The following is a 223,542-nucleotide window of genomic DNA, read 5'->3' on the forward strand; positions in this document are numbered from 1 at the left end:
TCAGGTTTATGCCGCCCGCCGACAGCACCCACCGCATCGGCCGCCGCGTCGCGGTCGCCGGAGTCGCGCTCTCGGACGGAGGGAGGGTCGACGAGGCGACGCCGTACGCGCTGCACGCCCAGGCCGCGCGCCGGGCGCTGACGGACGCCGGCCTCGATCGCTCCCTGGTGGACGGGCTGGCCTCGGCCGGACTGGGCACCCTCGCGCCTGTGGAGGTCGCCGAATACCTGGGACTGCGGCCCACGTGGGTCGACTCCACCTCCGTCGGCGGCTCCACCTGGGAGGTCATGGCCTCCCACGCCGCCGACGCCATCGCGCAGGGCCGTGCGAACGCCGTACTGCTGGTGTACGGCTCCACCGCGCGCGCCGACCTCAAAGCCCGCCGCCGCACCGCAGACCTCTCTTTCGGTACGCGCGGCCCGCTGCAATTCGAGGTGCCCTACGGGCACACCCTCATCGCCAAGTACGCGATGGCGGCCCGCCGCCACATGCACCAGTACGGCACCACCCTGGAACAGCTCGCCCAGGTCGCCGTACAGGCCCGCGCCAACGCGGCCGCCAACCCTGACGCCATGTACCGGGAACCGGTCACAGTGGACGACGTCCTGTCCGGCCCGGTGATCGCCGACCCGTTCACCAAGCTGCACTGCTGCATCCGTTCGGACGGCGGCTGCGCGGCGTTGCTGGTCGCCGAGGACCTCGTACCGGACCTGGCCACCCGGCCCGTCTGGATTCTCGGCTCGGGATCGGCCGTCTCCCACACCACGATGTCGCAGTGGGAGGACTTCACGGTCTCCCCGGCAGCGGCATCGGGGTGCACCGCCTTCGCGCAGGCCGGTGTCACGCCTGGCGACATCGATCTCGCCGAGATCTACGACGCCTTCACCTACATGACGCTCGTGACACTCGAAGACCTCGGTTTCTGCGCCAAGGGGGAGGGCGGCCCCTTCGTGGAGAACGGCCGGCTGCTGCGCGACGGTGACCTGCCGGTCAACACCGACGGAGGCGGCCTGTCCGCCTGCCACCCGGGCATGCGGGGCCTCTTCCTGCTCGTGGAGGCCGTACGGCAGTTACGCGGCCAGGCCGACGACGGGCGACAGGTACGCAGGCGCGACGGAGCACTGCCCGAACTGGCCGTCGCGTCCGGCACAGGCGGCTGGTTCTGCTCGTCGGGAACCCTGGTACTGGGCCGCGGCTGAGGACCGCGGGGGCGCGATGCGGGATCCGCCTGTACCTGGCGTGCGGCGTCGGAACGGCTGCTCCGTGATGTCCGGCGCCGGAGCCGGTGGTGGTTGCCCGCCGCCAGAACCGCTGGTGCGTGATGTCCGCTGTCAGAACCGCTGGTACATGATGTGCAGTCCCACGAACCCGTGCTCGGGGTGGCGGAAGCCCTCCGCCAGTGTGGCCACGATCTCGAATCCGAGGGACTTCCACAGTGCGACAGCGCGGGTGTTGGTCTCCACGACAGCGTTGAACTGCATCGCCCGGTAGCCCTCACCCCTGGCCCACTCCAGCACGTGTTCGCCCAGCGCCCGTCCGACACCCTTGACGCCGCATCCGGGGTCGACCATGAAGCTGGCTCCCGCGATATGGGACGCGCCGCCCATGTGGTTCGGGCCCGTCTTCGCCGAACCGAGCACGGTGCCGTCCTCGTCCACGGCGACGAAGGTGCGCCCCGGGGGCTCCAGCATCCAGGCCGCTCGGCCTGCGGCCTCGTCCATGTCGCGCGGGTAGGTGTAGGTGTCGCCTGCGGCGACGATGGTGTGGAAGAAGGGCCAGATGGCGGCCCAGTCGGCTGCGGTCGCTTCGCGGATCTGCACGGACACAGCCTGCGCGCTCGGGGGCCCGTGACGCCACCGGAAAACGCCGCCCCGGCCCGACGGGCGCAGCACGCGGGAGCGTGCGCCTTCTACGGGGACCAGGGCCCCGTGGAAGCTGTCCCGAGAAGTGCCTACGCGGGGCGGAAGACGGGAACGGTGATTGCGCCGCCCTCTCCGGGCAGCTGCCGGAACGCGACCCGCAGCTCCCTCCCCACCACCAGCGCCTCCTGTGGACAGTCGACCAGCTCGGTCATCATGCGCGGGCCCTCCGTGAGTTCCACGACGGCCGCGACGTAGGGGACGCGCTCCGAGAAGGGGGGCAGGTCGTTGCGGTGGACGGCCGACCAGGTGTACAGGGTGGCGCGCCCGTCCGCCTCCTCCCAGACGACGTCCTCACTCCAGCAGCGCGGGCAGAATTCGCGCGGGTAGTGGTGTGCCGTGCCGCACCCTTCGGCGCGGCAGCGGCGTATCAGCAGCCGTCCCCGAGCCGCCGCCTGCCAGTACGGCGCGGTGAACGCGTCCACGTCCGGGACGTCGAACCGCTGTTTCGACGTTGTGCCCATGAGGCCTCCGCTCGCACCAGGCTTGGCTTCCGCCTTCGCGTCACCCGTCCACGGGGTCGTAGCTGACGGTACGTCAGGTGCCACGTCGCAGTGAAGCCGCCTCCGCGTCACTCCGCAAGGGGGCCGTGCGGAGCGACCACCGACGGCTCGTGGGGGCGCCTAGAATTGTCGTCATGCTCATGCCCGAGAACGGGACGCCCGTCCACATCCTCGGCGCCGGCCCCGGGGGCCTGGCCACGGCCGCCGCACTGCGGGAGCGCGGCATCAGCGCCGTCGTACTGGAGAGGGCCGACGCCGTCGGCGCCTCCTGGCGCTCCCACTACGACCGCCTGCACCTGCACACCACCCGCGCCGCCTCCGCACTCCCGGGGCTGCCCATACCCCGCGCTTACGGGCGCTGGGTCGCGCGCGCGGACGTGGTGCGCTACCTCGAACAGTACGCGGCACACCACCGCACAGAGGTGGCCACAGGGGTGGAGGTGTACCGACTCGAACGCGACGAGAACGACCAGTGGGTGCTGCACGCCAACGGCGGGCGGCGGCTGACCAGCCCCGCCGTCGTCGTGGCCACCGGCTGCAACCACACTCCCCACCTGCCGCCCTGGCCGGGACGCGACACCTTCACGGGCGACCTGCTGCACGCCTCCGCCTACCGCACCCCCGCCCCCTACGCGGGCAAAGACGTCCTGGTGGTGGGCGCGGGCAACACCGGAGCCGAGATCGCCACCGACCTCGCGGAAAGCGGAGCGGGGCGGGTACGCCTGGCCGTGCGGACGCCTCCGCACATCATGCGCCGCTCCACCCTGGGCTGGCCCTCCCAACGCAGCGCCATCCTGTGCCGGCGCCTGCCTGTCGGCCTCGTCGACCGCATGGCGGCGCGACTCGCCAAAGCCTCCCTGCCCGATCTGTCTCCCTACGGGCTGCCCCGCCCGGATACCGGCTTGTACACGCGCGTGCGCCAGGGTGCGATCCCGGTGCTGGACGTCGGGCTGGTCAGCGCGGTGCGGCAGCGGAGGATCGAGCCGGTCGCCGCCCTCGAGTCGTTCGAGGGGGCGAAGGCCGTCCTGGCGGACGGAGAGACCATCAGCCCCGAGGTGGTCATCGCCGCCACCGGATACCGCACGGGACTCGACGAACTGGTCGGCCACCTGGGCGTGCTGGACACACGTGGCCGCCCCCTCGCCCACGGCCCTCGCACGCACCCTTCGGCCCCCGCTCTCCACTTCACCGGGTTCTCCTACCCGATCAGCGGGACCCTGCGGGAACTGCGACTCGACGCCGCACGGATCGCGAAGGCCATCGCCAAGGCGGCCCACTGAGGCCCGGTCCCGCCTCCCACCCCTTGGGGATCCGAAGCGGTCTCGAACAGCCTCCAGCGGCCTCAAGCGACCGCTCAGGCGCCGGCGGGTCTCCTTGGCCGACAGAGGGGTTCCTGACGTCACGTCAATTCCACTAACCTGACGGAGCGTCAGTTCCAGTCGGCACCACACGGGAGTGGGCGAGTACACATGCTCGGATCGACTCACGGGACCCTCACCATGACCCCCCGCCATGGCCGGGTACTGGCCTGCGGCGAACCGGCCGGCGGCGGCCGCGTCCACAGCAGGGCCGACGACAGCGACGAGGTCGCCTTCGATGTCAGCGGCCGGCCACTGCACGCCCCGGTGCCCGATCTCGACCGCTTCTTCCGCCCGGAAGCCGTCGCCGTGGTGGGCGCCTCCGACGCCGAAGGGCGCCCCAACACCGGCATCACGCAGCAACTGCTGGCCTGGGCCGAACACGTCGGCGCCCGCCTGTATCCGGTGCACCCCAAGCGGCGCGAGGTGTTCGGGCACGCCTGCGCGCCCACCGTCGCCGACCTCCCCGAACCCGTGGACGTCGCCGTCCTCCTCGTGGCCGATCCACTGCCGGTACTGGAGCAGCTGGCGGACACCAAGACACGGTTCGCCGTCGCCTTCGCCTCCGGCTTCGCCGAGACCGGCCAGGACGGCACCCTCGCCCAGCAGCAGCTGGCCGAGGCCGCCGCGCGCTCCGGCGTACGGCTGCTGGGCCCGAACACCAACCTCAACGCCTTCGAGCGCTTCCGCACCGACCTGGACGGGCCCGCGATCGCCCTCGTCACGCAGTCAGGACACCAGGGCCGCCCCCTCTTCGCCCTCCAGGAGCTGGGCATCCGGCTTTCGCACTGGGCTCCGACCGGAAACGAGGCCGACCTGGAGACGGCCGACTTCCTCTCCTACTTCGCCGGCTGCCCCGAGGTGGGGGCCGTGGCGGCATATGTGGAAGGGCTCAAGGACGGCAGGCGGTTCCTGCTCGCCGCCGACCGCGCGGCACGCGGCGGTGTCCCCGTCGTCGCGGTCAAGGTGGGCCGCACCGAGACGGGGGCACGCACGGCCGCCTCGCACACGGGGAAGCTCACGGGCACCGACGCCACGGTGGACGCGGCGATGCGGCAGTACGGCGTCATCCGCGTGGACGGGCTGGACGAGCTCCAGGACACGGCCACACTGCTGGCCCGGGCCCGGCCACCACGGGCCGAGGGCATCGCCGTTCTCGCGATCTCCGGGGGCACCGGAGCCCACCTGGCCGACCTGGCCACCTCGGCAGGGCTGACGCTGCCCACGCTCTCCGAGACCAAGCAGGCGGAGCTGCACCAGTGGATCCCCGACTATCTGTCGGTGGCCAACCCCGTCGACAACGGTGGCCACCCGGTGGGTGACCGGCGCGGCCGCAAGATCATCGACGCGGTCCTGGCCGATCCGGACGTCGGTGTCCTCATCTGCCCCATCACCGGCCCCTTCCCGCCGATGAGCGACAGGCTGGCCCGGGATCTGGTGGCCGCGGCCGAGGAGACCGACAAGCTGGTCTGCGTCGTGTGGGGCTCTCCGGTCGGCACCGAGGACGCCTACAGGACCACGCTGCTCGGCTCCTCCCGCGTGGCGACGTTCCGGACGTTCGGCAACTGCATACGGGCGGTCCGCGCCTACCTCGACCACCACCGCTTCGCCCGCGCCTACCGGTCCCCCTTCCAGGACGCGCCCCGCACCCCCTCCCCCTCGTACCGCAAGGCGCAGGCACTGCTGCGGCCCGGACAGCAGCTGAGCGAGCACGCCGGCAAACAGCTGCTGCGCGCCTACGGCGTCCGCGTCCCCCGCGAGCAGCTGTGCACCAGCGCGGCGGGGGCGGTGCGCGCGGCCGCGCAGGTCGGCTATCCGGTCGTCATGAAGGCGTCGGCGCCGCAACTCGCCCACAAGAGCGAGTACGGCCTCGTCCGCGTCGGTCTCACCTCCGCGAGCCAGGTCCGCGACACCTACCGCGAGCTGATGGACATCACGCGCGTCGAGGAGATCGAACTGGACGGCGTACTGGTGTGCCAGATGGTCGACCCCGGCGTGGAGATGGTGGTCGGCATCGGGCAGGACGAACTGTTCGGGCCGACCGTGACGGTGGGGCTCGGTGGCGTCCTGGTGGAGGTGTTGCGTGATGTCACCGTCAGGGTCCCGCCCTTCGGCGAGGAGCAGGCCCGCGCGATGCTCGGGGAACTGCGCGGAGCCGCGCTGCTGGAAGGGGTGCGCGGCAGGCCGCCCGCCGACGTCGACGCGCTGGTCGAGGTCATCTTGCGGGTGCAGCGGATGGCTCTGGAACTCGGGGCACCGCCCGGCTCCCAGGGCGCCGGCGGCCTGGCCGAGCTGGACATCAACCCCTTGGTCGTCCTGGCGCGCGGGCAGGGAGCGGTGGCGCTCGACGCCCTGGCGGTGTGCCGGTGACCAGCGCGCGAAGCGCCCCGGTCCCCGCACGCGGTTCCACGCCGCCGCCAGCCGCGGGCGTGCCGCCCGCAGGGGAGCCCGCATCGCAGGCACGCGTGACCCCGGCGCCCGCGCACGCACCCGCGTCACCCGCATACGGGGCCGTGGCGCCCGCGCGCTGCACCAGGCCGTCAGCAGGCGGAGCCAGGCCGTCAGCGCGCGGAGCCGCGCTGTCTGTGCACAGCGCCGCACCGTCCGCCGTGAAAGGAGCCGCACGTCGATGTCCTCCCCCCGTGATCCGTCGTCGTCCAAACGGCCCGAGCAGCCCGAGCCCGAGCAGCCCGAACAGGCCGAGCGAGCCCAGCCCGCGGCCTCGTGTGAGGCCGTGGACGAGTCCCTGAAGAAAGTTGTAGCGCGGACCACTGACAACGGCGTGGCGTGGCTGACGCTCGATCGGCCGCAGACCCTGGGTGCCCTCACCGTTGACCAGCGAGAACGCCTCGTCGGCCTGCTCGCCGACGCCTCGGCGGAACCCGAGGTGAGGGCCGTCGTCCTCACCGGTCGGGGGCGCGGCTTCTGCGCGGGCGCGGACCTGAGAGGCGGCCCTGGCAGTGGGTCGGAGCGGGTCGCGGGCGATGTGGCACGCACCCTGGAGCGGGGGGCGCAGCGGCTGATCACGGCCGTGCTCGACTGTGAGAAGCCGGTGCTCGCGGCCGTCAACGGCGTTGCCGCCGGCCTCGGCTGCCATCTCGCCCTCGCGTGCGACCTCGTCCTGGCCGCCGAGGAGGCCACGTTCGTGGAGGTCTTCGTACGGCGCGGGCTGGTGCCGGACGGGGGCGGCGCCTACCTGCTGCCGCGGTTGATCGGGCCGCAACGGGCCAAGGAACTGATGTTCTTCGGGGACGCGCTGACCGCCGCGGAGGCCGAGCGGCTCGGCCTGGTCAACCGTGTCGTGCCGGGCGAGGAGTTGACGGAGACGGCGCGCGCCTGGGCCGAACGCCTCGCGTCCGGGCCGACGCGTGCGCTCGCGCTCACCAAGCGGCTGGTCAACGCCTCCATGGACGCGGACCGTAGGGCCGCCCTCGGCGCTGAGGCGTGGGCCCAGGAGATCAACATGACCACCCGGGACGCACGCGAAGGCGTGGCGTCCTTCGCCGAACGGCGGTCACCCGTCTTCGAGGGGCGGTAGGACAGCCGTGGTTACGCTGGACAGGACGCCCCGAACGGGCCGACCGCTGCGACGACACCACCTCCGGTGACGTCACAGCGCATGCCACCCGATCCGACGACGTCACAGGGACGATGAAGCCATGATGGGACACGCGGGAATGGCAGCCGCCGCTGTGCGCTATCTGCGGACTGCCGGCTCACCGTCCGGACAGACCACGGGGCGCGCGCTGCCTCCGGAGGAGCGACGGGAGGAGCGCACCGAGGCGCTTCCCCCGCCCGACCTGCGAGCTGTGCGGGCGGACGAGCGCGCACCCGTCGACCCGGCCGTCTTCCGTCGTGTCCTGGGCGGTTTCGCCTCGGGGGTCACCGTCGTGACGGCGCCAGCGCCGCCGCCTGCGCGGGAAGGGGCGTCGAATGGTGCGCCGGAGGGGGTGTCGGAGACCGGAGAGAGCCTGCCAGGGCCTGCGGGGTTCGCCTGCCAGTCCTTCGCCTCCCTGTCGCTGGATCCGCCGCTGGTCTCGTTCATGGTGGCCCGTACGTCCAAGAGCTGGCCCGGCATCGCCCGCGCCGGGGTCTTCTGTGTGAACGTCCTGTCCGAGGCGCAGGGGGAGCTGTGCCGGGCGTTCGCGGTGAGCGGCGCCAACAAGTTCGCCGGGGTCTCCTACTCCCCCGCACCTGTGACCGGATCGCCTCTGCTGGAGGGCGTAACGGCGTGGATCGACTGCGAGATCCACGCCGTGCACACCGGCGGTGACCACCTGATCGTCGTCGGCAGGGTGCGCGCGCTGGACGAAGGGTGCGGCGATGAGGCACCGCTGGTCTTTCACCAGGGGAGGCTGGGGACGTTCACCCCGGCCGAGTGAACAGATGTGCGCGCCCGAGTGGGCATGGCGCGCGCTCGCTCCTCCGCTCGTCATGCCGCGTGGATGTCCAGTCCCGTGCGGCCGGGCGCCAGGTGCGTGCGCAGCGTCAGGTCCGCGTCGTAGTCCCCTCCGGCCTCGTGGCGGTACGCCAGGGGGGCGAGGGTCTCCAACGCGTCCATCCGTGCGCGCAGTTGTTCCTGCCACTTTTTGGCGTCGGCCGCACCCGCCCGGTCGGCTCCGTAGAGAACGAAGGGCGGCAGCGGGGCCATCCCCGTGTACCAGAACGTGCCGTGGTGCAGAGGGAAGAGGATGTCGTCCACGAAGCCGTGGATGCCGCGCGGGCCGAAACTGGAAGGGCGCGCACCGACCGAGGTGACGACCATGGCGCGCTTTCCCGCGAGCCCCCCGTCGCCGTAGCGCCGGGTACGGCCGTGCGGGTCCTTCACGCCGAAGGCGAAGCCCTGTACCAGTACGCGGTCGAACCAGCCCTTGAGGATGGCCGGAGGCCCCAGCCACCACAGGGGGAAGTGGAAGACCAGTGTGTCGGCCCAGGCGATCTTCTCCTGCTCGGCGCGGACGTCCGGGCTGAGCAGACCCCTGTGGTGCGCGTGCTCCTGGGCCTCTCCGATCAGCAGCCGGTCCTGCGCATTTCTTGCGGGGAAGTCCTCCCGGTCGACAACCGGCTTCCACCCCATCGCGTACAGGTCGGACTGCCGCACCTCGTGGCCCCGTTCGCCAAGCGCAGCGACTCCGGTGTCCCGCAGGGTGGCGTTGAGGGAGCGTGTCTCGGGGTGGGCGAAAATCCAGAGCGTCTTCATACGGCTGATCGTGCGGCCTGTCCCGAACCGAAACGAGTGACCGTATGGACGACAAGTGCAAGGTTCTGGCCAACTGCCCGCCCGGCCGTCCTCCCGCGCACCGGCTCCTCAGCCCACCAAATCCCCGCTCCCTCCGCCCGTCCGGGCAGCCCCCTCCGCACCCGCGGGCCGCGCCGCTCCGTCACTCGTGGCAGGCGGCGCCCCTGTCCCCCTCGGCCCTCGCCGTACGACGAGCACCATGAGGGCGGCCAGTGCACACAGGACGCCCGTTCCCGTCCAGGCGAGGTCGTACGTCCCGGTGACGTCCCTCACGAGCCCGGCGACGAAGGCGACCACCGAGGCTCCCACCTGGTGCGCCGCCAGCACCCAGCCGAAGACGATGGCACCGTCGGCACCGAAGTGCTCCCGGCACAGCGCCATGGTGGGCGGAACGGTGGCGACCCAGTCGAGCCCGTAGAAGACGATGAAGAACAACATCGGCGGCTGCACACTTCCGGCGAAGAGCATCGGCAACAGCAGCAGCGACAGCCCGCGCAGTCCGTAGTAGACGGCCAGCAGTCTGCGGGCGTCGAACCGGTCGGTCAGCCAGCCGGAACAGACGGTGCCGACCAGATCGAGCACGCCGATCACGGCCAGCAGGGAAGCGGCGACCGGAACGGCCATCCCGTGGTCGTGCGCCGCGGGCACGAAGTGGGTGCTCATCAGGCCGTTGGAGGACGCGCCGCAGATCGCGAACGACCCTGCCAGAAGCCAGAAGACCTTGGTACGGGCCGCCTGCCACAGTGCCGCGAGAGTGCGCCGCAGCGCGCCGGTCGCACCGGCCTGGGGAGTCACGTAGTCGGGACCCGCACCGTAGGGGCGCAGCCCGACGTCCTCGGGCCGGTCCCGCAGCAGCCACACCACCAGCGGCACGACGGCGAGCGCGGCCCCGCACACCACCAGTGAGGCGGTGCGCCACCCCGAGCCCTCCACCAGAAGCGCCACCAGGGGCAGGAAAACGAGCTGTCCCGTGGCACTGCCGGCGGTCAGGATGCCGCTGACCAGTCCCGTACGTGCGACGAACCACCGGTTGGCCACCGTGGCGGCGAAGGCCAGTGCCATGGATCCTGAGCCGACGCCCACCAGCAGTCCCCAGCACACGATCAGCTGCCACTCGGAACGCATGAAGACGGTGAGCCCACTGCCCGCCGATATCAGCAACAGCGCGGCGGTGACGACCTGACGGATGCCGTAGCGCTCCATCAGAGCGGACGCGAACGGTGCGGTGAGTCCGTACAGCAGGACGTTCAGCCCGACGGCGAACGAGATGGTCCCGTGAGACCACCCGAACTCCTGGTGCAGAGGGTCGATGAACACGCTGGGGGTCGCCCGGAAGCCGGCGGCCCCCACCAGCGCGACGAAGCACACCAGCGCGACCCACCAGGCACGGTGTACGCGTGGTGCCGGTGGGGTCGCGTCCGGGGACTGCCGGGCACGCGTCGTCCGGGGGCCGTGGCCGTCCCGCTCGGGCGGCCGTGAGGAAAGAGTCTCGGTCACACCGCTCAGCCTGCTGAGCCCGCTGGCGCGGAACGAGTGGCCCGAGGGCCACCATGTGCGAGGATCGGGCCATGGCCGTTTTCGCCCGTCCCGGTCTCCACAGGGTCGCTGTTCTCGTTCGGCACGGACTGTTGCCGATCGAGTTGGGCATCCCGCACTGTCTGATGGGCCGTGCGTGGTCCGCGTCGGGGGAGCCGCTGTACGAGGTCGTCACCTGTGCCGCCGCTCCCGGTGCGATCCGCACGGAAGGCGACTTCACGATCAACGTGGAGCACGGTCCCGAGGCACTCGCCGAGGCGGACACCCTCATCGTGCCCGCGGCGCACGAGCGGGACGAGCCCTACGACAACGGCGCGATGAGCCCACCGCTGGCCGAGGCCTTCGCGCGTATCCGTCCCGGCACCCGGATCGCCTCGATCTGCACGGGCGCCTTCGTCCTGGCGTCCGCCGGCCTGCTGGACGGCAAGCGGGCGACGACCCACTGGAGCGCCGGCGCGCGGTTCCAGCGCCTCTTTCCCTCCGTCGAGCTCGACTCGGACGTCCTCTACGTGGACGAGGGCTCCGTCCTGACCTCCGCGGGCATCGCCTCCGGGGTCGATCTGTGCCTCCACATGATCCGGAGGGACCACGGCTCCGCGGTGGCCAACGAGGTCGCCCGCCGCACCGTCGTGCCACCCCACCGCGACGGCGGACAAGCACAGTTCATCCGCCGCCCCGTACCCGAACCCCGGCTCTCCTCCACAGGAACCGCCCGCGCCTGGGCCCTCGACCACCTCCAGCACCCCCTCACCCTCAAACAACTCGCCGACCAGGAAGCCATGAGCGTCCGCACCTTCACCCGCCGCTTCCGCGAAGAAGTCGGCGTCAGTCCGCAACAGTGGCTGACCCAGCAGCGCGTGGAGCGGGTGCGTCATCTGCTGGAGGAGAGCGACCTGTCCGTCGACCAGGTCGCCGCCCGGACCGGATTCGGCTCCGCTTCGACGCTGCGGATGCACTTCCAGGCGTCCCTCGGCGTCTCCCCCACCGCGTACCGCAGGACGTTCCGGACGGGGAGCGGCGGACACGTCGCCGCGAGTCCTGCCGCGCCTTGCGAAGGGTGAGCCGTATGCGGGAGCTGCCGACAACCGCGCCGAGGGCGAAGGAGACGACCCCCATGTCCGACGCCGCACGGGTGTTCACCCATCCGGGCCGCCACCGGGTCGCCGTCCTGGTCCGGCACGGTGTGGTGCCCATGGAGCTGGGCCTCGTCCACCAGGTGTTCGGCCGTGCGGCCGGGCCGAAGGGTGACCCGCTCTACGAGGTGGTCACGTGTGCCCTGACGCCCGGAGCGGTCCGTACGGACGCCGATTTCCCCGTCCACGTCACGCACGGGCCGCAGGCACTGGCGGAGGCCGACACGGTGGTCGTCCCGGCCACGCACGAGCCCGACGCGACGGAGACGGACGGCACACTGCCGCAGCCCCTTCGCCACGCGCTCTCACGTGTCCGTCCCGACGCGCGGATCGCCTCCATCTGCACGGGCGCCTTCGTCCTGGCCGCCGCCGGGCTGCTGGATGGGAAACGTGCCACGACGCACTGGATGTCCACGGACGGTTTCCGCGCTCTGTATCCGCGCGTACGCCTCGACCCGGACGTCCTCTATGTGGACGAGGGCTCCGTTTTGACCTCCGCCGGGGAGGCCGCGGGCATCGACCTGTGCCTGCACATGGTGCGCGGGGACCACGGCTCGGCGGTGGCCAACGAGGTCGCCCGCCGCACCGTCGTACCGCCCCACCGCGACGGCGGACAGGCACAGTTCATCCGCCGCCCCGTACCCGAACCCCGGCTCTCCTCCACAGGAACCGCCCGCGCCTGGGCCCTCGACCACCTCCAGCACCCCCTCACCCTCAAACAACTCGCCGACCAGGAAGCCATGAGCGTCCGCACCTTCACCCGCCGCTTCCGCGAAGAAGTCGGCGTCACTCCGCTGCGCTGGCTGACCCAACAGCGCATCGAACACGCGCGTCACCTGCTGGAGGAGACGGACCTGCCCGTCGAACGCATCGCCACCGAGGCGGGCTTCGGCACCGCTGCCTCTCTACGCCAGCACTTCCACGCTTCCCTCGGTGTCTCCCCTCGCGCCTACCGCCGCACGTTCCGCGCCGCGGCGGCGGACGGGGGTTCCATGGATGTCGTCGATCCCCTGGCGGGCGCGGCTGGTGCAGCCGGGACCGCCGTCATGGCCGAAGCCCACTCTTGAACGGCAGCTGCTCCCCGTCGCACGCGCCGCCCCGTTGCCGTCGCCGTGAGGATGACGGCGCGCTCCCTCGGACAGGCTCGCCGGACGAGCGCTCGCTCAGAAAGTCAGCACTGCCCGCGCCACCCGCCCCTGGTGAGCGTCGTGCGCCGCCCGGCCGAAATCCTCGATCGGGTAGACCTCGGTGACCAGCTCGTCGAGCAGCAGCCGCCCCTCTCGGTAGAGGTCCGCGTAAAGGGCGATGTCCCGGGGCGGCCGGGAGGACCCGTAGCGGCAGCCCAGCACGGACTTGTCCAAGAACATCGACGCCGGCAGGAAGGTCGCCTCCGCGTCGGCTTCCGGCATGCCCAGCAGCACGGCCTGTCCGTGCCGGTCCAGGAGATCGATGGCCTGCCGTACGAGCGCCGTGCTGCCGACGCACTCGAACGTGTGCGCCGCCCCGTCGGGCAGGATCTCCCTGACGGCGGCTTCCGTATCGGCGGCCCCAGGGGTCGTCGACACGGAAGCATCGGCTCCACCGCGCGCGGCGGCCGCGCCGTCCGCCCCTGGTGACGCGGTCACGAAGTGCGTGGCGCCGAACCGGCGGGCCACCTCCTGCTTCGCCGGATTGGCGTCCACGGCGACGATCGGGGCCGCCCCGGCGATCCGCGCCCCTTGGAGCACGTTGAGCCCGATGCCGCCGACGCCGAGCACCACCACGGACTCGCCCTGGCCGACCTTCGCCCGGTTGAGCACGGCACCGACGCCCGTGAGGACGCCGCAGCCGATCAGCGCGGCGCAGGTCAGCGGGATGTCACGGGGGATCGGCGTGGCCTGCACCGCCTTGACGACAGTGCGCTCGGCGAAAGCGGACGTGGCCGCGAAGTTGTGCAGCGGCCTGCCGTCCCGGCAAAAGGGCTTCTCCGGTCTCCCGATGGCGCTGCGGCACATGGTCGGCCTGCCCCGCGCGCACTCGGGGCACACGCCGCAGTTGGCTATGGTGGACAGCGCCACGTGATCCCCCGGCGTCACATGCCGCACCCCTTCCCCCACCGCCTCGACCACGCCCGCGCCCTCGTGCCCGAGGACGACGGGGCGCGGGAACGGAATCGTCCCGTCGATGACGGAGAGGTCGCTGTGACACAGCCCCGCGGCCCGGATGCCGACGAGTACCTCACCGGGCCCGGGGGCACGTACGTCGAGGTCGTCCACCACCTGTGCCGGGCCCGCGGCTCCCTTTCGGGCGACCGCCTGTGGGTGGGCGGCGGCCACCGCCGGGGCGGCCGCGTCATCGACAATCACGCCTCTCATGCCATGGCCCTCACTTCGCTCGATCTGCCTTCAGCTCCGCGTTCCTGCTCCTCGGTGTGAGGCGCTGCGTTCCTGCGCCGCGGTACGAGGTGCTGCACTCCCGCTCCTCGGTGCGACCTGGTATCTCCGACCCAGCGGGCCCGGATGCGAACGCACCCGTCACCGGCCCGGGGACCCAACCGCACCGCCACGCCACCACGCCGCCCATGCGCCCATGCGCCCATGCGCCACGCAACGGTGCGCCGCCTCACAGCGGTACGCCCCCCGCCATCCGCCGCCACCGATCAGCCCGCCTCACGACGCCCAGACGACCGACTGGAGTTCGCTGTAGGCGTGGAGGCCGAACACCCCGCCGTCCCGGCCGACTCCGGAGTCCTTGAACCCGCCGAACGGCGTTTCCGGGTGCCGCTGCGCGGTGTTGATGCCGACGTTTCCGCTGCGCAGCCGGCCGGCGAGCCGCCACGCGCGGCCGGTGTCGCCACTGAAGACGTAGTCGTACAACCCGTAAGAGGTGCTGTTGGCGAGGCGCACGGCCTCGTCGTCGTCCTCGAACGGGAGGACGACGACGACCGGTCCGAACAGCTCTTCGCGGGCGACGGTCATCTCGGGCGTGACGTCGGTGATCAGGGTGGGCGCGACATGGAAACCGGTACCGGGCTCGGCGGGCCGCTCGCCTCCGACCAGCACCGTCGCGCCCTGGTCACGGGCGGCGGCGATGTGCGCCTCGACCCGGTCGCGCTGGGCCGCGGAGATCAGCGGACCGACTACGATTCGCTCATTCGTGGGATCGCCGAGCGTCAGTGCGGAGGCGTAGCGTGAAAGGGCAGTCACGAACTCGTCGTAGAGCGAGCGGTGTACGAGCGCACGCGTCGGTGCCGTACAGATCTGGCCGCTGTGAAAGGTCCAGGTCGAGGCGACCGAGCCCAGTGCTGCCTCGCGGATCCGGCCATCCGCGTCGTCCAGCACCAACGCCGCACCCTTCCCGCCCAGTTCCATGAGGGTGCGCTTCATGCCTCGTCCCGCCCGCTCCGCGATCTTCTTTCCTACGGAGGTGGAGCCGGTAAAGCTGATCATGTCGACGTCCGGGTGCGCGACCAAGGCCTCGCCCGGCGTCGCCCCCGAGCCGGTGACGACGTTGTAGAGCCCGTCGGGCAGCCCGGCCTCCTGGAACAGTGGGCCCAGCTCCAGGCAGGCCAGCGGATCCTGCGGCGCGGGTTTGCAGACGACGGCGTTGCCCATCGCAAGCGCGGGCGCCACCTTGCCCGCGAGGTTGACGACAGGAAAGTTGTAGGAGGTGATGCACCCGACCACACCCATCGGGCGGTGCACGGCGGCCGCCCCGATCAGTCCGCCGGGGGCGAGGGCACTGGCCGGTACGGGCTGCGGGGCGAGCGGCACGGTGCCGGGATCCGTCGCGCCGCGGGCATAGCGGCGGAAGCGGTCGGCGGCGGTGGGCAGTTGCATTCCGCGGGCCACCTTGAGGGTGGCGCCGGTCTCGGCCTGGAGGAGCGGTACGAGCCCGGGGCCGCGTTCGGTGAGGAGAGCGCTGATCCTCTCCAGTACCCGAGCGCGTTCACGGGGATCGGTGTCGGCCCACTCCTGCTGGGCGGCGCGGGCCGCGCGGACGGCGGTGTCCACCTCGTCGGCGCCCCCTTCGGGGGCGTAGCCGACCGGCTGTTCGGTGGCCGGGTCGGTGATCTGGTAGTGGCCGCGCGCGGGTTGCTGCCAGGCGCCGGCGATCCAGTGCCGGTAGGTCCGCGGGACGCCCGCCCGGCCGGGGGCGGGCGTCCCGGGGTCCTTCCCGATGCCCGGTGTCGCGTTGGTTCCGCTCTTCGGTGTGCTCGCTTTCGTCGTCACGTGCTTGCCTCTCTGGGCGGGCCCAGCGCCGTGCTGGGACGAGGATGTTCCCGTCGGCTCTCACCGCGCCGACGGGGAGGGCGCGTACGTCGCCACCGCTGCGGAACCCCGCACGTCGCTCGGCGCCCGAGACCGTGCCGCGCCGCTCGGCGCCGGACCCGTGCGCGCCGCCCCGCGCGGGAGACCGTGCCTGTAGTCCCGCGCGGGAAACAGTGCCTGTCGCTTTGCGCGAGAGGCCGCATACCGCTCCGGTGCGGAAACCGCGTACCGCGCCGTTCCGCACCGGAGACCAGGTGCCGTACCGCGCCGGTGCGACAGAACGCCCTGCACCGGACCGCACCGCGTCGCGCCGCACCGCGCCGCACCGGGGCCGCTCCGCACCGGTCCGCGTCCACCACCGCCGCGGGCGCGTGCATGTGCGCCCCACGGGGCCGTGCGCCCAGCACCCCGCGCGCGGGAAGCCGGGCGCGCCATCGCCCCGCCGTACCGGTTCAGGCGTTGGGGCGGTCCTTGCGCGCGGCGGCCTCGGCCATCTCCTTGAGCCGCTCCAGCATGGGCATCGGGTCCTGCCCGACACTGCCCGGGAGTGCCTCGGCGAGCTGCTCGGGTGTCCACGCGCCCTCGGCGTAGGCGGCACGGAGTTCGCGGGGCTGCGCCCAGACGGCGACCTTGGGGCCGGCGACGGTGTAGACCTGCCCGGTGATCTGCTCAGCCCTGGCCGAGTCGCTGAGGAGATAGACGACGAGGGGTGCGACATCTTCGGGTTCACCGATCTCCGTCAGCTCCGTGGGCACCCCCGCGGACATCCGGGTGCGTGCCACGGGGGCGACGGCGTTGGCCGTGACTCCGTACTTGTGCAGACCGAGGGCCGCGCTGCGCACCAGGGAGATGACGCCTCCCTTGGCCGCCGCGTAGTTGGCCTGGGAGACGGAGCCTTGGTGGTTGCCGCTGGTGAAGCCGATGAGGGTACCGCCGCGCTGTCGGCGCATGACGGCGCTCGCGGCGCGGAAGACGGTGAAGGTGCCCTTGAGGTGGGTGGCGACCACGGGGTCCCACTCCTCCTCGCTCATGTTGAAGAGCATGCGTTCGCGCAGGATGCCGGCCACGCAGACGGCTCCGTCGAGCCGCCCGTACCGGGCCAGGGCGGTGTCGATGACGCGCTGGCCGCCGTCCATGGTGGAGATGTCGTCGGCGACCGCCACGGCCTGACCGCCCGCCGTGGTGATCTCCTTGACGACGGCTTCCGCTATCTCGCTGTGCGGCTCGCCGCCGTCGACGCCGACTCCGTAGTCGTTGACGACGACTGAGGCGCCCTCCTTCGCACACGCGAGCGCCACCGCGCGGCCGATACCGCGCCCGGCGCCCGTGACGGCGACGACCTTTCCGGCCAGGAAATTGCCCACGTCCGTCCCCCTCCCGAGTTACCTGACGACCCGTTAGATTCTTGGGCAGGCGCCGTGCGAACACAAGAGCCCCGTACCGCCCCGCTTCCGACGTCCGGCTGAAGGAGGAGAGATGACCGTGCCCGCGCAGTGCCCCGAGTTCGCCGAGATCGCCAGGCGGGTCAACAACTGGGGACGATGGGGAGCCGACGACGAGGTGGGAACGCTCAATCTGGTGACCGACGAGGTGGTGCGTCAGGCCGCGGCCGGCGTGCGCAGCGGTCGGCGGGTCCCGCTCGCGCTGCCGCTCCAGCAGGACGGCGTGCAGACCGGGATGATCCCGGGCCGGGTGAACCCACTGCACACGATGGTGGCCGTCAACCTGGAGATGTTCGGTCCCGGCACCGTTGCCACCAGCGACGACGTGGTGACCATGGGCCTGCAAGCCGCCACCCACTGGGACGGTCTCGGCCATGTCTCACACGGTGGGCGGATCTACAACGACCGGCCCGCCGGGTCGATCACCGCGCATGGCGGAGCCGCGTTCGGCGGCATCGAGAAGACGCGCCCGCTGGTCTCGCGCGGTGTCCTGCTCGACGTGGCGCGCGCCCGCGGTGAGCGGCAACTGGCGGGGGACCACGCGGTGGGGCCCGAGGACCTGGAGCAGGCCGAGGAGTTCGCGGGCACACGGGTGCAGGCCGGGGACATCGTCCTCGTCCGCACCGGGCAGTTGCGCCACTTCCTCGCCGGGGACAAGCACGCCTACGCGCATCCGTCCCCGGGGCTCTCGATCCGGGCGCCGGAGTGGTTCCACGCCCGCGATGTGGCCGCTGTCGCCAACGACACCCTCACCTTCGAGATCGTTCCCCCGCAGATCGAGAACCTGTGGCTGCCGGTTCACGCCCTCCACCTCGTCGAGATGGGCATGCTCCAGGGGCAGAACTGGAATCTGGAGGAGTTGTCGGAAGTCTGCGCGGAGGAGGCCCGCTACAGCTTTCTGCTCTCGGCACCGCCCGAACCGTTCACGGGCGGAACGGGTGCTCCGGTGGCACCGGTGGCGGTGCTGTGAAGTGAGGCGGGAGAGGAGCCGGGGCCCGGGACGCCGGACGGACGTGAACGGTTCGGGCGGCGGCGCGCTGATGCGCGCCCCGAGCACGGCACGGCGCACCGCCACCCGACTCCGGCGCTCGGGGGCCCTGCCTCGCACGGCCCTCGGACAGGCCTCGCACGAAGGTTGGCGCCGGACAGCGACCCGTACTCGCCGAGGAATCCCGGATTCCTCGGCGTCCCCTCACGACGAACCGCTCCACCCAAGGGTGATCAAACCGACACGAGTCGTCAACACCTGGTCTGGACTTTGGGGGTTTTGCCCCAATCCTCCCGGCGCACGTTCAGCCGAACGCGCCAGCCCCGGCTTCCACGACGTTGACCCGGGTGCGGAGCGTGACGTCGGCGCACGTCTCCGTCCGCGAGCGGGTACCGCCCTCCAGGCGTGCTGCCTCCGGGTACGCCCGCCGCTCCCCGTCTCCTCGCCCGCCGGCTCGCGTCTCGCCGTACACGGGCGGCGCGAGGACGCATCCCGACCCCGGTGGCGCGGCGTCCAGTTCGCACCAGACGCGCTTGCCGCCCGGCTCGTGTTCCCAGCCCCAGCGGTCGGCGAGGCCGGAGACGAGCTCCAGGCCGCGGCCGCCGGTGTCCCCGCCCTCGGCCTGACGGTGGCGCGGAGCGCGGCTGCTCGTGTCGGCGACCTCGACGCGTACGGACTCCACCGTCTCGCACGCCCCCTCCCCCCCGCACCTGCGGGGCAGCAGCATGCACAGCACAGCCGGACACCCGGTGTGCACCACCGCGTTGGTGACGAGTTCCGAGATCAGCAGAATCAGCGTCTCGGCCAGCGGTTCGTCGGCAGCCACCCCGGCTCCCGCGAGCCGGGCCCTGGCCCACCTACGGGCGCGCCCCACCTCCGTCGGATCGGATCCGATCTCCAACTGCTCCAGAAGCACCTGCACCGCTCACACCATCCGAACTGGCGGACACATCGCCTCGCGTCTCCATGTAGTCACGGATTGTGACTCCATCGAGACCAGCATGGTTGCTCATAGTGAGGGCAACAAGCGCTTCAGGCATATTCCGGCGCAAAGGAGTATCGGCACGGCATACTGTGCGACGGCCTGTGCGACGGCCTGCGTCACGTTGCCACTTCGGTGTTGTCCTGCGCGGCGGCACGTTTGCGCGCCGGTTCCCGTGCGGATACGGGCTCCGTCGCCGCCACTTCCTCACCCGCCTCCCACGCGACACCCCTCATGACCCTGCGTAACCACCACTGTTCGGGTTTTCCTCACATAGCGGTGGGTTGAGCGGGGAATCGGCAGGAACGGGGCATCGGCGGGGTATCCGTGCGGAACGGTCACAGCAGAGCAGCCGCCAGTCTCTCCTCAGCAGCCGCCGACGTCCCCCACTGCTCGGCACGCAACCAGGCCCGCTTCAGATGCAGGTGCACCTCGGCCTCCCAGGTGAAGCCCATGCCGCCGAACACCTGGAGGCAGTCGCGGGCGTTGGAGGTGGCGGCCTCGTCGGCGAGGAGCTTCGCGGCGTACGCCTCCTCGCTCTCTTGGGTGACGGCGGCCGCGTACACCGCGCTTCGCGCCGTCTGCGCCCGCACCAGCATCCCCGCGCACAGATGCTGCACGGCCTGGAACGTGCCGATCGGCCGCCCGAACTGTTCGCGTTCTCGGGCATATCCGACGGCCATCTCCAGCGTACGGCGGGCACTGCCCAGCTGTTGCGCTGCGGTGAGCACACCGGCCTCACGACGCAGCACGTCGGCGTCCCCCGTGGGCAGCCACTTTCCCGGCACGTCCACCGCGGGCAGCCACTTTCCCCGCCCGGCCACCGTGGGCAGCCGCTCTTCCGGTCCGTCCCCCGGCTCTTGCCCCACCCCGTCGCCCGACCGCTGTCCCCTCCGTGCACCCGGCCCCTCCTCCTGGTCTCCGGCAACCGGACGGCTGTCGGAGGCCGGTCGGGCGACCACCCGGTGCAGCGGGGACAGCGGATCGACGGACCGCACGGGTACGGGCGCGGGAGCGGCTGCGGCGGCGGGCGGGCTGCCGGCCTGCTCGCCGTCCTTCACCGCCCCGGCCAGATCGCTGCCCGTGGTCTCCAGGAGCCGCACCTCGCCGTCGCCCACGACCAACACCGCGTCCGCCGCTTCCAGGTGCTCCACCAGCATGCCGTCCGGGGCGGTTCCCCCTGGGGGCGACGTGACGTCCGGCGACGGCCGCCCCGCGTCCATCGCCGTCACCACCACCCGCCCCTCCGCCGCTCCGGGCACCAGTCCCCAACTGCCCGCCAGATGAGTGGCGACCAGGGGGCCAGGCAGCAGCGCGCGGCCCGTTTCCTCGAAGACCAGCACCGCTTCGGGCAGGCCGAGGCCGACCCCGCCCGCGCTCTCGTCCGCCCGCAGTGAGAACAGTCCGGCTGCCCCCAGCTCTGCCCACAGGCGGGTCAGCTCCGCGTTCGGGGCGTGGTGGGCGAGAGGGTCGGCCGCGTGGCGCAGCGCCGTCGGTCCGAAGTGCCGGTCGAGCAGTTGCCGCATGCCCGCTCGCAACGCCTCCTGGTCGTCGGTCAGCCGGAAGTCCATGGGGCTTGTCACCGTCCCTTCGGCAGGCCGAGGACGCGCTCGGCCAGAATGGTGTGCTGGATCTGGGAGGTTCCGGCGGCGATGGTGTACGAGAGGGAGGAGAGCCGCTCGCGGGTCCACTCCCGCGTCAAATCCAGTGCGTCGGGGCCCAGGACCGCGGCCGCCACGTCGTACAGCTCCTGGCGGGCGTGGGAGTAGCGCAGCTTGAAGACGGAGGCGCCCTCCGCGGGTACGCCCGTGCCGCCGTGGCGCAGTCCGTGTGCGGCCTCGCTGACGTTCCACTGGATGAGCCGCCACAGCGCGGTGAACTCGGCGTTGAGCCGGCCGAGTCTGCGGCGGAGTACGGCGTCGTCCCAGCGGCCCGTCTTCCTGGCGCGCTTCGCGAGCAGCCGCAGCGTACGGCGGCAGGCGACGACCTCGCCGACGAAGGCGGTGCCGCGTTCGAAGGAGAGGGTCACCATGGTGACGCGCCAGCCGTCGTTCTCCTCACCCACTCGGTGGGTGACGGGCACCCGTACCTCGTCGAGGAAGACCTCGGCGAACTCCGTGGAGCCTGCCAGCGTCCGCAGCGGTCTGACGGTGACGCCGGGCGCGTCCATGGGCAGGGCGAGCCAGGTGATGCCCCGGTGGCGCGGGGCTTCGGGGTCGGTGCGGACGAGCAGTTCGCACCAGTCGGCGACCTCGGCGTGCGAGGTCCATATCTTGGAGCCGGTGACGACGTAGTGGTCACCGTCGCGTACCGCGCGGGTGCGCAGCGAGGCCAGGTCGGAGCCCGCGTCCGGCTCCGAGAAGCCCTGGCACCACACCTGGTCGCCGCTCAGGATGGGCGGGAGCCAGCGGGCGCGTTGTTCGGCGGTGCCCTCGGCGGCGATGGTCGGTCCCGCGTGGAGCAGCCCGACGAATCCGGCGCCGACGTAGGGGGCTCCGGCCGCCTCCGTCTCCTCCAGGAAGATCAGGTGCTGGGTGGGGGTCGCGTCCTGGCCGCCCGCGTCCTCGGGCCAGTGCAGGCCCGCGTATCCCGCTTCGTGGAGCCGGCGTTGCCAGTCCATGTCGTAGGCGCGTCGTGCGGGCCAGTCCAGCGGGTCGGGGCGGGGCGGCAGTGTGGGCAGTTCCCGGGCCAGCCAGGTGCGCAGCCGGGCCCGGAACTCCTCCTCCTCGGGCGTACAGGTCAGGTCCATCAGACGCGGTCGCGGGCGCCGCCGCTGTCTCCGTGGCTGCCGTTGCCACCGCTGCCGGGGTGGTTGTCGTCGAGGTGGAGGTCGAGCATGCGGATGGCGTTGCCGCGCATGAGTTTGTGGATGGTGGTCTGGTCGAGTCCGGCGACGTGCTCGAGGGCGACCTGTTTGGTGTGGGGGAAGGTGGAGTCGACGTGGGGATAGTCGGTCTCGAAGGTGGCGTTGTCGCGGCCGACGCTGTCCAGGGCGGTGACGCCGTGTTTGTCGCGGAAGAAGCAGCAGTAGATCTGCCGGTAGTAGTAGGTGGAGGGCGGTTCGGGGATCAGGTCGCGGACGCCGCCCCAGGCGCGGTGTTCCTCCCACACGTCGTCGGCCCGCTCCAGGGCGTAGGGGATCCAGCCCATCTGGCCCTCGCTGTAGGCGAGTTTCAGCCGGGGGTATTTCACCAGGACGCCGCTGAAGAGGAAGTCCATCATCGAGGCCATGGCGTTGTTGAAGGACAGGGACGCCTGGACGGCCGGGGGCGCGTCGGGGGAGGCGGCGGGCATCTGGGAGGAGGAGCCGATGTGCATGTTGACGACCGTGCCGGTCTCCTCGCAGGCGGCGAAGAAGGGGTCCCAGTAGCCGGTGTGGATGCTGGGCAGCCCCAGGTGGGTGGGGATCTCGCTGAAGGTGACGGCCCGTACCCCGCGCGCGGCGTTGCGGTGGATCTCGGCCACGGCCAGGTCGATGTCCCACAGCGGGATCAGGCACAGCGGGATGAGCCGGCCGCCGCTGTCACCGCACCACTCCTCGACCATCCAGTCGTTGTAGGCCCGCACGCACGCCAGAGCGACGTCCTTGTCGTGGGCCTCGGCGAAGGTCTGGCCGCAGAAGCGGGGGAAGGTCGGGAAGCACAGGGAGGCCTCGACGTGGTTGAGGTCCATGTCCGCCAGCCGTGCGGCCGGGTCCCAGCAGCCGCGCCGCATCTGCTCGCGGGTGATGCCCTCCAGCGTCATCTCGTCCCGGTCGAATCCGACGGCCGCGATCACCCGCTTGTAGGGGAAGAACAACCCCTCGTACTCCCACCAGTCCGTCAGCTGCCCCTCGGGGTCGGTGGTGAACCGGTACTTGCCGCCCACGTACTCCAGCTCACCGATCCCGGCCGTCAGCGGCTTGGGGCCTGCCTCCCGGTACTTGCCCGGCAGCCACGTCTCGAACAGGTGCGCCGGCTCGATCACGTGATCATCGACACTCACGATCCGCGGAAGTTCCGTCACTGGTGTACCCCCTCGCCATACCGCTCTACCTGATGGACCGTCAGAAAGAGGCTAGCCCCGCCTCCTCTGGACCGACAAGGCGTCGCCCTCTACGCTTCCCCGAAACCTGACGACCTGTCAGTAAAAGGGGAGGCAGCATGTCCGCTGTCGCACGCGAACCCGGAGCCGCGGCACGCGCACCAGGAACCGCACGCGCACCCGGCCCCGCAGCACCCGCCTCAGGAGCCCCGCCCGCACCTCGCGCCGCGCACACCCCGGGCCGCGCACCAGGAGCGAGCGCCGCGCACACCCCGGCCAGCGCCTCAGGAGCGAGCGCCACACACGCCCCCGGCCACGCACCACGGGCGAACGACGCACGCGCCATGGCCGCCGCACCCACCTCCGGCACCGCTCACGGAGCGCGCACCGACCACGGAGCGCGCACCGCCCACGCGCTCGGTACCGCCAGGACCCTGTGGGAGCTGCTCGTCCGCCGGGCGGAGCTCACTCCCGAGGCGCCCGTGCTGATCCAGGCCGCCGACGACCCGTCCGAGGACCGCACCGTCACGTTCGGCATGCTGCGCCGCCACGCCGAGCGCACCGCGGCCGGGCTGTACGAGGAGGGCGTACGTCCAGGGCACACCGTCGCCTGGCAGTTGCCCACCCGCATCGAGACGGTCGTGCTCTCCCTGGCGCTCGCCAGGATCGGCGCACGCCAGACACCGGTCATCCCGGTGTACGGGGAGCGGGAGGTGGCTCTCGCGCTGCGCGCGACGGGCGCCGCCTGGTACGTCCACCCCGGCACCTGGCGCGGCACCGACTACGCGGCCCTCGCCGATCGCATCGGAGCACGGCACGACCTGAGACCCCGCACCCTGACCGCGTACGACACCCTCCCCGACGGCGATCAGGACCGCCTGCCGGAACCACCCGACGAGGGCACAGGGGTGCGGTGGATCTACTGGACGTCCGGCACCACCTCTCAGCCGCGCGGTGTCCGCCACACCGACCGCAGCCTCATCGCGGGCGGCTCGTGCCTCGCGCACGCGCTGCGGCCGCGGCCCGACGACGTCGGCTCGATCGCCTTCCCGTACGCGCACATCGGCGGCCCCGACTACCTGGTGATGCTGCTGCTGTACGGGTTTCCGGCCGTGCTGTTCGAGAGGTTCGCGTTGCCGGACGCGCTGGCCGGGTACCGGCGGCACGGGGTGACCACGGCCGGCGGCTCGACGGCCTTCTACACGATGTTCCTCGCCGAACAGCGCAAGCAGCCCGGCGAGAAGCTGATCCCGAGCCTGCGGCTGCTCGCGGGCGGCGGGGCCGCCAAGCCCGCCGAGCTGTACCACGAGGTGGTGACCGAGCTGGAATGCCTGCTCACCCACGGCTACGGCATGACCGAAGCCCCCATGATCACCATGGGGACGCCCGACGACACCCCCACCCACCTGGCCACCACCGAGGGCCGCCCGCCCGCCGCCATGGACATCCGGATCACCACCCCGGACGGCACCCCGCTGCCGCCCGGCAGCGAGGGCGAGGTGCGGCTGCGCGGCGAGGCCGTCTGCCAGGGGTACCTGGACGCGGCGCAGACCGCCGAGGCGTTCGACGCCGACGGCTACCTGATCACGGGCGACCTGGGGCGCGTGCTGGAGAGCGGGCACCTGGTCCTCACCGGGCGCACCAAGGACATCATCATCCGCAAGGGAGAGAACATCTCGGCCAAAGAGGTCGAGCAGCTCCTCTACGAGCACCCCGCCGTCGCCGACGCCGCCGTGATCGGACTGCCCGACGCGGAGCGCGGGGAGCGGGTGTGTGCCGTGGTCGAACAGCCGCCCGGTGCGCCGCCCGTCGCGCTCACCGAGCTGACCGCCTATCTGCGCGAGCGCGGACTGGCCACCTACAAGCTGCCCGAACAGGTCGAGGTGGTGGACGCCCTGCCGCGCAACGAGGCGCTGCGCAAAGTGCTCAAGTACAGGCTGCGGGAACGGTTCGGCTGACAGGTCCGAGCGGCCGGAGCGGCCCAAACGACCGGAGCGGGCTCACGCGGCGGCGGGGCGCCCGGCGAGCAGCGGGCGGCCGGCGGCTGACGGACGGCCGCGAGCGGGCTCTACGCCGTGAGGGGGCCCGTGGCGGCGCGGGCGTCGGTGGCCGCCTCCAGATCCGGGTAGCAGTCGAAGAGGCGGCGCACGCCCAGCGCGGAGAGCACCCGGTTGACGTGCGAGCCCTCCTCGGCGCCCCGCGCGGGCAGGATCAGCCGCAGGCGCCCGGCGCAGGAGCGCATCAGCCGCCGCGAAGCGATCAGCACGCCCACTCCGCTGGAATCACAGAAGAGGACGTCGGACAGGTCCAGCACGAGACTCCTGCGCCCCTCGGCCACGGCGTCGTGCACGTGCTGCCGCACCGCGGGCGAGGTGACCAGGTCCAGCTCACCTGAGACCCGGAGCACGGCCCACGCGCCGCGCTCCTCCTCCAGCACCTTCAACGACACTCCCCGCAACCCCTTCGTCGATCGCCTACAGCAGTCGGCTGCCCTGCGCGCCCCCTCCAAAACTGGTCCCAGGGAACGACCCTATGCCGTCCTGAGGTATTACCCCGGGAAACCTACGGGAACTTGTGGTCACGCCCGCATAACTCTCGGCAGCACGCGTATCTTCCTTCTCTCTACCCCCGTTGACCCCCACCGTGCACATGCCGTACGTGACGGAAACCGCACTGTCCGCCACCACTCAGGGGAGCGCGTTGCGGCAAAGGGGCGTGCGCTGTCAGTGGCTCGCACTACATTCGAGGAGTTGACGGGCATCACACGAGCGGAAGCGGAAGCGGAACCGCCGATCGCGGCGGCACCGCGCCACAGGGAGCGGAAGGCGACGCCGAGAGCTGGGGGCGACATGGCGCACGACACAGCACCGCGCTGGGACCGGAAGATGCAGCAGCGCCTCGAGCGCGGCGAGGCGGCGGCGCTCGGCGAGCTGTACGACCGCTTCGCCTCGCTCGTCCACGGCCTCGCCCACCGCGTGCTGGACGATGACGAGGCCGCCGGCCGCGCCACCCGCGACGTCTTCGCCTACATCTGGGAGAACCCGCACTCCTTCGACCCCCGCGAAGGCCCCATGCGCTCCTGGATCGCCGCGCTCACCCAGCGGACGGCGACGAGCAGGCTGCGCCGCCTCCAGCGCAGCGACGGGCCCTGCTCGCCCGAGGAGGCGGAACGGATCGAGGAGCAGGTGCGGGCCGCCGCGACCGCCGCCCGCGCGGACTACATCGTCACCTCCATGCCCTCCCCGCTGCGCGCCGCCCTGGAGCTCGCCTATTTCCAGCGGCGCGACTACCGGCAGGCGGCGGACACCCTCGGCGTCACCGAGGACGAGGCCAGGCGGCGCCTGCGACTGGGGCTCCAGCTCCTCTCCTCCGCCATGACCCGGCCCGCCATGGCGCCGCCGGGTCCGAGGGGCCGACCATGAGCGGCCCCTCCGACCCCGAGAGCCAGGGACCGCCGCGTGCCCCGCGCGGAACCCACGAGTCCGCCGCGCCCGGACTCTCCGGGGAGCCGGAGGTGGGCGAGAAACCCGAGGGGGCTGAGGGGACCGAGGTGGCTGAGGTGGCCGAAGGGGCCGAGGGAGCCGAGGAGCGCGGGATGGCGTCCGAGGCGTACCGCGTACCGCGCCAGGCCGACGCGTCCGACCTGTCGCCCCTCTGCGGCCCGCCCGAGGTGCCGCGCCAGGCCGACGCGTCCGACGTCTCCCGTCGTGCGGAGGCACTCGGCGCCTCCCGCCGGCCGGACCCGCAGCCCGGGAGCCCGCGCCACGGCCCGCCTCGCGCGGCGGAGCCGCTCGATCACACCGTGCTCAAGTCGCTGCTCGGCGCCTGGGCGCTGGCGGCCTGCTCGGCCGAGGAGACCGCCGCCGTCGAGGCGCACCTGACCGACTGCGCGCCCTGCGCCGACGAAGCACTGCGGCTGCGCGACGCCGTCGGCCTGCTGCACTCCGATGACAGCCTCGATCTGGACCCTGAGCTGCGCGCCCAGGTCCTCGAAGGCTGCCTCGAGAGCCGTCCCGCCCGCATCCCGCTGCCCACCTGGGCGGCGCCCTTCGACGCGGAGACCGCCCGCCTCGACGCGCTGCTGCGGGACATGGCCGCGGAAGAGTGGCGCGCGCCGGTGCGGCTGCGCTGGTTCGACGGACGCCGGGAGACGGACCGGGAGACCACGGTCGCCGGCATACTCGGCCATCTGCTCGCGGTGGACGGCCTGGTCGCGGCCGGTCTCGGCCTGCCCGACCCGCTGCCCGCCGGAGCCCTGCGCGTCGAACACGACGCGGGCCCGCAGACCCGTACGGAGCTCTACTGGGCGCTCGATCGTGCCGCCCCGCACACGCCGGCCGCGCGGAGGCCGTGGCGGGAACAGAGCCACGCCATGATCCGGGACGTCTCCTTCCTCACCGCCGCCGACGCGGAGGGCCCCGAAGCCGGCATCGGCACAACCGATACGGCGCGTACGGCGGATGCGGCGCATACGGCAGACGCGGCGGATACGGCGCATACAGCCGATACGGGCGATACGGGCGCGGGCAGCCGGCTCGTGTCCTACGGCGGCTTCTCCCTGCCGCTGCCCGACGCGTTCCTCGACCGGGCTTTCGAGTGCTGGATGCACGCCCAGGACATCGCCGAAGCGGTGGACTACCCCTACGGACCGCCCGTCGCCGCCCATCTGACGCCGCTGGTCGACCTGGCCGCACGCCAGCTGCCCGGAGCGCTCGCCGCGCGCCGCCGGGCCGGGCTCGCTCCGCCGCCGCGCGGCCTCGCCCCGGCCGGTGCTCCGGGCCGCACGCTCCACCTGGAGGTCGAGGGGGAGGGCGGTGGCGACTGGTACCTGCCGCTCGACTCCCCCGGCGCACGCGCGGGGCCCGAGGAGACGGTGGCCCACGTCGCCCTGGACTCCCTGGAGTTCTGCCAGCTCGCGGCGGGGCACGTCCCGCCGCTGGAGGCTGCCGCCGGGCAGGACGGCGACCGCGACGCCATCCGTGACGTACTCTTCGCCGCCGCGTCCCTCTCCCGCATGTGACCCAGGCCGGAAAGGAGCGGCGGTCAGGCGAAGACGACGGTGCGGTGGCCGTTGAGGAGGACGCGGTGCTCGCTGTGCCATTTGACGGCGCGGGCGAGCGCCTGGCACTCGACGTCGCGGCCGACGGCGACGAGCTGCTCCGGGGTGACGTCGTGGCCGACCCGCTCCACCTCCTGCTCGATGATGGGGCCCTCGTCGAGGTCGGCCGTCACGTAGTGCGCGGTGGCGCCGATCAGCTTGACGCCGCGCGCGTGTGCCTGGTGGTACGGCTTGGCGCCCTTGAAGCTCGGCAGGAAGGAGTGGTGGATGTTGATGATCCGCCCCGACAGCTCCTTGCACAGGTTGTCGGACAGCACCTGCATGTAGCGGGCGAGCACCACGAGTTCGACGCGCTCCTGCTCGACGATCTCCAGCAGCCGCCGCTCGGCGTCCTGCTTGGCGCCCTTCGTCACCGGGATGTGGTGGAAGGTGAGGCCGTAGGAGCCGACGAGTTCGGCGAAGTCGGTGTGGTTGGAGACGACGGCCGCGATCTCGACGGGGAGCGCGCCGATCCGGGAGCGGAAGAGCAGGTCGTTCAGGCAGTGCCCGAACTTGCTGACCATCAGCAGGACGCGCATCTTCTCCTCGGCACGGTGGATCTGCCAGTCCATGCGGAAGGAGTCGCCGACGGCGGAGAAGCTGGCCCGCAGCTTGTCCACCGTGGTGGTGCCGGTGAAGTGGACGCGCATGAAGAAGAGCCCGGTGTCGCGGTCCCCGAACTGCTGGGAGTCCTCGATGTTGCAGCCGGTCATGAACAGGTAGCTGGAGACGGCGTGCACGATGCCCGTGTTGTCGGGACACGAGAGGGTGAGAACGAACTGACCCGGCTGCCCGCTTTCGCGGCCTTCTTCCGGGTTGCCGGTCTCGTCGGGAACGGGGTGCGACTGGCTCATGGGCTCAAGACTGGCACATCGCGACGGGTGCCCCGGCACACCGCCCGCGGCGGGATCAGTCCGTACGCCGGACGGTCACACGCCCGCCGCGAGGTCATACCGCCCGCTGTGCGTTCACACCGCCCGCAGCATGATCGCCAGCACTTCGAGGGAGCGCGGCGGCTCGTCCGGGTCGTCACCGTCGGCGGTGGCGAGCCTCACATGGGCCTCGCGCGCCGCCCGCACCGCGTCCGGCCAGCCCTGGTGCTCCAGGTACGAGACCACGGGGGCGTCGGCGCCCACCTGGTGCATGATGCGCAGCACCCGCAGGACGGCCGCGTCGACGAGCTCGGCCTCCTGGTCGTCACGGAAGATCGTCCCGACGTACTTCTCCGCCGACCAGTTGTCCAGCCAGGTGTCCTCGACGAGGCGGTAGACGGCGTCCGTCACGTCACCGTATCCGGGGCGACCCGCCAGCCAGCACTCCTGCTGGAACGTCTGGTCGGAGAGCATGTGCAGCGCCGAGCGCACGTTGCTGCGCCAGCGCCACCAGGGCACGTCGTTGACAGGCATACCGCCTATGGTGGTGGAACGACGGCCACGTCGGGAAGACTTCGTGGTAGCTGCTTGCTGCATGGTCACCGACCCTACGTTCCGCGCACACCGGCCCCGGCGCGGGCCCTGGCCTCACCGGACACCCCTTCGGCGTCTCCCCCGGGCGGCACCGGTCTCACAGCTGGCCGAACTGGCGCTCCGTGAGCCCGTACTTCTTCGCCGTCGGATTCCACAGCCCCGCCGCCTTCTTCTTCGCGGTGGTCGCGGTGCCGCTCGCGGTGTTGCCCTGGGCGGTCTGCTTGGTCGGCTTGGCCTTCCCCTTGTGGCAGCCCTTCTTGCCGCCCGCCTGATCCGCCCAGGCCGCGTAGTGGTTGTCCGCGGAGGCCGAGGACTTCCACGCGCTCGTGAGCGCTGTGGTCAGCTGCCCACTGTCGGGGATCTCGTTCGTCTTCAGCTCCCCGAGGCGCCGCACCAGTCCGGTGCGCTGCCTGGCCGCCGCACGCAGGTCCTTGGCGGCCTTGTCCAGGGCCTTGCACTGCTTGATGTTCTCCACGGAACGGATGACCGCGGCACGGCTGTTGTTGCTGTCCGCCAGCAGCGCGTCCAGCTTCTTCGCCTGCGCCTCGGCCGGGTCCGGAGCCTTGGAGGACTCCTCCCCCGCCGGTTCGCTGGAGGGCTGCGGCTTGTCCTCACCGCCGCCGCTCCCGCCGCCCGCGAGGAGCAGACCGCCGACCACCAGGCCGATCACCGCGACACCCGCGAGACCACCGGCGATCAGCACACCTGACGGGACCTGGCGCCTGCCGCGGTCGCCGCCCCGCCGGGCGGCGGCGCGGCCGCCCTGCGGCTCGTGCTGCTCCGAACCGGGCTGCGGGTAGCCGTAGCCGCTGAGCTGCCCGCCCCCCGGCTGCTGCGGGTAGCCGTAACCGCCGCGCGGGCCCGAGCCCGGCTGCGGGTAGCCGTAACCGCCGCGCGGCGGGGCCTGCTGCTCGGAGGCGTGGTCGAAGAGCGGGAGGTTCTGGGTCGAGCCCGGCTCGTCGTCGCCCGTGCCGCGCGGCCCTGCGCCGGGCGCGGACGGCGGAGCGGACTGCCCCGGTTCGGCCCTGAAGAGGCTCTCGAACTCCGGCAGCGGGCGCCGCTCACCTGAACCGGCCGGGCCGGACGGGGCGCCGTCGGCCGGTGGCTCGGGGGTCGGCAGCATCTGCGTCGCCTCGCCGCCACCGGGCACCGGCGCGATGAACTGGGTCGCCTCGCTGTCCGGGCCGCCCACCGGGCCCGCGGGCTGCGGCGGAAGGAGCTGCGTGCCGTCCTCGGACCCGGCGGACACCGCAGCGTGCCCCTGCGGGTCCCCCGCCGGGAACGGCGGGAAGAACTGCGTGGCCTCGCTGTCCGGCCCCGCCCCCTGTGGCTGCGGGGCAGGCGGCGCGGACGGGTACTTTGGATGGTTGCCTGCCTGCGCCGGCAGTTGCGGCGCCTGGCCCGTCTGCGGCAGCGCGTGCCGTCCACGGGAGGCGGGGGGTTCCTGCGGAAGGGGGCCCGGCCCGGAGGCGTGCGCACCGGCCGGCCCCGCGTACGGTCCCCCACCGGCCTGCGGCGCTCCACCGGCCTGCGGCTGTCCGGGGCCGCCCGCCGCGGGCGGGTAGGCATCGGGAGCGGGTGGGCCGCCCGGTGCGGGCGGGTAGCCGCCCGGAGCACCCGGTTGAGGCAGGGGTCCCGCGCCGGTGCCCGGCTGCTGCTGTCCGTACGGCGTCGCGCCGGGCTGCTGACCGGGGCCGGGGGCGTGCGGCGCCGCGTGTGCGCCGGGCGGCTGTGCGTACCCCCCGGGTCCGTGCGGGGCGCCCGGGACGGGAGGTCCGGTGGGAGCGGGCTGCGGCATCGCGCCAGGACCCGCGCCCTGGGCGGGCGGCATCGAGGGAGGGTGCGGCGGGCGGGCAGGCGTGCCCTCGGGCGGCAGCGGCTGCGCCACGCCGGGGCCACCGTAGGTGCCGCCGGCCGACGGCGCCGCGCTGCCGTACGAGCCCGCGTCGGGGGCGCCACCGTAGGCGCCAGGACCGCCGCCGTAGGCCGGGTCGCCGGAGCCGCCGTAGGCCGCGTCTCCCTGGGCGCCGTACGAGGTCGCAGCCGGACCGCCGTAAGAGCCCGCGTCGGGGGCGCCGCCGTAGGCGCCGGGACCGCCGCCGTAGGCACCCGCTTCGGGGCCGCCGCCGTAGGCGCCCCCGCCGCTCGGGAGGGCGCCGGGGCCCGCGGTGTGGGCGCCCGCGTCCAGCTGCCCCGCGCCGGGGTCGGCCTCGCCGCCGGGCGGGCCCCAGTAGCCGGGGCTGTGCTGGGAGGCGGGGGCGGAGTCGGGGCCCCAGGGCTGGCCCCACGGCTGGCCTGCCGGGGGGCTCACCCGGTCGCGCTCGGCCTGGGCCTCGCGCTGCTGCTGAGGAGTCCACGGTTCACCGTTGGCGGGCAGCACGACACCCTCGTACGGGGTCGTGGAAGCGGGCAGCGGGTCACCGGCAGAGCCGGAAGTCCCGTCCTGTCCGCGTCCGTTGTGCGTTGTCACCGAGGCTCCTCGTTCGCATGCCGACGGAATCGTCGGCTCACGCTACCGGTTACCCCGAAGGGGGGACCACGCACCCAGATGTGCGGACACCCTTCCTTCCCCTCATAGCGGAGTGAATACCCCTAAAGGCTCCTATCGCACGCATGCCGCCACAGCCGCCCGGGACTCAGACGGCGGCCCGCGCGTGCTCCAGCCGGTCGGCGAACTCGCGCACGACGGCTTCCCCCGCGTACGGCTCCAGACGCTGCCGGAAGTCGTCCAGATACTCCGCGCCCCGGTCCGAGCGCAGCCCGGCGAGCACCTGCGCCGCCTGCGTGCCGGTGTGGCAGGCGCGTTCGACCTCCCGCTGCTGGAGTTGCGCGTCCGCCAGCAGGAACAGGCCGATGGCGCGCCGCCTGGCCCGGCCCTGCGGGTGTCCCGCGACGGCTTCCTCGGCGCGCGCCGCCGCGCTCCGCGCCTGGCCGAGATCGCGGTGGCAGTGGGCGAGTTCGTCCGCGAGGTAGGCGCGGTCGAAGTGGCCGATCCAGGGCGGGTCGTCCCCCGAGCCCTCCGCCGCGTCGGCCGCGTCCATGGCGCTCAGCGCGAGGTTCACCGCGCTGAGGCAGGCGCGCTCGTCCCCCATCAGCGCGTGCCCCCTGGCCTCCGCCGCCTGGAACATCGCCTCCACGCGCGGGGTGACGCGCCCTCGCGCCCCCTCCTGCGCCGCGCGCGCCAGCTGCGCGATCTCCCGCGGGCTGCCCAGGGAGGCGGCCAGGTGGCTCATGCTCGCGGCGAGCACATAGCCGCCGTACGCCCGGTCCCCCGCCGCCTGCGCGAGCCGGAGCGACTGGATGTAGTAGCGCTGCGCCAGGCCGTGCTGCCCGGTGTCCACGGCCATGTAGCCCGCCAGTTCGGTCAGCCGCGCGACGGCCGCGAACAGCGACCTGCCGACCGACTCCCGGTACGACCCCGCCAGCAGGCCCGACACCACGCTGTTGAGGTAGTGCACCACCACGGGCCGGATGTGGCCGCTGCCGTACCGGTGGTCGAGTTGGGAGAGCGCCTCGGTCATGGACGTCACGGCCGCCACGTCCGCGGCGCCCACCCGCGGCCCCGAGGCGCGGGCGACCTGGTGGTCGGGCTGGGTGATCAGCCAGTCCCTGCTGGGCTCGACCAGCGCCGAGGCGGCCACCGTCGAACCGCTCAGGAAATCCCGGCGCCCCACGTCGCTGCGCCACAACTCACACGCCTGCTCGACCGCGCCGACCACCGTCGGCGCGAACTGGAGGCCCACACCGGAGGCCAGGTTCTTGCCGTTGGCCATTCCGATCTCGTCGATCGTCACCGTGCGGCCCAACTTGCGGCCGAGCGCCTCGGCGATGATGCCCGGGGCACGCCCGCGCGGCTGCTGGCCGCGCAGCCAGCGCGCCACGGACGTCTTGTCGTAACGCAGATCCAGACCGTGTTCAGCGCCGCACATGTTGACCCTGCGGGCGAGCCCCGCGTTCGAGCACGCGGCCTCCTGGATGAGCGCTTGCAGCCGTTCGTTGGGCTGCCTCGCGACGAGCGGCCTGGCGGCCATACGGTCCCCCTCCACGGTGAAGGTCTGCCTGCTCCCGTACTCAGCTCAGCCGCCGGCGTCTGCTCAGCTGCCGACCCACTGGTGACGCATATGCCACGAGCCCGTGACTACCCGGTGAAACGCTGCCAACCGACACCCTCTCGACACAACGCACGACAGAGGGTCTACCCATCCAAGACCGCTCTTTCGTGCACGCGCCCCCACAGATGCCCCCATGCGCTGCCCCGAGCGCGGACTGCCCCACCCACGCCACCGCCACGCGGACCCCTGGGGGCCCAGACCACCCGGGCTCCCGCCGCGCGCCTCGGCACGCCCCCTTCTGCCCCCGTAACCCCCGACCGGACCAAAAGTTGTGATGGTCGTGGAAGAGACCCGCACACGCACCCCAGGAGTGGCCACGGACGCGTGCGTCCCCGGCCGGCGGACCGCGCCGCCGACCGGCTCCCCCCTCGAACACGCCCTGCGCTACACCCGGGAGCGCGCCTGGGACGTCTTCCCCGGCACCTGGCTGGAGACGGTGGGCGGCGTACCGCGCTGCACCTGCGCCGACCCCGCCTGCCCCGCGCCCGGAGCTCACCCCGCACGCCTCCGCTGGAGGGACGAGGCCACGGGAAGCGCCACCACCGCCCGCCACCTGTGGACGACCGCGCCCCGCGCCGCCGTCCTGCTGCCGACCGGGCGGGCCTTCGACGCCCTGGAGGTCTCCGAAGCCGCCGGCTGCCTCGCCCTCGCCCGGCTCGAACGCATGGCAGCCCCCCTCGGCCCCGTCATCAGCTCACCCGGCGGACGCATGGCCTTCTTCGTCCTGCCCGGCTCCACCACCACCGTGCCGCACGCCCTCCGCCGCCTGGGCTGGTCACCCGCCTGGCTGGACCTGCGCACCAGAGGAGACGGCGACTGGGTGGCGGCCCCACCCACGCGACTGGGGGAACGCGGACCCGTCCAGTGGGCGCGCGAACCCAACGCGGCCAACCGCTGGCTGCCCGGTGCCGAGGAGTTGGTGCCCACGCTGGCCTACGCGTGCGCCCGCGAAGCCGTCGACCGCCCCCGCGCGGTCGACGGCACTCTCGCGATCGACCGCCCCCGCGCGATCGACGGCAGCTGACACCTCGCCGCGCCGGCGGGCTCCGGCGCGGCGAGGGGGCGGGAAGAGGTCAGGGTTTGGAGGGGAGGGCGGCTTGGAGGAAGGGTTCGACCACTCTGCGCCACTCCTCGGGCTGGTCGTAGTGGATGAGGTGGCCCGCCTCCGTCACCTCGGCGTAGATCCCGCGCGGCAGCACCCGCACCATCTCCTGGGCCTCGGCCCTGCCCAACTCGCCGTCGAGGCCGCGTACGACGAGGGTCGGGCAGCGCACCTGGGCGAGCTCGTCCCAGTGCGCGTCGTGGATCCACGTCTCGCGCACCCGCATCATCACGCCGGGGGAGAAGACCGGCCGCCAGCCGTCCTCCCGCTCCGCCATCACCTCGGCGAAGTAGGCGCCGCGTGCGGGCCGGGAGCGCTCCAGCGCCGGATCGTCCTCGCCGAACCACTTGCGGACGTCGGCGAGCGTGGCGAACGGCACGGGCCAGGAGTCGAACCAGTGCTGCCATTCGTGCTGCGACTGCTCGCCGAGCGCGGAGGCCCGCATGTCGCTGATGACCAGCGCCTGGACCAAGTCGGGCCGCTTGGCGGCGAGCTGCCATGCGGTCAGCGCGCCCATGGCGTGGCCGACGAGCGCGACGGGGCCCAGACCGAGCTGTTCGAGAACGGCCTCGGCGTCGGCGACGTACGCCTCCCGGTCGTAGCGGGCGTCCTCGGGTTTGTCGCTGCGGCCGTGGCCGCGCTGGTCCAGGGCGACGGGGCGGTAGCGGTCCGCGAGCCAGCGGGCGGTGCCCGCCCAGTGGGAGGCGCGGCCCATCAGACCGTGCAGTAACAGCACGCCGGGGGTTTTGCGGGCGCCCCGCGCCGGGGCAGCGGGCCCGGCGGGGCCCGGCCCGGCCTCCGGGCCCGTCTTGGGCGGGTCCGCGAATTCCCAGGCGGCCAGCCGGATGGCGTCCGCCCCCGTCACGTCGATCCGTCGCACCATGCGTGTGAGACCCCCACTCCTGTGACCGCCGTCTCAGCCTATCGAACCTTTATTCGAACAGCCGGTGATCACGGTGAACACCCCACCTTCGAGTGACACGGTCGCGGGGTTGTCCGCCGTTCCCCGGGGGAGACAGGAACCGGGAGGGCGGCGGACCCTGAGAGCTCGGGGCTCCGGGTCGCCGTGGGGGGACATGGGGAGGCGGGGCTCCGGCTGCCGAAAGCGCTGGGGCCCCGCCTGCTCGGTGGAGATGCCGTGGCCGGCGTGCGCCGCATCGGTGGCTCCCTTCCGCCCGAGGGGGCTCGGCGCCATTGTGTTCCGGCAACTCTGGTACGCCGACCAGCGTTTGGGAAGACAGCCGCCTTCTCCCTTTCCTCCCCTTCGTCTCGTGGAGACCCCGTTGTGCCGCCCCCGCGCGGGGGACGCTCGGCGTTCGGCGACGAATCAGCGTTTGGCGACGAAGACGTGCGCGGCGACGTCGTCGCCGAGCTCTGCCACCTCGCCGCTGCTGCCCACCTGGACCCCTCCCGCCGCGCCGGCGCTGACGCTGACGACGGCGCCGGGCTGCACCCCCGCCCGCCGCAGCGTGTACATGAGCTGGGCGTCCATCTGGATGGGCTCGCCGATCCGGCGGACGACGACCGTCTTGCCGTCCCCCTCGGCGTCGAGGTCGTTGAGGGAGACGAGCCCGTGGTCCAGGAACGGGTCGACGTCGCCCTTCTCGCCGAGTTCACCGAGGCCGGGGATGGGGTTGCCGTACGGCGACTCGGTGGGGTGGCGCAGCAGGTCGAGCACGCGGCGTTCGACGGCCTCGCTCATGACGTGTTCCCAGCGACACGCCTCGGCGTGGACCTGTTCCCACTCCAGGCCGATGACGTCGACGAGGAGGCATTCGGCGAGCCGGTGTTTGCGCATGACGCGGGTGGCCAGCCGCCGGCCCTCCTCCGTCAGCTCCAGGTGGCGGTCCCCTGCGACCGTGACGAGTCCGTCCCGTTCCATGCGGGCGACGGTCTGGCTGACCGTGGGCCCGCTCTGGTCGAGGCGCTCCGCGATGCGGGCACGCATCGGGACCACACCCTCCTCCTCGAGTTCCAGGATGGTGCGGAGATACATCTCCGTGGTGTCGATGAGTCCTGACATGCGTAGCCCCTAGTCAGCTCGTGCGGTGGCCCTGCTGGCAATTCTGACGCATCCCGCTGACAACCGTCCCGCGGAAGGGGGGAGACGGTATTGACAGCCGCCGCCGACCAGTTGACAGAAGCTGGTCCAGACCTCAACGTGATCGCCGTACTACGGAACGGGACCGACCGACGAGCGGCGAGGGGCGAGGCGATGGGTGACGGCGCGGCGGGTGCGGGTGCGGGGGCGGGGACGACGCCGGCCGGGGATTTCCTGGATGCGGCCATCGCGCTGTTGTCCGAGGTCAGGGACGGTGAGGCGGAGAACGTCCGCGCCGCGGGCGGGCTGCTGGCCCGCACGGTCGCCGAGGGTGGCCGGATCTTCGCTTTCGGTGCGGGGCACTCGTCCTTGCCGGCGCAGGACACCGTCTACCGGGCGGGGGGCCTGGCGGTGATGAACCTGCTCAACGTTCCGGGCGCGGTGGGGGTCGACGTGCGGCCCGCCACACTCGGCAGCGCGCTGGAGCGGGTCTCGGGGCTCGCGGCGGCGGCGCTGGACTCCAGCCCGGCGCGCGCGGGTGACGTGCTGATCGTCATCTCCCTCTCGGGCCGCAACGCGCTGCCCGTGGAGCTGGCGATGAACGCGCGGGCGCTGGGGCTGAAGGTCGTCGGCGTGACGTCGGTGGCGTACGCGCGTGAGACGCGCTCGCGGCACAGCACGGGCACGTTCCTCAAGGACCACTGCGACCTCGTCGTCGACAGCCGTATCGCGCTGGGGGACGCGGAGCTGACCGCCGAGGGGGTGGAGGCGCCGTTCGCTCCGGCGTCCACGGTGGTCACGAGCGCGTTGATGCAGGCGATCGTCGCGGAGGCGACGGGTGAGCTGGTGCGCCGGGGTGTCGAGCCGCCGATGCTGCGCTCGGGCAACGTGGACGGCGGGCACGACTGGAACGCCCGCGTGATGGACGAGTACGCGGACCGGATCTTCTACCGCTGACAGCGGACGGGATCGGCTTCCGCTGACACCTGCCTGCCGCCGCCGAAAGCCGCCGGCACCTGCGCCGCCGGCTCAGTGCCGGTACCCGTGGTCGGCTCCCCGTCTCTCCAGTACGCCCGCCAGGTCGACCGCCGCCGCGACGAGTGCGGCGGTCTGCTCGGCGTAGTCGGCGTCCTCCCGGTCGAAGGGGCGGCGGCCCGCCTCCCGCAGGAAGGTGACGACGCCGAGGGAGCGGCCCCGGCAGCGCAGCACCGTGCACAGGCCGTGCACGGTCCCGGCGGGCCAGCTGCGGGCGCGCGCCCACTCGCCCGCTTCGTGCGCGGCGGTCGCGTTGGTGCCGCCGCTGGCGCGGACCGAGGTGCAGCGCTGATACGCCTGGAGCGCGGGGTGCCCTTCGCTGTAGGCGACGGGGATGCCGCTGGGCGCGTTCGGCTCGATGTACGGCGCCTTGCCGCGGTCGGCGACGGGGGTGGAGGCGGCCCGCACGAGCCGGGTGTCGCTGGGCGGCAGCGCGTCCAGCGCGGCGTCCAGCGTCGGGGAGGGCTCGGGGCCCGGGTCGGCGGCGAGGTCGAGCAGCGCGCGGTCGGCGAATCCGGCGAGGGCGAACTCCAGGTGGAGGCGGGCGGCCTCCATGGGGTCGGGGCACTCGGCGGCGGCCCGTGCCGCCCGGTGCAGCTGGCTGTCGCGGAAGCGGAGCCGTGCCGCGTCGCGCTCCGCGCGTTTGTGGGCGGTGACGTCCTGGAAGAGCCAGGCCACACCGAGCGGTACCGGCTCTTCCGCGAGAGGGGAGGCGAGCCGCAGGAAGCCACTGCGCCAGCAGCGGCGCCGCGACTCGGCCCCGGTCTCCTGCCCGGTGCCGGTGGTGCGTCCCATCCCCCGGGCGTCCGCGTCGGGCCCGTCGGCGAGGGGGGCGCGCAGCGTCACCCAGATCTCGGCGGGGGCCGGTGGCGAGCCCTCTCCGAGGACGTGCTGGAGGGCGCCTTCGAGCTCTTCCATGCCCTGGTCGAGCAGTTCGCCCAGGGGCCGTCCGAGCATGGCGGCCCGTGCGGGGGCGCGGAAGGCGCGGGCGGCGTGTGCGTTGGCGACGGTGGGGCGCAGGTCGGCGTCGACCAGGACGACGCCCCAGGAGGCGTCCTCCAGCAGCGCCTCGCTCAGCGCGATGGAGCGTTCGAGGTCGATCTGGGCGTGCACCTCGCTGAACGCGCAGTAGACGCCCTTGGCCCGGCCGTCGGCCCCGGTGACGCCCGAGGACTGGATGCGCACGAGCACCCGTCCGCCGTCCTTGGTGAGCAGCGCGAACTCGTGGAGGTGGCGGCCGGGCGAGCGCATCGCGCCCAGCAGCTGGCTCTCGATGTCCTCGGCGTCGGCCGCGCGCACCGCCCACCCGGCGAGCCCCTGGCGGCCGACGGCCTCCTCGTGGGACCAGCCGAGCATGCGTTCGGCCTCGCGGTTCCAGTGGGTGATCACACCGTCGGCGTCGAAGGCGCACAGGGCGGCGTCCATGCCGTCCAGGAGCGCCGCGAGCAGGAGTTCGTCGTCGGGCCCTCCGTCGTCGCCGTCCGAGGACGACGCGGAGTGAGTCCGGGATCGAGCGGCCACCTCGGCACCCCCCTAGATGCTCTGCCGTCGCGGACAGCGACGGAGTGTTCACGGATCATTCAACTCGAACGTGACGCAGAGCACAGTCAGTTCCCGTAAATCGTTGTCGCCCCGAAACTCGTCCGCGCGGGCGAGGCCGGTGACGGGCCCGGAACCGCCCGGTGCGCGGCGCCCGGACTCCGCCGCGGAGTCCGGCCCGAAATCCGTCCCGAAAATCGTTTGCCGGTGCCCCGGGGCGGTGCCTACGGTGTGGAGCACACAGGAAAGGAGGTGATCCGGCTGATGATCAATCACCGGACGTGTGAGGTGGCTGCGGCCTGAGTGCCGACGCCACTGCGTGACGCCGGCTCGCCGGCCAATCCACAGCAGTCACCCGGCCCGTGGGCTCGTCGGACTCGTCCGACCGACGCCGTTCGCTTCGGCGAAGGGAGTCGCCCACGGGCCGTTCTGCTGCCCTCCCCGTCCTGGCTCGGCTCCTCCTCGCTCAGCGACGCGCGCCCGCCCCTCAGGGGCAGAGCCGCTCGATCCGCCAGCCGCCACCGTCGCCGCTGCGGCCGTCGTTGTCACCGGCGCTGTCGCTGTCCGTACGGCGGCTGTAGCGCAGCCTGTCGTGCAGGCGGTTCTCCCTGCCCTGCCAGAACTCCACCGTCTCGGGGCGCACCCGGTAGCCGCCCCACTGGGCGGGCGCCGGCACGTCCTCGCCCTTGGGGTAGCGCTCCGCGAGCCGGGCGAACATCGCGTCCAGCTCCTCGCGTGAGGCCACCCGGGAGGACTGCTCGCTCGCCCAGGCACCCAGCTGGGAGCCGTGCGGACGGGTGCGGAAATAGGCGGCGGTCTCATCGCGTCCGGTGCGCTCCGCCGTGCCGGAGACGATCACCTGGCGGGCGATGCCGTGCCAGGGGAAGAGCAGGGACACCCGCGGGTTGGCGTCCAGTTCCCGGCCCTTGCGGGAGCCGTAGTTGGTGAAGAAGACGAAGCCCCGCTCGTCGTACTTCTTGAGCAGGACGGTACGGGAGCTGGGCCGGCCGTCCTCGTCGGCGGTGGAGCAGATCATCGCGTTGGGCTCGTGCAGCCCCGCGGCCCGCACCTGTGCGAACCAGCCCGCGAACTGCGTGACCGGGTCGGGCGCGAGGTCGCCCTCGTCGAGCCCCGCGTCGCGGTAGTGGGCCCGCATCACCGCGGGGTCCAGGGTGGTGGAGTCGTCATCGGCCTGGCCGTCGGGGTGTCCGACGGCGGGGTCAGCGGCTTTGCCGGCGGCGTGGCCGGCAGCGTCATCAGCGTGAGGCACGCCGCCATCTTGCAGCATCGAACCCGGCCGCGGTCCGACAGTCTGCCCGGTGGTCACCCGCTGCACACCTGGGGGCCCGGAATCGGTCCCTGTGCCACTTCTCACCCTCCCGCACGGGGCCGAGAGCCGCCAGAATCCTGCGCGGGGAGCTGTGAGGTCCCCACGTCAGGGGCTATGGTTGCCGCTCCGTCCGGCAGGGCGCTTGGCCACGGGCCCGCGGAGCGTGACCATCCGCCCAGGCGGGCATGACCGAGGGGAGACCCGGTCCGTGAGCCGCGGGACGCGGCAGCGGAACCGCGCGCCGCCCGCACAGCAGACCACGCTGCCCCCGCGCAGCCCATGCCAGCAGGTCGTTCCGCCGCCAGCTGTTCCTGGCGGCGCTCTGAAGAGGGAGCCGCCAGATGTCCGACTTCGTACCCGGGCTTGAGGGGATCGTCGCGTTCGAGACGGAGATCGCCGAACCCGACAAGGAAGGCGGCTCGCTCCGCTACCGGGGCGTGGACATCGAGGACCTCGTCGGGCACACGTCCTTCGGCAACGTGTGGGGGCTGCTGGTCGACGGCGGCTTCAACCCGGGCCTGCCGCCCGCCGAACCGTTCCCCATCCCCGTGCACTCGGGCGACATCCGCGTCGACGTCCAGTCGGCCCTCGCGATGCTGGCGCCCGTGTGGGGCCTCAAACCCCTGCTCGACATCGACACGGCCACGGCACGCGACGACCTGGCGCGGGCCGCCGTGATGGCCCTCTCCTACGTGGCGCAGTCCGCGCGCGGCCAGGGCCTGCCCATGGTGCCGCAGAAGGAGATCGACAAGGCCGACACCATCGTCGAACGCTTCATGCGCCGCTGGCGCGGCGAGCCCGACCCCAAGCACGTGGCGGCCGTGGACGCCTACTGGACGTCCGCCGCCGAACACGGCATGAACGCCTCCACCTTCACCGCCCGCGTCATCGCCTCGACCGGCGCCGACGTGGCCGCCGCGCTGTCCGGCGCCGTCGGCGCCATGTCGGGACCGCTGCACGGCGGCGCGCCCTCCCGCGTCCTCGGCATGATCGAGGAGATCGAACGCACCGGCGACGCGGACGCCTACGTGAAGCGGCAACTCGACCGCGGTGAGCGGCTGATGGGCTTCGGCCACCGCGTCTACCGCGCCGAGGACCCGCGGGCCCGGGTGCTGCGCCGTACGGCCAAGGAGCTGGGCGCCCCGCGGTACGAGGCCGCTCTGGCGCTGGAGAAGGCCGCGCTCGCTCAGCTGCGGGCCCGCAGGCCCGACCGGGTCCTGGAGACCAACGTCGAGTTCTGGGCCGCGATCGTCCTCGACTTCGCCGAGGTACCGGCCCACATGTTCACCTCGATGTTCACCTGCGCCCGCACGGCGGGGTGGTCGGCCCACATCCTGGAACAGAAGCGGACGGGCCGACTGGTGCGGCCGTCGGCCCGGTACGTGGGGCCCGGCCCCCGCAGCCCCCGCGACGTGGACGGCTACACGAGCTGACTCCGGCACCGGGGTCGGGGCCGGCACACCGGACGGTACGGGTGCCGGACCCGCCGGGTCCGCGGGTACGCCGGAGCACGCGCGTGTGGTGAGGGGCGCGGGCCGTCGCTCGGCCCGCGGCCTCGGGCGCCGTCGGTCGGCCGTCGCACGCCCTGCTCGGCGTGCTCCCGGGTGTGCGCCTCCGTCACCGGTGTGGGCGACTTTGGGTGCCCGCCGGGCAGAGCATCTGGTCTCCGAGACTTCCTGCTCGCTTCGGCAAGGAGACCGGTATGAGCACCCCCCGCTACAACCGCTTCACCTACCTGGCCATCGGTGAGGGGCCGACGAGCCTCTACGCCTTCGACGCCTTCACCGGCGACGTGAACAAGACCAAGGTCCCCGACTACGCGGACGGGTACGACGCCCTCGGATACTCCTGGCCGAAAGGGCGGCTGTACGCGATGAGCCGGAAGAGTTCCAACACGCTGGTCGTCATCGACCCCGTGGCCGGAACGCTGACCACGCAGCAGGTTTCCCAACTGTCCGCCAATCACTGGGTCCTGGGCGCCATCACTCCCGACGGCGACAAGCTGGTGATCAGCGGCGACGGCCACGCGAGCGGTGCGGTCCTGGACCTGACCGCCGATCCGGTCACGGCGCTCGCGCAGAAACCGCCCGGGTACGGCGGGTGGTACGACTGGGCGTACCACCCCGTCGACGAGCGGCTCTACGCCGTGGACGGCGACACCGGTGCGCTGATGTACGCCGACCCGACGAAGGACCCGCAGAAGGTCGTACTCAAGACGGAGGCGTTCCCCAAGGCGAAGGGGCCCGGCAGGGCCAGCTACTCGGCGGTCTTCTTCGAGGAGAACGGCTGGTTCTACGCCTTCGACAACGCCGGGAACGTGTACAAGCTCGACCTCAGCTCGTCGACGAAGGCCGACCCGATCCCGCCGTCCGCCATCGGCACGGCCGTCACCGTGGGCCGGGGCCCCATCAACGTCAACGACCTGAACGTCCGGGACGCGGGCGGCGACGTGAAGAAGATGGTCAACCCGCCCTCGTACGAGGCGCTCGTCGTGAACCAGGTGCTGCGGAGCCCGAACCCGTGGGAGGAACAGCTCAACGGCAAGCCGATGCTGGTCTACAGCTTCCGTGTGAACATCACCGCCAAGCTGAAGCACACGGGCGAGGACGTCGACGTCCGCAAGTGGCGGATCTTCTTCGACGACGTACCAGGATCCGAACCGAAGACCACCGCGGCGACGGTGACCAAGAACAAGGAACAGGGCCTGTGGGTCCTGGACACCCCCGGTGAGAACCACCTCATCACCAAGGGACAGACCCTCCCCGTGGACCTGCTGCTCTACGTGCCGAAGGAGACCCCGCTCCCGAAGCCGTACGCCCTCGGCAACCTCGGCGCACGGCGCCTCGCCTGAAACGGCGCCGGCCGCACCCGCGCTGCGCTGCGCGTGGTGCGGCCGTGGCGGAGGGCGAGAAACGTGGCGGCCTCAGCCGATGCCGACCGGGTTGACGAAGGTGCCGGGGCGGGTGGCGCCGGACTGGTCGAGGAGGGCGCCGCCGTACGGCCAGTCGAGGGTGACGTGCGAGGTCTCGTCGGGCGGGGTGACCAGGACCTTGCTCGGAGCGAAGCGCTTGGGGCCCTCCATGCCCTCGGGCACCGGCAGGAGGTTCATGGAGACCGCCGCCGTGGACTCGCCCGGCTTCAGGGTCATCGTGCTCGGCGTGTCCGAGGAGCGCCGCAGGTCCCACGTGTCGCCGGACTCGCTGACCAGTTGCACGCCCGGGAAACCGCGCAGCGTGCAGGTGCGCCCGCCGTCGTTCTCGATCTGGATGCTCGCCACCTGCTGGTGGTCGGCCTCCATGTCCGGACGGCCGCCGTGCGGACCGCCCCACTTGAAGTCCAGCTCATCGGTGTGGCAGCGCTTGCCGGCGCTGCCCGAGGAGACGTTGATCGCGTCCGTACGCGAACTCTTCGCGGCCGTCTCCTTCATCTTGATGCCCGATGCCTCCTGCGCCTTGTCCTGCTGCTCAGCGGAGTGGGCGCCGCCCTTGGAGGCCGAGGAGTCGGAGGACGAGTTGCACGCGGTGGCACCCGCGCCGACCGCGACGACGGCCAGCACGGCGGCGGTGCAACGAACAGCGCGGTTGAGCATGGCGGACATGATCCCTCTTTCCCGGCGCAGGGCCCTCGCCCCACGCTCCCCGTCGTGTGGAGTGCGTTACGAGAGATGTGATGCGACGCCGCCGGTCAGAGTTCACGAGGTTGTGTCCGCAACCTGTAACAGCGGACGTCGGCCCCGCGTGGTGCGGGGCCGACGCGTCGAGCCTGGCTACGCGGGCCGCCCCGCGAACCCGACGCAGTCCGCCCACCGGGCGGACGGCACGGACAGGACGGGACCGCGCTGCTCCTTCGAGTCACGCACGTGGACCGTGTCGGCGGCCTGTGCAACCTCCACGCAATTGCCGCCATCCGGGCCGCTGTAGCTGCTCTTCTGCCAGGACAGCTCGTGGAGCCGAGCCGCCTCCTGCTCGTTCGTCATCGTTCCCCTTCCGATTGGACGAAGACCGCTGACTTCCCTCGGGCCTACCTACGCGGACTGCTCCGCAAAGGCAACGAAGTCCGCCCAACCGGCGGACGGCACGGAGAGGACAGCACCGCGCTGCACCTTGGAGTCACGGACGTGGACGGCACCGACGGTGTGCGCGACCTCCACACACTCACCACCACCCGAGCCGCTGTAGCTGCTCTTGAACCAGGGCAGCTCGTGGAGCCGGGCTGCCTCCTGCTCGTTCGTCATCGTTCCCCTGCCAACTGCTCGATGAAGGCTGCTGACTCCTCGATGTTCAGAGCCTGTGATCGCAGCTTGCCATACCGCAGAGCGAAGGTGCTCACCTGTTTGGCGTCACCGACAACATGGCCGATGTCCTGTGACTCGAAGTAGCCGTACTGCCGATGCTCCGAGGTCTCCACGACTACGAAACCGCCGTTAAGGCCCGTATGGAAGCCCGACCTGATTGGGACGACCTGGATCGCCATGTTGCGCAGCCCGCCCAAGGACAGAAGATGCCGGTACTGCTCCCTCATCGTGTCCGGCCCACCAAGTTCCTGGCGTAGCGCGGCCTCTCCGACCACGAAGGAGAAGTCCACCAGCGGGCTTTTGGTGAGGATCTTCTGCCTGGTCAAGCGAACGTCCACGTGACTATCGATGGTGTCTCCATCGAGCACGGGCACGTGACCCTCGAACAGGGCTCGCGCATACGCTTCTGTCTGCAACAGGCCCGGGACCAAAGTCGGATTGACGTCGAACCGGCTCACCGCCTCCATCTCCAGCAGGACGAAGTCCCGGAAGAACGGGGGCAGCTTCGCCAAGTCCACGTCCTCCTGGAGGGTGGTCAGAACACCGCCCGCGTTCAACACCCGTTCAGCGGCCTCCGTGAGAGGGGCCTTCGCCGCGCGGCGGCCCTGTTCGACCGAGGCGAGCTGTTCGGGCGAGTAGCCCAGCAGTGGGGCCAGGGCCTCTTGCGAATACCCCGCAGCCTTGCGGAACTTCCGCAGCAGCTTGCCGTAGGCCACCCACACGCCGGGGCGGTCGTCCTCGCGTTTGCGCTGGTGGGCTACGTCCACCGTACGCGGTGAGGGGACGGCTCGGCCGTCCTTCCTCCGATTGGCAACGGTCATCCGGCCTCACGTCCTTGTGCGCCCGCAACGGGTCTCAGCGTCAACACCGTTCGCCGTGCGGTGGTCACGGCGTACGGCCCGTACATTCCCGCGCAGAAGGCGTACTCCGCCGTACCCGTCGCCGGGGCACACTCTTCCGACCTGGTAAACGCTAGCTGTGTAGCGGGACCGTCACGCCATGAATACGCAAACGCAGAGGATTCGCCGGGCCGCGCCACCACGCGTGGGCGGCCCCGGTGACACGGCGGGCCCGGCCGCGTTCGCCGTGCAGCTCAGCTCGACCCGGCGCGGCGCCCGCCTCGCGCGGCTGCTGGCCACGCAGTGGATGGACGAGCACGGGGTGCCGTACCGGAGTACGACCTCGCACACGGCGGCGCTCCTCGTGGCCGAGCTGGCCACGAACGCGGTACGGCACTGCGGCACCATCGGCCGGGACTTCCGGCTGCGGCTGACACTCGGCGCGTCCGGAACCGCACGGGGGCCGGTGCTGCGCATCGAGGTCACCGACGCCCGCGCGGACAAGCCCCTGCCCTCGGGCCCGTGTCGGCTGCCGGACGCGGAGGAGGAGTCGGGGCGCGGGCTGGTCCTGGTGGACGCGGTGGCCCACCGCTGGGGAGAGCGGGTGAACGACCTGATCACCAAGACGCTGTGGGCGGAGGTGGACCTGCCCGAGTGAGCGGGCTCGGCGCGGGCAGGGCGTTCGCCCGCGGGCTCAGGTGGCGGTCGTGCCCGTGCGTACGGGGAGGCGGTCGGTCTTGCGTTGCAGGGACGTGAAGTCCTCGAACCAGGGGTGGGTACGGCCGGTCGAGCCGTCCGGGCCCTGCCGGACGGTGCGCGTGGCGTAGAGGCTGTTGAGCATCCAGGGGTGTTTGTCGGGGCCGATGTCGCGGACCATGGCGGCGCCCTGGGCCACGCCGTACGTGGCCACCGCGAGCTTCCCCGTGTCGCGGAAGCGCCGGACCTGGTCGCGCAGGTAGTGCCTGTTCCCGTGGAACCAGGGGCTCATCGACAAGAAGGCGTTCCACTTGTCCTGCGGGAAGGGGCTGTCCGCCGCCTTCCGCAGGAGCTGCCACACGCGGGTGTCCGGGGCGACGCCGTACCGCCGGGCGAACCGGGGCGGGATCCTGTCCCGCATGTGGGCACGCCAGGTGAGGACCAGGGAGAACTCGGTCGCGAGGAACTTCTGGTCGGAGCGCAGGTGCGGGAGCACGTAGTCCAGGTACTGCTGGGCGGCGTCGAGGGACGTCACGTGCGGATGGATGTCGACGCCTTCGAGCTCCCGCGTGTCGTGGACGAACTCCAGCCACCGTCGGGTGGCCGGTGTCCGCTCGGCGGGGTTGTCGAGATGGTTGAGCGCACCCATGTACAGGCGGGTCCTGCACCCCTGGGGAAAGTGCTTCTCGCGGTACGCGATGAGGTGCTCGGCGACGTGCTCGTAGAACCTGTTGAGCGCCGGCCCTTCGCGGTCGGCGCGCCGCGACTCCAGGAACGGCTCGTTGCCTATCGCGAGGATGTCGACCTTGCCGAGCACCGCGCGGGCCACCTTGTCCACGCGGGCCAGCTCGGTGTCCATCGCCCCGCTGCCCGGGGCGGGAAGCGGACGCTGCTGGTAGGGGAACTTCAGCGACAGCACCGTGCCGTAGTGGTGTTCGTGCGCCTCCAGCAGGGCGGCGACCGCCCGCTGCTTCTCCGCCGGGCCACGGTCGACCTGGAGCGTCGGCACGAACCCCCGCACCCAGCTCGCGGAGGCGCCCCGCAGCCGTTCGGAGTTCACCTCCGTGGGGTCCTCATTGAAGTTGACGCCCAGGATGCCGCTCGGGGCGGTCGCGGGGCGGTCGGGAGCCCCGTCGCCCTCATGGTCGCCTTCTCCGTCCTCTCCGACGCCGCATCCCGCCACCGCCAGTGCGGCGGCCGACGCCCCGACCAGAAGACGACGTCGCGGCACACCGGGGTTCTCGGCACGCGGGGGGTGCGCCGGAGGCGCTGATCGCCACATACGCGACGGTGGCGGCAGATGGTGCATCGGGCTCTCCTCCTTCGGTGACGCTCCCTGCCCGTGCACAACGTGCGCATGCCGTCATCTGTTCACCGGCCGCGCGGATCCGCTCCGCACGGGTCAGTCGCCCAGACCGGCCTCCACCAGGCTCGCCCACTGGGTCACGACGCGGGCGCGGCGGGGGCTGTCGTCCGTCAGGAGGTTGGCGAGGCCCAGGCCGCGGGCCATGTCGAGCAGGCCCTGCACGGTTTCCCGTACGCCGGGGCGGCGCTCGTCCACGCCCAGCAGTTCGACCGCCATCCGGTGCGTCTCCCGGCCGATGCGGGCCTCCAGCGCCGTCACGCGCGGTCCGAGCTGCGGTTCGTTGGAGGCGGCGACCCACAGGTGCAGGGCCGCGCGGAAGAGGGGGCCCGTGTAGAGGGCGACCAGGGTCTCGACGGCGGCGTGCGGGGACGCCGGCGTCGGCAGCTCGCGCAGGGCGCGGGAGCGCTCCTCTGCGACGTACTCGACGGCGGCCGTGAACAGGTCCTCGCGGGTGGGGAAGTGGTGCTGGGCCGCGCCCCGGGAGACGCCCGCGTGCTCGGCCACCACCGTGACGGTGCTGCCTGTCCAGCCCAGCTCGGCGAGGCAGGTCACGGCCGAGGCGAGCAGCCGCTGCCGGGTGGCGCGGCTGCGGTCCTGTTTCGGCGCGGCCCCCCGGGCTCCGGGCGCGCGTTCACCCGGCGCGCCTGCGCCCGCCGCCCGTGCGCCCGCCGCGCCCGCGCCCGGCACGCCCTCGCCCGCCGTGCGGCCACCCCGACGGCCCTCCAAGGTCCGCCCGTCCCGCGCGCCCTCGTCCGCCGTACGCCCGTCCCGGGCAGCCTCGTCCGGAACACGCTCGCCCGTCGTCCGTCCGCCGCGCGCGCCCTCGTCCGTCGTCCGTCCGCTCCGCATCCGTTCGCTCCCCGTCCCCGCGGGTGGGTTCTCGGCGCGGTCCGCCGCGCGGTGAACCGCAAGGTGCCCCGTGCGGTTCACCGCGCGGGGGTCTGCCGCACCGCCCACTCGGGCTCCCGTCTCTCCAGGAAGGCCGTCATGCCCTCGCGTGCCTCGTCGGACGCGAACAGTCGCGCCGACAGTTCGGCGAGCGTATCGGTGTCGCGGTCGAACGCGGCCAGTACCTCTCGGGTGACCAGCTGTTTCGACGCGGCGAGGCCCTGTGGGGAGCCGCGCCGCAGTCCGTCGAGGACGGGGGCAAGGGCCTCGTCGGGGTCGTCGGCCGCGCACGTGACGAGCCCGATTCTGGCGGCCTCCCGCGCGTCGAACCGTTCGCCTGTCAGGTAGTACCTGGCCACCGCGCGCGGGTCCGTGCGCGGCAGGACGGGCATGGAGATCACCGCGGGGGCGACGCCGATGCGGGCCTCGGTGAAGGCGAATGTGGCGCCCGGTCCGGCCACGGAGATGTCGCACGCCGCGAGCAGGCCGGTGCCACCGGCGCGGACGTGTCCTGTGACCCGGGCGACGACCGGCTTGGGGAAGGCGACGAGCGTACGGAGGAGCCCGGCCAGGCCCAGGGGGGCGTCCGTGGGTGCGTCGCGGGCGCTCGCCTCGCTCAGGTCGGCGCCCGCGCAGAACGTGTTGCCCGTGTGGGTGAGGAGCACCGCGCGGGTGCCGGGGTCGGCCTCGGCGCGGTCCAGTTCTTCGTACAGCCGTGTCACCAGGCGGGAGGAGAGAGCGTTGCGGTTGTGGGGCGAGTCGAGGGTGAGGGTGCGGACGGCGTCGCGCAACGCCACCGCGACGCCGTCGTCCTCGTCCGTCGGCGTGCCCATCAGTACGACTTCGGCAGGCCGAGGGTCTGGTGGGAGACGTAGTTGAGGATCATCTCCCTGCTGACCGGCGCGATCCGTGCCACCCGGGACGCCGTGATCATCTGCGCCAGGCCGTACTCGCGGGTCAGGCCGTTGCCGCCCAGGGTGTGCACCGACTGGTCGACGGCGCGCACGCACGCCTCCCCGGCCGCGTACTTGGCCATGTTCGCCGCCTCCCCCGCGCCGATGTCGTCGCCGGCGTCGTACAGCCGTGCCGCCTTCTGCATCATCAGGCGTGCGCACTCCACCTCGATGTGGACCTGTGCCAGGGGGTGGGCGATCGCCTGGTGCGCGCCGATGGGTTCCTTCCACACCTGGCGGGTGCGGGCATAGTCCAGTGCCTGCTCGAGGCAGTAGCGGGCCATGCCGAGCGCGAAGGCCGCCGTCATGATCCGTTCCGGGTTCAGTCCCGCGAACAGCTGGAGCAGGCCCGCGTCCTCGTCGCCGACCAGCGCGTCGGCGGGCAGCCGCACGTCGTCCAGGACGAGTTCGAACTGCTTCTCGGGGGCGCCGAGCTCCATGTCGATCTGGTGGCGGGTGAAGCCGGCCGCGTCGCGCGGGACGATGAACAGGCAGGGCTTCAGTTTCCCGGTGCGGGCGTCCTCCGTGCGGCCGACGACGAGCGTCGCCTCCGCGATGTCGACGCCGGAGATGAAGACCTTCCGGCCGGTCAGCAGCCAGTCGCCCGTGGCCGCGTCGCGGCGGGCCGTGGTGGTGATGCGGTGGGAGTTGGAGCCGGCGTCCGGCTCCGTGATGCCGAACGCCATCTTGCGGGTGCCGTCGGCCAGCCCCGGCAGCCAGGCCCGCTTCTGCTCGTCGGTGCCGAAGCGGGATATCACCGTGCCGCAGATCGCCGGCGAGACCACCATCATGAGCAGCGGGCAGCCGGCCGCGCCGAGTTCCTCCAGGACGAGGGAGAGTTCCTGGATACCGGCGCCGCCGCCTCCGTACTCCTCGGGGAGATTGACGCCCAGGTATCCGAGTTCTGCTGCTTCCAGCCAGAGTTCGTCGGTGTGCTTGCCCTGCGCGACGACGTCGGCGAAGTACTCACGCCCGTAGCGTTTGCCGAGGGCGGCCACGGAGGCGCGCAGTGCGGTGTGTTCCTCGGTTTCGATAAGGCCGTGGGTCATGGTGCGTCCTTTCGTTGTGGGTGCGCGTGCGGTGTCCGGCCCCTTCCCCGCCCCTTCCCGTTTCCTCCGGGCGCTCCGCCCCCGGACCCCCGGTCCTCAAACGCCGGACGGGCTTGGAAAAAGCGCCCGTGGGAGGGGTGGGCCGCAGCTCTCACTCCGCGACGACGGCCAGCAAGGTGCCGACGTCGACCTGCTGGCCCTCGGCCACGTGCAGTGCGGTGACTCTTCCGTCCGCGGGTGCGGCCACCCGGTGCTCCATCTTCATCGCCTCCAGCCACAGGAGGGTCTGGCCCGCGGTGACGGTGCTGCCCTCGCGCAGGCCCTCCGCGAGGCGGACGACGGTGCCGGGCATGGCGGCCAGCAGGGAGCCCGGTTCCGTCACGTCCTCGGGCTCGGGGAGGCGGGGAAGCGCGGTGAAGGCGTGGGCGCCCGCGAACACCCGGTCGCCGTACGCCGCGACCGGGTACCGGCGCCGCACGCCGCCGCTCTCCAGCACGACCGCGTCGGCGCGTACCGTGACGACCCGCACCTCGGGGGCCGAGACGGGCGCCGGCCGCCCGTCGCGCCCCCACACGTACCGCACCTCGTGCTCGGTGCCGTCGCGGTCGGCGTACCGCCGCAGGTGGGGAGCGGAGGCGAGGTTGCGCCAGCCGCCCGTCCTGGCGGCAACGCGGGGGCGGGCGGGCTCGTCGCGTACGGCCTGGGCGAGCGCGGCGGCCAGCAGCGCGCGGGCGGCGTCGTCGGCGTCCGCGTCGGTGGGTGAGGTCAGCTCGGCCAGGTGCAGGGCGTAGAAGCCGGTGTCCATGACGGCGGCGGTGAAGTCGGGGTGGCGCAGGGAGCGTACGAGCAGGTCGCGGTTGGTGGCGGGCCCGTGCACCCGGGCCTGTTCCAGCGCACGCGCCAGCTTGCGTACGGCCGCGGAGCGGGTCGGCGCGCAGGCGATGACCTTCGCGAGCATCGGGTCGTAGTGCACGCCGATCTCGCTGCCGTCCGCGACGCCGGAGTCGACGCGGACGTCCCCCGGCACGTCCAGCCGCCACAGGGTTCCCGTCTGCGGCTGCCAGTCGTGCGCCGGGTCCTCCGCGTACAGGCGCGCCTCGACGGCGTGGCCTCGGGGCGGTGGGGGGCCGTCGGCGGGGAGGGGGGCGCCCTCGGCCACCTGGATCTGGTGGGCGACCAGGTCCAGCCCGTACACGCACTCGGTCACCGGGTGTTCGACCTGGAGGCGGGTGTTCATCTCCAGGAAGTAGGGGCGCCCCTGTCCGGAGACGAGGAACTCGACGGTGCCCGCGCCCCGGTAGTCGACGGCGCGGGCGGCGGCTCGCGCCGCGTCCGCCAGTGTGGCGCGCAGCCCGTCCTCCAGGCCGGGCGCCGGCGCTTCCTCGACGACTTTCTGGTGGCGGCGTTGCAACGAGCAGTCGCGGGTGCCCAGCGTCCACACGGTGCCGTGGGCGTCGGCGAGCACCTGGACCTCGACGTGGCGGCCGTCTTCGACGTACGGCTCCACGAAGACCTCGCCGTCGCCGAACGCGGAGGCGGCCTCGGCGCGCGCGGCCTCGATCTCCCCGGCGAGCGCGGCGCGTTCCCGCACGACGCGCATACCGCGTCCTCCGCCGCCCGCCGCGGCCTTGACCAGCACGGGAAGGTCCGCGTCCGTGACCTCTTCCGGGTCGAGCGGTGCGAGCAGCGGCACGTGCGCCTCGGCCATCAGCTTCTTGGCGCGCGTCTTGGAGGCCATGGCCTCGATCGCGTCCTGCGGCGGGCCGATCCACACCAGCCCCGCGTCCTGGACGGCGCGCGCGAAGCCGGCGTTCTCGGACAGGAAGCCGTAGCCGGGGTGCACCGCGTCGGCGCCCGCGGCGCGTGCGGCGGCGACGAGGAGATCGCCGCGCAGGTAGGTGTCGGCCGGCGCGTCGCCCGGCAGCCGCACCGCGGCGTCGGCCTCCCGCACGTGGGGCGCCTGAGCGTCCGCGTCGGAGTGCACGGCGACCGTGGCGATGCCCAGCTCGCGGCAGGTGCGCATGACGCGCCGCGCGATCTCGCCGCGGTTGGCGACCAGTACGGAGTGGATCATTCCCTGCTCCCTGTTGTGTCCGAACGCGCCCGACCGTGCCCGTCCGTGCCCCTCTGCTGCCTGGCTGCCGCTCACATCCGGAAGACGCCGAAGCCGCCGCGTGCGCCGGTCACGGGCGCGGTGTGCACCGCCGACAGGCAGATGCCGAGGACGGTGCGGGTGTCGCGCGGGTCGATGACCCCGTCGTCGTAGAGCCGTCCCGACAGGAACATCGGCAGCGACTCGCTCTCGATCTGCTGCTCGACCATGGCCCGCAGCCCGGCGTCGGCCTCCTCGTCGAACGGTTGGCCCTTCGCGGCGGCCGACTCGCGCATGACGATCGAGAGCACGCCCGCGAGCTGCTGCGGCCCCATCACCGCGGACTTGGCGCTCGGCCACGCGAACAGGAAGCGCGGTTCGTAGGCCCGGCCGCACATCCCGTAGTGGCCCGCCCCGTAGCTGGCCCCCATCAGGACCGACAGGTGCGGCACCTTCGAGTTGGAGACGGCGTTGATCATCATGGAGCCGTGTTTGACGATGCCGCCCTGCTCGTACTCCTTGCCGACCATGTAACCGGTCGTGTTGTGCAGGAACAGCAGCGGAATGTCGCGCTGGTTGGCGAGCTGGATGAACTGGGTGGCCTTCTGCGACTCCTCGCTGAACAGCACACCCCGCGCGTTGGCGAGGATGCCGACCGGGTAGCCGTGCAGCCGCGCCCAGCCGGTCACCAGGCTCGCCCCGTACAGCGGCTTGAACTCGTCGAAGGCGGAGCCGTCCACGATCCGGGCGATCACCTCGCGCGGGTCGAACGGCACCTTGAGGTCCCCGGGCACGATGCCGAGCAGCTCCTCCGGGTCGTGCACGGGCTCGGCGACGGTGGCCGGATCCGGGTCCGGGTGGGCCTTGCGCCAGTTGAGGCGTGCGACGACGCGGCGCGCCTGGCGCAGCGCGTCCGGCTCGTCCACCGCGTAGTGGTCGGCCAGCCCCGAGGTACGGGCGTGCATGTCCGCGCCGCCCAGCTCCTCGTCGTCGGCCTCCTCGCCGGTCGCCATCTTGACCAGCGGCGGGCCCCCGAGGAACACCTTGGCGCGCTCCTTCACCATGATCACGTGGTCGGACATCCCGGGGATGTACGCGCCGCCTGCCGTCGAGTTGCCGAACACGACGGCGACCGTCGGAATCCCCGCCTCCGACAGGCGGGTGATGTCGCGGAAGAGCGCGCCCCCGGGGATGAAGATCTCCTTCTGGCTCGGCAGGTCCGCACCGCCGCTCTCCACCAGGCTCACGCACGGCAGCCGGTTCTCGTACGCGATCTCGTTGGCCCGCAGCGCCTTCTTCAGCGTCCACGGGTTGCTGGCACCGCCGCGGACGGTCGGGTCGTTCGCCGTGATCAGGCACTCGACGCCCTCGATGACACCGATGCCCGCCACCAGCGAGGCGCCCGTCGTGTAGTCGCTGCCCCACGCCGCGAGGGGGGACAGCTCCAGGAACGGGGTGTCCGGATCGAGCAGCAGCTCGATCCGCTCGCGGGCCGGCAGCTTGCCGCGCCCGCGGTGCCGCGCCACGTACTTCTCCCCGCCCCCCGCGAGCGCTTTCGCCTGCTCGGCGTCCAGCTCGGCCAGTTTGCCCAGCATGGTCTCGCGGTTCGCGCCGTACTCCGGCGTGCTGGTGTCCAGGGCGGACCGGAGGGCCCCGGCTCCGGCGGCTGCGGCTCCGGCGGCTGCGGCTCCGGCGGCTGCGGCTCCGGCTCCGGCTCCGGCTCCGGCGGCTGCGGTGGCTCCGGCGGCCTGCGCTCCTGCGGTCACGAGAGGAACTCCTCAGGTATGTCGAGGTGGCGCGCGCGCAGCCATTCGCCGAGCGCCTTCGCCTGCGGGTCGAAGCGGTGCTGTGCGGCCACGCCCTCGCCGAGGAGGTCCTCGACCACGAAGTTGAGGGCGTGCAGGTTGGGCAGTTCGTGGCGGGTGACGGGCAGCCGCTCCGTCTCCGGCAGCAGCTCGCGCAGCTTGGCTACGGTGAGCGTCTCCCTCAGCCACCGGTGGATCGCCGGGTCCCCGTCACGCGCCCACACCCCGACGTTGGCGCTGCCGCCCTTGTCGCCGCTGCGGGTGCCGGCGACGCGGCCGAGGGGTGCGCGTCGGGTGTTGTGCCCCTGCCCCGCCCCTGCCCGTTTCTCGGGGGGCTCCGCCCCCCGGACCCCCCGGTCCTCAATCGCCGGACGGGCTGAAAACAGCCCGTCCGGCGATTGAGGTGCGGGGGGCCGGGGGAGGAGATCCGGGTTCCGGGAAGGGGCGGGGTGGGGGAAGGACACGTCCTGCCGCGTGCCGTCCGGCAGCACCGCGACGTGGGGCACCGTCGAAGCGTCGACGCAGACGGACTCGAACACCCCGTAGGGCGCTCCCCGCGACGGCGGCGCCGTCACGTGGAAGCCCGGGTAGCTGGCCAGGGCCAGCTCGATGGCGGGGCCGGAGACGGCACGGCCGACGGCGTTCTCGTCGTCGTCGCGGACGACCAGCCGCAGCAGCGCGCTCGCCTCTTCCTGCACGTCGGCGTCCGCACGCCCCGTCCGCACGAGGCTCCAGGTGACCTCTCGCGGACGCCGGGGCCCCGCCAGCGCGTCCTCCATCTGGCCGCGCACCAAGGCGGCCTTGGCGTCGATGTCGAGCCCGGTCAGCACGAAGGTGACCTCGTTGCGGAAGCCGCCGAGCCGGGTCAGTCCGACCTTGAGGGTGCCGGGGCGGGGCTCGCCCCGCACGCCGTCGACGCGGACACGGTCATCGCCCGCCTGGCTGAGCCGCACGGAGTCCAGACGGGCGGTCACATCGGGGCCGAGGTAGCGGGGGCCCGCGGTCTCGTAGAGGAGTTGCGCGGTGACGGTGCCGACGGTGACCGCGCCGCCGGTCCCGGGATGCTTGGTGATCACCGAGCTGCCGTCCTCGGCGATCTCCGCCAGCGGGAACCCGGGCCGGCGCACGTCGATCCCCTCCCGCAGGAAGAAGGCGTAGTTGCCGCCCGTCGCCTGGGCGCCGCACTCCAGTACGTGCCCGGCGACGACCGCGCCCGCCAGCCGGTCCCAGTCGTCGTCGGCCCAGCCGAAGTGGGCGGTGGCGCAGCCCGACACGAGCGCCGCGTCACTCACCCGCCCGGTGACGACGACGTCGGCGCCGTCGCGCAGGCACTCCGCGATGCCCGCGCCGCCCAGGTACGCGTTGGCCGTCAGCACCCCCTCGCCCCAGCCACCGCGCCCGGTCAGGTCGTCACCCTCGACGTGGGCGACCCGCGCGGGCACGCCGACGCGCTCGCTCAACTCGCGCACGGCGTCCGCCAAGCCTGCCGGGTTGAGGCCGCCCGCGTTGGTGACGAGCGTGACGCCGCGCTCCCGCGCGAGCCCGAGACCGGTCTCCAGCTGCCGCAGGAACGTTCTGGCATAGCCGCGTGCCGGGTCCTTGAGGCGGTCGCGGCCGAGGATGAGCATGGTGAGCTCGGCGAGGTAGTCACCGGTCAGGACGTCGAGGGGGCCGCCGGTCAGCATGTCGGCGAGCGCGTCGAAACGGTCGCCGTAGAAGCCGGACGCGTTCCCGACGCGCAGCGGTGCGCTCCGCCGCGCCGGCCCGCTCACGCCTCCCCCGGAGGCTCCGGTGTCCGGCCCGCTCACGCCCGCGCCTCCCCCGGTTCCCGGCCCGCTCCGGGCCGCCCCGCCTGCCCCGGTTCCCGGCCCGCGCCCGGCGGGCCCGCGAACGCCTGGGCGATGTCCAGCCACTGGTCGGCGTCGGCGCCTTCGGCGTGCACGTCCGCGTCGTCGCGGTGCACCCGCTGGGTCACCAGACGGCAGAAGTCGTACGCGTCCCCGGTCACCTTCTGCCCGGCGTCCGCCGGGCCGTGCGCCCACACCTCGCCGCCGGGCCCCCTCAGCTCCACCCGGAACGGCCCCGCCGGCGGCCGCAGCCCGTGGACGGCGTAGGCGAAGTCCCGGGCCCGGACGCCGAGGTGCACGATGTGCCGCAGCCTTGGCGTGGGCTGCCGCGCGACACCCAGCGCGTCGGCCACGTCCTCACCGTGCGCCCAGGTCTCCATAAGGCGCGCCGTGGCCATGCTCGCGGGGCTCATGGACGTCCCGTACCAGGGCAGCCGGGGGCCGGGCAGCGCGGCGGTGAGCGCGTGTGCCAACGCGGCGCGCCCGGCCCGCCACCGGCGCAGCAGCTCGGCGTGGGGCAGCCTGGCGCCCTCCTCTGCCGCCTCGTCGATGACGTGCGCGGCTCCCCCGGCCTCCGAGACGTCCTCCGCTCCCTCCGCCAGGAACCGCTCGGCCTCGCGCCGGAACGCCTCGGGTTCGGTGGCCGCGAGCAGGGCTTGCCCGTCGGTCCAGGCCAGATGGGCGATCTGGTGGGCGACGGTCCAGCCGGGCGCCGGGGTGGGAGCCGCCCACGTCGCCGGAGGCAGGTCTGCGACCAGCCGGTCCAGGTCCTCGCTCTCGGCGCGCAGGTCGGCCAGTAGGCCGCTGGGAAGCTTTGCCGGTGTGGCCACAGCCCACCCTCCTCGGGTCACGGGTCGGGGCGGCGGCCAGCGGGGCGCACCTCACCTGAGGCGGCCCGACCGCCGTCGCTCGCACCCCAACCGCCGTGCGTGGCAACGAGACTGACACCCGCGGCAAAAACAAGCAAGCGTGCTTGCATGACTTTTGCCCGCGCACCCGGCCGGGTAGCTCCCTGCGGAACGGGGGCCCGAAGGGAGGGAAGCGACAACGTGACCGCGCCGCGCAACTCCGCACCGGCACACCTTCTACGAGATCGCCCACGTGACGCACGGCAGCGGCTCCCACGTCATCGACCTGCGCCGCTGGACCCTGCGCCCGCCCCACCTGTGCTTCATCACGCCCGGCCGGACACACCACTGGCAGCAGCACGAACAGGTCCAAGGCAGCGTCGTCCTCTTCGACCCGTCGTTCCTGCTCGCCCACCCGTCGGACCGCGAGTTACTGCGCGACCTGGGCGAACACCCCTCCCTCCCGCTGTCGGGAGACGCCGCCGCCCGGGTCGAGGGCCTGCTCGACGACTGATGAACGTCCAGCAGAACGGGGGCGGCCTGGTGGGCACGTTCGACTTCGTGGTCGACGCGTAGGGCCGTAAGGCCGCCGTCCGCCCCCTCGCCCGGCGCCGTCACCGGTCGAGGGGGTGACGCGCAAACTCACGTGCCGGAGCCGGACGCCGCTCACCGGTGCAGGTGCGCGGCCAGCACCTCCGCAAGGTGCCTGCTGCGGTGGCCGCCCAGTTGGTCCATCTGGGTGCGGCACGAGTAGCCGTCCGCGAGGACCTCCGTACCCGGGGCCGCGGCCCGCAGGGAGGGCAGGAGCTGGTCCTCGGCGCAGGCCGCGGAGACGGCGTAGTGGCCCTTCTCGAAACCGAAGTTGCCGGCCAGGCCGCAGCAGCCGCCTGACAGGTCACCGGTGAGACCGGCGCGCTCGCGCAGGCGCCGGTCGGCGGCGTCGCCGATGACCGCGTGCTGGTGGCAGTGGGTCTGGCCGGCCACGGGCCGGTCGACGCGGGGCGGTGCCCAGTCGGGCGCCTGCTCCTCCAGAGTCTGCGCGAAGGTGCGCACCGCCCGTGCCAGGCGCGCGGCGCGCGGGTCGTCGCCCAGCAGTTCGGGGACGTCCGAGCGCAGCGCCGCGGCGCACGGGGGCTCCAGTACGGCGATGGGCAGGCCCGCGTCGAGGGCGGGTTCGATGCGGTCGAGGGTGCGGCGCATGACGGCGCGGGCGCGGTCGAGCTGGCCCGTGGAGACGTACGTCAGCCCGCAGCACACCTGCTTGGGCGGCACGACGGGGCGTAGCCCCGCGTCCTGGAAGACCCGGACCGCCGCGGAGCCCGCCTCCGGTGACAGGTAGTTGGTGAAGGTGTCGGGCCACAGGACCACGGGGGTGCCGCTCGCCCGCTCCCTGCCCGGCTGCTTGCGCCACCAGTGGGTGAAGGGGGTGCGGGGCAGCGCGGGGATGTCCCGCTCGGGGGCGAGACCGCCCAGCCGTTTGGCGAGCGCCGCGAGCGGGGGAACCCTGGCTCCGGCGTTCAGCAGCGGCACCGAGCGGGTGGCTGCGGCCAGGCGCAGCCAGCGCGGCAGCCACCCCATCGAGTAGTGCGCCATGGGGCGGGCCTTGCCGGGGTTGCGCGCGTCGCCCTCGTGGTAGTGGTGCAGGAACTCGGCCTTGTAGGTGGCCATGTCGACGCCGACCGGGCAGTCGCTCTTGCAGCCCTTGCACGACAGGCACAGGTCGAGCGCGTCGTGCACCTCCTTAGACTGCCATCCCCGGGTGACGACTTCGCCGGCGAGCATCTCGTGCAGCAGCCGGGCCCGCCCGCGGGTCGAGTGCTTCTCCTCGCCGGTGGCCCGGAAGGACGGGCACATCACGCTCGCGCCCGACGCCGTCTCGTTGCGGCACTTGGCGACGCCCACGCAGCGGCGTACGGCGGCCGAGAAGTCTCCCCCGTCGTGCGGGTAGCCGAACTCGACGTCCACCGGGGTGCGCGGCAGCGGGGCGAAGCGCAGGTTGGCGTCGATCGGTTCGGGCCGCACCAGCATGCCGGGGTTGAGGCCGCCCGCCGGGTCCCACAGATCCTTGAAGCGGTTGAACAGCCCGACCATCTCGGGCCCGTACATGCGGGGCAGCATCTCGGCGCGGGCCTGCCCGTCGCCGTGCTCGCCGGAGAGGGAGCCGCCGTGCGCGACGACGGTGTCGGCCAGCGCGGTGGAGAACTCGCGGAACGTGGCGATGCCCGCCTCGCCCATCAGGTCGAAGTCGATGCGGACGTGGATGCAGCCGTCCCCGAAGTGCCCGTAGGGCAGGCCGCGCAGCCCGTACTCGCGCAGCAGTTTGCGGAAGTCGCGCAGGTAGGCGCCGAGCCGCTCGGGGGGCACGGCGCAGTCCTCCCAGCCCGGCCAGGCCTCCGCGTCCTCCGCCATGCCGGGGAGCCGCAGCCGGGTCGCCGTTCCCGAGGCGTCCTCGCGGATCCGCCACAGGGCGCGCTGCCCGGCCGCTTCGGTGACCAGTCGGTGGTCGGTGCTGTCCTCGCGGGCGGCGCGGCACAGCGCCTCGGCTTCGGACAGCGCGTGGGCCGCGTCGTCGCCGCCGACCTCGACGAACAGCCAGGCGCCGCCCCTCGGGAGGGAGGCGCGGGCCGCGTCGCCCACCAGGTCGTTGGCCATGCCCTCGACGGTGAGGGGCCCGTACGGGAGCAGTCCGGCCGCGGCCTCGGCGGCCGCGCTCTCGTCCGCGTACCCGAGGACGGCCAGCACGCGGGCGCCCGGCGTCGGCACCAACCCCACGGTGGCGCGGGTCAGCACGCCCAGGGTGCCCTCGCTGCCGGTGAAGGCGCGCGCCCAGTCCTCGCCCTTCTCGGGCAGCAGCTCATCCAGCGCGTAGCCGGAGATCCGCCGCGGCAGCTCGGGGAACCCCGTACGCAGCCGGGCGAGTTCCCCCTGGACGAGGGAGCGTGCCGCGGTGCGCAGCCGCTCCGGCACCCCGTCGCCGCCGCGCGCGAGGCGGGCCCGCTCACCGCCGTAGGTGAGGACCTCCAGTTCGCGGACGTTGTCGGCGGTGGTGCCCCACGCCACCGAGTGGGAGCCGCAGGAGTTGTTGCCGATCATCCCGCCGAGGGTGCAGCGGCTGTGCGTCGAGGGGTCGGGTCCGAAGGTGAGCCCGAACGCGCCGGCGGCACCGCGCAGGTCGTCCAGGATCACGCCGGGGCGCACCACGGCGGTGCGGCTGTCGGGATCCAGGCGTTCGACGGCGCGCAGGTGGCGGGTGAAGTCGAGGACGACCCCGGCCCCGGTGGCCTGCCCGGCGATCGACGTCCCCGCCCCGCGCGCCACCACGGGCACGCCCTGCTCCCGGCAGACCGCCAACGCGGCCGCCACGTCGTCGTCGTCCCTGGGCGCCACCACACCGAGCGGAACCCGCCGGTAGTTGGAGGCGTCCATCGTCATCAACGCCCTGTCCTGGACGCCGAACTCCACCTCGCCGCCCCGCACCGCGGCCCGAAGTGCCCGTTCCAGGTCCGTTGCCCGCTCCCGTGCCTCTGCCATGCGCACAGAGTGCACGCTCGGGCCGGGCGAACGCTGCCCCCTCGGCGATCTGAACAACTGTGTCCCCCGTCACGCGCACGGGCGGGCGCCCCTTGCCGGTCGCGGACCCCCCACCGGGCGGACCGCGACCGGCCGTCAGCCGGCCGGTCCCTCGGCCCGTCGACCGGTCGGGCCCGTCAGTCCGCGTACGGGTCCGGTGCCGTGAACGTGTCCAGCAGGCGCGGCGGCGCCGCCTGCTGGAAGGAATCGACCACAGCGTAGGGGCGCCCGCCGACAGCGGCCCGCCCCACGCCCACCGTGGCCGGCGCCCGCCGGCTGTCTCAGGCGCTGGACGTCCCGGCGTGCCCGCGCCCTGGCGGCACTAGGCTTGGCCCGTGGCTGATCTCCAGATTCCCGCTGACATCAAGCCCGCCGACGGTCGCTTCGGCTCGGGCCCCAGCAAGGTGCGCGAGGAGGCACTCACCGCCCTGGCCGCGACCGGCACCTCTCTCATGGGCACCTCCCACCGCCAGGCACCCGTCAAGGACCTGGTCGGAAAGGTGCGCGAGGGCGTGCGGAGCCTCTTCTCGCTGCCCGAGGGGTACGAGGTGATCCTCGGCAACGGCGGCTCCACCGCCTTCTGGGACATCGCGACCCACGGCCTGATCACCTCCCGCTCCCAGCACCTGTCCTTCGGCGAGTTCTCCTCCAAGTTCGCCAAGGCCGCCCAGCAGGCGCCGTGGCTCGGTGAGCCCAGCGTCATCTCCGCCGACCCGGGCACCCACCCCGAGGCGCGCGGTGAGCAGGGCATCGACGTCTACGCGCTCACCCACAACGAGACCTCCACCGGCGTCGCCATGCCGCTCCGGCGCGTACCCGGAGCGGACGACGGCGCGCTCGTCCTGGTCGACGCCACCTCGGGCGCCGGTGGCCTGCCCGTCGACATCGCCGAGACCGACGTCTACTACTTCGCACCGCAGAAGTCCTTCGCCGCGGACGGCGGGCTGTGGATCGGGGTGTTCTCCCCCGCCGCCATCGAGCGGGCGGAGCGCATCGCCGCCTCCGACCGGCACATCCCTGCGTTCTTCGACCTGAAGACCGCGATCGACAACTCGCGCAAGAACCAGACGTACAACACCCCCGCGCTGGCCACCCTCTTCCTGCTCAACGACCAGCTGGAGTGGATCAACGGCCGCGGCGGACTCGACTGGGCCGTCCAGCGCACCGCGGACTCCTCGGGCCGGCTGTACGGCTGGGCGGAGAAGGCGTCCTTCGCCACCCCGTTCGTGACGGACCCCGCCCAGCGCTCCCAGGTCGTGGGCACCATCGACTTCTCCGACGACGTGGACGCCGCCGCCGTGGCCAAGGTGCTGCGGGCCAACGGCGTCGTGGACACCGACCCGTACCGGAAGCTGGGCCGCAACCAGCTGCGGGTCGCCATGTTCCCGGCCGTCGAGCCGGCGGACGTGGAGGCCCTGACCGCCTGCGTCGACTACGTGATCGAGAACCTGTGACCGGTTCCTGAGAGCGTACGGGCGGCCCACCGTCGGGTGGGCCGCCCGCGCTCGTCGGGCCCCCTCACTCGCGGCGGCGGAAGAGGCGGCGCAGGCCCCACCACACCGCGAGAGCGGCGGCGAAGGTGGCGGCGCCGAGACCGAGCGTGCGGTCGTCGTCGCCCGAGGCGCTCCCCTCGTCACCGCCACCGCCCTTGCCGTCGCCCCCGGACGAGGACGCCTCACGCACCGAGTCGGGCACGGCCTCGCCCTGGAGCTGTGCGGGCTCGACACCGCTGCCCGCACCCTCGGAGCCGAACATCAGCGTCCGCCCGTCCGGGGTGAAGGTCACCGACTCGCCCTGCCGCTGCAACGGCACCGGCACGGAGCCGATCTTGTCCGGCTTGCCGTCCTTCCACCGGTAGGCGTAGCCGCTGAAGTAGCCGCGCAGCACCAGCCGCGTGCCGTCGGGCGAGAACGCCCCGTCGGTGGCCTCGAAGTCGATGTCGGCGATCCGCGAGAAGGTGTTGGTGCCGGCCGCGTCGAGGCGCCGCGGCCCCGCGTAGACGCCGGCTTCGCCCTTCGCGTTCTTGCTGGCGATGTAGACGCGCCCGGTCTTGGGATGCACCATCAGCGACTCGGCGTTGCGGGGGCCGTCGGCGTAGCGGACGGTGTAGCGCGTCGGCGTCACGGTGATGTCGCCGTCCAGCCGCTTCGGTTCGGGGAAGCGGTAGATCCACACCTCGGACCAGGAGCCGTCGAGGTTGTCGCCGATGTCGCCGACGAACACGTCGCCGTCGGGCCCGACGGAGATGGCCTCCACGTCGCGGGGGTCGATGCCGCGCAGGACGACCCTGGCGACGGTCTTGCCCGTGCGGCTGTCGACGGCGTACACGTACGGTCCGTCGTCGGAGTCGTTGTGCGTCCAGTAGACGCCCTCGTGGGCGCGGCTGGCGGCCAGGCCGCTGGACTCGGTGATGCGGGAGTCCCGGATCGTGAAGCCCTTGGGTTCGTCCGCCGCCCGGGCGGGAAGGGGGGCGGAGGCGAGCCCCGCGGCCAGGACCGCCGCGGCCAGCGCCGCCTTCTGCCGGATCCCGACGACGGACCCACGTGTGCGCTCAGAGGACATGGGCTCAAGTGTCCAGCATCACGGTGCGTGTCGGTTGGTGATCCACCAGGATGAGCGCATGCGCATCCTCTTCGTCGGCGACTCCATGACGATCGGAGCCGCCGGCGACCACACCTGGCGCTACCGGATGTGGCAGCACCTGACCCGCACACTGCCGGACGGCACCGTCCACGTCGTCGGCCCGCGCACCGCGCTGCACGAGGACTCGCACCGCTACGCCGACCCCGGCTTCCCCGCACACGCGCGCGCCCACCTCGCGGGCTGGGGCGAGGGGTGGCTGCACATGGCGCCGCTGATCGGCCGGGTGGTGGCGGAGCACGACGCCGACACGCTGCTCGTCTCGCTGGGCCTGATCGACCTGGGGTTCTACACGGGGCCCGAGGAGACGCTGGCCAACGTCGAGGCGTTCCTCGCCCGCGCACGGGCCGCGAACCCGACGCTGCGGGCCGTGCTGCTGCCCGTCATACCCAACGTGCGCGCGGCGAGCGACCCCGCGTTCGCCGCCGCGTGCGCGCACTTCAACACGCTGCTGGCCAAGACGGTGGCCGAGCACGCGGAGCCGCGCTCGCCGCTGCTGCTCGCCTCGGCCCCGGAGGACTGGTCGCCCGAGCGCGACACCTACGACGGCACCCACCCCTCGCCAGAGGGTGAGCACCGGATCGCCGCCGCGTTCGCCGACGCACTCCACCAGGCGTGGGCCGTGGGTGGGCCGTACCGGTTCACACCGGTCTGTTGACCACGAAAACCGCTCAGCCGCCGATACGGTCACTTTCCGCACTGCGCGCCGGAAGCCGCTTTCGGCCACCGGTCCGGCCCGTGAGGAAAGGACTGCCGTATGACACCACGTCACCGCGCCCTCCCCCGCCGGGCGGTGTGGCTGCTGTGCACGCTGGCGCCCGCGCTGTGCGCGTTCGCCGCCGCGCCCGGCGCCCCCACGGCGGCGGCAGCCGGACGGGAGGGGGCGGAAGCGGCGGGTGTGACACTCCCCGTACAGCAGCACTCCTCCCCGCTGCGGGCCGTCTCCACCGCCACCTACCGGCTCGACGCCGGGGAGAAACTCGCCCTGGACACCCCCGCGATGACCTTCTCCGTGGACTCCTGGGGCTCGGGGCGGCCCACCAACATCGGCACCACCCTGCTGCTCACCTGCACGGGCCCGGACGGACGCCCTGCCCTGCGCGCGCACGACGGGGCCAACCTGACCCCCGACGAGCAGCACAGGGACCCCGACATCCGCGCCCTGCTCGTCGCCGAGGACAGCGGAACCCACCGCTGCGAGTTGAGCGCCTCCGCCTACAGCACCGCCCGCGCCCCGGGCATGACGGTACGGCTGGCCGGCCGGGAGCCGCTCGACGGCGAACGAGGACTGGCCGGGACCCGCGCGAGCCGCGACGCCACCACCTGGACGCGCCCCGCCGCGCAGGGCGACCTGCTGCTGTCACCCGGCACGGTGGCCGAACCGATGACCACGCGGCAGAGCGTGGGAACCACGGGGCCCCTGCCCCGCACCCGCCTGGACATCGCGGTCGACGCCGAGGTCACCACCTGCAACAGGGCCGACGCCTACGGCCTGTGCGAGCCGCGCCACCCACGCGCCTCGGGCGCCACGCTCGCCTCCTGGGTGGAGGTCCAGGGGCTGGACGAGGCGGGCGAGCCGGTGGGCGCACCGCACAGGTCCCCCACGCGGACGCGGACGGTGAGCGCCGCCAAGCACCACACGATGCTGCACCACACGGTGCGCGTCTTCGTCCCGGGCGAGGTCGAGCAGGTGGACGTCGCGGTCAAGACGCAGGTCGTCTCGGGGGACCACATGGTCTTCCACGCGGGCTACGGCTACGCGCGCGGCGTACTGACCAAGCCGCCCTCGGGGCTGCCCACGCTCTGAGGCCGCCTGCCCGCCCCGGGGAATCCGGGTGCCTGACGAGGCGACGACTACGCGACGGAGACCGGCAAACCCGGCGATATCCCGCCGGCCGCCGCATCTTTCGCGTCGGAACCGGCCGGCGCCCGTCGTCCGGCGCGGCCGGTGCGTCAGACTGTCGATCATGCGTGAGCCTGTCGACCGCGCCCGCCGCACTTCTCGTGAACGTCCCGTGCGCAACGGTGCGAAACCGTGCGCACAGGGCGCTCACCTCCCCCGACTAATGCGCGCTGACGCGCACTAACTGGTATGACAGTAACCGGAACGCTTCCCTCGACGCAACGCGGAATCACAGCCCGAACATGACCGAGCCACGACCGCACGGGTCCGCCCGCCCCGGAGGACGGACCGCCCGCACCCGCGCCGCCGTCCTGGCGGCCGCCCGAGAAGAGCTGCGCACCCAGGACTACGCCTCCCTCACCGTCGACCTGCTCGCCCAGCGCTCCGGAGTGCACGCCGCCACGATCCGCCGCCGCTGGCGCACGGTGGAGGGCGTCATCACCGACCTGCTCGGCGAGCACGGCACCAGCGCCATCCCCATCCCCGACACCGGCGGCCTGCGAGGCGACCTGCACGCCATGGCGGGCAACATCGCCGGCTTCCACGCCGCACCCGAGAACCGGCGCCTCGTCGAGGGCATCGTGGCGGCGGCCGCCATGGAGCCGGGCGCCGAACAGGTGCTGCGCGAGACGTTCGCGGCCCGGCTGCGCCAGGTCTCGGTGCTGCTGGAGCGGGCCGTCACGCGCGGGGAGGTGCCGCCCGACACCGACACCGTGGAGGTCATCGCCGCCCTCGGCGCCCCCTTCTACTACCGGCTGCTGATCAGCCGCCGCCCCCTCGACGCCGAGGTCGTCCGCACCAGCGCCGAGTCCGCGTACCTGGCCGCGACGCACGGCGTCTTCCGCCGCCGCGAAACGGAGGTTCCGGACGGCGCGCCACCGAGCGACGCGCCCCAGGGCGAGGCGCCCCCGGGCGGCACACCCCCTGGCGGGGCCCCGCCCGGTGACACGGGCAGCGGATGACGCAGGCAGCGGGCGACCCAGGCCGCAGGCCGCGGGTGACGCAAGACGCGCGGGAGGCAACCTGCCGCGCGTCTTGCTTCGAGCGCACTCCAGCCGCCTAGCGTGGCCGCATGAGGTACACGCAGCTCGGACGCACGGGACTCAAGGTCAGCAGGCTCGTCCTCGGCACGATGAACTTCGGGCCGCAGACCGACGAGGCCGACAGCCACGCGATCATGGACGCCGCGCTGGACGCCGGCGTCAACTTCTTCGACACCGCCAACGTCTACGGCTGGGGCGACAACAAGGGCCGCACCGAGGAGATCATCGGCAGCTGGTTCGCCAAGGGCGAGGGGCGGCGCGACAAGACGATCCTGGCCACCAAGGGCTACGCCAACATGGCGGGCGACGGCGCGGCGCCCTGGCCCAACCACGACAAGCTCTCCGCCGTCAACATCCGCAGGTCCGTCGAGGCGAGCCTGCGGCGCCTGGGCACCGACCGCATCGACCTGTACCAGTTCCACCACGTCGACCGGGCCACGCCCTGGGACGAGATCTGGCAGGCCATGGACGTCCTCGTGCAGCAGGGCAAGGTCCTCTACGTCGGCTCCAGCAACCACGCGGGCTGGCACCTCGCGCAGGCCAACGAGACGGCCGCGCGGCGCGGCTCGCTCGGGCTGGTCAGCGAACAGTGCCTCTACAACCTCGCCGAGCGCCGCGCCGAGATGGAGGTCGTTCCGGCCGCGGAGTCCTACGGGCTCGGGGTCATCCCCTGGTCACCGCTGCACGGCGGGCTGCTGGGCGGTGCGCTGCGCAAGGCGCGGGAGGGCGGCGGTGGCCGCACCGCGTCGGGGCGCGCCGCCACCGCGCTGGAGGACCCGGCCGTCAGGGACCGGATCGAGGCTTACGAGAACCTGGCCGCCGAGCACGGCCTGGAGCCCGGCGAGGTGGCCCTCGCCTGGCTGCTGTCGCGGCCCGGCGTCACAGGCCCGATCGTCGGACCGCGCACCGCCGACCAGCTCAGCTCGGCGCTGCGCGCCGTCGAACTCGACCTCGGCGACGCACTGCTCGCCTCGCTGGACGAGATCTTCCCGGGTCCAGGGCCCTCCCCCGAGGCCTTCGCCTGGTGAGACGGGGCTCGCGGGCCCCTGCTCGGCGAGCGGGCAGGTGCCCGCGGCTCGGCGACCGGGCAGGGCCCGCCGCGGTCGGCTCAGTGGCCGCTCAGCGCCGAGGCCAGGACGACCACGACGAAGAGCGCCACCAGCACACCGGTCACGATGCGCATTCTGGTCTTCGCGTTCACGGTCACCACGGTAACCGGCGGGTGCGACAGGCCACGGCCCGGCCCCGTCACCCGCCCAGTGGCCAGCGCCCCACCGGCACATAGCGGGGCTGCTCGCCCGGGACGCCGCTGGTGGGCGGCTCGCTGCGGACGAGGAGCAGTTCCCGTGCACTCCAGCTGGAGCCCGCGAAGGGCTCCAGCTGGACCACGTAGGGGCGCAGGTCCGTCGTGCCGCGGTTCCTGGCCCGGGCCAGCGTGAGGTGCGGGCGGAAGGAGGGGTGCGCGTCGGCGGGGAACACGCCCGCGCGGCGGCCCGCCGCCGTGGTGGCCGCCGCGAGCCTGGCCAGGGCCGCGCGGTCGGTGTCCTGGTGCACGCCGGCCCACAGGGCGCGGTCGCCGAAGCGGCCGCCCGCCCCCAGACGCATCGGGACGGGGCCGCCCGCGCGGTGTGCCGCGCGGGCCAGGCGGGCCGCGAGGTCGTCCGTCTGCTCCTCGGACACCTCGCCGTAGAAGCTGAGCGTGAAGTGCCAGCTCTCGGGCCTGGTCCAGCGCAGGTCCCCGGCGCCGGGGAGGCGGGTGAGCGGGCGCGTGAAGCGCGCCAGTTCCGCCACCGCCTCAGCCGGGGGCCACAACGCCGCGAACAGTCTCATGGGGCCGGACTCTGCCACAGCCGCCCCAGCGCCACGTACCGGGTGCCGGGCCTACCCGGAGATCGCATCTCCCGGACGGGCTTCCCACACGCGGCAAGGGGCCCGGACGCGCCCCGAAGGGGCGCGGGGAACTGCTCCCCCAGCCTCCGGCCGGGAGGTGCCCCCACCAGCCACAACCCACCTGCGGACCGCCCACTGCGAACAGTGGCACCCCCTGCCGGAACAAGCCCGCAGGAAGATCCCTACGCCGCCTCCGTCACCGCCTCCCGGCGGACGAACCGCACCGGCGGCTGGCCGCGCCGCAGGCTCACCGCGGGTCGCAGCCCCGCGATCCGCGCCAGCACCAGGGCCACGGCCACCGCCGCCACGGCGGAGATCAGGCCACCGGCCAGGAAGCCCATGCGGGCGCCGAAGGTGTCGGTGATCCAGCCCATGATGGGCCCGCCGATGGGGGTGCCGCCGACGAAGACCATCATGAACAGGCTCATCACCCGGCCCCGCATCGCCGGGTCCGAGGCGAGCTGGACGCTGGAGTTGGCGGTCACGTTGAAGGTCAGGCCCGCCAGCCCGATCGGCGCCATCAGCGCGGCGAACAGCCAGTACGAGGGCGAGAGCGCGGCCACCATCTCCAGGACGCCGAAGACCAGCGCGGCGCCGACCATCAGCCGCATCCGCGACTGGCCGCGCCGGGCGGCCAGCAGCGCGCCCGCGACGGAGCCGACGGCCATCAGGAAGTTCAGGGCGCCGTAGGTGCCGGCGCCCTCGTGGAAGACGTCGCTGGTGAAGGCCGTGAGCCAGATGGGGAAGTTGAAGCCGAACGTCCCGATGAAGCCGACCAGCACGATGGGCCACAGCAGTTCGGGATGGCCGCGTACGTACCGCAGGCCCTCGCGCAGCTGCCCCTTGCCGCGCGCCACGGGCTTGCTGGTGTGCAGCTCTCCCGCGCGCATCATCAGCAGCCCGACGAGGGGGGCGGCGAAGGAGAGGCCGTTGATCAGGAAGGCCCAGCCGCCGCCGACGGCGGAGATCAGCACACCGGCGACGGCGGGGCCGACCAGCCGGGCGCTCTGGAAGTTCGCCGAGTTGAGCGAGACGGCGTTGCGTATCTGGGTGGGCCCGACCATCTCGGAGACGAAGGTCTGCCGGGTCGGGTTGTCGACCACGGTGATCAGGCCGAGGACGAACGCGAGCGCGTAGACGTGCGCGACCTGCACGTTTCCGCTCAGCGTGAGCGCGGCGAGCACCAGGCCCGTCAGGCCCATGGCGGACTGGGTGGCGAACAGCAGCTTGCGCTTGGAGCAGCGGTCGGCGATGACGCCCCCGTACAGCCCGAACAAGAGCATGGGCAGGAACTGGAGCGCGGTGGTGATGCCGACGGCCGTGGAGGACCCCGTGAGGCTGTGCACGAGCCAGTCCTGGGCGATGCGCTGCATCCAGGTGCCGGTGTTGGAGACGACCTGGCCGAGGGCGAAGAGGCGGTAGTTGCGGATGCGCAGTGAGGCGAACATCGAGGTCTTCGCGCCGGACTGCGGTACGGCGCCCCTCTTGCGCGGCGCGTCCTTGAGGGGGTCGGCCGGTGCGTCGTCCCTCGGGGCGCCGTGGGGTGCCTCGTGGTGTGGGGCACCGGCGCCGTGGGGTGCGGCCTGGTGCGAGACGCCGGCGCTGCGGGGTGCGTCGTGCGGCGCCTTACGCGGGTGGGTTTCGTCGGCTGCGGATGGTGCGGGTGCGGAGTCTGCTCCGTGGCCCGTACTCAAGCGGCTTCGCCTCCTGTTCTCGGTCGTTCTCCTTACAAGTGCGCCAGCTTCTCCAGCACCGGCGCGGCGGCACGCAGCGTCGCCCGCTCGTCCTCGTCCAGCTCCTGGACCAGCTCGGCCAGCCAGGCGTTCCGCTTGGTGCGGGCCGCGGCGAGCATGGACACGGCCTGCCCGGTCTGGGTGACCACCTTCTGCCTGCGGTCCTCGGGGTGCGGCTCAAGACGGACGAGTCCCTTGGACTCCAGCATCGCGACGATCCGCGTCATCGACGGCGGCTGTACATGTTCCTTGCGGGCCAGCTCGCTGGGGGTGGCCGAGCCGCAGCGGGCGAGGGTGCCGAGCACCGACATCTCGGTGGGGCTCAGGGATTCGTCGACGCGCTGGTGTTTCAGCCGCCGGGACAGCCGCATCACTCCGGCGCGGAGCGCGTTGACGGCGTCCTCGGCCTCCTGGTCGGCCGCGGGTACCTCCGCGGCCTCCGCCGCTCCGGCGGCTCCGGCCGTCTCGGCGGCTCCGGCCGTCTGGGTGGGCTCCACGGCCTCGGCGAGGTGAGCGGCTTCGCGGAGCATGTCCGGCACGCCCGGTGGGGACCCGTCCGCGAGTCGCGGAGCGGGGAGCTGTTCCGACATGATTTTTAGCCTACCTCATTACTCCGCCTAAAGAACACGGGCGCAGCCCTCATGGGCTCACACGTACGAGTGAGTCGGGACACATTCGCCGGACAGCGGCCGGGGTGGGTTCGCGACCGTTGTCGTATGAACAGCCTGACTCCTCCGTGTGACAACGACCACCACGGGCAGCCCGACTCCCAGGTGCTCAGCCTCCGCATAGAGGCCGCCCTGCTGGAGCGGTTGACCGACCACGCGGCCAAGCGCGGGATGAGCGTGCAGGACTACGTGGTCCGCACGCTCGTGCGCGACGACTTCGACGAACGCTTCAAGGCGTCCGTCGAGGAGACCGAACGGTTCTACGGCCGCTCCGCCTGAGCCGGGCCGCACACACCTGTGCCCCTCCCGCGGCGGAGAGGGGCACGACGGCGAGCCGGACGGGCGGCAGCGGAGTCACTGCACCCCGAGCAGCTGCTCGATCGGATTGAGGAGGAAGTAGACGAGGAAGCAGAGGCCGACGACGTTGAGCAGCCACGGGATCTCGCGGACCCGCCCCGAGGCGGCCCGCAGGACGATGAAGGCGATGACGCCCATGCCGATGCCGTTGGTGATGCTGTAGGTGAACGGCATCGAGACGATCGTCAGGAACGCGGGGATGGCGACGGTCGCGTCGCCCCAGTCGATGTCCCGCACGTTGGCGGCCATGATCAGGAAGCCGACGACGAGCAGCGCGGGCGTCGCCGCCTGCGAGGGCACGACCTTGGCGAGGGGGGTGAAGACCAGCGCGAGGAGGAAGAGCCCGCCGGTCACCACGTTGGCCAGCCCGGTGCGCGCCCCCTCGCCGACACCCGCCGTGGACTCCACGAAACACGTGTTGGCCGAGCAGGAGCCGACTCCGCCCGCGGCGACGCCGACACCGTCCATGAACAGGATGCGGCCCATGCGCGGCAGCTGCCCCTGCTCGTCGGCGAGCCCGGACTCCTCGCCGACGCCGATGATGGTGCCCATCGCGTCGAAGAAGCCGGACAGCAGCACCGTGAAGACGAACAGGCAGCCGGTCAGCCAGCCGACCTCGTGGAAGCCGCCGAGCAGGCTGACGTCGCCGACCAGGGAGAAGTCGGGCGTGCCGACGACGGAGTCCGGGACCGTGGGCACCGACAGGCCCCAGGCCGCGTCCGGGATGTCGGCGACGGCGTTGATGACGATGGCGGCGACGGCCATGACGACGATGCCGATGAGGATGGCGCCCTTGGCCTTCCGCACGGTCAGCACGAACATCAGGACGAGACCGAGCACGAACACCAGCACGGGCCAGCCCTGGAGCTGCCCGCCGGTCCCGAGCCCGAGGGGGACGGTGGTCTTGGCGGCGTCCGGGTTGCGGGTCACGAAGCCGGAGTCCACGAGGCCGATGAGCGAGATGAACAGGCCGATGCCGATGGCGATGGCCCGGCGCAGCCCGTTGGGAATGGCGTCCATGACGCGCTGCCGCAGCCCGGAGGCCACCAGGATCATCAGCACGATGCCGGCCAGCACCACCATGCCCATGGCGTCGGGCCAGGTCATCTTGGGGGCCAGCTGGAGGGCCACCACGGCGTTGATGCCCAGCCCGGCGGCCAGGGCGATGGGGACGTTGCCGATGACGCCCATCAGCACGGTGGTGAGCCCGGCCATCAGCGCGGTGGCGGTCACCAGCTGACCGTTGTCGAGCTGGTGGCCGTACTTGTCGGTGCCCGCGCCGAGGATGATCGGGTTCAGCACGATGATGTACGCCATCGCGAAGAAGGTGGCGAGCCCGCCGCGCAGCTCCCGGCCGACGGTCGAGCCGCGGTCCGAGATGCCGAAGAAGCGGTCCAGTGCGGAGCGGGGGGCGGGGGGCGGGGTGTCTCGCGGGGAGCCGGGGGAATCGACCGGGCTGGCCGAAGCGGGCATGGGTGACCTCGGGTACGTGCTGACGAAGCGGAACGGAGGGGTCCGACTGGATCAGCTTGGACAATCGCACGAAACAATCCAGCCATCTCCAGTTGGTTTCAGTATGAACAAACGAACGGCCTGATCGCCAACTCCGCCCCCGGACCCCCCGGCGCCCCTCGCTAGGCTGGAAGCCGGACAGGACCGGAAACGAGGGAGCCGTGGCGATGGGCCTCATGGACAAGTGGACCAACGGCGAGCGCGAGGCCCCGGAGCCGCTGGAGGGCAACGTCGTCGGCACGGTCGTGGCTGGCACCCTGATCTGGCTCGTCCTCTTCCTCGGCCAACTCCCCTTCTACGGCTGGTTCGCGGACGGCGGCCATACCTGGTGGGTGTGGACCTGCGCCGCGGGAGCGGGCCTGGGCTGCGTCGGCATCTGGTACGTACGCGCCAGGGACAAGGCGATCAGGCGGGCCAGGCAGGACTGAGGCGGCGCGACGCGTGGCCGTCCTCGATGAGGCCGCAGAGCCCCGTACCGTCGAAACATGACAAAAGCGGGCGGAGGTCTCACCGAGGCGGAAGTCGCCGAGCGCGTCGAGCGCGGGGAGGTCAACGACGTCCCGCCGCGCAACAGCAGGTCGGCCGCCGACATCGTCCGCGCCAACGTCTTCACCCGCTTCAACGCGCTCATCGGTGTCCTCTTCCTGATCATCCTGGTCGTCGGGCCGCTCCAGGACGGCCTCTTCGGCTTCGTCATCGTGGCCAACACGGGCATCGGCATCATCCAGGAGCTGCGCGCCAAACGGACGCTCGACAGCCTCGCGGTCATCGGAGAGGCACGCCCCCGGGTACGGCGCGAAGGGCGCGCCACGCAGCTGCCCACCGACCGGATCGTGCTGGGCGATTTGATCGAGCTGCGCCCCGGCGACAAGTGCGTCGTCGATGGCGAGGTGACGGAAGCGGACAGCCTGGAGGTCGACGAGTCCCTGCTGACCGGCGAGTCCGACCCGGTCGTCAAGCGGCCGGGCGACACCGTGCTGTCCGGCAGCTTCGTGGTGGCGGGCGCCGGAGCCTTCACCGCGACGAAAGTGGGCCGCCAGGCCTACGCGGCGCAGCTCGCCGAGGAGGCCAGCCGCTTCACGCTCGTCCACTCCGAACTGCGCGGCGGCATCAGCCAACTGCTGAAGTACATCACCTGGATGATGGTCCCCGCCGCGCTCGGGCTGATCCTCAGCCAGCTCGTCGTCGAACACAACGACGTGAACGAGGCCGTGCGGCGCATGGTCGCCGGCATCGTGCCGATGGTGCCCGAGGGGCTGGTGCTGCTGACCTCGGTGGCCTTCGCCATCGGCGTCATCCGGCTGGGCCGCAGACAGTGCCTCGTCCAGGAGCTGCCGGCCATCGAGGGCCTGGCCCGGGTCGACGTCGTCTGCCTCGACAAGACCGGCACGCTGACGGAGGGCGGCATGGACGTCGCCGAGGTGCGCGCCCTCGACGGGGCAGACGACGCGTACCTCGCCCGGGTGCTGGCCGCGTTCGGCGCCTCCGATCCGCACCCCAACGCCAGCCTCCAGGCGATCGGCGCGGCCTACCCGGCGCCCGGGGACGGCCCTGACGCCTGGCGCCTGACCGGCACGCTGCCCTTCTCCTCCGCCCGCAAGTACAGCGGTGCCGCCTTCACCGAACCGGACGGCAGCCCCAGCGCCTGGCTGCTGGGCGCCCCCGACGTGCTCCTGACGGCAGGTCACCCGGTACTGGCCGAGGTGGAGCGGCTGGACCGGGAAGGGCTGCGGGTACTGCTGCTGGCACACGCGGCGGACGGGCTGCCGCCCGGCGGCGACGGCCGGACGGCCCCGGGCCCGCACACCGGCGCCGTCCCGGACCCGCACACCGACCCGGACGCGGACCCCGACGCCGGCCCGGGCGCCGCCGCCCACTCGGACGACGGTGCCGGTCAGGCGCACGCGGGGCCCCGGACGCGCCCCGCGGCGCTCGTCGTCCTCGAACAGCGGCTGCGGCCCGACGCCGGGGACACCCTCGCCTACTTCGCCGAGCAGGACGTCGAGACCAAGGTGATCTCGGGCGACAACGCGGTCTCCGTCGGCGCGGTCGCCGCGAAACTCCGGCTGCCCGGCGCCCAGCACCCCGTCGACGCGCGCGAGATGCCCGCCGAACGCACCTCTTTGGCCCGCGCGGTGGAGGGCGGAACGGTCTTCGGGCGGGTCACACCGCAGCAGAAGCGGCAGCTGGTGGGCGCCCTCCAGGCGGAGGGGCACACGGTGGCGATGACCGGCGACGGCGTCAACGACGTCCTCGCGCTCAAGGACGCCGACATCGGGGTCTGCATGGGCTCGGGCTCCGAGGCGGCCAAGGCGGTGGCCCAGATCGTGCTGCTCGACGACGGCTTCGCGACGCTGCCCTCGGTCGTCGGCGAGGGCCGCCGGGTCATCGGCAACATCGAACGGGTCGCCAACCTGTTCTTGACCAAGACGGTCTACTCCGTGCTGCTGGCCGTGCTCGTCATCTGCTGGCAGGTCCCCTACCCGTTCCTCCCCCGCCACCTGACACTGCTGTCCTCCCTGACCATCGGCATCCCGGCCTTCTTCCTCGCCCTGGCGCCCAACAGGGAACGGGCGGAACCGCACTTCGTGCGGCGCGTGCTGCGCTACGCCGTGCCGTGCGGGCTGATCGCCGGGGTGGCCACGTTCGCCACGTACCTGCTGGCGCGGCACCACTACAGCGGCGCCGGGGCACTCGCCGCCGAGACCAGCGCCGCGACGCTGACCCTCTTCCTCATCGCGATGTGGGTGCTGGCCATCGTGGCGCGGCCCTACACGTGGTGGCGGGTGGGACTGGTGCTGGCGATGGGGGTCGCCTTCCTGGTGGTGCTGGCGACCCCGTGGCTCCAGCGTTTCTTCGCGCTCAGGCTGGTCGGCACCGTCGTGCCGTGGAGCGCGGTGGGGGTGGCCGCTGTGGCGGGCGTCCTGCTGGAGGCGGCGTGGCGCCTGGTGGCCAGGCGGATCCCCGCCTGACCGCGCCGGGATCGGCGGGCTTACGGCGCGCTGTCGGCCAGCTGGGTGCGGCCCTGGGTGCGGGCGCAGTGGGCGCAGCAGAAGTACTGGCCGTTCGACTCCATACCGTGGCCCAGGATGCGGCACCCGCAGTTCTCGCACACGGGCGCCATCTTGTGGGCCGCGCACTCCAGGCAGTCGAACACGTGCACCTGCCCGGCCGCGCGGACCTCGAAGGTGTGGGGGTAGTCGTTGTCGCAGACCTCGCAGACGGGCATGGCCGCTCTCCTCCGGTGCTCAGGGGTTCCGGTGTGCTGGGCGAGCACATCGTTACCCCGCGGGTCCGCCCCCGCGACCCTCCCTTCCGCCACCCGGTGCGCACCCGTTGGAGCGGTCACGGCACCGGGGAGACGGCCGCGCGGCCCTCACGGCCGCGCGGCCCTCAGTCGAACCAGCGCGCCCGCGACAGCTCCACCGCACGGTCCGGATCCTCCAGCAGGGCCGTCAGCTCGAAGCGACGGGGCCAGGCACCGCAGGCCCAGGCCAGGGCCGAGGCGAGACCCTCCAGGGTGGCGGCGTGGAGGGTGCCGTCCGGGGTGCGGCGCCAGTCCAGGTCCACCCCGCCGAGCACCAGTTCCTCGTGCTCGCGGTAGTGGGACGGCACCTGAGGCAGCAGTCCCCGCACGGCGGCGGGGACCTCCCGCTCGGTGCCGGGCTCCCGCGGCACCAGCTCCGCGGCCGCCTCGCTCGCCCGGCGCACCTCCAGCAGACCGGCCAGCTCGGCCGCGTGAGCGGGTGCCACCGGCAGCAGGGCGCGGTCCGCGAGGAGGGGAAGCACGTCGGGAGCGTCGGCCACCAGGGCCTCGGCGGCGTCCACGACGACCGCCTCACCGCCGCGCACCGCGCGCAGCTCGTCCGGCAGCGTCACCGTGTCCGGATCCAGACCGGCCGAGGCCAGCAGGGTGTAGAGGCCGTGCAGCTGTGCGGGGCCCGGCTCGTGGGACGGGTGCGCCGGCGAGAGGAGGCCGGGGTCGGCGAGGCGGGTGAGGAGTTCGGCGGCTCCGCCGGGCTCGGCCAGCAGCGCCGCCGCGGTGGTACGGACGCCGAGCGCCCGCAGGACGCTGTCGTCGGTGACCCCACCGGGGTCGGCTTCCTCGTAGAGCCCGCCCAGCAGCGGGTCGGCCCCGGCTGCGCGCAGCCCCGCGGGGCGGCGGCCGTCGAGCACGGGGTGGCCGCGCAGCCACCAGGCGGTGTAGGGGCGTACGTCGGTGACGGTGCCGTCGGCGAGGCGTACCCGCACCGGTGCGGTCAGCGCGTCCCGCAGCGGCGGCCTCGCCAGCATGGCCAGCGCTTCGGGCCAGCACGTGTCGTCGACGAGGTCGAGGTCGCGCACGGCCACCAGTTCGACGGCCACCGGCGGGACGGCGTAGGCGGCCTCGGCGTCGTCCGTGTGCCCGTCGGCGGCCAGCTGGTCGAGCACGTCCTCGCACCACACGTCGACGGCGTCCAGCAGCCCCGGGTCGTCGGGCTCGGGATAGTCGCTCTCGCGCGGCTCGAAGCCGTCCGGATCGAGCACGACGTCCTCGGCACGCACCAGCGCGAAGGCCGCCTGCACCCCGACGGCCGTCAGCGGCCCCTCGCCCCAGCGTTCGGCCAGCTCCGCGTCGCAGGCGGCCAGTTCGCCCTCGCGCAGCACGCGCGCGAACGGGGAGCCCGGGTAGACCAGCTCGGCCGCCGGCATCGTCTCGCCGTCCTCGTCGGGCAGCGCGAGAGCGCCCAGCCACGGCTCGTCGCCGGGCACGAGATGCGCGTCGCGGACGAGGCCGAGCACCGTCTCCACCAGCTCCTCGGGCGCCAGGCCGCCGTCTTCCTCGTCCCAGGTCTCCTCCGCCTCCAGCGAAGCGGCCACCGCGGCACGCACCTGCGGGGTCGTCAGCACGGCGTGCGGCGTCGCCGGGGTCGCGCCCAGCTTCTCCAGCAGCGGATGCGCGGCCTCGGCGTGCGCGGCCCTCAGCCCCAGGCGGGCCAGCCGCCCGCCCGTCACCGCACCGTCCGGCGGCGGCAGCAGCACATGGCGGGGCCCCACCGCGCGGCGCCCGTCGGCCAGCGGCACGGGCAGCCCCGTCAACCGCTCGGGATCGACCCCGGCGAGCGAGTCGTACAGCCGCCACCACCAGCCGGGCTCCCGCTCCACACCGGTGAGCCGGTCGACGGCCTCGCCCAGCGGCACCCGGGCCACCTCCAGCGCCCGCAGCTCCGGCCTGCGCTCCAGCCCCGCGGGCAGCAGGTTGCCGAACACCTCCGCGAGGACGGCGACGGTGGCCGCCCCCGCACCCTCGACGATCTCGGCGTCGCGGGGGCGCAGCGCGTACCGCTCGCCCGGCTCCTCCTCGTCCCCGCTGACCGCCGCGCTCGCCAGGAACGGCACCTCGGGCAGCCGCTCCAGCACCAGGGCGCGCAACTGCCCGTCCAGCTCGCCCAGTCCGAGCGGCCCCGGAACCAGATCCAGGGTCTCCGAGGCCACCGGATGCCACTCGCGCAACAGCTCCGCGTAGGCGTCCGCTGCCCGCCCGAGCAGGAACCGGGTCAGCGGACCCGGCGCGACGTGGCGGCGGGTCGGCTCCAGCGGAAAGGAGGCCAGCAGCAGCGCCGGGAACCCCAACGGCTCGTCCGTGGGCGTGGGCGCGTGCACACACGCCGCCGTACCGGGCTTGACCGGAAGACCGCCGCCGTCGACCGGCACCGCCCAGGTCACAGACCATCCCGGGCGCGTGCGCTCCTCCACGGGCCGGTCCGCGAGCAGTTCGGCGTCCGCGACCCCGTGCGCACCCGCGAGCCGCCACCGGGCCGACCCGGTGGCCGAGTCCTCGATCCGGACGTGAGCCCCCTCGTCGTGCCGCGTCAGGGTGCGCGCGGGGCCTTCGGGCTCGCTGACGACGACGACCTCGCTCAGCCCCGGCAGCGCCAGCAGCAGCGCGTCGTCCACCGCGTCCAGCAGCCGCCGGACCAGATCGCGCGCGGCCTCGTCCCGCAGCGGGAGCAGCACGGCCGTGTCGTACCCGGCGGGCACCACCGCCTCCTCGTACGAGGCGGGCAGCGGCAGCCGCAGCAGCGGCACGTGCCCCTCGCGGCGGTCCAGCTCCGCGGCCAGGTCCGGGCTGTCGGCGGCGGCCTGCCGCGTCAACTCCCGGGCCTCGGCCAGCGACCAGCGCGCCCCCTGCCCGCCGCTGTCCACGACGGCCGGCGCGTCGGTGACGGCCAGCACGGCGGAAAAGCCGACACCGAACCGGCCGACGGCACCCAGATCGGGCTCGTCGCGCTTGGCGGAGGCCCGCAGGGTGGCCAGCGACTCGACACCCGCCGCGTCCAGCGGCTGCCCGGTGTTGGCGGCGCTCAGCGTGCCGTCCGCGCCCAGGCAGAGCCTCAGCCGCCCCGCGACGCCCGCGCGGGCCGCGGCGTCCGAGGCGTTCTGTGCCAGCTCCACCACCAGCCGGTCGCGGTAGCCGCCCAGCACGAGATCCTGCTCGGCGTTGGCATCCTCACGGAAGCGGGCCGCGGACGAGCGCCACGCCTCCAGCACCCCGTGCCGCAGCCGCCCGGTCCCGAACATGTCCGCGGGCGCGTCCCCAGACGTCGCCCCGAAGGTGTCCCTCACGCCACCGGCCTCCTCGGCACTCGCATCCCACCCCGTCGTCCCGCCCGGCCACTTCCGTGCCGGGCGAGAGGGAAGAGTACGGCACACCGCGAAGGGCCCGCCCGTTCAGCCGCCCGCGCCCCGGAACCCGCCACCGCCCCGGCGCTCCGAGCCGACCCGGCCGGGCCGGCCGGGCCGGTCAGGGAGAGGACTCGCTCCGGGGGGTGTCGTCGAGGCCGAAGGGGTCGGCCAGCGTCTCGTCGACGACCGGAGGCGGCGGCTGCGGGGTGCGGGGCATGACCGCCGCCTCGGAGTGGCCGCCGCAGCCGAAGGCGAGGGAGACGACGTGGCCGTCGGCCGGGCTGTACTCGTTGGCGCAGATCCCGAACGCCTGCCGCAGCGAGCCCGCGACCGGGACGAGGAAGCCGCAGCTCATGCAGGCGGCCGGGGCAGCCTGCGCCATCGGCGTCTTCGGCCCGTACGACTCCTCCCAGCGGTCGGCCGCGGTGTGCAGCCCGTAGCGGGAGAGCACGCGGGGCCTGCCCATGCCGGGCTCGGCGGCGACGCCGCCGATGGCCGCCCGCAACGGTCCCGCCTCCTCCGGTCCGCCGTCGGCGACGGGGGAGTCGGGCAGCGGCTCGTCCTCACCGGAGAAACCGGCCTCCAGACGCAGGTCGTCCGCGTCGGTGGGCAGCAGGTCGCCGGGGCCCAGATCGCCGGGGCGCAGCCGCTCGCTCCAGGGCACCCACTCGGGGGCGAGCAGCGCGTCGGAGCCGGGGAGCAGCACCGACTCGTCGACCGTGACGTTCTTGGCCCGGGAGGCGCGGGCGACCGTCACCGCCCAGCGCCACCCGCGGTAGCCGGGCTCGTGGGCCTCGAAGAGGTGCGTGACCACGCGTTCGGCGTCGGCGACGGCCTCGATCCAGGCGCCGACCACTCCGGGCGCCGCCGCCTCCTGCGCCGCGGCCCTCGCCAGCTCCACGGCCTCGGCACACAGCTTGTCGGGGGCGCGCCGGCTCCGCGCTCCACGGCTCGTACTCCGGGTCGCGGCAGTCATGCAGCACTCACAAGAATCGTCTCTCCTACGCCGTAGCGCCGTTGTCGGCGTGCACTGCCCGGACGGCCACGAGTGGAGGGGCCGGGTCGGGGACGGAGCGGGACCGGGTGGCCGCTGCGACGTCCGCGCCCGCGCTCAAAGGCCATACGGTGCGCACCGTTCACCCACGCTACCCCACAGGGTCACCGAAGAAATCCGCAGCCAGCCCTCGGACGGCTCGCGCTGCCTTGTCCGGGCGCCCGCGGAAGGGGCGGCGCGGGGGACACCGGCGACAGAAACTCAGCCTCGCCAGATGTGCGTGAGAAGCGGAAGAAAGGGGAGAAACGAACGACCCGTTCTGGTGCACACTGAACGGCGTGCCTGTCGACGAGCCCGGCAAACCCAGCGGAGGCAGCGGGGTGCGCCGTCTCGCACGCGGCCTGCGGCGGCCACCGGCCGCCCTGGCCCGCCGCGTGCGGCGCGCCACCCACGCGGGCGGCGCGGGGGAGTCCGGACTCGGCAAGCTCATCGAACTGCACGCCGTCAACTCGGCGGGCGACATGCTCATCACGGTGGCGCTCGCCTCCACCGTCTTCTTCTCCGTCCCCACCGGCGAGGCCCGTGGGCGCGTCGCGCTCTACCTGGCCGTGACGATGGCGCCCTTCGCACTGCTCGCCCCCGTCATCGGCCCGCTCCTGGACCGCGTTCCGCACGGGCGGCGCGCCGCGATGGCCGCCGCGATGCTGACCCGCGCCCTGCTGGCGCTGACCATGGCGGGCGCCGTGGCTACCGGGGGCCTCGAACTGTATCCGGCGGCGCTGGGTGTGCTCGTCTCCTCGAAGGCGTACGGGGTGGTGCGCTCGGCCGTGGTGCCCCGACTGCTGCCGCCACGGGTGTGGCTGGTCAAGGCGAACTCGCGGGTGACGCTCGCGGGGCTGCTGGCCACGGGCGCCGCCGCGCCCGCCGGTGCCGCGCTGCACGCGCTGGGTGCCAGGTGGCCGCTGTACGGGGCGTGCGCGCTGTTCCTGCTGGGCACCTTTCTCTCCTTCTCCCTCGATACGAAGGTCGACTCGGCGAAGGGGGAACGCCCGGCCCGGCTGGCGCGGACCGCCTCCAGCGTCGGGGCGGGCGAGGAGCACAGAGCGGAGCGGCCCGGTCTGCGCACGGTCGGCGTCTCGGTGGTCAGCGCCCTGTGCGCCAACTCCGCGCTGCGCGCCCTGTCCGGGTTCCTCACCTTCTTCCTCGCCTTCCTGCTGCGCGAGGACCCCTTCGACGGGCTGTCGGCCGCCGTCTCACTGGGCCTGGCGGGTGTCGCGGCCGGTGGCGGCAACGCCCTGGGTACCGCGCTCGGCGCCTGGCTGCGCGCCCGCGCCCCCGAAGTGATCATCACCTCCGCGCTGCTGAGCGCGCTGGCCGCGGCCGTCGCCGCCGCCGTGCTGTACGGGACGGTCGCCGTCACCGCTGTGGCCGCCACCGCCGGCATCGTGCAGGCGCTGGGGAAGCTGTCGCTCGACGCGCTCATCCAGCGCGATGTCCCCGAGCAGGTCCGCACCTCCGCTTTCGCCCGCTCCGAGACCCTGATGCAGCTGTCGTGGGTGGTCGGCGGCGCGCTCGCCATGGCGCTGCCGCTGGCGGGGCGGCTCGGCATGGGGGTGGCCGCGGGACTCGTCGCGGTCGGTGTGTGCACCGCCGTACGGCGGCTGCTGGGTGCCGCGCGGCGCGGTACGCCGCATCCGCGGGTGGCGTGAGCCGCGCGCGGCCGCCGCCGGTGCTCGTGGCGCGGCACGCCGCACCCCCGCGCGGTGGAACCGGGGGCGCCCGATAGCCTGCCCGCATGAGCAAGCTCGCGCGGCAGGGCCGCATGTCGTCACAGTCGCGGCGGGGCGTGCGCACCGCCTCCGCCCTCGGTGCCGCCTCGCTCGGCCTCGTCGCCCTCTCGGCGTGCGAGCAGCCGAGCCCCATGGTCACCGCGACGGTCGGCGGGGACTCCGTCTCCACCGAGGCCGCCTGCTACGACGACGGCAAGGCGATCCCGCAGGACGAGGTGCGCAAGTGCCTCGGCAAGAAGGCCGACGAGACGGTCTCCGTCAGCACCGGCGACAAGCTGCGCATCGGCGTCGACCCGAAGACCGCCGACGACGGGTGGCTCGTCCTGGTCGACGGGAAGCCTGCGCTGTCCGAGCCGCTGAACAAGACCTACTACTCCTTCCAGGGCGAGGTCTTCTTCCAGCAGTCCTCCGCCTCGGGACAGCCCTCGGCGCCGAAGAAGAGCGTCCAGGTCACCGTCGTGCAGACCTCCGGCGGCGACTTCAACGGCATCTGGCACCTGAACCTGAAGAACAGCAAGAAGTAGGGGGCGGGAAGCCACCGGCGAGGGGACGGCGAGGTGCTGCGACGGTTTCAGCGGGTGCTGGTCGTGGCGGCCGTGTCCGCGGAACGGGAAGCGGTGGCGGCGGCCACCGAAGGGACCGCACCGCACCTGGACGTGCTCGTCGGCGGCGTCGGCCCGGCCGCCGTGGCGGCCCGCACGACCACCGCCTTGATGACGGCCGCACACGAGGGCCGACCCTACGACCTGGTCGTCTCGGCGGGCATCGGCGGCGGCTTCGCCGCCAACGGCGTGCACGTCGGCGACACGGTGATCGCCGACCGCCTCGTCGCCGCCGACCTGGGCTCCGAACTGCCCGGGAGCGAGGACGAGCCCCCCGGCTTCGCCTCCGTCGCCGACCTGGGATTCGGCACGAGCGAACACCGCCCCGCCGCCGCGCTGGTGGAGGCCGTCGCCGGGGCCACAGGCGGCAGGCCGGGCACCGTGCTCACCGTCTCGACGACCACCGGCACCCGGCGCCACGCCGACCTGCTTCTGGCGCGCTGTCCGACGGCGGCCGCCGAGGCGATGGAGGGGTTCGGCGTCGCCGAGGCCGCGACGGCGCACGCCGGCGGTGTGGACTTCCTGGAGATCCGCACCGTCTCCAACGCCGTCGGCCCCCGGGACCGTGCCGCCTGGCGGATTCCGCAGGCGCTCGCCGCGCTCACGGCCGCCTTCGGCAAGCTGGTCCCTTAGCACGACACAGAAGGAGTCCGTCATGGCCACAGCAGCGCCGCTCTCGATCGCCTACTCGCCCTGCCCCAACGACACGTTCGTCTTCGACGCGTGGGCGCACGGCCGGGTACCGGACGCCGCCGCGCCGACGGTGACGTTCGCGGACATCGACCTCACCAACGGCATGGCCGAGCGCGGCGAGTTGGACGTACTGAAGGTGTCGTACGCGGTGCTGCCCTGGGTGCTCGACCAGTACACGCTGCTGCCGTGCGGCGGGGCGCTGGGCCGCGGCTGCGGTCCCCTGGTGCTCACCGGTCGAGCAGGTGACGCGACGGCGCTGAGCGGGAAGACCGTGGCCGTTCCCAGCGAGCGCTCCACCGCGTACCTGCTCTTCCGGCTGTGGGCCGCCGCCGAGGTGCCCGGCGGGGTGGGCGAGATCGTGGTGATGCCGTTCCACGAGATCATGCCCGCGGTGCGCGACGGCAAGGTCGAGGCCGGGCTGGTCATCCACGAGGCCCGCTTCACCTACCAGAACTACGGCCTGCACAAGCTGGCCGACATGGGCGAGCACTGGGAGGCGGCGACGGGACTGCCCATCCCGCTCGGCGCCATCATCGCCAAGCGCTCGCTCGGCGCCGAGACGCTGAGCGAGCTGGCCCGCGCCGTCCGCACCTCGGTACGGATGGCCTGGCAGGACCCGGAGGTCTCCAGGCCGTACGTGCTGGAGCACGCGCAGGAGATGGACCCGGCGGTGGCCGAACAGCACATCGGGCTGTACGTGAACGAGTTCACCGAGAACCTGGGCGAGGACGGCTACGCGGCGGTCCGCGGACTGCTGGAGCGTGCCGCCGCCGAGGGGCTCGTGCCGGCCCTCGGCCCTGACGCGCTGGCCTTTCCCTAGCACGTCGCACCGCCGCACGGCCGCACCGCCTCACCACCGCACGGCCGCACCCGCGACCCCGGCGGGCGCGGGTGCGGGCGCGGGGTCAGACGTCGAGCTGGTCGGCGACCGCGCGGAGCATGCCGGCGATCTTGCGGCCGTGCTGCTTGTCCGGGTAGCGGCCGCGCTCCAGCGACTGGGAGACGCCGTCCAGCAGCGTCGTCAGGTCCTGCACGATGGAGGCGAGCTCGTCCGGCTTGCGGCGCTGCGCCGCCGCCACGGACGGGGCCGGGTCCAGCAGCGACAGGGAGAGCGCCTGGTCACCCCGCTGTCCGGCGACGACGCCGAACTCCACCCGCTGTCCGGGCTTGAGCGCGTCCACCCCGTCCGGGAGCACGGACGAGTGCACGAAGACGTCACCGCCGTCGTCGCGGGAGAGAAAGCCGAAGCCCTTCTCGCTGTTGAACCACTTGACCTTGCCGGTAGGCACGTCTGTCCTCGTCCTCGTACTCGTCCGGATGCACCGGGCTGCGGTTGGCTGGAAAGCCGCGGCTGGTCGAAAAGCCGCGGCTGGCTGGAAACTGGTTGCTGGCGCTGCTGGGGCGGGTCAGGCCCCGGGACCACCGCTGGCGCCCCCGACCCCCGATCCCCCGGAATAGCAGTCGGGCGGGCCGCATGACCCGCCACCACCAAGGTTAATGGCCCGGGCCTCCGTGGCAAGGTGCCATCGAGCGCGAGGTGGCACCGCACGGATCCGGACCGTGTTCTTCAGCGTCGTCGCAGGTTCTTCCGACGTCGCCGAGCGCCCCGCTGCCGGAGCACTCGCCCCCGGACCTACCCTGTGTGGGTGAACACTGAAACTCCGTCCGCCGGTGATCTTCTCGTACGTGTCGGCGGGATCGTCTTCCTGATCGGCGCCGTGGCCACGGTCGTCACGGTGGCCCCGCTGTTCCTGGGCACCACGCCCTTCCCTTCGCCCGCCTACCTGGTCTGCATGCTGATGGGCATCGGCTTCGTACTGGCGGCCGCCGGCGTCGTACGAAAGGCCCTGGCCCAGCGCCGCACGGCCCACAACACCTGACGAGGACCCGGCCCCGAAGGGGCGCGGGGAACGGCGCGACCAGCCACACCCCACCCGCAGACCGCACACCACGAACAGTGGCACCCCCTTGCCGTCCCCAGAAAAAGCCCTACGCGACCGAGCGGCCGTCCCCGGCGAAGCCGGCCAGCCACGAGGGGAAGCCGGTCAGATCGGGCAGCACCACGTCGGCCCCCGCGGCGGACAGCTCGGCCGCGTCGCACGGCCCCGTGGCGACGGCCACGGAGACCGCACCCGCCATCCGCGCGCCCCGCACGTCCCCCACGTGGTCGCCGACGTACGCGGAGGCGCCGTGCGCGGTCAGCGCCTCCGCCTTGCCCTCCGCCCACAGGTCGCCGACCAGCACGTCGGGGCACAGGCCCAGGTGTTCCAGGTGCAGCGCCGCGCTCGGCCGGTACTTGGCCGTGACGACGAGCGTGCGCCCGCCCGCGTCCCGGACGGCCTCCAGCGCGGCGCGGGCCCCCGGCATGACGGTGGTCGGCTCGATGGCGTGGTCCGGGTAGAGCCGGCGGTAGCGCTCGGCCATGGCCGGGATCTCCTCCGGGGGGAACCAGTACGCCATCTCCTGCACCAGCGGCGGACCGAGCCGGGTGACCACCAGGTCCGCGTCGATGTCCACGCCCGTCTCCGCCGACAGCCTGCGCCAGGTGGCGTGGATGCCGGGGCGGGAGTCGATCAGCGTCATGTCGAGATCGAACCCGACCGTGGGGCCGGTGCCCGGGGACGAAGCGTGCGCAACCATGCCGGACATTCTGCCTTGCCCTGCGGCGCGCCCTGAGGCAGCCGACTGACACTCAGGCCGGCCTCACCACCTGCTGCCCTGCCCCGGGGCAGCGGACGAGGAGAGAGCGGCGCCGCTGGAGGCCGACCTCACCGAGTGACGGCACCCCCTCGGCGGGCGCTGCTATTCGGCCGCCGGGCGGCGGGCGCGCCACACCAGGTAGAGCGCTGTGGCCGCCGCCGCCACGCGGAGGAAGACGGGGAAGACGCCCCCCATCGCCTCGCGCAGGGCGTCACCGCCCTGGGCCAGCGGTTCGCCCCACCGGCCCTCGGTACGGCCCCACAGCCACACGCCGGCCCCCGCCAGGACGAGGCCCGGCATGCCCAGGGCCGCCCACTTCGCCTCGGTGCGGCTCAACTTGGGCGACCACCAGGCGGCCAGCCACCCCGCCGCCAGCGGGATCAGCGAACCGAGGACCGCCCCCGCCACCAGCAGGACGGCGGCCGCCAGCTCCACGAAACCGCCGCGGCGGGCGACGGCCTCGCCCCGGGTGCGCCGGCGGCGCCGCCACAGGAGGAGGGCGCCGAGCCCGGGCGCCACACCGGAGCCGCCGGGGGCGGGCGCGGCGGCCTGTTCGGCCCCCGGGGCGCCGGGCGCGGCCGCGCCCGCGGGAACGGTCCGCGCGTGAGGGGCGTGCGGTGTGGTCGGCTCGTCGTCCCCGGTGGGCGGCTTGAGCAGTTCGGGCAGCTCGATGCCGCCGACGAACCCGGGCACCGGCTCCCCCGCCGCGACGGCGTTGCTGCCTCCCGGCCCGTTCCCGAACGGACCGGGGTCGACACGCCACCAGTCGGGGTCGCTGTCCTCGGCGCCCAGCTCGTCGAGGCTCGCCAGGTGCGGGGAGGACGCCCCGAAGGCGGCGCTGGGAGCAGCGGTGCGCTGCCCGGGCACGGAGGGGCGGCCGGTGACGGGCACCTCGGGCGCGGCCGGGGCGGCGGGGCTCCCCGTTCCCGCGCCCGCGCCGCCGTCCGCGGGGGCGGCAGGCGTGGAGGGCGTCGGCGCTGACGTGCCCGTACGCTGCCCGCCGCTGGCGGAGGCCACCACGTCCTCGGGGCGGCCGAGGCGGTCGAGGATCTTCTGGACGGCGGCCTTGGTCACCGCGCCGCCGTCCGCGGCGCGCGCCCTGTCGATCTCGCCGCGCAGACCGCCGACGAGCTTGGCCCGTTCGGCAGCGGTCATGCGTGTGCTGTGAGCCAGGTCCCCGACCCGGCTCAGATAGTCGAACACGAGATGGTCGCTCTCGATCCCCACCAAGTCTCCACAACCCGCTAGCCCTTACCGACCTTGACCCGACGGTACCGCGCGCCGCGGCCGCGAGGGAGCGCCCGCGACGCTCGCGAGGCGACGCATCCGACGCACGGCGCTCGTGAGGCGGCGCGAGCGGGCGAGCACGGGCAGGCGGGCGAGCGCGGTCGGCCAGGCAGGCGGGAACCTCCACCGAAGCTCCCTCCGCACGCCGGCGAGGAGACGTCCGCGCAGCCGGACCACGGGGGTGCGCGGCCGCGGGCCGCTACCGTGGGTGGGATGAGCAGTGAGCAGACCGGGGCGTCTCCCTCCCGGCCGGACGCCTCCCAGCCGTCCGGCCCCCGCACCCTCGCTGAGGACCTGCGCTCCCGGGACGACGCCGCGCTGTCGGCGCTCCTGCGGGCACGCCCCGACCTCCTCTCCCCCGTCCCCGGCGACCTCACCCAGCTCGCCACCCGCGCCGGCACCCGCGCGTCGGTCGTGCGGGCCCTGGAGCGGCTCGACCGGTTCGCCCTCCAGACGGCCGAGGCCCTGGCCGTCGTCCCCGAAGGGCCCGCGGGAAGCGCCGGAGCCGAACCCCGGAGCACCCCGACGACCGAGGAACTCCTCTCCGCGCTGCTCCCCGGCGACGAGGCGGCGGCGCGGCTGCCGCACGCGCTGGCCGAGCTGCGGGCACGGGCCCTGGTGTGGGGACCGCCCCAGCGGCCGCGGCTGGTGCGTACCGCCCGGGAGCTGCTGACGTCGCCCTCTCCCACCGGGCTGGGCCCCACGCTGGCCGAGGCGGTGGCGGCGGCGGGTTCCGCGAAGCCGTCGCCGTCCCGCCTCCAGGAGGCGCTGGCGCACGCGGGGCTTCCCGCGACACACGATCCGGTGAGCGCGCTGACGGCCCTCGCCGCGCTGTTCGGCGACCCCGAGCGGATGTCCGCGCTGCTGGCACGGGCGCCCGAGGGGGCCGAGTCCGTGCTGCGGAAGCTGGAGTGGGGGCCCCCGTACGGCGCCGTCGATCTGACGGCGCCACCGCCGCCGGTCGTCTGGCTGCTGGAGCGGGCGCTGCTGGTCCCCACCGGTGCGGACGCGGCCGGCGGCACCGGGACCGCGTCCGGCAGTGTCGTCCTGCCGCGCGAGGTGGCGCTGCACCTGCGCGGGGGCAGGGCGCACCGGGAACTGGAGCCGACGGCCCCACCGGTCGAGGTCGCGCGCTCGCACGCGACCGCCACGGTGGACGGGACGGCGGCCGGTCAGGCGATGACGGCGCTGACGACCGTCGAGGAGCTGCTGGCGTCGTGGGAGACCGAGCCGCCGCCGGTGCTGCGCGCGGGCGGCCTCGGCGTGCGCGACCTCAAGCGGACCGCCGTCGCCCTCGACGTGCCCGAGCCGGCCGCCGCCTTCTGGATCGAACTCGCCTACGCGGCTGGCCTGGTGGCCTCCGACGGAGAGGTCGACGAGACCTTCGCGCCCACCCCCGCCTACGACGAGTGGCTCCGTGCCGCGCCCGCCGAGCGCTGGGCGCGGCTGGTGACGGCCTGGTACCGGGCGACACGGGTGGCGGGCCTGGTCGGCGAGCGGGACGCGCGGGACGCCCGCAAACGCGCGCTCGCCCCGCTGGGCCCCGGCCTCGACCGCAGCCCGGCACCGGAGGTACGGCACCGGACGCTCGCCCTCCTCGCCGCGCTGGACGCCGGCTCGGTGCCCGACCGCGCGGCGCTGCGCGAGCGGCTGCGCTGGGAACGGCCGCTGCGGGGCGTACGGGCGGGCCGCGCCGCCGCCGACGGGCCCGACGAGGACAGCAGCGGCCCCGACCTGCCCACCCGCCTGATGGAATGGGCCCTCGACGAGGCCGAGACGCTGGGCGTGACCGGCCGAGGCGCACTCGCCTCGTTTGTGCGCCCCCTCGTGGAGGCCGCCGCCCTGGGTGAGGCCGCACCGGGCGAGCCGCCCGCCGAGGCCACCGGCGACGCGGTCGCCCGCGCGCTGACCCCGCACCTGCCCGAGCCGCTGAGCGAGGTGCTGCTCCAAGCCGACCTGACCGCCGTCGCACCCGGCCCGCTGGAGCGCGAGCTGAGCGCCTTCCTCGGCGTCCTGGCAGACGTCGAGTCCAAGGGCGGCGCCACCGTCTACCGCTTCACCCCCGACTCGGTACGCCGCGCCCTCGACGCCGGCCGCACCGCCGCCGACCTGCACGCCTTCCTCGCCGCCCACTCCAGCACGCCGGTGCCGCAGCCGCTGACGTACCTGATCGACGACGTGGCCCGCAGGCACGGCCAGGTGCGGGTCGGCGCCGCCTCCTCGTACGTGCGCTGCGACGACGACACCCTGCTCGCCGAGATCCTCGCCGACCGCCGCGCGGCACCGCTGCGGCTGCGCCTGCTGGCCCCCACGGTGCTGGCCTCCCAGGCCCCGCCCGACCAGCTCCTCGCCCGGCTGCGTGAGATGGGCCACGCTCCCGCCGCCGAGTCGGCGGAGGGCGACGTGCTGCTGTCCCGCGCCGACGCGCGCCGCACGCCGCCACGCACACCGCCCGAGCCGGTCACCGACGGCCCGCCCGCGCCGGACGCCACCCTGCTCGCCGCCGCCGTCCGCGCCATCCGCGCCGGCGACCACGCCGCCACCCTCCCCCACAAGCCCACCGCCCCCGCCGCCCCGCCGCCCGGCGGCGGCCTCCCCCGCACCGTCATGGCCGAGACGCTGGCCACCATGCAGTCCGCGACCCTCACCGGCACCCCGGTGTGGATCGGCTACGTCAACGCGGACGGCGCCGCCTCCCAGCGCGTCATCGCCCCCGTCAAGGTCGAGGGCGGCTTCGTGACGGCCTACGACCACACCGCCGACGAGGTCCGCACCTACCCGCTGCACCGGATCACGGGCGTGGCGGAGGTGGGGGAGGGCTGAGCCACCCCTCATGCAGCCACGTTTGATGGCTCCCCGATTCGAGTGGCCGTACCGTCCGTACACGGGAAGACGGGCCGCGCCCGTCTTCAGGCTCATCTTCCATGGGAGCAGTAACGGCCGCTGAAGCACCGGCTCGCGCCTCCGACTGGGAGTTCATGTCCGAAGAGGGCTGGACGTTCGACCAGGCTCAGGAGCTGGACCTGCCCTTCGACTGAGAGCTCGTGGACGGGATGATCGTCGTTCGTGGGCGGGCGATGCTGTGGCACAACCAAGTGCGGGATGAACTCCGCGACGCCTTGAAGCAGGCTCGGACAATGCCGCTCAAGGTGGTCATGGACTCCTGCGTGATGCTGGATAAGGAGAACGTGCGGCAACCGGACGTGAGCGTCTACGACCCCCACCGGTCTGAACCTCTTCGAGACCGAGTGCGTGCCCATCAGCAACGTCACACTCGCCGTCGAGGTCGTCTCCCCGGGCTCCCGCAGCCAGGACCGCGTGCTCAAGCCCGCCCAGTACGCCGCCGCCAAGGTTCCCTACTTCTGGCGCGCGGAGCTGGAGCGTGACAACCATCTGGCGGTGCACGAGTACTGGCTGAACGCCGACACCCGCTACGGGCATGAAGGAGGTACGACCGATGACGCGTCCCTCCGCCGTCCCGTCGTCCTTCACGGTGAGCTCGGCCAGCCCGGTGCCGTAGGACCAGGCGCTGGGCCACGGCCAGTTGAAGGGGCTTGTGCTCGGCGGCACGGTTGCTCAAGGGGTGATTGACGTAGCGGCAGTCCGGGGAGGGCGTACAGCGTCCCGCCGAGACCATGACGGACGTGGGCCTGCGCGTACCAAGCGTCCTGGGTGTCCAGGTGCTCAAAGTGGGGCCAGGTGGGGCGGCGCCAGTACAGGGCCCGCAGCCGCTCCAGGTTGGCAGCCCTGGAGGGGGTACGGAGCAGGCCGGCCGGAGTGGCCGGACCGGCTCCGAACCGGGCCGAGAACGTTAGACGGTCGCCGATGTCGGAGGGGTCGAACCGCACGACGGGGACACCGCGCTCGTTGAGTTCGGTGATCACCATGTCGGCGGTCACATCGTCCACTTCGGTGACGACCGCGACCGGTTCAGCGTCGCTCATCAGTCCTGCTCGTCGTCCTGGTCGTGGTCGGTGTCGTTGCGGCTGTCCTGGTTGGTGGACTGCGGGCTGGTCTCGGTTCCCTTGGCGGTGCCGTGCTTGCCCATCTCCACGACACCGCCGCACTTGTCCATCCTTCGCGGTGGTGCAGCCCCGCCCCCGCCGGACCTCCGATCGGAGGAGAACCTCGCGCTGTCCCGGGCAGGGTGGGCGTTGAAGTCCGCCCCTGCCGCTAACGCGGACCGAGGCGCGGCGCCGACCCGTTCTCGCGACGCTCCCTCTCAGTCACCGTCTCCGGGGACGGTGCCGGCCGGCGCGGCCAGGTCCGGTAGGTCATGCCCGGGGTCCTTCCTTCGGGCCGGCGGGCGGGGCACCGTGGTCGGGGTGCCGGCGGAGCAACACGCGGCAGTCCACAGCCCGGGACGCGTCCCCGGTCTTTTCCGCCCGGGCCAGTTCCTCCTCCAACTCCAGGCACGTCCGGCACGTCATGTCAGCCCCCGACGCCGGATGCGGTGAAGGCGGGCCAGAGCGCGGAGTTGGTGCACTTCCCGCGTGGTGCCGGGACGTAGGCGCCGGTACGGCACTTCCCAGGCCAAGCCGCTGGGCCGGTCCACGGTGACCACCTGGCCGACCGCCTGCCGTGCAACGCCCACCATCTCCTTGTCCCGGTCGAACACCACCGTTCCCGGCCGGATGTGGAACGGGGAACGGAAGTACGCGGCGGCGGGCACCTGACGCGCGGCGCTCACAGTGCCGGCTTCCGCTGGTGGGGATGGCCCGCGATCACGGCGTTGCAGCTTCTGACGGTCAGGGGCTGCCCGTTGACCCGGGCCGCCTCCCGATCCAGTGCCAGCAGTTCGCATACATCGCACTCGGGCGCGGGGACGGGCTCCGGTCCCCGCGCGGGATCGACCGGGACCGCGACGACCTCGACCCGCACGCTCACCTGTGACAGGCGCGGCGTCCGTGCATGAGTGTCCATGGACCAACTCCTCTACGCGTTCACTCTCTGCGGTGGAACGGTCACAAGAGTGCGGTACGGCTCGCTACGCTGTGGAGAGTTTCAGCGCCCAACCTGCGAGTTGGTCACGGCAACGCGCACGTGCGCCGTTCATCGCAGGTAACGGCGCCCTCGGGAGGCATGACCAGACCGGTGGTCAGGGGGAAAAATGAATGCGGACACTGACGGCACGGATGGTGCACAGGACCCGCGCAAGCAGTTCGCCGAAGAGTGCAGGAGTGCCAGAGAGCTGTACGAGACCGGGCCCCTGACACAGACCCAGTTGGCCCGGATGGTGCGCACGTCCAAGAGCACCATTTCGCGGGTCGAGAACTGCGTGGGCCCGGTCCCAGCGGGCCTTCCACCCCTCTTGGACCAGGTCTTCGGCACCGACGGCTTGTTCAAGCGGCTGTACGAGGAGATCACGACGCAAGCCTTTCCGGAGCGGTACCGGCGACGCATCGAGCTGGAAACACGCGCCGTATCCATCTCGGAGTGGTCCCCCACGGTTGTTCCTGGCCTTCTCCAGACTCCGAGCTATGCGTGGGCTCTCTTCCGAGAGGGCAACCCTCGGGCCAGTGAGGCCGAACTGGCGAACAGTGTGAGCAACCGCGTGACCCGGCAAGAGATCCTCACCGGCAGCACACCACCGGACTTCTCAGTGATCGTGTGCGAATCAGTCGTCCGGCGACAAGTGGGCAGCCCGGAGGTGATGCGCGAACAGTTGTCCGCTCTTTTGAGACACGGAAGGCGGCCCACCACTGTGCTCCAAGTGCTCCCGCTCGATGCGGGCACTCATGGCCTGATGGACGGCCCCATGTCGATCCTGACAACGTCGGACGGTGCGATCGTGGTCTACACGGAAGGCATCCGATCCGGTGCCATCATCGACGAACTGGCCGATGTGAGGCACCTTTCGCGGTCTTACGATGTTCTCACGGCTTCCGCTCTATCGCGTGACGCGTCCGCCCAGATGATCAGACAGCACATGGAGGCACTGTGACCCCGCCCGCGAGCTACTCCTGGGTCAAGTCCAGCTACAGCAACCAGGACGGCGGCAACTGTCTGGAGTGGTCCCCCAGCTCCGCCGTGACGACCGGCATCGTCCCCGTACGCGACAGCAAGCACCCCGCAGGCCCCGTCCTCGCATTCCCCGCCAGGGCATTCACAGCGTTCGTCACCGACGTCAAGAGCGGCGGGCTCGGCGTCTGACCACGGAGCGCATCCGTCCAACAACTGTGCGGCCCCCTCGTCCCTGCGCGGCGAGGGGGCCGCAACCCCGTCCGGGGGCGGCGTAGCTCACACCAGGCCACGCACCCGCGCCGGTGCGGCACACTGGACGTTTGGTCCCTGTCGGGAACTCATCCGAACGTCGGAAGGTGACGCGTGAACGGCGGCCCCCTGATCGTCCAGTCGGACAAGACCCTCCTCCTCGAAGTCGATCACGAGCAGGCCGACGCCTGCCGGCGGGCCATCGCGCCGTTCGCGGAGCTGGAGCGGGCGCCGGAGCACATCCACACCTACCGGGTGACGCCGCTGGGCCTGTGGAACGCGCGGGCCGCCGGGCACGACGCGGAGCAGGTCGTGGACGCGCTGGTGGAGCACGCGCGGTATCCGGTGCCGCACGCGCTGCTCGTGGACATCGCCGAGACGATGGCCCGCTACGGGCGGCTCTCCCTCAACAAGCACCCCACGCACGGTCTGGTGCTGGTGACCAGCGACCGTCCCGTGCTGGAGGAGGTGCTGCGCTCGAAGAAGATCCAGCCCCTGGTGGGGCAGCGGATCGACCCGGACACCGTGGTGGTGCACCCCTCCGAGCGCGGTCAGATCAAGCAGGTGCTGCTGAAGCTGGGCTGGCCTGCCGAGGACCTGGCCGGGTACGTGGACGGTGAGGCGCACCGCATCGAGCTGGACGAGGGCTCGGGCGCCGAGGGCGGGGGATGGTCGCTGCGGCCCTACCAGCAGCAGGCCGTGGAGGGGTTCTGGCACGGCGGCTCGGGTGTCGTCGTGCTGCCGTGCGGGGCCGGGAAGACGCTGGTCGGCGCCGGCGCGATGGCCAAGGCGCAGGCGACGACGCTGATCCTGGTCACCAACACCGTCTCGGCCCGCCAGTGGAAGTCCGAGCTGGTGCGCCGCACCTCGCTGACCGAGGACGAGATCGGCGAGTACAGCGGGACGAAGAAGGAGATCCGCCCCGTCACCATCGCCACCTACCAGGTGATCACCACCAAGCGGAAGGGCGTCTATCCGCACCTGGAGCTGTTCGACTCCCGCGACTGGGGCCTGATCGTCTACGACGAGGTGCACCTGCTGCCCGCGCCGGTCTTCAAGTTCACCGCCGACTTGCAGGCCCGCCGCCGCCTCGGGCTGACCGCCACCCTCGTACGGGAGGACGGGCGCGAGTCCGACGTGTTCTCCCTCATCGGCCCCAAGCGGTTCGACGCGCCCTGGAAGGAGATCGAGAATCAGGGCTACATCGCCCCCGCCGACTGCGTGGAGGTCCGGGTCTCGCTCACCGACTCCGAGCGGCTGGCGTACGCCACGGCCGAACAGGAGGAGAAGTACCGCTTCTGCGCGACCACCGACAGCAAGCGGAAGGTCACCGAGGCGCTGGTGCGCCGCCACGCGGGCGAGCAGACGCTGGTGATCGGCCAGTACATCGACCAGCTCGACGAACTGGGCGAGCACCTGGACGCACCCGTCATCAAGGGCGACACCAGCAACGCGCAGCGCGAGAAGCTGTTCGACGCCTTCCGCACCGGCGAGCTGACCTGCCTGGTCGTCTCCAAGGTCGCCAACTTCTCCGTCGACCTGCCCGAGGCCACCGTCGCCATCCAGGTCTCCGGCACGTTCGGCTCCCGCCAGGAGGAGGCCCAGCGGCTCGGCCGCGTGCTGCGCCCCAAGGCGGACGGGCACGAGGCGCGCTTCTACTCCGTCGTCGCGCGCGACACCATCGACCAGGACTTCGCCGCCCACCGCCAGCGCTTCCTGGCCGAGCAGGGCTATGCCTACCGGATCGTGGACTCCGTCGACCTGCTGAGCGAGTCGCCGCAGCAGCAGAGCGGCACCGCCAGGAACCCCGACACCGACGAGGTCTGACCGGAGCGGGGAGGCTTCGGCCGCCGTCCCCGTGCACGCCCGTCCCCGAAGGGCTACCGTCCCTCCGGGGACGGCTCCTTCGGTGGCTTCATCGCGACCCGGCCGTCCGGGCTGATCGTCGCCGTCTCGCCGGTGCGCAGCCAGCCCTCGTGCAGGGGCGCGGGCTGCCCGGTCTCCTCGACGTACGAAGCGGTGATCCACGGGCCGCGCAGCAGCAGCTCGCCCTGGGACTCGCCGTCCCAGGGCAGCGGCGCCAGGTCGGGGCCCAGGACGCCGTACTCGACGGAGGCGGGGAACCGGTAGCGGCCCGCCTCGTCGGCCCCGCCGCCCTCGGTCCGCGCCACGCACGCCGGGGACAGCGTCTCGGGCGCGCCCCAGGCCGCCGCGGTGCTGATGCCGTGCCGCCAGCCCAGCTCCTGGGCCAGCAGCGGCCCGCCGGGGTCCTCTCCCGGGCCGCCCACGACAACGGCCTCGTGCAGGCAGGAGAGGTCGCGGGGGCGCGTCGCGAGCTCCTCCAGCAGGCCGTCCCAGGTGGCGGGGTCGGCGACGGCCAGCGTGGGCCGCTCCCGCTCGGACATCTCCGCCAGCGGCGCGGGCTGGTCGTAGATGCCGGGCAGCAGCAGTGAGGCGCCGCCGGCGAAGGCCGCGTAGGGCAGGCCCCAGGCGAGCATGCGCGACATCGGCACGACGGGCAGTACGAGGTCGCCCACCCCGATGCCGTACGCCTGTGGGGTCTGCGCCTGAAGGGCGTGCAGGTAGAGCGCGCGGTGGCTGTAGGCGACGCCGCGGGGGGCGGCGTGAGCCGAGGTGGTGTGGCACAGGACCGCGGCGTCGCGTTCGTCGATCTCGGGCCAGTCGTAGCGCTTGCGGCGGTCGTCGATCAGCAGCTCGTAGTCGTGGACCTCGGCGCTGTAGGCGGTGCCGGGGACGACGGCGGCGCTCTCGCTGCCGCCCGCGACGATCACGTGCCGCAGGTGCGTGAGGCGGGGCAGCACGGAGGCGAGCGGGGCGAGCCCCGCCGGGTCGGTGAGCAGCACCCGCGCCCCGCCGAGCCGGGCCGCCGCCACCAGCTGGTCGGCGGGCAGCCACGGGTCGAGAGTGTGGAGGACCGCGCCCATGGAGGGCACCGCGAGGTAGGCCTCCAGGTGGTCGGCGGTGTTGGCCATGAGGGTGGCGACCGGGTCGCCGGGCTCGACGCCGAACTCGTCGTGCAGGGCCCCGGCGAGCTGTATGGCGCGGACGCCCGCCTCCAGGAACGTACGGCGGTCCGGCTCAGCTCCGCCCGCCGTCCCCGCCCACGTGGTGATCCGGGACGTCCCGTGCGCGAGCGCCCCGTGCACCAGGAGCCGGGTCACGGTCAGCGGAATGTCCTGCATCGTGCTTCGCACACCGGCCTCCTCGGGCCTCTTCGCACTCTGGTCGTCGGCCGCCCTTCCGCCCGTCGGCGGCGGGAGGGGCCGTGCGGTCGTCCCTCGCGTGCCCGTCCCCGTCGATTCTTGCCGGGGGAACGCGCGGTGTCAGCGCCGCCGGGCGGTGCCCCGCCGACACGTACCCGGCCGCCACGCCCAGCAGCGCCAGCGCCAGCAGCGGGTACGGCGAGGCGAGCGGCTGCTGCCACCAGTCGAGCCGCAGGTCCGAGTCGCCTTCCCTGGGGACGAGCCACAGGGTGCGGGCCGTGAAGACGACGGCCACGCAGGCGAAGGCCACCCGCGGCCACGGGACGCCGGAGGCGGAGCCGCCCTGTTCGGCGGGGGTGGTGGTGCCGCTTCCCGTGGTGGCCAGCGCCGCCAGCAGCGGCACGCACCACACCCAGTGGTGGGACCAGCTGATGGGCGAGACGAGCAGCGCGACCAGCGCGGTCACCACGATCCCCCACAACTCCCCCCGCTCCCCGGCCCCGCCGGATTCACCGGTCTCCGGCGGCCGGCCGTCGGCTCCCGTTCCGCGCCGCACGGTCACCCGTCGCGCCAGCCACATGCCCCCGACGGCCAGCACCAGCGTGGGCGCCAGCCACAGTCCTCCCGGTTCGGTTTCGTGCAGCAGGCGGGCGGCCAGCCCCTGGAGGGACTGGTTGTCGACGATCCACGCCTTCCCGACCCGCGCCGTCTCGAACATCCTGCGCGTCCAGAACTCCACGCTCGCGCCCGGCAGCGCGCACGCCCCGACGGCGACGCTGGCCGCGAACCCGGCGGCGGCCCAGCAGGCCGCCCTGAGCCGGCCGGTCAGCAGCAGGTGGACGGCGAAGAGCGCGGGCGTCAGTTTGACGCCGGCGGCGAGGCCGAGGGCGAACCCCTTGGCGCGCGCCCCGTCGGGCCGCCCCACATCCCACAGCACGAGGCAGGCCAGCAGCAGGTTGATCTGCCCGAAGGCCACCGTCTGGAAGACGGGTTCGAGCCACAGCGCGGCCGCGGTGAGGCAGACGACGGCGGACAGCGGAGCGGCCACGGACGCCGTCCCGGCCACCGCCCCGGACGGCCCCGAGGCCCCGGCAGGGCGGGCGGCCCCGGCCGGGCGGGCGGCGCGGAGCGAGAGGGTGATCAGCCAGCCGAGCAGAGCCACATTGCCCGCCACGAACGCGCCCTTCGCGACGGACAAAGGGACGAGCGCCACCGGGACGAACAGCAGTGCGGCGAAGGGCGGGTAGGTCGCGGGCAGATTCCACTCGGTGACGGTGAAGCCGTACAGGTCGGTGCCGTGCCGGACGGCGGCGCCCTCCGCCCGGTAGACGTGGATGTCGTCCATGGGCAGGCCCTGGGCCGCGGCGAGCGCGGCGAACACGCCGAGTGAGGCGGCCAGCAGGAGGAGCGCGGTGGTCAGGGGCGGGTGCGGCGGTCGGGGAGGACGGGGTCTCACGGCGGCGCTGCAAGTCACCCGTGCCGACTCCTCGTCGCTCGTGCGTGCTCGTGCCCGGCAGCCGGCCCGTGGACCCACCCGGATCACCGTCCCGAGCGGTCGCCCGTCCCGCACGGTCACCGTCTCGCGCGGTCACCCGTTCCGCACGGACCACCGTCTCGCGCGGTCACCCGTTCCGCACGGACCACCGTCTCGCGCGGCGTGCGGCGACGGGATTGCCGGTGTCCTCGGTTGCCGCCGGGCCGACCCTAATCGAGTCCCCGGCGGGAAACGGAAGCGGCACCGTACGGGCAGCACCCGTGCGCCCTCCCCCGCGCCCTCTCCACGCCGTCTCCGCCCCGCAGGTCCGGGGAGAAAAGCGTTCGCCGTACCCGTTCGGCGTGGCTACACTCGCGCACTTGCCCCCTCGCGCCGGTTCTCGGCCCTGAGGCGCCCGCCGCACGGAAACCGGCCGGGCTCGTCCACAGACCTGTACGTCCGCACGACGTGACGCCGTACGGCCGCGCGCCCGCACACCGGTAAGCAGCTCGACTGCGCCTGCGACTGCGGCCTGTCCGCACGCGTGCCCCGTGTCCGCCCGGAGGCAATCTGGTGACCGCCCCGCCCGCTCCCGAACCGCACCGCACCCCACCCCGCGCCGAGGACGATCCCCTCGCCCTCGAACGTGCCCACCTGTCCGACTCCCGAGCCGCCCTGCGCGCCATGCGGGCGGACGCGGAGGCGCTCGACATCCGCGACGTGGCCGCGAACTGGGTCAACGCCGAGGTGCTCGCCTCCGGTATCGAGGCCCGTATCGCCTCCCTCGCCGACCTGGCCCACGCGCCGCTGTTCTTCGGCCGCCTCGACTACGGCACGTCGGACCCGTCGCATCCGAACCCGTCGCAGCGGCCGGAGACGTCGAAGGCGTCCGGGACATCGAAGGGGCCGGCCGCCTCGGGGCACTCCTTCTACATCGGCCGTCGGCACGTCCACGACGCCGACGGCGACCCCATGGTCATCGACTGGCGTGCCCCCGTCTCGCAGCCGTTCTACCGCGCTTCCAAGAAGGACCCGCAGGACGTGACGCTGCGCCGCCGGTTCGGCTACACCGGCGGCGAGCTGACCGCCTACGAGGACGAGCACCTGAGCGATCAGGGCGAGGCGGAACGCACCAGCGCGCTCCTCCAGGCGGAGATCGAACGGCCCCGCGTCGGACCGATGCGGGACATCGTCGCCACGATCCAGCCGGAGCAGGACGAGATCGTGCGCGCCGGACTGGAGGGCACCGTCTGCGTCCAGGGAGCGCCGGGAACGGGCAAGACGGCGGTCGGCCTGCACCGCGTGGCCTACCTGCTGTACGCGCACCGCGAGCGTCTGACCCGTACGGGCACGCTCGTCGTCGGCCCCAACGACTCCTTCCTGAGGTACATCGAACAGGTGCTGCCCGCGCTGGGCGAGGTGGAGGCGCGGCAGACGACCGTCGAGGACCTGGTGGCACGCCCCGACGTACCGGTGCGCGGGGTGGACAGCGCCGAGGCGGCCCGTATCAAGGGCGACGCGCGCATGGCCGAGGTGCTGCGCCGGGCCGTGCGCTGCGGGGTGCGTCCCCTTCCGGGTGAACCGTGCGTGGTGGTGCGCGGCTCGCGGAGGTGGCGGGTGCCGGCCCACGAGATCGAGGAGGTGGTGCGCGAACTGCTGGAGCGGGACATGCGCTACGGGGCGGCGCGCGACGCACTGCCGCAGCGGATCGCGCACGCGGTGCTGCTGCGCATGGAGCAGGCCGGGGAGGCCCCCGACGACCGGGTCCAGGACGCGGTGGCGCGGAACACGGCGGTCAAGGCGGTCGTCAAGGAGGTGTGGCCCGCCGTCGACCCGGCGAAGCTGGTGCTGCGGCTGCTGTCGGACCCGGACTTCCTCGCCGAGCAGGCCGAGGGCGTGCTGAGCGAGGAGGAACAGCGGGCGGTCCTGTGGGAGAAACCGGCGCGGGGCGTCAAGAGCGCCAAGTGGTCCGCGGCGGACGTCGTCCTGGTGGACGAGGCCGCCGACCTGGTGCAGCGCACCCCGTCACTGGGCCACGTCGTGCTGGACGAGGCGCAGGACCTCTCCGCGATGCAGTACCGGGCGGTGGGGCGGCGCTGTTCGACCGGTTCGGCGACCGTACTGGGGGACCTGGCGCAGGGCACCACCCCGTGGGCGACCGAGAGCTGGGAGACCGCGCTGGAGCACCTGGGCAAGCCAGGTGCCGTGGTGGAGGAGCTGACCGAGGGGTTCCGCGTGCCGCGGGACGTCATCGCCTACGCCTCGCGCCTGCTGCCCTCGATCGCCCCCGCGCTGACGCCCGCCACGTCCGTGAGGGAGTCGCCGGGCGACTTCTCGGTGCGTCGCGCGCCCACGGCGGACGACGGCGGGGACGCGCTCGCTGAGCTGGTGGTGGGCGCCTGCCGGGAGGCGCTGGAGCGGGAGGGTTCGGTCGGGCTGATCGCCGCCGCGTCGCGGCTGCCCGCCGTGACCGGAGCGCTGCGGGCCGCCGGGCTCGACTTCCTCGCACCCGGTCAGGAGACCAGCGCCGACGCCCGGCTGACCCTCGTTCCGGCGACGCTGGCCAAGGGTCTGGAGTACGACTACGTGGTGCTGGACGAGCCGGCCGCGATCGTCGCGGACGAGCCCGACCTGCGCACCGGTCTGCGGCGGCTGTACGTGTCACTGACCCGAGCGGTCTCCGGGCTCGCCGTGGTGCACGCCGAACCGCTCCCCGCGGCCCTGACGGCGGAACCGGCCCGGCGCGAGGCACCCGCGGGGGTGGCCTGGGAAGGAGGGGCGTCAGCGGACGCGGCGTCCACATCCCCGCCCGTCCGGGGCCGAATCGTCCACAGCCGTCCACAGCGGTGACGGGGCAGTCGGTGTGAGGCCGTAACGTAGACGTTTGTCCGCTCACGTCCGAGCACGCCAGGAGTAGCGCCGTGCACCACCTTTCCTACGGGGATGTCAAAACCGCCGCTGATCGGGTCGCCGACCGCGTGCGCCCAGTCACGGTCGCGCGTGCGGACGCGGGCTCCCCGGGCGCCGGGGCCGACGCGGGCGGCTGGGAGCTGTACTTCGCGCTGGAGTTCATGCAGCACACCGGCAGCTTCAAGGCGCGCGGTGCGCTCAACTTCCTGCTGGCGCACCGCGAGCAGGGCGAGCTCCCCGACGCGGGCGTCACTTTGGCCTCAGGCGGCAACGCGGGGCTCGCCTGTGCCTGGGCGGCACGGGGCCTGGGCGTGCCCGCCACCGTCTTCCTCCCGGAAACCGCCCCCCGGACGAAGGTCGAGCGTCTGCGCGCGTACGGCGCCGACGTCCGCCTCGCGGGCACCGAGTACGCGGAAGCGGCCGCGGCGTGCGAGGCGTTCGCCGCCGACACCGGTGCGCTGCCCTCCCACGCCTACGATCATCCGCTGATCGCGGCGGGCGCGGGCACGATGGTGGAGGAGATCCGCGCCCAGGTTCCGCTGATCGACACGGTGGTGGTCGCCGTGGGCGGCGGCGGTCTGTTCGCCGGGGTCGCCGCGGCGGCCCAGCATCACGGGATCAGGGTCGTGGCCGTCGAGCCGGAGCGCTGCCGCGCCCTGAACGCCGCGCTGGAGGCCGGCCGCGTCGTCGACGTGGAGGTCGACTCCGTCGCCGCCGACTCCCTCGGCGCCCGCCGCGCCACCCCCATGGCGCTGGCCGCAGCGGGCCACCGCAACGTGCGGTCCGTCCTCGTCGGCGACGAGGCGGTCGTCGCCGCGCGCCACGGGCTGTGGGAGCGGTACAGGCTCGCGGTGGAGAACGCCGCGGGCACCGCCGTCGCGGGGGTCGCCGGCGTCGCGGGATGCGGCAACGAGCACGCGCCGTACGTGCCCGCGGCCGGGGAGCGGGTCGCCGTCGTGCTGTGCGGGTCCAACGCGGACCCGGCCGAGCTGTCCCGGGACGCCGAGCCGTCCCGGGACGCCGAGCCGTCGCAGGACGCGGGGCACCCCACGGCCGCCGAGTCCGACGGCTCCGCCCCCGCCGTCGCCGACACCTCCCTGGGCTGACCCCGCCCTTCGCCTCTCAGTCCACCCGCCGCGCCCGGCTCTCCGCGACACGGAGCACCTCCGTGAGGGCCTGGGCCGCGGCCTCCAGAGCCAACCGCAACGCGAGGGCCCCGGCGGCGGGCTCCTCCCACGTGCCGCGGGCCTCCTCCAAGGCGGCCCGCGCACGCGCCGGCCGCCGCGCCTCCACCTCGTCGGCGAACCCCGCGATGACCCCGTCCGCCTTCCCCCACCGGATAACAGGGCTTCCCCACGTCACTCACCCAGGGCAGCAGCCGCATCTCGATGGGGGTGTCGGGGCTGTTCTCTTTGTGCATACGGGCACGTGATGGGTGGCCGGGCACGTGAGCGGACACAATGTGTGTCCGCTCGTCACGCCGGCATGACGCCGATCCTGGTGGCCAACCGGGCCGCCCGGCGGCGCCGTTGGGGGCTCCTGTGGGCCGACTCCTCCAGCAGGATGCGGCGGGCGTAGCCGTTGTAGCGGATCGTCTCGGGTGCGGCCTCGTAGGCCAGCGCCAAGGCGGTGACGGACTCCTCCGGGCGGCCGTCGAGCTGGTAGGCGCGAGCACGTTCGATGTGGTGCCGGGCCCGGCGCGGCCGGGAGGGCAACGCGGCGGTGTCGGCGGCCGCCGCCTGGCGGGAGCCTTCCGCGCCCACGCGGAGCACTTTCGCGAGCCGCAGCACCATGGGCGGCTTCGGCATCTGCAAACGTCCGCCCTCGATCTGCTTCACCCAGCTCGCGGACCGGCCCACCAGCCCGGCCAGCACCTCGCGGCTCATCCCCCGCCGCACCCGCAGCACCCGGACGCGCTGTCCGAACGCCACGGTCTCCGCGACACCGTCCCCACCCCGGCCCATCGCGCCACCTCTTCCGGCCAGCTTCTCCGCTCAGCATAGGTACCGGCGCACGGGGCGCACCCCCTGTGACGAGCAAGTGGCCCCGCCCCGCGCCGAGTACGGGCGCCCCTGCCCTGCGAATGTCACCATCTCGTCACACGGCGAACCGGCCGTGAACTCGCGTAGGCGCTCCGGCATCACATCTTGCGGTAACGACAGATAGGGAGCTGGGAAATGCGTCGTACACGCTCACGTTGGATCGCTCTGCCGCTGGCGGCCGCCGCCCTGACGCTGGCCGGGGCCGGCTACGCCACGGCCGTGGACCCGTCGCCCGCGGGCGCTGCGGGCGGGTCCGCCCGTGCCGCCTCCGCTCCGTGCCTGGCGGACTCGACCACGCTGGTGGGCGATCTGGACGGTGACGGCCGCGCGGACCGGATCACCAACCCGGGCCACACCGGCACCAAGATGACCGTCGAGTGGGGCGACAAGGACGGCTCGTTCGGTGAGAAGCACACCGTGCGGGACCTGGTCGGCGCGAAGAAGGGCGAGGACGTGGCCGCCGCGGTCGCCGACTTCGACAACGACGGCAAGCTCGACATGGTGCTCAACGTCATCGAGCCTTCCGGCGGTGACGACCCGTCCACGGCCAGCCTCGCCGAGTACCGTCCGGGTCCGCTCAACCGCATCGACCTCACCTCGCCCGACGCCGTGCACTCCGACATCGGCGACCACGGCGAGGTCGAGGGACTGAGCGTCGCCCGGTACAACGACGACGACACCCCCGACCTGGCGGTCCTCAACCACATCGGTGACGGCATGGTGCACCGCGAGGCGCGCCTCTCGCAGCCGGGCGGCGGCCTCGGGGACTACGACGGCGTGGCCAACGGGAAGTACGGCGAGTCCGGCACCTGGGGCGAGCCGCCGGCCATGCCCACCGACGGCTGGTCGCAGTTCTTCACGTCCTGCGCGTAGTCACCACGTCGTCGACGCCACAGACTTCACCGGCTCCACCTCCGGCTCCACCGAGTGACCGGTGGAGCCGGGCCCGTGGCGGGCCTTCCGGGGCGGCACCCGCGCGCCGGCGGGGTGCCGCCCCTTGGCGTGCCGCCCCCGCCCCGCCGGGTTCGCCGCGCGCCGTCTGCGCACGCGCACGGACCCGCTCTCGGGCGCGGCGCTGACGGTCTCGGCATGGTGGCCCTCGCCCTCGCCGCCGCCACGGCCTCGGTGACCGCCCCCCGTCGCCTCCGCCGTGCCACAGGGAGGCGCCCCGGGCCCGCGGGCACCGCGTCCCGGAGGTTCGCGCCCGGCGCTCACGCGCCGTCCAGCGCCTCCCGCCAGGCGCGGACGGCTGCCGGGTCGACGGGGGTGTCCCAGCCCTGGGGGCGGGCGGCGCCGCCGATGTGGAAGGCGGTGATTCCGGCTCGGCTCAGGCCGGGGACGTGGGAGAGGGTGAGGCCGCCGCCCACCATCAGCCGGGGGCGGTAGCCGGGCTCTTTGGCCGTGGTGCGGGCGGCCTCGGCCAGCAGGACGTCGTAGCCGTCGGTGACGCCGTCCGGTGAGCCGGCCGTGAGGTAGGTGTCGAGTCCTGGCGCCTCGGCGAGCTGCTTGCGCAGGGCGTCGCGGTCGGCGGCGCGGTCGATGGCGCGGTGGAACGTCCACGGGCAGCCCGCGACGGCGTCCGTCACCGCTTCGACGGCCCGCAGGTCGGCCTGGCCCGAGTCGTCGAGGAAGCCGAGGACGAACTCGTCGGCGCCCTCGGCCCGCAGGGTGCGGGCCCGCTCGCGCAGTGCCGCGACGCCGGTGTCGCCTCCGGTTCGGAAGCCGTCGGCGAGCCGCAGCATCACCCGTAGGGGGATGGCGACGGCCGCCCGGATGGCGGTGAAGGTCTCCAGCGCCGGAGTCAGCCCGTCGGCGGCCATGTCGGCGACAACCTCAAGGCGGTCGGCCCCTCCGGCCTCCGCGGCGGCCGCGTCCTCCGCACTGAGCGCGATCACCTCAAGAATTGGTCTAGACATATCGCACAGACTGCCATACGGCGGCGACCGCCGGAAGACACCGGGCCCTCCGTCCGGCCGGACGCCCCGCACGGTGCACCACAATGGGGAGATGGCGACGACGGACCCGCACAGCAACGAACCCGCCGATTCCTCCCGTGCCGTTTCCTCCCGTTCCGGCAACCCCGTCCGTTCCGGCGACCCGGCCCCATCCGCCGCCCCCGGGACAGGGGACGGCACGGGCACCGGCACCGCCGGCCACGCGCCCGGGTCCGTGGCACACGCCGCCCTCCTCCTCCGTTGGGACACCCTGCTGCGCAGCGCCCGGGGCGGCACCGAAGGGCCCGACCCGGCCCCGTACGGCGAGGACCTCCTGCACCGCTGGGCCGAACCCCACCGCCGGTACCACGCGACCGCCCACCTGAGCGCCGTACTCGACCGCGTCGAGGAGCTGACCGCCCGCCTGGACGAGCCCGTACCGGCCGGGGACACCGGGGACGAACCCGCCCTGAACCGGTGCGATCCGGACGCCGTCCGCCTCGCCGCCTGGTTCCACGACGCCGTCTACCGCCCCGACCGCAGCGAGAACGAGGAGCGCAGCGCCCGCCTCGCCGAACGGGCCCTCCCCGAGGCGGGCGTGCCCGCACGCCGCACCGCCGAGGTCGCCCGCCTCGTCCGCCTCACCGTCACCCACGACCCGGCTCCGGACGACGTCAACGGCGCGCTTCTGTGCGACGCGGACCTGGCCGTCCTCGCGGGGTCGCCCGAGGAGTACGCGCACTACGCCGCCGAAGTGCGCCAGGAGTACGCGTTCGTCCCGGACGCCGCCTTCCGTGAGGGCCGCACCGCCGTCCTCCGGCAGCTCCTCTGCCTCCCCCACCTCTTCCGCACCGCCTACGCCCGCGGCCACTGGGAGCAGCCCGCCCGCCACAACCTGACGACGGAGCTGCGCCTGCTCGCCGCCTGAACCCTGGCCGGGAGCCCTCCCCGGTAGCCCTGCCGGGAGGCGCCGGGCCGGTGGGAATGCCACCGGCCGTGGCCGGGTTGAGCACGGCATGCCCTCCACACCCGGGACCGACAAGCCGTCGGCCGTCCGTATCCCGCTTTCTGTCTACATACTGGGCCTGTCCGTCTTCGCGCTGGGGACCTCCGAGTTCATGCTGTCGGGCATCCTCCAACCCCTCGCCAGGGACCTGGGGGTGTCGATCCCGAAGGCGGGGCTGCTGGTGTCGGCGTTCGCGGTGGGCATGGTGGTGGGCGCACCGGTGCTGGCCGCCGCCACGCTGCGGCTGCCACGGCGTACGACGCTGGTCGGGCTGCTGGCCGTCTTCATGCTGGGGCAGGTCGCCGGGGCCCTGGCACCCACGTACGAGGTGCTGTTCGTCTCGCGCGTCCTCTCCGCGCTGGCCTGCGCCGGATTCTGGGCGGTGGGCGCGGCCGTGGCCGTCTCGCTGGTGCCGGGGAACGCGCGGGCGCGCGCCATGGCGATCATGGTGGGCGGGCTGAGCGTCGCCAACATCGCCGGGGTGCCCGCCGGTTCGTTCCTGGGGCAGCAGGCCGGGTGGCGCTCGGCGTTCTGGGCGGTGGCCGCCCTGGCCGCCGTCGGCCTCGTCGGCGTCCTGATGCTGGTGCCCCGTACCGCCGTGCCGACGGGGGACGACGCGCCCAACCTCCGCCGCGAGCTGCGCATCTACCGCGACAAGCAGGTGTGGCTCGCGCTGGTGACCATCGCGCTGAACGCCGGCGCCGTCTTCGCCCTCTTCTCCTACCTGGCGCCGCTGCTCACCGACGTGGCGGGGCTGCCCGAGAGCTGGGTGCCGAGCGTGCTCGCGCTGTTCGGCGTCGGCGGTCTTCTCGGCACGGTGATCGGCGGCCGCATCGCGGACGCGCACCTGTTCGGCACGATGTACGGCGGTATCGCCGCGTCCACAGCCGTTCTGGCACTGCTCGCCCTGCTGGCCGAGTACCGTTTCGCGGCGGTCGCCCTCGCCCTCATGCTCGGCGTGACCGCCTTCACCACGGCGCCCGCCCTCAACGCCCGGATGTTCAACGCCGCCGATGCGGCGCCCACCCTCGCCGGGGCCACCACGACGGCCTCGTTCAACATCGGCAACACGGTGGGCCCCTGGCTGGGCGGCCTGGCCATCTCCGCCGGGTGGGGGTACGCGGCGGTCGCGTGGGTCGGTGCGGCGATGGCGGCGGCCGGGGTGGCCACGACGGCCGTCTCCTCCCGCGTCCACGCCCGCTCCCGGGTGGTGGCCGCCTCCTCCACGGCGCAGCACAAGGAGTACGCCGAAGCCTGATCCCCGGGGGATCGCGCTAGGGAGTGTCTTCAAAGTAGCGGCGTCCGCCCGGAGGGCGGGCCTGGCGGTGTCTGGTGCGTGCGCTCGCAAGGCGGAGGAGGGAGTCCCTGCGTGGGGGCACCTCCCGGGGCGAGCGAAGCCGAGCCCTGGGGGAAGCGGCGACCGACGACAACGCCGCGAGCGTGCGTGCCAGGCGCCGCCAGGCAGGCGGGACTTTGAAGACACGACCTAGGACGCCCGGCGGGCGCCGCCCCCGGGTCAGTGTTTGCGGCGGCGGAGCCCGGCGCCCTTCAGGTGCTGGAGAAGCTCCTTCGAGCCGACCTCGACGGCCCCGGCCCGCACCGCGGCGCCGTACTGTCCCGACGGGATGTCGTAGTGGTCGTGGTCGAAGGCGCGCGGCGGGCAGCCGATGCGGGCCGCGAACGCGTGGAGTTCGTCGTACGAGCTGTCGCTCACCAGGTGGGACCACATGCGCCCGTGCCCCGGCCAGATCGGCGGGTCGATGTAGACGGTCACAGCTTGGTGCCCAGCCGGCCCACCCGGGCGACCACCGTCGAGGTCTTCCCGCAGATCCAGTGCGGGTCCTCGCCCAGTTCCGGCTCGACCTGGAGCGCGTGCAGGTCGGAGCCGGCGCACACGGGGCAGACGGGCCACCGGCCGTACTGTTCGAGCAGCGCGTCTTGGACGTCCTGGGCTACCAGGCCGTCCACGAAGGCGACCCCCTCGGGCCACTGCCCGACCCACCAGCGGCGGTGGGTGACCGACTCCTCGACCATCGAGACGATGTCGGCGCGGGCCACGTCGCTCGCCTCCAGGTCCGCGAGGATCAGCGCGCGGGCGGCGTGCAGGGCGCGTTCCAGCGGGTCCTGCCGCCCGGGGACGGCGGGGTCGCGGCCCTCGCCCGGCGGGTCCGAGCCTGGTGCGGATTCCATCGGTGCCATACCTCCATTGCACCACTGCTGCCCCGTACGGCTCACAGCTCGCTGACCACTCGCTGACCGCCAAGTGCCGCAACAGCCATTGACGGGCAACCGAATCGAAAATATCTTCCACCCGTGAGCAGTAATCTGAAGGAAAATTTCACCTTCCGATCAGAGCACCGGCGGGCAGCCGAGCCGACGTCGCCTCCGACGGGGACGACGGAGGCGACGGCGACGGCCGGAGCTTCGGCCACGGCAGGCACCAGGGAGCCGACGGCGACGGCGGGGCCACCGGCAGCGAGGACGCCGGCGGCACCCGCGGGACCCGCGACGTCGACGGCACCGGCAGGACCGACGGCACCTGCGGGGGCCGCGAAGCGGCCGGGACCCGCGGGGGCCAGGCCGCCGGCACCCCGGGCGGGTGGGCACCAGGCCGTGCGCCCCGGGCCGACCGCGCTCGCGGCGAAGGTGCGCACGATGGCCCCGTCGATGACGCGCTCGATGCAGCGGGTCGCCGAGGCGGTCGCCGGTGATCCCGCCGGGTGCGCGCAGCTCACCGTCACGGGCCTGGCCGAGCGCACCGGAACGAGCGAGGCCACCGTGGTGCGCACCTCGCGCCTTCTCGGGTATCCCGGATACCGGGACCTGCGGCTGGCTCTCGCGGGGCTGGCCGCGCAGCAGGAGTCGGGCGCGGCTCCCGCCGTGACCGCCGACATCGCCGTGGACGACCCGATGCCCGACGTCGTCGCCAAGCTGGCGCTGGACGAGCAGCAGACGCTGGCCGACACGGCCGCCGCGCTCGACGTGGCGCAGGTCGAGGCGGCCGTCGCCGCGATGGTCTCGGCCCGGCGGGTCGATGTGTACGGCGTCGGCGCCTCCGGGCTGGTCAGCCAGGACCTGGCGCAGAAGCTGCTCCGCATCGGCATGGTGGCGCACAGCCACGCCGACCCGCATCTCGCCGTCACCAACGCGGTGCAGATGCAGGCGGGCGACGTCGCGGTCGCCATCACCCATTCGGGGCGGACCGTGGACGTCATCGAGCCGTTGCGCGTCGCCTTCGACCAGGGCGCGACGACCATCGCGATCACGGGCCGCCCGGACGGGGAGGTCGCCCAGTACGCCGACCACGTGCTGACGACGTCCACGGCGCGGGAGAGCGAGCTGCGCCCCGCGGCGATGTCCAGCAGAACGAGCCAGCTGCTCGTCGTCGACTGCCTGTTCATAGGCGTGGCCCAGCGGACGTACGAGACGGCGGCGCCCGCGCTCTCCGCCTCGTACGAAGCGCTGGCGCACCGCCACTCGCCCCGGCCCCGGGGCCGTTGAGGCCCGCTGCCCGACGAGCGAGGCCGCGCCCGCCCCGGCAGCCCCGGGAGGCGCGGCACGCCGCGGACGCCCAGGATCCAGACCGCCCCCGCCCAGAGCCACAGAAAGCCGCTCCCGCATGACCACCTCACAGCCCGCCACTCCCCTCGGTTCCTCCGGCTCGCAACCCGACCCCGCGCGGCCCGACCGCGCACGGTCCGGCTCCGCGCGACCCGGCGCCGCGCCGGCGGAGTCCGCCGCCCCGTCCGGGACCGCCCCCGAGCAGGACGCCGCGTCGTCCCGGCCGGACGCGTCGCGCTACGACGTACTCCGCCATCAGTTGGACACACTCACGACCGAAGCGTTTCGCAGCGAGCTGGCCCAAATCGACCAGCTGCCCACGCTGGAGATCGCGGAGATCATGAACGGCGAGGACAGCACCGTCCCCACCGCCGTGGCCGCCCGGCTGCCGCAGATCGCCGCCGCGATCGACGCCATCGCCGAGCGGATGGCGCGCGGCGGGCGCCTCCTCTACGCGGGCGCGGGGACGGCCGGGCGCATGGGCGTGCTCGACGCCAGCGAGTGCCCGCCGACCTTCAACACCGCTCCCGGCCAGGTCACCGGCGTGATCGCGGGTGGTCCCGGCGCGATGGTGAACTCCGTCGAGGGCGCGGAGGACAGCCCCGAGATGGCCGCGGCCGACCTGGACGCGCTGTCTTTGACCGCCGACGACACCGTGGTGGGGATCTCCGCGTCGGGGCGTACGCCCTTCGCCATCGGCGCCGTCGAACACGCGCGCGCCCTGGGCGCTCTCACAGTGGGACTGTCCTGCAACGAGGGCTCGGCGCTCGCGGCAGCCGCCGAGCACGGCATCGAGGTCGTCGTCGGCCCCGAGCTGCTGACCGGCTCCACCCGGCTGAAGGCCGGCACCGCGCAGAAGCTCGTCCTCAACATGCTCTCCACCATCACGATGATCCGGCTGGGCAAGACCTACGGGAACCTGATGGTGGACCTGCGCGCCTCCAACGAGAAGCTGCGCGCCCGCTCACGGCGGATCGTCGCGCTGGCGACGGGCGCGCCCGACGACGCGATCGAGAGGGCGCTCGCGGCCACGGACGGCGAGGTCAAAGCCGCCATCCTCACCATTCTGGGTGACGTCGAAGGACCGAAGGCCCAGCGGCTGCTGACCGCCTCCCACGGACATCTGCGCGCGGCCCTCACCGCGGCAGCCACCGACAGGTCCGAGGGCGACGCCTGACCTTGCTCTCCCACCGAACCGTTACCGCACCGACCGCCCCCACAGGACCGACCACCCGAACCGGACCGAACGCCCGTACCGCCTGCACCATGGCACCACTCAAAGAAGAGCGACCGCACCATGAGCACAGACAGCACCAAAGACCGCGCTGAAGGCAGCGGCAACCCCCACCGGCGTATCGCGGAAGCGATCCTTCCCCTGGTCGGAGGGGCGGCGAACGTCACCTCCGTCACCCACTGCATGACCCGCATGCGGCTGGCCCTCGCCGACCGCTCCCTCGTCCAGGACAAGGCCCTCAAGGCCCTCCCCGACGTGATGGGCGTGGTCGAGGACGACACCTACCAGATCGTGCTCGGGCCCGGGAAGGTCGCCCGGGTGACGCCCGAGTTCGAGGCGTTGACCCGGCAGGCCGGCCCGGGCGCGGCAGCGCAGCCGTCGAACGCGTCGAAAGCGAACGCTTCGGACGCGGCGACACCGGAAGCACCCGAGGCGGCGTCACCCGACGCGGCGGCTCCGGCGGCGGCCAAGACGGCCGACGACCTCGCCGCCGAGGGCGCGGCCCTGCGCGCGGCCCGCAAGGAGAAGAACGCGACACCGGTGAAGCTGATGCTGCGCCGTATCGCCAACATCTTCGTCCCGCTGATCCCGGCGCTGATCGGCTGCGGCATCGTCGCGGGCATCAACGGCCTGTTCACGAACGCGGGCTGGCTGCCTTCCCTCACCCCCGCACTGGCGGCGATCGCCAGCGGCTTCATGTCACTGATCGCGGTCTTCGTCGGCATCAACACCGCACGGGAGTTCGGCGGTACACCGGTGCTGGGCGGTGCCGCGGCCGCGGTCATCGTCTTCCCCGGGGTCGCCGACGTCTCCGCATTCGGCGAGAAGCTGGCGCCGGGCCAGGGCGGCGTCCTGGGGGCGCTGTTCGCCGCGCTGCTGGCGGTGTACGTGGAGAAGGGCTGCCGTCGCGTCGTTCCGTCCGCCGTGGACGTGCTCGTCACACCGACGCTGACGGTGCTGGTGTCGGGCCTGGTCACGCTGTTCGGACTGATGTTCGTGTGCGGCGAGATCGCCACCGGCATCGGACACCTCGCCGACTGGCTGCTCGACCACGGCGGAGCCGCCGCGGGATTCGTCCTCGGCGGGCTCTTCCTGCCTCTGGTGATGCTCGGCCTGCACCAGGCGCTCATCCCGATCCACACCACGCTGATCGACCAGAGCGGCTACACCGTGCTGCTCCCGATCCTGGCCATGGCCGGCGCGGGCCAGGTCGGCGCCGCGGTCGCCATCTACCTGCGGCTGCACCGCAACACCTCGATCCGCAAGACCATCCGCTCCGCGCTTCCCGCCGGCTTCCTCGGCGTGGGCGAGCCGCTGATCTACGGCGTCTCGCTGCCCCTGGGGCGCCCGTTCATCACCGCGTGCGTGGGCGGCGCGTTCGGCGGCGGCGTCGTCGGCCTCTTCTACCAGCTGGGCACCTCGGTCGGCTCCACCGCCATCGGCCCCTCGGGCTGGGCCCTCTTCCCCCTGCTCAAGGGCAACCACGGGCTGGGCGCCATCGCCGCGATCTACGGGCTCGGGCTGGCGGCCGGGTACCTCGCCGGGTTCGTGGCGACGTACTTCTTCGGGTTCAGCAAGCAGATGCTCGCCGATCTGAACGCGCCGTCCGAGAGCGAGGCCGCCGAGCCCGACACCGCCACGGGCTCCTCGCCCGAGCCCCCCGCGGGGGGCACCGCCCCTGACCCCGCACCCGCCCCGGCACCGGCGGGTGGCGGCTCACTCGGCGGCGGCTCCCTCGTGTGACGGGAGCACCGGCCTGGCCCCGGCGCGGCCGGGCCGGTGCGGACCTCAGCCCTGGTCCGGGTCCCCCTTGATGAGGGCGAACGTGGCGCCGGCCGGGTCCCTGAGCATGGCGAGGCGCCCGACCCCGGGGGCGTCCGACGGCGGCATCAGCGCGCTCGCCCCCGCCCCGGTCGCCCTGGTGAACGTGGCGTCGCAGTCCTCCGTGGCGAAGTACGGGTGCCACTCGGACGCGGAGCCGGCATCCCGGTGCTCCCGCGTCAGCTGCATCATGCCGCCCTGCCCCGTGTCCTCGGGCGTGCCACCGCCGGGTGCGGAGAAGACGGAGTAGACGAGACCGTCACCCATCGGCATGTCCTCGTAGCTCCAGGAGAACACGGACGTGTAGAAGTCCTTCACCGCGGCGGCGTCCGTCGTGTACAGCTCCGTCCAGCACAGCGTCTCCGGCTCCATGACGACGTCGAGACCGACCGTCTCACGCGGCTGCCAGACGGCGAAGCCGGCACCGGCCGGATCGGTGAACTGCGCCATCCGGCCCGCGGTGAACACGTTCATCGGCGCGGCCCGCACGGCCCCGCCCGCCCGTTCCACGGCCGCGCGGGTGGCGTCCGCGTCCCGCGTGTGGAAGTACACCGTCCAACTGGGATCGCCCTCTCCCATCAGCGGGCCGACGGCCGCCACCACCTCACCGTTCCGCCGGAAGAAGCCGTAGCCCCCCGCCTCGGGCCCCGCGGACTGGAACTCCCAGTCGAAGACGCTCGTGTAGAAGGCGACGGCGGCCTCGACGTCGGGAGCGGCGAGGTCGAGCCAGTTCGGAGTGCCGGGAACGAAGGCGGTCGTCAGCATACGGATCCTCCGGCGTGCGGGAAGCGGTGGCTGTCGTCGGGGGCCGCACCGCTCGTTCCAGCCAGCATGGCAGCAGTTGCGGCCGCCCGCCGCTCAGACGCCGGCCGCCCGCTGCTCGGGCCGCCGGTCGGAGCCCGCCAGGACGGCCCTCGCACCCGCCGGGCCGCCACCGCTGCGCGGTGCGGGGCGCCGGGTCTCACACGTCGCCGCGCCGCAGCAGCACCCGGCCCAGGCTCGCCTGCACCGTCGCCAGTCCGCGCACCACCGGGACGACCGTCGCCAGGAGGAAGACGCCGAGCACCAGGTTGCCTGCGATGTCGGGCGCGCGCCCCGTCAGACCGAACGCCAGATCGACCCAGCCGTCGCTGTCGCCACGGGGGATCGGCCAGGACCACAGCCCGTACGTCACCCCTCCCACACCGCCGGCCAGCCACGTCAGCGTGAGGCAGAAGGTCACCACGCGGACCGGGAAGGCGAGGACGGCGTGCACCAGGTCACGCCACGCCTGCGGATCGCGGACACCGCTCCAGCGTCCTGAGTGGCCCGGGCCGGGCCCGGGCGCCACCGCCCTGGCGGGGAGCGGGCGGCCGGTCACGGCGGCGATGTGGTCGGCCTCCACCCGGGCCAGGTACCGCGCCATGGCCAGCGTTCCGGCCAGCACGGGGACTCCGACGAAGAGGATGAGTGTCGAGACGCCGACGGCGAAACCGGTGATCATCAAGGTGAACGAGGCGATGCCCAGGGGCAGCCCGGACAGCAGGTAGCCCACCTCACGACCGAATCGCCCACCGCGAGCGCTCCTGTCGGCAGGGAGCGCGGAGAGCGGCGTCCTCGTCTGCGCGTGCGTCGTCGATGTCATACCTCCACTCTCGCCGCGCGTCCGCCCGCCCCCCAGACGGTTGGGGCCCGTATCCCCGGTGTACCTAGCACTACCCCGCCGCGAGGTGGAGGCCCGTTCCGCCCCGGCGGCCCGGCAGACCTCAGTGGACGGTCACCGCCACGGCGTTCGAGGGCTGTCCCGCCACCACCGTGCGGACGTGGTTCAGTCCCTTGATGCCCAGCTTGACGCGCATCGAGTAGTCCAGGGACCGGTTGACGACCGAGGTCCCCGGCAGCGTCTTCCACGTGCCGTGCTGCTTTTGCTGGAGGTGGACGGCGGTGCCCTCCTTGATCCCGGTCACCTTCCCGTGCAGCCGGAACTGCTCCCACTGCTTCACGTCGTGGCGGTCGGCCTTCACGGTGTTGGTCTTCGCCGCGTCTGCGGCCCCGCCGGCCGGGGAGGACGGACCACCCCCTGTGGTGGCTGTGGTGGCTGTGGTGGCGGCGCTGGTGGTCGCGGTAGCGGCTGCCGTGGTGGCCTTGGGTGAGGCGGCCGCGCCGACGGCGGCAGCGCCGACGGCGGCAGCGCCGGCCAGGCCGACGGCGACGGCGGCCGCAACAGCGGTACGGAGACGGAAGGGTGAGGTCACGTTGCACTTCCCGTTCTCTTGAGGGACGCAGACGTACATACGCCCGCAAGCGGTGCGATCGCCTGCGCACCAGACATGCCCCCGCGAACACCCATGTATCCCTGAGCGGGAGAACGGGGTGTCCCCGGAAGGGGAAACCGAGCATCCCCGGGAGGGGAAACCGAGCGCCCCTGGGGAGGGAAAGCCGAGCGTCCCCGGAGTGGGGAGCCGGGTGGCGGGAGTTGAGCGCGCGGTCGCGGAGACCGCGCGCGGACGGCCCGGCCCCTCACTCCCCTTCCGCGTCCAGTTCCAGGGCGTTCTTCGCCCGCTCCAGCGACTCCTCCGACGCGCCGTGTCCCGGATTCTCGGTGGCCAGGGCCTGGTTGAGGGTGACGAAGGGGCGCATGCGCCGCTCGTAGCGGGCGAAGGCGGCGGCGAAGTCGCCGGCGCCCCTGCCGAGTTCGCCGGCCAGGACGTAGGCACCGGTCAGGGCGAGGCTGGTGCCCTGGCCGGAGAGCGGCGAGGAGCAGTATCCGGCGTCTCCGACGAGCGCGACGCGTCCGCGCGTCCAGTGGTCCATGCGGACCTGCGCCATGGCGTCGTAGTAGAAGTCCGGCGCGGTCCTCATGGCCTCCAGCAGCTTCGGGGTGTCACCGCCGAGGGCGGACAGGCGTGCGGCGAGGAGTGTCCGCTGCTGCTCGGTGTCGCGGTGGTCGTAGTCGAGCGGGCCCGACATGAAGCCCAGGGTGGCGCGGAGTTCGGTGTTGTCCCGTACGGGGTAGAGGCAGTAGCTGGCGCCCTCTCCCTGCGACCAGACCTGCCAGTTGTCGAGCCCTGGGAAGTTGTCGGTGGAGAAGACGGCCACGTAGGCACCGAGGTGGTGGAGGTGGTCGGGCTCGGGTCCGAAGGCGAGACGGCGGACGCCCGAGTGCAGGCCGTCCGCGCCGACGACGTGGTCGAAGGTGCGGCGGGTGCCGTCGGCGAAGACGGCCGTCACACCGTCGGGGCGCTGGTCGAGCGCGGTGAGCGAGGTGCCGAAAAGGAACGCGGCCCGCCCCTCCACGGCCCGGTGGAGCATGGCGGTCAGGTCCTCGCGGAGCAGTTCGATGTCGCCGCTGTCCATGCGTCCGCCGCTGTAGGTCATCTCCGTCGAACGCCACAGCTCGTTGCCGTCGCCGTCGTGCATCGACATCCCGCGCATCCGCGTGCGGGCCGTGCGCGCCTTCTCCAGGAGGCCCATCCGGTCGAGTACGTCGAGTGCGACACCGCGTACGTCGACGGCCTGGCCTCCCGGGCGGGGTGCCGGGGCGCGCTCGACGACGGTCGGCTCGAAGCCGCGCTCGCGCAGCCAGTAGGCGAGGGTCAGGCCGGCGACGCTCGCGCCGGAGATGAGGACGGTCCTCATGAAAGACTCCTTCGTACGGTGTACGCGCCCTCGGGGGCACGCCGCTGAATGTACGGCGTACACGCACAGTCGCATACGCGCGGAAAGCGCCGCTGAACTAGGACAGAGCGCTCGTCGCACACCCTTGCCACCGGTGACCGCTGTACTAGGACAGACAACGGGAGGAGGGGACTGTGGCGAACACCACACCACCGCCGTACGCCCGGATCGTCGCGGAGCTGCGGCGCCGCATCACCGACGGCGAACTGGCCCCGGGAGAACGGGTGCCCTCCACCCGCCGGCTCGCAAAGGAGTGGAACGTCGCACTGGCCACCGCGACCAGGGCACTGACCGTGCTGCGCCAGGAGGGACTCGTAGACGCCAGGCCCCGGGTCGGCACCGTCGTCGCGACTCCGCGGCACCACCCGGCACCCCCGCCAGGACACCGCACCGCCGACCGCCCCGCCAAGGAGACGGAGGTGACCCGTGAGCGCGTCGTCCGGGCGGCCGTCGGCATCGCCGACGCGGAAGGCATGGCCGCGCTGTCCATGCGGAGCGTGGCGGCACGCCTCGGCACCGCCACGATGACCGCCTACCGCTACGTGGGCGGCAAGGACGACCTGGTGCTGCTGATGGCGGACACCGTCCTCGCCGACCTGCCGCTGCCGCACCGACCGTCCGGCGGCGCCGCCCCCGCCGACTGGCGGGGGCGGCTGGAAGCGGGGGCCAGGGCCCTGTGGCAGGTGCACCGCGCCCACCCCTGGCTGGCGCAGATCGGCCCCCTCACCCGGCCGCTGCTGCTGCCCAACCTGATGACGTACTCCGAGTGGATGCTCTCCGCGCTGGACGGCCACGGCCTGTCCCCGGCGGCCATGCTGAACGTGAACGTCCTCCTCTACAGCCACGTGCAGGGGCTCGCCGTCCAGTGGGAGCGGGAGACCGCGGCCCGGAGCACCACGGGGCTGACCGACGAGGAGTGGCTGGCGGACCAGTCCGCCACGATGGACGCGCTGACCACCTCCGGCGCCTACCCGACGTTCACCCGCGTCGTCGGCGCGCTGGGCCGCGACGGCTACGACCTGCGCCTGGACGAACTGTTCGAACTGGGGCTCACCGCCCTCCTCGACGGCGTCGCCCGGTTGCTCGACGAGGCGCGGGGCTGCTCCGACGGCGAGGCGCGGGGCCGCTGCTCCCATGGCGAGGAGTGAGGCCAGGCAGCCCGGCGAGGCGTGAGCCGGGCTGCCCGGCGAGATGTGAGCCAGGCATCCCGGCGAGACGTGAGGCCAGCTGCCCGGCGCGAGGTGAGGCCGGGTGTCCGGCGCGAGGGCGCACGACCGGTCGCCCGGGCGAGAGGAGATCCGGTGCGGCGACGGGCCGCGGCTATTCGCTCGACGGCCCGCCCGCGCTTCGGCAGGCTCCCGTCATGGAAGCCACCGTCTGGCCCCTCTACGGGCTGCGCCTGACAACCCCCCGCCTCCAACTCCGCCTCCCCGACGCCCCCACGCTCACCGCGATGGCCGAACTGGCCGCGGGCAAGGTGCACGACGAGAACGAGATGCCCTTCAGCGTCCCCTGGACCGCGACGAGCCCCGAGGGCCGCAGGCGCGGCTGCTTCCAGCACGTGCTGAGCACCATCGCCGACTGGCGCGAGGACGCGTGGACGCTGAGCACGGCCGTGGTGCACGACGGCACAGTGATCGGCCGCTGCGACCTGTCGGCCGACGCGTTCGCCGTCGTCCGCGAGGCGAGCACGGGATCCTGGCTCGGCATGGCCCACCAGGGCCGCGGGTTCGGCACGGAGATGCGGGCCGCGCTGCTGCACCTGGCCTTCGCGGGGCTCGGCGCCCACAGCGCGACCTCGACCGCCATGGCGGACAACGCGCGCTCGCGCGGCGTCTCCGAGAAACTCGGCTACCGGCCTGACGGGTTGACGGTGGAGGCCGTCCAGGGCAGGCGCAGGCCCGTGCACCGCTTCCGTCTCGACCGCGCCGACTGGGAGCAGCACAAAACCGTCCCGGTGGAGATGGCGGGGCTGGACGCGGCCTGTCTGGCCCTCTTCGGGCTCGGGGGCACGGCGCACCCTCCGGCGGACGCCCCGCGGTGAGAGGCTGGGGCGCGCAGACGGTTCGCCGGCAGCACCGAGGGATCGCAGCCGCACCGAAGGTCCGCAGCCGCACCGAAGGAAGGACCGCACATGCCCGCCGAAGGCCACACGATCACCATCGAAGAAGGCACCGAGCGCGTGCGGGCGACGCACGCGGGACAGGTACTGGCGGACAGCGACCGCCCGCTGCTGCTGAGCGAGACCGGCTATCCGGTGCGCTACTACCTGCCGCCCGAGGACGTCCGCACGGACCTGCTGACCCCGTCCGAGACCCGCACCCGCTGCCCCTTCAAGGGCACCGCCTCCTACTGGTCACTGGCCGACGGCAGCGCGGGGGACGTCGCCTGGTCCTACCCCGAACCCCACGCCCGGGTCTCCGAGATCAAGGGCCACCTGTGTTTCGCGGACGTGGAGGTCGGCTGAGGCCCGCTCGCACACACGCCCGAGGGCGGGCACCTGTGAAGGTGCCCGCCCTCGGGGTGGACGGATCCGGTGGGACTCCCCGTGGGGAATCCCGTGGGAGGCCGGACTCAGAAGTCCATGCCGCCCATGCCACCGGCGGCAGCCGCGTCGGCGCCCGCGGCGGCCTTCTCCGGCTTGTCGGCGATGACGGCCTCGGTGGTGAGGAAGAGCGCCGCGATGGAGGCGGCGTTCTGCAGCGCGGAGCGCGTCACCTTGGCCGGGTCGAGGATGCCCTCGGCGATCATGTCGACGTACTCGCCGGAGGCGGCGTTCAGACCGTGACCCGGGGTCAGGTTGCGCACCTTCTCGGTGATGACGCCGCCCTCGAGACCGGCGTTGACCGCGATCTGCTTGAGCGGGGCCTCCAGGGCCAGCTTGACGGCGGCGGCACCGGTGGCCTCGTCGCCCTCCAGCTCCAGCTTCTCGAAGACCGACGATGCCTGGAGCAGAGCCACGCCACCGCCGGCGACGATGCCCTCCTCGACGGCCGCCTTCGCGTTGCGAACGGCGTCCTCGATGCGGTGCTTGCGCTCCTTGAGCTCGACCTCGGTGGCGGCACCGGCCTTGATGACGGCCACGCCGCCGGCCAGCTTCGCCAGGCGCTCCTGGAGCTTCTCGCGGTCGTAGTCCGAGTCGCTGTTCTCGATCTCGGCGCGGATCTGGCTGACCCGGCCCGCGACCTGCTCGCTGTCGCCCGCACCGTCGACGATGGTGGTCTCGTCCTTGGTGATCTGGACCTTGCGGGCGCGGCCCAGCAGGTCCAGGGAGGCGTTCTCCAGCTTGAGACCGACCTCCTCGGAGATGACCTGGCCACCGGTGAGGATGGCGATGTCGCCGAGCATGGCCTTGCGGCGGTCACCGAAGCCCGGCGCCTTGACGGCGACGGACTTGAAGGTGCCGCGGATCTTGTTGACGACCAGCGTGGACAGGGCCTCGCCCTCGACGTCCTCCGCGATGATCAGCAGCGGCTTGCCCGACTGCATGACCTTCTCCAGCAGCGGAAGGAGGTCCTTCACGTTGCTGATCTTGGAGTTGACGATGAGGATGTAGGGGTCCTCGAGCTCCGCCTCCATGCGCTCCATGTCGGTGGCGAAGTAGGCGGAGATGTAGCCCTTGTCGAAGCGCATGCCCTCGGTGAGCTCCAGCTCGAGCCCGAAGGTCTGCGACTCCTCGACGGTGATGACGCCTTCCTTGCCGACCTTGTCCATCGCCTCGGCGATCAGCTCGCCGATCTGGGTGTCAGCGGCGGAGATGGAGGCGGTGGAGGCGATCTGCTCCTTGGTCTCCACGTCCTTGGCCTGCTCCAGCAGGGCGGCGGAGACGGCCTCGGTGGCCTTCTCGATACCGCGCTTGAGCGCCATCGGGTTGGCACCCGCGGCGACGTTGCGCAGCCCCTCGCGGACCAGCGCCTGAGCCAGGACGGTCGCGGTCGTCGTGCCGTCACCGGCCACGTCGTCCGTCTTCTTGGCGACCTCCTTGACCAGCTCGGCGCCGATCTTCTCGTAGGAGTCCTCGAGCTCGATCTCCTTGGCGATGGAGACGCCGTCGTTGGTGATGGTGGGGGCGCCCCACTTCTTCTCCAGAACGACGTTGCGGCCCTTCGGGCCGAGCGTGACCTTGACGGCGTCGGCAAGCTGGTTCATGCCACGCTCAAGACCGCGCCGCGCCTCCTCGTCAAAGGCGATGATCTTGGCCATGTGGGTTGGTCCTCCCTGGATTCCCCCATGCCCGACGCAAGGGGAGGGTTGGATTGCTCCGGACCGCGTGGCGCCCGCGACGGACGGCCTGCGGCCCGGCGGTCCCTTCCCCGCCCAGCCCGCGGACCTCACCGACCCGGTCCTTGTCTGTCACTCTCACTCGTAGAGTGCTAACCCAATGATTAGCACTCGGGCCCCATGAGTGCAAGCGGCTCCGAAGGAGTCTCCATGAGGGGTGGCGATGGGGACGCGGGCATCAGTGAGGGGCCGCACCCCACGGGGTGCGGCCCCTCTCCTGTTCGAGGTCTGCGCCTCCGCGCAGTCCGGCGACACTCAGCCGGTCACGCGGACCATGTCCGCCTGCGGCCCCTTCTGACCCTGCGAGATCTCGAACTCGACCCGCTGTCCTTCGTCGAGAGTGCGGTACCCGTCCATCTGGATCGCGCTGTAGTGGACGAACACGTCCGCACCACCGTCGACCGCGATGAAGCCGTACCCCTTCTCCGCGTTGAACCACTTGACGGTGCCCTGAGCCATTCCTAACTCCCCTATTACTGGCCCTTGCACGAGCCCGCACTTCGCGAACCCGGGTCAGACCTCACCCCCACGAGTGGTGGGGGCGTGCGCCGGAACGCGTCGACCGCCGCTGAATGTATCTGCACGGACGCCCTGTGCAACAGGTCAATCGGACGAGAATTCTGGGCACGGTTGATCGGAAGAACCGCCTCAACTGCGGTGCTACCAGGGCAAGTCGGGCCGGGCATAGGGGGTCAACACGACAATTGCCACGGCGTTTTCGGCACCAACTTGTCGCACCGCCGTTCACGCGCTCATATGCGTCCGGCAAGCGGCGGTGCGGCACCTCGGGAAACTGCCGTCACTCTACCGCCTTCCGAAACGCGGAATCGCCTCCTCCGGATCAAATCCGGAGGGGGCGATTCCGTGGTCGCGTCTCAGCAGCCGGGCGTACGGCCGGTGGACGTTCAGCCGCCGGCCACCGCCGGGATGATGGAGACGCCCGCGCCGTCCGGCGTCGGCGTCTGGAGGCCCTGTTCGAACCTGACGTCGTCGTCGTTGACGTAGACGTTCACGAAGCGGCGCAGCTTCCCGGTGTCGTCGAGGACGCGGGCGCTGATCCCCGTGTGGTTCTGCTCCAGGTCCGAGAGCACCTCGGCGAGGGTGCCGCCCTCGGCGGTGACCTCCGCCTGGCCGCCGGTGTAGGTGCGCAGGATGGTCGGGATCCGGACGTTCACGCTCATGTTTCGCATCTTCCTTACATGTGAGGGGGTTGCCGCGGGCCGGGGCGGGAAGCGGCTGGTCAGGCCAGGCCGGCGTCGCGGAACGCACCGAGGTTGGGCCGGATGACGGCGGTGGGCCGGGCCGAGGGGGCCACGGCGTCCAGCGTCTTGAGGCCGTCGCCGGTGTTGAGGACCACCGTCGTCAGGGTGGGGTCGATCGCCCCCGACTCGATCAGCTTGCGCGTCACGCCCAGCGTGACGCCGCCCGCCGTCTCCGCGAACACGCCCTCCGTCCGCGCGAGCAGCTTCATGGCGTCCACGATCTGCTCGTCGTCGACGTCGTCGACGGCTCCGCCGGTCCGCTTGCAGATGTCGATGACGTACGGACCGTCGGCGGGGTCGCCGATGGCGAGGGACTTGGCGACGGTGTCGGGCTGCTTGACGGGGCGCACGGCGTCCGTCCCGTCCTTGTAGGCGCGGGAGACCGGCGAGCAGCCCTCGGCCTGCGCTGCGAAGATCCGGAACGGCTTGTCCTCGACGAGCCCGAGAGCGATCAGCTCCCGCAGCCCCTTGTCGATCTTGACGAGCTGGCACCCCGAGGCGACGGGGATGACGATCTGGTCGGGCAGCCGCCAGCCGAGCTGCTCGCAGATCTCGTACGCCAGCGACTTGGAGCCCTCGGCGTAGAAGGGCCGCAGGTTGACGTTGGTGAAGCCCCAGCCCTCACCCAGCGGGTCGCCGATCAGCTCGGAGCAGAAGCGGTTCACGTCGTCGTACGTGCCGTCGATCGCCACCAGATCGCCGCCGTAGACCGCGGCCATCACGACCTTGGACTGCTCCAAACCGTCGGGGATGAACACGCAGCTGCGCAGCCCCGCGCGGGAGGCGGCCGCCCCCACGGCACCGGCCAGGTTGCCGGTCGAGGAGCAGGACAGCGTGGTGAAGCCGAAGGCGCGGGCGGCCTCCAGGGCGATGGCGACCGGGCGGTCCTTGAAGGAGTGGGTGGGGTTGCCCGAGTCGTCCTTGACGTAGAGGCCGCCGGTCACGCCCAGCTCGGCGGCGAGCCGGTCGGCCTTCACCAGCTGCGTGAAGCCGGGGTTGAGGTTCGGCTTGGCGGCGACGTCGGCGGGCACCGGCAGCAGCGGTGCGTAGCGCCACATCGAGGCGGGCCCTGACTCGATGCGCTCGCGCAGCCCCTCCGGGTCACCGGTCGGCAGCTCGTAGGCGACCTCCAGCGGGCCGAAACACTCCAGACACACGAAGCTGGGGCCGAGCGGGGTGCGGGTGCCGCACTCGCGGCAGGAGAGGGCGACGGCCGCGCCCAGGTCGTAGGGCGCCGGGGTGTCGGAGGCGGTGGTGCTGGTCGCTGCAACGGTTTGCACAGCCATGTGAGGCGAGGCCCTTTCTCCTCATCTTCCCCGTGTCGTATCTCGCCACGGGCCGGAATTGGCACCGTCCCCACGAGGCGGTCTCGCCACAGCTGTCCGCGTACGCGCGGATCGCGGGATGGTTGCCGGGGCTTCAACGGGCCGTTCCCTCTGCCCCTCTGGATGAGCTGCACTATGGCGCCGGGCGGTCGGGCCGCTCGGGCGTTTGTTCGCGGGCCCCCGAGATGCGGAGGTCACCTGCGTTGTTCAAGACTGTAACCGACGGCGGTCACGCTTGAGAGGGACGTCCGAACCGCGAGATGGATCAACGCTGACCGTCCGTAGCCCCCCATCGGACCACAGGAAGGCGCGCACGTGCTCGATGAAGTGGGCCAATGGCTGCGGCGCCGCTCCTGGCGCGCCGCCGACCGGCCGCTTGAGGAGCTCCTGGCGGCCAAGCGACGCACCGGCGCCACGGTCAGCGTGGTGCTGCCGGCGCTCAACGAGGAAGCCACCGTCGGCGACATCGTCTCGATCATCCGCCGCGAGCTGGCCTCCCCCCACCCGGCCACCGGAACAGCGCTGGTGGACGAGGTGATCGTGATGAACTCCGGCTCCACCGACGGCACCGGCGCGGTCGCGGCGGCGGCCGGGGCCCGGGTCGTGCACCGCGACGACGTGCTGCCCCGGATACCGGCCAGGCCGGGCAAGGGCGAGGTGCTGTGGCGGTCACTGCTGGTGACGCACGGTGACATCATCTGCTTCGTCGACGCCGACCTGCGCGAGTTCTCGTCCGACTTCGTCACCGGCATCGTCGGCCCGCTGCTGACCGAACCCGACGTGGATCTGGTCAAGGCGATGTACGACCGTCCACTGCGGGACAGCCCGGCGGGCGGCGGGCGGGTGACCGAGCTGGTGGCGCGGCCCCTGCTCAACCTGCACTGGCCGCGTCTGGCCGGCCTCGTGCAGCCGCTGGGCGGCGAGTACGCGGCGCGCAGGTCGCTGCTGGAGCGGCTGCCGTTCCCGGTCGGGTACGGGGTCGAGCTGGGGCTGCTCGTCGACGCGCTGGACCTGGTCGGCCTCGACGCGCTGGCCCAGGTCGACGTGGGTGTGCGCCTGCACCGCAACCAGGACGGGCTGGCGCTGGGCCGGATGGCCACCGCCATCTACGCCACGGCGCAGCGCCGCATCGAGCGCGGGGTCGGTCTCGCTCGCGACCGGGGCGGTCACCGCGACGGTCCGAGCGTGCTGGGCGGCCGGTCGGGGGTGACGCCGCTGACCCAGTTCGAGCGGGGCGAAGGGGGCACCTTCGAGCCGCGCGGCCATCTGGTGGACGCGGAGGAGCGCCCGCCGATGGGCACGGTGCCCGAATACGGGCAGCGCCGGGTGGCTGCGTGACGGCGCCGCGCACGGCGGTTCGTCGGGGGGCGCCGCGCGCGGGTGTCCGGGTTCGCCACGCGCGGGGGGGGGTTCGGCGGCCACGCGTACGTTTGAGCGGATTCGAGGGCGGCTAGGCTCCGCGCATGGTCGCTGGAGCAACATCACCGAAGGCCTCGTCCCCCGCGTCGTCGCAGGTGCTCGTCGCGTCCAACCGCGGGCCCGTGTCCTACACGCGCGCGGAGGACGGCACGCTCACCGCCAAGCGCGGCGGCGGCGGTCTCGTCTCCGGCCTGTCGGCCATCGGGCCGGAGACGGACGCGGTCTGGGTGTGCGCGGCGCTGGGCGAGGGCGACCGCGAGGCTGCCCGGCGCACGGGCGGCCGCCTGGACCGCGAGGAGACCGGGGGCCAGGCCGTACGGATGCTCGACATCCCGGCGGAGACGTTCGAGGCGGCCTACCACGGCGTGGCCAACTCGGTGCTGTGGTTCACCCACCACATGCTGTACCAGACGCCGCTCGAACCCGCTTTCGACGAGAGTTTCACCCGCCAGTGGGCGGAGTACGAGACGTACAACGCCGCCTTCGCCGACGCCCTCGCACAGGAGGCCGAGCGGGGCGCCACCGTGCTGGTGCAGGACTACCACCTCACCCTCGTCCCCCTCCTCCTGCGCGAGCGCCGCCCCGACCTGCGGATCGGCCACTTCTCTCACACCCCCTGGGCGCCCGCCGACTACTTCCGGCTGCTGCCCGACGACGTCGCGGCAGGCGTCCTGCGCGGCATGCTCGGCGCCGACCGCACCGCGTTCCTGACCACCCGGTGGGCCCGCCTGTTCACCGAGTGCTGCGAGCGGGTGCTCGGCGCGGACGTCACGACGCGGGACGGCACGCTGTCCGTCACGTACGGGGGCCGCACGACCCGGATCGGGGTGCACCCGCTGGGCGCCGACGGCGACTTCCTGCGCGAGCGGGCCCACCGTGACGACGTCGCGGATCGGATGGACCAGCTGCGGGGCCAGGTGGGCACCGGACCCGACGGGCTGCCGCGCCGGACGCTGGTACGGGTCGACCGCACCGAGCTGTCCAAGAACATCGTGCGCGGCCTGCACGCCTACTCCAGGCTGCTCACCGACCACCCCGAGTGGCGCGAGCACGTCGTCCATCTCGCCTTCGCCTACCCCTCGCGCCAGGACCTCGCCGTCTACCGCGACTACACCGCCGAGGTCGGCCGAGTCGCCGACGAGATCAACTCCGCCTTCGGCACGCCCGGGTGGACGCCCGTCGTCCTGCACGTCAAGGACGACTTCGCGCGGTCACTCGCGGCGTACCGGATGGCGGACGTCGCACTCGTGAACCCCATCCGCGACGGGATGAACCTCGTCGCCAAGGAGATCCCCGTCGTTTCGGACGAGGGCTGCGCGCTGGTGCTCTCGCGGGAGGCGGGCGCATACGAGGAGTTGGCGGCCGACGCCTTCTGCGTCAACCCGTTCGACGTGCGGGAGACGGCGGACGCCGTGCACGCGGCGCTCCTGCTGGATGCGCCCGCCCGTGCGTCGCACTCCCGCCGGCTGGCCGAGACCGCCACCGCGCACCCGCCCACTCGCTGGCTCCTCGACCAGCTGCGGGAGCTAGCGTGACGCGGTGAGCGTCTCCGCGAGGCCGTTCAGCCAGCGCACCAGCCCTGCCGGGCCGCCTACCGTCACGTCCGCGCGCTCGGCGAGCCCGGGGACGGCCTCGTTCCCCGCCTGCGGGGCGCTGTAGAGCAGCAGGCCCGGCACTCCGTCACCCCTCAAGGTGGTGACGGTCTCGTAGGCGGGCAGGTCGCCCAGGTCGTCGCCCGCGTAGGCGACGACGCCGGCGCGCTTCTCACGTACGTAGTCCGCCAGCGCGGCGCCCTTGTCCGCGCCCGGGGGCCGCAGTTCGAGGACCATGCGGCCCGGTTCGACCATCAGCCCGTGCCGTTCGGCGAGGGCGCGCAGGGGGGCGCGCAGCAGGGCGAAAGCCTCGTCGGGGGAGGCCGCGCGCCGGGTGTGCACCGCGAGCGCCCTGCCCTTGTCCTCCGTCCAGGTACCGTCCGGCGCGCCCGCCTGGCGCAGCACCGCGGGGAGTTCGGCACGGACAGCGGCCACCCCGGGCGGGGGTTCGGGCGCGTGGACGGAGCCGTCGGCCGCGTCCCACCGCTCCGCGCCGTAGGCGCCCAGGACGGTCAGCCCTTCGAGCCCGGCCGCGCCCTCGAAGCCGCCGAAGCGCACGGCGTCGGCCGCGGGCCGGCCGGTGATCACCGCGATGCCCGCCAGGCGCGGGGCGAGCCGGGCGAGCGCCTGCACCGCGTCGGGGTGGGCCCGGGCCGCCCGCGGGTCGGCGACGATGGGCGCGAGCGTGCCGTCGAAGTCGAAGGCCAGTACGGCGCGTTCGGGCTCGGCACGGAGCGCGGCGAGCCCCGCGCGCCCCTCCCGCGTCCGCGGCTCGGGCAGGGATTCAGGCGACATGACCGCACCCTAACCAGGCGGACACCGCCGCGCGCTTCAGCCGGTGCGGTCGCGTCAGCGGGTACGGTCGCGGTTCGCCTGCCGCAGCCGCCGCAGCCTGTTGACCGTCACGGGGTCGTACTCCGCTGCCCGCGCGTCGTCGAGCAGGGCGTTCAGGTACTGGTAGTAGCGGACCGGGGACATGCCGAGCCGCTCCCTGATGGCCCGCTCCTTCTCACCCGGCGAGGGCCAGCCGCGCGCGGCGAAGGCCAGCACGGACCTGTCCTCGTCCGAGAGCCCCGCCGCGACCCCGTCGCCGGCACGCTCCGCGACCCCGTCACCCGCACGCTCCGCGTCGCGGTCGTGCGCGCGCGCGTCGTCCCCCTCGCCGGTGCCCCCGTTCGGTGCGCTCATCCCTCCACGGTAAGGCGCCCCTGCGACTCCGCCTTCACGACTCCGCCTTCTCGGCCGCCTCCGCCCTGCGCTGGAGCGCGGTCAGCACGGCCTTGGGGTCGCCGCCCTTCATCGCGGCCTTGCCGACGGACTTCTTCAGGGCGGCGTTGGTGCCGGTCCACGAGACCTTGCCGACCGGGTAGAACTCGGCGGCGGCGAGCTGGTCGAGGAAGGGCCACAGCTTCTTGTGCTTCTTGTCCTTGCGCATCCGCTCCGAGGCGCTGGTGGTGACCGGAAGCAATCCGTACCGGGCGGCGAAGGCGTAATGGTTCTTCTCCTCGTAGACGAAGGAGAGGAACTTGCCGCACGCCTCCCGGTGGTCTCTCTTCTTGAAGGCCATCATCCAGTCGCCGACGCCCAGGGTGCCGTCCGCGGGCCCGTCCCGGCCCGGCAGCTTGCCGGTGCCGTAGGAGAGGCCCTTCTTGTCGGCCTGCTGCACCAGGGTGGGGTGTCCGTTCAGGACGCCGACCTTGCCGGCGCTGAACGCCTCGAAGAGCTTCTGGCGGTCGACGCGCTGCGGAGCGGGCTCGGTGTAGCCGGGCACGACGAGGTTGTCGCGCAGCCACTCCATCGTCTCGATGTTCTCGGGCGAGTTGATGGTGTAGTTGCCGACGCTGTCGACGTAGGAGCCGCCGTTGCCGAGGCACCACATCAGCGCCTCGCCCTGGGCCTCCTCCGGGCCGAGCGGCAGTCCGTAGGGGATCTGAACCCCGGCCTGCTTGAGCCTGCGGGCGGCCGACTTGAGCGCCTCCCAGCTCTCCGGCGGCTTGTCCGGGTCGAGCCCCGCCTTGGCGAAGAGGTCCTTGTTGTACATGAGAACCCGTGTACTGGTGACGAACGGCAGGCCGTACTGGACGCGCTGCACCTCGCCGGCCTCGGCGAGCGAGACGAGGAATTCGGCCTGGTCGGGTATCGGGAGCAGCTCGTTGACCTTGTAGAGCTTTCCCTCGGCGGCCCAGCTGGCGTACGAGTCGACCTGGGCGATGTCCGGCGGATCGCCTGAGTCGACCATGTCGCCGAGCTTCTTGCCGATGTCGTTCCAGCTGTACACGGTGACGTCGACGGAGATCTCGGGGTTTTTCCTGGTGAAGGTGTCGGCGAGTTTCTGCCAGTAGATCTTCGAGCTGTTGTCCGCTCCCGGGGTGCCGTAGTCGGCCGCGACGAGCTTCAACGTGACATCGCCGGATCCAGGGCCACTGCCGCAGCCGCTCAGAGCGGACATCCCCGCCGCCGAGGCCACCCCGGTCGCGGCCATACCCAGAAATCGACGCCGATCCATCTGCTTCCCTGCCCCTTTAGAGCCTGCGAACCCTCAGAACGTGCTCCGTGCCGCGGACCCTCTGGCACCACCAATCCCCCTGGCACCACCAACCCCGGTCCGTGAGCGGGAGTCTCCCTCCGTCACCCCCGCACCGTCTACAGATGATCGATACCGGTAAGGAATCAGGTTGGCTTCCGTTCGACCTCCGTAAAAGAATTCCGCGCTCGGATGATTTAGCCTCTCCCCTTCACTCGCGGAGGCGTGCGGAATGCGCCGCGTCGCCCCCGCGCGGTCCCCTGTCCGCTCGGGCGGAAACAGGTCCGCACCCGCCGGGCGAGCAGAAGATCCCCGGAGTGGACTAGACCTTTATGGTGCTCACGCGGGAGACTGTCCCGCGTGAGCACCCCTGACGAGGCCCCCACCGCACCCCCCACGCGGCCCCCGCGCCCGACGCGGACCGCCCGGTACGTCATCGCCCTCGACGTCGGCGGCACGGGCATGAAGGCCGCCCTCATCGGCACCGGCAACGAACTGCTGCACGAGGCCCGGCGGGCGACCGGCCGCGAGCGCGGCCCCGAGGCGGTGGTCGAGGGCGTGCTCGACTTCGCCGCCGAGCTGCGTGCCGTGGGCTTGGAGCGGTACGGCACCGAGCCGTCCGCCGCCGGGGTGGCGGTACCGGGCATCGTCGACGACGAGCGGGGCGTCGCCGTCTTCTCCGCCAACCTCGGCTGGCGCGACGTCCCCTTCCGCGCCCTGCTGAGCGAACGCCTCGGCCGGGGCAGGGCCGCCGGACTGGCCCCGCTGCCCGTGGCGCTCGGGCACGACGTGCGCACCGGCGGGCTCGCGGAGGGGCGCATCGGCGCGGGCGAGGGCGTGGACCGCTACCTCTTCGTGCCGCTGGGCACCGGCATCGCGGGCGCCATCGGCATCGGCACGACCGTCGAGCCGGGGGCGCACGGCAGCGCCGGGGAGATCGGACACATCGTCGTACGCCCCGACGGGCCCCCGTGCGGCTGCGGGCAGCGCGGCTGCCTGGAGAGGCTCGCGTCGGCCTCGGCGGTCGGCGCGGCGTGGGCCGAGGCGTGCGGGAACCCGGAGGCGACGGCGGCGGACGCCGCCAAGGCCGTCACGTCGGGCGACCCCCGCGCGGCGAAGGTGTGGGCCGAGGCGATCGACGCGCTCGCCACCGGCCTGGTCACGGGCCTCACCCTGCTCGACCCGCGCACACTGATCATCGGCGGTGGCCTCGCCGAGGCGGGCGACACCCTCTTCGTTCCGCTCCGGGAGGCGGTCCGCGAGAAGGTCACCTTCCAGCCACTCCCGGCCATCGTGCCCGCGGCGCTCGGTGACGCCGCCGGCTGCCTGGGTGCGGGCCTCCTCGCCTGGGACCTACTGACCGCGGAGGTTGCGAGCCGATGAGCAAGCGAACGGTGCTGACCGGTGCCCGTGTGGTGCTGCCGGACGGGGTGCGCGAAGACGCCACGGTGACCGTCGAGGACCGTCACCTGGTGGATGCCGCCGGGCCGGGCGAGGCCGCGGAACTCGACCTGGGCGGCCACTGGATCGTGCCGGGCTTCGTCGACATGCACGTCCACGGCGGCGGCGGCGCGTCCTTCTCGGCGGGCACCCACGAGGAGTCGCTGACCGTCATCGACACCCACCGCAGGCACGGCACCACCACCATGGCCGCCTCCACCGTCACCGGCGACCTGGACGACCTGTCCCGGCAGGCCGGCTCCCTGAGCGAGCTGGTCGAGCAGGGCGAGTTGGCCGGTATCCACTTCGAGGGGCCCTTCATCGCCTGCAACCGGCGCGGCGCCCACGAGGAGTCGCTGCTGCGCGACCCCGACCCCGGTGACGTGCGCAAGCTGCTGGACGCGGCGCGCGGCCAGGCGGTGATGATGACGCTGGCACCCGAGCGCCCCGGCGGCCTGGACTCGGTGCGGCTGCTGGCCGACAGCGGCGTCATCGCCGCCGTCGGACACACCGACGGCAGCTACGAGTCCACCCGGGAGGCCATCGACGCGGGCGCGACGGTGGCCACCCACCTGTTCAACGCCATGCCGCCGCTCGGCCATCGCGCCCCAGGACCGGTGACCGCCCTGCTGGAGGACCCGCGCGTCACCGTCGAACTGATCAACGACGGCATCCACCTGCACCCCGCGGCGCTCCAGTTGGCGTTCCGCGCCGCCGGCGCCGACCGGGTCGCCTTCATCACCGACGCCATGGGCGCGGCCGGCATGGGCGACGGCCGCTACCCGCTGGGCAATCTGGAGGTCGAGGTCCGCGAGGGCGTGGCCCGGCTGGTCGAGGGCGACTCGATCGCGGGCTCCACACTGACCCTGGACCGGGCCTTCAAGCGGGCGGTCACCGTCGACGGGCTGCCGGTCACCGACGCGGTCGCCGCGCTGTCCGCCAACCCGGCGCGGCTGCTGGGCGTGGCCGACCGCGTCGGCTCCCTGGAGCCCGGCAAGCTGGCCGACCTGGTCGTGCTTGATCAACAGTTCGAGCCGGCCGGCGTCATGCGTCACGGCGCCTGGGTGGTGCCCCCGCACACCCCCTGAGCTGGCACGGGGGGTCGCCGGGTCGCCGTTCCAATGGCATGATCGCTCGCGCGGTCGCTTCGGCCGCGGTGCCGTTTCGTCGTGGGTTTGGTGTCATGAGCCGTTGTCCGACAGGTGAGGGTGGTGCGAGCGGATGATCCTGACCGTCACGCTCAACGCCGCCCTCGATCTGACCTATCGCGTGCCCCACCTCGTCCCGCACGCCTCCCACCGCGTGCGGGAGGTCAGCGAGCGCCCCGGCGGCAAGGGCCTCAACGTCGCGCGGGTGCTCGCCGCGCTCGGCTTCGAGACCGCCGTCACCGGCTTCGCCGGAGGCGAGACGGGCCGCGTCCTGCGCAGCCTCCTGGCGGCCGACGCCGCTCCCGGACACCAGAACGGCCCAGCTCGGATCACCGACGCGCTGGTGCCCGTCTCGGGGCGCACCCGGCGCACCGTCGGCGTCGTCGACGAGAGCAGCGGGGACACCACCCAGCTCAACGAGCCGGGCCCGCACGTGACCCCCGAGGAGTGGGAGACCTTCCTCGACGCCTACCGCGAGCTGCTCGACGGCGACGTCCGCGCGGTCGCTCTGTGCGGCAGCCTGCCGCCGGGCGTCCCCGTGGGCGCCTACGCGACGCTGGTCCGCGAGGCCCGCACGGCGCGGACCCCCGTGCTGCTCGACACCAGCGGCGAACCGCTGCGCCGCGGGCTCGCGGCGCGCCCCGACATCATCAAACCCAACGCGGAAGAGCTCGCCGGGATCACCGGCACGGCGGAACCACTGCGCGCGGCCCGCGCAGCGCAGCGGCGCGGCGCCCACGCGGTCGCGGCCTCGCTGGGCGCGGACGGAATGCTGCTGGTCACCCAGGACGGCGCCTGGAGCGCGGCGGTGCCCGAGCGGCTGGCGGGCAACCCGACGGGCGCGGGCGACTCGGCGGTCGCCGGGCTGCTCTCCGGCCTCGCCGAAGACCTGCCCTGGCCGGACCGGCTGGCCCGCGCCGTCGCGCTGTCCGCCGCTACGGTCCGCTCCCCTGTGGCCGGCGAGTTCGACGAGCCGACGTACGCGACGATGCTGCCGTCGGTACGGGTGCGCCGTTCCGAGGCGCCGTGAACCGGCAGGGCCCCTTCCGAGGCGCCGTGCCCCGGTAGGTAGGTCCCCTGTGACGGCGGTGGGGGCCTATGGGCTCACGGCGCCCGCCGCCGACGGGGTCAGCCCTGGTTCCAGCCCTTCTCCAGCCAGACCTGGTCGAGGTTGGCATCGCACTTGTTGCCCTCCTCGCACGAGATCTTGATGCTGTTCTGGCCCTTCTTGAGCTGGATGTTCGACCAGGTGTTCTGCCAGCCGTGCTCCCAGTCGCCCTTCTTGGCCCCGGAGAAGTTCTTCATCCGCAGCGGACGGCTCTCCGGCTCGCCGTTGACGGTGAGGGTGGCGTCGGCGTCCTTGCCCGGCACGCCGTAGCGGACGTGGAGGGTGTACTTGCCCGCCGTGGGCACGTCCTTCAGCTCCCAGGTCGCCGAGGCGCCCGGCTGGTTCATGCCCCCCACATAGGTGCCGCCGCGCCCCTTGGCTCCCTGGACGTCCTTGGCGGCGGTGGCGCTGCCGTCGAGCGTGAGACTGGCCGCGTCCTCCTTGGGCAGCGCCTTGGGCGAAGGCTTGTCGTTCTTCTCGCCGTCCGTACCGTCGTCGTTGCCCTGCTTCGGGTCGTCCTGCTGGGCGCTCCCCGAATCCTTGGCCTGCGGATCGTCCGTGTCGTCCTCGTTGAAGACGATCGCGGCGCCGATACCGATCACCACGGCGGCGACCACGGCTATCGCCCCCACCAGCAGACCCGTGCGATTGCGCCTGCCACGCCCCGGACCGCCGGGAGCACCCTGCTGGCGTGCCGCCGCCCGGCCGCCCGGCATCGTCTCGGGCGCCGCGTAGTGCGGGCTGGGCTGGTGCCCGGGCGGCGGAGGCTGCTGCGGGTAGCCGTACCCGGACTGCTGCTGGGGAGCGCCGGAGTGCTGGTAGGAAGCCGACTGCTGCTGCGGATAGCCGTAGGCCGAACGCTGCTGTTGCTGCGGATAGCCGTAGCCGTACTGCCGCTCACCGACCGCACGGACCTGGTTGAAGGAGCGGCGGGGGACGCCGGGCTGCTGGCCGGACGCGGCGGGCTGCTGCGCGCCGCCCTCCTGCCTGTACAGATAGGCGAACGGGTCCTCGTCTCCCCCTTCCGACGGGGCACCCGTGCCGTGGTTCTCGGCGGTCATCCCTTCACTCCCTACTGCGTCAGGTATCCGGGCGAGCCTACCTCTCTTGGGCGAACCGCTTGGCACGCTCATGGCCGAGCGGACCCGCGTGTGCTAGCCCGCCCTGCGCTGCCCCTTGGAGCGGGACCGCTTCTCCACGTACATCCGCTGGTCAGCGGATTGCAGGACCTCTTCGGTCGTCATCCCGCAGCCCGCCCAGCCGATGCCGAAACTGGCACCTACCCGTACCGAACGGCCGTCGACCTGCATCGGGGGGATGATCGCGTTGCGCAGCCTGACCGCGAGGTCCTGAGCCTCCGCGGGGCCCAGCCCGTCGGCCAGCACCACGAACTCGTCGCCGCCCAGCCGGGCGACCGTGTCGTCGTCCCGCACGGCGTCCGACAGGCGGCGGGCGACCTCGATGAGCACGGCGTCACCGCAGTGGTGCCCGTGGCGGTCGTTGATGGACTTGAAACCGTCCAGATCACAGAAGAGGACGGCGAGCCCCTTCTCGCCGGGCCCGTCGCCCTTCGGCGGCACCGTGTGCACATGGTGGGGGTCCGGCGGGGCGGCACCCCATCCGCTTCCGGGCCCGAATATCCCGTCCGGCGCGTCGGAGGAGCGCGGAGCGTGCGGACCCCCCGGTCCGCCGCCCAGGCCCTCCAGGTCCCAGAAGCCGTCGCCGCTCTCGTAACCGTGTTCGAAGGCCGGACCCGGTTCGTACCCGTGTCCGCCAAAGCCGTTCCCAGGCCCGTAACCGTTCCCGTACCCGTTCCCGTCCGGGCGGCTTCCCGTCGGTACGGCGGCTGGGCCGTGGCCGTGCCACCCCGCCGTCCGCTCCCCCAGCGAGCAGAGCCTGTTGCTGAGCCGGGCGCGCAACTCGGCGCCGTTGGGCAGCCCGGTCAGCGCGTCGTGGCTGGCGCGGTGCGCGAGCTGCAACTCGTGCCGCTTGCGCTCCTCGATGTCCTCGACGTGGGTGAGCAGGTAGCGGGGCCCGTCGGCGGCGTCGGCGACGACCGAGTTGCGCAGCGAGACCCACACGTACGAGCCGTCACGCCGCGCCATCCGCAGCTCCGCCCTGCCGCCCTCGGCGAAGGTGTTCAACAGCGTGCCGATGTCCTCGGGGTGGACGAGGTCGGAGAAGGAGTAGCGGCGCATCGCGGACGCCGGACGGCCCAGCAGCCGGCACAGCGCGTCGTTGATCCGCAGCAGCCGCCCGTGCTGGTCCCCGCCCATCTCCGCGACGGCCATGCCGCTCGGCGCGTACTCGAAGGCCTGCCGGAAACTCTCCTCGCTGGAGCGCAGCGCCTGCTGCTCACGCTCCAGCCGCACCAGGGCCCGCTGCATGTTCGAGCGCAGCCGGGCGTTGCTGATGGCGATGGCGGCCTGCGAGGCGTACATCTGGAGCGCCTCGCACCCCCAGGCTCCCGGGCGGCGGCCGTTGCGCGGCTTGTCGACGGACAGGACGCCGAGCAGCTCGCCGTCCGAGGCGCGCAGCGGGGCGAAGAGCCGGTCCATGGGGTGCCAGGCGTCAGGCGTCTGGCGCACCGGGGAGGGCGAGTGCCACTGCGGGACGTCGTCGTCGTCCAGCACCCAGCCCTCGGTGTACGGAACGAACCGGAGCGCTCCCCACTGCTCGCCCATCGCCAGCCGGCGCTCCCAGGAGGCGCGGGGGCCGACACGGCCCGCCATCATCGCCTCCGCCCCCGGACTGCCCGCGACAGCGGCGACGACCAGGTCGCCCTCGGCACGCACCAGGTTCACCGCGGCGATCTCGAAGCCGAGCCCCTCGACCACACCGTCGGCCACCGTCTGGAGCGTGTCGGCGAGACTGCGCGCTGTGCTGAGCCGCGCCACGACGTGATGCAGCTGACGCAGACTGGCAAGGCGGACATAGGGCTCCGACTCGGTTTCCATAGCCCTCCCCCTGAGCTGTGTACGTCAACTCCAGGTGCTCTTGGCGCCGCGTGCGGGCCTCGCTGACAGCGCTGTGCCCCCGCGCGCCCTTCGGTCCGTCTCTCCTCGCCCTTCGGCCACCCTTCCGCCGCTCCCCCGAAACCCCTCGGCCGGTCATCGGCCGGACTTCGGCTGAGCTGCGGCCGGGCCTCGGTCGGGCCCCGGTCGAGTCCACAGTCGCTCTGCGGTGCGCACAGGCGTTCCTCGGCTGTCACGGCCACTGAATCACAGCGAGCTGTTCACCCGGTACACAGGGTCAACAATTAATGCCCTCTGTGACTCAAGTCACAACAGTCAGCAATTGGTTGACTGCGCAACGTGCAACCGGCCACCTGCCCGCCGGCGCCGCGAACCCGTGCGCCCCGCGACGCCCCGGACCCACCCCCACCGCCTGCCCCGGGACAGCGGTCCTAGGCCCCGTCTGGTCCCCCAGCCCGATGCGTAATGCGAAAACCGCTGGTTAGCGTAGCGAGTGTGTCCCACGCAGTGCAGCAGCAAACGACCCACGTGCCCCCGCCCCACCCCATGCCCCATGCTGAGGGGGTGAGCGACGAGGAGTTCCGCGCGGCGATGGCGCGCCTGGCGGCCGGAGTGGTCCTGGTCACCGCGCACGACCCGGAAGAGGGACCACGCGGCGAGGACGTCGGCATGACGGCCACCGCCTTCCTGTCCGTCTCCCTCGACCCACCCCTGGTGCTGATCAGCCTCCGTGAAGAGTCCCGGATGGACGAACTGCTCTCCCGACAGGACCACTGGGCGGTCTGTCTGCTCACCGACGCCCAGACCAAGACCGCCGGTCGCTTCGCAATGAAGGCGCGGCTCAGCGACCGGCTCCTCTTCCAGGAGCTCCCCCACACCCGGGGCTCCGTCAGCGGCGCTCCCCTCGTCGACGGCGCACTCGCCGCGGTCGAGTGCCGCACCGAACAGCGCGTGACCGCGGGCGACCACACCCTCGTCATCGGCCGCGTCCTGGCCACCCGGCTCACCCACGGCGAGAGCGGCCCGCTGTTGTACTACGGCGGCCGCTACCGGTCCCTGGGCTGAGCCCCGGCCGCCGGAGGCGCCCTACTGCCAACCGCGCCCCGAGCGCCCGCGCTTGACCTCGCTGCGCTGCTTCTTCTGCCGCAGCCTGCGCTCGTTGATGCCGCGGGGGATCTTCTTCTGACGGCGCGGTGGCGGGGGCGGCGCCGTCGCCTCCGCGAGCAGAGAGGCCATCCGCACCGCGGCCGTCTCCCTGTTCCGCCACTGCGAACGGTGCTCGCTCGCCCGTACGACCAGCACGCCGCCGTCGACCAGGCGGCCGGACAGCCGCTCCAGCGCGCGGCGCTTCCACACCTCGGGAAGCGCCTGCGTACGCGCCAGGTCGAAGCGGAGCTCCACCTGGGTGTCGCTGGTGTTCACGTGCTGCCCGCCCGGCCCCGACGAGCGCGTGAAGCGCCACGTCAGCTCGGCCTCGGGCAGCGAGACCGTACCGCGTATGCAATAGGGACCGGACATGTCTCCATGGTCCGCCTTCCGCGCACACGCGTCATCCGCATTTCCCGTGGAAGGCAAAGAAGGCAAAGAAAGCTGGAACCCATGCCAGGCCCGGCTGCGTTGTGGAGGGTGAGATACGGGACGGCGGACCCGGTGAGGTACCGGTCCCGCACCGGTGATTCCCTCGGGGGTCACCACCGATCCATCACGACAGAAGGGCACCCCCATGGCTGTAAGCCTGTCCAAGGGCGGCAACGTCTCGCTCACCAAGGAGGCACCGGGCCTGAGCGCCGTCACGGTCGGCCTCGGCTGGGACGTGCGCACCACCACCGGTACGGACTTCGACCTCGACGCGAGCGCCATCGCGGTGAACCCGGAAGGCAAGGTCTACTCCGACCAGCACTTCGTCTTCTTCAACAACAAGGCCACCCCGGACCAGGCCATCGTCCACACCGGCGACAACGTCACCGGCGAGGGCGCCGGGGACGACGAGCAGATCAACGTCAACCTGGCCGGTCTCCCCGCCGAGGTCGACAAGATCGTCTTCCCGGTCTCGATCTACGACGCCGAGAGCCGCAGCCAGAACTTCGGCCAGGTGCGGAACGCCTTCATCCGCATCGTCAACCAGGCGGACGGCAACGAGATCGCCCGCTACGACCTCAGCGAGGACGCCGCCACGGAGACCGCCATGGTCTTCGGCGAGCTGTACCGCAGCGGCGCCGAGTGGAAGTTCCGCGCCGTCGGCCAGGGCTACGCCTCCGGCCTGGTGGGCATCGCCCAGGACTTCGGCGTCAACGTCTGACGACTGGCGGAGGTCAGATCACAACGCCGCGGGCCACGCGCCGATACGGCGGGCACCGGGTGGCGCTTCCCCTGCGGGAAGCGCCACCCACGCGCGTGTGGGCGGCCCCACCGAGGGTCTACCCACGCGGGTGCGGCGACCGCCCCACCGAGGTGCCCGCGACCGTGCCCGTGTCCCGTGCCGCGAGGTCGGAGAGGGCGTCGGGCTCCACGTCGGGGCGGCGAGGCGGCAGGGCGGCGGCGCAGCGGCGCCCGCGTGGGGGCGCTCCGCGCGGCGTGACACCATCGCGGCGTGCTCGACATCGGCTACGCCCTCTCCCACCGCTTTCCCGACCCGCCCCAGACGGACTACCGCAGCGCTGACGTCCGCGCGCTGCGGCACGACCTGTTCTGCGGTGACGTCTACCTCGCCGACACCGACACCGACCGCGAACTGTCCACAGCCTGGGGGTGGGTGCCGGTGCTCGACTTCGCCTGGGCGCTGTGCGACATCGCCGAGAAACTCGACCGCGCCCCTTCCCCGACGCCCGGGCGGCAGGCGGCCGCCCCCGGCAGCCGGTCCCCCGGCCCTTACCGCGCCGAGCTGGATTTCACCGAGTCCACCGACATGCTGCGCTTCACCAGGCGCTTCGGCTGGGTGGAGATCACCGCCGACTGGTCACCCGACGACGACCGCGAGCCACTGGCCTTCGGCCACACCGAGCTGCGCCGCGAGGCCCGCGACTTCCTGCACGACCTGGTCGCGGACCTCACCGACATGCATGACGGCCTGGCGGACAACCCGACGGTGTGGGACCTGACGTCGCGCTATCCCCGGACGCCGTGAGCGGTAAGGGGCCGTTGGCGACGGTGGGGGCCCGAAGGGGGCGGTGAGGGCCCGAAGGGATATGAGGGGCCGTGAGGGCTCGTAGGAGGTCTGAGGGCACCGGGGAACGCGGCGACAGGGGCACGAGGGACACAAGGGCACCGTGCGGGGCCGGCGGCGCCGGGCGGGCCGCGCCTGTCCTCTCAGTCCTCCACCCGCACCCCGAGCTGCGCGGCGAACGCCGGTGCCAGCTCCATCAGTTGGCCCGAACTGACGACCGCGCCCGCCAGGTTGCCCACGCCCGTGGCGATGTCCAGCTCCGTCGCTCCGCGCAGGTCCACGTTCTCGAACCGCACCTGGTGGAACTCGGCACGGCGCAGCACACAGTCGCGGAACGCGACCCGTTCGAGTGAGGCGCCCCCGAAGTCGGGCTCGGTGAGCACACATCCCTCGAACGTCACGTCCGTCAATTGGGCCTGGCGCAGGTTCAAGTAGTCGATCTTCCCGCCCCGCACCAGCACCCGGTTCAGCCGCGCCCCGTGCAGCTGGACACCGCCCAGCCTGGCGTCCCGCAACTCGACGTCGCGCAGCTCGCCACCCGCGAGGTCCGTACCGACCCCCCACACCCCTTCGAGCACCGAATCGATCACTCTGAGCCGCGTGAGGCGCGCCTCGTCCAGCGCACAGCGGTACATCCCCACGTCCAGCAGCGTCGCCCCGCCGCCGTCCGTCCCGCTCAGGTCGAGCCCCTCGAACCGCACTCCGTCGTAATCCCCGTCCGGCTCCAGCCCCGCCCCCTTGAAGGGCCGCAGCTCGGGCAGAGTGACCTGGGGAAGCCGCGCTTCCCGCACCGCTGATGTCGCCATCCCCCCATGCTGCCCCCGCCCACTGACAACGCCGCCGACGCGGGACCCGAGACGGGGCCGACTGACGCGGGGTCGGAGACGAGACGGCCCCGCGAGACGAGACGACCTCGCGACGGGAAACGGCCTCGCCACGGGAAACGGCTCCACGAGACGAGAGGGCCCGCGACATGGGACGGCGCCCCACGCGCGACGTGGGTTCGCGGGCACAGGACGGCAGTTGACATGAACCTCACTTCAACTCACACACTCACAGCACCAGCGGGCCGGCCTCGCCGCCGCGACGGGTAGCCGACCGCAGCCGCCCCCGAAGGAGCACCCACCATGCACGCCGTACGCCTGCACGCCTTCGGGCCGCCCGGGAACCTGACGTACGAGCAGGTTCCCGACCCGCTCCCCGTGCCGGGCCAGGTGCGCGTCTCCGTACAGGCTGCGGGCGTACACCTGCTCGACGCCACGCTGCGCGCCGGCCGCCGTCTCGGCCCCCTGCCCCTGCCCGGACTGCCCACCGTCCCCGGCCGCGAGGTCGCCGGAACCGTCACGTCACTGGGCGAGGGCACCGACGCGCGCTGGCTCGGGCGCCGCGTCACCGTCCACCTGGGCGCGGCACCGGGCGGCTACGCGGAGCTGGCCGTCGCCGACGCCGCCGCCCTCCAGGCGGTACCCGAAGCGCTCACCTGCGCACAGGCCGTCGCCATGATCGGCACCGGGCGCACCGTGATGGGCGTCCTGCGCGGTACCGACCTCGGCCCCGACGACACCGTCCTGGTCCTCAGCGCGGCCGGCGGCATGGGCGCGCTCTTGACCCAGTACGCCAAGCACCGCGGCGCCCGCGTCATCGGCGCGGCCGGCGGCCAGGACAAGACAGCGGCCGTCAGCCGCCTCGGCGCGGACCTCGCCGTCGACTACACACGCACCGACTGGAGCGAGCGCGTCCGTGTGGCGTACGGCGAACGCCCCGTACGCCACCTGTTCGACGGCCCCGGCGGAACACTCGCCCGCACCGCACTCGACCTCCTCGCCCCGGGCGGCACGCATCACGCGTACGGCGGCTCGTCCACGCTGCTGACCGACGCAGCCGCCCCGTCCAGGACGGACGCCCCGTCCACGGCGGACAGCCCGTCCGCGCGCACGCCGGGCCCCGGTGAGGCGGCAGCGCGGGGCCTCACCGTCCGCCCGCTCGACCCGGCGTTCATGCAGGCGCACAAGCGCGAACTGGAGGACGAGTCGCTGGCGCTCGCGGCCGACGGCGTCCTGACCCCGCTCGTGCACCCCTTCCCCCTCGCCGAGGCCGCCGCCGCCCACCGGGCACTGGAGACGCGGGCGACGACGGGCAGGGTGGTACTCGTCCCATAAATGCGCGCGGCCTCCCGCGAGGCGTGCCGCTGGCTTAGCGTTCCCCGTATGACCACCAGGACCGCGAAGCGGCGACGCCGGCTCGCCGGGGTGGCCGCCCTGTGCGCACTCGCCGTGGCCGCGGCCGTCGTACTGATCCGGCAGTACCAGCAGGAATGGGCCACGACGCCCCTCGTCGTATCCGCAGGGCATCGCGCCGCACAGGTGTACGAGGCAACCGACGAAGCGCTCTCCGTATCGCCAGGGACGACGAAGAAGGCCGCGGAGCGCGCAGCCCGTGCCGGAGAACTCAAGCTGCCCGCGGCGGCGAAGGGCAACCCTGAGGGCTACCTCTACCCCGGCACGTACACCGTGCGGTCCGAGACGACGCCCACCTCGCTGGTGGCCTCCATGACGAAGACCGCCCGCAAGCGGCACGCGGCGGCGCACGTCGACGACTACCGCACCCTCGTCGTCGCCAGCATCGCCCAGGCGGAGGCCGACAACTACGCGGACATGACCAAGGTCGTACGCGTGATCAAGAACCGTCTGGCACGCGACATGCCCCTCCAGATGGACTCCACCATCAACTACGCCCTCGACCGCTCCACCCTCAACACCTCACTCGCCGACACCCGCATCGACTCCCCCTACAACACCTACCGCCACAAAGGTCTCCCGCCATCCCCCATCGACAACCCCGGCCGCGAAGCCCTCAAGGCCGCCACCTCCCCCGCCGACGGCGACTGGCTCTACTTCGTCACCGTCAAACCGGGCGACACCCGCTTCACCGACGACTACGAACAGCACCTGAAGTGGGTGGAGGAGTTCAACACGGAACAGCGCAACGGCGCGTAGCCGGGACGGACGCCACCATGGCTGAATGAAGACGCCGTACCGAACGGGTTCTGTACGGACGGCCGAGGCGCCGTTACAGTAAGGGCTCTCACTCTCCCCCATGGAGAAGGAAAGGAGGAAAACCCGTGCCGATGATCCTGAGCAACTGGAGCACCAAGAGCCTCGTAAGGGCTGACGCGCTCCACAAGTGGCGAGAAGCTACCGGAATGGCCGGACCCTTCACCTTCTCCGCCCCAGGAATTCCTTTCCTGACCGTGTGAACCACGCAGTGCGCGCCCGGCCCGTGCACACGGGAGGCGAGCACGATGTTCCTTCAAACCCTTGAAGCCCTCGGCACTTTCTTCGGCGGCCTGGGCGCTCTCACCGCCGCCACCACCCAACTCCTGACCTTCTTGAAGAAGAAGGAGGACGAGCGGGGCAGCGCGGGCATCAGCAACGACGAGTCGAACGGCTGGATGACTCCCCTGGGAACCGTCACCCACTTCACCCACTTCGCCACGGCGACCTGACGGCGCACCCTTGACAAATACCGCTCCAAAACTGCGGTAATCCCCCGGCAGGGGCGGGGCGCATCGGCTCGCCGGGGTATCACGTCCCGAGGTGACGCCGAATTCCCGACCTCACTCCGTCAGGAAATACGGTTTCCCACCCAGCCCTGTCGCGTCCTCACGAACCGGGCACGCGCGTCCGGCGCCAACCGCTCGACCGCGTACCGCACGGTGATCCGCGGCAGCTCGGTCACATGACGATCGAGGAAATCCACCAGCGTTTGCTCGTCCCGGCGGCCGATCTCCCTCAGCATCCACCCCGACGCCTTGTGGATCAACGGCTCCGGGTCCCCGCGCAACCGGTGAACGAGCCGCAAGGTCGGCTCGAAGCGGCCGGCTCGGATCAACGCCAACGTGGCCACCACGGCGATCCTGCGGTCCCACAGCCACGCCGATCCCGCCAGCTCGTCCAACACCTCCAGCCGGTCCGCCGTCCGGTCCGCCGGACTGTCCGACGGGCCGTCCGCCGGAACCTCCGCCGACCCGGCCGCCGGCCCGTCCAGCAGCCACGGCCCCAGCACGACGTACGCGGAGCCATCCACCAGATCCCAGTTGTCCACCCGGTCGGTACGCGCCAGATAGAAATCGACCAGCGCCTTCCGCTCGGCACCGCGCGCAGTACGCACCTGCTCGGCCAGAACCAGCAGACCGGCGAACCGCTCCTCATGAACGCGGCTGCGCAGGAGGACATCCACGTCCTCCCTCGCCAACCCCCGGTACCGCCGGGCCAGCTCGCGCATCACCGGAACACGCACACCGAGCAGCTCGTCATCGTCCGGCGGCCGCAGCACCCGCACCAACTGCCCCCGCATGCCCGGCTCCGCCAACCCCCTCAACTCGGACCGCAGCTTCTCCAGGGCACCAATCGTCATGCGGACGGACGCTACCGCCTGTGGCTGTGCCCGTGGCTGTGGCGCAGCAGCAGAACCCCGGGCCGCCGCCGCGGCCCGGCCCGGCGCATCCCCAGGTACCGCCGAGGTACTCCCACCCGCCCGCGGCCGCACTGAACGCCCGATACGCCGACGCCTGACGCGTTAGGCTCGCACCCCAGTCGAGACGCGGAGGATGGAGAAGGACATGATCGTGCTCGTCCTGGTCGCGTGCCTGGCTCTCGTCGGTGCGCTGGCCTACGCGGCCCACCGCCGTGGCATCGGCGGCTCCCGCGGCAACCTCACCCCGGAAGAACGGCAACGCGGCCTCACCGCCGAGGCCAAGGCCCAGACCATCCACCAACAGACCCACTCCCGGCGTCTCTGAACGCGGCTGTGCACGGGCCCACCGCTGATGGGCTCACCGGAAAAGGTCTGAGCGGACAGCACCGCCAGGTCCTCTGACCTGCACGAACAATCTGGAGCCGCCTGTCGGATTCGAACCGACGACCTTCTGTTTACAAGCTGTGGAGAGGCCGGACATCTGTGGTTGGAGCGGTCACGCAAGTGCCGTCTCCAGGGGTCTGCGGCTACGAACGGCCCGCCAGGTTGCTGTACTTCACTGCTGTACAGCACTCGTTGACGGGCTACGGATGCGGTTCGGTCACGTGGTGACTGGCAGTGCCCCGGCCCTGCTGCCGGGCCTAGGCGCGCCCGTGCCCGGCAGAGCGTTCAAGACGGACTCGGATGTCGTTGGTGGGGCCGAGCCTGGTGGCCGCTCGAAGGCTCACTAGAGTCAGGAGCCTTGGCGAGTCAGGGGATCATCGTGACCTTAGCTGTAGGCATCTTCGATCTGTTCACCTATGGGATACCTGGAGCACTGCATCTGTCCTTGATCATATACGTGCTGGCACGGTTGAACATCATCGATCTCGCAAGTCTGGCCTCGGCACCGTCAGTGCTACAGGTGATCGGCGCCGCTGTTGCCAGTTACCTGCTGGGGCATCTGGCCTATCCCCTGAGCGCCCTCTTGGACAAGATGGCACCGCGTTGGAACTGGGGTGTCGTTCACGCTCGTCGTGAATTTGTTGCCAGAGTGCCCGAGGCCCGGGACCGAGCCTTCGTGCACGCTGATACGTCTGTGCTGTTGGCTGCGGTCGAACTCCATGACAAGGAAGCAGCGGGAGAGATCACTCGGCTGCAAGGCGTCGCGTTGATGCTGCGGAACTCGGCCCTCGCCCTGGTGTTCGCGCTCGTCGTCGCGATGATCGAACTCGTCGTCGGACCCGCTCGTGTGCTGGCAGGAATCTGTGCGGCACTGCTACTCGTAAGCCTGACTGCCGCAATCAGACATGGACGACGTGTGCGGCACTGGGACCGCCTGAAGACGTTGGAAATCTGCTTCTGGATCCCAGGCATCGACAACAGTCTCGACGCCAGCCATCGGTGATCAGGGGCGCGTACCCGCGCCCCTGATGCGTAGGACTCCCACGACTGTTTGCTCGGTCACCAGGCGGCTCTGGACTGGTTCCGAACACGGATGCAACGAGTGCCGCTGATGCCTCAACCACAGAAAGTCAGCCACGACGGCGGGACAGGTGTCCGAGCACCTGTACGTGGCCCCGGCAACCACTCACCGACCTCAGCCACGCTTTCATGTGTCGATCTTTGACCCGCAGACGCCTCCGCGAAGCCCTGACCGACCACTTCGCGATGGCGGGACCGGCCCGCAGACCGCGACGCGACCAGGCGCCGCGCCACGGGCCTTGGTCGGCCTCGTGCAGATGGGCGTGCTCGTGCAGGGGCGTCCGGCGATGACCGCGCCGTATCGGATGAAGCGGTCCGGACTTCTGCGCCGGGCAGGCGAACTGCTGTTCCGGGTTGCGCGCTGAGCGGCCCGCGGCCGGCGCGGAGCGGGGCGGAGACAGGAGCGGGCGGCGGCCACGGGGCGCCAGCGCGCGCGGCCCGCGTCAGCGGGCCGCCTTGAAGTCGTAGAGAAAGTTGTCACGCACGCGCTTCGGGTGCTGGCGCGTACGGTATCGGGCTGACTGTCCAAGTGGCCTGGGTGCTGCGCTGCTTGAGTGTGAGGGTGTGCGGTCTGCCCTGTTCGAGGTCGTGGGCTGCTGCTGGTTGGCCGTGGTCGAGCCATGTGCGGGCTCGTCTGTAGGGCGCTTCGTCCAGGGTGGTTGCGATCATCATGAGGCTGATGCGCATCCATCGCAGGGCTTCGCGTGGGCTGTAGGCGTCGTAGATGCCGATGCGACGTTCGTTGACGTAGCACTCGCAGTAGTAGACGCATTGAGTCGTCTGCGGTCGCTCGCTCATGCCATCGACCTCGGGGCGGGTCGTGCGACGCGGACCCCTCGCGCTGAGGGCCTGGCCGGCGCCTGGTGCTGGTCGTTGATCTCGACGGTGACCGTCCGGCCGTAGTCGTCGCCGCTGACGCGTACGCGGTTGGCCAGTGCTGCGATCAGGCCCAGGCCGCGGCCGTGGGTCTCGTCCTCGTTCGGTGTCGCGACGTGGGGCTTGGTCTCTCCTCCGCCGGTGTCGGTGACCGCCAGGACGACGGTGCCGGGGGTTCGGTGCAGGGAGACGTGGAAGCTCCCGTTGGGGCTGCCGCTCGCTGAGTGGATGAGTGCGTTGGAGCCCAGTTCGCTGACGATCAGTGCGGCGTCGTCCGCGTGGGGGCTGTCGTGCAGGACATCGCGGGTCCAGCGGCGGACTCGGCCTACCTCTTCGGGGAGTCCTGGGCAGATGAGTTCCCAGATCCGCTCCGTACTCATATACTCGTGCATACAAGTTCCTTCGTGCTGGTGGCCGCTATGGGTAGTGGGTGTGTGCTAGACGAGTCGTATGCCGTCGTGGGCCCGGATGGCCGGCGGGGATGCCCCGTCGAGCGCGTCCAGGACGCGGACCGCGTATGCCTCGTCGGCGAGCTGGGTGACCTCTTCGCGGGTGGCCCAGCGAAGTGCGTAGGTCTCGTCCCCGGTGGTCGGGGAGCCGTCGACCGCTTCGCAGCGGAAGACCATGGAGACGATCAGGCCGGTCATGTTCTTGTAGATGCCCGTGAGGGTCGCCGGGAGGGCGATCTTCATGCCGGTCTCTTCGAGGACCTCGCGTTGAAGCGCGTCGGGGATGGTCTCCCCGGGTTCGAGGACGCCGCCGGGTGGCTCCCACTGGCCGTTGTCGCGGCGCTGGATCAGCAGCGCTCGGTCTGCGTCGTCAACGATGACCCCTGCGACGCTCACGGAGTGGGGGCGCTCTACCGTGCTCACGTTCCTCGGTCCCCTCAGATGGCTAGGCTTCTCCACCGTAGCAACAGAACTCAGTAGCTCGTCTAGATATCCAAAGGAGTACCCGTTATGGCTGCACTGTCGTCCGGCGTTCTCGGGGCGCTCGACCCGACCAGTGATCGCGCTGTCTTCCGGCAGATCGCCGACCAGGTCCGGGAAGCCATCGACAAGGGGCGCTTCAAGGAAGGCGCCAAGCTGCCGTCCGAAGCGGAGCTCGTCGAGCACTTCGGGGTGTCCCGGATGACCGTGCGGAACGCGCTCTCGATCCTTCAGAGTGAGGGGCTGGTCTCCTCGGAGCACGGTAAAGGCGTCTTCGTGCGACCACGGCCCCCGGTCCGGCGTCTTGCCTCGGACCGGTTCGCACGTCGGCATCGCGATCAGGGGAAGTCGGCCTTCACCGTCGAAGCGGAAGCCGCGGGGAGCAAGCCCGAGGTCGACAGCCTGGAGGTGCGGGAGGAGAAGCCGGCACCGGACATCTCCGCGCGTCTGGGATCGCCCCGCAAAGTCCTCGCCCGGCGGCGCCGCTACCTCCTTGACGGACGGCCCGTCGAGTTCGCCGTCTCCTACCTGCCCCTGGACCTCGCGCGCGGGACGCAGATCGCCGAACCCAACCCCGGGCCCGGCGGCATCTACGCCCGACTGGAAGAGCTGGGGCACCGCCTGGACCACTTCGACGAAGAAGTCCGCGCCCGGATGCCCTCCCCGGCCGAGGTCAAGATGCTCCGCCTCTCCTCCGGCGTCCCCGTGATCAGCCTGATCCGCACCGCCTACGACACCGAGGGGCGCGCGGTCGAGGTCTGCGACACCGTCATGGCCGCCGACGCCTACGTCCTCGCCTACCAACTCCCCGCCAACTAGGGCATGTCGGGCCCGTGATGACGGCGCTGGGTCGTTTCTCGCGGACTCGTACACACCGAGAGGCATACTCGTATAGACGAGTGGGCAAGACATGTGGCAGAGTATCCGCATCCCAACAAGCACGTCCGGGGCGAACCATCCGTGGACTTGTCTAGACGACTAGCTCTCGTCGCTCCGGTGTACGGACAAGGAGAAACGACCTTGCGCACCATTCGAGTTGAGACCTCTTCCGCCACCATCCTTCTGACCGAGGCGCCCGCGCCGAAGGTGCGGGACCGGCAGACCGGCGAAGTCGCGAAGGACGCGGTGAGCGGCGAGACGCTGATGAAGGTCGGCGTCGTCTACATCGATGAGGGCGAGTCCTCGCTCATCCACGTGACCGTTCCCGAGAGCGGTGTGACGGACGGGCTCGCCCTCGGTTCCCCGGTCTCCCTGCCGGGTTTGGTGGCTCGGCCGTGGGACTCGGTGTTCAACGGGCAGCAGCGCCACGGCATCGCCTACCGCGCTGCCGCCGTCGCCCCGGGTGCCGTTCCGGCGGGTATGGGGGCCTGACCGTGTCCGAGCTGATGACGCTGGTGGAGGTAGGCGGCCCCGTGGCCGGGCTCGGTGCCGGTGCCGCCTACCTCCGGGCCCGGCACCCTGCCGCGTACTGGTCGGCCGTGGGCATGCCTGCCTCGGCTGCACGCCTGGTGGGTTCGTACGGGTCGGTCATGGACTCGTGCGGGCTGACCGTGCCGCCCTCTCGCCTTCGTGCGCTGGCTGTGCGGGCTGCGACTCGTCGTGAGGTGCGGCCGGTTCCTCCTCGTCGGGGCCTGCTGCGGCCGACCCCGACCGGCCTGCGCATCCGGTTGCGGCTTGCTCCGGGGCAGGAGCCCGCCGACGTTGCTGCCTCTGCTGAGCGGCTGCGGCATGCCTGGGGCGTGCATGGCGTCTATGTCGAGCCGGTCAAACCCGGTGTGGTCGAACTGCGCCTGGTCGGCTTCGACGTCCTGCAACGGGTACGGATGCCGCGCAAGGCGGGTGGCGGGTTCCTGCGGGTGCCGGTGGCACTGCGGGAGGACGCAACCGCCTTCGTCCGCGACTACCGCGCCATCCCGCATGAACTGGTGCTCGGCGCCACGCTGTCGGGCAAGTCCATGTACCTGCGGCACCTGATCACCGGACTCGCCGCACAGCCGGTCGCGCTGGCCGGCATCGACTGCAAGCGCGGTGTCGAGTTGGCGCCGTTCGCGCCCCGGCTCTCCGCCCTGGCGACCGACGCGGGGCAGGCCGCCGAGCTGCTGCCCACGCTCGTACAGGAGATGGAGGACCGCTACGACCTGATCCGTGCCCGGCAGGGGATCGCCCCGTCCACCCCGGATGAGGAGATCACCTCGGACGTGTGGGGCCTGCCCGAGAGCGAGCGGACGGTGCCGATCGTGCTGTTCGTGGACGAGGTCGCGGAACTGTTCCTCGTCGCTTCGCGGAAGGATGAGGAGCGGCGGGATGAGATGGTCACCCAGCTCATCCGGCTCGCCCAGCTCGGCCGTGCTGCGGGGATCTATCTGGAGGTGTGCGGACAGCGGTTCGGGGCCGAGCTGGGCAAGGGCGCCACCATGCTCCGCGCCCAGCTCTCCGGCCGCGTCTGCCACCGCGTCAACGACGAACCCTCCGCAAAGATGGCGCTCGGCGACATCGCCCCCGAAGCGGTCGGCGCCGCCTGCACCATCGCTCCCGAACGCCCCGGCCTGGCCGTGGTCGGTGACACCTCCGGCGGGTGGTCTCGCATCCGGACCCCGTATCTGTCCCTGGCCGACGCTGCTGCCGCGTGTGAACGGACCGCCCACCTAGTGCCGGACCTGCCCGCACTCAAGCCCTTCCGGCCCGCTACCGCCTGACGTTCCGCTCTCCGATCCGGCCGGCGCGTCCATCTCGCGCCAACTCCCTACCCCTCCCATGCCGAAAACGAAAGGAGGTGCCATCCATGCGCGCCCACCTCGCCCGCGTAGACGCCGTGCTCGTCCAGGCCGTCATCGCTGCCGCGCTGTCCTTCGCCCACCTGCACCACCTGGCCTCGGCCGCCGGACAAGACGGCTGGAAAGCCTGGGCCTACCCCGTGTCCGTCGACCTGCTGCTGGTCGCCGCCTGGCGTCGGCTGCGCTCCGGACAGGACCGGGCTGCGGGCTGGTGCTGGTTCCTCGTCGCCCTCACCGCCTCCCTCGGCGCCAACATCGCCACCGCCGGACTCCTCGACCTGGACGACGTTCCCGACTGGCTGCGCATCCTCGTCGCCGGGTGGCCCGCGCTGGCCTTCCTCGGCGGAACCCTCCTCGCCCACACCACACACGAACCCCCAGCCGAGCCGGCCTCCGAGCAGCCGACCACCGCTGAGCCCGTTTCCGATTCATCCGTACCGGCCGAGCCGGAGCTCCCGGCGCCGTCCACCACTTCTGTTCCGGCCGCCTTGGTCGAGCACGCCCGCAAGATCGCCACCGCTCACGAGGAACGCACCGGCACCCCCATCGACACCCCGACCCTCCGCGCCCGCCTCGGCGTCCCCGCACCACTCGCCGAGCAGATCGCAGCCCACCTCACCTGACCGAACCGGAGGACCTGCCATGCCCGGACACGTGCCCGACAGCTTCGACTACCTCGACGCGGCCCACGAGATGGCCCACACCGGCCGCCCCACCCTGGCCCGCCTGCTCGCAGAAGAAGCCGCCACCCGCACCGAGGACCCCGAGGAAGCCGCCCGCATCCTGCGCCGCTTCCCCAGCCCCGCATCCCTGCGACTGAAGGACTGCTGATGCCGCTCAACCGCCGCTTCCGCTCCGTGATCCGCATCGGCCCCGTACAGGTCGGTACCGCCCCTGACGGCCGTGGACGTGAGAAGCACACCGCTGCCTGTACTGCCCCGCGCTGCGGCTTCTGCGCCGACTACGACTCCCGCGCCGCCGCCGAGCTTGCCGCTCGCACCCATCGCTGCCCCGTCCGCTGAAAGGAGCGCTTCCCGTGTCCGTGAATCTGCCCCTGGTCGTGGTCCTGGGCCTGCTGGTGTGGGGCGCTGTGAAGTTCCTCGGCGTCCGGGTCTGGCTCGTCGTGGTGATCGCGCTGTTCGGCTTCTACCTCGCCGACACCTTCCTCGCCCCCGCCATCGACAACGGCACCCGCACCGGAGTCAAAACCGTCAACGGCACCCACGACTGACAGGAGGAAAGCCGATGTTCCTGCGCCCCCAGCTCCCCGAGACGCCCGCCCCGAACCTGCCGACGACTGGCCAGCAGGTGCACGTCCCTGCCTGCGGCTGCCAGCACTCCGCACCCGTCGCCATGCCTCCGCAGCGCTCGCTGCCGACGGTCGGCTCGGGGGCCGTCGCGGCCGTGGTGGTCGGCGGTGTGGTCGTCGTCGCGTTGCTGGCTGCGGTCGTCGTGACGGCCGTCTCGGTCGCCGTGGCTGCGCTGGTCCTGCGCTCGCTCCTCGGCTCCCGCAGCGGCATCCACCACCGCTGAGTGGCCACCGGGGCGGCTCGATACCGCCAAGCATCCACCGCCCCGGCAGCCCGGCCCCTTCCCCCACCCCGTAGGTCAGAGAAGGAGAAGCACCATCATCGCGCGCACCACCCCCGCCCCGCTCACCGACCTGGCAAACCTCGCCGCGTCCGGCTCCCTGCCCGGTATTCTCCGCCAGCTCTCCGGACTGGGTGGCTGCACCAATCCCGTCCGCCTGGCCGGCCACCGCACCGAACACAACCTCGACACCACGACGGGTGAGATCGGCCCGGCCCTGCGACGCCTCGACTCCGCCGACCTTCCCGCGGGTGATCTCCTGGTCCGCTGCGGCAACCGCCGCACCACCCGCTGTGCGGCCTGTGCCGAGACCTACCGCCGCGACACCTTCCACCTCATCACCGCCGGACTACGCGGCGGCAAAGGCACCCCAGAAGAAGTCATTTCGCACCCGCGCGTGTTCGCGACCTTCACCGCCCCGAGCTTCGGCCCGGTCCACAACCGCCCCGGCACCCGCGCCTGCCGCTGCGGCCGGCACCACGCTGCCGACGATCCGGCGCTCGGGTCGCCGCTGGACCCGGAACGGTATGACTACGAGTCCGCGGTGCTCTGGAACGCCCACGCGGGCATGCTCTGGCGCCGCTTCACCATCCACCTCCGCCGCGAAATCGCACGCCGCGCCGGACTCACCCAACGGGAGCTTCCCGAACGTGCCCGGGTGTCCTTCGCGAAGGTCGCCGAGTACCAGAAGCGCGGCGTCGTCCACTTCCACGCCGTCATCCGCCTCGACGGCCCAGCCGGCGGGGAGACCCGCCCCCGCACTGGGCCTCCGCCGAGCTGCTGGGCGACGCCATCCGCGCCGCCGCCTCCCGCGCCGTCGTGCCCGGCCCCGTCCTCGACGGTCGCACGCACACGTTCGCCTTCGGCCGACAGCTCGACATCCGCACCATTCACGGACCCGACCTCGACGGCGGCCACGCCCTCACTGACCGCGCGGTCGCGGCCTACATCGCCAAGTACGCCACCAAGGGCGCCGAAACAGCCACCGGCACCCTGGACCGCCGCCTGCGCTTCGTCGCCGAACTGGCCACCCTCAACCTCCCACAGCACGCCGAACGGCTCATCCGCACCGCCTGGGCCCTCGGCGCACGCAAAGACCTCGCACACCTCCGCCTCCGCGCCTGGGCCCACATGCTCGGCTTCCGGGGCCACTTCTCCACCAAGACCCGCCGCTACTCCACCACCCTCGGCGCCCTCCGCACCGCCCGCGCTGAATGGCGCCGCCTGCAAGCCGCCATCGCACGCGGCGACGATCCACAGCCGGTGGACAGCGAGCAAACGACGCTCGTCCTCGCCCACTGGGCCTACGCCGGGACCGGCCTCACCCCCACCGAACAGTGGCTGTCCGCATCCCTCGCCGACGCCCCAACCACCCAAACCCCGGAAGGAGACAACGCCCGATGACGGCAACCACGACCAGCATCACGCCCAAGTGGCACACCACGGCCGAGGTCGCCGCCATGCTCGGCTTCGGCCTCTCCAAGACCAAGATGCTCGTCCTCACCGGGGAGATCCGCTCCGTCAAGGTCGGCCGTAACCGCCGCATCCTCCCGGCCTGGGTGGACGAGTACATCGACCGCTGTGCGGCCGAAGCTGAAGGCGTCGGCGCCGAGAGGTGGTCCGCATGAGCGGCAAGCGCGGCAACGGCGAAGGCTCCATCTACCCCTACCGCAACGGCGGCTTCGCCGCGTACGTCTGGGTCACCACCCCGGACGGCAAGCACAAGCGCAAGTACGTCTACGGCAAGACCCGCCCGGAGGTCCACGAGAAGTGGCTGAAGCTCCACAACGAGGCCAAGAAGGGCCCGGTGGCCACTCAGCACCGCACCGTGGCTGCCTTCCTCAACTACTGGCTGGCCTCGGTCGTGAAGCCCAACCTGGCGCCCCTGACGTACGTCGCGTACGAGGGTGCCGCTCGCCTCTACATCGTGCCCCGCCTCGGCCCCAAGCGGCTCGACAAGCTGACGGTCCGCGACGTGCGCGAGTGGCTGACGAAGCTCGCAGACACCTGCCAGTGCTGCGCCCAGCGCAAGGACGCCAAGCGTCGTCCGGAACGGCAACGCTGCTGCGCTGTTGGCGAGTGCTGTGAGCAGTATCCGAGCGGGCGCGTCGTCCAGATCGCCCGGGACACCCTCCGCGCGGCCCTGAGCCAGGCCGTGATCGAGGAGGAGATCCCGCGCAACGTCGCCAAGCTCGTACGCGTCCCGAAGCCCCGGCGCCGGAAGGTCAAGGCGTGGTCCGTCGGGGAAGCCAGCTGCTTCCTGGAGCACGCCGTCACCTCGGACGACCCGCTGTACGCCGCGTGGGTTCTGGCGCTCACTCTCGGGCTCCGGCGCGGTGAGATCCTCGGCCTCACGTGGGAGTCCATCGACTTCGACACCGGAGAGCTGTACATCGATCACCAGCTCCAGCGTGCGGGCCGTGAGGTCCTGCACCGGGAGACGAAGACGGAGGACTCGGAGGACTTCCTTCCCCTGCCGGAACTCTGCCTCGCAGCGCTGCGGCAGCGTCGCCAGCAGCAACAAGAGGACCGGGAAGCGGCCGGAGAGCTCTGGCAGGACGTGCATGGGCTGATCTTCACCACTCGCTACGGGACACCGATCGAGCCCGGCAACCTCACCCGGGCCTTCGCCGTCCGCATCCGCCAAGCCGGCGTCCGCGCGATCCCGCTCCGGAACACTCGGCACACCACCGGTTCGCTGCTCGTCGCGATGAAGGTGCACCCCAAGGTGGCGCAGCGGATCTTGCGGCACTCCAAGTTCACGATGACCTTCGACGTGTACTCGGAGGCCAGTGACGAGGAGATCCGCGAGGCGCTGCAACGGCTCTCCAAGGGCTTCGGGCCCAGCTCGGAAGCCTCGTAGCGGCCCGTAACGATCACCCCGGTTGCTGTACTTCGCTGCTGTACGGCACGAAAGAGGCCCCGCATCGATCATGATGCGGGGCCTCTGACCTGCGGAGCCGCCTGTCGGAGTCGAACCGACGACCTTCTGTTTACAAGACAGATGCTCTAACCAGCTGAGCTAAGGCGGCAGGGGTGCGCTCTCGCTCGTGCAGTGTACCCGGCGGTGGTTCGGGCTGGTCGGACTACTGACAAAAGACGGATCAGAGGCTAGCGTCCTGGCCAGGTCCACGCAGTGGACTACACCTCCCCCTTTACGACGGATCGTCCGGCACGTACCTGCCGGTGAAGGAGAAGAGAACATGGCCACGGTCACGTACGACAAGGCGACCCGGGTGTACCCCGGGGCGGAGACGCCCGCCGTCGATCAGCTCGAGATCGGGATCGAGGACGGCGAGTTCCTCGTCCTCGTCGGACCCTCCGGATGCGGAAAGTCCACGTCGCTGCGGATGCTCGCAGGGCTGGAGGACGTCAACGAGGGCAACATACGCATCGGTGACCGGGATGTGACCCACCTTCCGCCGAAGGACCGGGACATCGCGATGGTCTTCCAGAACTACGCGCTGTACCCGCACATGTCCGTGGCCGACAACATGGGCTTCGCCCTGAAGATCGCGGGCGTCCCGAAGGCGGACATCCGCAAGAAGGTGGAGGACGCGGCCAAGATCCTCGACCTCACCCAGTACCTGGACCGCAAGCCCAAGGCGCTCTCCGGCGGTCAGCGGCAGCGTGTCGCCATGGGGCGGGCCATCGTCCGTGAGCCGCAGGTCTTCCTCATGGACGAGCCCCTGTCCAACCTGGACGCCAAGCTGCGTGTCCAGACCCGTACGCAGATCGCGGGCCTCCAGCGCCGGCTCGGCATCACGACGGTGTACGTCACGCACGATCAGGTCGAGGCCATGACGATGGGCGACCGGGTCGCCGTCCTCAAGGACGGGCTGCTCCAGCAGGTCGACAGCCCGCGCCACATGTACGACCGTCCCGCCAACCTCTTCGTCGCGGGCTTCATCGGCTCCCCCGCCATGAACCTGGTGGAGGTCCCGATCACCGACGGCGGCGTCAAGTTCGGCAACAGCGTGGTGCCGGTGGAGCGGGACGCCGTGAAGGCCGCCGCGGACAAGGGTGACAAGACGGTCACGGTCGGCGTCCGGCCCGAGCACTTCGACCTCGTCAACGGCGAGAGCGGCGGCGACGGCGACAAGAAGCTCTCCAAGGGCGAGCACGCGGGTGTCCCGGTGACGGTGAACGTCGTCGAGGAGCTCGGCGCCGACGGGTACGTCTACGGCACCGCCGACATCGGTGGCGAGAAGAGCGACCTGGTGGTGCGCGTCTCGGGCCGCAGCGTTCCGGAGAAGGGCACCACGATCCACGTCGTGCCGCGCGCGGGCGAGTCCCACGTCTTCGCCACCTCCTCCGGCGAGCGCCTCAGCGACTGACCACCGGAGCACGGCTCAACAGCTCGGCGGCTCAGCGCCTCGCACCTCAGCAGCGTCGCTGTACGCGGTGGCTCGACGAAGGGCCGCGACGGGTTCACGCACCCGTCGCGGCCCTTCGTCGTCACCGGCCCCGTCGCGCCCCGCCTCGGCCGGCCCCACCGGCGTCAACGCGCGGCCCTCGCCTGACTCTTGCGTATGACGGCGCTCGAACAAACCGTGCAAGCAGTCGCCCGGAGTGGTGACACAATGTCGCCAAATCACTACCGGTCGCTACCATCACGGGCGTGAACCACGCAGCCCGCCGTATCGGCCGATCCCTCGCCCTTGTTCTCCCGGTCGTGCTCGTTCTGTCCGGGACACTCGCCGTCGCCCGCGTCCCATGGGCCGCCTCGCCCTCGGACACGCAACTGCTCACCGCGTCCTCGCACGAGGCGTCGTCGCGGGACGCCTCGACGCCCGCCTCGCCTCCCGCGTCCTCGTCCGGGCGAGAGCCCCAGGACGTGCTCCGCGACCGGCTCATCGCCGAGTTGCAGGAGCAGGACCCCGGGGTGGCGCTCAGCAGCCTTCAGCGCGCGATGACGCGCAAGCCGTCGCTCGCCCGGCACTGCACCTCGCTCGCACGGGCGCTGGGCAAGGCCGCCGTCCACAAGTACGGCGCCCAGCGGGCGCAGCGCTTCTCGCGTCCGGTCTGCGACACGTCGTTCGCGTACGGGGTCGCCCAGATGGGCTGAGGCCCCCGGCAGAGCCCCAGCAGAACCCAGCACAGCCCGGCTGCGCCCAGCGGAGCCCGGTGCCGCGCGCATAGGGTGCGGCCCATGACCCAGCATCCGACCCAGGCCGTGATCCTCGCCGGTGGGCAGGGATCACGGCTTCGGCCGTACACCGACGACCGCCCGAAGCCGATGGTGGAGATCCCCGGCACGGGAGTGCCGATCATCGGCCACCAGTTGGCGTGGCTCGCGGACGAAGGCGTCACCGACGTCGTCGTCTCCTCGGGTCACCTCGCCGAAGTGCTCGAGGAGTGGCTCGGCAAGGCCGAACTCCCCTGCCGTGTGACGACGGTGACCGAGCCCGAGCCCCTCGGGCGTGGCGGCGGGCTGAAGTTCGCGGCGCGCTCGCTGCCGCGTCCTGACGAGCCGTGGTACGCCACGAACGGTGACATCTGGACGCGCTTCTCGTTGCGCGAGATGGCCGCGTTCCACGCCGAGCGCGATGCCACGGCCACGCTGGCGCTGGCCCGGCCGCGTATTCCGTGGGGCGCCGTGGAGACGGACCAGTTCGGTCACGTCCTCGACTTCATCGAGGCGCCGCCCTCCCCGTATCTGATCAACGCGGGTGTCTACGTCTTCGCGCGGCGGTTCGCCGGGCTGCTGCCGGAGCGCGGTGACCACGAGCGCACCACGTTCCCCCGTCTCGCCCGCGAGCGGGCCCTGGCCGGTTATCCGCTTCCCCAGCGTTCGTACTGGCGGGCCATCGACACCGCGAAGGATCTGACGGAGGCGGCCAAGGAGCTCGCCGGCGAGCACGGCGGCTGACGACCGACGACGACGCGGGCGCGCCGCTACGCGCCCGCGTCCACGCGCCGCGCCACCGCGCGCAGACGCCGGACTCCAGACCCCAAGCCGCAGCCCCCGGGCACAGAACACAGAGCACGGACCGTACGCGTGAGGCCGTCGGCTCCGCCCCGGGTATCGCGAGATCCCGGGAAGGAGCCGACGGCCTCACACCTGTGCCCAGCAGGCCGCGCGGACTGCGTCAGCGGCCGCCCAGCAGGCCGCCCAGCGCACCGCGTCCGCCACTGCTGCCGCCGCCGTCGGAGGCGGAGGTGCCGCCGCCCGAGCCGGACGACGAGGTGCCGCCGGAGGGGGAGGACTGGCGGGAGAGGCCGTTGCCCGCGCTGCCGCTGCCCGTCGTCGCCTGGGGCTGCTGCGGCTGTTGTTGCTGCGGGGGCGGCGCGGTGGTGCCCTCCTGGGCGCCGGGGGCTGTGGTGCCCTGCTGGTCGCCCTGGGACGTCCCCTGGGTCCGGCCCTGGCTCGGGGTCGACTCCGGGCCGCTGGTGGCCCGGCCTTCGCCCGGCCGGGTCTCGTCTCCGGAGGGGTCGCGGTCCTCGCGCCGGGTGTCCGCGTCCCCGCGCCGCCCGTCCGCGCCGCCGTCGGGCCCCTGCGTGGCCTGGCCGGTGCCGGCGCCCTCCCCCGGGGTGCGGGGCATCGGTGAGCCGGGCAGCCGGTTGGTGGGCGTCTCGCCGCGGCCCGGGAGCGTGGTCGTCTGGGAGGAGCGGACGGCGCTGCCCAGCAGCGAGCCGACGAGCAGGGCGAGGCCGACGATCACCGAGGCGACGAGGGTACCCCGGCGCAGCACGCGGCGGCGCAGGTCCCACAGGGAGACGCGGGGGCCGAGCTTGCGCCAGGCCTCGCTCGCGAGCCTGCCGTCGACGGAGAAGACCGGGGCGCCCGCGATGATCAGCGGGCTCCAGGCGGCGAGGTAGATGATGTCGGGCGCCTCGTACGCGGGGACCGAGCTCCAGCTGACCGTCATCAGGAGGGCTGCCGACAGGAGTGCCCCGAGGCCGGCGGCGACCCGCTGCCACAGCCCGAAGATCGTCAGTACACCGACGACGACCTGGAGGAACGCCACGGTGAGCCCCGCGCCGACCGGGTGCGCCAGAGCGAAGTCACGCAGCGGGGAGGCGATCGTCCACGGTTCGAGGGAGCGCAGCCAGGTGACCATGGAGCCGCGTTCGCCGCCGTCGAAGTAGACGGGGTCGCACAGTTTGCCCATCCCGGCGTAGACGGTGATGAAGCCGAGGAAGACGCGCAGCGGGAGGAGGACGACGCCGAGGTTCATGCGGCGCCCGGGGTAGTAGGCGTGCCGCACGCCGTCGCGGCGCCGTCGTCCTTCGGTGTCCTGGCCGCGGTCCTCGGCGGTCTCGCCGGCCTGGGGGTCCTCGCCGTGCGGGCCGGGGTGGCCGATCGTGGTCAGGGGGCCCGTGGAGGCGCCGTCGTGGGGCCCGTACGGACCGTGCGGCCCGTGGCCGCGGTGACCGACGGTGCCGATCAGGGCGGTGTGGCCGGTGGAGCCGCCCCGCTCGCCGTACGCGCCGTACTCGTCGGACTCACCGTCGAAGGCGCCGCGCGTCGGGCGCACGCCCTTGAGCAGCGGTTCGCCCTGCGGCGGCAGCGGCGCGCCACCGGGTGGGACGGGTCGTCCGCTCTCGGACGGCTGGGGGCCGCGGGGCGGGCCGACCACGGTGGCAGGGCCGCCGCCGGCGCCGCCGCGCGGGGGCGCGCCGTCGACGCGGGGGAGCGTCTGCGTGGACGAGGGGTCGGTCTCGGTGCCCGCGGGCCCCGCGAAGCCGACGAGCCCTGCGGTGCGGGCGGCCTGGATCACCTTCGTGGCGCCGGTGTCGTCCGGCTCGGCGCCGCCGCTCCAGACCACGGGCGTGCGGCGGCGGGCCGCCCGTGCGGCGCCGGGAGCGCCCGCGGGTCCCGCGGCGGCGGAGCGGCGGCCACTGGCGGCCACTCCGCCGCCGGCGGCGACCGGCAGGGGCTCGGTGTCCTCGAACGCGGGGCCGTGCCCGGCGCCGCTTCCCGCACCGGCCATCCCCCCTCCCGCGCGGGCCGCCGGGTAAGCGGCGCCGACGGGGAGGGCGGTGGCGGGCGTGAGGGACGCGGCGGAGGCCGCGGACGCCAGGGCGGCGCGCGCGGCTACGGAGGAGGAGTACGCGGACGGCGCCGTCGAGGACGCACCGAGCCGCACTCGGAAACTCGCGTGATTGACGACCACCTCAGCGGGGTCGGACGGGACCTTGACCGTGCTCAGCACCGGCTCGTCGTCGAAGAAACCGCGGGGGCTTCCCCCTGGGCTGTGCCCAGAGCCGCGGCCCGAAGCGCCGGGTGCGCGGGGTGTTCTGGTGTCCACACTCATCTAACCGAGTGACGGACGGTTAGGACACTGCCTTGACCACGCCGATCTGTCGGAGGCCCGTCAAGTGATCATCGGCCCCGGCGGCCGCCGGGGCCCGCGCCCCGCGCCGGTGGCTGCGCGCGCCCGGATCAGGCGCGCCGCCGCGCCGCCTCGTAGAGGACGACGCCCGCCGCGACACCCGCGTTCAGCGACTCGGCGCCGCCCGGCATCGGGATGCGCACGCGCAGGTCGCACGTCTCCCCCACCAGCCGGGACAGGCCCTTGCCCTCGCTGCCGACGACGACCACGAGCGGACCGTCGAGCGCGGCGACGTCCCCCAGTTCGACGTCCCCGTCCGCGGCCAGCCCGATCACCGTCAGGCCGGCCTTCTGGTACGACTCCAGCGCACGGGTGAGGTTGGTGGCGCGCGCCACCGGCGTACGCGCCGCGGTGCCGGCCGACGTCTTCCACGCCCCCGCCGTCATCCCGGCCGCACGGCGCTCGGGAACGACCACACCGTGCCCGCCGAACGCGGAGGCGGAGCGGACGACGGCGCCCAGGTTGCGCGGGTCCGTCACCCCGTCGAGCGCGACGATCAGCGGGTCCTCGCCGCGGTCGAACGCGGCGGCCGCCAGGTCCTCGGGGTGCGCGTACTCGTACGGCGGCACCTGGAGAACCAGGCCCTGGTGGTTGAGGCCGTTCGTCATCCGGTCCAGCTCCGGCCTGGGCGCCTCGACCAGCCGGATGCCGCCCCGGTCACCGGCGACGCGGACGGCCTCGCGCACCCGGTCGTCGTTGTCGATGAACTGCTGGACGTACAGGGCGTTCGCCGGGACGCCCTCGCTGAGGGCCTCCACCACCGAGTTGCGGCCCACGACCAGTTCGGAGGTGCCCTTGCCGCCCCGGGGGCCGCCGCGCTGCGGACGGCCCTGGGTACGGCGCGCCTTGGCCTGCGCGGCGCGCTGCTTGGCGTGGCCCTTGCGCATCTCGGCGGGCGGCGTCGGGCCCTTGCCCTCCAGGCCTCGGCGGCGCTGTCCTCCGCTGCCGACCTGCGGGCCCTTCTTCTTCCCGGGCATGGGTACCTACCTTGCTCACGTTGACGGTGCGGGCCGCGGCCACGAGGCGGCGCGCGGTGCGGACCGCGCCGCGGGTTCGCGGACGCGGTCGTGGTTCGGATGTGCGTACGGCCTGTCAACGGTACCGGTACTCGGCCCCGGGCCGCCCGGCCTCGCGCATTCCCCGTTCGCGCGGAGGCGGGCGCGTCCCGGGGACCGCACCGTTGGGCGGGGCCGGGGCCCCTCAGTCCGTGGTCAGCTCCCAGCGGGGGCCCGAGGGGGTGTCCTCGATCGTCAGGCCGGCGCGCTGGAGATCGTCACGCAGCGCGTCGGCAGCGGCGTAGTCCTTGCGCTGCCTGGCGGCCTGCCGCTGCTGGAGCACCAGGCCGACCAGGGAGTCCACCACGGAGTGCAGGCCGGCCCCCTCCTGCTGCGCACCGCCCGACCACGACGGGTCGAGGGGGTCCATTCCCAGGACGCCGAGCATGGCCCGCACCTCGGCGACCGCCGTGGCGACGGCGGCCTTGTCGCCCTCGCCCAGCGCGGCGTTCCCCTGCCGGACGGTGGTGTGGACGACAGCCAGCGCCTGCGGTACGGCGAAGTCGTCGTCCATGGCCTCGGCGAACGCGTCGGGGACGCGGGCGTCCTGTGCCACGTCCCCGACGAGCTCGGTCCCGCGCTGGAGGAAACCCTCGACGCGGGCGAACGCCGCGTCGGCCTCGCGCAGGGACTCCGGGCTGTACTCGATGGTGGAGCGGTAGTGCGGGCCGCCCAGGTAGTAACGCAGGACGAGGGGACGCCACTGCTTGACCATCTCGCTGACCAGCACCGAGTTGCCCAGCGACTTGCTCATCTTCTCGCCGCTCATGGTGACCCAGGCGTTGTGCGCCCAGTAGCGGGCGAACTCGTCGCCGAAGGCGCGGGACTGGGCGATCTCGTTCTCGTGGTGCGGGAAGACGAGGTCGACGCCGCCGCCGTGGATGTCGAAGACGCGGCCGAGGTACTTGTGCGCCATCGCGGAGCACTCCAGGTGCCAGCCGGGGCGGCCGGGTCCGAAGGGCGTCTCCCAGAACGGTTCACCGGGCTTGGCGGCCTTCCACATGGCGAAGTCGCGGGGGTCGCGCTTGCCCGTCTCGCCCTCGCCCGCCGGCTGACGGAGGTTGTCGAGGTCCTGGTTGGACAGGGCGAGGTACTCCGGGAAGGAGCGGACGTCGAAGTAGACGTTGCCGTCGGCGGTGTAGGCGTGGCCGCGGTCGATGAGGACGCGCATCATCTCGACCATCTCGGGGATGTGCCCGGTGGCGCGCGGCTCGCCCGTGGGCGGCAGGCAGCCGAGGGCGTCGTAGGCGGCGTTGAAGGCGCGTTCGTTCGCGTAGCCGATCGCCCACCAGGGGCGTCCCTGTTCGGCGGCCTTCGCGATGATCTTGTCGTCGATGTCGGTGACGTTGCGGACGAACGTCACCGCGTAGCCGCGGTAGGCGAACCAGCGGCGCATGATGTCGAAGTTCAGGCCCGAACGGATGTGCCCGATGTGCGGGGCGGCCTGCACGGTGGCGCCACACAGGTAGATCGAGACACAGCCGGGCTCGAGCGGGCTGAAGTCGCGGATCTGCCGGGCGCTGGTGTCGTACAGGCGAAGAGTCACGGGGTCAAGGGTAGTAGCCCGCGGCGGTCCCCCCGTGCCCCTCCCGGGGAAGCATCCGCGCACCGGCCCCGGCGTCCCCTCAGCCCGCCCGGCCGACGAACCCGACGCACGGCACCGCCGCGATCACCGAGGCGGTCCCCTGCGCGTACCCCGGCCACAGGAGCCCGGCGATGCGCAGGACGCATCCGGCCAGCACCACGGGGCGCGGCCCGTACCGGTCGGTGAGCGCGCCTCCGGCGACGAACAGCCCCTGCTGGCTGCACGTCCGCAGCCCCAGCACGAGGCCGACCAGCCAGCCCCCCATGCCCAGCGCCCCGCCCAGGTGCTCGGCCAGGTAGGGCAGGACGGCGAAGAACCCGATGTGGAACGCCGGCTGCGTGGCGTCGAGCAGCCGTACGAACGGCGGCAGTGCGCGTATGTCGGCCGGCGAGCCCGAAGAGGTGCGGGGGCGCAACCGCGCCGCACCGCGCGGGCCGGGTGCGGCGGCGCACCCGCGTCACCCGGCCTCACCCTCACGGGGCACGCGCGGCGCCCGGGGCGTCCTGTTTCCCCGCGCCGTGGAGGTCAACGTGCCCGCCGCCACGGCCAGGACGCCGACCACGGCGAGGCCGGCGGCGGGCGCGAGGACGGCCCAGGGGGCGCGCTCGGCGTACGGCATGTTCTCCGAGAGCATGCGGCCCCATTCGGGGGCGGGCGGTTCGGCGCCAAGGCCCAGGAAGCCGAGGGAGGCGAGGGCGAGGGCCAGCGCGGGGACGCGGAGGAGGGCGTGCCGCACGACGGGGGGCAGCACGCCGGGCAGTACGTGGCGGCGCAGCAGGTGCCACCGTCCCGCGCCGAGTGCGACGGCGCCCTCCACGTGGGCGGCGGCGCGCTCCTGCTCGAACAGCGCGGCGGTGTGGGCGGCCAGCGGCGCCCAGGCGACGACGGCGACGGCCGCGGCCGCACCGAGCGCGCCGGGGCCCGCGATGCCGGCGACGACCAGTCCGGCGATGACCGGCGGGAGGGCGTTGACGACCTCCCGCAGGCCCTCCGTCCAGCGGGTCAGCACCCCGAGCGCCACCCCGGCGACGAGGGTGACGGCAGCGACCGCGACGGCCGTCAGTGCGGTGCGGGCGGCGCCGTGCCCGATCCTGGCGAGGAGGTCGCGGCCGAGCGCGTCGGTGCCCAGCGGGTGTGCCGCGCCGGGGGCGGCGAGCCGGGCGGCGGTGTCGACGTGCAGCGGGTCGCGGGTCATGCCGCAGGCGACGGTCGCCGCCAGCAGGGCGGCCAGGAGCCCGGCCGACCAGGCCAGGGCGCGGGAAGGGGGCAGGTGGGGGCGGCGGAGCGCGGGCAGCGCCCCGGCGTCCAGCGCGGGGCCGAGTGCGGCGCGCCGCACGCCCCGCACTCCGGCACCGACGGCCAGTCCCAGCGCGAGCAGCAGCAGGACGCAGGTCTGGAGAACGGGCAGGTCCTGGGCGAGAGCGGCCTTGAGCGCCGTCCCGCCGAGCCCGGGAATGGCGAAGAGGGTCTCGACGGCGACGGCGCCGCCGGTGAGGCCGACGACGACGAACCCGAACTGCGGCAGCAGCGGCGGCAGTACGCGGCGCAGCGCGTGCCGGGCGAGGCGAAGGGGCGGGACGCCGTAGGCGACGTTCGTGCGGACCCACTCCTCGGCGAAGGCGCCGGGCAGCGCGTCGTCGAGGAGCCGTCCCAGCAGGGCGCCCGCGGGGATGCCCATGGCGAGCGCGGGCAGCACGGCGGTGGCGACGGGCTCGTCACCGCCCCAGCCCAGGGGCGGGAACCAGCCGAGCCGCACCGCGAAGAGCGTCGCGAGGACGGCCGCGAGCAGGAACTCGGGCAGCGCCGCCAGTACCGCGCCGAGCGCCCCGGCGCGCGCGGTGGGGCGCTTGCGGCCGGTTCCGCGCGCCCCTGCCGCCAGGGTGCGGCAGCCGAGAGCCGTCGCCAGCAGCGCGGCGACGGCGAGGGAGACGCCCATGAGCGTCAGGGAGACGCCGAGCGCCGCGAGCGCGTCGGGGCTCACCGGCTGCCCTGAGACCCAGGAGGTGCCGAGGTCGCCGTGCGCCACCCCCGCGGCCCATGCGCCGAGCAGCCGCAGCGGCCCCGCGTCCAGCCCGGCCTCCGCGCGGATGGCGGCCAGCGCGTCGGGCGTGGGCGCGCGGTCGGCGTAGCGCGCGTGCAGGATCGTGCGGGCCGGATCGGTGCGCGTCAGCCAGGGCAGCAGCCCGATGACGAGCAGGACCCCGAGCGCGGCGAGCATCCGCCCCGCCCATATCTGCAACCCCCGTACGGGCCGGACGGTAAGCCGTCGTCCCGCCGGAGCCCGCGGACCCCGCGCGGCCCCGGAGGGCGAACGGCCCCGCCCCCGGACGGCGGTTCCCGTCGTACCCTCGGCCACCGAGGGGTGCGTACCCACGCGTCTCACGCGCGGCTCACCCGCGGTGGGTGTCGGCGGTGACCAACGTGCGCTCCGTCGGATCGAGGGAGACACCCTCGACGTCGTCGGCGACGCCCTGGATGAAGCGCTCGTGCAGCAGCGGGACCACGGCGTCCGTCCGCAGGATCTCCGCCTCGGCCGCCATCTCCGCGCGCTGCCGCGCTGCCGTGTCCTCGGTGCCGGCCGCCTTGTTGACGGCCTCGTCGACGTCCTTGTCGCACAGCTGCGACATGTTGAACGAGCCCTCGCAGGTGAAGTCGGACTCCATGTACGAGACCGGGTCACCGGTGTCGAGCAGCGTGTTGCGGGCCTGGACGAAGACGTCGTACTTGCCCGCGAGCGCGTCCGCCTCCATCCGCGCGTAGTCGCGCACCACCTGCTTGACCTCGAACCCCGCCTTCTCGAACTGCTGCTGGGCAGCGGTGACGACCTCCGGCAGCTCAGGGCGGTTGCTGTAGGTGGCGAGCGTGATCGTCGGCGCCTTCTTCACCTGCGCCCTGGAAGCGGCCTTCGCCCGCCCCTCGGCCGGCACCCGCTTGTCCCGCGCCCACTTCACGCCGGGCCCGAGCAGCCCCTCGGGCTCGTCCGCGTAGCCCTCGTAGACGCCCTTGATCAGAGCTTTGCTGTCCAGGGCGGCACGGGCGGCGGCGCGCAGCCGCGCGTCCTTGAGGGGACCGCGCGCGGTGTTCATGTACAGGCTGTTGGTGCGCGCCGTGGGCACCTCGTGCACCTGGCTCTTCTCCAGCACCGACGCCTGCGAGACCGGCACGTACTCGGCGATGTCGGTGCTGCCGGCCCGCAGCGCGTTGGCGCGGGTCGTGCCGTTCGCCGTGAACGTCACGTCCACGCCCGGGGCCTTGGCCCTGCCGCCCCAGTAGCCGTCGTAGCGGTCCAGCTTCGCGCGGACCGTCCCCTCGATTTTCGTCAGGGTGAACGGGCCCGTCGCATGCCCCGCGACGGTCACCTTGTCGCCCTTGCCGTACGCCTGTGGCGACAACACCGCGAGGGAGGGGTTGGCCAGCCGCTGGGGCAGCAACGCGTCCGGCTCACTGCTGGTCACGGCCACCGTGTCCGCGTCCTTCGCCCGCGCGGACAGCTTCCCCGCGTCGCTGAGCACACGCGGCTGCGGGGACGCCTTCGTGGCCGCCGTCAGGGAGCGGACCACCGCCTCGGCCGTCACCTTCTTCCCGTCCTGGAACCTGGCCTTCCGCAGCTGGAACGTCCACGTGCGGTCCCGCTGGGAGGACTTCCACGACGCCGCCAGCGCGGGCTTCGCCTCGCCCGAGGAATCCAGCCTGGTCAGCCCCTCGATGACGGAAAGCCTGCTGAGGGTGACCGCGTCGTCCCCGTACGGGGACATCGCCTGGGCCGGCGGGAACGCCATGGAGACCCGCAGCCGGTCACCGGACGAGCCGCTGTTCCCGCCGCCGCAGGCGGTGAGGGTCAGCGCGCCGACGACGGTGAGGAGCACGGCGGTGGGCGGCGCCGCCGTGGCGGCACGGCGGCGTGCCTCAGGAGCGCGGGGATTCGGCCTGGCGGCGCGGTCGGATCTGGCGGCGCGGCGGTCGGGCCTGGCGGCGCGGCGTATGTGGGGCATGGGTCGGACTCTACCTGGAAGCGATTTTCAACAAGCGGTGGCGGTCAGCGGGGCGCCCACGGGCTCACCCGCGGGCTCCCCCACCGAGGGCGCGGGGACCGGCAGCTCGAAGTGGACGATGCCCTGCCCGCCGCCCGGCAGCTCCCGCTCGTCACACACGACCGTCGCCAACGACCGCCAGAACGGCTCGGCCCCCGGCACCGCAGGATCCGTGTGCAGGTAGACCGCCTCGTAACCGCCCGCCTCCGCGACGAACGCCGACAGCTCACGCACCATCGCCCGGGCGATCCCGAGACGGCGGTGCGTCGGACGCACATAGATCCGGCACAGCTGCGCGGTGCTCCGCGACGGGAAACGCTCCGCGACCCACGGCGGATTCGGCGGCGCCTGCGGGCCCTGGTCACGGACCGCGCCCGTGCCCACGACCTCGCCGCTCGCCTCGTCGAGAGCGACGAGCAGCGTGCGGCGACGCGGACGCAGATACGTGCCCTCGATGTCGATGATGTCCCGGTGCCAGCGCGGCACGTACCCCGACCGCAGATCGCCGTAGACGGTGTCCAGCATGACGCTGCGCGCGGCATCGACATCAGCGGAGGCGGCGGTACGCAATACGTAAGACATCCCGTCAACTGTAACTGCGACCGCTTCGCAACAACGCACCCACCGCAGCGGGGGTCGCCGGGCACGCCCGGCGACCGTCAACCGGGGCGGCCGGTTCCGGCCGCCGCCACGTCCGCCGTGTCCGCGGCCGCCCCCTTCCGGCGCAGCCGGGTCGTGCGCGCCGCACGACAGTCACCCCGTGGCCGCCGGTTCCGGCCGTCGCCCACGACCGCCGTGGCTCCGCGCCACAACGCGCACACCCCACACGATCGGGGCGTGCGCGCCCGGCGGCAGTCGGCCGGTGGCGGCCGGTTCAGACCGCCGAACACGGCCGTCGTGGCTCCTCGCCGCTGCGGCGGGAAGAAGGGGCTCCCACTGCCGTGGCGGGAAGAAGGGACCCCACTGCCCGTGGCGGGAAGAAAAGGTTTCCACCGCCGTGGGGGGAGAAAGGGGGCTCCTCCCGCCGCGGCGGGAGGAAGGGTGGGCTTCCGCCGCCGGAACGGGGCAGGGGGTCCTTTCCGCCGCCCTGGTGGAGGGGGGCGGATCGGATCAGGGGGTGGTGGGGAGGACCAGCGCGGTGGCCAGGGCCGCCAGGCCCTCACCGCGGCCGGTGAGGCCGAGCCCGTCCGTGGTGGTGCCCGCGACGGAGACGGGGGCCCCCACAGCGGCGGTCAGGGCGGCAGCCGCCTCCGCACGGCGCTTGCCGATCTTCGGGCGGACGCCGATGACCTGGATGGCGACGTTGCCGATCTCGAAGCCGCCGTCGCGCACGATGCGCGCTGCCTCGGCGAGGAGGGTGACCCCCGAGGCGCCGGACCACTCGGGCCTGCCGGTGCCGAAGTGGGCGCCGAGGTCTCCCAGGGACGCGGCGGAGAACAGTGCGTCGCACGCCGCGTGGGCGGCCACGTCTCCGTCGGAGTGCCCGGCGAGACCGTACGGTTCGCCCTCCCACAGCAGGCCGCCGCACCACAGCTCGCGGCCTTCCTCGAACGCGTGCACGTCGGTGCCGATGCCGACCAGGGGAAGCGCGGGGCGCCCGGCGTACCCGGCCGCGCGTGCGGCGGTGTGCTCAGTACTCAACGTTCGCCTTCCTGCGTGCCAGTACCGCCTCCGCCAGAACGAGGTCGAGGGGGCGGGTCACCTTGAACGCCTCCTCGTGGCCGCGCACGACGACGACCTCGACGCCGAGCCGTTCGACCATGCCGGCGTCGTCGGTTGCGCCTTCGCCCTCGGGCGCCAGCCGGGCGTGCGCCCGGGCCAGGACCTCGCGGTCGAAGCCCTGCGGGGTCTGCACGGCGCGCAGGCGGGCCCGGTCCGGGGTGCCGGTCACCGGCTCGGGCTCCGCGTCGGTGCGGGGTTCGACCTGCTTGACGGTGTCGGCGACGGGCAGCGCCGGCACCACCGCGGGCGCCCCCTCGCGCACGGCGGCGACGACGGCGTCGACCGTCTCGTGCGGGACCAGGGGCCGGGCGGCGTCGTGGACGAGCACCGTCTCGACGGTGTCGGGCAGCGCGGCGAGGCCGCGCCGCACGGAGTCCTGGCGGGTGTCTCCGCCGGGTACGACGGCCACGTCGGTCAGCTCGTGCGCGTCCAGCAGGGAGCGAACCCCCCAGGCGCCGTCCGGCGGCGCGACCACGACGACCAGTCCGACGGTGCGGGCCCGCGCCGTCGCCCGGACCGCGTGGATGAGCATGGGTGTACCGCCCAGCTCGCGCAGTGCCTTGGGCGCCCCCGGGCCGAGCCGTACGCCCCTGCCGGCGGCGGGGATCACCACGGCCGTTCGGGGGCCGGCGTCACCCGTGGGACGCGGTTCAGCGGAAGGGGCGGAGTCTGTGGATGCGATTGACATCGGTAGCGCGTTCAGGGTTTGTGTCCTCAGCCGGGGTGGGTATGGCCAGGGGGTACCCCGACCGTAGGTTGGAGGTAGTGCCGGGCGCGACCACTCGATCGGGCCCTTCCGTGAACACCGGTCGAGTGTGCAGCCCGGGCCCGGCACGCAAGACCCTGCCGCCCCTCGGGCGGTGTCGGGCCTGTCGGCCCATATCACCACATATGCCGCGGCGCCCGGTGACGACTGAGGTCATCCGGGCACCGCGGCATCGTAGAACTGCGAACAGTCGCTTGCGACCAGTCGTCGCAGCAGATCGACCGTGGGAGCATTCCGTCCGGCGGGACAGTACATCCATCCGGTGGGACAGTCCGTGGATCAGGAAGCGAGAACCTCGTCGAGAAGGGCCTCGGCCTTGTCCTCGTTCGTGTTCTCCGCCAGGGCCAGTTCGCTCACCAGGATCTGGCGGGCCTTGGCCAGCATCCGCTTCTCCCCTGCGGAGAGGCCGCGCTCGCGCTCCCGGCGCCACAGGTCGCGCACAACCTCGGCCACCTTGATCACATCGCCGGACGCGAGCTTCTCGAGATTCGCCTTGTAGCGGCGGGACCAGTTGGTCGGCTCCTCGGCATACGGCGCGCGGAGCACCTCGAAGACCCTGTCCAGCCCGTCCGAACCGACGACGTCACGTACACCCACGAACTCCGCATTGTCCGCCGGCACGCGCACCGTCAAATCGCCCTGCGCAACCTTCAGAACCAAGTAGGTCTTGTCCACGCCTTTGATCTGGCGAGTTTCGATAGCCTCGATCAGCGCGGCCCCGTGATGGGGATAGACCACGGTGTCGCCAACCTTGAACGTCATGTGTCAGGTACCCCTTCCGTGGCTATCCAGGGTAACACGGCAACGACGTCTTCTGAATGGCGTTTTCGCAGGTCAGGGCATATCTCGGGGCTTGACAAGCGGCCCTCTATCGTGCTGCGGGCGGCCAATGCAAGCGGGTATTCGCAGGTGGGAGCGGTTCTGCGCACCTTCGGAAACGAGGACGATCGACCTCCGCAAGCGACCCACGACACGTCCATGGTGACCGATTTGTCCGACTGTAGGGAGCGGCCTCTTCGTACGGTCTTCCGGCTTTCCCAAGAATTGATCAATGGCTGTGTAAGAACCTGTTGATCAATTCTTCATCAACCTCCCGCATTCCCGGGAATCCCCGCACGGAGCCCACCCCAACACCGCCGCGACCTCGCACGGAGGCCGCCACGGCTATCCACCGGCTATTCGGGCCCCCAACGGACCCGCGCGCGCCCGGCGAGAGAGCGCCGGTCACCGGGGCGGTGGTCGTCGATCCGCCCACGCACCAGGGGGCGTGCCGGGCGGTGCGGCGCGCTCTTCGAGCCGTGACCGACGGGCCACCGCGGCCGTGTGGCCGTCCCGTGGGGCGGTGGTCGGTGGTGGGTGGGTCGGAGGGTCGGGTGCGGGGCCTCCTCGGGCTGTCGGTAACCTGAGCGCGCACGCCAAGCCCATCCGTACGCGACCGGCAACGCTCCGGAGCCTCCCGTGCTCAGCAGCGTGCCGCCGCCCTGGCCCGCCAAGGAGTTGCCGCCGCCGTGAGCAGCAGCCTTCGTCGCGGCACCCTCGCCGCCACCGCCCTCGCGCTCGCCGCCGTCTCGCTGACCGCCTGTGGAGCGGGGAACGACGCGCAGACGCTGGAGATCAAGCCCGACAACGCGGCGACGCACGTCGGGGACATCAAGATCCAGAACGCCAACGTCGTGACCGGCACGGACGGCACCGGCGAAGCGACCGTCACGGCGCGGATCTTCAACGACGGCAACAAGGACCAGACCCTCAAGGGCGTCTCGGTCAGCGGTTCCCGCGCCGAGCTCAGCCCGGCCAAGGGGGAGAAGAAGCTGGTCGTCCCGGCCGGGGGCTCGCTGAAGCTCGGCGGCAAGGGCGAGGCCTCGGCGCTGCTCACCGACGCGAAGCGGGCGGGCGTCAAGGACGGCAACGCCCAGCCCGTCACCTTCGACCTCAGCAGCACCGGCGCGGTCAAGCTGAAGGCCGCGGTCTTCCCGGCCGAGGGCGCCTACAAGACGGTGGGCCCGACCTCGTCGCCCTCCAGCCAGGGCCCGAAGCCGGGCTCTTCCGCGTCGTCCTCCGAGAGCGCCGGCCCCGGTGACAAGCCGGGCGAGGAGGGCCGGACCGGATCCGGACAGCCGCGGGAGCAGGACCGGCAGGGCGAGCAGGGCGGCCAGGGGCAGCCTTCGGACGCCGCCTCGTCGCCCCCGGACGCCACCGGGCAGGGCGGCGCGCACGCCGGGCACTGAGCCGCGCCTCGACGCCGACGGACGTGACGGGAGGCCGCACCCCACCAGGGGTGCGGCCTCCCGTCACGTCGAGGCGCCCGTCACGTCGAGGCGCCCGTTCACGGCTCGAACTTGTAGCCGAGGCCGCGCACCGTCACCAGGTAGCGCGGGGCGCCCGGGTCCGGTTCGATCTTGGCTCGCAACCGCTTGACGTGGACGTCGAGGGTCTTGGTGTCCCCCACGTAGTCGGCACCCCAGACCCGGTCGATCAGCTGCATCCTGGTCAGCACCCGGCCCGCGTTGCGCAGCAACATCTCCAGCAAGTCGAATTCCTTGAGCGGCAGTTCCACCTTGCCGCCGCCGACCGTGACCACGTGCCGGTCCACGTCCATCCGGACGGGCCCCGCCTCCAGGGCCGCGGGGGTGACCTCCTCCGGCTCACCGCGGCGGCGCAGCACCGCGCGGACGCGGGCGACCAGCTCGCGGGAGGAGAACGGCTTGGTGACGTAGTCGTCGGCGCCTATCTCCAGACCGACGACCTTGTCGATCTCGCTGTCCTTGGCCGTCACCATGATCACGGGAACGTTGGAGCGGCCGCGCAGCTGGCGGCAGACCTCGGTGCCGGGCAGTCCTGGCAGCATCAGATCGAGCAGCACCAGATCGGCGCCGTTGCGTTCGAACTCGTCGAGCCCCTCTGGACCCGTGGCCGCGACGGCGACCTCGAAGCCTTCCTTGCGGAGCATGTACGACAGTGCGTCGCTGAACGATTCCTCGTCCTCGACGACGAGCACTCGGGTCACGGGAGGACCTCCGGGGCGGAAAGTTGTTCATCAGCCTGGTCGACATACGGCCGCTCCTCCTCGTCGAAGGCGGCCGGTTCCTGCAATGCGCCGGAGAGGCGGTTCCGGCCCAGCCGGTCGGCCTTCTCCAGCGCGGCCTGCTCCCGTCCACTGCCCGCCTCGGGCAGCCGGAGGGTGAAGGTGGAGCCCTGGCCCTCGGCGCTCCACACCGTGACCTCCCCGCCGTGCGAGGCGGCCACGTGTTTGACGATGGACAGGCCGAGCCCGGTGCCGCCGGTGGCACGGGACCTGGCCGGATCGACGCGGTAGAAGCGTTCGAAGATCCGCTCCCTGTCGCGCTCCGAGATACCGATGCCCTGGTCGGTGACGGCGATCTCTATGAGGTCCTCCCCGCCCTCCTGGGTGCGGCGGCCCGCGACCTTGACGCGGGTGCGGGCCGGTGAGTAGTTGACGGCGTTCTCGACGAGGTTGCCGAGTGCGGCGGCGAGCTGCCCCCTGTTCCCCCACACGTGCAGACCTTCGGTGCCTCCGGCCAGGAGGGTGATCTGCTTGCCCTCGGCGCTGTGCCGGCTGCGCTCGATCGCCTCGGTCACCAGTTCGTCGACGCGGACCGACTCGGAGTCCTCCAGCGGGTCGTCGTTCTGCACCCGCGAGAGGTCGATCAGCTCCTGGACCAGGTTCGTCAGCCGCGTGGCCTCGTTCTGCATGCGCCCGGCGAAGCGCTGCACCGCCTCCGGCTCTTCGGAGGCGTCCAGCACCGCCTCCGAGAGGAGCGAGAGCGCCCCCACCGGGGTCTTGAGCTCGTGGCTGACGTTCGCGACGAAGTCGCGCCGCACCGCCTCGATCCTGCGGGCCTCCGTCAGGTCCTCCACCAGCAGGAGCACCAGGCGGGAGCCGAGCGGAGCCACCCGCGCGGAGACCGCGAGGGCATCACCCCTTCCGGTGCCGCGCCGGGGAAGGTCCAGCTCGACCTGGCGTATCTCGCCGTCCCGCCGGGTGTCCCGCGCCATCTGGAGCATCGGCTCGATACCGAGCCTGCCGCCGCGCACCAGGCCCAGCGCGTAGGCGGCCGAGCTGGCCTTGACGACGGCGTCGCTCTCGTCCAGCACGACGGCGGAGGAGCGCAGCACCGACAGGACCGTGTCGACGCCCGGGGGGAGCCCGGGGCCGGTGTGCAGCGAGGAGGAGGTACGGGTCGGGCGGGCCTGCTCCCGCTCGCTCCAGCGGAACGCCAGCATCGCGATCACGCCGGTGCACACACCGGCGATCGCTGCTGCCGCGGCGACCGCCGCATTCACGTCCATACAGCCAGGTTATGCGCCCCGCCGGACACACCCCCAGCCCAGGAGGGGGAGCCCGCAACAGCTGTCGCCCAGTGTTTACCCGCACGGCGCCTCTGGTTCACCGTGGAGGGCCGAACCGGTCGCATTTCGGGCGCACCGTGAAAGCGTGGGGGCCACCGTGAGCCCCCCGGGGGCGCCGGTATCCGGGTCTCCGGTCGAAACAGTGCGAGGGAAGGACAGCCATGCGGGACGCGTACCACGAGGAGCTGGACTCGATCGGGGACAGCCTGGTCGAGATGGCCAGGCTCGTCGGCTCCGCGATCGGGCGCGCCACCACGGCGATGCTGGACGCGGACCTCAAGCTCGCCGAGAGCGTCATCGCCGCCGACGAGAAGGTCGACGACCTCCAGCGCGACCTGGAGACCCGGGCGATACAGCTGCTGGCCCGGCAGCAGCCGGTCGCCACCGACCTGCGGATCGTCGTCACCTCGCTGCGGATGAGCGCCGACCTGGAGCGCTCGGGCGACCTGGCCCAGCACGTGGCCAAGGTCGCCCGGCTGCGCTACCCCGAGTCGGCCGTACCGCAGGACCTCCAGGCGACGCTCCTGGAGATGGGCCAGCTCGCCCAGCGGCTGATGGCCAAGGCCGCCGAGGTCCTCATCACCAAGGACGTCGACCTGGCTCTGCAACTGGAGCAGGACGACGACGCGATGGACCTGCTGCACCGCACCCTCTTCCAGCACCTGATGGACGACCGCTGGAAGCACGGCATCGAGACCGCCGTGGACGTCACCCTGCTGGGCCGCTACTACGAGCGGTTCGCCGACCACGCGGTGTCGGTCGCGCGCCGCGTCGTCTACCTCGTGACGGGCGACTACGCCGACGAGATCGACCCGGCACTGGCCGCGGCGGCGGGCGGTGCGGTGGCGGGCGGTGCCGCGGTGGACAGCGCTGCGGCGGGCTCGGGCGAGAGCCGGTGAGTCGCTGAGCCGGTGCGCCGAGGTCTCGGCGGTCGTCCGACGTCCGTCGTCCGGCGGTCGCCCGACGTTCGGTGGACGGCCGGGGTCCGGTGGACGGCCGGGGTCCGGTGGACGGCCGGGGTCCGGTGGACGGCCGGGGTCCGGTGGACGGCCGGGGTCCGGTGGACGGCCGGGGACCCTGCGGGCGGGCGGGTGTGCACCCGCGCGCCCTTGATGCGCCCATCGCGGTGAGGCGTGCAATGGGGTGTGTCATGCCCGTCCATGACCGCCCCTGCTGAGGAGGGAACGATGGCTGACTCCCCGAAGCCGCTCCGCACCCCGGCCGAACGGCCGCAGACCGCCCCACGGGAAGTGCGGGAGCTGCCCCTGCTGGGCGCGTGCGGATGCGGTCCCGGCTGCGGATGCGGTTGCCAGTCCGGCGGCGCCTGCTCGTGCGGCGGCTCCTGCGGCTGACCGCACAGCGCGCGGCCACCGTCCGGTCGCGGGAGTGCGCGAGGCCCCACGGGATACGGGGCGGGGCCCTGACCGGTTCGACAGGTCAGGGCCCCGCCCCCGCCCGCCGGCGGGCCTGGTTCCCGGTGGCCTGCTAGTCTGGTACCAGAATGGGTACCAACGCGAGAGGGGAGGCCTCGTGCCTGCTTTGAACGTGACGTTCAGCGAAGACGAAATGGCACGAATCCGCGAGGCCGCGGCCCAGGAGGGCACGAGCGTGAAATCCCTCGCACACGACACCGTTCTCGCTGAGCTGCGTCGGCGGAAAGTGCGTGCCGCGGCTCTGCGCACGGCCCGCGTCTCCGCCGGCCTCAACAAGCGTCTGGCCACCAAGTAGCCCGGAGTTCCCACATCACCGAGTATCTGGATGAAGAGGACGTCCTCTCCATCGCTGAGATCACGCTCGGTAGTCGGCCGAAGATCCGGGAGTGGGGGCTGTTGTCCTCTGCCGTACAGCGGCCCCGCTCCAGCGCCTTCGGTCAAGACGCGTATCCCGATCTGTTCGAGAAGGCTGCTGCTCTTCTGCACTCTGTTGCCAGCAACCACAGCCTGATCGATGGCAACAAGCGCACTGGCTGGGCGACGGCCGTCGTCTTCTTGGACCTCAACGGGTACGAGCTTGCCGAGCCGCTGGACGAGGACAAGGCGGAAGCCTTCGTTCTCAAGGTTTCTCAGAGTCGACTTGAGATCGGCGAGATCGCCGAGAACCTGGCGTCCTTCGTGAAGCCTTCGTAGGTGACGCTCTGGCGCTGGCGCAGTCAGCACCATGGCCAGGGCTGCCCCCAGGCACAACCCACGGCCCCCACTCGCGGCGACTCCGCAGGCGGGGGCCGTGACCGCGTCTGCGTTACTTCTTCTTGCCCTGGTTCTTGACGGCTTCGATGGCGGCCTTGGCGGCTTCCGGGTCGAGGTAGGTGCCGCCCGGATCGACCGGGTGGAAGTCGGCGTCCAGGTCGTAGGAGAGCGGGATGCCGGTGGGGATGTTGAGGCCGGAGATCTCCTCGTCGGAGATGCCGTCCAGGTGCTTGACCAGGGCGCGCAGCGAGTTGCCGTGGGCGGCGACCAGGACGGTCTTGCCTGCCATCAGGTCGGGGATGATGCCGTCGAACCAGTACGGCAGCATCCGCTGGACGACGTCCTTGAGGCACTCCGTGCGGGGCCGCAGCTCGCTGGGGAGGCCCGCGTAGCGGGGGTCGTCGCTCTGCGAGAACTCGGCGCCGTCCTCCAGCGGGGGCGGCGGCACGTCGTAGGAGCGGCGCCAGAGCATGAACTGCTCCTCGCCGAACTCGTCGCGGACCTGCGCCTTGTCCTTGCCCTGGAGCGCACCGTAGTGGCGCTCGTTGAGCCGCCAGGAGCGGCGGACCGGGATCCACAGGCGGTCGGCGGGCTCCAGCGCGAGCTGCGCGGTGCGGATGGCGCGCTTCTGCACGGAGGTGTGGAGTACGTCGGGGAGCAGGCCGGCGTCGCTGAGCAGCTCGCCGCCGCGGACCGCCTCCTTCTCGCCCTTCTCGGTGAGGTTGACGTCCACCCAGCCGGTGAACAGGTTCTTGGCGTTCCACTCGCTCTCGCCGTGGCGGAGCAGAATCAGCTTGTACGGTGCGTCGGCCATACCCGGAAGCCTACGCGTCGGCCGGTCGGCGCAGAGCGAGGGTGGGTGCCGGCCTCATCGGCGGGCGGCGAAGTGTGGGGTGCCGCCACATGGGGGGCGGTGGCCGGTTTCCCTAGCGTGCGGCGGCATGGTTCCCCCTTCTTCGTCCCCCTCGGCGTCCTCGGACGCCGCGCCGCCCGCCGCCCGTTCGCTGCGGCGGATCGTCGCCGCGAGCCTCGTCGGCACCACGATCGAGTGGTACGACTTCTTCCTCTACGGTTCGGCCGCCGCGCTGGTCTTCAACACGCTGTTCTTCCCGGACTCCGATCCGCTGGTCGGCACGTTGCTGTCGTTCCTCACCTACGCGGTCGGCTTCGCGGCCCGCCCGGTCGGCGCGCTGGTCTTCGGTCACTACGGTGACCGGATCGGCCGCAAGAAGCTGCTGGTCATCAGCCTGTTGATGATGGGTGGCGCGACGTTCGCCATCGGGCTGCTGCCCACGCACGCCACGGTCGGCTCGTTCGCGCCCGTGCTGCTGACGACGCTGCGCCTGGTGCAGGGGTTCGCGCTGGGCGGCGAGTGGGGCGGCGCGGTGCTGCTGGTGTCCGAACACGGGGATGCCCGGCGGCGCGGCTTTTGGGCGTCGTGGCCGCAGACGGGTGCGCCGGCCGGTCAGCTGCTGGCGACCGGCGTGCTGGCGGCGCTCACCGCACTGCTGACCGACAGCGCGTTCGAGAGCTGGGGCTGGCGGGTGCCGTTCCTGCTGTCCGGGGTGCTGGTGGTGGTCGGGCTGTGGGTGCGTCTCGCGGTGGACGAGTCACCCGTCTTCAAGGAGGCCCAGGCCCGCGCCGAGGCCCGCAAGCGGCAGGAGGGCGCCACGGACGAGGAGCTGCCGCTGCCGGCCGTGCTGCGGCACCACTGGCGCGACGTGCTGGTCGCGATGGGCGCCCGCATGGCGGAGAACATCAGCTTCTATGTGCTGACCGCCTTCATCCTCGTCTACCTCACCGACCACCTCGGCCTGTCGCAGCAGACGGGCCTCAACGCGGTGCTGCTCGCCTCCGCCGTCCACTTCTGCGTCATCCCGCTGTGGGGCGGCCTCTCCGACCGGGTGGGCCGCCGCCCCGTCTACCTGCTGGGCGCGCTCGGCGTCGGCGCGTGGATCTTCCCGTTCTTCGCGCTGCTCGACACCGGGAACTTCGCCCTGATCGCCCTCGCCGTCACGGTGGGCCTGGTGCTGCACGGGGCGATGTACGCGCCGCAGGCGGCGTTCTTCTCCGAACTGTTCGCGACCCGCATGCGGTACTCGGGCGCCTCGATCGGAGCGCAGTTCTCCTCGGTGGCGGCGGGCGCGCCCGCGCCGATGATCGCGACCGCGCTGCTGGCCGGGTTCGACGGCTCCGCGATGGTGTCCCTGTATGTGATCGCGGCCGCGCTGCTGACCGTCGTCGCCCTGGCGTGCGCGGACGAGACGCGCCACCGCGATCTGAACGAGGTGGGCGAGCCGGACGCTCCCGCGCGCCCGGGCGCTGCCGGCCGCGCACCGGAGGGGGCGGGCGAGGCGGCGCCCCCGTCCTCAGCCGCCGACGGCCCCCGCCAGCCGGTGGAGCCGTAGCGCCAGCTGGATCTCCAGCGTGCGGTGCGGCGCCTGCCAGTCGTCGCCCAGCAGCCGGGCCACCCGCTCCAGTCGCTGGGCGACGGTGTTGACGTGGACGTGCAGCACGTCCTTGGCGCGGACGGGGCTCATGCCGCAGGAGAAGTACGCGTCCATGGTGGCCACCAGTCCGGTGCCGCGCTGTGCGTCGTAGTCGAGAACGGGCCCGAGGGTGCGGTGGACGAAGCCGGTGACGTCGCGGGTGTCCGTCAGCAGCAGCCCGAGGAAGCCGAGGTCCGAGGCGGCGGCGCCCTCACCGCGCCGGCCGAGCAGGCTGAGCGCGTCCAGGCAGCGCCGGGCCTCCGGGTAGGCGGCGGCGACGGCTCCCGGAAGGTCGGCGGGTGCGGGTACGGGCGCGGAGGCGCCGACCGTGACGGGCCCGCCCACGGCCCGGCCCAGTTCGGCGGCCACCTGCCGTGCGGTGCGGGAAACGGCCTCGCCGTCTCCCGCGGGCGCGGCACCCCCCACGGACGCGGCGCCTCCCCGGGGCGCGGAACCCCTCGCGGAGGCGGGTTCGCCGGACGAGCCGGGGCGAGCGGACCGGGCAGGCCGGTCGGACGAGCCCGGACGGTCGGGCGAGCCGGAGCGGTCGGACGGGCCGACAGACGGGCCGGGGCCGTCGGGCCGGTCGGAGTGGTCCGGGTGGTCGGAGCGGGTCCGGCGGTCCGAGCGCGTCAGGCGGCCGGAGTGGGACGGCGGGGCGAGGGGGAGCAGCAGGACGGGGCCGCCGTCCCGGGTGGCGGCCAGACCGTGCCGGGTGGCGGCCAGGTGCCCGGCAGCCGACCAGAGGCGCTGCCTGTCCCCCTCGTCCTCGTCGGCGGCGAACGGGCCGCGGGCGGCGGCCCCGCCCGGTCCGGGTCCGCCGGCGCCCGCCTCCCCGGCGTCCGGGGGGTCGAGGCGGACGGCGAGCACCGTGTGGGGAACGTCCAGGTCGGCGCCCACCCGGGCGGCCCGGTCGCGCAGCAGATGGGGGTCGCGGTGCGCGGCGTCCAGCAGGTCGTCCAGGAGTTCGCCGCGCACCCGCTGCTCGGCCTCGCCCGCGGACCGGCGCGCGAGCTGGAGCAGCGAGGTGACCATCGCCGCGCGCTCCAGGGTGCGCTGGTCGACGGGTGCGAGCTCGGGGTGGCCGTGCAGCAGCAGCGCACCGAGTGGTTCGCCGCCAGCGGTGACGGCGGCCACCCAGGTGTCGTCCTGGCGTACGGCGTGCCCGTCGCGGCGGGAGCGCGCGACGGCGGCCTCCCAGGTGGCCGGGCCCCCGCTGTCGGCGAACTCGACGGCGCCGCCGAGCACTTCGGCCAGCGCCCGGGTCACGTCGGGCACGCCGCCGCCGCGCAGCACGAGTTCGGTGAGGCGGTCGTGGACGTCGGAGGCGCGGCGGATGGTCGCGTTGACGGCGCGGAGGCCGGCCAGGGCCTGCGTGGTCTCGGTCAGCAGCCGGGCGTTGTCGAGCGCGACGGCGGCGTGCGCGGCGAACGAGCGCAGCAGCGCGATCTGTTCAGGGTCGAAGACGCGCTCGCGGCGGTCGGCCGCGTACAGCACGCCGATGACCTCACGGCCGCGCAGCAGCAGCGGCACCCCCAGGATGGCGACGAGGCCCTCCTCGCCGACGCCGCTGTCGATGGGGTGGGTGTGCTGGAAACGGGCGTCGCGCGGGTAGTCCTGGGTGGCGTAGGGGCGGGCCGTCTGGGCCACCAGTCCGCCGAGCCCCTCGCCCATGCCGAGCCGCAGCTGCTGGAAGCGGGCCGAGACCGACCCTTCGGTGACCCGCATGTAGGTGTCGCCGCGCTCGGGGTCGGTGAGCGTCATGTAGGCGACCTCGGTGGACAGCAGGCGGCGGGCGCGCTGCACAATCGCCTGGAGCACGTCGTCCACGTCGCGCAGCCCTGCCAGGTCGTGCACCGTCTCGAAGAGGCCGGTCAGTTCGGCCTCGCGCCGCCGCCTGCCCTCCAGCTCCGCGCGGATGCGCAGCGCGAGGTGCTTGCCGCGGGCTGCTGCGGAGCCGCCGTGGGCCGGTGCCGCGTGCGCCGCCGGCTCGTCGTACGCCTCGGGCGGGGCGCCCCTGGTGAGGAGTTCGAGGTATCCGAGGCAGGCGTGGTCGTCGGGTCCTGTGCCGGCGCGGCCGACATGGCCACCGGCCTCGGCGTGCTCGTCGGGACCGCCGGTGCCGGCGGGGTCGCCTGGCCCGGTGGCGGCGTTCGGCGGGTGGCTCGTGCGGCGCATGGGCACAGGGTCAGTGAGCGGTCCAGGCGCCGTCGAGGGGCAGGGCCGAACCCGTGAGGAAGGAGGCGGCCGGAGTGCACAGGTAGGCGACGGCCTCGGCGACCTCCTCCACCTCCAGCAGCCGCTTGAGCGCCGAGTCGGCGAGAAGGACGTCGGTGACGACGCGCTCCGGCGGAATGCCGTGCGCCGCCGCCTGGTCGGCGATCTGCCGCTCCACCAGCGGGGTGCGCACGTAGGCGGGGTTGACGCAGTTGGAGGTCACCCCGTGCTCGGCCGCCTCCAGCGCCGTCGTCTTCGACAGCCCTTCGAGACCGTGCTTGGCCGCCACGTACGCCGACTTGTACGCCGAGGCGCGCAGCCCGTGGACGGACGAGATGTGCACGATCCGGCCCCAGCCCCGCGCGTACATGCCCGGCAGCGCGCCGCGCGTGGTGCGGAACGGGGCCTCCAGCATGAGGGTGATCATCATGCGGAACGTCTCCGGTGGGAACTCCTCGACGGGCCGGACGAGTTGCGTGCCCGCCGCGTTGACGAGCACGTCGGTGCCGTCGGCGGCGCGTTCGGCGGCGTCCAGTCCGGCGTCCCGGGTCAGGTCGAGCGGGTGGACCTCGACGGCCTCGGCCGAGGGGCCCGCCGTCCGTGCCACCTCCTCGGCGAGCGCCTTGAGCCCTTCGGGGTCCACGTCCACGGCCCGGATCCGGGCCCCGGCCGCCGCCAGGCGCAGCGCGCACGCCCGGCCGATGCCGCTGGCCGCGCCCGTGACCAGGGCGGTACGGCCGGTCAGGTCCAAGACGACGGTGCGGCCGGCGGCGGCCGGGTGCCCGGCCTGAGGTGCCGCGGACCCCACCGACGTGGGCTGCGGGGAGTCGGCCTGCGAGGACTGCGGGGACTCGGCCTGCGGGGGCTCGGGCTGCGGGGGCTCGGGCTGGGGCGTCATGGGCGCCAGCCTAGGCGCGGTCCCCGGCCGCACGGATGTGATCCGCGCCCATACTTCGCGGGCATCCTGTGTGCCGGGGGTACGCTCCCACGCCGTCAGACCGCTGCCCGCCGGGCCACCTCGGCCGTCGCCTCGGCCACCGCCCGCGCGCCCTCGGCGGCCATCACGATCGAGTAGTGGTTGACGCCGTCGACGCGTCGCGACGCCACCCTTTCGGGGTGCAGCAGCCCGAGGCCCGGCGGGTTCTCGGCCCCGTACAGCCCCTGCGGCTCGTCCAGCATTCCGCGCTCGGCCCACAGGAAGACGGCGGGCGGGCCGGGCTCGCGCAGCGCGGTGCGCAGCAGCGGCTCGACGAGCACGCCGCGCCCGTCGGCCCGTACGGCCTCCAGCACGCAACTGCTGCGCAGCTCGGGCTCGGTGCCGACCAGGTCGCGGTCGAAGTACGCCCGCACGTCCTCGTTCCACAGCGGCCGGATGGCGGGGTGTTCGCGGAAGAACCCGGCGTAGCTGTCCCGGTCGGGGAAGGTCATCGACAGGCGCCGCATGGCCGGGCCGATGACGGCTTCGAGCTGCGCGTCGATGGCGTCCTCTTCCCCTGCGCCGTCGCCTCCGGCTCCGCCGGCCGCGCCCGTACCCGGGAAGGGAAGCCCGCCGTCCACCAGCACCGTACCGGCCACCCTGGAGGGGTGGCGTGCGGCGGCGAGCGCGGCGACGAAGCCGCCCATGGAGTGGCCGATCAGCACGGCGCGCTCCTGCCCCAGGTGGTCGAGCAGCGCCAGGACGTCGGCGACGTGCGCGGCGAGCCCGTAAGGCCCCCGAAGCGCGGCGCTCGCGGCGCGTCCGCGCAGGTCGGGGGCGTAGAGCGAGGCGTCGGGGAGGGCGGTGTCGAGGGCGTCGGCGACGGCGTCGAAGGCACGCCCGTTGGCGGTGATGCCGTGCAGCGCGATCAGCACGGGGGCCTCGAGTGGTGCGCCGCCGTGCGCCCCCGGCCAGTGGGTGAAGGCGAGTTCGCCGCCTCCGGGGGCGGGGGCGGTGCGGGTACGGGCCGTACGGATGCTCACGCGTACTCCTCCTGTCGGTACGGGCGGGTCGGGGCCGGCTCGGTCCGGGCGGGGTCGGGCGCGCCGGCGCCGCCCGGGCGGCGCCGCCCGGCAATGTGGGGGCCGCACACCTGGCGCACAACACCGGTGGCAGGCACGCACGTTCGACCACCACGGCACGGGCCCTACCGTACGGAGCATTCCGCACCCCCGCCTCCGACCCCACGCGGAAGGGCTCCGCCATGCGATCCTCCCTGCGCACCACCTCCCTCCTGCTGGCCACCCTCACCCTCGCCGCCGTGAGCACCGGCACCGCCATGAGCACGAGCACGAGCACCGACGTGCGCACCGGCACCGGCCCGCACCCGCGCGCCGATGTGCGCACGGGTACTGCCGTGAGCACGGACGCGGCGCCGGATCAGGCGGTCGCCGCCCTCGAACGTGTCACCGGCTTCGGGTCCAATCCCGGCGCCCTGTCCATGTACCGCTACGTGCCCGAAGGGCTGGGCGCCGGGCGTCCCGTGGTCGTCGTACTGCACGGCTGCACACAGGACGCGGCCACGTACTTCGACGGCGCGGGCTGGCAGCAGGCCGCGGACGAACAGGGGTTCGCCGTGGTCGCCCCGCAGCAGGAGACGGCCAACAACGGCAACCGGTGCTTCAACTGGTTCCAGCCCTTAGACACCGGGCGGGACAACGGGGAGGCGCTGTCCGTCCGGCAGATGGTGGAGCGCACGGCAGGGGACCTGGACGCGGACCCCTCCCGCGTCTACGTCACCGGACTCTCGGCCGGGGGCGCCATGACGTCGGCGCTGCTGGCCGCCTACCCCGACGCGTTCGCCGGGGGCGCCGTCATCGGCGGCCTGCCGCACGGCTGTGCGACCTCGCTCCCCGGGGCGTTCACGTGCCAGAACCCCGGCGTCACCAAGTCCCCGGCCCAGTGGGGCGACCTCGTCCGCGCCGCCCACCCCGACTACCAGGGGCGGCGGCCCACCGTGTCCGTCTGGCACGGAACGGCCGACTACACCGTCGTACCGGGCAACGCCACCGAATCCGTCAAGCAGTGGACGAACGTCCTCGGCGCCGACCAGACGGCCGACGCCACCCACGACCTGCCCGGTGCCACCACGCAGTCGGACTACCAGGACGGCAGCGGCCAGGTCGTCGTGCGCAGCTACACCGTGAACGGGATGGGCCACGGGACGCCCGTCAAGCCCGGTGAGGGGTGCGGGCGGGCCGGGGCCTACTTCCTGGACACGGTGTGCTCGACGGCGTACATCACGCGCGACTGGGGGCTGGCCTCCAACGGGTGAGCCTTCTCCCAGCGGCGTCGATTGACCGGTTCGGGTAATCCACTGGCCACCTCACCACGGCTGTGAGTAACGTGCGATACGCGCTGAGGCACTTACATCGGCGCGGGTCCTCGTCGCGGGTCCTCGTCGCGGATCGTCGGCGGGGGCCGTCGCGTGCGGCGAGCGTGAGCAGGGGGAGCGGTCATGGGCGCGAAGGTGTCTGCCAGGGGACTGAGACAGGCGCTCGCCGAGAGCGTCGGCGGACTGCCCCGCCAGTTCTGGTGGCTGTGGACCAGCACACTCGTCAACCGGCTCGGCGCCTTCGTGGCGACCTTCCTCGCCCTCTACCTGACCGCCGAACGCGGCTTCTCCGCCTCGTACGCGGGGCTGGTCGGCGCGCTCTACGGGCTCGGCGGCGTCATCTCCTCCATCGGCGCCGGTGTGCTCACCGACCGGCTGGGGCGGCGGCCGACCATGCTGGCCGCCCAGGTGGCGACGGCCGCCTCCGTCGCCTCGCTCAGCCTGGTGACCCACCCGGTCGCGATCGCGGCCGTCGCCGGGCTCGTCGGCATGGCCTCCAACGCCTCACGCCCCGCCGTGCAGGCGATGATGGCCGACATCGTCGCCCCCGAGGACCGGGTGCGGGCGTTCTCCCTCAACTACTGGGCGATCAACCTGGGCTTCGCCGTCTCCTCCACCAGCGCGGGGCTCATCGCCCAGTACAGCTACCACCTGCTCTTCCTCGGCGAAGCGGCGATGGTGCTGGTCACGGCCGTCGTCGTCTTCCTGAAACTGCCGGAGTCCCGGCCCGAGACGCCGCCCGCGCGGTCCGCGCACGGGCGCGAGGCCGCCGCCGTCTCCATGGCCACGGTGGTGCGCGACAAGCGCTTCATGGCCGTCGTCGCGCTCAACCTGCTGCTGGCCACCCTCATCCAGCAGGCCTTCGTCTCCCTCCCCATCTCCATGGGCGAACAGGGCCTGACCAGCACCGACTTCGGCACCGTCATCGCCCTCAACGGCGTCCTCATCGTCGCGCTCCAACTCCCCCTGACCCGCTTCATCGAGCACCGCGACCCCGCCAGGCTCCTGATCGTCTCCGCACTGCTGACGGGGTACGGCTTCGGACTAAACGCGTTCGCCGGATCCGCCGCCTTCTACGCGGTGGCCGTCGCGGTATGGACCGTCGGCGAAATGATCAACTCGCCCACGCAGATGGGCCTGGTCGTCCGCCTCTCCCCCACCCAGGGCCGAGGCCGCTACCAGGGCATGTACACGCTCTCCTGGTCCGTGGCCTCCCTCGGCGCCCCACTGCTGGGCGGCACCGTCATCGACCGCTTCGGCTCCGACACCCTGTGGGCGGCCAGCGCCCTGATCGGCACCCTCACCGCAGCCGGCTACGGACTGCTCCTGCGCAGCCTCCGCGACACCGAGCCCCGCGAGACACAGCCGGCGACCGCCGCCGGCCCACCGGCCGAGACCGACACCACCCCTGCCGCATAGGCGGCCCGCACCCCTGTACCGGCTCGCAGGGAAACGGCCCCGCCCGGCGGGGGCCATTCCGCGTTGGGCATTGTCAGCCGACGGCGTCCTCGATGGCCCGGAAGATGTCCGCGTCCGTCTCTTGCTGCCACTCGGGCAGATCCGGCCAGTCAGCCACGTACCCCGGTTTGGGATCTTCGAAGTGCTTGAACATCTGGGCCGTCCACGCTGTGGCGACGAACCGGCTCTTCTGCTCACGGCTCAAGCGAGCAGCGTGCCCGCCGCTGAGCGCGAGGAACTGCCGAACCTGCTCATAGACCGCACCCGCCGCCTGTCGCTCCCACTCGGGCGTCTCTTCCCAAGGTGTCACGTAACCCGGTTTCGGCTCGCCAGGAAAGTACTTCCGTACACCGGCGATCCATGACTCCCGGAACAGCCGAGCCCCCTCTGCCTCCGACATAACAACCCTCTCGTCACGAAGTGGCCAACGCGGCGATCTCGGCGCCCAGCTCGGCGACTCGGTGGTCATCGGCCAGTGAGCCGATCTCAGCCTGTAGTCCCTGGAGTCTACGGGCGACGTATCCGGAGGAGGTCTGACGGGCGAGCCGCAGAGCCTCAGTCCCGTACGCCACGATCTGTTCACGGTCGTTGCGCTTCGCTCCGATCGCCGCGAGATCCGCGAGGACCACGCCCCGCCGCCGGAAGGAATGGCCTGGGGCGAGTGCTTCCTGGCTCAGAGCGTTCGTCAGCGCGGCTTCCGCCTTGTCCAGCCGCCCGAGCTGCACATAACGGGCCCCTCGTTCCTCGGCAAGACGTGATCCGTCGAAGCGGAGCCACCCCCCGTTGTGCGCGTGGGTTCCGAGATCGAGAACCTTTTCGGCTTCATCGAGGGCACGCTCACACCGTTCGAGATCGCCCAAGCCGGCGTGCGCTTCGGCTTGCACAGCAGCGACCCACTGCCTGGTGGATAGAGAACTGTCTCCACGCTTTGCCACGGCCTCAGAGACAGAAAGCAGTTCGACGGCCTCGCGGTACTGTCCCCCTGCCATCTCGACGTAAGCATGCCGGATCAGAGCGCACGCCCACAGGTCGAACGCACCGGCTTCCTTGCTTGCTGACGCCGCGAGCGAGTAGGAGGCTGCGGCATCCGTATGCCGGTTTCCATCGAACGCCAGCTCTCCAGCGAGCTGGAACAAATCGCCGGCCGCAACATACAGACGGCCCTGGCGTGCCGAGCGCATGGCCAGGCTCTCGTTCAGTGCCGCGAGTTGTTCTGTGACGACTGGCTGCACTGTCCTTTTCGAGCGCGCGAGTTGGTAGACCTGCCACAAATGCTCGTTCATCCGCAAGTGACCGACTGCGTCCTCGCGCGCAGTGTCATCAGCGAGCGCGCCCGCGTCCTCAGCTGATACGGCGGCAAGCGCCCCGGCGACTGCTATCGCGCGCAGGAATTCGCGTCGGATCATGTCGTCATCCCCCGGGCCGTAGGCGTCATATGACGGCAACCCCGTGTGCCCTCCGGGGAGCGCTGATGGCCCCTTGATCAGGCCGTCGAGCGTAACGAGGTCAACGAGTAACAACTCCGCCAGCTTGGGCCGCAGCTCGGGTTGCGGAACGGTCACTCCCCGGTCCCACCTGCCGACGGTTGTGCGGTCGACCCCGAGCGTGATCGCTAGCTTCTCCTGACTGTAGCCCACGGCCTTTCGCCGGTCTCTCAGGCTCACGTGGTTTCCCTTCCCCCAGTCGAGAGCCATCAGCACCTCACTCCGCCCTGTGCCTCAGACGTGCATCAAGAGTGCCGCAACGCTGCCGTGGCCGCACCCGGTGTCCCAGGGGTTCCCTTGGAGTGTCGCCCCAGGACGCCGCACCTCGGCCACGCGTGAGCGCCGCAAGGTTCCCCACAAGGAGTGCACGCAATTCATACGCCGCAAGGGCTCTGTGATCCGGTCCCGCAGAAGTGATCACGACGCGGCACCTTGAACACCGCAAACGGCTGCCGCTTCGCGCTGATGAGGATGGTCCAGCGCGAACCGGGCGCACCACCTACCGGGAGCCCGACAACCGAACACGGGAGTAAGCACATGGAACAGTTCGAGCGGGCAACCCTCGACGCCTACTTTCACCGGATCGCCACGACATTCCAGCCAGCCGACCGTCCCGCGTCGTTCCTCGTGACGCATCTCCTGCCCGAGCGGCCGTCGTTCGTGCAAGCCGTCGGCACGCAAACACACCTGCGGGCAGTCCTGCCCAAGCCGAAGTCCATCACCGCGTGCGCCCGCCGGGAAGTCGAGCAGGCGACCCAGTGCGACGCCCTCTCGCGAGAGATGTTCGCGGACCCCGAGGCGGCCCTCGACTACATCGAGTCCCGGGCCGCCGGCGAGTCCGTCGTTCTGCTCGACGTGGGCGGCTACTTCGCTCCGACGCTCGACGCGCTGTGTGACGGTTTCTCCGGTCACATCGTCGGCGTCGTCGAGGACACCGAGAACGGGCACAAGCGCTACGCCGAACGCGAGAAACTGCCGTGCCCCGTCGTCTCCGTCGCTCGCTCACCGCTCAAGGAACCCGAAGATTTCCTCGTCGGGCAATCCGTCGTCTTCTCCGCCGAAGCCCTGATGCGCTCCCGCGGCGACATTCTGCACGGGCGCCCGGCGCTCGTGATCGGATTCGGGAAGTTAGGAAGCTCCATCTCTCGTCTGCTGCACGCCAAAGGGGTTCAGGTCACGATCTACGACATCGACCCCGTGCGGCGTACACAGGCCCTCTCGCAGGGTTTCACGGTGGCACGGGACCGCGACGCCGCGCTCAACGGCGCCGGGCTCGTACTGTGCGCGACTGGCACCGTCTCTCTCCAGGGGGAGGACTTCCCGCGGCTCCGCAACGGCGCCTACGTCGCGACTGTCACCTCGTCCGAGGATGAACTCGACCTCGACGCACTTCCCGCCGTCTACCGGCGAACGCCCGCGGGAGACCACGTCACCCGGTACCAGACGACCGGGCACTACTTCTACCTGCTCAACGGCGGAAACGCTGTCAACTTCCTGCACGGCGCATCCGTGGGCCCGTTCATCTACCTCGTTCAGGCGGAGATCCTTGCGGGAGTCCGGAAGCTGACCCGCGGCGATCTCGCACACGGTATGCACGGGGTCGACGCCGCCGACCGGGCCCTCATCGCCGGAACGTGGCTCAACTACTTCAACCGCTAGGAGACGGATGCCCATGCCGATCACGGCTCAGCACGTGCGCGAAACCCTCGGCGCCTACCTCGCCGAGCACCCGCACGAGAAGGACGCCTTGTCCTCCATCGGCGAGGTGGCCGACGCCGCGGGTAGTGCTATCGCTTCTCGGAAGGAATTCCGCGGCCACGTCACGGCCGGCGCCGCCCTGCTGCGCCCGGACGGCCGAGTTCTCACCATCGAACACCGAGCGCTCGGCCAGTGGCTTCTGCCCGGCGGGCACGTCGAGGAGTCCGACAACACTCTGGTTGCCGCTGCCATGCGAGAACTCGCCGAAGAAACCGGCATCATGCCAGAGCAGACCGAGCCGGACCGCGGCGCACCTTTGCACATCGATGTGCACGCCATTCCCGCGAACAGCGCCAAAGGCGAGCCGGAACACCTGCACTTCGACTTCCGGTACCTGTTCCGTACCACTGTGGACGCCGTCGAGTTGCAAGAAGAAGAGGTCGCGAACTACTCCTGGCAGTTCGCGGACACGCTGACGGCCGAACCCCTGCGCTCTCGGATCATGGCTGCGGCGAGGTAACCCGACACCGGAACGAACGGCGCCCCCGGCCGGGGCCCGGGGGCGCTGCGCTTGCCCTGATCGTCCGCGCCTTCTACCTGGTGTGTCTGCGCAGACGGGAGGCGAATGATGCTTTACCCACGGTGAGGCCCGGCTACTGGGCGATCAGCCTGGGCTTCGCCCGAGACGCCGCCCGCCCCCACGCGGTCCGCGCACGGGCGCGAGGCCGCCGCCGTCTCCATGGCCACGGTGGTGCGGGACAAGCGCTTCATGGCCCCGCCGTCGCGCTCGACCTGCTGCTCGCCCGCTTCATCGAGCACCGCGACCCCGCCGGGCTCCGACACCCTGTGGGCGGCCAGCGCCCTGATCGGCACCCTCACCGCAGCCGGCTACGGACTGCTCCTGCGCAGCCTGCGCGACACCGAGCCCCGCGAGACACAGCCGGCGACCGCCGCCGGCCCACCGGCCGAGACCGACACCACCCCTGCCGCATAGGCGGCCCGCACCCCTGTACCGGCTCGCAGGGAAACGGCCCCGCCCGGCGGGGGCCATTCCGCGTTGGGCATTGTCAGCCGACGGCGTCCTCGACGGCCCGGAAGATGTCCGCGTCCGTCTCTTGCTGCCACTCGGGCAGATCCGGCCAGTCAGCCACGTACCCCGGTTTGGGATCTTCGAAGTGCTTGAACATCTGGGCCGTCCACGCTGTGGCGACGAACCGGCTCTTCTGCTCACGGCTCAAGCGAGCAGCGTGCCCGCACCGGCTACAGAGCCGGTGCGGGGGCGCTTTCGTCGGTGGGCGGGAGCACATGGGTGGTCGCGTGGATGGCGCTTCGTGCCAGCGCCGGCCTTCCGCTGGAACTGAACGGCGGTGGGCATCAGGTCCGGCACCTGGTGCCCGTGGACGACATCGCATCCGGCACGATCCGCGCCCTTGCCGCCGCACGCCCCACGGGGCCGGTGTTGAACATCGGCACGGGGCGTCCCACGACCATTCGTGACGTGGCCAAGCGCATTCGACTGCACTACCCGGCAGTCCAGTTGGTGGAACGTGCCCTGCCCACGGGCGACCCGCTCGGGGCCCCGCAGGTCAGTGTGGAGGAGGGGATCGACCGGTACGTGAAGTGGCTCGGCGAACGCCCCGAGGCCACGCCTCCGTGGCTGAGTGAGCTGGCCGCCTGATTCAGACAACCGGCGGGCGGCCCAGCCGCACCATGCGCCACACTGTGGACCAGCGCATCGGTTGGCGCCGCCCGCACATCGTCCGCAGCCCTTCGGCGAACCCGCCGCCCCACGCCCGCAGGCCGGTCAGGGAACGGGTGCGCACAAGAGTGAGCGCGGACCACGTGCCGAGGTAGACCGGCACCAGGAGCGCAGGCAGATGCCGGCGCGCGAGCCACACCCTGTTCCGGGCCGTCGTCCGGTAGTACACGGCATGGCGAGCCGGGGACGTTCGCGGGTGCTGGAGCAGCAGTTCCGGCGCGTACACGATGCGCCACCCGGCGTCGAGCGCGCGCCATGCGAGGTCGGTTTCCTCGTGCGAGAAGAAGAAGTCATCGGGCCAGCAGCCCACCTCATCGAGCATGCGCATGGACAGGGTGTGCCCGCCGCCGAGGAAGGTCGTCACCTCACCGCCGCGCATCGGATCCGAAGCGCGCAAGCGCGGCACGTGACGCCGCTGTGTCACGCCCTCTTCATCGGCGATACGGAAGCTGAGAACGCCCAGGCCGGGATCAGCCTCGTGCAGCTCCCGGATGCGGGAGAAGACACCGGTGTCGACCAACAGCCCGTCGTCGTCCAGGTCGACGACCACGTCCACGTCACCGCACTTCCGCAGTTCCTCGACGGCTGCATTGCGCCCGCCGGAGACTCCGAGATTGTCGTCGAGCTCGACCACTGTCACGCCGTCACCCATGGGCGGAAGCGGGCTGCCGTTACCCACCACAACGATGCGCTGCGGCGGGCTGTCCTGACGAGCCACCGACTCCAAAAGCGCAGCAACCTCGCTGGGGCGGTTGCCCATCGTCAGAACGGCGACACCGAGGCGGGAACGGGGCACAGTCATGGACTCCCTATCGGGTCGGGCCCACGATCCTACTGCCGCGCCGCCTTGGATTCTCTCCGGGAGCGTCGCTCCCGACCGGGCTCGACGACGCGCTGCTGCACTTTCCCCGTGAGCAGCTTCCAGAGCTCGTCGAGGGCCTGGCCGCATCATGTGTCCGCCCCTGGCGGTCGGCCGTCGAGACCGACACCACACCCGTCGCATAGGCAGCCCCCACCTGGGTACGCCGGGGGACGGTGATGCCCGCGCTGGGCGCCGCTCGCACCCGGCCGAGCTGCGAAAGGCGGTTATGACCCATGAGTACGACCCTGAAGCCCCCGGCCGACCAGGACCTCCGCCAAGACGCCCGCCAGGACGTGCGGCAGGAGGCCCCGCAGGACGCGGCGCAGGACGTGCGCCAGGACGGCCACCGGAAGAGGACCTCCGAGGAATCCGTCGGTGAGCTGGTCAAACAGGCCTCGGCACAGATCTCCGAGCTCGCCCGCCAGGAGATGCACCTCGCACAGGCGGAGATGCAGCAGAAGGGCAAACGCTTCGGCCTCGGCGGCGGCATGTTCGGCGGAGCGGCCCTGTTCGGGTTCGTCGCCCTGCTGGCAGGCACCGCCACCGGCATCGTCGCGCTGAACCTGGTCTGGCCCCTGTGGCTGGCGGCGCTCGTCGTGACCGGCGCCCTGCTGGTGCTGGCGGGCGTGCTCGCCCTCGTGGGCAAGCAGCAGATCGGCAAGGCCACCCCGGCCACGCCCGAACGGGCCGTCGAGAGCATGAAGGCCGACGTGACCGAGATCAAGGAAAGGTCGCACCGATGACCGGCAAGTCCCACAGCCACGGCCCCAAGCCGACCCCGGACGAGCTGCGCGCCCAGGTGGAGGAAACCCGCAGGGAACTCGGCGAGACCGTCGAGGCGCTGGCCGCGCGCGCCGACGTGCGCGCCCAGGCGCGGCAGAAGGCCACGCAGCTCAGGAGCCAGGCGTCCGAGAAGGCCCACACGATGGGGGACAGGATCCAGCACCGGACCCCCCAGCCGGTGCGGGACAAGGCCCACCAGGCGGCCGAGATGACCCGCGCGGGCGGCGGAGCGCCGCTGGTCGCCGGTGTGGCCGTGCTCGCCGTGCTCCTCGCCGTCCGCAGCAGGAGGCACTGAGATGAACACGGCAAAGATCGCCTACAAGCCGGTCGGCATGGCGCTCGGCGCCGCCAGTGGCGCCATGTCCGGTGCGCTGTTCAAAAGGATCTGGAAGGTCACAGGCCACGACGAGGACGCCCCCGGCGCCACCGACCAGGACCGCGGCTGGCGGGAGATCCTCGTCGCCGCCGCCCTCCAGGGGGCCATCTTCGCCGCCGTGAAGGCAGCCGTGGACCGCAGTGGCGCCACCACCATCCACCGCCTGACCGGCACCTGGCCCAGCTGAGCTTCCCCGCCCACGGCGGCCCCGTGGCCACGGGGCCGCGGGGCCACGGCTGAGCTTCCCCGCCCACGGGCCACGACAGAGCCCTCTTGCCTGACCAGGGCAAGAGGGCCGCTTCATACGGCTGTCCGCCGCCTGGATACGCAGGCGGCGGACAGCCGTATGGGTTCGACGGGCCGGTCGCCGGCCCGGCCGCGTCACACGGATACCGCGCTCCGGCCGGGGGCCGCCGCCCGCTGACGGACACCGGCGGGACGCCGGGCCCCGGAACAGTGCGCAGGGGTGACGGGCGCGGCTGTCGGCTCGCTCGCGTGCCGGGGTCCGACCGGGGCCAGCCCCGGGGCGGGCCCCGCCTCGCCGCCCTCGGGCGCCGCGCTCTGCGCGAGGTACCTGCGCCACGAGCCGACCCCCAGCACGACTCCCACGACGAGCGCGAGGGCGGAGAGCACGTCTTTCGCCAGGGCGGCGGGCCGGCGGTCCCCACCGGTCCTTCCGCGCCCCTCGTCCACGGCACCGCCGCCCCGACGGCCACGCCAACTCCGCTCCGCACCCTCGCCTTGTGCCTCGCCCACTGCTCTCACCTGCCTCGTCACTGCTGCTCGCCGGCCGGCCGTCGTCCCGCCCGTCTCCCGCGGGCCACGAGCCGTACCAGCCCGTCCCTCAGGTGTGATGCGGCACCCGGCGCAAAAGTTCACGGCCCTTCCTGCCTGTTTCGGCGTGTTCGCCCGTCGGGCCCGAAGAAGCCGCCTGAGCGCGGCCGGTGACACCGGCGCCGCGCGGCCTATCATGGCGGCTCGCGCCACGAACGGCGGAACTGAGGGGCCACGGGTGGAAACGTTCAAGGCAGAGTGGGACGCGCTGATAGCGCAGGGCCAGGCCCGGCGGGACGCGCACACGCAGCTCGACTCCGCCCCGCCCGCCGGCGGTGGCGGCACGGGGCCCGGTGGAGCCGACCGGCTGGCCACCGACCCCGCGGCGAAGAAGGCCTCGGCGAAGTACATCGAGGAGCAGCTGCTGCCGCACGTGCGGGGCGCGGGCAAGATGGGCGGGGAGCCGCCGCGGGATCCGGCGCCCGGGATGCTCGGCGGCGAACGCGCCCAGCCAGGCGGCACGATGCGGCTGTGGCAGTCCTGGGAGGGTGTCGAGCACGTGCTGGGCGAGTGGAGCAAGCAGGTGCGCAACCTCGAACAGCGGTTGCAGGGGGAGCGGGACGCGCTACGGGGTGCCAAGGTGCTCTTCCAGACGCGTGACGGTCTGGTCCGCAACGCTCTCCTCTCCGGCCAGGGCCCGCTGCTCACCGACCTGCCGGGCAGCCGGCCCACCGGCCTTCGGCCGACGAAGTAGGCGGGCGGTCGCGAGCGATGGGACTCTCCTTCCGCGACATCATGTCCGCCGACATGACCGAACTGGACGACGCCGCCGCCGCGTGGAAACGCATGAGCAAGCGCTTCGGTGAGCTGCGTCGCGACTACAACGCGCAGGTGCGCGGCCACCTGGCGCACAGCCAGTGGTCGGGCGTCGCGAAGGTGACGTTCGACGAGGTCGCCACGGTGTCCTCGGGCGAGTTCGGCAACGCCAAGAGCCAGGCGGAGGGCATCGCCACGCTGCTGACCGAGGCGTACGAGGACCTGGTGGCGCGGAAGAAGGACCTCGGCAAGCGGGTGGCGGAGGCGGAGGACGACAAGATGAGCGTGGACGGCAGCGGCCGCGTCACGCTCGACACCACGAAGCTCAACGAGGGCGAGCGGCTGGCGAGGGGGCACGATCCCACGTTCGCGTCGGCTCTGGACGACAAGGTCGCGGACTGGCAGACGGCCGTCGACAAAGCCGTCGAAGCCGTCAACGAGGCGGACGCCGCGATCAAGAAGGCGCTCCTGGCCTCGGTCGCGCCGCCGGGCAACCGTGCGGCGGGTATGAACGGCTTCAACCCCCGCAAGGTCGACTACACGCCCCCGGGGACGCGCAAGGACCTCGACCGGATCCTGAAGGACTACCAGGTCGGGCCCGACCCGGGCGGCATCGTCGGATACCCCCGCAACTGGATCCTGCGGGCCGCTGTCTTCAGCACCGTCACCGTGACGGAGAAGGAGGCGGACATGCTCGACGAGCTGGGGCTGGCCGGTCTGCCCGCCTTCAACGGCATCAAGGAGGACGCGTTCGACACCGCCGACGCGCGGTTCTCCAGCGACGACAGGAACGACGACCACAACGACGCGTTCCGCCACTCCTACTGGAACGCGCTGATGACGAAGAAGTACGGCGCGGAGTGGACGGAGAAGTACACCGTGGCCCACGAGGCCCGCCCGGGCAATCCACCCGAGCGGGAGGCGATGGACCTGTACAACAACGAGGTCGGCAGGCGGATCGCCTCCTCGCACCCCGACGCGTCCGAGGAGGAGCTGGCGGACCTGGTCGAGAAGGCCGTGCGGGACGGCGACATGGTGGTCATACCCAAGGGCGGAGGCCGCCTGGCGTTCAGCGACCAGGTGGGCCCCGACGCAACCGGCGACCCGACGCTGTCAGCCCCCGAGGGCGAGAAGGACGAGGTCTCCGGTTACACGGACAGCGGCGGCTCGGGCAGCGGCAAGCGCAGCGGGGCGGGGAGCGGAAGTTGAGACGGGTGACGGTCGCGGCGGGCGCCGCGGTACTGCTGCTGTGCGCCGGATGCGCGGATGCGGGGGAAAAGGTGAGCGAGTCGTACGAGTCCGCCGTCGGCAAGGGCGGGGTGTCCTACGACGAGGGGCTGTCGAAGAAGCTGCGGAAGCTGAGCCAGGAGGGCGGCACCGCGCCCCTCGCGGACCTGACGGTCTTCAACTGGGAGAAGGTGCACGTCTTCTTCGAGGGGGCGACGGCCGAGGAGATCGAGCGGGCGGTGGGCGAACCGGTGCTCGACGACAAGCGCTACTACGACGCCGGCAACCTGCTGGTGTTCGAGTACAACGGCAAGCTCTCCAAGGCCGTCTCGGTGATCCCCGACCTGCTGACCATCGACGGCAGGCACACCTGGGGCCCCGATGTGGTGCTCAAGGCCCGCGCCCCCCGCTCGCTGCTCGCGCTCTCGGAGAAGTAGACCGCGCGGACGCCCGTCGCGGGTCTACCGCTCCGGCTTCCGCGTCAGGTGCGTGAACGCCTCCAGGTTGCGGGTCGACTCGCCGCGCGCCGTACGCCACGCGTACTCCTTCTTGATGGCGGTGGCGAATCCCATCTCCAGCAGCGTGTTGAACGAGCCGTCGGCGTTCTCCAGGACGCTGCCGAGGAGACGGTCGATCTCTTCCGGGGTGACGGAGGCCAGCGGCAGCCGTCCCGCGAGGTAGATGTCACCGTGCTGGTCGACGGCGTAGGCGACGCCGTAGAGCCTGGTGTTGCGCTCCAGCAGCCACCGGTGGACCGCCGCGTGGTTCTCGTCGGGGTTGCGGACCACGAAGGCGTTGACCGACAGGGAGTGGGCGCCGACGGCCAGCGAGCAGGTGGTCTGGAGTTTGCGGGTGCCCGGGAGCGTGACGACGTAGGTGCCCTCCGCCGGGCTCTCCCACTCCAGCTCGGCGTCCGTCAGCGTCCGCTCGATCGTCGCCCTGGCGGCGGCAGCAACCTCACCCATGCGGCGATCGTAGGCGACGGCGCCGCTCCTGCGACGCGGCGGCGTACACCTCGGCGGTCGCCTCGGCCGCAGCGCCCCAGCCGAAGTTCTGGGCGTGGGCGGCCGCGGCGTCACCGAGCCGGTCGGTCAGCGCGGGGTCGTCGAGGAACCGGCGCAGGGCCAGGGCGTAGCCGGCGGGCTCGTGCCCTTCGACGAGGAAACCGCTGGTGCCGTCCCGCACGACGACCGGCAGCCCGCCCACGGCGGCGGCCACCACGGGCGTGCCGCAGGCCTGGGCCTCGGCGGCGACGAGGCCGAAGGACTCGCTGTAGGACGGCATCACCAGCACCGACGCGGCCCGGTACCAGTCGGCGAGCTGTTCTTGGCCCACGGGGGGCCGGAAGTGCACCAGGTCGGCGATGCCGAGGCGGGCCGCCAGTTTCTGCAGCCCCTCGGGCTTGGCCAGACCGCTGCCGCTGGGCCCGCCCACGACGGGGACGATCATGCGGCCCCGCAGCGACGGATCCTCGTCCACCAGCAGGGCGGCGGCGCGCAGCAGCACGTCGGGGGCCTTGAGGGGCTGTATGCGTCCGGCGAAGAGGGGGATGAAGGCGTCGGGAGGCAGCCCCAGGCGGGCCCGCGCCGCGCTGCGGGCGCCCGAGGGGCGGAAGCGGTCGAGGTTGACGCCGGGGTGGACGACGGCGGTGCGCTCCGCCGGCGCCTCGTAGTGGTGCATCAACTCGCCCGCCTCCTCCGCCGTGTTGGCGATGAGGCGGTCGGCGGCGCGCACGATCTGGGTCTCCCCGATGACGCGGGCGGCCGGTTCGGGCGTGTCGCCTTCGGCGAGGGCGGCGTTCTTGACCTTGGCCATGGTGTGCATGGCGTGCACCAGGGGCACGCCCCAGCGCTGTGCCGCCAGCCAGCCGACGTGCCCGGAGAGCCAGTAGTGGGAGTGCACCAGGTCGTAGTAGCCGGGCCGGTGCCCCGCCCACACCTGCATCACCCCGTGCGTGAAGGCGCACAGCTGCGCGGGCAGCTCCTCCTTGGACAGCCCCTCGTAGGGGCCTGCGTCGATGTGCCTCACGAGCACGCCGGGGACCAGCTCGACGGTGGGTTCGAGCGCACCTGTCGTCGCCCGCGTGAAGATCTCCACCTCGGTGCCCTGCGCCGCCAGCTGCCTGGCCAGCTCCACGATGTAGACGTTCATGCCGCCCGCGTCCCCGGTACCCGGCTGGTGCAGCGGGGAGGTGTGGACGCTGAGCATGGCCACCCGGCGGACACGGCGGGCGGCCCCGGGCAGCCGGAGCAGCGCACTCCTGGGCTGGTGTGCCCGGGACGGGTGACCGCCGCGCCGCTGACCGAGCCGGGACACGTAATGGCTCACGGTGCCGATGCCTCCTCCGGGTGCGGACGTACTCACGGTGCGGAGCCGGGTGTCACGGGCCCTCGACGGGAAACAGCGGAAAGGTTGCCTCCTCTTCCCACTTTGCCGAATCGTGACCGAAAGTGCCCGGCGCGGTCCCTCGTATGCTCGTGCCATGCCCGCACGTCCCACCGCGCCGTCCCGCCCCGTCGGCACGGCCACGCGCGGGACGACGAACCCGAACCGGCTACGCCGCATGGACCGGTGGATCGCCGCCGCGCACGGCCCGGCGCTGCGCCGCTCCCTCCTCCACCCCACCGCCGTCGACCTGGGCTACGGGGCGGCGCCCTGGACCGCCGTCGAGCTGCTGGAGCGGCTGCGGACGGTCCGCGGGGACGTGCACGTCTACGGCATCGAGATCGACCCCGAGCGGGTCGCCGCCGCACGCCCGTACGAGCGCGCGGGGCTGGCGTTCGTCCGGGGCGGCTTCGAGCTGCCCGTCGGCGGCGTCACCCGCGGTGGAAGCCGCGGTCTGAGCCTGATCCGCGCCGCGAACGTGCTCCGCCAGTACCCGGAGGCGGACGTGGCGCCCGCCTGGGCGCGGCTGTGTGCGCGGCTCGCCCCGGACGGCCTGCTGGTCGAAGGCACCTGCGACGAGATCGGCCGCCGCCACGTGTGGGTCGCGCTCGGCCCCGAAGGGCCCCGCACGGTCACCTTCGCAGCCCGCCTCGCCACCCTCGGCACCCCCTCGGAACTGGCCGAGCGGCTCCCCAAAGCGCTCATCCACCGCAACGTGCCCGGCGAACCCGTGCACGCGTTCCTGCGCGACTTCGACCGCGCCTGGGCCGCCGCGGCGCCCTACGGCGCACTCGGCGCCCGTCAACGCTGGATACGCGCCGCCCACGCGCTGAGCGCCGACTGGCCACTGGCCGGCGATCCCCGCCGCTGGCGCCAGGGCGAACTGACCGTGCGCTGGCACGCGCTCGCCCCCCGCGGCCCGGCTTCGCCAAGCTGACCAGCGCCCATCCCCCTTTGCGAGTCCGCACCACTCAGCCGCGCCGGCCCGACGTCACTCCCGCGGTCCGCCGCGCCCGCGCCCCGCGCTCCGCGCGACACCGCGTACGGCGCCATCCACTTGACGTTCACTATTCTCTCAGAGAATAGTGAACGCATGTCGACCGCGGCTCATGTACTGCTCGCCCTGCTCGCCGCCGGGCCGCTGCACGGGTATGACCTGAAGAAGGCCCACGATCTGCGCTTCCCCCGGGCGAAGCCGCTGGCCTTCGGGCAGGTGTACGCCACACTGGGCCGGCTGGAGAGGGACGGCCTGGTCGAGCAGGTCGGAACGAGCCGTGAAGGCGGCCCGGACCGCACCAAGTACGCCCTGACCCGCACCGGACGCAAGAGGCTCACGTCATGGCTGGCCACGGTCGAGACCCCGGCCCCCTACGTCGCCTCCGACCTGCTCGCCAAGGTCGTCGTCGCCCTCCTGGTCGCCGACCCCGAGCAGGCCCGCGGCTACCTGACCGCGCAACGCCAGGCCCACAGCGAACGGCTGCGCGAACTGACCGCTCTCAAGGCCGATCCGGCGACCCGCCTCCCCGACCTCGTCGCCGCCGACTTCGCCCTCACCCACCTCGACGCCGACCTGCGCTGGATGCACACCACGCTGGAACGCGTCGCCGAACTCCACCAGGAGATCCACTCATGACACGCACGAGCGGAGCGACAGTCCTGCGAGCGCGGGGAGTCGTGAAGTCCTACGGGCCCACACCCGCCCTGCGCGGTATCGACCTCGACCTGGCCGAGCGCGAGATCCTGGCACTGACAGGGCCGAGCGGCTCCGGCAAGTCGACACTGCTGCACTGCCTGGCCGGCATCCTGCGCCCCGACGCCGGCGAGATCACCTACGGGGAGCTGGCGCTGGGCGGCTGCTCGGAAGCCGAACGCTCGCGTCTGCGGCGCACCGAGTTCGGCGTGCTGTTCCAGTTCGGGCAGCTGGTCGAGGAGCTCACCGCAGCCGAGAACGCCGCGCTGCCGCTCCTGCTGACGGGCCGCGGCCGCAAGGAAGCCCGCACGGCCGCGCTGGAGTGGCTGGACCGCCTCGGTGCCGCCGACGTCGCCGACGTGCGCCCTCCCCGGATGTCCGGCGGCCAACAGCAACTGTGCGCCGCCGCACGGGCCCTGGTCACCGCGCCGCGCGTGCTGTTCGCCGACGAGCCCACCGGCGCCCTCGACCAGCTCACCGGCGAGAAACTCCTCGGCCACCTGGTGCGGGCCGCACGCGAACAGGGCACCAGCGTCCTGTTGGTCACCCACTCCCCCGGCATCGCCGCCTACGCAGACCGTGAACTCTCCCTCTACGACGGCGAAACCGACGCCACAGGGCTCGGAGCGGGACAGCGGATCGGGGTACCGCGATGAGCGCCGCCCTCGGCATGCGCCCGGCCACCCTGACCAGGCTCGCGGTCGCCGGAACCCGCACCGACGCCCTGCGGGTCACCCTCACCGCTCTCAGCGCGCTGCTGGGCACCCTCGCGCTGCTCGCCGCGTTCACCGTCGCGGCCATCCCCACCCCGACGGGAACGGCCGGCGGTTCCGCGTCCTGGTCCCAGCAGTACACCAGCGCCCTGCTGCGGGAGCCGGGACTGCGGCCCGGCGTCGCCTCGGCGCTCGCCCTGCTGACCCTGCCGGTGCTGGCACTCGCCGGCCAGTGCGCCCGCATCGGCGCCCCGGCCCGCGACCGGCGTCTGGCAGCGCTGCGCCTGGCCGGAGCCACTCCACGCCAGTGCACCGCCGTCGTCGCCGCGGAGACGGGCGCGGCCGCACTGCTGGGCACCTGTGCCGGATTCGCCGGCTACTTCGCGCTGCGCGCGGCACTGGACCGGCCCGGTCCCCACGGGGGGCTCCCCCTGCCCACCGACGTCCTGCCGCATCCGGCAGCCCAGGCCGCCGTCCTGCTCGGTTTTCCGCTGCTCAGCGCCCTCACATCCGCTTTCCTGACCCGCCGGGTCACCGTCGGCCCCCTCGGCGTGGCCCGCCACCCGCGCACCAGGACGCCCCGGCCCTGGCCCGCCCTCCTCCTCGCCCTCGGCATCGCGGCCGTCGCCACGGGCGCCGCCCTGACGAGCGGAGAGACCTCACCACTGGCCGAGACGGCGCCCAGGTTGCTCCTCGCCCTCGGCGGCCTGTGCTCGCTGCTCGGCGTGATCCTGGGCACCGGTTGGCTCTCCGCCGCAGCGGGCCGGACGCTGCACCGCTTCGCCCGCGGCGCCCCGGCGCTGCTCGCCTCCCGGCAGTTGGCGGCCGATCCCTGGCGCGGCAGCCGCACCCTGGCCGCCTTCCTGGCCTGCCTCACCTTCGGCGCGGGTGCCGCAGCGGTACGGGCCTTCTTCGTGACGAACGAACAGGCCGAGGCCGAGTCGGCACGCCGCTACGCGGCGGCCACCGGCGAGAGCGCGCAGGACATCGCCCAGCGCGATCCCTTCTACCTGAACTCCATGGACCTGGTCGACCTCGCTGTCGCCGCCGCCTTGGTGATCGCCGCGTGCGGGCTGCTCGTCGCACTCGCCGAGAGCGTCGTCGCCCGGCACCGTGTCCACACGTCTTTGGTCGCCTCGGGCGTCCCGCGGCGCGTCCTCGTCCGGGCGGGCCTGTGGCAGACGCTGGCGCCGGCCGTACCCGCCGTGCTCCTCGCCCTCGCCGTCGGCACCGCGCTGGGCAGGGCCGCCGTCGGCACGCGAGTCACCACCGGCAGCCTCCAAGGACGCGCGTGCACGGCCGCGAACGGCTGCCCCGACGGGCTGACGCACGCCAACAGCGCGCCCGTCACCGTCCCCGAGGTCGTCCGCGCCACACCGGTGCCATGGAGCCAGCTCGCCCTCTACGGTGCCGGAGCGCTGGTCGCACTCCTCGTGGTGACCGCCGCCGCCCTGCTGTTCCTGCGTGGCACCGTGCGGGCCGAGGAGCTGCGCGCCGGGTGACCGGGGCCGGGGCCGTCACAGGCCGGGGCTCCAGTGGTGGCCGAAGGTGAAGCGGGCGGCCTCGACCTCGTGGCGCTGGTCGGCGTGGAGCACGCCGAGCGCGTAGGCCGTGGCCGGGGCGATGCGCGGGGTCGCCGCGGCCGAGGCGGCGGCCGCCGCGGCGGCGGACGCCTGCCGGTGCCGCTCCAGCGCCTCCCCCGCCGACCGCGTCCGCGCGTCCGGCCCAACCCGGGCCTCCAGCACCTCCTGGGCGTACCGGCACAGCCGCAGCAGCACCCGCACCTGGTCCCACGCCGCGTCCTGGCGGGCCTCAGTGGCCAGCGACCGCGCGAGCCCGTCCGCGTTGTACGGTGCGCCCGCACGGGACAGCGGGAGCGCGGCGACGGCGTCGGCGAGGTGTCGGCGCGCCTGCTCGGCCAGCGGTTCGAGAACCGCCGGGGCGGGCAGGCCGACCCGCGCCTCGTCCGCGCGGAACGGGGCCTCCGACGCCAGCAGCGCCACCGCGTCCGCGACAGCGTGGAAGCGGGCCGAGCCCAGCGCCTGGAGCGCCGCCGAATGGGCGCGTGTCCTGGCCAGGGTCAGCTGCCTGTCCAGCAGCGCGCCCGCGCGGGCCGCTCCCACCGGCAGCGCGCTCTTCTCCCGCGCCACCGCCCCCGCCCTGCTGCCCGCCCGCACGACCGGCCCGGCGGACCCGTCCCCGGCCGGCCCCCCAAAGGTCTCCGCCGACGGCGCGGGACCCGCCAGCCGGTGCAGTGCGCCCAGCAGCCGCTCAAGACGCGCCGCGTACGCGTGCTCGCGGCCCAATGTGCCCGCGAGCCAGCTCAGTTCCGTACGCAGGCTGTCGGCCCACGCCGGGTCGAGCAGCGGACGGTAGGTGAACAGCGTGCCGCCCAGCCGGCGCGCCGCCGCGCGGAGACCGTCCACGGCCGGTGCCGTACCGTCCCGCTCCGCGCCGTCGGGGCCTGGCCCCCCGCCGGAACCGCCCGCTTCCCGGGCGTGCGCGCGCAGTGCGCGCAGGAACTCCGCCGCGCGCCCGTGCAGATAGCCTCCGAGCACCTCCGCGGCGCTGCCCGCCGGCGCCCCAGAGGCCGGCCCGGCCCCGGCCGCGCCCCGCGTACCGGCCACGGGCTCGACCACCATGTCCCGGCTCCGTCCGGCCATCACGACCCCTTCCCCGCCTCGCACGGGCGCCACCTGCCCGCGCCGTGCGGGCGCCGGCCCAGGCCGGCGCTCATGTCGCCACCGTCGGGCCGCGCTTGCGCCGCCGCCCCTCGATGAGCAGTTCCTGCACGTTCGGCAGCGGCTGCCCCTCCCCGTCGGCCGCCAGCGCGTGGCGCGTCCACACCCCGTCGGGCCCCAGATGCCACGACGCGGTCGTATCCGCCATGCCCGTGGTCAGCAGCCGGTTCAAGGACGCACGGTGCGCGGGGTCGGTCACCCGTACCAGCGCCTCGATGCGCCGGTCCAGGTTGCGGTGCATCATGTCCGCGCTGCCCAGCCACACCTCGGGATCGCCGCCCTGCGCGAAGCTGAAGACACGGGAGTGCTCAAGGAACCGGCCCAGCACGCTGCGCACTCTGACGTTGTCGCTGAGTCCCGGCACCCCGGGGCGCAGCGCGCAGATGCCGCGCACCCACACGTCGACGGGCACGCCCGCCATGGAAGCGCGGTACAGCGCGTCGCACACCGCCTCGTCGACGATGGAGTTGACCTTGATCCGCACGTACGCCTCGCGCCCCGCCCTGTGGTGGGTGATCTCCTTCTTGATGCGGGAGACCAGCCCGTCCCGCACCGAGTGCGGGGCGACCAGCAACCGCCGGTAGGTCTCGCGCCGCGAGTAGCCCGAGAGCCGGTTGAACAGGTCCGACAGGTCGGCGCCCACCTGCTGGTCCGCGGTCAGCAGCCCGAGGTCCTCGTACAGCCGCGCCGTCTTGGGGTGGTAGTTGCCGGTGCCGACGTGCGCGTACCGGCGCAGCACCTCGTCCTCCTGCCGCACCACGAGCGACAGCTTGCAGTGCGTCTTGAGCCCCACCAGGCCGTAGACGACATGGCATCCCGCCTCTTCCAGCTTCCGCGCCCACTTGATGTTGGCCTGCTCGTCGAAGCGGGCCTTGAGCTCGACGAGGACCAGTACCTGCTTGCCCGACTCGGCCGCGTCGATCAGCGCGTCCACGATCGGCGAGTCGCCCGAGGTGCGGTACAGGGTCTGCTTGATCGCCAGCACGCCCGGGTCGGCCGCCGCCTGCTCCAAAAAGGCCTGTACGGAGGTGGAGAACGAGTCGTAGGGGTGGTGGAGCAACACGTCCCGTTCGCGGAGCGCGGCGAAGATGTCGGGGGCCGACGCCGACTCCACCTCCGCCAGGTCCCGGTGGGTACCGGCCACGAACTTCGGGTACTTCAGCTCGGGCCGGTCCATCGCCGAGGCGATACCCGACAGGCCCGTGAGGTCCAGCGGGCCGGGCAGCGGATACACCTCCGCCTCGCCGACCTTCAACTCCCGCACCAGCAGGTCCAGCACGTACGGGTCGATGGACTCCTCGACCTCCAGCCGGACCGGGGGCCCGAAGCGGCGCCGCATCAGCTCCTTCTCCAGCGCCTGGAGGAGGTTTTCCGCATCGTCCTCCTCCACCTCCAGGTCCTCGTTCCGCGTCACCCGGAACATGTGGTGCGCCAGCACCTCCATGCCGGGGAAGAGTTCCTCCAGGTGCGCCGCGATGACGTCTTCGAGCGGCACATAACGGTGCGGGGAGGCCTCCAGGAACCGCGGCAGCAGCGGCGGCACCTTCACGCGGGCGAAGTGGTGGTGGCCGCTGACCGGGTTGCGCACCACCACCGCCAGGTTCAGCGACAGCCCCGAGATGTACGGGAAGGGGTGCGCGGGGTCCACCGCGAGCGGGGTGAGCACCGGATAGATCTGCTGCCGGAACATGCTGAACAGCCGCGCCTGTTCCTTCTCCGTCAGCTCGGCCCAGCGGATCAGGTGCAGCCCCTCGTGCGCCAGCGCCGGCGCCACGTCGTGCTGGTAGCACGCGGCGTGCCGCGCCATCAGCTCGCGGGATCTGCTCCAGATCCCCTCCAGCACCTCGCGCGGCTGGAGCCCCGACGCGCTCCGGGTCGCCACGCCCGTCGCTATCCTCCGTTTGAGCCCCGCGACCCGCACCATGAAGAACTCGTCCAGGTTGCTCGCGAAGATCGCCAGGAAATTCGCCCGTTCGAGCAGCGGTGTACGCGGGTCCTCCGCCAGTTCGAGCACCCGCTCGTTGAACGCGAGCCAGCTGCGTTCCCGGTCCAGGAACCGGTCGGCGGGCAGGTCGTCCGCCGTGTGCGCCGGGTGGCCGCTGCCGTCCTCGAAACTGTCGACATCCGAGTCGATGTCCGGGTCAAGGCCCAGGTCGGGGCCCGCGCCGGGAACATTGCTGGGGCGGTGCGGTTGCTGGGTCATACCGCCATTGTCGATGCTCTTCACGAGGATGAGGCGGGGCATTTCGCGAGCCTCGCAAGAGAGTGTGAATCGCTGGTTACGTCCACATGGCAACCCGGGGCGCCCCCGGTTACCCCCGGGTTCCTCCGCGCCCGTGCCTGTGCTCGGGGGGCGTGGCCGTTCTCGCTCGGTGGGCCGTCACCACGGGGCCCGGCGGCGTGCGTCCGGATCATGAACCCGTGCCACAACACGCCCGTTGTATCGGGCAGTTGGCGGCGCCCGGTCGCCACCGCAGGAGGGGGGCGGACATGCCCGAACGGGACCCGGTCAGGGAACCAGAGCTCGTCGCGACGTACTGGATCGGCGAGCAGGAGATGGGCGATGCGGTCAAGAACGGGCTGAAGGAACTGGCTCAGCGGTTTCCGAATGCGCCGAGGGAACTGCGGGTGCTTCCACCGCGGCACCCGGGGCCTACCGGACGGCAGCAGTGGCAGGAGCTCATGGAGGGATACGCCAGGGATGCCGGTGAGCAAGGCTATCGGCTGGTGCACCTTCCCGATATCGCCGACAAGCTGGCCCATGGCCTCGACCGGACGAAGTACACGAGCGACACGCTCAAAGACATCTACGGAATGGAGGCCGCCAACGCCGGTCACATCTCGACGAAGGACCTGAGCTTCTACCTCGGGATGGGCGCCGAGACGGGCCTGCACGTCGACCTCTCGCATCACCACATGAGGGACTCGGAGTGGGAGGCGGTGCAAAGGAGCCCGAACTTCAACCCGGCGGCGGTGGCACCGATCGACTTCTCCACCGCCGAGCTCAAGATCGTCGACCTCTCGCACGGCGAGGACGCGCTCATCCGGAACCCGCTGAGCTCCGAGTACCAGTCGACGCCCGAACGGTTCGACGCGGCGGGCATCGAACCGGAGTACGTGCGCCATCTCGACGCCTTCGCCGTGTACGCGCGTGAGGGCACCCGCGGGCAGCAGTTCGGCCAGGCGGCGGCCAACCAGTACATCGGCTACCTCGCGAAGATGGCCCAGGACGAGGTCAGCAAGCAGAACGTCGCCTTCAGGGACCAGGACGGCCACACCAGGTTCCGGCCGACACGCATCACCCTCACGAATGACAATCTGCTGGCCGCCAAGTACAACCCAGGAGACCCGCGCCGCGAGGACATCATCGGCAGGATGAACATCAACGCCGCCATCGACGCCGCCCACCTCGTCTACGGTCGGCCCCGGACGCCGGATAGCCAAGGGCCGGGCAGAGCGCCTCGGGTGGATCCGCAGGTCTGGGACGCCATCACCATGCAGGCGTTCGAGGTGAATGGTGCGCGCGTGCTGCCGCAGCTCGGCCTGACCAAGGTCAGCCAGAACAGTTGGCGCAGTAGCGACCAGCGCGACCCCATGGACCTGGGCAAAACCCTCGCCGGGGACAAGGTGACCCTCGTGCAGGCCACCAACATGGGTGTGGCCGAGGCCGCTCGGGCGGCCTCCAACCCGGGTCTGTCCGCGGCATCCCGGGCCGAGCTCAAGAAGCTGAGCGAGCCATCGCGCATCCCTTACGAGGTGCGGTACTCCTCGTCCGCCGACAACTCCCCGCGCCGCACCCCCAGCCCGGCCGGTGAGAAGGGGATGTCCGTGGAGCAGCTGCGGCAGGATGTGGCCAACATGTCCATGCCCCGGACCCCGTCCCCGGAAAGGCCGAACGCCTCCGCGAACGTCGCCGCTCAGCCGACCCACCAGCCGGTGAAGCGGTCGGCGACCGGCCCGAGGCGTTAGCCGAGGCGCTGGGAGGTCTCGCCGGCGTAAGAGGGACCGGCGGGGGCCGACCGCGGCCACCCCGGCCGCCTGGAGGCGCCGGGGCGGCCGCGGGGGGCTCCTACGTTTCGGTGCGGTACATCAGGTCGGTCTCGTAGGTGCTGAAGCCGAGGGCCTCGTAGACCCTGACGGCGGCCACGTTGTCGGCGTCGACGTAGAGCATGGCCGTCGGCAGTCCCCGCTCCCGCGCGAGGTGGCGGAGACCGATGGTGGTGAGGGCCTTGCCGAGGCCGCCGCCCTGTTCGCCGGGGGCGACGCCGAGTACGTACACCTCGCCGAGGCCCTCCGCCGCGTGCACCTTGGTCCAGTGGAAGGCGATCAGGCGCCCGCCGCGTTCGGCGAGGAAGAAGCCCGCCGGGTCGAACCACTCCTCCGCCTTGCGGTCGTCGAGGTCGCGCTGGGTGAGCCCGCCCTGTTCCGGGTGGTGGGCGAACGCGGCGGCGTTGAGCGCCAGCCAGTCCGCGTCGTCCTCGCCGGGCTGGAAGGTCCTGACGGTGACCCCTTCGGGGAGCGTGGGCTCGGGCTGGTCCCAGCCGGCCAGCGGCCGCCGCAGCTGCCGCAGTTCGCGGAAGAGGGTGAGGCCGAGGCTCTGCGCGAGATGGCGGGCGGCGGGGTGCCCACCGTGTGCCCACAGGCGCAGCCGCCGTCCGGACATCTCCAGCAGGGCCTGGCCGAGCCGCCTGCCGTGGCCGTTGCCGCGGGCCGCCGGGGCGACGACGAGTTCGGCGGCGGGCGCCTCCACCGGGTCGGTGTCCTCGAGTTGCGCGTACCCGGCCAGGGTGCCGTCGCCGGTGCGCAGCAGCAGGTGGCGGACCGCTTCGCGGGGGCCGCCACGCAGGTGGATCCGGCCCTGTTCGGACACGGCGGCCTGGCCGTCCTGCCGCGCGGCCTCCTCGATCAGTGCCAGGACCTCGGGTACGACACCTGCGGGTACCTCGTCCACAACTTCCACGTCACTCATGGGACCGACCCTACGGCGAAGGGGCTCCGGGGGGCGCCGTGGGCGCCCCGGGCAGCCGGAGCACCGCCTCGGTCCCGGGCCCGGCGTCCTCGGGCCGCCGCAGCCACACCTGCCCGCCGCTCTGTGCGACCGTGCGGGCGACGATGGACAGGCCGAGTCCCGAGCCCGGCAGGCTGCGTGCGGAGGGGGAGCGCCAGAAGCGGTCGAAGACGTGCGGGAGGTCCTCGGCGGGCACGCCGGGCCCGTGGTCGCGCACCGTCAGCGTCCCGTCGTGCAGCGCGGTGCGCACGGTGCCGCCCTCGGGGCTGAACTTGATCGCGTTGTCCAGCAGGTTGACCACGGACCGCTCCAGCGCGGCGGGCTCGCCGCGCACGTACCAGGGTTCCAGCGCGGTCGTCAGGGTGAGCCGCGGCCCGCGCGGGCGCACCCGTTCGACGGCGCGTTCGACGATCTCGTGCAGTCCGACGATGCCGCTGTGCGCCGGGTCGCCGGCCTCGCCCGGCGCGGTGCCGGTGGCGGCGTCGTACGTTGCGTGCGGGCGCGAGAGCTCCTGAAGGTCGCCGATGAGCTCACCGAGTTCGGTCATCTGCGCCTGTACGGAGGCCAGCAGTTCCCTGCGGTCGTCCTCGGGCAGTGCGCGGCCGGTCTCCTCGCTGCGGACCAGCAGGTCGATGTTGGTGCGCAGCGAGGTGAGCGGGGTGCGCAGCTCGTGTCCGGCGTCGGCGATGAGCTGCTGCTGGAGTTCGCGGGAGCTGGCCAGGGCCTCGGTCATCGCGTTGAAGGAGCGGGAGAGGCGGGCGATCTCGTCGTCGCCCTCGGCGGGGATGCGCACGGCCAGGTCCTCGGTGCGGGCGATGTGCTCGACGGCCCCGGTGAGCCGGTCGACGGGCCGCAGTCCGGCGCGGGCGAGGGCCACGCCGGCGCCCGCGGCGCCCAGGACGCCTGCGCCGCCGACCAGGGCGAGGATGAGCGCCAGGTTGCGCAGCGACTCGTCGATCTCGGTCATGGGCCGGGCCAGCGAGACGGCGAGTCCGGTGCCGGGCACCTGGGTGGTACGCACCCGGTACTCGGTGCCGTTGGCGGCGCGCGCGGTGTGCAGGGACTGGCGGCGGTCGCGCTCGGCGACGCGGACGTCGGCGGTGGTCACGTCGAGTTTGCGGCCGACGATCACGCAGCTGCCGCCGGAGGTGTCGACGACCTGCACGGTGGCGCCGAAGGGGTTGGGCGCCGGCTGGTCGGGCGGGGTGCACTGGCCGGAGCGGACCCGGTCGACGACCGCGCTGGGCGCGACGGAGTTGTCGCGCAGCGAGTCGTCGAGGGAGCTGAGCAGTTGGGCCCGTACCAGGAACCAGCAGGTGGTCGCGCAGGCGGCGACGGCCAGCGCGACCGTCGCCGCGGCCAGCATCGCCAGGCGCCCGCGCAGCGGCATGGAGACGGCCCGGGCGCCCTCGCGCCGCAGCCGGAACCACAGCCTGCGCGGGCTCGGGCTCGGGCTCGGGTGAGGGGTGGGCGTGGGGGTGGGGGTGGGAGTGGTGTGCGGGGGCGTGCCGGGGGCGCCGTGGGTCACGTGTCGTCCCGCAGCACGTAGCCGACGCCGCGCACCGTGTGCACCAGCCGGGGCTCGCCGCCCGCCTCGGTCTTGCGCCGCAGGTACATCACGTACACGTCGAGCGAGTTGGAGGACGGTTCGAAGTCGAAGCCCCAGACGGCCTTGAGGATCTGTTCGCGGGTGAGGACCTGGCGCGGGTGGGCGAGGAACATCTCCAACAGCGTGTACTCGGTACGGGTCAGCTCGACCGGCCGACCGCCGCGTGTCACCTCGCGGGTGCGCAGGTCCATGCGCAGGTCCGCGAAGGAGAGCGTCTCCGGCTCCTGCGTGGCGTCGGCGTGCGCCCGCTCGCGCGCGTAGGAGCTGCGGCGCAGCAGCGCGCGGACGCGGGCGAGGAGTTCGTCGAGCTCGAAGGGTTTGACGAGGTAGTCGTCGGCGCCCGCGTCCAGCCCCGTGACCCGGTCGCCGACGGTGTCGCGGGCGGTCAGCATGAGGATCGGCACACGCTGCCCGGTGGCGCGCAGCCGGCGCGCCGCGGTCAGTCCGTCCATCCGCGGCATCAGGACGTCGAGCACGACGAGGTCGGGCCGGTGCTCGGCCACCTGGTCGAGCGCCTCGGCGCCGTCGGAGGCCAGCACGGTCGTGTACCCCTCGAAGCTCAGGCTGCGGCGCAGCGCGTCCCGGACGGCGGGCTCGTCGTCGACGACGAGGACGGTCGGCTCCTCGGCCGCCGGAGCCGGGGCCGCGGACGCGGCCGGGCTCGGCCCCGGGGCGGAGGACGCGGCGGGTGGGGTGGAAGGGGTGTCGGAGGGCATGGCTCCCAGCTTGGCACCGTCCACCCTCCCCGCACCGGCCGGAACGCCAGGACTCTCCTGCGCGCCGGGGGAGGCCGGGGCGTCGGGAGCGTCGGGAGCCACCGGAGCGACGGGAGCGGCCCACGGTGTGCGCGGCGCCTGCCGGGGAACCGGCACCGTCACGCGCCGCCCCCGCTGTCCCCGCCGTCCCGCAGGGTGCCCAGGTCCTGCTTCAGGTCGTTGACGGGGATCGCGAAGCCGAGGCCGACGCTGCCCGCACCGGACTGCGAGGTCTGGCCCTGGCCCTGGCCCGAGCCTGCCGGGAGGATCGCCGAGTTGATGCCGACGACCTGCCCGGACATGGTGAACAGCGGACCACCGGAGTTGCCCGGATTGAGGGAGGCGTCGGTCTGGATGGCCTTGTAGGTCGTCGTCTCGCCCTGGACGCCGCCGTTGTACTCGCCGCCGTCGAACTCGAACGGCCACTCGCCGTCGAGCCCGCCGCCACCGTCCTCGCCCGGGAGCCGCCCCTGGTCGCCGTCGGTCTTGGGGACCTTCACCTCGCGGTTCTTGGCGGAGACGATGCCGCTGGTCACCGTGTTCGACAGGCCCTGGGGCGAGCCGATGGCGACGACCTGGTCGCCGACACCGACGTCGTCCGAGTCGCCGAGCGGTGCCGGCGTCAGGCCGTCCCGCCCGTCCACCTTGATCAGGGCGAGGTCCTTGCCGGAGTCGGTACCCACGACGTCGGCCTGTGCCGTCTTGCCGTCGCTGAACGTCACCTTGACGGTGTCGGCCCCCGCCACGACGTGGTTGTTGGTGACGATCTGACCGTCCTCGGTGATGATCACGCCGGACCCCGTGGACTCACTCGAACCGGAGTTCGCCTTGATCTCCACCACGCTGTCCTTCACGCTCCGCACCACGTCGGAGACCGTGCCCTGGGCCGCCGCGTTGGTGCCGTCGGCGGCGGGCGCGGACGCGCTCGGCGCACCGCCGCCGCCGAGCAGCTCCTCCATCCCGAAGGCGGTGCCCCCGCCGATCACGGCCGCCCCCACGGCCACCGCCGTCAGCAGCGCGGCGGGCCGCCGCATCCGCCGCGGCTTCGCGTGGGGGTGCGCGGCGGGCGGCTCGGCGGGCGGCGGGGGTACGGCCCCGAACGTGGCGGTGTCCGTCCACGGCGCGCCCGCGCCCTGCTGCCCCGTACCCGGCTGAGTGTTCCTCTCGAAGTTCTCCATGGCACCGAGCGTCGCCCCGCAACATGAGAGCCACCTGAGGAGGTGCTGAAAAAACCCCGAAGTTCTCGCCCCGGAGTTCTCGCCCCGAAGGGGCGCGGGGAACCGCGCGGCAAGCCACCAACGACCCGAGGACCGCACGCCACGAGCAGTGGCACCCCGTTACCGGAACACGCAACCCGCGGGAAAACCTACCCGCATCCGCAGGACCGGCGGATCACCAGCCCGGAAGGGAACTGCCGCATCCGGCCCTTGCCGCCGGGAACGCCCGCGGCGCGCGTGCCCGGAATCCGCACCGAGTCGTCCAGCACCAGATCCACCGCGGCGCGCGCCATCGCCTTGCGGTCCGAGCCGACCGTGGTCAGCGGCGGATCGGTCAGTGCCGCCTCCTTCACGTCGTCGAACCCGATGACCGCCAGCTGTCCCGGCACGTCGATGTCCAGCTCGCGTGCGGCCCGCAGCACGCCGATGGCCTGGTCGTCCGTGGCGCAGAACAGCGCGGTGGGACGGTCGGGGCGGCGGAGCAGGCCGAGCGCGAGGCGGTAGGTGTCGTACCGGTTGTACGGCGCCTGGTAGAGGCGGCCCTCGACGGACTTGCCCGCCTCCCGCATGGCGCGCTCCCAGCCGACGATGTGGTCGGTGACCGGGTCGCCGTGCTTCGGCGTCTCCTCCACGCCGCCCAGACAGGCCACGTGGTCGTGGCCGTGTTCGAGCAGGTGGCGGGTGGCCAGCTGGGCGCCGCCCACGTCGTCGAGGACGACGGCGACGTCGTCGATGGCCTCGGGCCGCCGGTGCATCAGCACGACGCGGGCGTCCCACGCGTCGATCTCCGCCGCGGCGTGCTCGCTGGGGCCCGCGCTGATGAGGATGAGGCCCGAGACCCGCATGCCGAGGAAGGCGCGCAGGTAGTGGACCTCGCGCTCGTCGAGGTAGTCGGAGTTGCCGACCAGGACCATCTTTCCGCGCTCGGCCGCGGCACGTTCGACGGCGTGCGACATCTCCGCGAAGAAGGGCTGGCGGGCGTCCGGGACGACCAGCCCTATCAGGTCCGTACGGCGGGACGCCATCGCCTGCGCCACGCGGTCGGGCCGGTACCCCAGCTCCTTGATCGCGGCGAGCACCCGCTCCCGCGTGGCCGGGGCGACCGGCCGGGGACCGTTGTTGATCACATAGCTGACGACGGCCGTCGAGGTTCCCGCCACTCTCGCCACGTCGTCACGCGTCACCTTGGCCACGCCGCAGAGTCTACGCGGGTCCACCTGTCGGGCGACCGTCCTTTTCCCGCCGCCTGCCCCCGCCCCGCGGGACGGGAAGAGGCGGCGGGAAAAGGTCTCGGTGAAAGCGCTTCGCCAGAGAGCTCCGCGACAAGAGCCCGGTGAGAGAGCTCGGCCGAAAGGGCTCTCAGCGCGAAGGGCTCAGTGCTCGCCGCGGCGGGCCGAGGAGGCGGCCTCCCGCGTGAAGCGCTCCGCCTCGTCCGCCACAGAGCCGGCCGGCTTCTCCGCCTGCCCGCCCTTGCCCGGCTTCTCGGGCTTGTCGGGGGAGACGAAGCGGTAGCCGACGTTGCGGACGGTCCCGATGAGGGACTCGTGCTCGGGCCCCAGCTTGGCGCGGAGCCGCCGCACGTGGACGTCGACGGTGCGGGTGCCGCCGAAGTAGTCGTAGCCCCACACCTCCTGCAACAACTGGGCACGCGTGAAGACGCGCCCCGGATGCTGCGCGAGGAACTTCAGCAGCTCGAACTCCTTGAAGGTCAGGTCCAGGACCCGGCCCTTGAGCTTCGCGCTGTAGGTGGCCTCGTCCACCGACAGGTCGCCGTTGCGGATCTCCATCGGGCTGTCGTCTGCGGTGAGCTGCTGCCGGCCCGTGGCCAGCCGCAGCCTGGCCTCCACCTCGGCAGGGCCCGCCGCGTCCAGCAGGACGTCGTCGACACCCCACTCGGCCGTGACGGCGGCGAGCCCGCCCTCCGTCACGATCAGCAGCAGCGGGCAGCCGGGCCCGGTCGAGCGCAGCAGCTGGCACAGGGACCGCACCTGGGGCAGGTCGCGGCGCCCGTCGACGAGGATCGCGTCCGCGGACGGCGCGTCCACCAGCGCGGGACCCTCGGCGGGCGCCACCCGCACGTTGTGCAGGAGCAGCCCCAGCGCGGGCAGCACCTCACAGGACGGTTGGAGCGCGTTGGTGAGGAGGAGAAGGGAGCTCATGCGCGCACGTCCTCCTCCGGCGAGCCGGCCTGGTGGGGGGAGGGGGCGGGGGGAGAGAAGAGGTGTGGTGGGTCCCAGCGCGGATGGTGTGCTTTCGAACGGCCTCGGTCCCGGTCTCGGTTCTGCACGGTTCGCTTGCCCATGACGTCGAGTTCCCTCCTGGCGCCCGGCACACCGGACGCCACCCGGGCTGCTGTGCCCGGGGGAATGTGTCGGCACTGCTTCGTACGGCACTGCCCGAGGGCTGGGCCGCGGCCTGTCCACGGCCCCGGCCCCCAGAAAGCACAAAAGGACCCGGGGGCGACGCTGCCCGAGTCCTGCTTGCCCAGCAGAATACCCGCATGAAGGACGGAGCGGCATGTGACATCCCTCGCCCTCCCCGGCAAAACCTCACGGAGAGTAGCCCCATGGGACCGATGTGCACGGAGCTGCGCGCGGCGGACGGCGTCCGGATCGAAGCCGCGTACACCCCGTACGCCGCCCCGCGCGGCGGCGAGGACCCGCACTCCCGGACGGACGCGTGCACGGCCGGCGGCGAGGCGCAACCCGGCGCGCTCGTGCTCGCGCACGGCTTCACCGGCGCCCTCGGCAAGCCCGCGCTGCGCCGCGCGGCCGCGGTCTTCTCCGAGTACGCGGCGGTGGTCACCTTCTCCTTCCGCGGCCACGGACGCTCGGGCGGCCGCTCGACGGTCGGCGACCGCGAGGTACTGGACCTGGCCGCCGCCGTCGCCTGGGCGCGCTCCCTCGGGCACCGCCGGGTGGCCACGATCGGCTTCTCGATGGGCGGCTCGGTCGTCCTGCGCCACGGCGCCCTTTACCGGCCCGGCGCCCCCGACGGCTACACACCGTCAACCCCCGACCCCGTGAAGCACGGGGGGCGCACGGGCGCGCGCAAGGGCGACGGCGCCAGGACGGGGAACGGTGCCAGGCAGGGGGACGGCGGAGCAGCGGAGCCCGCGGACGCGCACGCCGACGCGGTGGTCGCCGTGAGCGCCCCCGCCCGCTGGTACTACCGGGGGACAGCGCCCATGCGGCGGCTCCACTGGGCGATCCAGCACCCGCTCGGCCGCCTCGTCTCCCGCTACGGGCTCCGCACCCGCGTCCACCACCGCGACTGGAACCCCGTGCCGCTCTCCCCCGTGGCCGCCGCCGGACTGATCGCGCCCGTCCCGCTGCTGGTCGTCCACGGCGACCAGGACCCCTACTTCCCCCTCGACCACCCGCTCTCCCTCGCCGAGGCGGCGGACCCCGAGGCGTGTGAGCTGTGGATCGAGGCGGGGTTCGGACACGCCGAGAACTCCGCCGAGCCCGCGCTGCTGCACCGTATCGGCGCCTGGACGGCCACCCGGATACACGCGGCCGCCGCCAGGCCCCATCATGGGAGCCGCGAGAGCGCGGCCGGCACACGGCGCACCCAGGGCAGCGGGAGACCCCCGGAGCCCGGCGCCACCGGCGGCGCGGACCGCACCGAGGGTACGGACGGCTGAGAGGGACCCACCATGGCCAGCGGCACGATCCGCTACTGGGCGGCGGCGAAGGCCGCGGCAGGCACGGCTGAGGAGCCGTACGACGCCGGCACGCTCGCCGACGCGCTGCGGCGCGCCCGCGAGCTCCACGCGGAGCGGCCCGAGTTCGCTCGGGTACTGCTGCGCTGCTCCTTCCTGGTCGACGGCGGCGCCGTGGGCACCCGCGCCCACGAGACGGTCGACCTGAGCGAGGGCGGCACGGTCGAGGTGCTCCCCCCGTTCGCGGGCGGCGCCCGATGAGCGAGGACCGGACCCCGTACGGCGAGCCCCCCACGCCCCACCCCGAGGCCGCCCAGCCGCTGCCACCGCAACAGCAGTACGCGTACCCGGAGCAGCCGCAGCCGCAGCCGCACCAGCAACCTCAGCCGCCGCAGCAGCCGCCACCGTCGTGGCAGGGCGCCTGGCAACAGCAGCCCGGCCGGCAGCAGCCGCCCGAGCACGGCCGGCACGCTCAGCAGTACGACCCGGCCCAGCAGTACGACCAGCAGCGCCAGTACGACCAGCGCCAGCAGTATGACCAGCGCCAGCAGTACGACCAGCACTGGCAGCAGAGCCGGGCCGAACAGCCGTGGCAGTCGGAGCAGGCGTGGCAGACCGAACAGCCGTGGCAGCAGCCGGGGCCGCAGGACACGTACCCGGCACCCGGCGGTGATCCGCGCGCCCATGGCGCCTGGGGCTCCGCCTACGGGGCCCCGCGGGCCTGGGCGCAGCAGTCGTTCGAGCCGACGTACGAGGTGACCCGGATCACCGAACCCGAGCCGCTCCCCGACGAGACGGCACCGCCCGCGCAGCCGCTGTCCCACGGCGCCGACGCCACCTTCCAGCTGCCCCGCGTCGTCGACGGGCCGGACGCCCAGCCCCCCTCACCCGGGGGCTCGCACCCGCAGGCGCCGGGCCGGGCCGTGGCGCGCCGCCAGGCCGGGCCCGCTGCCGCCTCCGCCGGCGCCCCGGGCCCGCTCCCGGACGCGAATCCGCCCTCGCCACCGGCCCAGGACCCGCCGGGACAGGGCGCGCGCCAGCCGCTTCCCGATCCGTACGCGGACCGGCACTCCGCCGCCACCGGCGCTCCCGGCCCTCTTCCGCCGGAGCACCACGACCCGTCGCCGCCGATGCCCCAGCCGCAGCCCGCCGCAGCGCAGCCCCAGCCGTACGCACAGCCACAGCCACAGCCGCACGCCCCACAACAGCCCTACGCACAGCCGCAGCCCCCCGGGCAGCAGCCCCACGCGCAGCCGCAGCCTCAACCGCAGCCCTTCGGCCAGCCGCCGCAGGCGGAGCAGGACCGCACCGGGCAGCCGCGGCCCGCTGAGGCCGCCGCCGGAGCCGCGGCCCCTGCGCAGGACTTGCCCGGGGCGCGGCCGCGTACCGGGTCGCCGATCATCGCCCCCGGCTTCACCCCCGCGGCGGTCACCACGGTGCTGGCGGCGCTGCTGGCGGCCGTGGCCCCGCTGGGCCACGGTGCGCTGGCCGGTGCCGTGGTGCTGCTCCAGGCGGTGACGGCCGCGGGCTGGTACCGCCTCAACGGGATGTGGCCCGCCCGGCAGGGCATCGCGCTCGCGTTCGTGGCGGGGCTGACCGCCGACGTCGGGCTGCTGGTCACGGACGGCCTGGGACTCCGGACGGACGGCGGCTCGGGGAACGCGCCGGCGGTGCTGCTCGCGGCCGCCGGGGTGTGGTGTCTGCTCTCCCTCGTGCTGCAATTGCGCAACAACTCCAGCCCGGACGAACGTCTGTACGCGGTCACCATGGGTTTCGCCGCGACGGGCCTGACGGTGCTGGCCGCCGGGTTGATCCCCACCGAGCCCGGGGCGGTCACGGTGGGCGCCGCCGCCGTCGCGGGAGCCGTTCTGCTGCGTGCCGTACCGCTGCCAGGCCCCGTCTCCGTGCTCCTCGCGGCGGCCGCCGCCGCAGGCGTGGCGGTGGCGGCGTCCCAGCTGAACGGTGTGGAACCGGTCACCGCCGCGCTGCTCGGCCTGGGCGCCGGGGTGTGCGCACTGGTGGGGCTGCGGGTGGCCAGTTACGACTGGCCCTCCCGCTTCGTCCACATGACGGCGGGCGTGGCGCTGCCCCTCACGCTGGCCACCCCCGCCCTGTACCTGCTGGGCCGCACGCTGCTGTGAGCCGGTGCCCCGCGGCGCCGGCCAGGCGCCCGCACGCCCGCTCGCCGCTGCCCGGAAAGCGCGGGCAGCGGGTTACGCTCGCGCGTAGCCAGCCGACTCATGGGGGATACGGAACGCAATGCGCGCACTACGCATAGGTCTTGTGATCCTGGTGGTACTCGCCGGGCTCTTCGTGGCCGCCGACCGGATCGCGGTCAACCTCGCCGAGGACGAGGTGGCCAAGAAGCTCAAGGGCGAGCTGGGCTCCGCCTCCTCAGGCGACCCCGAGGTCTCCATCGAGGGCTTCCCCTTCCTCACCCAGGTCGCCGGCAAGGAGCTGGACAAGGTGACGGCCCAGGTGAAGGGCGTCACCGCGAAGGCGGGCGGGCGCGAGGTGCGGCTGAGCGAGGTCTCCATGGAGGCCACCGATGTCGCGCTGTCCGACAACTACAGCTCGGCCGTCGCCGACCACGCCACCGGCACCGTCCACCTCTCCTACAAGGACCTGTCCAACGCGGCGGACGAGGGCGTGCGCGTCAGCTACGGCGGCAAGAGCAATTCCGGCAAGGACCAGGTGAAGGTCAGCGCGAGCGTGACCATCCCGCTGGTCGGCAAGACCATCGAGCGCAGCGTCTACAGCACCGTCAGCGTGGCAGGCGGCAAGACGGTGCGGCTGCACGCGGACGAGGTGCCGGGCTCGAAGATCCCCGGTATCGAGAAGGCGATCCGCGAGAAGATCGACTTCGACCGGACGATAGACAAGCTCCCCGAGGGGCTGAAGCTCGACAAGGTCGACGCCGACAAGGACGGCGTGGATCTCTCCATGGAGGGCACCGGCGTGCACCTGGCCGGCTGACCGGCCGGTCACCCGTCCGGTACCGGGACCCCAGGTCCGGCCCGGTCCCGGAATGCGAGACGCCCGGGTCCGCACAGTAGATGTTTCCGGCCACCGTGCGGCAGCGCGGCGCCGCGCGGAACCCCCGACGTCCCGAATCGCGGACACAACCGTCTCAGAGTGCGGATCGACGGTGACACGGGCCCTCCGTCGTCCTTACGATCGAGCGCATGAAGCGACAGGCGGACCTCACGAAGCGCCGGGCAGTGGACCTGTGCCGCATCGCCGCCATGCTCTGTCGCGGCTCCCGCTGACCCGCCGGCCGTCCGCTCCCAGCCGACGCCGCGCACGGCAGCGCACCAGGCGCCCCCGCGCACGCCCGCCCACCGGCAGCAGGGCTGTCCCGGCACCTCCCGCCTCCCCGCGGGCGCCGTATCCCGCACCCCGCTCCGGCAGTGGCACCGGCACCGTTCCCTCCCGCGGTCCTCGCGGCTCCCGCCGCGGACGGGGAAGGACCCGCGCCTCGCGCCCACGTACGCCCCACTCACCCTCCGCCGCACCCACCCACCCAAGAGGAGAGACAGCATGAGCCGCAGCGACGTACTGGTCGACGCCGAGTGGGTCGAGGCCCACATCGACGACCCGAAGGTGGTCCTCGTCGAGGTGGACGAGGACACCTCGGCCTACGACAAGAACCACATCAAGAACGCCGTCCGCATCGACTGGAAGCAGGACCTCCAGGACCCGGTGCGCCGCGACTTCGTCGACCAGGAGGGCTTCGAGAAGCTCCTGTCGGCCAAGGGCATCGCGAACGACGACACCGTCGTCCTCTACGGCGGCAACAACAACTGGTTCGCCGCCTACGCCTACTGGTACTTCAAGCTCTACGGCCACGGGGACGTCAAGCTCCTGGACGGCGGCCGCAAGAAGTGGGAGCTGGACTCCCGCGACCTGGTCGCCGAGGTCCCCGAGCGTCCGGCCACCGACTACAAGGCCAAGCCGCAGGACACCTCCATCCGCGCCTTCCGCGACGAGGTCGTCGACGCCATCGGCACCAAGAACCTGGTCGACGTGCGCTCCCCCGACGAGTTCAGCGGCAAGCTGCTGGCCCCCGCCCACCTGCCGCAGGAGCAGTCGCAGCGCGCCGGACACGTGCCCAGCGCCCGCAACATCCCCTGGTCCAAGTCGGCCAACGACGACGGCACCTTCAAGTCCGACGACGAGCTCACCGAGCTCTACCAGGGCGAGGGCGTCGACCTGGGCACGGACACCATCGCCTACTGCCGCATCGGCGAGCGCTCCGCCCACACCTGGTTCGTGCTGCACGAGCTGCTGGGCCAGGAGAACGTCAAGAACTACGACGGCTCCTGGACCGAGTACGGCTCCCTCGTCGGCGTGCCCGTCGAGCTGGGCTCGAACTGACCCTGCGCCCCTTCCGCGAACCACTCCAGGGAGAACCCACCATGTGCGGAGCACAGTCAGGCGGCCCGGACGCCGCCGGCGCCAAGCCCGGCGAGACGACGATCCAGGGCAGCGTCACCCGCGACGGCGAACCCGTGACCGGGTACGTACGGCTGCTCGACTCCACCGGGGAGTTCACCGCGGAGGTACCGACCTCCGCCACCGGCCAGTTCCGCTTCTACGCCGCCGAGGGCACGTGGACCGTCCGCGCCCTGGTGCCCGGCGGCACGGCCGACCGCACCGTCATCGCCCAGACGGGCAACCTGTCCGAGGTCACCATCGCGGTGTGACCCCCCCCGGTGGGCGCCCTCCACTGGGGGCGCCCACCGCTGAGGGGCGCCCGCGGTGGAGGGCTGCCCGTAGGCTGGAAGCCATGGCAACCCGCAGCACGCTCGTCATCAAGGTCACCGCGGGGGCTGACGCCCCCGAGAGGTGTTCGCAGGCGTTCACCGTGGCCTCCGTGGCTGCGGCGAGCGGCACCCGAGTCAGCCTGTGGCTGACCGGCGAGTCCGCGTGGTTCGCCCTCCCGGGCCGCGCCGCCGAGTTCGAGCTGCCGCACGCGGCTCCGCTGCCCGACCTCATGGAGGCCGTTCTGGCGAGCGGGGGAGGGATCACCCTGTGCACCCAGTGCGCGGCCCGCAGGGGCATCGAGGAGAAGGACGTCGCCGAGGGCGTCCGCATCGCCGGTGCGCAGGTCTTCGTCAGCGAGATCATGCCGGAGGGCGTGCAGGCCCTCGTCTACTGAGCCCCACCCCCTGCCCGTACCCCGGCGGCCCCCTCGGGAGGCCGCCCCGCGCGCCGGCGACTAGACTCGGCCAGGTCCCAGAACACCGCCCAAGGAGAGCCGCCCCGTGCTTGAGGCATTCTTCACCGCCCTGATGGTCCTGGTCTGCATCGGCACCGTGGCCTTCGCCGGGCTGACCTTCAAGAAGCTGTACCAGGGTCAGCGCTGAGCGCGGCCCACAGCTGACCCGGACCTTCGAGACGACTTGAGCGCATCATGATCGAGATTCCGTCCGACCTGCACCCGGACCTCGTCCCCCTCGCCTTCCTGCTCGGCAACTGGACAGGGGCGGGAGTCGCCGCCCTCGACGAGAACCAGGGCGAGGGCGAGAAGAAGTGCAACTTCGGGCAGGAGGTCACCTTCACCCACGACGGGCGTGACTTCCTGGAGTACTTCTCGCACACCTGGGAGCTGGACGCCGAGGGCAAGAAGGTCCGCCCGCTGGAGACCGAGACGGGGTACTGGCGGATCGACAAGGACCGCAAGGTCGAGGTCGTGATGATCCGCGACCAGGGCATCGCGGAGGTCTGGTACGGGGAGCTGGCCGACAAGAAGCCGCAGATCGACCTGGCGACGGACGCGGTGGCGCGCACCGAGGCGGCGGGCGAGTACAGCGGCGGGAAGCGGCTGTACGGCTATGTGAACGGCGACCTGATGTGGGTGGGCGAGAAGGCCACACCGCAGACGCCGCTGCACCCCTACATGTCGGCGCAGCTGAAGAAGGTCGTCGACCCCAAGGAGTGGGCGAAGGACGTCGTGGATCTGCCGGACGACGGTATCGCGTTCTTCCGCTGAGGGCAGCGGCCCGCGGACAGGTACCGCGTCACAGTGCGGCACCAGGCGTCTCAGCGGTGTCACGATTGTGAAAGCTGTGCAAGAGCCGCTTTCCGGTCAGTAGCCGGAAAGCGGCTCTTCGGCTTCTCCGGGATCTTTCCCCACCGGCATCCGGGCAGGTCACAGGCGGGTGTCGCACGCTACCGGGCGGTCGGTTCACCGTCCGCGAGCGGGACTAATGCGTACCCCCGAGTGATAAGAATGGCGTTAATCCATTCACCGGCACGGGTTCCGGCGGCCCTCAGCGCGTGCGTTCCCGCACGCTGCCGCCGCCGCGCCCGGCTGTCCTAACGGGGAAAAGGCTCTTTCTGTGAATCGTTCCCGCATCACCTCCGCCGCCGCCACCGTCGCCCTCCTCGGCGGCCTGGCCGCCACCCAGGTGGCCACCGCGGCCGGCGCGTTCGCTTACGACAGCGGCGCCGAGCTGAACGTCGGCCTCACGTCGGGCATCCTCTACGACAAGAACTCCGGCAAGGTCCTCGGCGACGGCATCGGCGGCAACTTCGGCAACCACGGGCCCGAGGCCGCCAAGGCCACCGTCACGGTGACCGCCGTCAAGAACGTCACCTTCACGGCCGAGCCCAAGGTCGACAAGGGCACCGTGAAGTCCTGGAGCGCCAAGAAGGTCGTCATCGAGGCGAACCTGGCCGCCGACGGCGACGCCCTGGAGAACATGGACCTCCCGGCCAGCCTCTCCGGCACGAAGCAGACGCTGCGCGCCGAGATCAAGGGCGACAAGACCGACCCCGACACCAGCAACAACAGCGTCACCCAGACCTACAGCGTCGACGCGACCAAGCCCAAGCCGACCGAGAAGCCCACCCAGAAGCCGACTCAGAAGCCGACGGACGAGCCGAGCGAGAAGCCGTCAGAGAAGCCCACCCAGAAGCCCACCCAGAAGCCGTCGCAAAAGCCCGGCGACGACCCCTCGGACGACGCCAACACCCCGGCCCCCGCCGGTGGTACGGACAAGGGCAGCGGCTCGGGCGGCGGCGACCTGGCCGAGACCGGTGGCGGCTCCGACACCCCGCTGCTCGCCGGCGGCGCGGGCGCCCTCGTCGTGATCGGCGGCGCGGCCGTGTTCCTGGCCAAGCGGAAGAAGACCGCAGGACAGAACTGATTCCGCGGCTCACTCTCTTCCGGTGGGGCGGGTCCGGGTGCCACGGGGGCACCCGGGCCCGCGCCGCTTCTACACTGGACCTCGTGGCTATCACCGACTGGCAGAGCGATCTTCGGGCGCGCGGATACCGGCTCACCCCGCAGCGCCAGCTCGTGCTGGAGGCCGTGGACAAACTGGAGCACTCCACTCCGGACGACATCCTCGCCGAGGTCCGCCGCACGGCGGGCAGCGTCAACATCTCGACGGTCTACCGCACCCTGGAGCTCCTGGAGGAGCTGGGCCTGGTCTCCCACGCCCACCTCGGCCACGGCGCCCCCACCTACCACCTGGCCGACCGGCACCACCACATGCACCTGGTGTGCCGGGACTGCACGGACGTGATCGAGGCCGATCTGTCCGAGGCCGAGCCCTTCACCGCCCGGCTGCGCGAGCGCTTCGGTTTCGACACCGACATGAAGCACTTCGCGATCTTCGGGCGGTGCGCCACGTGCCGGGCGAAGGCCGAGGAGAGCGGGGAAGGACCGTCGTAGGCTGGGCGTATGTCCTCCAGCAGTCCGAGCAACCCGAGCAGCGGCTCAGCCCCTGCCGCCACCCCCAGCCCCCTGCTCACGCTGCCGGGCGCCGTCGCCGCCGAGGCACCCGACGAGGGTGTCGCCGCCCACTACGGCGACCTGTTCAAGGAACAGCGCGCACTCGCCGACGGCACCGGCTTCGTGGACCTCTCGCACCGCGGCGTGGTCACCGTCTCCGGTGAGGACCGCCTCACCTGGCTGCACCTGCTGCTCACCCAGCACGTCGAGCGGCTCCCGGCCGGGCAGGCCACCGCGGCGTTGATCCTCTCCGCCAACGGGCACATCGAACAGGAACTCCAGCTCGTCGACGACGGGACGACGGTGTGGATGCACACCGAACCGGGCAAACAGGGCGAACTGCTGGCGTATCTGGAGAGCATGCGCTTCTTCTACCGGGTGGAGATCGCCGACCGGACGAGCGAGGTCGCCGTCGTCCACCTGCCCGCGGGGTCCATCGCCGAGGTACCCGCGAGCGCGCACGCCGTACGCGAGACCGCCCACGGGCGCGACCTGTTCCTGGCCCGCGCCGAGCTGGCCGCGTTCGCCACCTCGCACGCGCCCGCGGTGGGCGTACTGGCCCACGAGGCCCTGCGGGTCGAGGAGCGGCGGCCCCGCCTCGGCATGGAGACCGATCACCGGACGATCCCGCACGAAGTGGGATGGATCGGCTCCGCCGTGCATCTGGAGAAGGGCTGCTACCGCGGCCAGGAGACCGTCGCCCGCGTCCACAACCTGGGGAAACCGCCGCGCCGCCTGGTCTTCCTCCACCTGGACGGCAGCGAGGTACGGCTGCCCGCGCACGGCGACGCGGTGCGGCTCGCCGCCACCGGACTGGAGGGCCGGCAGATCGGCTTCGTCACCACCTCGGCCCGCCACCACGAGCTGGGACCGATCGCGCTGGCCCTGGTGAAGCGGAACGTCGCCCCCGACGCGGAACTGATCGTGGGCCCCGACGCCACAGCGGCCGCCCAGGAGGTCGTCGTCGCCCCGTAGGCCCCCGGCCGCCCGTCCCCGCCCCTTCGAGGAGCGGGGACGGGCGCCCTTCAGACCTCCAGCAGCACCGTGAAAGGGCCGTCGTTCGTCAGGGAGACCTTCATGTCGGCCCCGAACTCGCCGGTGGCGACCTCGGCACCCGACTCCCGCAACCTGGCGACCACTTCCTCGACGAGCGGCTCGGCGACATCGCCCGGCGCCGCCCCGTTCCACGTGGGCCTGCGGCCCTTGCGCGCGTCACCGTAGAGAGTGAACTGACTGATCACCAGCAGCGGCGCTCCGATATCCGAACACGACTTCTCCCCGTGGAGAATCCGTACGGACCACACCTTGCGCGCGAGCTGCGCTGCCTTCTCCTTCGTGTCCTCGTGCGTGACCCCGACCAGCACGCACAGGCCCTCGCCGACTATCCGACCAACGGTCCGGCCCTCCACGGTGACGCTCGCGCCGTCCACTCTCTGCACCACTGCTCGCATGCTGCCCATCATG

General features: G+C 72.6%; 210 protein-coding genes, 1 tRNA gene, 3 pseudogenes and 1 riboswitch. Of the genes and pseudogenes, 107 read left to right on the forward strand and 107 right to left on the reverse strand.

From position 1 onward, the window contains the following. The first annotated feature begins 8 nt into the window (after positions 1-8). Positions 9-1,199, forward strand: a complete 1,191-nt coding sequence (locus DQ392_RS14850; RefSeq protein ID WP_114016080.1) for a thiolase C-terminal domain-containing protein — start codon at positions 9-11, stop codon at positions 1,197-1,199. Positions 1,200-1,331: 132 nt separating this feature from the next. On the opposite strand, the gene DQ392_RS14855 is transcribed toward DQ392_RS14850, so the two are convergent. Then, a complete protein-coding gene (locus DQ392_RS14855; protein WP_181856432.1) occupies positions 1,332-1,820 on the reverse strand; it encodes a GNAT family N-acetyltransferase in 489 nt (162 codons plus the stop codon). Between the two features lie 131 nt (positions 1,821-1,951). Then, positions 1,952-2,383 (reverse strand): Zn-ribbon domain-containing OB-fold protein, encoded by a 432-nt coding sequence (locus DQ392_RS14860; protein ID WP_114016082.1) that lies wholly within the window; start codon positions 2,381-2,383, stop codon positions 1,952-1,954. A 179-nt stretch (positions 2,384-2,562) separates the two neighbouring features. On the opposite strand from DQ392_RS14860, the gene DQ392_RS14865 reads away from it, so the two are divergent. The 4 genes from DQ392_RS14865 to DQ392_RS14880 all read left to right on the forward strand — a co-directional run bounded on the left by DQ392_RS14865 (position 2,563) and on the right by DQ392_RS14880 (position 8,162). Further along, on the forward strand, positions 2,563-3,702 hold the full coding sequence (locus DQ392_RS14865; RefSeq protein WP_114016294.1) for a flavin-containing monooxygenase: 1,140 nt from the start codon (positions 2,563-2,565) through the stop codon (positions 3,700-3,702). Positions 3,703-3,891: 189 nt separating this feature from the next. After that, positions 3,892-6,150, forward strand: coding sequence for an acetate--CoA ligase family protein (locus tag DQ392_RS14870; RefSeq protein WP_114016083.1), 2,259 nt, complete (start codon positions 3,892-3,894; stop codon positions 6,148-6,150). A 259-nt stretch (positions 6,151-6,409) separates the two neighbouring features. Further along, positions 6,410-7,318 (forward strand): enoyl-CoA hydratase/isomerase family protein, encoded by a 909-nt coding sequence (locus DQ392_RS14875; protein ID WP_114016084.1) that lies wholly within the window; start codon positions 6,410-6,412, stop codon positions 7,316-7,318. Positions 7,319-7,439: 121 nt separating this feature from the next. Next, positions 7,440-8,162: a flavin reductase family protein gene (locus DQ392_RS14880; protein ID WP_245981489.1), complete on the forward strand. Its 723-nt coding sequence runs from the start codon at positions 7,440-7,442 to the stop codon at positions 8,160-8,162. A gap of 50 nt (positions 8,163-8,212) precedes the next feature. On the opposite strand, the gene DQ392_RS14885 is transcribed toward DQ392_RS14880, so the two are convergent. Then, entirely contained in the window at positions 8,213-8,980 is a 768-nt protein-coding gene (locus DQ392_RS14885) for an NAD(P)H-dependent oxidoreductase (RefSeq protein WP_114016086.1), read from the reverse strand. A gap of 108 nt (positions 8,981-9,088) precedes the next feature. Then, positions 9,089-10,516, reverse strand: coding sequence for an MFS transporter (locus tag DQ392_RS14890; protein ID WP_114016087.1), 1,428 nt, complete (start codon positions 10,514-10,516; stop codon positions 9,089-9,091). 71 nt (positions 10,517-10,587) lie between these two features. Between DQ392_RS14890 and DQ392_RS14895 the strand changes: the two genes are divergently transcribed. Next, the gene (locus DQ392_RS14895) at positions 10,588-11,616 is read left to right on the forward strand and encodes a GlxA family transcriptional regulator (RefSeq protein ID WP_114016088.1); all 1,029 of its coding nucleotides are present in this window, start codon (positions 10,588-10,590) and stop codon (positions 11,614-11,616) included. A gap of 53 nt (positions 11,617-11,669) precedes the next feature. Further along, positions 11,670-12,755 carry a GlxA family transcriptional regulator gene (locus tag DQ392_RS14900; RefSeq protein ID WP_114016089.1) on the forward strand — a complete coding sequence of 362 codons (1,086 nt, stop codon included), beginning with the start codon at positions 11,670-11,672 and terminating at the stop codon, positions 12,753-12,755. A 96-nt stretch (positions 12,756-12,851) separates the two neighbouring features. Here the strand turns inward: DQ392_RS14900 and DQ392_RS14905 are convergent, their stop codons facing one another. The 3 genes from DQ392_RS14905 to DQ392_RS14915 form a co-directional block, all read right to left on the reverse strand. Next, the gene (locus tag DQ392_RS14905; RefSeq protein ID WP_245981523.1) at positions 12,852-14,003 is read right to left on the reverse strand and encodes an alcohol dehydrogenase catalytic domain-containing protein; all 1,152 of its coding nucleotides are present in this window, start codon (positions 14,001-14,003) and stop codon (positions 12,852-12,854) included. 333 nt (positions 14,004-14,336) lie between these two features. Next, positions 14,337-15,848 (reverse strand): aldehyde dehydrogenase family protein, encoded by a 1,512-nt coding sequence (locus tag DQ392_RS14910; RefSeq protein WP_114016295.1) that lies wholly within the window; start codon positions 15,846-15,848, stop codon positions 14,337-14,339. A 542-nt stretch (positions 15,849-16,390) separates the two neighbouring features. Then, a complete protein-coding gene (locus DQ392_RS14915) occupies positions 16,391-17,302 on the reverse strand; it encodes an SDR family oxidoreductase (protein ID WP_114016091.1) in 912 nt (303 codons plus the stop codon). 112 nt (positions 17,303-17,414) lie between these two features. Between DQ392_RS14915 and DQ392_RS14920 the strand changes: the two genes are divergently transcribed. Beyond that, positions 17,415-18,350: a cyclase family protein gene (locus DQ392_RS14920; protein ID WP_114016092.1), complete on the forward strand. Its 936-nt coding sequence runs from the start codon at positions 17,415-17,417 to the stop codon at positions 18,348-18,350. A 322-nt stretch (positions 18,351-18,672) separates the two neighbouring features. Here DQ392_RS14920 and DQ392_RS14925 read toward each other — a convergent pair whose 3' ends face one another. From DQ392_RS14925 to DQ392_RS14940, 4 genes are all read right to left on the reverse strand, one after another. Continuing rightward, positions 18,673-19,290, reverse strand: coding sequence for an ATP-binding protein (locus DQ392_RS14925; protein WP_114016093.1), 618 nt, complete (start codon positions 19,288-19,290; stop codon positions 18,673-18,675). Between the two features lie 398 nt (positions 19,291-19,688). Continuing rightward, complete coding sequence (locus DQ392_RS14930; protein WP_114016094.1) at positions 19,689-20,921, reverse strand: acyl-CoA dehydrogenase family protein; 1,233 nt, start codon at positions 20,919-20,921, stop codon at positions 19,689-19,691. An 8-nt stretch (positions 20,922-20,929) separates the two neighbouring features. Beyond that, positions 20,930-22,099, reverse strand: coding sequence for an acyl-CoA dehydrogenase (locus DQ392_RS14935; protein ID WP_114016095.1), 1,170 nt, complete (start codon positions 22,097-22,099; stop codon positions 20,930-20,932). Next, positions 22,099-23,355, reverse strand: coding sequence for an amidohydrolase family protein (locus tag DQ392_RS14940; protein ID WP_114016096.1), 1,257 nt, complete (start codon positions 23,353-23,355; stop codon positions 22,099-22,101). Before DQ392_RS14940 ends, DQ392_RS14935 begins: the two co-directional genes overlap by 1 nt. Positions 23,356-23,717: 362 nt before the next feature. On the opposite strand from DQ392_RS14940, the gene DQ392_RS14945 reads away from it, so the two are divergent. After that, positions 23,718-25,331, forward strand: a complete 1,614-nt coding sequence (locus DQ392_RS14945; protein ID WP_114016097.1) for a class I adenylate-forming enzyme family protein — start codon at positions 23,718-23,720, stop codon at positions 25,329-25,331. Positions 25,332-25,441: 110 nt separating this feature from the next. Here DQ392_RS14945 and DQ392_RS14950 read toward each other — a convergent pair whose 3' ends face one another. After that, on the reverse strand, positions 25,442-25,822 hold the full coding sequence (locus DQ392_RS14950; RefSeq protein WP_181856434.1) for an STAS domain-containing protein: 381 nt from the start codon (positions 25,820-25,822) through the stop codon (positions 25,442-25,444). Positions 25,823-26,222: 400 nt separating this feature from the next. Between DQ392_RS14950 and DQ392_RS14955 the strand changes: the two genes are divergently transcribed. Together DQ392_RS14955 and DQ392_RS14960 are read left to right on the forward strand one after the other, a co-directional pair. Then, on the forward strand, positions 26,223-26,795 hold the full coding sequence (locus DQ392_RS14955; RefSeq protein ID WP_114016098.1) for an RNA polymerase sigma factor: 573 nt from the start codon (positions 26,223-26,225) through the stop codon (positions 26,793-26,795). After that, on the forward strand, positions 26,792-28,393 hold the full coding sequence (locus tag DQ392_RS14960) for a zf-HC2 domain-containing protein (RefSeq protein WP_245981490.1): 1,602 nt from the start codon (positions 26,792-26,794) through the stop codon (positions 28,391-28,393). Before DQ392_RS14955 ends, DQ392_RS14960 begins: the two co-directional genes overlap by 4 nt. A gap of 23 nt (positions 28,394-28,416) precedes the next feature. On the opposite strand, the gene purU is transcribed toward DQ392_RS14960, so the two are convergent. The 4 genes from purU to DQ392_RS14980 form a co-directional block, all read right to left on the reverse strand. Further along, positions 28,417-29,325, reverse strand: a complete 909-nt coding sequence (purU, locus tag DQ392_RS14965) for a formyltetrahydrofolate deformylase (RefSeq protein WP_114016099.1) — start codon at positions 29,323-29,325, stop codon at positions 28,417-28,419. 114 nt (positions 29,326-29,439) lie between these two features. Further along, positions 29,440-29,877: an SCO4402 family protein gene (locus tag DQ392_RS14970; RefSeq protein WP_425470537.1), complete on the reverse strand. Its 438-nt coding sequence runs from the start codon at positions 29,875-29,877 to the stop codon at positions 29,440-29,442. A 157-nt stretch (positions 29,878-30,034) separates the two neighbouring features. Beyond that, the gene (locus tag DQ392_RS14975) at positions 30,035-32,407 is read right to left on the reverse strand and encodes a hypothetical protein (protein WP_181856435.1); all 2,373 of its coding nucleotides are present in this window, start codon (positions 32,405-32,407) and stop codon (positions 30,035-30,037) included. A 166-nt stretch (positions 32,408-32,573) separates the two neighbouring features. Continuing rightward, positions 32,574-33,968 (reverse strand): NsdA family TPR-like regulatory protein, encoded by a 1,395-nt coding sequence (locus tag DQ392_RS14980; protein ID WP_114016100.1) that lies wholly within the window; start codon positions 33,966-33,968, stop codon positions 32,574-32,576. Between the two features lie 355 nt (positions 33,969-34,323). On the opposite strand from DQ392_RS14980, the gene DQ392_RS14985 reads away from it, so the two are divergent. Next, a complete protein-coding gene (locus tag DQ392_RS14985; RefSeq protein ID WP_114016101.1) occupies positions 34,324-35,073 on the forward strand; it encodes a bifunctional DNA primase/polymerase in 750 nt (249 codons plus the stop codon). A 49-nt stretch (positions 35,074-35,122) separates the two neighbouring features. On the opposite strand, the gene DQ392_RS14990 is transcribed toward DQ392_RS14985, so the two are convergent. Together DQ392_RS14990 and DQ392_RS14995 are read right to left on the reverse strand one after the other, a co-directional pair. Continuing rightward, entirely contained in the window at positions 35,123-36,034 is a 912-nt protein-coding gene (locus DQ392_RS14990; protein WP_114016102.1) for an alpha/beta fold hydrolase, read from the reverse strand. Between the two features lie 444 nt (positions 36,035-36,478). Then, positions 36,479-37,174 (reverse strand): iron-dependent transcriptional repressor DtxR, encoded by a 696-nt coding sequence (locus DQ392_RS14995; RefSeq protein ID WP_114016103.1) that lies wholly within the window; start codon positions 37,172-37,174, stop codon positions 36,479-36,481. 192 nt (positions 37,175-37,366) lie between these two features. Between DQ392_RS14995 and DQ392_RS15000 the strand changes: the two genes are divergently transcribed. Further along, positions 37,367-38,149 (forward strand): SIS domain-containing protein, encoded by a 783-nt coding sequence (locus tag DQ392_RS15000; protein WP_114016104.1) that lies wholly within the window; start codon positions 37,367-37,369, stop codon positions 38,147-38,149. A 72-nt stretch (positions 38,150-38,221) separates the two neighbouring features. Here DQ392_RS15000 and DQ392_RS15005 read toward each other — a convergent pair whose 3' ends face one another. Beyond that, entirely contained in the window at positions 38,222-39,748 is a 1,527-nt protein-coding gene (locus tag DQ392_RS15005; RefSeq protein WP_114016105.1) for a PAS domain-containing protein, read from the reverse strand. A gap of 505 nt (positions 39,749-40,253) precedes the next feature. Beyond that, positions 40,254-40,922 (reverse strand): pyridoxamine 5'-phosphate oxidase, encoded by a 669-nt coding sequence (pdxH, locus tag DQ392_RS15010; protein ID WP_114016299.1) that lies wholly within the window; start codon positions 40,920-40,922, stop codon positions 40,254-40,256. A 515-nt stretch (positions 40,923-41,437) separates the two neighbouring features. On the opposite strand from pdxH, the gene DQ392_RS15015 reads away from it, so the two are divergent. Continuing rightward, positions 41,438-42,529, forward strand: a complete 1,092-nt coding sequence (locus DQ392_RS15015) for a citrate synthase 2 (protein WP_114016106.1) — start codon at positions 41,438-41,440, stop codon at positions 42,527-42,529. A gap of 269 nt (positions 42,530-42,798) precedes the next feature. Beyond that, complete coding sequence (locus tag DQ392_RS15020) at positions 42,799-43,947, forward strand: DUF6923 family protein (protein ID WP_114016107.1); 1,149 nt, start codon at positions 42,799-42,801, stop codon at positions 43,945-43,947. Between the two features lie 72 nt (positions 43,948-44,019). On the opposite strand, the gene DQ392_RS15025 is transcribed toward DQ392_RS15020, so the two are convergent. From DQ392_RS15025 to DQ392_RS15040, 4 genes are all read right to left on the reverse strand, one after another. Continuing rightward, the gene (locus DQ392_RS15025) at positions 44,020-44,694 is read right to left on the reverse strand and encodes a DUF4232 domain-containing protein (RefSeq protein WP_114016108.1); all 675 of its coding nucleotides are present in this window, start codon (positions 44,692-44,694) and stop codon (positions 44,020-44,022) included. Between the two features lie 168 nt (positions 44,695-44,862). Continuing rightward, positions 44,863-45,072, reverse strand: coding sequence for a DUF397 domain-containing protein (locus tag DQ392_RS15030; protein WP_114016109.1), 210 nt, complete (start codon positions 45,070-45,072; stop codon positions 44,863-44,865). A 48-nt stretch (positions 45,073-45,120) separates the two neighbouring features. After that, the gene (locus DQ392_RS15035) at positions 45,121-45,330 is read right to left on the reverse strand and encodes a DUF397 domain-containing protein (RefSeq protein WP_114016110.1); all 210 of its coding nucleotides are present in this window, start codon (positions 45,328-45,330) and stop codon (positions 45,121-45,123) included. Continuing rightward, on the reverse strand, positions 45,327-46,211 hold the full coding sequence (locus tag DQ392_RS15040; protein WP_114016111.1) for a helix-turn-helix domain-containing protein: 885 nt from the start codon (positions 46,209-46,211) through the stop codon (positions 45,327-45,329). The genes DQ392_RS15035 and DQ392_RS15040 overlap by 4 nt, the downstream gene beginning before the upstream one ends. 178 nt (positions 46,212-46,389) lie before the next feature. On the opposite strand from DQ392_RS15040, the gene DQ392_RS15045 reads away from it, so the two are divergent. After that, positions 46,390-46,887: an ATP-binding protein gene (locus tag DQ392_RS15045; protein ID WP_114016112.1), complete on the forward strand. Its 498-nt coding sequence runs from the start codon at positions 46,390-46,392 to the stop codon at positions 46,885-46,887. Positions 46,888-46,923: 36 nt separating this feature from the next. On the opposite strand, the gene DQ392_RS15050 is transcribed toward DQ392_RS15045, so the two are convergent. From DQ392_RS15050 to DQ392_RS15090, 8 genes are all read right to left on the reverse strand, one after another. After that, the gene (locus DQ392_RS15050; RefSeq protein WP_114016113.1) at positions 46,924-48,156 is read right to left on the reverse strand and encodes a hypothetical protein; all 1,233 of its coding nucleotides are present in this window, start codon (positions 48,154-48,156) and stop codon (positions 46,924-46,926) included. Between the two features lie 171 nt (positions 48,157-48,327). Next, a complete protein-coding gene (locus DQ392_RS15055; protein WP_245981526.1) occupies positions 48,328-48,858 on the reverse strand; it encodes a TetR/AcrR family transcriptional regulator in 531 nt (176 codons plus the stop codon). A gap of 359 nt (positions 48,859-49,217) precedes the next feature. Continuing rightward, a complete protein-coding gene (locus DQ392_RS15060; protein ID WP_114016114.1) occupies positions 49,218-50,012 on the reverse strand; it encodes an enoyl-CoA hydratase family protein in 795 nt (264 codons plus the stop codon). After that, positions 50,012-51,181 carry an acyl-CoA dehydrogenase family protein gene (locus DQ392_RS15065; RefSeq protein ID WP_114016115.1) on the reverse strand — a complete coding sequence of 390 codons (1,170 nt, stop codon included), beginning with the start codon at positions 51,179-51,181 and terminating at the stop codon, positions 50,012-50,014. Before DQ392_RS15065 ends, DQ392_RS15060 begins: the two co-directional genes overlap by 1 nt. 151 nt (positions 51,182-51,332) lie before the next feature. Then, a complete protein-coding gene (locus tag DQ392_RS15070) occupies positions 51,333-53,255 on the reverse strand; it encodes an acetyl/propionyl/methylcrotonyl-CoA carboxylase subunit alpha (RefSeq protein WP_114016116.1) in 1,923 nt (640 codons plus the stop codon). Between the two features lie 71 nt (positions 53,256-53,326). After that, the gene (locus tag DQ392_RS15075; protein WP_114016301.1) at positions 53,327-54,910 is read right to left on the reverse strand and encodes an acyl-CoA carboxylase subunit beta; all 1,584 of its coding nucleotides are present in this window, start codon (positions 54,908-54,910) and stop codon (positions 53,327-53,329) included. Between the two features lie 125 nt (positions 54,911-55,035). Next, positions 55,036-56,850, reverse strand: coding sequence for an acyclic terpene utilization AtuA family protein (locus DQ392_RS15085; protein WP_181856436.1), 1,815 nt, complete (start codon positions 56,848-56,850; stop codon positions 55,036-55,038). 32 nt (positions 56,851-56,882) lie between these two features. After that, complete coding sequence (locus DQ392_RS15090; protein ID WP_114016117.1) at positions 56,883-57,755, reverse strand: TIGR03084 family metal-binding protein; 873 nt, start codon at positions 57,753-57,755, stop codon at positions 56,883-56,885. Between the two features lie 271 nt (positions 57,756-58,026). Between DQ392_RS15090 and DQ392_RS15095 the strand changes: the two genes are divergently transcribed. Next, positions 58,027-58,287 carry an AraC family ligand binding domain-containing protein gene (locus DQ392_RS15095; protein ID WP_425470538.1) on the forward strand — a complete coding sequence of 87 codons (261 nt, stop codon included), beginning with the start codon at positions 58,027-58,029 and terminating at the stop codon, positions 58,285-58,287. Positions 58,288-58,439: 152 nt separating this feature from the next. On the opposite strand, the gene DQ392_RS15100 is transcribed toward DQ392_RS15095, so the two are convergent. Further along, positions 58,440-61,304 carry an FAD-binding and (Fe-S)-binding domain-containing protein gene (locus DQ392_RS15100; protein ID WP_114016118.1) on the reverse strand — a complete coding sequence of 955 codons (2,865 nt, stop codon included), beginning with the start codon at positions 61,302-61,304 and terminating at the stop codon, positions 58,440-58,442. A gap of 374 nt (positions 61,305-61,678) precedes the next feature. Between DQ392_RS15100 and serC the strand changes: the two genes are divergently transcribed. After that, positions 61,679-62,797 (forward strand): phosphoserine transaminase, encoded by a 1,119-nt coding sequence (gene serC, locus DQ392_RS15110; RefSeq protein WP_114016119.1) that lies wholly within the window; start codon positions 61,679-61,681, stop codon positions 62,795-62,797. A gap of 64 nt (positions 62,798-62,861) precedes the next feature. On the opposite strand, the gene DQ392_RS15115 is transcribed toward serC, so the two are convergent. After that, complete coding sequence (locus tag DQ392_RS15115; RefSeq protein WP_114016120.1) at positions 62,862-63,905, reverse strand: lactonase family protein; 1,044 nt, start codon at positions 63,903-63,905, stop codon at positions 62,862-62,864. 58 nt (positions 63,906-63,963) lie between these two features. Between DQ392_RS15115 and DQ392_RS15120 the strand changes: the two genes are divergently transcribed. From DQ392_RS15120 to DQ392_RS15135, 4 genes are all read left to right on the forward strand, one after another. Next, a complete protein-coding gene (locus DQ392_RS15120; protein ID WP_114016121.1) occupies positions 63,964-64,641 on the forward strand; it encodes a GDSL-type esterase/lipase family protein in 678 nt (225 codons plus the stop codon). A gap of 99 nt (positions 64,642-64,740) precedes the next feature. After that, positions 64,741-65,790, forward strand: a complete 1,050-nt coding sequence (locus DQ392_RS15125; RefSeq protein WP_114016122.1) for a hypothetical protein — start codon at positions 64,741-64,743, stop codon at positions 65,788-65,790. A gap of 338 nt (positions 65,791-66,128) precedes the next feature. Further along, the gene (locus DQ392_RS15130; protein WP_114016123.1) at positions 66,129-66,848 is read left to right on the forward strand and encodes a TetR-like C-terminal domain-containing protein; all 720 of its coding nucleotides are present in this window, start codon (positions 66,129-66,131) and stop codon (positions 66,846-66,848) included. Between the two features lie 110 nt (positions 66,849-66,958). Further along, complete coding sequence (locus DQ392_RS15135; protein WP_114016124.1) at positions 66,959-67,957, forward strand: aldo/keto reductase; 999 nt, start codon at positions 66,959-66,961, stop codon at positions 67,955-67,957. 220 nt (positions 67,958-68,177) lie between these two features. Here the strand turns inward: DQ392_RS15135 and thpR are convergent, their stop codons facing one another. The 3 genes from thpR to DQ392_RS15150 all read right to left on the reverse strand — a co-directional run bounded on the left by thpR (position 68,178) and on the right by DQ392_RS15150 (position 70,923). Next, positions 68,178-68,759, reverse strand: coding sequence for an RNA 2',3'-cyclic phosphodiesterase (gene thpR / locus DQ392_RS15140; RefSeq protein WP_114016125.1), 582 nt, complete (start codon positions 68,757-68,759; stop codon positions 68,178-68,180). 242 nt (positions 68,760-69,001) lie between these two features. Beyond that, positions 69,002-70,513 carry an MFS transporter gene (locus tag DQ392_RS15145; protein WP_114016126.1) on the reverse strand — a complete coding sequence of 504 codons (1,512 nt, stop codon included), beginning with the start codon at positions 70,511-70,513 and terminating at the stop codon, positions 69,002-69,004. A gap of 32 nt (positions 70,514-70,545) precedes the next feature. Then, on the reverse strand, positions 70,546-70,923 hold the full coding sequence (locus DQ392_RS15150; RefSeq protein ID WP_114016303.1) for a MarR family winged helix-turn-helix transcriptional regulator: 378 nt from the start codon (positions 70,921-70,923) through the stop codon (positions 70,546-70,548). A 345-nt stretch (positions 70,924-71,268) separates the two neighbouring features. On the opposite strand from DQ392_RS15150, the gene DQ392_RS15155 reads away from it, so the two are divergent. Continuing rightward, on the forward strand, positions 71,269-71,499 hold the full coding sequence (locus DQ392_RS15155) for a hypothetical protein (RefSeq protein ID WP_114016127.1): 231 nt from the start codon (positions 71,269-71,271) through the stop codon (positions 71,497-71,499). Positions 71,500-71,574: 75 nt separating this feature from the next. On the opposite strand, the gene DQ392_RS15160 is transcribed toward DQ392_RS15155, so the two are convergent. Continuing rightward, on the reverse strand, positions 71,575-73,050 hold the full coding sequence (locus DQ392_RS15160; RefSeq protein ID WP_114016128.1) for an NCS2 family permease: 1,476 nt from the start codon (positions 73,048-73,050) through the stop codon (positions 71,575-71,577). Positions 73,051-73,256: 206 nt separating this feature from the next. Here DQ392_RS15160 and DQ392_RS15165 point away from each other — a divergent pair, with 206 nt between their 5' ends. Beyond that, a complete protein-coding gene (locus DQ392_RS15165; RefSeq protein WP_245981528.1) occupies positions 73,257-73,517 on the forward strand; it encodes a DUF2530 domain-containing protein in 261 nt (86 codons plus the stop codon). A gap of 57 nt (positions 73,518-73,574) precedes the next feature. Next, complete coding sequence (locus DQ392_RS15170; RefSeq protein ID WP_181856437.1) at positions 73,575-76,061, forward strand: HAD-IC family P-type ATPase; 2,487 nt, start codon at positions 73,575-73,577, stop codon at positions 76,059-76,061. A gap of 20 nt (positions 76,062-76,081) precedes the next feature. Here the strand turns inward: DQ392_RS15170 and DQ392_RS15175 are convergent, their stop codons facing one another. From DQ392_RS15175 to DQ392_RS15185, 3 genes are all read right to left on the reverse strand, one after another. Then, positions 76,082-76,318, reverse strand: coding sequence for a hypothetical protein (locus DQ392_RS15175; RefSeq protein ID WP_114016129.1), 237 nt, complete (start codon positions 76,316-76,318; stop codon positions 76,082-76,084). Positions 76,319-76,482: 164 nt separating this feature from the next. Beyond that, a complete protein-coding gene (locus DQ392_RS15180; protein WP_114016306.1) occupies positions 76,483-79,650 on the reverse strand; it encodes a sacsin N-terminal ATP-binding-like domain-containing protein in 3,168 nt (1,055 codons plus the stop codon). A gap of 223 nt (positions 79,651-79,873) precedes the next feature. After that, positions 79,874-80,731 carry a DUF3027 domain-containing protein gene (locus DQ392_RS15185; protein WP_114016130.1) on the reverse strand — a complete coding sequence of 286 codons (858 nt, stop codon included), beginning with the start codon at positions 80,729-80,731 and terminating at the stop codon, positions 79,874-79,876. 356 nt (positions 80,732-81,087) lie between these two features. Between DQ392_RS15185 and DQ392_RS15190 the strand changes: the two genes are divergently transcribed. The 4 genes from DQ392_RS15190 (at position 81,088) to DQ392_RS15205 (ending at position 84,654) form a co-directional block, all read left to right on the forward strand. Beyond that, complete coding sequence (locus tag DQ392_RS15190) at positions 81,088-82,458, forward strand: MFS transporter (RefSeq protein WP_114016131.1); 1,371 nt, start codon at positions 81,088-81,090, stop codon at positions 82,456-82,458. 86 nt (positions 82,459-82,544) lie between these two features. Continuing rightward, positions 82,545-83,063, forward strand: coding sequence for a DUF2771 domain-containing protein (locus DQ392_RS15195; protein ID WP_181856438.1), 519 nt, complete (start codon positions 82,545-82,547; stop codon positions 83,061-83,063). A 33-nt stretch (positions 83,064-83,096) separates the two neighbouring features. Next, complete coding sequence (locus DQ392_RS15200; protein ID WP_114016132.1) at positions 83,097-83,774, forward strand: futalosine hydrolase; 678 nt, start codon at positions 83,097-83,099, stop codon at positions 83,772-83,774. Between the two features lie 22 nt (positions 83,775-83,796). Continuing rightward, complete coding sequence (locus DQ392_RS15205; RefSeq protein ID WP_114016133.1) at positions 83,797-84,654, forward strand: 1,4-dihydroxy-6-naphtoate synthase; 858 nt, start codon at positions 83,797-83,799, stop codon at positions 84,652-84,654. An 85-nt stretch (positions 84,655-84,739) separates the two neighbouring features. Here the strand turns inward: DQ392_RS15205 and DQ392_RS35840 are convergent, their stop codons facing one another. Continuing rightward, positions 84,740-85,123, reverse strand: coding sequence for a cold-shock protein (locus DQ392_RS35840; protein ID WP_114016134.1), 384 nt, complete (start codon positions 85,121-85,123; stop codon positions 84,740-84,742). A 351-nt stretch (positions 85,124-85,474) separates the two neighbouring features. Here DQ392_RS35840 and DQ392_RS15215 point away from each other — a divergent pair, with 351 nt between their 5' ends. Beyond that, on the forward strand, positions 85,475-85,714 hold the full coding sequence (locus DQ392_RS15215) for a hypothetical protein (protein WP_114016135.1): 240 nt from the start codon (positions 85,475-85,477) through the stop codon (positions 85,712-85,714). Between the two features lie 109 nt (positions 85,715-85,823). On the opposite strand, the gene DQ392_RS15220 is transcribed toward DQ392_RS15215, so the two are convergent. Next, positions 85,824-86,483 (reverse strand): HAD family hydrolase, encoded by a 660-nt coding sequence (locus DQ392_RS15220; protein WP_114016136.1) that lies wholly within the window; start codon positions 86,481-86,483, stop codon positions 85,824-85,826. A gap of 153 nt (positions 86,484-86,636) precedes the next feature. Beyond that, positions 86,637-87,761, reverse strand: a complete 1,125-nt coding sequence (locus DQ392_RS15225; RefSeq protein ID WP_114016137.1) for a hypothetical protein — start codon at positions 87,759-87,761, stop codon at positions 86,637-86,639. 273 nt (positions 87,762-88,034) lie between these two features. On the opposite strand from DQ392_RS15225, the gene DQ392_RS15230 reads away from it, so the two are divergent. Together DQ392_RS15230 and DQ392_RS15235 are read left to right on the forward strand one after the other, a co-directional pair. Next, complete coding sequence (locus DQ392_RS15230) at positions 88,035-90,644, forward strand: helicase-associated domain-containing protein (protein ID WP_114016138.1); 2,610 nt, start codon at positions 88,035-88,037, stop codon at positions 90,642-90,644. Between the two features lie 429 nt (positions 90,645-91,073). Next, positions 91,074-91,412, forward strand: coding sequence for a Uma2 family endonuclease (locus DQ392_RS15235; protein ID WP_181856440.1), 339 nt, complete (start codon positions 91,074-91,076; stop codon positions 91,410-91,412). On the opposite strand, the gene DQ392_RS15240 is transcribed toward DQ392_RS15235, so the two are convergent. From DQ392_RS15240 to DQ392_RS15255, 4 genes are all read right to left on the reverse strand, one after another. Further along, the gene (locus DQ392_RS15240; RefSeq protein ID WP_342774949.1) at positions 91,310-91,765 is read right to left on the reverse strand and encodes an MvdC/MvdD family ATP grasp protein; all 456 of its coding nucleotides are present in this window, start codon (positions 91,763-91,765) and stop codon (positions 91,310-91,312) included. The two genes, DQ392_RS15235 and DQ392_RS15240, sit on opposite strands and share 103 nt — an antisense overlap. Continuing rightward, the gene (locus DQ392_RS15245) at positions 91,765-91,896 is read right to left on the reverse strand and encodes a putative ATP-grasp-modified RiPP (protein ID WP_245981492.1); all 132 of its coding nucleotides are present in this window, start codon (positions 91,894-91,896) and stop codon (positions 91,765-91,767) included. The genes DQ392_RS15240 and DQ392_RS15245 overlap by 1 nt, the downstream gene beginning before the upstream one ends. Before the next feature lie 351 nt (positions 91,897-92,247). Further along, a complete protein-coding gene (locus tag DQ392_RS15250) occupies positions 92,248-92,511 on the reverse strand; it encodes a hypothetical protein (RefSeq protein WP_114016140.1) in 264 nt (87 codons plus the stop codon). Beyond that, positions 92,508-92,744: a hypothetical protein gene (locus DQ392_RS15255; protein ID WP_114016141.1), complete on the reverse strand. Its 237-nt coding sequence runs from the start codon at positions 92,742-92,744 to the stop codon at positions 92,508-92,510. The genes DQ392_RS15250 and DQ392_RS15255 overlap by 4 nt, the downstream gene beginning before the upstream one ends. A gap of 187 nt (positions 92,745-92,931) precedes the next feature. Here DQ392_RS15255 and DQ392_RS15260 point away from each other — a divergent pair, with 187 nt between their 5' ends. From DQ392_RS15260 to DQ392_RS15270, 3 genes are all read left to right on the forward strand, one after another. Further along, positions 92,932-93,765 (forward strand): helix-turn-helix domain-containing protein, encoded by an 834-nt coding sequence (locus tag DQ392_RS15260; RefSeq protein ID WP_114016142.1) that lies wholly within the window; start codon positions 92,932-92,934, stop codon positions 93,763-93,765. Further along, positions 93,762-93,974, forward strand: coding sequence for a DUF397 domain-containing protein (locus tag DQ392_RS15265; protein ID WP_114016143.1), 213 nt, complete (start codon positions 93,762-93,764; stop codon positions 93,972-93,974). The genes DQ392_RS15260 and DQ392_RS15265 overlap by 4 nt, the downstream gene beginning before the upstream one ends. 174 nt (positions 93,975-94,148) lie before the next feature. Continuing rightward, positions 94,149-95,861 (forward strand): DNA repair helicase XPB, encoded by a 1,713-nt coding sequence (locus tag DQ392_RS15270; RefSeq protein ID WP_114016144.1) that lies wholly within the window; start codon positions 94,149-94,151, stop codon positions 95,859-95,861. A 53-nt stretch (positions 95,862-95,914) separates the two neighbouring features. On the opposite strand, the gene DQ392_RS15275 is transcribed toward DQ392_RS15270, so the two are convergent. Then, complete coding sequence (locus DQ392_RS15275; protein ID WP_245981495.1) at positions 95,915-97,249, reverse strand: AMP-binding protein; 1,335 nt, start codon at positions 97,247-97,249, stop codon at positions 95,915-95,917. Then, a complete protein-coding gene (locus DQ392_RS15280) occupies positions 97,134-98,603 on the reverse strand; it encodes a glycosyltransferase 87 family protein (protein WP_114016308.1) in 1,470 nt (489 codons plus the stop codon). The genes DQ392_RS15275 and DQ392_RS15280 overlap by 116 nt, the downstream gene beginning before the upstream one ends. Positions 98,604-99,305: 702 nt before the next feature. Here DQ392_RS15280 and DQ392_RS15285 point away from each other — a divergent pair. Both DQ392_RS15285 and DQ392_RS15290 read left to right on the forward strand, forming a co-directional pair. Next, positions 99,306-101,582: a HelD family protein gene (locus tag DQ392_RS15285; protein WP_245981497.1), complete on the forward strand. Its 2,277-nt coding sequence runs from the start codon at positions 99,306-99,308 to the stop codon at positions 101,580-101,582. A gap of 71 nt (positions 101,583-101,653) precedes the next feature. Continuing rightward, positions 101,654-102,748, forward strand: coding sequence for a serine/threonine dehydratase (locus DQ392_RS15290; protein WP_114016146.1), 1,095 nt, complete (start codon positions 101,654-101,656; stop codon positions 102,746-102,748). A gap of 16 nt (positions 102,749-102,764) precedes the next feature. Here the strand turns inward: DQ392_RS15290 and DQ392_RS15295 are convergent, their stop codons facing one another. Both DQ392_RS15295 and DQ392_RS15300 read right to left on the reverse strand, forming a co-directional pair. Next, positions 102,765-103,004 carry a hypothetical protein gene (locus tag DQ392_RS15295; protein WP_114016147.1) on the reverse strand — a complete coding sequence of 80 codons (240 nt, stop codon included), beginning with the start codon at positions 103,002-103,004 and terminating at the stop codon, positions 102,765-102,767. A 113-nt stretch (positions 103,005-103,117) separates the two neighbouring features. Continuing rightward, complete coding sequence (locus DQ392_RS15300) at positions 103,118-103,606, reverse strand: helix-turn-helix domain-containing protein (protein WP_114016148.1); 489 nt, start codon at positions 103,604-103,606, stop codon at positions 103,118-103,120. Between the two features lie 213 nt (positions 103,607-103,819). Here DQ392_RS15300 and DQ392_RS15305 point away from each other — a divergent pair, with 213 nt between their 5' ends. After that, entirely contained in the window at positions 103,820-104,557 is a 738-nt protein-coding gene (locus DQ392_RS15305) for an FG-GAP repeat domain-containing protein (RefSeq protein ID WP_114016149.1), read from the forward strand. A gap of 338 nt (positions 104,558-104,895) precedes the next feature. On the opposite strand, the gene DQ392_RS15310 is transcribed toward DQ392_RS15305, so the two are convergent. Continuing rightward, the gene (locus DQ392_RS15310; protein WP_114016150.1) at positions 104,896-105,600 is read right to left on the reverse strand and encodes a copper homeostasis protein CutC; all 705 of its coding nucleotides are present in this window, start codon (positions 105,598-105,600) and stop codon (positions 104,896-104,898) included. Positions 105,601-105,691: 91 nt separating this feature from the next. Between DQ392_RS15310 and DQ392_RS15315 the strand changes: the two genes are divergently transcribed. Then, the gene (locus tag DQ392_RS15315) at positions 105,692-106,546 is read left to right on the forward strand and encodes an HD domain-containing protein (protein WP_245981500.1); all 855 of its coding nucleotides are present in this window, start codon (positions 105,692-105,694) and stop codon (positions 106,544-106,546) included. A gap of 88 nt (positions 106,547-106,634) precedes the next feature. Continuing rightward, the gene (locus DQ392_RS15320) at positions 106,635-107,882 is read left to right on the forward strand and encodes a Cmx/CmrA family chloramphenicol efflux MFS transporter (RefSeq protein WP_114016151.1); all 1,248 of its coding nucleotides are present in this window, start codon (positions 106,635-106,637) and stop codon (positions 107,880-107,882) included. A 258-nt stretch (positions 107,883-108,140) separates the two neighbouring features. On the opposite strand, the gene DQ392_RS15325 is transcribed toward DQ392_RS15320, so the two are convergent. After that, complete coding sequence (locus tag DQ392_RS15325; protein WP_114016152.1) at positions 108,141-108,398, reverse strand: DUF4031 domain-containing protein; 258 nt, start codon at positions 108,396-108,398, stop codon at positions 108,141-108,143. Next, entirely contained in the window at positions 108,395-108,823 is a 429-nt protein-coding gene (locus tag DQ392_RS15330; protein WP_114016153.1) for a hypothetical protein, read from the reverse strand. Before DQ392_RS15330 ends, DQ392_RS15325 begins: the two co-directional genes overlap by 4 nt. A 414-nt stretch (positions 108,824-109,237) precedes the next feature. Between DQ392_RS15330 and DQ392_RS15335 the strand changes: the two genes are divergently transcribed. The 3 genes from DQ392_RS15335 to DQ392_RS15345 all read left to right on the forward strand — a co-directional run bounded on the left by DQ392_RS15335 (position 109,238) and on the right by DQ392_RS15345 (position 113,162). Next, complete coding sequence (locus DQ392_RS15335; protein ID WP_114016154.1) at positions 109,238-110,125, forward strand: MurR/RpiR family transcriptional regulator; 888 nt, start codon at positions 109,238-109,240, stop codon at positions 110,123-110,125. A gap of 118 nt (positions 110,126-110,243) precedes the next feature. Beyond that, positions 110,244-111,362 carry an N-acetylmuramic acid 6-phosphate etherase gene (murQ, locus tag DQ392_RS15340; RefSeq protein WP_245981502.1) on the forward strand — a complete coding sequence of 373 codons (1,119 nt, stop codon included), beginning with the start codon at positions 110,244-110,246 and terminating at the stop codon, positions 111,360-111,362. A gap of 120 nt (positions 111,363-111,482) precedes the next feature. Next, positions 111,483-113,162, forward strand: a complete 1,680-nt coding sequence (locus tag DQ392_RS15345) for a PTS transporter subunit EIIC (protein WP_114016155.1) — start codon at positions 111,483-111,485, stop codon at positions 113,160-113,162. A 45-nt stretch (positions 113,163-113,207) separates the two neighbouring features. Here DQ392_RS15345 and DQ392_RS15350 read toward each other — a convergent pair whose 3' ends face one another. From DQ392_RS15350 to DQ392_RS15365, 4 genes are all read right to left on the reverse strand, one after another. Further along, entirely contained in the window at positions 113,208-114,005 is a 798-nt protein-coding gene (locus DQ392_RS15350; RefSeq protein WP_114016156.1) for a VOC family protein, read from the reverse strand. A gap of 196 nt (positions 114,006-114,201) precedes the next feature. Continuing rightward, complete coding sequence (locus tag DQ392_RS15355) at positions 114,202-114,864, reverse strand: sensor domain-containing protein (RefSeq protein WP_114016157.1); 663 nt, start codon at positions 114,862-114,864, stop codon at positions 114,202-114,204. Positions 114,865-114,985: 121 nt separating this feature from the next. After that, entirely contained in the window at positions 114,986-115,474 is a 489-nt protein-coding gene (locus DQ392_RS15360; protein ID WP_114016158.1) for a hypothetical protein, read from the reverse strand. Positions 115,475-115,739: 265 nt separating this feature from the next. Next, positions 115,740-116,858 carry an FAD-dependent monooxygenase gene (locus DQ392_RS15365; protein WP_114016159.1) on the reverse strand — a complete coding sequence of 373 codons (1,119 nt, stop codon included), beginning with the start codon at positions 116,856-116,858 and terminating at the stop codon, positions 115,740-115,742. A 173-nt stretch (positions 116,859-117,031) separates the two neighbouring features. Between DQ392_RS15365 and DQ392_RS15370 the strand changes: the two genes are divergently transcribed. From DQ392_RS15370 to DQ392_RS15380, 3 genes are all read left to right on the forward strand, one after another. After that, positions 117,032-118,045 (forward strand): TetR/AcrR family transcriptional regulator C-terminal domain-containing protein, encoded by a 1,014-nt coding sequence (locus DQ392_RS15370; RefSeq protein ID WP_114016160.1) that lies wholly within the window; start codon positions 117,032-117,034, stop codon positions 118,043-118,045. Between the two features lie 215 nt (positions 118,046-118,260). Further along, positions 118,261-118,941 carry a GNAT family N-acetyltransferase gene (locus tag DQ392_RS15375; protein ID WP_114016161.1) on the forward strand — a complete coding sequence of 227 codons (681 nt, stop codon included), beginning with the start codon at positions 118,261-118,263 and terminating at the stop codon, positions 118,939-118,941. A gap of 90 nt (positions 118,942-119,031) precedes the next feature. Beyond that, positions 119,032-119,364, forward strand: coding sequence for a DUF427 domain-containing protein (locus DQ392_RS15380; RefSeq protein WP_114016162.1), 333 nt, complete (start codon positions 119,032-119,034; stop codon positions 119,362-119,364). A 107-nt stretch (positions 119,365-119,471) separates the two neighbouring features. Here the strand turns inward: DQ392_RS15380 and groL are convergent, their stop codons facing one another. From groL to thrC, 4 genes are all read right to left on the reverse strand, one after another. Next, a complete protein-coding gene (groL, locus tag DQ392_RS15385) occupies positions 119,472-121,100 on the reverse strand; it encodes a chaperonin GroEL (RefSeq protein ID WP_114016163.1) in 1,629 nt (542 codons plus the stop codon). A gap of 333 nt (positions 121,101-121,433) precedes the next feature. Then, positions 121,434-121,637, reverse strand: coding sequence for a cold-shock protein (locus DQ392_RS15390; protein WP_016472377.1), 204 nt, complete (start codon positions 121,635-121,637; stop codon positions 121,434-121,436). A 446-nt stretch (positions 121,638-122,083) separates the two neighbouring features. Beyond that, on the reverse strand, positions 122,084-122,359 hold the full coding sequence (locus DQ392_RS15395) for a MoaD/ThiS family protein (RefSeq protein ID WP_114016164.1): 276 nt from the start codon (positions 122,357-122,359) through the stop codon (positions 122,084-122,086). 59 nt (positions 122,360-122,418) lie between these two features. Continuing rightward, positions 122,419-123,726, reverse strand: a complete 1,308-nt coding sequence (gene thrC / locus DQ392_RS15400; protein WP_181856441.1) for a threonine synthase — start codon at positions 123,724-123,726, stop codon at positions 122,419-122,421. An 18-nt stretch (positions 123,727-123,744) separates the two neighbouring features. Continuing rightward, positions 123,745-123,895: riboswitch (SAM riboswitch) on the reverse strand. 185 nt (positions 123,896-124,080) lie between these two features. Here thrC and DQ392_RS15405 point away from each other — a divergent pair. After that, entirely contained in the window at positions 124,081-125,103 is a 1,023-nt protein-coding gene (locus DQ392_RS15405) for a glucosyl-3-phosphoglycerate synthase (protein ID WP_114016165.1), read from the forward strand. Positions 125,104-125,228: 125 nt separating this feature from the next. Then, on the forward strand, positions 125,229-126,719 hold the full coding sequence (locus tag DQ392_RS15410; protein WP_114016166.1) for an alpha,alpha-trehalose-phosphate synthase (UDP-forming): 1,491 nt from the start codon (positions 125,229-125,231) through the stop codon (positions 126,717-126,719). Here the strand turns inward: DQ392_RS15410 and otsB are convergent. The 3 genes from otsB to DQ392_RS15425 are packed head-to-tail and all read right to left on the reverse strand — an operon-like array spanning position 126,711 to position 129,258. After that, positions 126,711-127,571, reverse strand: coding sequence for a trehalose-phosphatase (gene otsB / locus DQ392_RS15415; RefSeq protein WP_114016167.1), 861 nt, complete (start codon positions 127,569-127,571; stop codon positions 126,711-126,713). The two genes, DQ392_RS15410 and otsB, sit on opposite strands and share 9 nt — an antisense overlap. Positions 127,572-127,625: 54 nt before the next feature. Next, positions 127,626-127,964 (reverse strand): DUF3263 domain-containing protein, encoded by a 339-nt coding sequence (locus tag DQ392_RS15420; protein WP_114016168.1) that lies wholly within the window; start codon positions 127,962-127,964, stop codon positions 127,626-127,628. A 34-nt stretch (positions 127,965-127,998) separates the two neighbouring features. Further along, positions 127,999-129,258 (reverse strand): extracellular solute-binding protein, encoded by a 1,260-nt coding sequence (locus DQ392_RS15425; RefSeq protein WP_181856442.1) that lies wholly within the window; start codon positions 129,256-129,258, stop codon positions 127,999-128,001. A 504-nt stretch (positions 129,259-129,762) separates the two neighbouring features. Between DQ392_RS15425 and DQ392_RS15430 the strand changes: the two genes are divergently transcribed. From DQ392_RS15430 to DQ392_RS15440, 3 genes are all read left to right on the forward strand, one after another. Next, positions 129,763-130,683 carry an ROK family protein gene (locus DQ392_RS15430; RefSeq protein ID WP_245981533.1) on the forward strand — a complete coding sequence of 307 codons (921 nt, stop codon included), beginning with the start codon at positions 129,763-129,765 and terminating at the stop codon, positions 130,681-130,683. Further along, positions 130,680-131,828: an N-acetylglucosamine-6-phosphate deacetylase gene (gene nagA, locus DQ392_RS15435; protein WP_114016171.1), complete on the forward strand. Its 1,149-nt coding sequence runs from the start codon at positions 130,680-130,682 to the stop codon at positions 131,826-131,828. The genes DQ392_RS15430 and nagA overlap by 4 nt, the downstream gene beginning before the upstream one ends. Positions 131,829-131,961: 133 nt before the next feature. After that, positions 131,962-132,918, forward strand: a complete 957-nt coding sequence (locus DQ392_RS15440; protein ID WP_114016172.1) for a 1-phosphofructokinase family hexose kinase — start codon at positions 131,962-131,964, stop codon at positions 132,916-132,918. Positions 132,919-133,016: 98 nt separating this feature from the next. On the opposite strand, the gene DQ392_RS15445 is transcribed toward DQ392_RS15440, so the two are convergent. After that, positions 133,017-134,057: a carbohydrate-binding protein gene (locus DQ392_RS15445; protein ID WP_114016173.1), complete on the reverse strand. Its 1,041-nt coding sequence runs from the start codon at positions 134,055-134,057 to the stop codon at positions 133,017-133,019. Between the two features lie 93 nt (positions 134,058-134,150). After that, positions 134,151-135,953 carry a diguanylate cyclase CdgB gene (gene cdgB / locus DQ392_RS15450; RefSeq protein ID WP_114016174.1) on the reverse strand — a complete coding sequence of 601 codons (1,803 nt, stop codon included), beginning with the start codon at positions 135,951-135,953 and terminating at the stop codon, positions 134,151-134,153. A gap of 609 nt (positions 135,954-136,562) precedes the next feature. Between cdgB and DQ392_RS15455 the strand changes: the two genes are divergently transcribed. Continuing rightward, positions 136,563-137,036, forward strand: coding sequence for a flavin reductase (locus tag DQ392_RS15455; protein WP_181856448.1), 474 nt, complete (start codon positions 136,563-136,565; stop codon positions 137,034-137,036). A 21-nt stretch (positions 137,037-137,057) separates the two neighbouring features. Here DQ392_RS15455 and arfB read toward each other — a convergent pair whose 3' ends face one another. Beyond that, the gene (gene arfB, locus DQ392_RS15460; protein WP_114016176.1) at positions 137,058-137,489 is read right to left on the reverse strand and encodes an alternative ribosome rescue aminoacyl-tRNA hydrolase ArfB; all 432 of its coding nucleotides are present in this window, start codon (positions 137,487-137,489) and stop codon (positions 137,058-137,060) included. 205 nt (positions 137,490-137,694) lie between these two features. On the opposite strand from arfB, the gene DQ392_RS15465 reads away from it, so the two are divergent. Then, positions 137,695-138,270 carry a TerD family protein gene (locus DQ392_RS15465; protein ID WP_114016177.1) on the forward strand — a complete coding sequence of 192 codons (576 nt, stop codon included), beginning with the start codon at positions 137,695-137,697 and terminating at the stop codon, positions 138,268-138,270. 291 nt (positions 138,271-138,561) lie between these two features. Then, on the forward strand, positions 138,562-139,095 hold the full coding sequence (locus tag DQ392_RS15470; protein ID WP_114016178.1) for a hypothetical protein: 534 nt from the start codon (positions 138,562-138,564) through the stop codon (positions 139,093-139,095). 182 nt (positions 139,096-139,277) lie between these two features. On the opposite strand, the gene DQ392_RS15475 is transcribed toward DQ392_RS15470, so the two are convergent. Further along, positions 139,278-139,940 (reverse strand): pentapeptide repeat-containing protein, encoded by a 663-nt coding sequence (locus DQ392_RS15475; protein WP_114016179.1) that lies wholly within the window; start codon positions 139,938-139,940, stop codon positions 139,278-139,280. Between the two features lie 321 nt (positions 139,941-140,261). Between DQ392_RS15475 and DQ392_RS15480 the strand changes: the two genes are divergently transcribed. The 3 genes from DQ392_RS15480 (at position 140,262) to DQ392_RS15490 (ending at position 142,639) form a co-directional block, all read left to right on the forward strand. Then, a complete protein-coding gene (locus DQ392_RS15480; RefSeq protein ID WP_114016180.1) occupies positions 140,262-141,293 on the forward strand; it encodes a zinc-binding dehydrogenase in 1,032 nt (343 codons plus the stop codon). 48 nt (positions 141,294-141,341) lie between these two features. Further along, the gene (gene mltG / locus DQ392_RS15485) at positions 141,342-142,130 is read left to right on the forward strand and encodes an endolytic transglycosylase MltG (RefSeq protein ID WP_245981503.1); all 789 of its coding nucleotides are present in this window, start codon (positions 141,342-141,344) and stop codon (positions 142,128-142,130) included. Positions 142,131-142,435: 305 nt separating this feature from the next. Next, positions 142,436-142,639, forward strand: a complete 204-nt coding sequence (locus DQ392_RS15490) for a hypothetical protein (protein WP_114016182.1) — start codon at positions 142,436-142,438, stop codon at positions 142,637-142,639. 119 nt (positions 142,640-142,758) lie between these two features. On the opposite strand, the gene DQ392_RS15495 is transcribed toward DQ392_RS15490, so the two are convergent. Beyond that, positions 142,759-143,490: a DNA alkylation repair protein gene (locus tag DQ392_RS15495; RefSeq protein WP_245981506.1), complete on the reverse strand. Its 732-nt coding sequence runs from the start codon at positions 143,488-143,490 to the stop codon at positions 142,759-142,761. A 265-nt stretch (positions 143,491-143,755) separates the two neighbouring features. Here DQ392_RS15495 and DQ392_RS15500 point away from each other — a divergent pair, with 265 nt between their 5' ends. Beyond that, on the forward strand, positions 143,756-143,935 hold the full coding sequence (locus DQ392_RS15500) for a hypothetical protein (RefSeq protein ID WP_147266530.1): 180 nt from the start codon (positions 143,756-143,758) through the stop codon (positions 143,933-143,935). A gap of 438 nt (positions 143,936-144,373) precedes the next feature. Then, on the forward strand, positions 144,374-144,997 hold the full coding sequence (locus DQ392_RS15505) for a hypothetical protein (RefSeq protein WP_114016313.1): 624 nt from the start codon (positions 144,374-144,376) through the stop codon (positions 144,995-144,997). Between the two features lie 554 nt (positions 144,998-145,551). Here the strand turns inward: DQ392_RS15505 and DQ392_RS15510 are convergent. Genes DQ392_RS15510 through DQ392_RS15520 form a run of 3 tightly spaced genes read right to left on the reverse strand, consistent with a single transcriptional unit; the run spans position 145,552 to position 146,795 of the window. Then, positions 145,552-145,872 (reverse strand): hypothetical protein, encoded by a 321-nt coding sequence (locus DQ392_RS15510; RefSeq protein WP_114016185.1) that lies wholly within the window; start codon positions 145,870-145,872, stop codon positions 145,552-145,554. Continuing rightward, positions 145,869-146,330 carry an ATP-binding protein gene (locus tag DQ392_RS15515; RefSeq protein ID WP_425470539.1) on the reverse strand — a complete coding sequence of 154 codons (462 nt, stop codon included), beginning with the start codon at positions 146,328-146,330 and terminating at the stop codon, positions 145,869-145,871. Before DQ392_RS15515 ends, DQ392_RS15510 begins: the two co-directional genes overlap by 4 nt. 57 nt (positions 146,331-146,387) lie before the next feature. Next, a complete protein-coding gene (locus tag DQ392_RS15520) occupies positions 146,388-146,795 on the reverse strand; it encodes an NUDIX hydrolase (RefSeq protein WP_114016187.1) in 408 nt (135 codons plus the stop codon). A gap of 114 nt (positions 146,796-146,909) precedes the next feature. Between DQ392_RS15520 and DQ392_RS15525 the strand changes: the two genes are divergently transcribed. The 11 genes and pseudogenes from DQ392_RS15525 (at position 146,910) to DQ392_RS15575 (ending at position 154,106) form a co-directional block, all read left to right on the forward strand. After that, positions 146,910-147,698: a GntR family transcriptional regulator gene (locus DQ392_RS15525; protein WP_027759825.1), complete on the forward strand. Its 789-nt coding sequence runs from the start codon at positions 146,910-146,912 to the stop codon at positions 147,696-147,698. A 201-nt stretch (positions 147,699-147,899) separates the two neighbouring features. Next, positions 147,900-148,250, forward strand: coding sequence for an SCO3933 family regulatory protein (locus DQ392_RS15530; RefSeq protein ID WP_114016188.1), 351 nt, complete (start codon positions 147,900-147,902; stop codon positions 148,248-148,250). A 2-nt stretch (positions 148,251-148,252) separates the two neighbouring features. Continuing rightward, positions 148,253-149,575: an FtsK/SpoIIIE domain-containing protein gene (locus DQ392_RS15535; protein WP_114016189.1), complete on the forward strand. Its 1,323-nt coding sequence runs from the start codon at positions 148,253-148,255 to the stop codon at positions 149,573-149,575. An 86-nt stretch (positions 149,576-149,661) separates the two neighbouring features. Then, the gene (locus DQ392_RS15540; protein ID WP_114016190.1) at positions 149,662-150,276 is read left to right on the forward strand and encodes a DUF2637 domain-containing protein; all 615 of its coding nucleotides are present in this window, start codon (positions 149,662-149,664) and stop codon (positions 150,274-150,276) included. A gap of 19 nt (positions 150,277-150,295) precedes the next feature. Beyond that, entirely contained in the window at positions 150,296-150,484 is a 189-nt protein-coding gene (locus DQ392_RS15545; protein ID WP_114016191.1) for a hypothetical protein, read from the forward strand. Further along, entirely contained in the window at positions 150,484-150,675 is a 192-nt protein-coding gene (locus DQ392_RS15550) for a mobile element transfer protein (RefSeq protein ID WP_114016192.1), read from the forward strand. The genes DQ392_RS15545 and DQ392_RS15550 overlap by 1 nt, the downstream gene beginning before the upstream one ends. Positions 150,676-150,689: 14 nt before the next feature. Continuing rightward, entirely contained in the window at positions 150,690-150,884 is a 195-nt protein-coding gene (locus DQ392_RS15555; protein WP_114016193.1) for a hypothetical protein, read from the forward strand. 14 nt (positions 150,885-150,898) lie between these two features. Further along, positions 150,899-151,186: a SpdD protein gene (locus DQ392_RS15560; protein WP_114016194.1), complete on the forward strand. Its 288-nt coding sequence runs from the start codon at positions 150,899-150,901 to the stop codon at positions 151,184-151,186. Positions 151,187-151,400: 214 nt separating this feature from the next. Then, positions 151,401-152,647 (forward strand): annotated as a pseudogene (locus tag DQ392_RS15565) (replication initiator). Beyond that, on the forward strand, positions 152,644-152,871 hold the full coding sequence (locus DQ392_RS15570; protein ID WP_114016195.1) for an excisionase family DNA-binding protein: 228 nt from the start codon (positions 152,644-152,646) through the stop codon (positions 152,869-152,871). The pseudogene DQ392_RS15565 and the gene DQ392_RS15570 overlap by 4 nt, the downstream one beginning before the upstream one ends. Further along, positions 152,868-154,106 (forward strand): tyrosine-type recombinase/integrase, encoded by a 1,239-nt coding sequence (locus DQ392_RS15575; RefSeq protein ID WP_114016196.1) that lies wholly within the window; start codon positions 152,868-152,870, stop codon positions 154,104-154,106. The genes DQ392_RS15570 and DQ392_RS15575 overlap by 4 nt, the downstream gene beginning before the upstream one ends. Positions 154,107-154,201: 95 nt before the next feature. On the opposite strand, the gene DQ392_RS15580 is transcribed toward DQ392_RS15575, so the two are convergent. Beyond that, positions 154,202-154,275 (reverse strand) — tRNA-Thr (locus DQ392_RS15580). Between the two features lie 171 nt (positions 154,276-154,446). On the opposite strand from DQ392_RS15580, the gene DQ392_RS15585 reads away from it, so the two are divergent. From DQ392_RS15585 to DQ392_RS15595, 3 genes are all read left to right on the forward strand, one after another. Continuing rightward, complete coding sequence (locus tag DQ392_RS15585; protein ID WP_114016197.1) at positions 154,447-155,580, forward strand: ABC transporter ATP-binding protein; 1,134 nt, start codon at positions 154,447-154,449, stop codon at positions 155,578-155,580. A gap of 284 nt (positions 155,581-155,864) precedes the next feature. Next, the gene (locus DQ392_RS15590) at positions 155,865-156,311 is read left to right on the forward strand and encodes a hypothetical protein (RefSeq protein ID WP_114016198.1); all 447 of its coding nucleotides are present in this window, start codon (positions 155,865-155,867) and stop codon (positions 156,309-156,311) included. Between the two features lie 84 nt (positions 156,312-156,395). Next, a complete protein-coding gene (locus DQ392_RS15595; RefSeq protein WP_114016199.1) occupies positions 156,396-157,115 on the forward strand; it encodes a nucleotidyltransferase family protein in 720 nt (239 codons plus the stop codon). Between the two features lie 220 nt (positions 157,116-157,335). Here the strand turns inward: DQ392_RS15595 and DQ392_RS15600 are convergent, their stop codons facing one another. The 10 genes and pseudogenes from DQ392_RS15600 to DQ392_RS15645 form a co-directional block, all read right to left on the reverse strand. After that, positions 157,336-159,504, reverse strand: coding sequence for a DoxX family protein (locus DQ392_RS15600; protein WP_114016200.1), 2,169 nt, complete (start codon positions 159,502-159,504; stop codon positions 157,336-157,338). A 128-nt stretch (positions 159,505-159,632) separates the two neighbouring features. Continuing rightward, on the reverse strand, positions 159,633-160,559 hold the full coding sequence (gene rlmB, locus DQ392_RS15605; RefSeq protein WP_114016201.1) for a 23S rRNA (guanosine(2251)-2'-O)-methyltransferase RlmB: 927 nt from the start codon (positions 160,557-160,559) through the stop codon (positions 159,633-159,635). A gap of 223 nt (positions 160,560-160,782) precedes the next feature. Then, complete coding sequence (cysS, locus tag DQ392_RS15610) at positions 160,783-162,183, reverse strand: cysteine--tRNA ligase (RefSeq protein ID WP_114016202.1); 1,401 nt, start codon at positions 162,181-162,183, stop codon at positions 160,783-160,785. Positions 162,184-162,280: 97 nt separating this feature from the next. Next, positions 162,281-162,637 (reverse strand): annotated as a pseudogene (locus tag DQ392_RS15615) (MFS transporter); the annotation flags it as partial. A 42-nt stretch (positions 162,638-162,679) separates the two neighbouring features. After that, positions 162,680-164,461, reverse strand: a complete 1,782-nt coding sequence (locus DQ392_RS15620; protein WP_114016203.1) for an ABC transporter permease subunit — start codon at positions 164,459-164,461, stop codon at positions 162,680-162,682. 151 nt (positions 164,462-164,612) lie between these two features. Continuing rightward, a complete protein-coding gene (locus DQ392_RS15625; RefSeq protein WP_245981508.1) occupies positions 164,613-166,214 on the reverse strand; it encodes an ABC transporter substrate-binding protein in 1,602 nt (533 codons plus the stop codon). A gap of 27 nt (positions 166,215-166,241) precedes the next feature. Then, the gene (locus DQ392_RS15630) at positions 166,242-166,835 is read right to left on the reverse strand and encodes a GNAT family N-acetyltransferase (protein ID WP_114016204.1); all 594 of its coding nucleotides are present in this window, start codon (positions 166,833-166,835) and stop codon (positions 166,242-166,244) included. A 528-nt stretch (positions 166,836-167,363) separates the two neighbouring features. Next, a complete protein-coding gene (gene ispF, locus DQ392_RS15635) occupies positions 167,364-167,894 on the reverse strand; it encodes a 2-C-methyl-D-erythritol 2,4-cyclodiphosphate synthase (protein WP_114016205.1) in 531 nt (176 codons plus the stop codon). Continuing rightward, positions 167,884-168,663, reverse strand: a complete 780-nt coding sequence (gene ispD, locus DQ392_RS15640) for a 2-C-methyl-D-erythritol 4-phosphate cytidylyltransferase (RefSeq protein ID WP_114016206.1) — start codon at positions 168,661-168,663, stop codon at positions 167,884-167,886. Before ispD ends, ispF begins: the two co-directional genes overlap by 11 nt. A gap of 357 nt (positions 168,664-169,020) precedes the next feature. Beyond that, complete coding sequence (locus DQ392_RS15645) at positions 169,021-169,503, reverse strand: CarD family transcriptional regulator (protein ID WP_016472332.1); 483 nt, start codon at positions 169,501-169,503, stop codon at positions 169,021-169,023. Between the two features lie 746 nt (positions 169,504-170,249). On the opposite strand from DQ392_RS15645, the gene DQ392_RS15655 reads away from it, so the two are divergent. Then, a complete protein-coding gene (locus DQ392_RS15655; RefSeq protein WP_114016207.1) occupies positions 170,250-170,969 on the forward strand; it encodes a copper chaperone PCu(A)C domain-containing protein in 720 nt (239 codons plus the stop codon). A gap of 98 nt (positions 170,970-171,067) precedes the next feature. Here DQ392_RS15655 and phoP read toward each other — a convergent pair whose 3' ends face one another. Both phoP and phoR read right to left on the reverse strand, forming a co-directional pair. Further along, positions 171,068-171,748 (reverse strand): two-component system response regulator PhoP, encoded by a 681-nt coding sequence (gene phoP, locus DQ392_RS15660; protein WP_114016208.1) that lies wholly within the window; start codon positions 171,746-171,748, stop codon positions 171,068-171,070. Beyond that, on the reverse strand, positions 171,745-173,052 hold the full coding sequence (phoR, locus tag DQ392_RS15665) for a two-component system sensor histidine kinase PhoR (protein ID WP_114016209.1): 1,308 nt from the start codon (positions 173,050-173,052) through the stop codon (positions 171,745-171,747). Before phoR ends, phoP begins: the two co-directional genes overlap by 4 nt. A 221-nt stretch (positions 173,053-173,273) precedes the next feature. On the opposite strand from phoR, the gene phoU reads away from it, so the two are divergent. The 4 genes from phoU (at position 173,274) to DQ392_RS15685 (ending at position 175,238) form a co-directional block, all read left to right on the forward strand. Continuing rightward, entirely contained in the window at positions 173,274-174,011 is a 738-nt protein-coding gene (gene phoU / locus DQ392_RS15670; RefSeq protein WP_245981510.1) for a phosphate signaling complex protein PhoU, read from the forward strand. Positions 174,012-174,299: 288 nt separating this feature from the next. Further along, on the forward strand, positions 174,300-174,464 hold the full coding sequence (locus tag DQ392_RS34470) for a hypothetical protein (protein WP_181856444.1): 165 nt from the start codon (positions 174,300-174,302) through the stop codon (positions 174,462-174,464). 214 nt (positions 174,465-174,678) lie between these two features. Then, the gene (locus tag DQ392_RS15680) at positions 174,679-174,840 is read left to right on the forward strand and encodes a hypothetical protein (RefSeq protein ID WP_245981512.1); all 162 of its coding nucleotides are present in this window, start codon (positions 174,679-174,681) and stop codon (positions 174,838-174,840) included. 26 nt (positions 174,841-174,866) lie between these two features. Next, on the forward strand, positions 174,867-175,238 hold the full coding sequence (locus tag DQ392_RS15685) for a type II toxin-antitoxin system death-on-curing family toxin (RefSeq protein ID WP_342774948.1): 372 nt from the start codon (positions 174,867-174,869) through the stop codon (positions 175,236-175,238). A 112-nt stretch (positions 175,239-175,350) separates the two neighbouring features. On the opposite strand, the gene DQ392_RS15690 is transcribed toward DQ392_RS15685, so the two are convergent. After that, complete coding sequence (locus DQ392_RS15690; protein WP_114016213.1) at positions 175,351-176,112, reverse strand: phosphoglyceromutase; 762 nt, start codon at positions 176,110-176,112, stop codon at positions 175,351-175,353. 127 nt (positions 176,113-176,239) lie between these two features. Here DQ392_RS15690 and DQ392_RS15695 point away from each other — a divergent pair, with 127 nt between their 5' ends. Next, entirely contained in the window at positions 176,240-177,706 is a 1,467-nt protein-coding gene (locus tag DQ392_RS15695) for an MFS transporter (RefSeq protein ID WP_114016214.1), read from the forward strand. Here DQ392_RS15695 and DQ392_RS15700 read toward each other — a convergent pair. From DQ392_RS15700 to DQ392_RS15710, 3 genes are all read right to left on the reverse strand, one after another. Further along, positions 177,668-179,965: a helix-turn-helix domain-containing protein gene (locus DQ392_RS15700; protein ID WP_114016215.1), complete on the reverse strand. Its 2,298-nt coding sequence runs from the start codon at positions 179,963-179,965 to the stop codon at positions 177,668-177,670. The genes DQ392_RS15695 and DQ392_RS15700 overlap by 39 nt on opposite strands. Positions 179,966-179,975: 10 nt before the next feature. After that, positions 179,976-180,902: a 3-hydroxybutyrate dehydrogenase gene (locus DQ392_RS15705; protein WP_114016216.1), complete on the reverse strand. Its 927-nt coding sequence runs from the start codon at positions 180,900-180,902 to the stop codon at positions 179,976-179,978. A 95-nt stretch (positions 180,903-180,997) separates the two neighbouring features. Further along, positions 180,998-181,963: an alpha/beta fold hydrolase gene (locus DQ392_RS15710; RefSeq protein ID WP_245981514.1), complete on the reverse strand. Its 966-nt coding sequence runs from the start codon at positions 181,961-181,963 to the stop codon at positions 180,998-181,000. 221 nt (positions 181,964-182,184) lie between these two features. On the opposite strand from DQ392_RS15710, the gene DQ392_RS15715 reads away from it, so the two are divergent. Next, positions 182,185-183,255, forward strand: coding sequence for an extracellular catalytic domain type 1 short-chain-length polyhydroxyalkanoate depolymerase (locus tag DQ392_RS15715; RefSeq protein ID WP_281272989.1), 1,071 nt, complete (start codon positions 182,185-182,187; stop codon positions 183,253-183,255). A 183-nt stretch (positions 183,256-183,438) separates the two neighbouring features. Further along, on the forward strand, positions 183,439-184,734 hold the full coding sequence (locus DQ392_RS15720; protein ID WP_114016218.1) for an MDR family MFS transporter: 1,296 nt from the start codon (positions 183,439-183,441) through the stop codon (positions 184,732-184,734). Between the two features lie 73 nt (positions 184,735-184,807). Here DQ392_RS15720 and DQ392_RS15725 read toward each other — a convergent pair whose 3' ends face one another. Then, on the reverse strand, positions 184,808-185,173 hold the full coding sequence (locus tag DQ392_RS15725; protein WP_114016219.1) for a hypothetical protein: 366 nt from the start codon (positions 185,171-185,173) through the stop codon (positions 184,808-184,810). A 13-nt stretch (positions 185,174-185,186) separates the two neighbouring features. After that, positions 185,187-186,467: a helix-turn-helix transcriptional regulator gene (locus tag DQ392_RS15730; RefSeq protein ID WP_114016316.1), complete on the reverse strand. Its 1,281-nt coding sequence runs from the start codon at positions 186,465-186,467 to the stop codon at positions 185,187-185,189. 327 nt (positions 186,468-186,794) lie between these two features. Here DQ392_RS15730 and DQ392_RS15735 point away from each other — a divergent pair, with 327 nt between their 5' ends. The 3 genes from DQ392_RS15735 (at position 186,795) to DQ392_RS15745 (ending at position 188,949) form a co-directional block, all read left to right on the forward strand. Continuing rightward, the gene (locus tag DQ392_RS15735; protein ID WP_114016220.1) at positions 186,795-187,916 is read left to right on the forward strand and encodes an adenosylhomocysteinase; all 1,122 of its coding nucleotides are present in this window, start codon (positions 186,795-186,797) and stop codon (positions 187,914-187,916) included. 13 nt (positions 187,917-187,929) lie between these two features. Next, positions 187,930-188,475: an NUDIX hydrolase gene (locus DQ392_RS15740; protein ID WP_114016317.1), complete on the forward strand. Its 546-nt coding sequence runs from the start codon at positions 187,930-187,932 to the stop codon at positions 188,473-188,475. A gap of 219 nt (positions 188,476-188,694) precedes the next feature. Continuing rightward, entirely contained in the window at positions 188,695-188,949 is a 255-nt protein-coding gene (locus DQ392_RS15745; RefSeq protein ID WP_114016221.1) for a hypothetical protein, read from the forward strand. 73 nt (positions 188,950-189,022) lie between these two features. On the opposite strand, the pseudogene DQ392_RS15750 reads toward DQ392_RS15745, so the two are convergent. Then, a pseudogene (locus tag DQ392_RS15750) lies at positions 189,023-189,208 on the reverse strand (hypothetical protein); the annotation flags it as partial. 68 nt (positions 189,209-189,276) lie between these two features. On the opposite strand from DQ392_RS15750, the gene DQ392_RS15755 reads away from it, so the two are divergent. Then, entirely contained in the window at positions 189,277-189,633 is a 357-nt protein-coding gene (locus DQ392_RS15755) for an NAD-dependent epimerase/dehydratase family protein (protein WP_147266531.1), read from the forward strand. A gap of 1 nt (position 189,634) precedes the next feature. Here the strand turns inward: DQ392_RS15755 and DQ392_RS15760 are convergent, their stop codons facing one another. Further along, positions 189,635-190,516: a glycosyltransferase family 2 protein gene (locus tag DQ392_RS15760; RefSeq protein ID WP_114016224.1), complete on the reverse strand. Its 882-nt coding sequence runs from the start codon at positions 190,514-190,516 to the stop codon at positions 189,635-189,637. Positions 190,517-190,809: 293 nt separating this feature from the next. Between DQ392_RS15760 and DQ392_RS15765 the strand changes: the two genes are divergently transcribed. From DQ392_RS15765 to DQ392_RS15775, 3 genes are read left to right on the forward strand one after another with little or no spacing between them, the layout of a single operon-like run. After that, the gene (locus DQ392_RS15765; RefSeq protein WP_114016225.1) at positions 190,810-191,319 is read left to right on the forward strand and encodes a phage holin family protein; all 510 of its coding nucleotides are present in this window, start codon (positions 190,810-190,812) and stop codon (positions 191,317-191,319) included. Next, entirely contained in the window at positions 191,316-191,654 is a 339-nt protein-coding gene (locus DQ392_RS15770; protein WP_114016226.1) for a DUF3618 domain-containing protein, read from the forward strand. Before DQ392_RS15765 ends, DQ392_RS15770 begins: the two co-directional genes overlap by 4 nt. A 1-nt stretch (position 191,655) precedes the next feature. After that, positions 191,656-191,922: a DUF4235 domain-containing protein gene (locus DQ392_RS15775; protein WP_114016227.1), complete on the forward strand. Its 267-nt coding sequence runs from the start codon at positions 191,656-191,658 to the stop codon at positions 191,920-191,922. A gap of 194 nt (positions 191,923-192,116) precedes the next feature. Here DQ392_RS15775 and DQ392_RS15780 read toward each other — a convergent pair whose 3' ends face one another. Then, complete coding sequence (locus DQ392_RS15780; RefSeq protein ID WP_147266532.1) at positions 192,117-192,491, reverse strand: hypothetical protein; 375 nt, start codon at positions 192,489-192,491, stop codon at positions 192,117-192,119. 256 nt (positions 192,492-192,747) lie between these two features. Between DQ392_RS15780 and DQ392_RS15785 the strand changes: the two genes are divergently transcribed. The 3 genes from DQ392_RS15785 to DQ392_RS15795 are packed head-to-tail and all read left to right on the forward strand — an operon-like array spanning position 192,748 to position 194,989. Further along, entirely contained in the window at positions 192,748-193,263 is a 516-nt protein-coding gene (locus tag DQ392_RS15785; RefSeq protein WP_114016229.1) for a hypothetical protein, read from the forward strand. A 17-nt stretch (positions 193,264-193,280) separates the two neighbouring features. Beyond that, entirely contained in the window at positions 193,281-194,534 is a 1,254-nt protein-coding gene (locus DQ392_RS15790) for a DUF6973 domain-containing protein (protein ID WP_114016230.1), read from the forward strand. Continuing rightward, complete coding sequence (locus tag DQ392_RS15795; RefSeq protein WP_220182629.1) at positions 194,531-194,989, forward strand: hypothetical protein; 459 nt, start codon at positions 194,531-194,533, stop codon at positions 194,987-194,989. Before DQ392_RS15790 ends, DQ392_RS15795 begins: the two co-directional genes overlap by 4 nt. A 24-nt stretch (positions 194,990-195,013) precedes the next feature. On the opposite strand, the gene DQ392_RS15800 is transcribed toward DQ392_RS15795, so the two are convergent. Next, positions 195,014-195,517, reverse strand: a complete 504-nt coding sequence (locus DQ392_RS15800; protein WP_114016231.1) for a type III secretion system chaperone family protein — start codon at positions 195,515-195,517, stop codon at positions 195,014-195,016. Continuing rightward, on the reverse strand, positions 195,510-196,880 hold the full coding sequence (gene mshA, locus DQ392_RS15805) for a D-inositol-3-phosphate glycosyltransferase (RefSeq protein WP_181856445.1): 1,371 nt from the start codon (positions 196,878-196,880) through the stop codon (positions 195,510-195,512). Before mshA ends, DQ392_RS15800 begins: the two co-directional genes overlap by 8 nt. A 154-nt stretch (positions 196,881-197,034) precedes the next feature. Here mshA and DQ392_RS15810 point away from each other — a divergent pair, with 154 nt between their 5' ends. The 4 genes from DQ392_RS15810 (at position 197,035) to DQ392_RS15825 (ending at position 200,842) form a co-directional block, all read left to right on the forward strand. Next, positions 197,035-197,874 (forward strand): class I SAM-dependent methyltransferase, encoded by an 840-nt coding sequence (locus tag DQ392_RS15810; protein WP_114016232.1) that lies wholly within the window; start codon positions 197,035-197,037, stop codon positions 197,872-197,874. Between the two features lie 156 nt (positions 197,875-198,030). After that, on the forward strand, positions 198,031-198,570 hold the full coding sequence (locus tag DQ392_RS15815; RefSeq protein WP_114016233.1) for a PadR family transcriptional regulator: 540 nt from the start codon (positions 198,031-198,033) through the stop codon (positions 198,568-198,570). Further along, positions 198,567-199,283, forward strand: a complete 717-nt coding sequence (locus DQ392_RS15820; protein ID WP_114016234.1) for an ABC transporter ATP-binding protein — start codon at positions 198,567-198,569, stop codon at positions 199,281-199,283. The genes DQ392_RS15815 and DQ392_RS15820 overlap by 4 nt, the downstream gene beginning before the upstream one ends. Then, complete coding sequence (locus DQ392_RS15825; RefSeq protein WP_220182630.1) at positions 199,280-200,842, forward strand: FtsX-like permease family protein; 1,563 nt, start codon at positions 199,280-199,282, stop codon at positions 200,840-200,842. The genes DQ392_RS15820 and DQ392_RS15825 overlap by 4 nt, the downstream gene beginning before the upstream one ends. 15 nt (positions 200,843-200,857) lie before the next feature. Here the strand turns inward: DQ392_RS15825 and DQ392_RS15830 are convergent, their stop codons facing one another. Together DQ392_RS15830 and DQ392_RS15835 are read right to left on the reverse strand one after the other, a co-directional pair. Then, the gene (locus DQ392_RS15830; protein WP_114016235.1) at positions 200,858-202,003 is read right to left on the reverse strand and encodes a CHAD domain-containing protein; all 1,146 of its coding nucleotides are present in this window, start codon (positions 202,001-202,003) and stop codon (positions 200,858-200,860) included. A 70-nt stretch (positions 202,004-202,073) separates the two neighbouring features. Then, entirely contained in the window at positions 202,074-204,284 is a 2,211-nt protein-coding gene (locus DQ392_RS15835; protein ID WP_245981516.1) for an RNA degradosome polyphosphate kinase, read from the reverse strand. Between the two features lie 287 nt (positions 204,285-204,571). On the opposite strand from DQ392_RS15835, the gene DQ392_RS15840 reads away from it, so the two are divergent. Next, positions 204,572-206,050, forward strand: a complete 1,479-nt coding sequence (locus DQ392_RS15840) for a hypothetical protein (RefSeq protein WP_114016237.1) — start codon at positions 204,572-204,574, stop codon at positions 206,048-206,050. 100 nt (positions 206,051-206,150) lie between these two features. Here DQ392_RS15840 and mshD read toward each other — a convergent pair whose 3' ends face one another. The 6 genes from mshD to DQ392_RS15875 all read right to left on the reverse strand — a co-directional run bounded on the left by mshD (position 206,151) and on the right by DQ392_RS15875 (position 212,829). Continuing rightward, positions 206,151-207,050 (reverse strand): mycothiol synthase, encoded by a 900-nt coding sequence (gene mshD / locus DQ392_RS15845; protein WP_114016238.1) that lies wholly within the window; start codon positions 207,048-207,050, stop codon positions 206,151-206,153. Positions 207,051-207,060: 10 nt separating this feature from the next. After that, a complete protein-coding gene (locus DQ392_RS15850; protein WP_114016321.1) occupies positions 207,061-208,479 on the reverse strand; it encodes a HAMP domain-containing sensor histidine kinase in 1,419 nt (472 codons plus the stop codon). A 134-nt stretch (positions 208,480-208,613) separates the two neighbouring features. Then, positions 208,614-209,414 (reverse strand): response regulator transcription factor, encoded by an 801-nt coding sequence (locus DQ392_RS15855; protein ID WP_114016322.1) that lies wholly within the window; start codon positions 209,412-209,414, stop codon positions 208,614-208,616. A 158-nt stretch (positions 209,415-209,572) separates the two neighbouring features. Further along, positions 209,573-210,631: a S1C family serine protease gene (locus tag DQ392_RS15865; protein WP_114016239.1), complete on the reverse strand. Its 1,059-nt coding sequence runs from the start codon at positions 210,629-210,631 to the stop codon at positions 209,573-209,575. A 188-nt stretch (positions 210,632-210,819) separates the two neighbouring features. After that, positions 210,820-211,863 carry a LacI family DNA-binding transcriptional regulator gene (locus DQ392_RS15870; RefSeq protein WP_114016240.1) on the reverse strand — a complete coding sequence of 348 codons (1,044 nt, stop codon included), beginning with the start codon at positions 211,861-211,863 and terminating at the stop codon, positions 210,820-210,822. 180 nt (positions 211,864-212,043) lie between these two features. Then, positions 212,044-212,829, reverse strand: coding sequence for a response regulator transcription factor (locus DQ392_RS15875; protein ID WP_114016241.1), 786 nt, complete (start codon positions 212,827-212,829; stop codon positions 212,044-212,046). Positions 212,830-213,245: 416 nt separating this feature from the next. Here DQ392_RS15875 and DQ392_RS15880 point away from each other — a divergent pair, with 416 nt between their 5' ends. The 11 genes from DQ392_RS15880 (at position 213,246) to ygfZ (ending at position 223,053) form a co-directional block, all read left to right on the forward strand. Then, positions 213,246-214,316, forward strand: coding sequence for an alpha/beta hydrolase family protein (locus DQ392_RS15880; protein WP_114016323.1), 1,071 nt, complete (start codon positions 213,246-213,248; stop codon positions 214,314-214,316). Positions 214,317-214,328: 12 nt separating this feature from the next. Continuing rightward, the gene (locus DQ392_RS15885; protein WP_114016242.1) at positions 214,329-214,595 is read left to right on the forward strand and encodes a MoaD/ThiS family protein; all 267 of its coding nucleotides are present in this window, start codon (positions 214,329-214,331) and stop codon (positions 214,593-214,595) included. Further along, positions 214,592-216,475: a hypothetical protein gene (locus DQ392_RS15890; protein ID WP_114016243.1), complete on the forward strand. Its 1,884-nt coding sequence runs from the start codon at positions 214,592-214,594 to the stop codon at positions 216,473-216,475. Before DQ392_RS15885 ends, DQ392_RS15890 begins: the two co-directional genes overlap by 4 nt. Positions 216,476-216,593: 118 nt before the next feature. After that, positions 216,594-217,310, forward strand: a complete 717-nt coding sequence (locus tag DQ392_RS15895; protein ID WP_114016244.1) for an LmeA family phospholipid-binding protein — start codon at positions 216,594-216,596, stop codon at positions 217,308-217,310. A 564-nt stretch (positions 217,311-217,874) separates the two neighbouring features. After that, positions 217,875-218,711 (forward strand): sulfurtransferase, encoded by an 837-nt coding sequence (locus DQ392_RS15900; RefSeq protein ID WP_114016245.1) that lies wholly within the window; start codon positions 217,875-217,877, stop codon positions 218,709-218,711. Positions 218,712-218,752: 41 nt separating this feature from the next. Next, positions 218,753-219,040, forward strand: coding sequence for a DUF1416 domain-containing protein (locus tag DQ392_RS15905; RefSeq protein ID WP_114016246.1), 288 nt, complete (start codon positions 218,753-218,755; stop codon positions 219,038-219,040). A gap of 83 nt (positions 219,041-219,123) precedes the next feature. After that, positions 219,124-219,495 carry a DsrE family protein gene (locus DQ392_RS15910; RefSeq protein ID WP_114016247.1) on the forward strand — a complete coding sequence of 124 codons (372 nt, stop codon included), beginning with the start codon at positions 219,124-219,126 and terminating at the stop codon, positions 219,493-219,495. A gap of 255 nt (positions 219,496-219,750) precedes the next feature. Next, on the forward strand, positions 219,751-220,329 hold the full coding sequence (locus DQ392_RS15920; RefSeq protein ID WP_114016248.1) for a heme-binding beta-barrel domain-containing protein: 579 nt from the start codon (positions 219,751-219,753) through the stop codon (positions 220,327-220,329). Between the two features lie 349 nt (positions 220,330-220,678). Beyond that, positions 220,679-221,488: a PT domain-containing protein gene (locus DQ392_RS15925; RefSeq protein ID WP_114016249.1), complete on the forward strand. Its 810-nt coding sequence runs from the start codon at positions 220,679-220,681 to the stop codon at positions 221,486-221,488. 83 nt (positions 221,489-221,571) lie between these two features. Beyond that, the gene (locus DQ392_RS15930) at positions 221,572-222,018 is read left to right on the forward strand and encodes a Fur family transcriptional regulator (protein ID WP_114016250.1); all 447 of its coding nucleotides are present in this window, start codon (positions 221,572-221,574) and stop codon (positions 222,016-222,018) included. Positions 222,019-222,027: 9 nt separating this feature from the next. Further along, the gene (ygfZ, locus tag DQ392_RS15935) at positions 222,028-223,053 is read left to right on the forward strand and encodes a CAF17-like 4Fe-4S cluster assembly/insertion protein YgfZ (protein ID WP_114016251.1); all 1,026 of its coding nucleotides are present in this window, start codon (positions 222,028-222,030) and stop codon (positions 223,051-223,053) included. Between the two features lie 50 nt (positions 223,054-223,103). On the opposite strand, the gene dtd is transcribed toward ygfZ, so the two are convergent. Beyond that, positions 223,104-223,529, reverse strand: a complete 426-nt coding sequence (gene dtd, locus DQ392_RS15940) for a D-aminoacyl-tRNA deacylase (protein WP_114016324.1) — start codon at positions 223,527-223,529, stop codon at positions 223,104-223,106. Positions 223,530-223,542 lie beyond the last annotated feature (13 nt).

Source organism: Streptomyces reniochalinae (assembly GCF_003323735.1).
GTDB lineage: Bacteria > Actinomycetota > Actinomycetes > Streptomycetales > Streptomycetaceae > Streptomyces > Streptomyces reniochalinae.

Excerpts from the sequence above, each read along its gene's own strand:
- DQ392_RS14850 (WP_114016080.1), top strand. The coding sequence starts at position 9 with ATGCCGCCCGCCGACAGCACCCACCGCATCGGCCGCCGCGTCGCGGTC.
- DQ392_RS14860 (WP_114016082.1), bottom strand. The coding sequence starts at position 2,383 with ATGGGCACAACGTCGAAACAGCGGTTCGACGTCCCGGACGTGGACGCG.
- DQ392_RS14865 (WP_114016294.1), top strand. The coding sequence starts at position 2,563 with ATGCCCGAGAACGGGACGCCCGTCCACATCCTCGGCGCCGGCCCCGGG.
- DQ392_RS14870 (WP_114016083.1), top strand. The coding sequence starts at position 3,892 with ATGCTCGGATCGACTCACGGGACCCTCACCATGACCCCCCGCCATGGC.
- DQ392_RS14875 (WP_114016084.1), top strand. The coding sequence starts at position 6,410 with ATGTCCTCCCCCCGTGATCCGTCGTCGTCCAAACGGCCCGAGCAGCCC.
- DQ392_RS14880 (WP_245981489.1), top strand. The coding sequence starts at position 7,440 with ATGATGGGACACGCGGGAATGGCAGCCGCCGCTGTGCGCTATCTGCGG.
- DQ392_RS14885 (WP_114016086.1), bottom strand. The coding sequence starts at position 8,980 with ATGAAGACGCTCTGGATTTTCGCCCACCCCGAGACACGCTCCCTCAAC.
- DQ392_RS14895 (WP_114016088.1), top strand. The coding sequence starts at position 10,588 with ATGGCCGTTTTCGCCCGTCCCGGTCTCCACAGGGTCGCTGTTCTCGTT.
- DQ392_RS14900 (WP_114016089.1), top strand. The coding sequence starts at position 11,670 with ATGTCCGACGCCGCACGGGTGTTCACCCATCCGGGCCGCCACCGGGTC.
- DQ392_RS14920 (WP_114016092.1), top strand. The coding sequence starts at position 17,415 with ATGACCGTGCCCGCGCAGTGCCCCGAGTTCGCCGAGATCGCCAGGCGG.
- DQ392_RS14930 (WP_114016094.1), bottom strand. The coding sequence starts at position 20,921 with ATGGACTTCCGGCTGACCGACGACCAGGAGGCGTTGCGAGCGGGCATG.
- DQ392_RS14935 (WP_114016095.1), bottom strand. The coding sequence starts at position 22,099 with ATGGACCTGACCTGTACGCCCGAGGAGGAGGAGTTCCGGGCCCGGCTG.
- DQ392_RS14945 (WP_114016097.1), top strand. The coding sequence starts at position 23,718 with ATGGCCGCCGCACCCACCTCCGGCACCGCTCACGGAGCGCGCACCGAC.
- DQ392_RS14955 (WP_114016098.1), top strand. The coding sequence starts at position 26,223 with ATGGCGCACGACACAGCACCGCGCTGGGACCGGAAGATGCAGCAGCGC.
- DQ392_RS14960 (WP_245981490.1), top strand. The coding sequence starts at position 26,792 with ATGAGCGGCCCCTCCGACCCCGAGAGCCAGGGACCGCCGCGTGCCCCG.
- purU (WP_114016099.1), bottom strand. The coding sequence starts at position 29,325 with ATGAGCCAGTCGCACCCCGTTCCCGACGAGACCGGCAACCCGGAAGAA.
- DQ392_RS14970 (WP_425470537.1), bottom strand. The coding sequence starts at position 29,877 with ATGCCTGTCAACGACGTGCCCTGGTGGCGCTGGCGCAGCAACGTGCGC.
- DQ392_RS14980 (WP_114016100.1), bottom strand. The coding sequence starts at position 33,968 with ATGGCCGCCAGGCCGCTCGTCGCGAGGCAGCCCAACGAACGGCTGCAA.
- DQ392_RS14985 (WP_114016101.1), top strand. The coding sequence starts at position 34,324 with ATGGTCGTGGAAGAGACCCGCACACGCACCCCAGGAGTGGCCACGGAC.
- DQ392_RS14990 (WP_114016102.1), bottom strand. The coding sequence starts at position 36,034 with ATGGTGCGACGGATCGACGTGACGGGGGCGGACGCCATCCGGCTGGCC.
- DQ392_RS14995 (WP_114016103.1), bottom strand. The coding sequence starts at position 37,174 with ATGTCAGGACTCATCGACACCACGGAGATGTATCTCCGCACCATCCTG.
- DQ392_RS15000 (WP_114016104.1), top strand. The coding sequence starts at position 37,367 with ATGGGTGACGGCGCGGCGGGTGCGGGTGCGGGGGCGGGGACGACGCCG.
- pdxH (WP_114016299.1), bottom strand. The coding sequence starts at position 40,922 with ATGCGGGCCCACTACCGCGACGCGGGGCTCGACGAGGGCGACCTCGCG.
- DQ392_RS15015 (WP_114016106.1), top strand. The coding sequence starts at position 41,438 with ATGTCCGACTTCGTACCCGGGCTTGAGGGGATCGTCGCGTTCGAGACG.
- DQ392_RS15020 (WP_114016107.1), top strand. The coding sequence starts at position 42,799 with ATGAGCACCCCCCGCTACAACCGCTTCACCTACCTGGCCATCGGTGAG.
- DQ392_RS15025 (WP_114016108.1), bottom strand. The coding sequence starts at position 44,694 with ATGTCCGCCATGCTCAACCGCGCTGTTCGTTGCACCGCCGCCGTGCTG.
- DQ392_RS15030 (WP_114016109.1), bottom strand. The coding sequence starts at position 45,072 with ATGACGAACGAGCAGGAGGCGGCTCGGCTCCACGAGCTGTCCTGGCAG.
- DQ392_RS15035 (WP_114016110.1), bottom strand. The coding sequence starts at position 45,330 with ATGACGAACGAGCAGGAGGCAGCCCGGCTCCACGAGCTGCCCTGGTTC.
- DQ392_RS15040 (WP_114016111.1), bottom strand. The coding sequence starts at position 46,211 with ATGACCGTTGCCAATCGGAGGAAGGACGGCCGAGCCGTCCCCTCACCG.
- DQ392_RS15045 (WP_114016112.1), top strand. The coding sequence starts at position 46,390 with ATGAATACGCAAACGCAGAGGATTCGCCGGGCCGCGCCACCACGCGTG.
- DQ392_RS15060 (WP_114016114.1), bottom strand. The coding sequence starts at position 50,012 with ATGGGCACGCCGACGGACGAGGACGACGGCGTCGCGGTGGCGTTGCGC.
- DQ392_RS15065 (WP_114016115.1), bottom strand. The coding sequence starts at position 51,181 with ATGACCCACGGCCTTATCGAAACCGAGGAACACACCGCACTGCGCGCC.
- DQ392_RS15070 (WP_114016116.1), bottom strand. The coding sequence starts at position 53,255 with ATGATCCACTCCGTACTGGTCGCCAACCGCGGCGAGATCGCGCGGCGC.
- DQ392_RS15100 (WP_114016118.1), bottom strand. The coding sequence starts at position 61,304 with ATGGCAGAGGCACGGGAGCGGGCAACGGACCTGGAACGGGCACTTCGG.
- DQ392_RS15115 (WP_114016120.1), bottom strand. The coding sequence starts at position 63,905 with ATGTCCTCTGAGCGCACACGTGGGTCCGTCGTCGGGATCCGGCAGAAG.
- DQ392_RS15120 (WP_114016121.1), top strand. The coding sequence starts at position 63,964 with ATGCGCATCCTCTTCGTCGGCGACTCCATGACGATCGGAGCCGCCGGC.
- DQ392_RS15125 (WP_114016122.1), top strand. The coding sequence starts at position 64,741 with ATGACACCACGTCACCGCGCCCTCCCCCGCCGGGCGGTGTGGCTGCTG.
- DQ392_RS15130 (WP_114016123.1), top strand. The coding sequence starts at position 66,129 with ATGACCGAGCCACGACCGCACGGGTCCGCCCGCCCCGGAGGACGGACC.
- DQ392_RS15135 (WP_114016124.1), top strand. The coding sequence starts at position 66,959 with ATGAGGTACACGCAGCTCGGACGCACGGGACTCAAGGTCAGCAGGCTC.
- thpR (WP_114016125.1), bottom strand. The coding sequence starts at position 68,759 with ATGAGACTGTTCGCGGCGTTGTGGCCCCCGGCTGAGGCGGTGGCGGAA.
- DQ392_RS15150 (WP_114016303.1), bottom strand. The coding sequence starts at position 70,923 with ATGCGGCTGTCCCGGCGGCTGAAACACCAGCGCGTCGACGAATCCCTG.
- DQ392_RS15155 (WP_114016127.1), top strand. The coding sequence starts at position 71,269 with ATGAACAGCCTGACTCCTCCGTGTGACAACGACCACCACGGGCAGCCC.
- DQ392_RS15160 (WP_114016128.1), bottom strand. The coding sequence starts at position 73,050 with ATGCCCGCTTCGGCCAGCCCGGTCGATTCCCCCGGCTCCCCGCGAGAC.
- DQ392_RS15165 (WP_245981528.1), top strand. The coding sequence starts at position 73,257 with ATGGGCCTCATGGACAAGTGGACCAACGGCGAGCGCGAGGCCCCGGAG.
- DQ392_RS15170 (WP_181856437.1), top strand. The coding sequence starts at position 73,575 with ATGACAAAAGCGGGCGGAGGTCTCACCGAGGCGGAAGTCGCCGAGCGC.
- DQ392_RS15175 (WP_114016129.1), bottom strand. The coding sequence starts at position 76,318 with ATGCCCGTCTGCGAGGTCTGCGACAACGACTACCCCCACACCTTCGAG.
- DQ392_RS15180 (WP_114016306.1), bottom strand. The coding sequence starts at position 79,650 with ATGTTCGGGACCGGGCGGCTGCGGCACGGGGTGCTGGAGGCGTGGCGC.
- DQ392_RS15185 (WP_114016130.1), bottom strand. The coding sequence starts at position 80,731 with ATGACTGCCGCGACCCGGAGTACGAGCCGTGGAGCGCGGAGCCGGCGC.
- DQ392_RS15195 (WP_181856438.1), top strand. The coding sequence starts at position 82,545 with ATGAGCAAGCTCGCGCGGCAGGGCCGCATGTCGTCACAGTCGCGGCGG.
- DQ392_RS15205 (WP_114016133.1), top strand. The coding sequence starts at position 83,797 with ATGGCCACAGCAGCGCCGCTCTCGATCGCCTACTCGCCCTGCCCCAAC.
- DQ392_RS15220 (WP_114016136.1), bottom strand. The coding sequence starts at position 86,483 with ATGTCCGGCATGGTTGCGCACGCTTCGTCCCCGGGCACCGGCCCCACG.
- DQ392_RS15230 (WP_114016138.1), top strand. The coding sequence starts at position 88,035 with ATGAGCAGTGAGCAGACCGGGGCGTCTCCCTCCCGGCCGGACGCCTCC.
- DQ392_RS15240 (WP_342774949.1), bottom strand. The coding sequence starts at position 91,765 with ATGAGCGACGCTGAACCGGTCGCGGTCGTCACCGAAGTGGACGATGTG.
- DQ392_RS15245 (WP_245981492.1), bottom strand. The coding sequence starts at position 91,896 with ATGGACAAGTGCGGCGGTGTCGTGGAGATGGGCAAGCACGGCACCGCC.
- DQ392_RS15255 (WP_114016141.1), bottom strand. The coding sequence starts at position 92,744 with ATGGACACTCATGCACGGACGCCGCGCCTGTCACAGGTGAGCGTGCGG.
- DQ392_RS15260 (WP_114016142.1), top strand. The coding sequence starts at position 92,932 with ATGAATGCGGACACTGACGGCACGGATGGTGCACAGGACCCGCGCAAG.
- DQ392_RS15280 (WP_114016308.1), bottom strand. The coding sequence starts at position 98,603 with ATGGACGACATCCACGTCTACCGGGCGGAGGGCGCCGCCGTCCGGCAC.
- DQ392_RS15300 (WP_114016148.1), bottom strand. The coding sequence starts at position 103,606 with ATGGGCCGGGGTGGGGACGGTGTCGCGGAGACCGTGGCGTTCGGACAG.
- DQ392_RS15305 (WP_114016149.1), top strand. The coding sequence starts at position 103,820 with ATGCGTCGTACACGCTCACGTTGGATCGCTCTGCCGCTGGCGGCCGCC.
- DQ392_RS15310 (WP_114016150.1), bottom strand. The coding sequence starts at position 105,600 with ATGTCTAGACCAATTCTTGAGGTGATCGCGCTCAGTGCGGAGGACGCG.
- DQ392_RS15315 (WP_245981500.1), top strand. The coding sequence starts at position 105,692 with ATGGCGACGACGGACCCGCACAGCAACGAACCCGCCGATTCCTCCCGT.
- DQ392_RS15320 (WP_114016151.1), top strand. The coding sequence starts at position 106,635 with ATGCCCTCCACACCCGGGACCGACAAGCCGTCGGCCGTCCGTATCCCG.
- DQ392_RS15330 (WP_114016153.1), bottom strand. The coding sequence starts at position 108,823 with ATGGCACCGATGGAATCCGCACCAGGCTCGGACCCGCCGGGCGAGGGC.
- murQ (WP_245981502.1), top strand. The coding sequence starts at position 110,244 with ATGACCACCTCACAGCCCGCCACTCCCCTCGGTTCCTCCGGCTCGCAA.
- DQ392_RS15345 (WP_114016155.1), top strand. The coding sequence starts at position 111,483 with ATGAGCACAGACAGCACCAAAGACCGCGCTGAAGGCAGCGGCAACCCC.
- DQ392_RS15350 (WP_114016156.1), bottom strand. The coding sequence starts at position 114,005 with ATGCTGACGACCGCCTTCGTTCCCGGCACTCCGAACTGGCTCGACCTC.
- DQ392_RS15355 (WP_114016157.1), bottom strand. The coding sequence starts at position 114,864 with ATGACATCGACGACGCACGCGCAGACGAGGACGCCGCTCTCCGCGCTC.
- DQ392_RS15365 (WP_114016159.1), bottom strand. The coding sequence starts at position 116,858 with ATGAGGACCGTCCTCATCTCCGGCGCGAGCGTCGCCGGCCTGACCCTC.
- DQ392_RS15375 (WP_114016161.1), top strand. The coding sequence starts at position 118,261 with ATGGAAGCCACCGTCTGGCCCCTCTACGGGCTGCGCCTGACAACCCCC.
- DQ392_RS15380 (WP_114016162.1), top strand. The coding sequence starts at position 119,032 with ATGCCCGCCGAAGGCCACACGATCACCATCGAAGAAGGCACCGAGCGC.
- groL (WP_114016163.1), bottom strand. The coding sequence starts at position 121,100 with ATGGCCAAGATCATCGCCTTTGACGAGGAGGCGCGGCGCGGTCTTGAG.
- DQ392_RS15390 (WP_016472377.1), bottom strand. The coding sequence starts at position 121,637 with ATGGCTCAGGGCACCGTCAAGTGGTTCAACGCGGAGAAGGGGTACGGC.
- DQ392_RS15395 (WP_114016164.1), bottom strand. The coding sequence starts at position 122,359 with ATGAGCGTGAACGTCCGGATCCCGACCATCCTGCGCACCTACACCGGC.
- thrC (WP_181856441.1), bottom strand. The coding sequence starts at position 123,726 with ATGGCTGTGCAAACCGTTGCAGCGACCAGCACCACCGCCTCCGACACC.
- DQ392_RS15410 (WP_114016166.1), top strand. The coding sequence starts at position 125,229 with ATGGTCGCTGGAGCAACATCACCGAAGGCCTCGTCCCCCGCGTCGTCG.
- otsB (WP_114016167.1), bottom strand. The coding sequence starts at position 127,571 with ATGTCGCCTGAATCCCTGCCCGAGCCGCGGACGCGGGAGGGGCGCGCG.
- DQ392_RS15420 (WP_114016168.1), bottom strand. The coding sequence starts at position 127,964 with ATGAGCGCACCGAACGGGGGCACCGGCGAGGGGGACGACGCGCGCGCG.
- DQ392_RS15425 (WP_181856442.1), bottom strand. The coding sequence starts at position 129,258 with ATGGCCGCGACCGGGGTGGCCTCGGCGGCGGGGATGTCCGCTCTGAGC.
- DQ392_RS15430 (WP_245981533.1), top strand. The coding sequence starts at position 129,763 with ATGAAGGCCGCCCTCATCGGCACCGGCAACGAACTGCTGCACGAGGCC.
- nagA (WP_114016171.1), top strand. The coding sequence starts at position 130,680 with ATGAGCAAGCGAACGGTGCTGACCGGTGCCCGTGTGGTGCTGCCGGAC.
- DQ392_RS15440 (WP_114016172.1), top strand. The coding sequence starts at position 131,962 with ATGATCCTGACCGTCACGCTCAACGCCGCCCTCGATCTGACCTATCGC.
- DQ392_RS15445 (WP_114016173.1), bottom strand. The coding sequence starts at position 134,057 with ATGACCGCCGAGAACCACGGCACGGGTGCCCCGTCGGAAGGGGGAGAC.
- cdgB (WP_114016174.1), bottom strand. The coding sequence starts at position 135,953 with ATGGAAACCGAGTCGGAGCCCTATGTCCGCCTTGCCAGTCTGCGTCAG.
- DQ392_RS15455 (WP_181856448.1), top strand. The coding sequence starts at position 136,563 with ATGGCGCGCCTGGCGGCCGGAGTGGTCCTGGTCACCGCGCACGACCCG.
- arfB (WP_114016176.1), bottom strand. The coding sequence starts at position 137,489 with ATGTCCGGTCCCTATTGCATACGCGGTACGGTCTCGCTGCCCGAGGCC.
- DQ392_RS15465 (WP_114016177.1), top strand. The coding sequence starts at position 137,695 with ATGGCTGTAAGCCTGTCCAAGGGCGGCAACGTCTCGCTCACCAAGGAG.
- DQ392_RS15475 (WP_114016179.1), bottom strand. The coding sequence starts at position 139,940 with ATGGCGACATCAGCGGTGCGGGAAGCGCGGCTTCCCCAGGTCACTCTG.
- DQ392_RS15480 (WP_114016180.1), top strand. The coding sequence starts at position 140,262 with ATGCACGCCGTACGCCTGCACGCCTTCGGGCCGCCCGGGAACCTGACG.
- mltG (WP_245981503.1), top strand. The coding sequence starts at position 141,342 with ATGACCACCAGGACCGCGAAGCGGCGACGCCGGCTCGCCGGGGTGGCC.
- DQ392_RS15490 (WP_114016182.1), top strand. The coding sequence starts at position 142,436 with ATGTTCCTTCAAACCCTTGAAGCCCTCGGCACTTTCTTCGGCGGCCTG.
- DQ392_RS15495 (WP_245981506.1), bottom strand. The coding sequence starts at position 143,490 with ATGCGGGGGCAGTTGGTGCGGGTGCTGCGGCCGCCGGACGATGACGAG.
- DQ392_RS15500 (WP_147266530.1), top strand. The coding sequence starts at position 143,756 with ATGATCGTGCTCGTCCTGGTCGCGTGCCTGGCTCTCGTCGGTGCGCTG.
- DQ392_RS15510 (WP_114016185.1), bottom strand. The coding sequence starts at position 145,872 with ATGAGCGAGCGACCGCAGACGACTCAATGCGTCTACTACTGCGAGTGC.
- DQ392_RS15515 (WP_425470539.1), bottom strand. The coding sequence starts at position 146,330 with ATGAGTACGGAGCGGATCTGGGAACTCATCTGCCCAGGACTCCCCGAA.
- DQ392_RS15525 (WP_027759825.1), top strand. The coding sequence starts at position 146,910 with ATGGCTGCACTGTCGTCCGGCGTTCTCGGGGCGCTCGACCCGACCAGT.
- DQ392_RS15540 (WP_114016190.1), top strand. The coding sequence starts at position 149,662 with ATGCGCGCCCACCTCGCCCGCGTAGACGCCGTGCTCGTCCAGGCCGTC.
- DQ392_RS15545 (WP_114016191.1), top strand. The coding sequence starts at position 150,296 with ATGCCCGGACACGTGCCCGACAGCTTCGACTACCTCGACGCGGCCCAC.
- DQ392_RS15550 (WP_114016192.1), top strand. The coding sequence starts at position 150,484 with ATGCCGCTCAACCGCCGCTTCCGCTCCGTGATCCGCATCGGCCCCGTA.
- DQ392_RS15560 (WP_114016194.1), top strand. The coding sequence starts at position 150,899 with ATGTTCCTGCGCCCCCAGCTCCCCGAGACGCCCGCCCCGAACCTGCCG.
- DQ392_RS15570 (WP_114016195.1), top strand. The coding sequence starts at position 152,644 with ATGACGGCAACCACGACCAGCATCACGCCCAAGTGGCACACCACGGCC.
- DQ392_RS15575 (WP_114016196.1), top strand. The coding sequence starts at position 152,868 with ATGAGCGGCAAGCGCGGCAACGGCGAAGGCTCCATCTACCCCTACCGC.
- DQ392_RS15585 (WP_114016197.1), top strand. The coding sequence starts at position 154,447 with ATGGCCACGGTCACGTACGACAAGGCGACCCGGGTGTACCCCGGGGCG.
- DQ392_RS15595 (WP_114016199.1), top strand. The coding sequence starts at position 156,396 with ATGACCCAGCATCCGACCCAGGCCGTGATCCTCGCCGGTGGGCAGGGA.
- DQ392_RS15600 (WP_114016200.1), bottom strand. The coding sequence starts at position 159,504 with ATGAGTGTGGACACCAGAACACCCCGCGCACCCGGCGCTTCGGGCCGC.
- rlmB (WP_114016201.1), bottom strand. The coding sequence starts at position 160,559 with ATGCCCGGGAAGAAGAAGGGCCCGCAGGTCGGCAGCGGAGGACAGCGC.
- DQ392_RS15625 (WP_245981508.1), bottom strand. The coding sequence starts at position 166,214 with ATGCCCCACATACGCCGCGCCGCCAGGCCCGACCGCCGCGCCGCCAGA.
- DQ392_RS15630 (WP_114016204.1), bottom strand. The coding sequence starts at position 166,835 with ATGTCTTACGTATTGCGTACCGCCGCCTCCGCTGATGTCGATGCCGCG.
- ispD (WP_114016206.1), bottom strand. The coding sequence starts at position 168,663 with ATGTCAATCGCATCCACAGACTCCGCCCCTTCCGCTGAACCGCGTCCC.
- DQ392_RS15645 (WP_016472332.1), bottom strand. The coding sequence starts at position 169,503 with ATGACGTTCAAGGTTGGCGACACCGTGGTCTATCCCCATCACGGGGCC.
- phoR (WP_114016209.1), bottom strand. The coding sequence starts at position 173,052 with ATGGACGTGAATGCGGCGGTCGCCGCGGCAGCAGCGATCGCCGGTGTG.
- phoU (WP_245981510.1), top strand. The coding sequence starts at position 173,274 with ATGCGGGACGCGTACCACGAGGAGCTGGACTCGATCGGGGACAGCCTG.
- DQ392_RS34470 (WP_181856444.1), top strand. The coding sequence starts at position 174,300 with ATGGCTGACTCCCCGAAGCCGCTCCGCACCCCGGCCGAACGGCCGCAG.
- DQ392_RS15680 (WP_245981512.1), top strand. The coding sequence starts at position 174,679 with ATGGCACGAATCCGCGAGGCCGCGGCCCAGGAGGGCACGAGCGTGAAA.
- DQ392_RS15690 (WP_114016213.1), bottom strand. The coding sequence starts at position 176,112 with ATGGCCGACGCACCGTACAAGCTGATTCTGCTCCGCCACGGCGAGAGC.
- DQ392_RS15695 (WP_114016214.1), top strand. The coding sequence starts at position 176,240 with ATGGTTCCCCCTTCTTCGTCCCCCTCGGCGTCCTCGGACGCCGCGCCG.
- DQ392_RS15700 (WP_114016215.1), bottom strand. The coding sequence starts at position 179,965 with ATGCGCCGCACGAGCCACCCGCCGAACGCCGCCACCGGGCCAGGCGAC.
- DQ392_RS15705 (WP_114016216.1), bottom strand. The coding sequence starts at position 180,902 with ATGACGCCCCAGCCCGAGCCCCCGCAGCCCGAGCCCCCGCAGGCCGAG.
- DQ392_RS15715 (WP_281272989.1), top strand. The coding sequence starts at position 182,185 with ATGCGATCCTCCCTGCGCACCACCTCCCTCCTGCTGGCCACCCTCACC.
- DQ392_RS15720 (WP_114016218.1), top strand. The coding sequence starts at position 183,439 with ATGGGCGCGAAGGTGTCTGCCAGGGGACTGAGACAGGCGCTCGCCGAG.
- DQ392_RS15725 (WP_114016219.1), bottom strand. The coding sequence starts at position 185,173 with ATGTCGGAGGCAGAGGGGGCTCGGCTGTTCCGGGAGTCATGGATCGCC.
- DQ392_RS15730 (WP_114016316.1), bottom strand. The coding sequence starts at position 186,467 with ATGGCTCTCGACTGGGGGAAGGGAAACCACGTGAGCCTGAGAGACCGG.
- DQ392_RS15735 (WP_114016220.1), top strand. The coding sequence starts at position 186,795 with ATGGAACAGTTCGAGCGGGCAACCCTCGACGCCTACTTTCACCGGATC.
- DQ392_RS15740 (WP_114016317.1), top strand. The coding sequence starts at position 187,930 with ATGCCGATCACGGCTCAGCACGTGCGCGAAACCCTCGGCGCCTACCTC.
- DQ392_RS15745 (WP_114016221.1), top strand. The coding sequence starts at position 188,695 with ATGGCCACGGTGGTGCGGGACAAGCGCTTCATGGCCCCGCCGTCGCGC.
- DQ392_RS15755 (WP_147266531.1), top strand. The coding sequence starts at position 189,277 with ATGGCGCTTCGTGCCAGCGCCGGCCTTCCGCTGGAACTGAACGGCGGT.
- DQ392_RS15760 (WP_114016224.1), bottom strand. The coding sequence starts at position 190,516 with ATGACTGTGCCCCGTTCCCGCCTCGGTGTCGCCGTTCTGACGATGGGC.
- DQ392_RS15765 (WP_114016225.1), top strand. The coding sequence starts at position 190,810 with ATGAGTACGACCCTGAAGCCCCCGGCCGACCAGGACCTCCGCCAAGAC.
- DQ392_RS15770 (WP_114016226.1), top strand. The coding sequence starts at position 191,316 with ATGACCGGCAAGTCCCACAGCCACGGCCCCAAGCCGACCCCGGACGAG.
- DQ392_RS15775 (WP_114016227.1), top strand. The coding sequence starts at position 191,656 with ATGAACACGGCAAAGATCGCCTACAAGCCGGTCGGCATGGCGCTCGGC.
- DQ392_RS15790 (WP_114016230.1), top strand. The coding sequence starts at position 193,281 with ATGGGACTCTCCTTCCGCGACATCATGTCCGCCGACATGACCGAACTG.
- DQ392_RS15800 (WP_114016231.1), bottom strand. The coding sequence starts at position 195,517 with ATGGGTGAGGTTGCTGCCGCCGCCAGGGCGACGATCGAGCGGACGCTG.
- DQ392_RS15810 (WP_114016232.1), top strand. The coding sequence starts at position 197,035 with ATGCCCGCACGTCCCACCGCGCCGTCCCGCCCCGTCGGCACGGCCACG.
- DQ392_RS15815 (WP_114016233.1), top strand. The coding sequence starts at position 198,031 with ATGTCGACCGCGGCTCATGTACTGCTCGCCCTGCTCGCCGCCGGGCCG.
- DQ392_RS15820 (WP_114016234.1), top strand. The coding sequence starts at position 198,567 with ATGACACGCACGAGCGGAGCGACAGTCCTGCGAGCGCGGGGAGTCGTG.
- DQ392_RS15825 (WP_220182630.1), top strand. The coding sequence starts at position 199,280 with ATGAGCGCCGCCCTCGGCATGCGCCCGGCCACCCTGACCAGGCTCGCG.
- DQ392_RS15830 (WP_114016235.1), bottom strand. The coding sequence starts at position 202,003 with ATGGCCGGACGGAGCCGGGACATGGTGGTCGAGCCCGTGGCCGGTACG.
- DQ392_RS15835 (WP_245981516.1), bottom strand. The coding sequence starts at position 204,284 with ATGACCCAGCAACCGCACCGCCCCAGCAATGTTCCCGGCGCGGGCCCC.
- DQ392_RS15840 (WP_114016237.1), top strand. The coding sequence starts at position 204,572 with ATGCCCGAACGGGACCCGGTCAGGGAACCAGAGCTCGTCGCGACGTAC.
- mshD (WP_114016238.1), bottom strand. The coding sequence starts at position 207,050 with ATGAGTGACGTGGAAGTTGTGGACGAGGTACCCGCAGGTGTCGTACCC.
- DQ392_RS15850 (WP_114016321.1), bottom strand. The coding sequence starts at position 208,479 with ATGCCGCTGCGCGGGCGCCTGGCGATGCTGGCCGCGGCGACGGTCGCG.
- DQ392_RS15855 (WP_114016322.1), bottom strand. The coding sequence starts at position 209,414 with ATGCCCTCCGACACCCCTTCCACCCCACCCGCCGCGTCCTCCGCCCCG.
- DQ392_RS15865 (WP_114016239.1), bottom strand. The coding sequence starts at position 210,631 with ATGGAGAACTTCGAGAGGAACACTCAGCCGGGTACGGGGCAGCAGGGC.
- DQ392_RS15875 (WP_114016241.1), bottom strand. The coding sequence starts at position 212,829 with ATGAGCTCCCTTCTCCTCCTCACCAACGCGCTCCAACCGTCCTGTGAG.
- DQ392_RS15880 (WP_114016323.1), top strand. The coding sequence starts at position 213,246 with ATGTGCACGGAGCTGCGCGCGGCGGACGGCGTCCGGATCGAAGCCGCG.
- DQ392_RS15885 (WP_114016242.1), top strand. The coding sequence starts at position 214,329 with ATGGCCAGCGGCACGATCCGCTACTGGGCGGCGGCGAAGGCCGCGGCA.
- DQ392_RS15890 (WP_114016243.1), top strand. The coding sequence starts at position 214,592 with ATGAGCGAGGACCGGACCCCGTACGGCGAGCCCCCCACGCCCCACCCC.
- DQ392_RS15895 (WP_114016244.1), top strand. The coding sequence starts at position 216,594 with ATGCGCGCACTACGCATAGGTCTTGTGATCCTGGTGGTACTCGCCGGG.
- DQ392_RS15900 (WP_114016245.1), top strand. The coding sequence starts at position 217,875 with ATGAGCCGCAGCGACGTACTGGTCGACGCCGAGTGGGTCGAGGCCCAC.
- DQ392_RS15905 (WP_114016246.1), top strand. The coding sequence starts at position 218,753 with ATGTGCGGAGCACAGTCAGGCGGCCCGGACGCCGCCGGCGCCAAGCCC.
- DQ392_RS15910 (WP_114016247.1), top strand. The coding sequence starts at position 219,124 with ATGGCAACCCGCAGCACGCTCGTCATCAAGGTCACCGCGGGGGCTGAC.
- DQ392_RS15920 (WP_114016248.1), top strand. The coding sequence starts at position 219,751 with ATGATCGAGATTCCGTCCGACCTGCACCCGGACCTCGTCCCCCTCGCC.
- ygfZ (WP_114016251.1), top strand. The coding sequence starts at position 222,028 with ATGTCCTCCAGCAGTCCGAGCAACCCGAGCAGCGGCTCAGCCCCTGCC.
- dtd (WP_114016324.1), bottom strand. The coding sequence starts at position 223,529 with ATGCGAGCAGTGGTGCAGAGAGTGGACGGCGCGAGCGTCACCGTGGAG.